Below are 230,686 nucleotides of genomic sequence, written 5' to 3'. Positions count from 1 at the left end.
GACTGATTCTTAAAAATGGAAGTCTGGAGTTTAGTGGTAGTGCACTTGAAGCAATAGAAGTTTACAATAATAACTCATTAACTGAAAGTAAAGGGTTAATGAGTTTAGCTAAAAATCTAACTCCGTTTATTACTGTTGATTCTATAACAGTGAACAATGAGGTGAACTCTCCTATGTTTTATGAGGAGGGTGTTTTCAATATAAAGCTTAAAGGGAGCTGCGCTCAATCAGTGAAATTAAATTTGGAAGTCAGGGTGTTTTCAAATGAAAATACACTTATCTCTTTTTATGCTCCTGGTCATATGAATAATATTCTCATTGAGTTGACAGAGGGTGCTTTTTCTATTGAAGAATCATTGTTGTTTCCTAAAAATATGGCAAACGGAGAGTATTATGTAAACATCTCTCTTTCACAACCTAATGTCGAGAATTACTTCCAACTAAACGAGCTAATCCTTATAAAGGAGGGGTTTCAGACAGATGCAGGCAGATCATTAAATTATAATGAAATAGGTTTCTTCATGATGGAGAAATTGGAAAAGATATAGTATATGATTATTAATCATGAATTACAGTCTATGACTAGAGAGCAGTGGTTAAAGGCTTATAATAAATTAAATAATTCCTATAAAAGGACTATGATATTTAGAATTGGTGCTGAAGCTGGTTTCTTTTCTGAATATAATAATATGGTGCTGGCACTCTTATATTGTTTGAAATATAAGATCAAGTTTGTAATATATTCTAAGGATGCAAATTTTTCTTTAGAAAAAGGTTGGAATGATTTTTTTGAAAGTTTCGGTGCAGAAGCATCTGGTGAATATAATACTATTTATAATCTGAGGCCATATCAAATTGTTCAGACTCCAAAGCGTAATTATCTGACTAAATTTTATAAATTAATAAGTGGTGCTAATTATTTCACTCAAGATCTTTGGGATTTCCATAGGAATAGTAAATTTTCTGAAGAAATATTCGATCTTCCTAGTCTAGGTATGCATAATGCTAGTATTTTGGATGCAACTCAGATTATAATAAAGAATATTTGGGTTTATAGCAGTCAAAGCCGAATTATAATCGAAAAATTAAAATTAAATATTCATTTAAAAGATAATTATGTAGGAATGCACATAAGATCTGGAGATAAGTTTTTGGAGTCAGAGCTTTTTAATATAGATCAATATATTAGTGCTGCTAGTGAGTTGCGTAACATAAAAGACGCTTTTGTTTTAACTGATGACTATACGGTTATTGAGATGTTGAAAGATAAGTATCCTGAATGGAATTTTCAAACTCTCTGTGATGAGTCGGAAAGAGGTTATTTTCATCATGAATTTATAAAATTAACTAAGCTGCAAAAATATGAACAACATTTGAACCTATTTGCCAGTATGGATATTTGCGCAGGTGCTAATAAATTTATAGGCACTTATAGTTCAAATCCTGGCATGTATATGGGTATGAGAATTGGAGAAGAGAAATGCAAATGTCTAGACTATGATTCTTGGTTAATTTGGTAGTTTCTCAATATATGTCAGCTGCTCAATTTAGGAAAGTGTCAAACTCATATTCAGAACATCACGATTTTCCTTTTGCATCTAACCAGCAAAACGGCTGGCCTTGGACTAATTCTTCTGGGTTATTTATTAATAATATTAATGCGCCAAAAATCTCTATCATTACCCCTAGTTATAATCAGGGAAAGTATTTAGAAGAAACTATACGTTCTATAGTTCTGCAGAACTATCCTAATTACGAGATTATTATCATTGATGGTGGTAGTACTGATAATACACTGGAAGTAATTCATAAATATGAAAAATGGATTACTTATTGGGTAAGCGAGAAGGATAGAGGGCAAAGCCACGCTATTAGAAAAGGATTGGCAGTGGCTACAGGAGATATTATCAATTGGATTAACAGTGATGATTTAGTTGCGCCTGGAGCATTCTACCATATCGCAAATGAGTTTGATATTAAAAAGTACGATGTCTTTTGTGGATATTGTGACTATTTTATAAATGATTTGGCTCATCTCGATAAGCGTAATGAAAGAATGGGATTGAGTGCTACAATTGGTCAAACTCTTTTAGCAGTTCATATGAACCAGCCATCGACTTTTTTCAAAGCTTCTGTTTTTAGAAAGTTAGATATAGATGAACAGTTTCGTTATACCATGGACGTGGATATATGGTTCAGATATTTACTTATGGCAGGCAAAGATAAGGTCCTTTTATCAGATAAACTCCTGACATATTTTCGTCTTCACGAGACATCTAAGACAGTAGCTGAAGGCGATTATTTTGGGGGTGATATTCAGAAAGTATTTTATAATATTATGTTAAGTCTACACCAACCTAAAGCACTGTTGGATTTTATAGCACGTGATATTCCTGATAAGTCGAAGTTTGAGCCTCGTCATTACGTGATAGGTATTTCATCGAAAGACATAAAAGATTTTATACGTTATTTCGCTTGGCTAGCTGTGCACTACTACAACGAAGAAGGTAATTATGCCTCTGCTAAAGCGTGTTTGACAGTAGCATATCGCTATGGCCAACCACTGAACTTAACAATGGTGAAACAGTTGATTAAACATTACATGGTTCCTACATTCTTACTTACTAATCACAACAACTGAATTATATTAAATATTTTCTTTCTAGGTGGATAATGAATTGTTGCCTCTAATCAAATAATGTCTTATCCTTTCAAGTAGAACTCATTAAACCTTGTCATATCAAGCCACTGTGTTTCCTGCGTAGTGGTTTTCTTTTTTAAAGAGCAACCAATGCATAATCTGAAACTATTTGTCATAATCCGAAACGAAAACAATGCATCAGGGTTAAGCAAAACACTAGATAGTGTTGCAGTTCAGACCTATACACATATAGAATGCTTGATTGCTGACAATGGTTCTGATGATAATAGTTTAGAAATTATTGAGCGTTATGCTAATGTAATTACACATTGGGTAAGTGAAAAGCATAGCAACCGAGATGTGCTTACAGCCACCTTGCTTACGCATGCAACTGAAGGCTACGTGCTAATCATGAATGCTGGGGCAATTTTGAGCGATGATGCAGTAATAGAAAGGATGATGGAAGGTGCTCAAGGGCATGACTTGCTGTTTGGAAATATAATGAATGTATTTCCTGACGGTAGTCAGCAACTGGCAATTGTACCCGCTAAGCTTGACTTGGAGCCTTACGGTTGGTTACCTGACAGTCTGTTACAAGCTTCCTTCATAAAGCATACTCTATTCACACAGTTCAGCTTTTATGATAAGAACCTAGTACTAACTACAGATTGGACCTTTCTGCTGAAGGTGCTGTTCTGCTCGTCAGCGGTATATGAACATAAAGACATATTAGTGTCATGCCTCCCAGTCGGTAGGCATGGGGGCACTGATAAGCTGTCTAATAATCAGCTGGCCACTAAAGAGAAATACTGGGTCATAGAAAACTATATACCTATAACAATTAAAAATCTGCTACTTGATAGGAATCGATTGAAAAGTTGGGATCATACTATACAGCAATATCCAATAGTAGAAAAGCTATTACGCGTAATACGAAAAGTAACTGCGCAGAAAATAAATTTAATCGAAAATTTGAAGCGGCAATATCGAACTGTCAGAACAAAAATAGATTTGCCCTCATATCGAAGAAAATTCGCTGAGGAATGTTATAATATTCCAATTATTATCAACAACCGAAATCATTTGACATATCTCCAGCGGTTAATTCATTCTTTAGAAAAGAGAGGCTATAAAAATATATATATTCTCGATAATGATTCTGATTATGGCCCATTATTACAGTTTTATAGAGAGACTCCTTATAAAGTATTCCTACTCGGCAAGAATGTTGGTTTTTGTGCGCTTTGGGACACTGAAGTATTTGATTATTTTAAAGATTCATATTACGTCTATACGGATAGCGACTTAGAGTTAGTTGAAGAGTGCCCTAACGATTTTTTAACGGTGCTTCATTATCTCTTGAATAAATATCCGCTAGGGAAAGTAGGGTTGTCGTTGTTAACAGATGATTTACCCGCACATTTCGCCAACCGCGACGAAGTGAGAAGGTGGGAATCTGACTTCCAAAAAAGGAAAGTAGAAGTGCTGGCATGTCAAGCAATGGTAGATACAACATTTGCACTCTATCCTCCTAACCGTTTTGGTGATGCGGGTATGTTACATGCTTTTAGAACTAATATGCCTTATAGCGCACGTCACTTGCCCTGGTATGAAAACACTAGCGCACTTTCTGCAGAACAGAAATATTACTATCAGAATGCCAAGACTTCATCACACTGGAGTAACAAAGTCAAAATAGAATAGAAAGTGTTCGAGTTATTTGACCGCAAAATCTATTTTCTTAATGATTGGTTGATACGTACAAGCCTAGAGCATAGCTAAACATATGCAAACAGGTTTGATACATCTTATTTGATGGTGCTTCATTGATAATCAGTTCTAATGTTATAAATCGGGTTTGTGCATTGCAACGTAGGCCGAGGGTAAAGTATACAACTCACTATTAAAAGGGCCTTAGCCAAATGATTTGCGAATTCTAAAAACTGTGGAGTTCGATTCCAATTAGTCTATGAAGTGCCGCTTACTAATATATCCGTTGCGTAGTAGCGAGTAGTATAGCAGACCTAAATACAAATATTAGTATCGGATAAGTGATACTATGCATTCCTTGAATTGATAATTTATTCACTAATATAGATCGTATGAATGAGCTATATATCACACATGTTCTATTCATAAGTGATGCACATAATGTAACACAAATACATGCTAATACGATTAGGCTATGTTATGATTTATTTTATAAGTGCAACATTGTACACACTTAGGATGGTCCATTCATGCGTCCATGTTCACAATTATGCTACCTTTGTAGCTCGCTAATAGATCTGTAAGTGAGGTTTGTTTGATTTATATACAAATGGGTTTATGCCATTTAATGATGTGCTTTAAATAATTGACCACTAAATCATACACAGTGAATACAGAAGAAAAACCGAAAGTTTCTGTTGTGATTCCGAATTATAATCACGCCGAATTTCTGAAGCAACGAATCGATTCAGTGTTGGGTCAGGAATTTCAGGATTTTGAGGTTATTATTTTAGATGATAATTCCAGAGATAATAGTCGCGTAATTATAGATGCGTACCGTTTTCATCCTAAAGTAAGTCATATTGTTTTTAATGAAGAAAATAGTGGTACTACATTTAAGCAATGGGAGAAGGGTATCTCATTAGCAAAAGGAGAGTGGATATGGATTGCAGAAAGTGATGATTGGTGTGAACCAACTTTATTGAAAACTTTAATGGTAGGTGTTGATAATAGTTGTGTAATTGCTTTCTGCCAATCCTTGGTTGTTCATACTAATGGACAAATATTTTGGAACACTAGTGCCGAAAAACTTGATCAAAGTATTTTGGGTAAAGAGTTTATTTCCAATAAAATGCTACTTGGTAATGCTATAATCAATGCTAGCATGTGTGTATTTAGAAAAGAAGCATTTTATAAAGTAGACAAGTCTTTTACCGATTATAAATTTTGTGGTGATTGGTTGGTTTGGATAGAAATTGCTCTCCAAGGAAATGTGTATAGTTCTGGTAAAATTCTGAATTATTTTCGCAAACACGATAAAGACGTAAGTGGTAACGCTTATGCAAAAGGAATTCTTTACTCAGAGCATTTGCGTCTATTAAATTTTTTGGAATCAAAATATATAATATCAAATCTTGAAAAGCAGGAAGTTATTGTAAAAAAAATAAGGGATATTGCCTCCGACAGTAGAGTTGATAAGGGGTTAATTAATAGAATAAAAATTGAATTTTATAAAAATTTAGATTTTAATTTTTTTTATAAATCGCGCCACATATTAGGTGAAAAATTATTTTTAAAGTCATTATATCCATTCATTTTGAATTATTCTAAAAAATGATAGGAGTTTCAGTCATAGTTTGTTGCTACAACAGCTCTAATAGGCTTAGCGCAACTATAGAGCATTTAGCCAATCAAAAGGTACCTGCTGGTATATTGTGGGAAATAGTGATTGTTGACAATAATTCAACAGATGATACTAAAGAAAGAGCGGCAGTAGAGTGGCGCAAGTACAATTCTACTGTATCGTTCCGCGTAGTAGTTGAGCAAAGCCCAGGACTGTCAGCAGCTCGTGAAAAAGGAATTGAAGAAGCGTTATATGACTATTTAATCTTCTGTGATGATGATAATTGGTTGGATTGTAATTATGTTAATAAAGTTTTTGAACTGCTGAAGGCGCATCCACAAGTTGCAGTTGTAGGAGGTAATAATGTAGCTGTATTTGAAACAGCTCCTCCTGCTTGGATTTCTTTCTTTCAGCATTCTTATGCTATTGGAAACCAAGGGGAAGGTACTTTTGAAATTTTGGAGGGTAATCGATACATAGTGGGTGCTGGAATGGCCTTCAAGAAGGCCGCGTACTTAGATATAAAACGAAAAGCATTTAACTTTTATCTTACTGATAGGATAGGTAATAAGGTAGTGGGGGGGGGGGATGTTGAGCTATGCTTTATATTCAAGCTAGCAGGTTATAAAATAGCGTATAGTGCTGAATTAATATTGCAGCACTACATGCCTAGTGTGCGTATCACGAAGAAGTACCTGACTAATATGTGGCATCAGTACGCACCTTCTTGGTTAGTGTTTGAAGCATATAAAACGGTATTAATATGTGCAGGCAAAGAGACTATTACAGAACGTTATTGGAAGGAACTAGCTCGACAAGCTATTGCAGATGAAGTGAAGTTTTTACCTCAGTATATGTATAGTAAGCTGAGAGGGGATGTTGCATATTATTTGCCTCATGAAACAAAATTTATATATAATTATTATCTGCTACGTAATGCAAGGAGCATAGTGAGAATGATACTGGAGATTCAATCAAAAATTCGGTAAATCAGATTTAAAACATATAGTCGCAGTCTAATAGTAAAAACATCAGATGAAAAGGCGCAACATGGATAATTTCTTAAGTTGCGCATGATAATGAATTGTTTGAGTCAGAGCGAATGAGTGTAAGTCAGATAGCTAATGTAGTTGTAGTGGTGCCTGTGCACAGCCCGCAGCCCTCCAAAAATGAGTTAATAGCATTTGCTCAATGTTTCCGAATATTGAGTGGGCGTACTATAAAGGTACTGGCGCCAACTGGTTTAGCACTGGACGCTTACCGGCAACTAGCTGATTTTGATGTACTATTCATTGATCCTAAATGGTTATCATCAGTTGCTGCATATAATAAGCTTAAGCTAAGTAAGTTTTTTTATAAGTTATTCCACCAGTACGAGTACCTATTAACATACGAATTAGACTGCTTTATATTCCGTGATGAGCTTGATTACTGGTGCTCGCAAGGGTACGATTATATTGGAGCACCTTGGTTTGAGGGATTTAGTAAGGCCACAATTGATTCGCCGATAGTAGGAGTAGGTAATTCGGGTTTTTCACTTCGAAGTGTTAAGACTGCGCGTGAAATTCTTGATAAATTATTTTATCAGAATCCTTTAGATAATCCTAGGGCCGGTGTCGGTGTGAGTATTACGTATGCAAAAGTTGTATATCGTTGGCTGCGTAATCAGTTTGGAGAGAACTATACACTGAAAAGTGCTGGTAATATTCACGAAGACTTTTTCTTTAGCAGAGTCGCGCCTGAGTATTTTACTGAATTTAAATTGCCAATTGCAACTGAAGCCTTAAAATTCAGCTTTGAAATCAATCCGGAAGTATTGCTTACAATGAATAACGGAAACTTGCCGATGGGATGTCATGCTTGGTGGAGATATAATATGCACTTCTGGAAGCCATATATAGAAAGTTTTGGATACGATTTGGAGTAAATGTTAGTGATATTTATTCGTTGTTACTGAATTTTCACTTATTTGTTCTTTTGCATGATCAGCTGGATTGAAAGCTATAAAAAGCTAAATGAATCTTTTAAGAAAAATTTAGTTTTTCGTTTTGGTGTAGAGGCAGGATTTTGTTCTGAATACAATAACATGATTATAGGCATGTTGTACTGCCTGAAAAATAATATTAAATTCGAGTTGTATTCGAAGTATGCTAACTTCTCGAGATATGATGGTTGGAATGATTTCTTTATACCCTTTGTGTCTGTTAATGATCAGAATATCAACAAATATTTTAATTTGCGATATGGTGTGGAAAAAGTTGGTTTATCCTACCCTTTACAATCTATAATCAAACCTCGTTATGTAAGTAAAGCTTATAAATTCATATTTGGTATAACATATCTAACACAAGATCTATGGTCCAAGCAGAGAAATCCTGCCTTAGCATCAGAATTGTTCACCATTCCGGAGCTTGGACTTAACAAAGCTTCTTTAGTTGAAGCCGCTCGTCCATTTATAAATGCATTCTGGAAGTATAACCCTGCAACTGAAACTGTTATTTCATCAATTATAAATACTATTTGTTTGCCGGAAACGTATATAAGTATTCATATAAGGGCTGGTGATAAATCATCTGAAACAAAAACCTATGGTTTTAGCCCATATATGAATCTGGCACAGAAATTTTCCTCTAATAGGAAAGCATTTATAATGACTGATGATTATACAGTCATTGAAAATCTCAGAGAGCATTATCCTCTCTGGGAATTCTATACTCTTTGCACTCCTGCTGAACGAGGTTATTATCAAGATAATTTTGATAAGTTAGAAGGAGAAATTAAGTATCAACATCATCTGCGTTTATTTGCTGAATTAGATATTGCCTCAGCATCTGAGAAGTTTATTGGAACATATAGCTCCAATATCGGCATGTACATGGGTATGCGGATAGGCCCTGAACATTGTTCATGTGTCGACTTTGAACAGTGGGTTATGTGGTAGCTAGATACCATATGAAGTAAACCTATTCTCATAAAGAATCATTTACTTAGGCCTTATGCACTTCAAGTAAAATGGTTTGTATAAAATAGTTCTACATGAAAGCTACATTGCTTGTTCTGAACGAACCCGATTTTTTGCAAAATCGAATCTTTTCTGATCTGCCGATTAATGGTGTAAAGAACTACGGTTATATGTTCGCAGAACTGCGGCGGCAGCTTGCTACCCAGAACATTGACCTAGCAACACAAGATATTAACGCACCCGAGGAGTCTGTGCTCATTATTGGGCTTGATGTGGTAGATTTTTTTCAGACATATCGTCGCAGCCCTAATCAACGACTGTATCTCATGCTTAATGAGCCGGCAACATATTATCCAGAGGTATGGAAAAAAGAAAATCATGAAGTTTTTGATTTGATATTTACCTATGACTATACCTTGGCTAACGGTGAAAAATATATTCACCATTATTTTGCAATCGACTTAGATGAGCTTCCAGCCGCCCGTCTAGTGTCTGAGGAAGAATTCAATAGCAGAGAATTGTGCGTGCTTATGGCCGGCATGTTTCAAACCACTAAGCCAGTGATAGGATCTAATTCTCTACTTTATTCTCGTTATCAAACAGTTAAATGGTTTGCTCGTAATCATCCTGAAGATTTTGCTTTATATAGCCGCGGAATAGAACCGCGGTTGCTACAGAGCTTTAGAGGGTTAGGCTTACTACAACGAGTGTTGCCTAAGCCAATCTTGAAGCAAGTGACAGATACAGTGGTTATGCGCCGAAAAAATGTTTTCGACTTAGTAAGCCGCGGACCAGTTCCCCCAAATGCTAAAATTGATACTTTTCGTAATTATAGATTTGCTATATGCTATGAAAACAGTGCATTTGCTGGTTATATATCTGAAAAAATATTTGACTGCTTTGCTGCTGGTTGTATACCCATCTACTTAGGCGAGCCAGAAATTGACCGTTTTATTCCAAAGGGGTGCTATATCGATAGGAGAGAATTCTCAACAGATGCAGAAATGTATAGATTTATCAAATCTATGTCTTACCAACAGTATCGGCAGTACATTGATGCCGTATTGAAATTTAGCCAAGGTGTTGAACATGATAAATTTGGTTCAATTGCTAATGCACGACGAGTATCATCGGCTATTATGCAAGACTTGGGCATGGCTACTGTTTGATGAAAAAATGTTTTAAATTTAATGTGTGTTAGTATAATATAATAAGCCATTAAAAATAATTTGAAGCGGCTGATGAAGGCAACGCTGTATGTAATAGAAGATTCCGTGTTGCTTCAGAATGGCATTTTCTTCAATGAATCCTTCTATGGCATGAAAAACAATGCTTTCATGTTCTCTGAGCTTCGTAAGCAATTAGCGCAACACAATATTGATTTAGCTACTCAGGATATTAATTTGCCTGAAAATTCTGAGTTGATTATTAGTCTTGATAATAGTATCCCCTTTCAAAACTCTGACTGGCACAAGGACCGTAAAACGTATTTAGTGCTTAGTGAGCCTGCAACATATTACCCGTATAATTGGAGTCCTGCTAACCACAAAGTATTTGATAAGATATTTACCTATGACTATAGCATAGTGGATAACGAGCGTTATTTTCACTATTATTTTGCTATTGATTTAGAAGAGAATAAATTATATCGGCCAGTAACGAAAGATGAATTTGAGAAGCGCAAGCTATGCGTACTGATGGCAGGTTCATTTGGAGTAGTGAAACCACCACACAATTCATCTTCATTGCTGCACGAACGGTATCTTACGCTGAAATGGCTGGCAAAGAATCACCCTGATGAGTTTGACCTCTATAGCCGCATTATTCATCCTAAGACGTATGAGAGCTTTCGTGGACTTGGTATCCTGCAAAAACTGGCTCCATCTTCTATTACCGCTCAACTTACTCGGTTAGCAGCTGCTCGTCGTAAGGCGGTATTCGATATAGTGAATCGCGGTCCGATACCACCTGACCAGAAGATTCCCGTTTTACGCCAGTATCGGTTTAATATTGCTTATGAGAATACCGGTGGCCTACCCGGTTATCTCACCGAGAAAATATTCGACAGCTTTGCAGCCTGCTGCGTTCCGGTGTATTGGGGGGATCCTGACGTAGAGAAGTCGATTCCGAAGGCTTGTTTTATTGACCGGCGTGACTTCAAATCCAACCAGGAGCTTTATCTTTTTCTGAAGCAGATGCAATATCCTGAATACAAACAGTATGCTGATGCTATTACTGATTTTGTGGAAGGAGTTGAGCAAGAGAAATTTGGCTCAGAGGCAAATGCTCGCCGCATTAGCGATGTAATTTTGCGAGATCTATCTTTGTAAATACAGCAATAGCAATTGAGAAGCCGAGGAAGGGAATAGTTGGGGCCCTGTTTTTTTGCTATTATCTTTACCGCCTCATTAGCTAGCTGTTCGCTGCCTGAGAGGCGGCACTGCGCACCACGACTCATTTACTACCAACCATATACCATGAAAGTAGCCCTGATTACGGGTATCACGGGCCAAGACGGCGCGTACCTGGCCGAACTCCTGCTGGAAAAAGGATATGAGGTACACGGCTTGAAGCGCCGCTCCTCGCTCTTCAACACCGACCGGATTGACCACCTGTACCAGGATCCGCACGAAACCAATGTGCGCTTCAAACTGCACTATGGCGACCTCTCGGACTCCACCAACCTAATTCGGATTATCCAGGAAGTGCAGCCCGACGAAATTTATAACCTGGGCGCCATGTCGCACGTGAAGGTGTCGTTCGATACGCCTGAGTACACGGCCAACGCCGATGGTATTGGAACACTACGCTTACTGGAGGCCATTCGAATTCTTGGTTTGACTGAGAAAACCCGTATTTATCAAGCTAGCACCTCAGAACTGTACGGCTTGGTACAGCAAGTTCCCCAGAGCGAAACCACGCCGTTTTACCCCCGCTCGCCATACGCCGTAGCTAAAATGTATGCTTACTGGATTACGGTGAACTACCGCGAAGCCTATGGTATGTATGCTTGCAACGGCATCCTGTTCAACCATGAGTCTCCACTACGCGGCGAAACTTTCGTGACACGCAAGATTACGCGCGGTGTAGCTCGCATTTCCCTGGGTTTGCAGCAAAAGATTTTCTTGGGCAACATCGACGCTAAGCGCGACTGGGGCCATGCCCAAGATTACGTGGAGGCAATGTGGCGCATTTTGCAGCAGGACACGGCTGAGGACTTTGTAATTGCTACTGGCGTTACGACCACAGTGCGTGAGTTTGTGCAGCGCGCCTTTGCCGAAGTAGGCATCGAGGTGGCCTTTACGGGCGAAGGCGTAAACGAGAAAGGCCATGTAGTACGTTGCGACAATCCTACCGCGGGCCTAGAAGTAGGGCAAGTGGTACTGGAAATCGATCCGCGTTATTTCCGCCCAACGGAAGTGGAACTGCTGATTGGTGACCCCACTAAAGCTAAAACCAAGCTCGGTTGGGAGCCTAAGCACGACCTCAACTCACTGGTGAAAGACATGATGGCCGCCGACGTGGCCTTGTTCCAGCGCGACGAGTACCTGCTCAAAGGGGGCCACAAAGTATACAACTACCACGAGTAGCAATTGCCCAGCAAAATAGCGCACAGAGTAGTTTTGCTGGAATAGATAATAAAACGTAGTTAGTGGCAGAAGTCGTCTGAGTGACGATTTCTGCCACTTCTGTTATTCCCCTTTTTGCATGTACAAACGCCTTCGGCAAACAGTGGAAGCCAGCATGAGGCAGCTACGGCAGAAAGGCTCGTTTGCGCAGAATTTTGCCATTACCTTTTCCGGTACAGCAGCGGTGGCGGTGCTCGGCTTTGCGGTTTCACCCATCATGACGCGGCTGTACGGGCCACAGAGCTACGGGCTGTTTGCAGTATTCAATGCCATCATCAGTAACGTAAGCCTATTCTCGACACTGGGATACGCGCCGGCTTTTCTGCTGCCGCGGCAGCGTAGCCGGTTTCTGGCGCTGGTACAATTGACGGTGTTGTTGAGCGTGGCGGCGCTGGCGCTGATGCTGCTGGCTTTTGGGCTGCTGCGGGTGCCCTTGCTGGGCTGGCTGCAGGCCGAGGCGCTGGGCGGATGGTTTTACGTCATTCCGTTTGCAGTATTTGTTTTCAACCTAAACGTGATAATGAGTGCGTGGTATCTGCGTACCAAAGATTTCAAGAAGCGGGCGGGTATTGACGTGGCAACGGCCGTAGCGGGCCGCAGCCTCACGCTGGGCGTAGGGTGGGTAGCCAATGGGCCGGTGGGTGGCCTGTTGCTGGGTGACTTGTTTGCTAAACTCACCATGTTTGGCAGCATGCTGTTCAGTGGTATTCATCGGCAGTTACACGAAATATGGCGCCCGTTTTCGTGGTCTTATATCAGGGCGGTGGCATGGCAGTACCGGGAGTATCCATTCTACGTGATGCCGACTGCTTATTTGGGCAACCTGGCTGGCCAATTGCCAATCTTCTTTCTGACCACTGGTTTTGGAGCCGGGGCCGTTGGGCTGTATGCTTTTTCCACTAGTTTGCTGGAACTGCCTCTCAACCTGATTGGCAACGCAGTGGCTCCGGTATTTCTGCAGAAAGCTACCGAAACCTACCAGCAAGAGCCCGAGCGACTCAAGCACATCTGCCTCGACCTTTACAACAAACTATTTTACTTAGGGCTGTTGCCTTTTGGTATTATTACCGTATTTGGCGACTGGATTTTTCGCTTTGTATTCGGGGCCGAGTGGGAACAGGCAGGCGTGTTTACCGGGTACTTAGGGTATTACTATGTGTTCCGGCTGGCCTCGTATGCTACCAGTCCAGTATATGCAGTGCTACGGCGGCAGCGGTTGGCCTTAGCTGGTACGGCGCTGTTAGTACTGGTTCGGACGGGCAGCTTGTTATTAGGTATTAATATGCATAACCTGAACCTAGGCATGCTGCTTTTCGGGCTCAGTAGCTTGTTGGTTACCTTCCTGGTAGACATGAACATTTTATACCTGCTGAAGCTACCGGTTCTTAAACTGGCTGCCCGCAGCATAGTATTGGTACTAGCCACTTTGGCTCTGTTGTGGGGCGCGCGTGCTGCTTTGGAAGGAATAGCTTCTTGAACATAGAAGTTCTGGGAAACTCAGGCTACAGCTGAATCAGAACCCATTCGTCGGAGTCCAGGCAGAAGCACCGCTCTGGCCCGATGCGCATACCCATATACATACCGGGGTTGGAGTTGTAGGTGCCAATAAACTTTGTGGCGCCCGCCGTAATGTCAATTGCCGCAAATAACTGCAAGTGATGCTGGTATTTCGCCTGCCTGTCTTGTTTCACAAATGCTTTATGGAAATACCCACGTTCTGAAGGAAGGCATAAGGTATGAAACTGCCAGTCAGTGTACTGTTTTCGCAACTGCTCCACCACAGTATAATCGTCAGTCATAACAAAGGCAGTTTGATTGGCGGAAAAGCGGGTTGCTGGCACCATGTACTCGCTGAAATCGTACATCTTTGTTTCCGTAAACTTGTCACCTGCCCGGATGTGTAGACTGATGTACTCCGCCGGCAGCACGACAGTTTGGGTAAGCTGGGCTATTGCCTGGCCGCTCGGCTGGTTGTAATTCCATAAAGCCTTGATGAACCACTGGGTGGCTTCCAGCAATGGCGTCTGCTCGAAGCCAAGCTCCGGAATCGTAAACGTGGTGTGGGCAAAAGATGGGTTGCGGTGATGAGCCCACAGGTCCTGCGTCAGATAATCAACGCCAAATAAGAGCTTGTACGCCGCCGTGATATAGCAGTATTTCACTAGCTTCTGCAGTGGCGCTTCTTTGCTTTGTTCGATGATATATGGCCGCAGGTTGTAGTCTTTGTTGATGCGCTGGGTGTTGGCTGCGCCGAACGGGACAAAAAAATCGTTCCAGCCGTCACGCAGGGCAAAGTGCGTGTGGTCGGAGTACAGTTCGAACCGGATGCCATGCTTCAGGCAGTAAAGCAGAGCCAGCAGCATATTGTTGTATTCCGAAAAAAAACCGGAATCAACGCCCAGCCGAAATATCAGTCGCTTACTGAACGACTGATTCAGAGCATAGTACCGGTTAAGCCATTCGTCGGTTGTCATCGGGAAAAGAAGTAGAGCGGAAGCACAATAGCCTAGGCAAAAGTACCGGCTAGCAGGCCATCAATCTAGCGCCGGAATTGATAGCCAAAGTCCGGCTACCTTTGTACTTCGGTCTGAAACGTCTGATGAAGCGCGCAGTAACTGCGGCGGCACGAGTGTTTCAGTCGGCTTTCATCCTGCCTGCATGCCTACTCCGTTTTTCAGCGTCATTATTCCGACCTACAACCGCGCCGGTTTCATTGCCGACACGCTGCGCTCGGTACTCGCCCAAACGTTTACCGCTTTCGAAGTTATTGTGGTGGATGATGGCAGCAAAGACAATACGGCCGACATCGTGCGCCAGCTGCCCGACCCCCGCCTGCACTACTACGCCAAGGAAAATGGCGAGCGAGGCCTGGCCCGGAACTACGGCGTGGCGCGTGCCCAAGGCGAATATGTACTGTTTCTGGATTCTGATGACCTGCTGCACCCAACGCACCTAGTTACGCTGCACGCGGCTATTCAGGCGCAGAATCAACCCAATTTCATTGCCACCAAGTTCGATTTCAACCGCAACGGGCAGCGTAGCTCCAGTGACCTGGCCGCACTATCGGCCGGCCGCTACGGCCTCGACTTCTTCCTGAACGGTAACGCGCTGGCCTGCAACATCTGTGTGCGCCGCCAGAACCCAGGGCTGAAGCTGTTCGAGGAGGACCGCACGTTTGCGGCGGTGGAAGACTGGATGTTCATGCTGGAAAACACCCAGCACGATACAGTGTACTTGGTGGATGCCGTGACGCTGACCATGAATGACCACGATGCCCGCTCCATGCGCGCCGACAACCAGGGCCTGATTCGGCGCTGGCTCAAGCTCACGGACTGGGTGCGCACCCATGTGCAGCTCACGCCTGCGCAAAGCCAGCAGTTGCAAGGCCACATTCACTATCTGTGCGCCATCCACGCCTATGCTGATAATCACCGGAGTCAAGCTCTTGGGTTTCTGCGGCAGGCTTGGCCCCGGCTGCCGCTACGCAAGGCGCTGCCGCTGGCCGGGCGCATTCTGGCCGGGCCGCAGCTCATTGGCTGGCTGAAAGGAATGCGCGGCCAGTAAATACGTACTCGATACTCAACTGATGAATCTGCTGTTTTTAAGTTATTGGGGCCTAGAAGACGGACTGACGGTTTCCACCGTGTTTCCGCATTTGCGCCTGCTCCAGCAAATGCCCGAAGTCCAGAAAATTCTGTTCGTGACCATTGAGCGAGGAGCCAGTGCTAGCCGGGAGCTGCATTTTGCGCCGGGGTTTGCTACCAATAAAATTACGTTTGCACCGCTGCGAAGCCGCCAGAACCAGCCGCTGTTGCTCAACAAAATCGACGATTTTGTGCGCTTCCCAAACGAGCTGATTGAGCTGGTGAAAGAGCATAATATTGACGTACTGCTGGGCCGTGGGGCACCCGCCGGGGCGCTGGCGTATCTGGTGTGGAAGAAAACCCGTACGCCTTTTCTGGTGGAGTCGTTTGAGCCGCACGCTGACTATATGCTAGAATCGGGAGTGTGGAAAAGCTACGACCCGCGCTACCTGTTTCAGCGTCATTGGGAGAAAAAGCAGAAGCAGCTGGCTGTGGGCCTGATGCCGGTAGCTGAAAACTACCGCCGCCAGCTGGTGCAGGAAGGAGTGCCTGGGCCGCGCATCGTAACGGTGCCGTGCTCGGTGAATGTGCCAGATTTCAGCTTCGACCCCGCTCGCCGGCAGCAGGTCCGCGCCCGGTTAGGTATAGACCAGGCGGCTCCGGTCGGTATCTACGTAGGCAAGTTCGGCGACATCTACTATGATGCCGAAGCCTTCGAGCTGTTTCGGGATGCAGCCGCGCATTTTGGGCCAGCATTTCGGCTGCTGATACTCACGCCTAATCCGGAAGCGGAGGTCCGCGCCAAATTAGCCAACGTCGGCTTCACCGCTGAGCAGGCGTTCGTTACCAAAGCGCCTCACGCTGAAGTGCCAGGCTACCTCTCGGCGGCCGACTTTGCGTTTGCTACCATCAAGCCTGCTGAATGCCGCCGGTTCTGTTCACCTATTAAGGTGGGGGAATATTGGGCGGCCGGGCTGCCCGTACTGCTCACCGAAGGCGTCGGCGACGACAGCGACATTATTCAGCAGGAGGGGGGGGGAGCCATCTTCAACCTCGACCGGCCTGCTACCGTTCCAGCTGCTATTCAACAGATTGCAACGCTCTTACAGCAGCCTGATTACCGCAACACTATCCGGCAGTTGGCTATGCGGTACCGTACGGTAGCCAGGGCGCAGGAAGCCTACGAACAGCTATTACTGCCTCTGGCCAGTCGGCCAGCGTAACCAGCGCTGTGCCTAACTGTTGCCGTCCAATGTCCGAATCAATTAAAAAAGTCGCCGTTCTGCAATCCAATTACCTGCCCTGGCGCGGGTATTTCGATTTGATTGCCAGCGTCGATGAGTTCATTGTGTACGACGACATGCAGTACACTAAAAACGACTGGCGCAACCGTAACCGCATCCGCACGGCGCATGGTACGCAGTGGCTAACCGTGCCCGTGCGCCGCAACACGTTGCAGCAGCGTATCCGCGACACGCAGGTGCTGGACCGCCGTTGGGCTGCCCAGCATTGGCGCACGCTCAGTCAGGCATACGCGCGAGCCAGGCATTTCCAGTTCGGCCGTGAGTTACTGGCTGGCTTATATGCCCGAGCGGCTGCACTGGATTATCTAACCGATATCAACCTGCTTTTCCTGACGACCATCTGTGAGCAGTTGGGCATCCGTACCCGCATCAGCCACTGCTCTGAATACGTTTATGATCCTACTGCTGACCGTACTACTCGGCTGGTGCAGCTGGTGCAGGCAGTTGGAGGCCGCCGGTATCTATCGGGGCCGGCTGCGCGGCAGTATCTAAGTGAAGAGCAACTAGCAGAGGCGAGTATCGGAGTGGAATGGATGGACTACGCCGGGTACCCCACGTACCCGCAAGTGCATAGCGGGCCGTTTGAGCCAGCCGTATCCATTGTGGACGTTTTGTTTAATACGGGGCCAGCCGCTGCGCAATACCTTCGGAAGGTTAATCAAAATTCAGCAACCGGAGCCTTATGAACACCCGCTCCACATACTCGCTCAACTATTCCGTAGTGATACCTGTATTTCAAGGACAGGATACCTTACGGCCATTGGTAGAGCAACTGCGGGCGTTTTTCGAGGAAGCCGGCTACTCATACGAGCTGATTCTGGTGCACGACGGCGGCCATCTTGCCGCCTGGACAGTAATGCAGCTGCTGCGGCAGGAGTTGGGTGCAGATACCGTAAAAGCCATTCGGCTCTCGCGAAACTTCGGGCAGCACAACGCGCTGCTTTGCGGCTTTCGACACGCTCAGGGGCAATTTATTGTCACGCTCGACGAAGATTTGCAGCACGTTCCGGCCGATATCACTCAACTGATTCAACGGCAGGCCGAGGGTGATTTTGACGTGGTGTATGGCTGCTACATAGTGCGGCAACATGCGGGCTGGCGCAATGTCACGTCGGGGCTGCTGCGGCAGCTGCTGCGTGTGGGTATCCCAGAACTGCACCCCGACTATTCCGCGTTTCGCCTACTGAAAACCGAAGTGGCCCGGCACTGCCTGGGTATGCGCAATTCCTATACTTTTCTCGATGGTTACTTAACCTGGGTAACCAGTAGTGTAGCCAGCGTACCGGTAGCGCATCAGCCGCGCCTAGTGGGCCGCAGCAGCTACACCCTAGGGCGGTTGGTGCGGCATTCCATCAATATCTTCTTCACCTTCTCCGACTTACCGGTGCGGCTGCTGTCGTATGCGTCGTTGCTGGTATTTGTGCTTACTACGCTCTATTCCAGTTATATCCTGCTGCGGAAGCTGTTTTATAATGACCTGTTGCCAGGTTTCGCCTCGCTTATCGTGGCTATTGGGGTAGGGGTGGGAATGCTGCTGTTGGGCATGGGCATCCTCGGCGAGTATATTCACCGCATCAATCTCAAAACAACCCGTCGCCCCGATTTCATCGAGGCCGAAACGCTGGAATAGTTTGGTAGATTAGGGGTTATGCGAAAAATAAGAATTGGCTTTCTTGTATCTGGAAAGGGAGGAACACTTAAGTTCATCCACTTGGCCGCACAAAAGATGAACCTGCCTTTCGAGGTGACTACTGTGCTAGCAGACCGGGCCTGTGGTGCCTTGGAGTATGCCCGTACAGCCGGCTTGCCATGCCAGCAGATAAATTACAAGCGAAATAATACCGAAGAGCTACGAGAGGCTTTGCATAAAGCATCGCCCGATGTAGTAATTACTAATATTCACAAGATTATTGATGCGGAAACCCTCCGCTTGTTGCCTAACCTATTTATTAATTTGCATTACTCGCTTCTGCCTGCATTCAAGGGATTGATTGGAATGCAAACACTTGAGCAAGCGCGCCTTATCAATGCAACGATAGTTGGTGCAACTTGCCACGAGCTAAATGAGCAAGTAGATAGCGGCCGTTGCCTTTCTCAAGTTGCAATGGCAGTTGATTGGAATGCAGATGAATTGAGTGAAGTTGCTGAACTCATATTTAGAGCAGCAAACAGCATTTTATTGCAAGAACTAATACAGCGAGCGTCCGGTGTGCGGTCGGGTAGTTCAACGGTTTGCGTTATGCTGGAAAGGCACTTGACTTTCACACCCGCGTTGAGTTATAGCCTCAATGAATTTGACGAAGCATTCTGGCAAAACATAAAAGCATCGTAGGTGTCAGGTAGTGTAGCCATTGATTCGCTGGAATCCTGCTAGTTTTGCCGCCCCGCCTCCGGGTGGTTTATGTCGGCCTTTATGCTTATTCCGTTCAACAAGCCTTACTTCGTGGGTACCGAAACCCGCTACATCGAGGAGGCCGTGCGTTCCGGTAAGCTGTCTGGCGACGGAGCATTCACCCGGCGTTGCGAGCAGTGGCTACAGCACCACTTAGGCGTACCCCGCGTGCTCCTAACTACCTCGGGTACCGATGCGCTGGAATTGGCCGCCTTGCTTCTCGACCTAGAGCCCGGCGACGAGGTCCTACTCCCTAGCTTCACGTTTTCGTCTACGGCCACGGCGTTTGCGTTGCGGGGGGCTAAGCTAATCTTTGTTGATAGCTCATCCGACAGTCCGGCCATGGATACCACTCAGTTGGAAGCCTTGGTTACGCCTCGTACCCGCGCCATTGTGCCTGTGCATTATGCCGGCGTAGCCTGCGACATGGAGGCCGTACGCGCAGTAGCTGAGCGCCACGGACTTGATGTAGTGGAAGATGCTGCTCAAGCCCTGGATGGCAACTTTCGGGGGCAGCCGCTGGGCACCTTGGGAGCTTTAGGTGCATTTTCTTTCCACGAAACCAAGAACGTGACGGCCGGTGGGGAAGGCGGTATGCTGGCCATTACCGATCTGCAGTTGGTAGCGCGGGCCGAGATTCTGCGCGAAAAAGGCACCAACCGCGCCGCTTTTTTCCGGGGCGAAGTGGCTAAGTATAGCTGGGTGGATATTGGCTCTTCATTTCTGCCAGCCGAAATAAACGCGGCATTTTTGTGGGCACAGCTAGAGGACCTGGAGGCAATTCAGCAGCGCCGTCGAGCCATTTGGGTACGGTATTTTGCGGAGTTGCAGCCCTTGGCGCAATTGGGTGTAGGGCTGCCATTTGTGCCCGACTATACCGCGCAAAACGGCCATTTATTTTACCTGGTTTGCCGCAATTTGACTGAGCGCACTGCTTTGATTGCTGAATTGAAGCAACAAGACATCACCGCCATTTTTCATTACCAACCCCTGCACAGCAGCCCCTACTACGCCTCTCGCCACGATGGTCGACCATTGCCTTGGGCCGAGCACTACGCCGATTGTCTGGTTCGGCTACCTTTGTACACGGAACTGGAAGAAAGCCAGCAGCAACGCATTATTCAGGCGGTGCTCCGTTTCTACCAGGTGTTATAGTTTGTTTTCAGCTTGCCCTTCTGCCGCGTATGCGCATTCTTTTTGTGGTTCCTTACCCGCCTGGCAAGGCCCCGTCGCAGCGGTTCCGGTTCGAGCAATATCTCGACTTTCTGCCCGAGGCCGGACATACGTATCATCTCGCCCCCTTTCTGTCCGATGCTACCTGGGCTATCCTTTATAAGCCTGGGCATACGGTAGCCAAGGTGCTGGGTATTCTGCTGGGTTTTTTGCGGCGGGCAATGCTGCTATTTACCGTGCCTGGCTATGAGTACGTGTTCATTCACCGCGAAGCAGGCCCCATCGGCCCCCCGCTTTTTGAGTGGATTGTTGCCAAGGTTTTGCGGAAGCGAATCATTTACGATTTCGATGATGCCATCTGGATGAAAGATCCGGCCGGGGAACAGACATTCATTAGCAGGTTGAAATGGCAGCAGAAAGTAGGGCAGATTTGCCGTTGGGCCTACAAAGTGAGCTGCGGCAACGCCTACTTGTGTGCTTATGCCCGTCAATTCAACCCGCACTGCATCATCAACCCTACTACTCTTGACACCGAGCACCTGCATAACCGTATCCGGAACCAGCAACAGGTAGCACGGCCCATTATTGGTTGGACGGGTACGCATACCACCTTACGCCACCTCGATTTGGTATGGCCTGTGCTTAGCCGCCTGGAACAAGAAGGCTATGATTTTGAATTTCGTGTTATTTCCAACCAGCCTCCCACGCATACTGATCTACGCAGTCTTACTTACGTGCCTTGGCAGAAGGCCACTGAAATAGCCGATTTAGGCGAGTTTCATGTTGGGCTGATGCCGTTGGTTGATGACCCTTGGGCCCGCGGAAAATGCGCTTTCAAAGCGCTACAATACATGTCATTGGGAATGCCGGCGCTGGTATCACCAGTGGGAATGAACACAGAAGTGGTGCAGGACAACTACAACGGCTTCGTGTGCGACGATCAGGAACAGTGGTACGCGGCGCTGCGCCAACTACTGGCCGACCAGAATCTCCGCGCTAGCCAAGGTGCGGCGGCGCGCCGTACTATTGTAGAACGCTATTCTGTGGCATCCAATAAAGAAAACTTTCTGGCTCTGTTCAGCTAAGCCATTCCGCTACCTATGCAAGTACAAACAGCCCAGCCCAGACAAGAGCAAGGTCGATTTGTTATTTCACTTGACTTTGAAATCAACTGGGGCGTGCGCGACCAGCAGACCTTAACGCAATACGGCGCTAATCTGCTAGGGGTACGGCAGGCAATACCTGCCATGTTGGCGCTGTTCGAGGAGTTTCAGCTGCGCGTAACCTGGGCTACCGTAGGGCTGCTGTTTTTTGGGAATAAGGCTGATATGCTGGCTCATTTGCCCACCGTTCGCCCAGAATATGCCGATACCAATCTGTCGCCATACTTAGCTTTAGAGCAAGTAGGAGAGGATGAAGCCACCGACTCCTACCATTTCGGTAGCTCACTGATTGCGCAAATTCGTCGGACGCCAGGCCAGGAAATGGCTACCCATACTTTCTGCCACTACTATTGCTTGGAGCGTGGGCAAACAGCCACCTCTTTTCGTGCCGACTTGGAAGCCGCTGTGCGAGTGGCACAGGAACAGGGCATGGAATTGCGCAGCCTCGTGTTTCCGCGTAACCAATACAATGCCGAGTACCTAACGGTGTGCCAGGAATTAGGTATCACGAGCTACCGGGGCAATGAAAACTCGTGGATTTACAAAGAGCGGAGCGAAGAGCAGCAGAGCCTTTACAAACGCGGTGCCCGGCTCTTGGATGCCTACGTTAGCCTTTCGGGGCATAACTGCCACTCTTTGCAGCAGATTGCGCGACAGTTTCCTTATAACATCCCAGCTAGCCGGTTTTTGCGGCCCTGGTCTGGGCAACTGCAAGCACTGGAAAGCTTGCGCCTGCGCCGCATCTTGAGTGGCATGACGCATGCAGCCCGGCATGGGCAGGTGTTTCATTTGTGGTGGCATCCCCACAATTTTGGGGTGAACATCCCGCAGAACATGGCCGTACTTCGGCGCATAGCCAAGCATTACCAACATTTGCATACTACTTACGGAATGCAAAGCCAATCTATGGGTGATATGGCTGCCGAATTACAAGGTCACGCGCCTGTTACTGCCAACTGATGAGCTACTCTGATTCCCCCGCCAAAAAAATAGTCGTTCTCGCCGGCCCCGGCGAATCCACCGACATTTTATTTCATGCGCTTGATAAGGAATTCGGGGTTCACCGCATCATCGTAGAAACCCCTATCGGCCAGAAGCAATTGCTGAAGCGGCGTGCTCAGAAGCTAGGCTATGCCACTGTAGCCGGACAGATTCTATTCAAATTACTGATTGCGCTGCCCCTGAGTCGCTCTTCGCAGCCCAGATTGCAAGCAATCAAAAAACAGGAACACCTCGATGACCGACCATTACCTGAAAACCGCGTCATTCGGGTTTCATCGGTTAACTCTCCTGAGTGCATAGCGCAACTGCAAGAACTACAGCCTGATGTTGTCGTAGTGAATGGCACTCGTATCATTGCGAAGAAAGTGCTGACTAGCATATCCTGTAAATTCATTAATACTCATGCAGGTATCACGCCGCTTTACCGAGGAGTACATGGCGGCTATTGGGCCCTCGCCAACCAAGACCCGCAGCATTGTGGGGTTTCGGTACATTTAGTGGACCCTGGAATTGATACGGGGGACATTATTGCACAGGCCCTAATCCATCCTACCGCCGAGGATAATTTTGTCACGTATCCTCTGTTGCAACTAGCTGCTGGCTTGCCTTTATTGAAGCAAGCAGTACGAGACGCGTTGTACCAAGATGTGAAGCTCCAACCAACTCCAACTGGCACATCCAAACTCTGGTCGCACCCTACTTTAGCTGAGTATCTTAAGAACCGCCGCAACGGTGTATTCTAAGACATACACGCAGAAAACTAATTTAAGCGGCCACAGATCGTACGCGTTTGGGGCTCTGTGCGGCCTGGGCTTTGAACTGCATGATATAAAGCGCCGACAAAAAGAAAGGCATTAGCGGAATTTTATAGCGTACTAGCGTGCCGAAGTTACCACTGGTAGTGCCCACCCCAATAGCCATGATAATAGAGAAGATAAAGCAGAATGTGAGAATGGGCTCCGCTGCTATTAATCCTAACCCCTTTAATAGCCCGGTTTTATAAAAAAGGGTTACTGTAAGGTACAGAAATAGCGCCGCTTCTAGAGCTGATAATAGCATAACTGGGTTCCTGGCTTCAAACAAAAAAGGTCTGAATAAGGAAATAAAAACAGCTTGCGGAGCAACTTTAACAATAGAGCCCAACGAGCCATCCAGTTCTCCAATATGATAAGCTGAGCCACTCTTTACATACTCACTAAGATACTCTTGCGTTATTTTGCTTCGTTCTCCTATTTTCTCTACATCAAAACGCTCATCACCCGCTGTTAAATTTGTAGCACCGTAATACGCTGCTACTGCTCCAGCTGTAATGAATAAAGGCTTTAGCATAATTCGTAAAGTGGATGATTTTATCTTAGCACTGTTTTCATTGAATACCCAAAATAAAGCTGGTGGCATAAAAGAAAGGAGAATATATATTTTAGCTCCAGCCAGTATATATATTCCTAATACTCCTAGAAGACTGGACTGAACTATGTTACGTTTTGCAATAAATACGTTGTAAAATCCGTAGAAAGTCCAGCCTAGTGCGCCAATGCATAAGGAGTCTTTCATCAGCCCTGAGCCCCAAAAAAATACGGAGGGTAGAAAAAAAATGGCAATGGCCAGTTTTTTATAGGCTGCTGGATATATTCTGACAAATGTGATATACATAGACCACATCCCACAGAAACTTATAAAAGCGAAGAAGAGTGCAATAACAGTATACGTATTAAAAGATAGTAACGCCATGATTACTGCAATACGCACAACGAATAGCTCAGACGAACCAGGTTCCCACCAAAACATGTAGGTGGTGTATTTAGCTAAGTTAGGAAGAGGCTGGCCTAAATGTGTAAGTAAGCTAAGGCCATCGCTGAAATTGCTGGTAAAAGCGCTGTAAATAATCTTGACGTGTAAGTAATAATTGAAAGTATCGCCTCCATTGTAATAAAATTGGTAAATAAGTCCTAGCGCAATTGCCCCTATAAATTTGAGTGATAGAGCTGGGATAAAGTATTTATGCGTGTATGCATTAGTGAAACGCGGACGCAATGCAAAAGCAAGCCCATAAAATAGGGCTAGATAAAAAGGGGTTAGAAATAGGTCTTTTAATTCCATTAAGCTAAAGATTTACCCTACTTCTTATTTTTCTTCAAATAGGCTTTTGCCTCGCGGTAGGCAGCCGATTTTTTATCGGCAATATCGGCTACAATCAAGTAATAGCGGCGGGCGGTAGCCTTGTCTTTTTCTTTGTCAGCCAACCGGGCTAGGTTGTAGTTGGAATGCAAGTAAAAACCTCCTTTTACTTCGTCGGTCAATTCCGAGAAAACGATGCAACGCTGGTAATAATCTTTGGCCTTCTCTAAGTCCTTGTAGCGGTTCTGCATCAGCCACGCTAGAAAGTAAGTGGCGTAGCGCCCACTGGTGGCTTCATAGCCAGGCAGGCCCTGGTTGAGCTTATTGAGTATCTCCAGGCTAAGCCGCTCACACTCCCGAAAATCACCTAGGTTAAAGCACGACAGCGCGTAGAACCGCTGGAAATAACCATTGTCGGGGTAGGTTTTAGCGAGGTTACGGGCAATGGGGGCCGCGGCCTCCCAGTTGTTTTCCTCATTGTTGAGGATGCGCATCAGAAATACCTTGGCTTCGGGAGCCACATAAAAGCCGTTGTCGGCTACGCTGCGCAACTGTTGCAGCCCTAGTTGCTTGTTGCCTTTTGGGAAGAGCAGCAGCACCGGCTTGAGCAATGGGTAGTTATCCGGAATCCAGACGGCGTAATAGTTGAACAAGGCCTGTCCGAATAGAAATTCTGGGCTCAGGCCGTTGGCTTCCTTGCTGATTTCCAAATACTTCAATGCCCGTTTGGCGCTAACCGTAGCCTTGGGCCAGTTAGACCGCTCGGCATGCAGGCGGCCATCGAAGCCGTAGGCCGCTGCTAGAAAAAAGCAGGCTTCGTAGTTCCGGTTGTCGGCGTCGTACAGCGCTTCACCTTTCTGGATGGTGGAATCCATGTAGGCAAAAAACAGCTTGTCGTACTGCTTGGTCTTAATGTTGGTAGGTACAATTTTCCACCACTGGCTCAGGCCCATTAGAAAATAGGGCATAGGGTGCTGCGGGTAACGCCGCCGCAATGAGCGGAATTGCTTTTCGGCCCGCTCATACTTGCAGTTGTAGAGGTTCTGCACCGCACCTTCCAGCTCAGTTTGGATATCCTTGTCGAGCAGTAGCCAGCCCTTGGTGTTGGCTGTGGGTAGCACGTCTACATTATCGGTTTCAATATTGCGGATAGGCGACGACGAGCGAGCAGTGTCGGGCCGCTGGGCGAAAACCAGAGCAGGAGCCAACAGCAGCAACAGGATAAATCGGAGGCGGAGAATCATAAACACAGTTACTTGCAAGTGCGTCGCTAGGGAAAACCTACGCCGCGCCGCCCAGTGGGAGAACTAAAGTATGGCTTTTGTCCTAGTTTTAAATAGATAACGACTTGTAATGGACCTTTTGCACAACCTGTGCCGTATTGCGGCCCCCGCCGGAAACGAAACACCACTTACCCACTATCTGCTGCGCTACATCGAAAAAGAGCAGCACAACTGGCAAGTACAGCCCACGGTACTGGCCGGCGACGGATGGCAGGATTGTATTCTGCTGGTCTTTGGTGCGCCACGTACTGCTGTTTTCGCTCATCTGGATAGTATTGGCTTTACGGTGCGATATGGTCGTCAGTTGGTGCGTATTGGCGGACCGGTGCTGGAGGCTGGGTCGCGCCTGGTGGGGCGTGACGCACAAGGAGAAATCGACTGTCGGTTGACCATAGACGAAGAAACGGGGGAAATCGGCTATGAGTTCACCCGCGAGATTGAGCGAGGCACCGAATTAACATTCCACTGCGACTTCCGCGAAACCGAGACCACCGTGCAAAGCTGCTACCTCGATAACCGGTTAGGGGTTTGGAACGCGCTGCGCCTTTGCGAAACCCTCGAAAACGGCATCGTGGCGTTCAGCTGTTGGGAAGAGCACGGTGGCGGCTCAGTAGCCTATTTGGCCAAGTATATCTACGAAACCTACGGCGTGCGACAGGCGCTTATTTCTGACATCACCTGGGTGACCGAGGGCGTACAGCCAGGCCAGGGTGTAGTTATTTCCCTGCGCGACTCTCTAATTCCGCGCCGGGCCTACGTGGAGCGTATCCGCCGTATTGCCGAGTCGGCAGACGTTGCGCATCAATTGGAAGTGGAAGGCAGCGGTGGCTCCGATGCCAAAGAGCTTCAGCACGGCGCTCAGCCCTGGGACTGGTGCTTCATCGGCGCCCCCGAAGACAACGTGCATTCCCCCGACGAAATAGTGGACAAGCGCGACATTACCAGCATGCTGGCTCTCTACCAGGTGCTTATGCGGGAATTGTAAGCGGCAGCAGGAGCGGGCGGCCGGCCGATTGTGTTAGAAGTGAGAAGCTTGAATATTAGGTAATAAACTCTATTTTACCCATTCGAATCTGGTTTCTCTCCCACTTCCAACCCCACCACTTTATGACAGGTTTTCTATACGTCGTGCCCATACTTGGGCTGCTGGCTTTGGTGTACACGTGGCTGCGGTCTGGGTGGGTGAGCCGCCAGGATGCTGGCGACGAGCGAATGCGCACCATTGCCGGCTACATTGCCGACGGCGCCATTGCTTTTCTAAAGGCTGAATACAAGGTGATGGTCGTTTTCGGGCTGATTGCCTCAGCCTTCCTGTTCTATTTGGGCAGCACCGGCGAAAAATCCAGCCCCGTTATCGTCATTGCCTTCATCATTGGTGCCGTGCTTTCCGCAGTGGCGGGCTACATCGGGATGAAGATTGCCACCAAAGCCAACGTGCGTACAGCGCAGGCGGCCCGCACTAGCCTTTCCCAGGCCTTAAACGTGTCGTTTTCGGGCGGCTCGGTGATGGGTATGGGCGTGGCGGGCCTAGCGGTGCTGGGTCTGGGCTCGTTGTTTATCGTGTTCTACCAGATGTTCGTGGTCAGCAAAAACGGTGGAGCCAACGGAGTTGAGATGGAAACCGCCCTGGAGGTACTAACTGGCTTCTCGCTCGGTGCTGAAAGCATTGCCTTGTTTGCTCGCGTAGGTGGTGGCATCTACACCAAAGCTGCCGACGTAGGTGCCGACCTCGTAGGCAAAGTGGAAGCCGGTATTCCCGAAGACGACCCCCGCAACCCCGCCACCATTGCCGACAACGTAGGCGACAACGTGGGCGACGTAGCCGGCATGGGCGCCGACCTGTTCGGTTCCTACGTAGCTACCATTCTGGCTACCATGGTATTGGGCCGCGAAGTAGTAGCCCGTGGCGACCAGTTTCAAGGCCTTTCGCCCATTTTGCTGCCGATGGTCATTGCTGGGATGGGCATTGTGGCTTCGCTGATTGGAATTCTGTGCGTGCGAGTAAAAGAAGGCGGCAACGTGCAGGCCGCCCTCAATACCGGCAATTATATATCGGTTGTTGTGTCGGCCGTGGCGTCGTATTTTATCATCCGCTGGATGCTGCCTACCGGTGAGCTTATTATCGGGCGGCCCGGCTCGGTGCCGTTCACGTCGTTTGGCGTGTTTCTGGCCGTGGCCGTTGGCTTGGTGGTAGGCACGCTGATGAGCATTATCACCGAGTACTATACCGCCATGGGCAAGCGGCCAGTGCTTAGTATTGTGCGCCAGAGCAGTACCGGCCACGCTACCACCGTTATCGGCGGCATTTCGGTGGGAATGGAGTCTACCGTGCTGCCCATCATTGTACTGGCGGCGGGCATCGTGCTCAGCTTCGAGTGCGCGGGCCTCTACGGTGTGGCCATTGCCGCCGCCGGGATGATGGCCACCACCGCCATGCAGTTGGCCATCGACGCCTTCGGACCTATTGCTGACAACGCTGGCGGCATTGCCGAAATGAGCGAACTGCCCAAGGAAGTGCGCGAACGAACCGACATTCTGGACGCCGTGGGTAATACCACTGCCGCCACCGGCAAGGGCTTCGCCATTGCCTCAGCCGCTCTTACCTCACTGGCGCTTTTTGCCGCCTTCATGGGTACCGCCAACATCACGGCCATTGACATCAGCAACGCGCGGGTGCTGGCCGGCTTGTTTGTGGGGGCCATGATTCCATTTATTTTTTCGGGGCTTGCCATTGCAGCTGTGGGCCGCGCGGCTATGGCCATGGTGCAGGAAGTACGCCGCCAGTTTCGCGAGATTCCCGGTATCATGGAAGGCACCGGCCGGCCCGAGTACGAGAAGTGCGTGGCCATTTCCACCCAGGCTGCCATCCGCGAAATGATGCTGCCGGGTGCTATTGCTCTCATTGTGCCCATCATTATCGGGTTTGCTTTCGGGCCCGAAGTGCTGGGTGGTACCCTGGCTGGCGTTACGGTTAGCGGCGTGCTCATGGCCATCTTCCAAAGCAACGCCGGTGGCGCCTGGGACAACGCCAAAAAGTCGTTCGAGAAAGGCGTGATGATTGATGGCGTGATGCAATACAAAGGCTCCGACGCTCACAAAGCCTCCGTCACCGGCGACACCGTGGGGGACCCGTTCAAGGATACTTCCGGTCCGTCCATGAACATTCTCATCAAGCTCATGAGCATCGTTTCCTTAGTTATTGCGCCCCACATTGCCGCTCCAGAGCGTGGGGTAGCACCGGTGCAAAGCAAAAGCCGATTGGAGCTGAAAACTCGATCTTACGTCCGCTACGCCAACCTGCCCGACCGCGCTACCGAAGCCGTGGTAGAGTTGCTTAGAAGCATGTAGCCAGCGTTTTTGCTAGCCACTGTTGCCTTCCGCAGAGGCCAGTTTGCCTCGGAAACTAGAAATGCCAAGCTGCCTCTCCGCACCGGAGGGGTGGCTTTTTCTATTACCTTTGATGGCCCGCTCCCCTGCGGCCCAACCCCATACGGATGAACCCGGATTATATTTCGCTGCACAACAAGCAGTTTGAACCTTATCTGTCGGCCGCACGCCTGGCAGAAGTTGAGCAAGAGCTAGCAACGCGCCTCAACCAGGACTACGCCGACAAAAAACCGCTCTTCCTGGCCATCCTCAACGGCTCGTTCATGTTTGCGTCCGACCTGTTGAAGTTGGTGCAGGTTCCCTGTGAAATATCGTTCATTCGCGTGGCTTCCTACGAAGGCACTAGCAGCACTGGCGAGGTAAAAGAAGTGCTGGGCCTAACTGAAGACCTGGCTGGCCGACATGTGGTGCTGCTGGAAGACATTGTGGACACCGGCCACACCATGCGGATGCTCCTCGATACGTTGGGCGCCAAGCAACCGGCTTCGCTGGAAGTAGCTACCTTGTTCATGAAACCCGAGTGCCTACAACACGAATTGTCCATCCGGTACGTGGGCCTAAGCATCCCCAACGACTTCATTGTAGGGTACGGTCTCGACTACGACGGGCTAGGCCGCAACTACCCTAACGTGTACAAAGCCGTATAGTACCTATCCCAAGATTAATCAGTGAAAATTCGCTGGCGGGTATATAAGCTTTGAGTTTCCTTGCTTATCTTTCCCAACCCCACACAATTTTTTCTTCGCAAAACCTCAAGTTATGCTGAATATCGTGCTTTTCGGCCCTCCTGGTGCTGGCAAAGGAACGCAAAGTCAGAAGCTCATTGCGCGTTACAACCTAGTGCACCTTTCCACCGGCGACCTGCTTCGGTCTCAAATTGCGCAAGGCACCGAGTTGGGGCTCCATGCCAAAAAGCTCATGGACGAGGGATTACTCGTGCCTGACGAAGTAGTAATTGGCATGATTGAAAGCCAACTGGCTGGCAATACTGAAGCCAACGGCTTCATCTTCGACGGTTTCCCTCGCACCGTACCCCAAGCCGAAAGCCTCGACGCACTAACTCAGCGCTACGATACCGGCGTATCGTGCATGATTGCGCTGGAAGTGGCCGAGGAGGAACTGGTGAAGCGCCTATTGGAACGTGGAAAAACCAGCAACCGCCCCGACGACCAGGACGAAACCAAAATTCGCAAGCGCGTAACGGTGTACAACACCGAAACCGCACAAGTAGCTGGCTTCTATGCCGCTCAGAACAAATTCCACGCCCTGAATGGCATTGGGGAGATTGAAAGCATCTTCGAGCAAATCTGTGCTATCATTGATAAGCACCAGGCTGTTACCACCCAAGACACCAAGCAGGCAACCAACGAAGTAAAAGCGTAACTTTGCGGCTGCTACCTCATTGGGTGGCGGCAGAACTATCTGTCATCCTGGATTTGCATTGTCTCTTCAGTTGAAGACACGACGCAAATCCAGGGTGACAGCCGTTTTTAGGCCCACCTCAGAGTTAGAAAGCAAGAGTGCATCACTTCTGGCTTCCTACTTCTTAATTTTTAATTCAACCAAAGTGGCTTCCAATAACTTCATCGACTACGTCAAAATCAATTGCCGCTCTGGCGCGGGTGGGGCGGGGTCGCACCATTTCTTCCGGGCCAAAGGCCTGCCCAACGGCGGCCCAGATGGTGGCGACGGTGGCCGTGGGGGCCATATCATTCTAGAAGGCAACTCGCAGCTCTGGACGCTGCTGCACCTGCAATACCAAAAGCACCTGATTGCCAAGCCCGGCCAGGGCGGCGGCGAAAACCTGCGTACTGGTGCGGAAGGTGACGATATTATCATTCAGGTGCCGCTAGGTACTATTGCCCGCGACGCCGAAACCGGCGAGAAAAAGCTGGAAATCACTGAGCACGGCCAGCGCCTTATTCTCACGCGCGGCGGGCGTGGCGGCCTCGGCAACGACCATTTCAAATCGGCTACCAACCAAGCTCCCACCTACGCCCAGCCCGGCGAGCCCGGCATTGATGAGTGGGTGATTTTGGAACTGAAACTACTGGCTGACGTGGGCCTAGTTGGTTTCCCGAATGCCGGCAAAAGCACGCTGCTCTCGGTGGTATCGGCGGCCAAGCCCAAGATTGCCGACTACGCCTTTACCACTCTCACGCCCAACTTAGGCGTGGTAGCCTACCGCGACTACAAATCGTTCGTGATGGCCGACATTCCGGGTATCATTGAAGGGGCAGCCGAAGGCAAAGGTCTAGGTACTCGCTTCCTACGCCACATCGAGCGTAACTCCATCTTGCTGTTCATGATTTCCTGCGACAGCCCGGATATTGCCGCTGAGTACGAGGTGCTGCTCAGCGAGTTGGAGCAGTTCAATCCAGAATTGTTGGAGAAAAACCGCCTGCTGGCCGTTACCAAATCCGACATGCTGGACGAGGAGCTAGAAGCAGAAATCCGGGAAACCTTACCGACCGATTTGCCGACCATCTTTATTTCCAGCCTTGCCAACAAGAACATCCAGCCTTTGAAGGATATGATTTGGCAAGCGCTGCACGTGGAAGGAGCGGTTTAAACCACTCTACTTACGCGAGGCAACTAGCACTTCCTCTGGATTCTGCTGCGTGTAATACCGGAAATGTAACCGCATGTTGGTGTTGTCTGTGGCATTTGAGTTCCTGCTAAGTAATACCGGCTGCCATAACTGCTGCGCCAGCCCGTCTGAACTAATTGCTGGGTTGTCTAAGTTTCTGTGCCACAATGGCAGCCGAAAATGCTTTGGCAAGTTCCTTGCCTTCGCGCTTTTGCCCAACGGCCCAATCCAGTGAAAAACCCATTCCGAAGATTCTTCGCAAACATGGCTGACGATAAATATCCAAACCCCGACGAAACGCAATTCGACCAGAACGCTTCCGCTGACCAAGTAGCCGGCGAACTTCCTGAAGAACCCAATGCTCCCGAACTTGGGGAAGTGGAAGGCGCAGAAGGTGGCACTGCCACCGGCGCCAAGGTTGGTACCGAACTGTCTGATTTGAAAGACAAATACTTGCGCCTCGCGGCCGAGTTCGAGAACTACAAGCGCCGCACCACCAAGGAGCGCTCCGACTTGTTCAAAACGGCTAACCAGGAGCTGATGGTGGCGTTGCTGCCGGCACTCGACGATTTCGACCGGGCCCGCCATCATACTAGAGACACTGAAGATGCCAACGCGGTGCGTGAAAGCATCGAAATCATTTACAACAAGCTCCAAAAAACCCTCAACCAGAAAGGCCTCGCGCCAATGGACGTGAAGGGCACAGCCTTCGACCCCGAGCTGCACGAGGCCATCACGCAGATTCCGGCTCCGTCGGAAGAGTTGAAAGGCAAAATCGTGGATGAGGTAGAGCGCGGCTACTACCTCGGCGACAAGGTGATCCGCCACGCCAAAGTGGTGTTGGGCCTGTAAGAGAACCGTCATGCTGAGTGCAGCGAAGCATCTCTACCGCTTTGTTGCCAAGGTGATTTCCACTCGTGTAGAGATGCCTCGTCAGCATGACAGACCACATAGTAGACAATGGCAACGAAGCGAGATTATTACGAAATACTGGGCGTAGCCAAAAACGCGGCGGCGGATGAGATAAAGAAGGCCTACCGCAAGGTGGCCATCAAGTATCACCCCGATAAAAACCCTGACGACCCTACGGCCGAAGACAAGTTCAAGGAAGCCGCTGAAGCCTACGAAGTATTGTCGGACCAGAACAAGCGCGCCCGCTACGACCAGTACGGGCACCAAGGCATGGGTGGCAACGGTGGCGGCCCCAGCATGGAAGACATCTTCAGCCACTTCGGCGACATCTTCGGCGGGGGCGGCCAAGGAGGCTTCGAGGGCTTCTTCGGCGGCGGTGGCCGCGGACAAGGGGGCCGGCGCGTGCGCAAAGGCTCCAACCTGCGCATCAAGCTGAAGCTTGACCTAGAAGAAGTGGCCAACGGCGTCGAGAAGAAGATTAAAGTGAAGCGCTACGTGGCGTGCAATACCTGCTCAGGAACTGGTGCTAAAAACGGCACCGACCTGAAAACCTGCCAGACCTGCCAAGGCCAAGGCCAAGTGAAGCGGGTAGTGAACACCATGCTCGGCCAAATGGTAAGCGCCTCCACGTGCCCCACCTGCGACGGCGAAGGCAAAGTGGTAACTAGCAAGTGCGACGTGTGTCACGGCGAAGGCCGCCAGTTGCATGAAGAGGTTATCCCAATTAACATCCCGGCCGGCGTGGCTGAGGGTATGCAACTCAGCATGAACGGCAAAGGCAACTACCCCGAGCGAGGCGGCGTGCCTGGCGACCTGTTGATTCAGATTGAGGAGGAGCCACACGAGCAACTGAAGCGCGACGGTAACAACATCATGTTCGAGCAGTATATCTCGTTCGTGGATGCCGCCTTGGGCGCGAGCATCGAGGTACCGACCATTGAAGGCAAGGTGAAAATCAAGGTGGACCCCGGCACGCAGCCAGGCAAAATCCTGCGCCTGCGTGGCAAAGGCATCAAGGATATCAACGGCTATGGCCGCGGCGACCAGCTCATTCACCTCAGCGTTTGGACCCCTAAGAACGTAACAGGGGAGGAGCGCGAACTGCTGGAAAAGCTGCGCAACGCCCAGAATTTCACGCCAAATCCCGGCAAAAATGAGAAGGGCTTCTTCGAGAAAGTGAAGGAGTATTTCCAGTAAAACTGGAGCAAGGCTCAATAAAAAAGCTCGTCTGGCACTATGCCAGACGAGCTTTTTTATTGGGCGCTACGCGAATTAGAATAAGTGCGACTAGCTATTCTTTTACCACTCGTTTAGCAACAGTGCCTTTGGAGGTGTGCAGGCGCACGGTGTATACGCCAGCAGGTAAGGTAGCCAAGTTGACTTCCTGCCTAAAGGTGCCTTGCTGAGGGCCTACTGTCATGGTTTTCACCACTTGGCCCAACATATCAAGCACTTCGGCTTGCATAGCGCTTTGCTCACGCAGGCCGCTCACGCTGATGATAGTAGTGCTAGTTGTTGGGTTGGGATGGAGCGTAGCGGCTGCTTCCAGACCCATAGCCCGGCGGGTGCCCAGCGTGACAAAGCTGCCGTAGGTAGTGACGGTGGAATTCACGTACCGGCTCTGCGAGGTACTGTAATCTTGCGCTACTGCGCGGCGCACCTGATTGGTAGCGTTGTAGGAAAGCAAGGCCCGCTCACCGCCTGTAATAGCCCAGGCGTTGTTGGTCCAGGATTCGTATTGGTCGAGAATCAGGTTGCCGAAGTTATCGTAGGTAGTGGAAATTCGGTCATCATTCATCCACGTATTAGCCGTAAACTTCTGCTGTACATCCACGTTGCTGCCATTAGGCTGGTAGGTTACGGTACTGCGTTGGTTGTCGACCCAAGCACCGTTTCTCCATTCTTGGTCCTCCAAATAGCTGGGTAGCATTTTGGCCCAGTCATACCACGTGATATTGTGAGTCCGCTCGTCGTTCACATACGCCCCATTGTTCCAGTCCTGATAGACAGCCTCAATCCATTGGTTGCTGGCGTTGAGCGTGAAGGTGATGCGTCCGTTGGGGACCCAGGTGTTGCTAATTGTATTTAGCTCTTCATACACCCGGCCGGTCAGTACGTTCGCTGAGTTGTAAGTGTTCGTGGTTCGGTAGCTATTCTGGGTTGCCCAGGCCGTACCGTTCCACGTCTGGTAGGTTTCCAGCGTGATGTTGCCTTGGGTGTCATAGGCATACTGTTCGCGCTGCTCGTTCACATAAGCTGAATTAAGCCAGGTTTGGTAAGTAGATTCTGTTATCTGATTGCGCACGTTATAAGTGTACAGTTCCTTGCTTCTAGGTTGAGAGGTGACGGAGTCAGTGTAGACGATTTGGGTGGGGTTGGCTCGCACGTCATAGGTATGCACTCCGACAGTGCCTTCCACCCACCTGTTGGTGGTACTGCTCCAAGTGTGCCCAACGCTGCGGCCTGGTACCGTTACGGAGGCCATGATGCCACGATGGGCTTGGTCAGCGGAGGTCCGAGAGCTGTGCTGAGGTTGACTGCTGTTGAATAGAAGCTTCGTGGCAGACCGTGCGGGATTTTGTTGCTGGGCGTAGCTATCGGGAATTGAGAGTAGGCAGCTAAGGAAGCAGGGGAGTAGAACGTGTTTCATGATATATAATTTTGTTTGAATACGCTATTTATGAACTATTTCATTACCTGGTGGCCAAATACGTTGAAATAGTATCAAAATACCTAGAAGTAGGTATGCGTAATTGAGTGGAAACACCGAACCCAAATAAATTATGGCATCTTATGTAATGCTGCAGGCAAGTCATCGATATACGCTTTGAAATTGCTGCCCGCATGAGCCCCGCTGCACCCTCTACCGATTTTGTTGCCGTTGTGAACCAGTACCAGCCGCTGCTGCGGCGGGTGTGCCGCCTGTACTGCGCCGACGCCGACGACCGGCAGGACTTGTTCCAAGAAGTGGTGCTGCAACTCTGGCGTGCTTGGCCAAAGTACGTGCCCCAACCCGGTGCCAAGCTTAGCACCTGGCTCTACCGCATTGCCCTGAACGTGGCCATCAGCAATCTGCGCCAGCGCACCCGTCGGCCGCACCCGCTTAACCTTGATGGGCAGGCCCTACAACTAGCCCAGGAGATGGAGCCAGCGGGCTACGAGCCCGAGGAAACCGCCGCCTTGTACAGCGCCATCAACCGGCTTTCCGACGTGGATAAGGCCTTTGTGTTACTATATCTGGAGGAGCGCACCTATGAGGAAATGGCCGACATCTTGGGCATCACCCAGAACAACGTGCGCGTGAAAATGCACCGCGTGCAAGATAAAATCCGTCAATTACTTACCCGCCCCGTCTGATGGAACTTGATGATTTGCGCCGCGCTTGGAAGGAGCCCAGTGCCACCAATGCCCCACCAATTCTAGATACCGCCGCATTAGCGCAGCTGCTGGCACGCAACACTGATTCGCCGGTGGCCAAGATGCAGCGTAACGCCCGCATTGAAATGGGCCTAACGGCGCTGCTGATGCTGTTGCCTTTTTGGTTTATGAAGGTGGAAAAGCCAATTACCGTGTTCTGGACGGTTTTTACGATACTACTCGGGGCCGGACAGCTGTACTACTATTACTACAAACTGGGCGTGCTACGCCGGATGGCTATGGTAGAAGGCAATGTGCGCAACCATCTGCGGAAGCTGTGCCTTGAGTTGCGCCGCCTCCTGCGGTTTCTCTACCGCGTTACGCTGGCAACGGGTCCGGTTACGCTGGTATTGCTTTTTGGCTCGTACGTGGTGTTGGAACAAGCAAAGCCACCGGGCTTACAGCCCCAATTACTGCTGATTACAGCTGGTGTGGTGTTGGTTTTCGGCTTCTTTCTGCAACTAGCCGTGCTGTACGGCACCCGCCGGTACTTGCAGCGCCTCTACGGGCAGCACCTCGACCGGCTGGAAACTTCGTTGCGGGAACTGGAAGAGTAAGCAACTCTTCTTGATTTCCTGCTTCACTAGCATAGCAAAATCTATACATTTAGCTTCCATTTTTCAACCTTCCTTTCCAAGCCGTGCAACCCATTCTACAAGCAATTGATGTGCATAAAGCCTATGCCGCGCACACGGCCCTCAACGGCGTCAGCCTCGACATTCCGGAGCGCAGCATCTTCGGGCTGCTGGGGCCCAACGGGGCCGGCAAAACGTCCCTCATCCGCATCATCACCCAGATTACCGCAGCCGACTCCGGTGAAATTCGGGTGCGCGGCGAGAAGCTGAACCCCAAGCACATCGGCCAAATTGGATACTTGCCCGAGGAGCGCGGCCTTTATAAGAAGATGAAAGTAGGGGAGCAACTGCTGTATCTGGCGCAGTTGCGGGGCTTATCGAAAGCTGATGCCACGCAACGGATTAAGGGCTGGCTGGATCGGTTGGAGTTGAAGCCCTGGGTAAGCAAGAACGTGGAGGACCTCAGCAAAGGCATGCAGCAGAAGGTGCAGTTCATTGCCACTGTACTGCACGAGCCTAGCATCATCATTCTGGATGAGCCGTTTTCGGGTTTCGACCCCATCAACGCCAACCTCATCAAAGACGAAATTCTGGAACTGCGCCAACGAGGCGCCACCATTATCTTCAGTACCCACCGCATGGAATCGGTGGAAGAGCTGTGCGACAACATTGCCCTGATCAACCGCTCCCACAAGGTGCTCGATGGTTCGGTGCGCGACATCAAAAACACCTTCAAAACCCAAACCTACGAGGTAGAAGGCCGCGGCCGGCTGATGGTAACGCACCCCGATTTTGAAGTGCTGGAGCACAAAGAGCGCGAAAACGGCCACTTCTACGACCGAATCAAGCTGCACGCCGGCACCACCCCCAACGACCTGCTACGCTACCTCATCGGCAATGTGGAAGTGCACGCCTTCCGGGAGCAGATCCCCAGCATTAACGATATTTTCATTCGGCGCGTGCAGGAAACCATGCCCGAAAGCCTAGTGGAAGAAGTGAAAAACTAGGAAGCAGAAGCTAGGAGTTGAGAGCATGACTTCCTCTTCTTAACTCCCTGCTTCCTGATTTCTACGCTCCTCACTTCTAGCTTCTATCTCCTCGCTTCTAGCTCCCCAATATAAAATCATGGATAAAATCTGGTTGATCATCCAGCGCGAATACCTGACGCGCGTTCGGAAAAAAAGCTTTCTGATTATGTCGTTGCTGGCGCCGCTGTTGCTGGCCGGCACTACGGTGGGCATTGCCAAGCTGTCGGGCTCTTCGGATGTTGACGTAGTGGCCGTCCGCGACGAGAGCGGGCAGCAAGTACTTGCCAACCTGGTGGGTAACGATGATGTGCGGTTTGTGCCGGCGGCTGGCAACTCCCTGACCGAAGCCACGGCGGCTTTCAAAAAGGCCAAGCCCAAGCAACACGCGTTGCTGTATTTCCCGCCCACTTTCTCCCTCGACAACAGCAAAGGAATTCAGTTGCTGGCTGATGGCAACGTCAGCCTGAAGCGCCAGAACAACATCCGCAAAGCCGTAAACAAAACGGTTGGCGAGCTGAAGATGAAACGGTCGGGCCTCAACCAAACCGTCATTGAAAACCTGTCGGCTAACGTGGATATGGATGCCGTGGACCTGAGCCAGGTAGGCGGCCGCAAGAACAACGTCGGCGCTACTACTGGGGCCGCTTATTTGCTCTCGATTCTGGTGTATATGTTCATCTTCATCTACGGCGTGCAGGTGATGCGCGGTGTGAGCGAAGAGAAATCCAGCCGCATTATGGAGGTGATGCTGTCGTCGGTGAAGCCCTTTCAGTTGATGATGGGCAAGATTTTGGGCATTGCGGCGGTGGTGTTCACGCAGTTTGCCCTGTGGATTGTCTTGTCGTGGGGCCTTACCACGGTTGCGGCTCCCCTGCTGGCAGATAGTATGAAAAAGTCGCCGCCTGCGGCAGCCGCAGCGGGAGTGCAGGAGGCCGCCAACAACCGTGAGTCAGCCACCTACGATGCTGCCAAGGCCACCGCGCCTACCGCCCCGGAGGTAGCTGCCAGCCCGCTTGATTTTCTGGATGGGCTGCCCATCGGGTCCATCATTGGGGGCTTCCTATTCTTCTTCCTGGGGGGCTACCTGCTGTACTCGTCCATGTTTGCAGCCATCGGGGCCGCCGTTGATGACCAGACTGATGCCCAGCAGTTCATGTTCCCGGTCACGATTCCGCTCATTCTCAGCTATATCGTCAGTATCAACGTCATCATCAACGGCGACCCGAACGGACCTCTGGCGTTCTGGCTGTCCATGATTCCGTTCACCTCACCCATTGCCATGGTGATGCGTCTGCCGTTTGGGGTGCCCATGTGGCAGCTTTTGCTGTCGGCGGTGCTGCTGGTGGGGGGCTTCATCTTCACTACGTGGGTAGCCAGCCGCATCTACCGCGTGGGCGTGCTCATGTACGGTAAGAAGGTGAACTACCGCGAGTTGTCGCGCTGGATGTTCTACAAAGGTTAGCGCAACGCGGCGTTGGCCGGCCTTAATTTTGAAAGCCCTGGTGCCATACGGTGCCGGGGCTTTCTGCGTAGAGCCAAAGCCCACGCACAACGATTCCTGCGGCGTACAGCCTATCTTCGTGCATGCATCCACAACGCTTTCAACCGTTTCTTCGGCCGCTTGCGGTCTGGCTGGTGCTGGTTCTGCTTAGCAGCTTCACCGCGGCCGATAAGCCCGCCTACCGCCTGTTTACGGCCACCGGCAAGCCCGCCGACTACGACAAGATGCTGAAGGAGCTAGCCGCGGCCGACGTGGTGTTCTTCGGGGAGCAGCACAACGACCCTATCGGGCACTGGCTGGAATTGCAGCTTACCAAAGACCTGGCTCGCCTCAAGCAGGGACAATTTGTGTTGGGCCTGGAAATGCTGGAGCGCGATGTGCAGCCCTTGGTGGATCAGTACACCACCGGCGAGCTAGACGATAAAGGCTTCGAGGAGCAAAGCCGTCCCTGGCCCAACTACGCCACCGACTACAAGCCGCTGCTTCAGTTGGCAAAGCAACAGAAGTTTCGGGTGGTGGGCACCAACGTGCCGCGCCGTTACGCCTCGCAGGTAGCCAAAGGCAGTCTCACAGCCCTGAACACCTTGCCCGCCGAAGAAAAAGCCTGGATAGTGCCGCTGCCCATTACCGTTGATTACGAGCTGCCTGGGTATAAAAACATGGCCAAGATGTTCGGCGGCGACGCAGCCCATGCGGCTGACGTACAGAACATCATTCAAGCGCAGGCACTCAAAGATGCCACCATGGCGCACTTCCTAGCCCAAGCCCGCACCGATGGCCAGCTGCTGCTACATCTCAACGGTAGCTACCATTCCGACAACCACGACGGTATTTTGGCTTATCTGCGCCAACTAAATCCCAAGCTGAAAGTGCTGACCATCAGCACCGTGTCGCAGGAGCAGCTGGATAAACTAGACAAGGACAACCAGCAAAAAGCTGATTTTGTGTTGGCAGTGCCTGCCGATATGACTAAGACCTATTAAGCAGGCAGTCAGTGGTAAGCAATAGAGATTTCAACTATTTGAATATCAGATAAATAATTATTGTTCTTTATCTGATTATTTATGATTGGCTATTTAGTGGTTGAAACCAGCCGGCTACGCAGCCAGATTGGGCGGCCGGTCCTACTGCTACGCTAGTTTTTTGCCACCCAGGCACACTTCGTCGTGCAGCTCGATAAGGGATTTTACCTCGGGAAGAACATAGCTGCTGCCGTATTCACCGACCCATTCGCACACTGAAAACGCCTCGCTCCGAACGATGTACTGCTGTTCCCATTGTTGCTGTTCCTGCTCTTCTTCAGGCCCTCGGTAAGGAAAGCTATGGGGTGGGCGCCGCCAGCCGATGCGCCAGGGCTTCGGGCTGAGTCGGGCGCGGTAGCAGTTCTGCATCTGGCACAGGCGCACATAGATTTTATCGGTGCGCATCGCCGAAAAGACCTCTTGGGCTTTCGGGCTATTGGGGTCTAGAAGTTGGTGCGTGACAAGGAGGCGGAAACCTAAGCAGGTGCGGTAAAGCCGGAAATTCCAGTCGGGATACAGTTGCAACCAAGCCGTCAGACGCAGCCGCAACTGTTCGCGCAGTTCGGGAGGAGATAAGCGTGGCGGAGGTGGAAGCGGGCTGAACAGGTTGCGCAGAAAATGGCGTAGGCTGAAGGGCTCTGACTCCGGTTCTGGTTGTAAGCCTTGGTCGTCTACATCTAACATCATCAGGCGCGGAGCATTCAGTACAAGACTACCGTAGCGGTTGCGGGTGAGAGCCGCAATTTGGTTGCCTTGGGAGTCGTGGACGCGCTGGATTAATTGCTCGCGCAGCGGGGCCGAGCCTGTTGGGTATTCACCTAACTTGTCGCCAGCGAGCAGGCGGGTGTAGCGCTGCTGCACTAGTTGCTCCGCCGCAGTTTTGGCTGCTGCCGGGCTGGTGTCGCTGCCCGCGTAAGCAGTGAGATAATACGGGTTGCCATCGGCATTGCGGCAGTCGAGCGTTGCCCAGGACCAGTAGGAGTATAGCTGCATAGGAGAAATAAGAAAAGCCAATGTAGCTTATTGGCTTTATTTTAGGCCCCGTAAAAGCAGCTTCCACCAACCACACCGCTATGATTTCCACTCAGAACCACGCCGGGTTGCCCGACAGCAGCGCGTTGCAACGCCTGTGTAAGGCGCTGGCAGTGCTTGATGCCCTCAACTCGCCCGAACCCGAGTACCGCTATTATTCCTACGATGCCACTTGGGATGCAGGGGAAGAGTTTTTCGAGATGAACGACGGCGAAGGGGACCAAATGCTAGTGTTGTTCCGGCCCGAAGGCTGCGTGATAAACGGCTACGCCGATGGCCTGGAGCAGCCCGAAAAATCACGCATCACCCGGGGGCTGCCCGCAGTATTCGACGAGTTTGTGTTTGGGGAGCCAGTTAACTCCATCGGTACTACGTTCTGCCTTTGGTACACGCTGCGCTACGGCTGGCAAACCGGCCCCCTCGACAACGAGGATGACGGTTCGGAAGACCTGCTGGATATCTTCGACGGCAACCCCGATACCTACGCCGAGTGGGCCAACGAATATTACCTCGACGAAACCGAGCGGGAACCCATCGAAACCGAAGCCGTAGCCAGTATCTACCGCCACGAGCCGCTTACCAAACCCCTGGTCCTGGCCATCAACAGCGAGATAAACGACTGGGCCGCGCTGGAAGTGGATTTGCAAGTTATCGGCTACCCCTACGATTTCAGTTAGTTCCATGCTGTTCCGCGAAGCCACCCTTGCCGATATTCCGGCCCTATTTGAAGTGCGCTACGCCGTGACGGAAAACGTATTGCGCAACCGAGCCCTGGTAACCGCCGAAAATACTGCCGACTACCTCACCCGCCGCGGCAAAGGCTGGCTGTGCAAAGTAGCAGGGCAGGTAGTTGGGTTTGCCATTGTCGATTTAGAGGGGCACAGCATATGGGCGTTGTTCGTGCGGCCCGAGTTTGTGGGGCACAGCATCGGCAAGCAACTGCACCACCTGATGCTGGCGTGGTATTTCGCCCAAACCTCGCAAACCGTGTCACTCAGTACTGCTCCTGGCACTCGCGCCGAGGAATTCTACCGGCGACACGGCTGGCAGGAAACTGGCCATAGCAGCAGCGGTGAGGTCCGGTTTGAAATGATAGCAGAAGAGTGGGAAAGTCACTTGAATAGCGTCTGATAATTATAACTGCACTTGTATGCGCCTTCGGGATGGGCTTTGGCTGTTTTTGTTATTGGGTGCTGGCCTGCACGTTAGGGCCCAAACAACTGCCCCCGCCTTCACAGTAGTACCGCTGGGCGTGAAAGGTGGGCTGGCCGAAAACAACCTTTCGGCGTATCTGGTGGCGCCGGCTGGCGCTACTGACTACGTGTGTTTGGATGCCGGCACGGTGTATAGCGGTGTGGAAAAGGCCGTTGCCAACAAGGTATTTACCGGGCCGACCAGCAACGTAGTGCGCACCAACATCAAAGCCTACCTGATTTCGCATGCCCACCTGGACCATGTGGCTGGCCTGCTGCTCAACGCCCCCGATGATACGCCGAAAAGCATCTACGGCCTTCAGAACTGCCTATCCACCATTCAGAACGACTATTTTAACTGGCGGGCCTGGCCTAATTTTGGGAGTGGCGGCAACCCACCAGCCATGGGCAAATACCAGTTGCGGGAGTTGGTGCCTCAGCAGGAAACGGCTATTGAGCACACGCCACTCCAGGTACAGGCGTTTGCGCTCAGCCACGGCAAGCCCTACCAGAGCGCGGCATTCCTGGTACGCTACCAGAACAGCTACCTCCTGTACCTCGGCGACACCGGCGCCGATGCCGTAGAGCAGAGCCATAACCTGCACGCGGTATGGCAAGCCGTGCAGCCGCTGGTGAAAGCTCGCCAACTCAAAGCCATTTTCATCGAAGCCTCGTACCCCAACGAACAGCCGGAGAAGCAGCTATTTGGGCACCTAACGCCCGCCCTGCTGATGCAGGAAATGCAGCACCTTAGCCAGCTAACGGGACTAGCCGCCCTTCGTGGCTTACCGGTGGTTGTCACCCACATCAAGCCCACGCCTGGCAATGAAGCCACCATCCGGCAGCAACTCACTGAAGCCAACAAGCTACAAGTGAAGCTAATATTTCCGGAGCAGGGGCAGCCGCTGGAGTTTTAATGAGAACTACATCAGCCGGTTACAGATAAGTTATGTCAGTTGCTACTACCATATTTCGAAAAGCACATCAGTCACAGTTAGGGCTGATTGAGTTACAGCTTCAAACCAGTGATAATCTGTTTCCCGTTGAAAATGAGGCCGACATATTCAGGACTGTAGGGCATACGGTAGAGGTTCGAAAACTTACAACTCCGCCAGAGTGGTTACCCTCAAGTATGCAAGTAGAAGCAGCAATAGCTTGGTTGTTTTACATCACCAAGCACAATGCAGGTGACGAACAGTTAACCTTCAGCGCAGGATTGCAGTCAGAAGATAATATTGAAGGCCAAACCACCACTGGGCAGTACTTATGTGCAATAGAATTTGAGAACGGTGTCCGACAGCTTCATATAGGTGCAGAAGATGAAGAGGCAATGGCGCAAAGAGCTTACGCGAATGATTGGATGCCTTTACGATTAGCGTCACCCTTATGGAATAGTCTCATTGAAGTGACATCAATAACGTCTGATAAACGTGGAATATGTACCCGCATTCCGCAGCTTCAAACTGGGGAGCAATTTTACTTTCATTATATCCTAGCAGAAAACCCATACCGCGAGTTGGTAAATTATCCCGGAGAAATAGACCTCGCAACGTGGATCGCCGTTGACCAGCCAAAACATAGATTAGAGCAGGCTTGGCTAGAACACACACAAAAGCTCCGACCGTGAGGTCGGAGCTTTTATAATTATAACTAAAAACTGCTTGCTTACGACGAGAACGAAGAGCCGCAGCCGCAGGTGCTCTTAGCTTGGGGGTTGTTGAAGACGAAGCCGCGGGCGTTGAGGCCGTCTTGGAAGTCAACTTCCATACCCAGCACGTACATGGCGTGCTTCTTATCCATGATGAGCAATACGCCATCAAGGTCGAAAACTTCGTCCTGCTCCTTGGGCTTGTCGAAGCCGAGCAGATAGCTCATGCCCGAGCAGCCACCGCCCTGCACACCTACGCGCAGGCCATATTCGCCGGGAACGTTCTTTTCAACTAAAATATTCCGAACCTCTTCCAGCGCACGGGGCGTGAGGCTAATAGGAGCAAGTTTGGTGGAAACGGCGGTTGCCATAGTGTGTTCTTGTTTAGGGAAGTAAGGCCGTAAAGATACAAAGCCAGACAGTATTGTGAAGCCTAGACTATTTCAAGAGGTATCCTTTGATATCCTTGAAAAGGCCTTCGTTGACTACAACAGTGTAGCGGTGCCTGGGGTTCACGGTGTATCTTTGGCAGTAGAAAAATCGTGCCAGCTTGCTCGAAAGAGGGCTTACACTACCCAAGCTACCTTTTTTGGCCCCAACCATCGGCGGCTTTGGGTCGTAGCTTTCTGCTTATCCCTTCTGCTTACTTTCTGTTCGTAACCTCTTCTGATGGATACTACCGCTTACCTCTTCGATTTGCTTAAGATTGTTTTGCCGGCTCTCATCGTGGCCGGATCTATTTTTTACTTGATTCGGCAATACTTGGAGAAAGAGCAGCAGCGCCGCCTGATTGAGTTGCGCCTCGAATCCACTAAAACCACGTTGCCGCTGCGTTTACAAGCCTTAGAGCGCGTTACGCTGCTGCTAGAGCGTATTACGCCCAATAACATGCTTATCCGGCTCGGCAGCGCCGGCCAAACTGCCCCCGATTATCACCGCCTGCTACTTCAAGAAATTCGGGCCGAATACGAGCACAATCTGTCGCAGCAGCTTTACATGAGCCCCGAAACCTGGGCCGAGGTAAAGACGGCTAAAGAGCACATCCTGACCGTTATCAATAAGTCGTACCAAGGGCTTGCACAACCCCAGCAGGCACGCGGCACCGAACTGGCCAAGCGCATCCTCGAAACGCTAATCAATGAAGAGGCTGACCCAACTGAGCGCGCCTTGATAGCCGTGAAGCGGGAAGCAGCGGGGCTGTTCTAGATTTTTCAGAGAGCCAGCTCACTTGCTTATCAAGCTGTTCCACTGCCTAGAAGTCAACCACTCGCTATAACTCCACCCATGACGAAAATCCGCATTGCCGTAGATATGGATGAGGTAATTGCCGATTCCATAGCCCGGTTTCAGAAGTGGTACGGCCTTGACTTCCAAAGCACTATTACTCTGGAGCAGCTACAAGGCAAGAATGCCCACGAGGTAGTGGCACCCGAGCATCAGGCGGCGCTGCGAGAGTACCCTAACCGGCCCGGCTTTTTCAAGGATTTGCCTATCATGGCGGACAGCCAGCGCGTACTAGGCGAAATGGCGCAGCGCTACGAGTTGTTCATTGCCACTGCGGCTATGGAGTTTCCGAACTCCTTTCTCGACAAGTACAACTGGCTGCAACAGCACTTTCCCTTTATTCCGTGGCGTAACTACGTGTTCTGCGGCGACAAAAGCATCCTGAACGCTGACTACCTCATCGACGATAATGCCTTTAACTTCGACAATTTCCGGGGCGAGGGTATTCTGTTCAACGCGCCGCACAACGTGCACGAAACCCGCTACCGCCGCGTACATAGTTGGCTGGAAATAGGGGAGATATTCTTATAAGGATTGATAACAAAAGCCCGCCCGATGATTCAGGCGGGCTTTTTCATGTTAATGCAGTGCTATAGTTGAAGTTACACCGCCGTTAATTGCGCGTCGATGGCACGCTGGTAGCAGGCTTCGTAGAGTGGCACTATTTTGTCGGTAGCAAAGGTTTCGGCGTGGGCGCGGGCGGCGGCTTTGAATCGGGGTAGATTCTCGTCTTCCAGCACGAAGAGGGCGTTTTTTACCATGTCTTCTACGTCGCCCACGTTGCTCACCATACCCGTAATGCCGTGCTCGTTCAGCTCAGGAATACCGCCGGCGTTGGTACTGATAACCGGTACCTCGCACGACATGGCTTCCAGGGCTGCCAAGCCGAAGCTTTCCTTTTCCGAAGGCATCAAGAACAAGTCCGATACGCTCAGTACTTCCTCTACGGCTTCTAGCTTACCCAAGAACCGCACATCATTACTGGTCAAGCCCAGGTCACGGCAGATTTTCTCGATGCGGGGCCGGTCGGGGCCGTCACCGACCAGCAGGAGCTTGGCCGGTACATGCTTGCGTACCCCGTCGAAGATGTGCACGACGTCTTCCACGCGCTTTACCGAGCGAAAGTTGGAGGTATGGATGAGCAGCTTCTCGCCATCGGGGGCAATGGCGGCCTTGAAGTGGCTCTTGTCCTGCTTCTTGAACCGGTCGAGGTTAATGAAGTTGGGAATCACCTCAATGTCCTTCTCAATGGCGAAGTACTCGTAGGTTTCCTTGCGCAAATCGGCCGAAACCGCCGTCACGCCATCCGACTGATTGATGCTGAACGTTACCACGGGCTCGTAGCTGGCATCTTTGCCTACCAGCGTAATGTCGGTGCCGTGCAGGGTGGTGATGACCGGCACCCGGATGCCTTTGGTAATCAGAATCTGCTTAGCCATATAGGCCGCCGAGGCGTGCGGAATGGCGTAGTGCACGTGCAGCACATCCAGCTTCTCGTTCTGCACAATGTCCACCATCTTGCTGGCCAGCGCCAGCTCGTAGGGCGGAAACTGGAACAGCGGATACGGTGGAATGTAGACTTCGTGGTAAAACAGGTTCTCGTTGAAGAAATCGAGGCGAACCGGCTGGCTGTAAGTGATGAAATGGACGCGGTGACCCTTCAGGGCCAAGGCTTTACCGAGTTCGGTGGCTACGACGCCGGAGCCGCCGAAGGTAGGATAACAGACGATGCCGATATTCATGAGAGGGGGAGAGGGGGATGCTTCAGGAGCAAGGACACTGAAAATAAAAATTGGCGGCAAGCACCCCGGTTGGATGCCTTACCGCCAATTGCAGGTCAAGGAACAGACAGCGTGAAACAACAAATCATGACTTAATGAGCGACTTGTAGATGACGTCGTGGATGCGGGTGCGAATGTTGTACTGACGCAGCTTGTTGTTGCCAGCGTCGGGGTACACTCGGTTGGAAAGAAAGATGTAGAGGATTTTGTTTTCGGGGTCCATCCAAACGCAGGTGCCGGTGAAGCCGGTGTGGCCGAATGTGGTGGCTGGCGAGAGGTTGGACGTAGGACCTTCGGGCTTGCTAGGGTCGCCGTGGTCCCAGCCCAGGCCGTGCCGGTTGCCAGCTACCGTGCTGCGCGCAAACTCGGCTACTACGGGAGCCTGGAAGTAGTTGCGCCCGCCGTAGCGGCCGTTTTGCAGATTCATCTGCATCAGGATGGCCAGGTCGTTGGCGTTGGCAAACAGACCCGCGTGGCCTCCTACGCCGCCAATCATGGCCGCGGTTTGGTCGTGCACGGTGCCTTGCAGCTGGGTGCGGCGGTAGTAAGTGTCGTTTTCAGTGGGCGCAATGCACGACTGCGGAAACTTGGCCAGCGGGTTGTAGGTCATGGTGCCCAACCCCAGCGGCTTGTAGAACTGCTGGTCCAGGAAATTCTCCAGCGGCTGGTTCAGTAGCTTCTCGGCCACGCGCTTCAGAATAATGAAGCTTAGGTCGGAATATTCCACCGGGTACTTGCCGCGCGTTTTCGGCAGCAAGCTGGAGCGCTGCACCCAGGTCCAGACCGAATCCTCGGCGGTTTGCACGCTGAACAGCTTAGGCGTTACCTCGTTCGGGAAGCCGGCCTCGGCGGTGCTGGCGTAGAAGGTAGGCTTGGGGCCCGTTTTGGTGATGGTCTTCTCCCAGGTCGGGATGCCCGCTTTCAAGCCGGCTTGGTGCAGCAGCACCTCCCGCACGGTCATGTCGCGCTTGTTGGTGCCTTTCAGTTCGGGTAGGTACGCCGCTACTTTGCTGTCCAGGTTCAGGGTGCCCTGGTCCTTGAGGTACATAATGGCCTGCAAGGTGCCGGCCACTTTCGTTACGGAAGCCAAATCGTAGAGCGTGCTGGCATTCACGGGCTGCGCCTTGTCGTAGGTGCAGTAGCCGTAGCTTTTGTCGAACACCACGGCGCCGTCCTTGGCCACCAATACCTGGCAGCCGGGAGCCGCCGCATACGCCACCGATTCCAGCGCAATATTGTCGATTTGGGCCAGGATTTTCGAGTCCAGCCCTTCACTCTCCGGCGTGGAATAGCGCAGGCGGCGCAAATCGGGGGTTGGCAGGCCCGTACCGATTTTCAGCTCGGGCGTTACGGTTACAGGCAGGCGGCCTTTGGCAGGTAGCGCCCCGAATAGGATTTGGGGTACTACCAGTTGCGCAGCATAGGTGTCTTCGTAGCCGCACACCAGCGTCCGGGCGCTTTCCAGGTATTTCAGGGAGTAGGCATTACCCATGGCCACCACCACCGTTTTAACTTTCGGGTTGGCTTGCAGCTCCTTGATGAATTTCAGCGCCCCATCCCCAATACCGTAGTTGTGGGTGGGCGTGTTGTTCATGTTGTGCAGCGTCACGACCACCGTGTTGTAGGGCGCGAGGCGCGGCAGAATCCGGGCAAACGTGGAATCGGGGGCGTAGCGGTTGGGCACCGGATACACCGGCCCGTTTTGGTACTTGCCCATAATCTCGCTCAGCGTGCTGCCCGAAGCTGCTCCAATGGTAACGGTGGCAATGCGTAGCGTGTCGAGGCGCACGAAGGGCAGCAGATCGTCCTGATTTTTGACGACGGTGGTGGCGTGCTCAAATATTTCCTGGGCCACCGTGCGGCTTTGCGGCCGGTTGAGGCTGGTCATTAGGTTGGGCACATCAATAGGCTGCCGACGGTTCAGCCCCGCCCAGAACTTGGCCCGTAGAATCTTGCGGATTCGCTGATCCACGTCATCTTGAGCAATGGTGCCGGCGGCAAGGGCTTCCTTGATTTTGACAAGGGCCACTGGTACATCCTCCGAAAACAGCAGCACGTCGTTGCCGGCCAGCAGCGCCAGCGCATCCAACTGCCCCGGCTTGTAGAGGTCGGCCACGCTCTTCATGTTCAGCGCATCGGTGAACACCAGCCCCTTGTAATTCATCTTCTCCTTCAGCAGCCCCGTCACGAGGTTTCGCGAAATGGTGGCACTCGTGGAGCGCACCGTATCGAAAAGCGGCATGTAGAGGTGCCCTACCATCACGCCCATCACCCCCGACTGGAAGGCCTGCTGGAACGGATACAGGTCCATGTTGGTGAGGTGAGCCAGGTCGGAGTTGATAACAGGCAAGGCTACGTGTGAGTCCACGTCGGTGTCGCCGTGGCCGGGGAAGTGCTTGGCTACCGCCACAATGCCGTGGTCTTGCAGCCCGCGTACGTACTGCACGCCGCGCTTAGCCACTTGTTCTTTATCCTCGCCAAACGAGCGGTTACCGATAACCGGGTTGTCGGGGTTGGAGTTGATGTCCATCACCGGCGAAAAGCTGACGTGCACGCCCAGCGTTTTCATCTTCAGGGCAATTTCGCGGCCCATCTGGTAGATGTACTGGTCGTCGTCCATGGCGCCCAGCGTCATCTGCTTGGCGAAGTGCATGCTGGAATCCAGCCGCATATCAAGGCCCCACTCGGCGTCCAGCGCAATCAGCAGCGGGACTTTGGCAGCGGCCTGATAGCGGTTGGTGAGGATGGCCTGCCGGCGCGGACCGCCTTGCAAAAACATCAGCCCGCCGATGTGCTGGTTGCGCACCAAATTCTCGATGCTCTGGGCGTGGCGCTTGTCCTTGTTGGAGTAGGCTGCCACCATGAATAGTTGGCCTAAGCGCTGGTCGGGCGTGAGCGAATTGAACACGCTGTCCACCCAGTTTTGCTCGGCTACCGACCGGGGGCGGGCCGCATCTTCGTAGGGCACTGCCGATGTGATGAGTAGACCCGTCGCGGCCAAAAGCAGCAGTAAGAGTCTAATCCGAAAATCCTTGAGCATCGGCTCCCGTAGTAATGCTGGCGTGACAGGTAAGGTTGAAAGCAAGCGGAATTCGCCCTACTTTTGCTTGAATCCGTGAGTGAAAAGGAGGGCGGGCCGGATAGTCCGACGGTCGGTATAACGGGTCCGCGGCATCCTTTCGTTCAACTTCTTTCCAAACGTTGTTTCGGGGTTCCGAGCAGCGCTTTACACACGAATGTTGGCCGCAAACTTACGGATATTTTTTGGTGGTCGGATGCATAAGCGCCGCCGGAATGCAATGTTACAGTGGCTTAACGTGTTCATTTTCAACTTTCGTATCTACTTTCTCTCCTTGGCATGGCCGACATAATTCAGCTGCTTCCCGAATACTTGGCCAACCAGATTGCGGCCGGTGAAGTGGTGCAGCGCCCAGCCTCGGCGGTAAAGGAATTGCTGGAAAACGCCGTTGACGCCGGGGCAACTCAGGTCCAGCTTATTATCAAAGACGCTGGCAAACAGCTAGTGCAGGTAGTGGACAACGGCGCCGGTATGAGCCCGACCGATGCCCGCATGAGCCTGGAGCGCCACGCCACCAGCAAGATCCGCACCACCGACGACCTGTTCCGCATCCGTACCCTCGGCTTCCGAGGCGAGGCGCTGGCTTCCATTGCGGCTGTGGCCCAGGTGGAGTTGCGTACCAAGCCCCGCGACCAGGACACCGGTACGCTACTGCTCGTGGAAGGCTCCCAGATTACCAGCCAGCAACCCGTAGCCTGCCCCGATGGCACCAGCATCAGCGTGAAGAACTTGTTCTTCAACGTGCCGGCCCGCCGCAACTTTCTCAAGAGCAACGCCGTGGAAATGCGGCACATCCTCGACGAGTTTCAGCACATTGCGCTGGCTAACCCGCAGATTGCTTTTTCGCTGTTCCAAAACGACCTGGAGGTATTCAACCTGCCAGCCGGCAAGCTAGGTCAGCGTATTGTGAGCTTGCTCGGCAACGGCTACAAAGAACAGCTGGCCGCCTGCGAAGAAGTGACTCCCTTTATTGCGGTGCGGGGCTTTATCGGCAAGCCGGAGTCGGCGAAGAAGAGCCGCGGCGACCAGTTCTTCTTTGTCAACAACCGCTTCATCCGCTCGGCCTACCTCAATCACGCCGTGCTGACGGCTTATGAGGGCCTGTTGCCCAAGGATACTTTCCCGTTCTACGTGCTGTTTCTGGACCTCGACCCGAAGTCCATTGACATTAACGTGCATCCCACCAAAACGGAAATCAAGTTCGAGGACGAGAAAACGGTTTACGCCATTGTGCGCGCTGCCGTGAAGCAAAGCCTGGGCTTGCACAACATGGCCCCGTCCCTGGATTTCGACGGCGACGTGAACTTTGCGCCCATCCAGCCCCTGCGCCTTTCCGGCGACCAGAAAAGCTCGTTTGACGCTGCCAACTTCCGGCCCGATGCACTAGCCTCGGCGGCTTCGGCGGCGGCCCAACCTACGCCGCGGGAGCCACGCAGCAACTCCGGCAGCACCAACCGTTCCGATGCTTACGAGCGGCAGGTGCCCCCACGCCCCACCGACCAGGCCAAGCGCGAGCTGGAAGAGTTCTACAAGTCGTTGAGCCAACTGAACGTGCCTGACGTGGAGCGCGAAGCCACGGCCATTGGCGTGCCCGTACCGTCGGCGGCGGCTCTGGAAGCGGCGCAGGCGGCGGCTGAGGTCCCCGTTGCAACCCAATTGCCGGTTACGCCCGTTGTACAAGTCGTGCCGCCTACGCCCCAGCTGCCCTTACGCGACGCTGCCGGAGCAGGGGTGGGCAGCAAGGTGCTGCAACTGCACCAACAGTATCTGTTAGTGCCCGTGAAATCGGGGCTGATGCTGATTGACCAGGCGGCTGCCCGGGAGCGGATTCTGTACGAGCAGTACGCCCAGGAATTGCAGCGCGAAACCGGTACTTCCCAAACGCTGTTGTTTCCGCGCACCGTCACGTTTTCGCCCCAGGATTTCGCAATACTGCGCGAAGTGGAAGAAGCCCTACGCGCCCTCGGCTTCCGCTTCACCGATTTCGGCAAGCACACCATTGCCGTGGAAGGCATCCCGGCCGACGTACCCGCCCGCGACGAGAAAGAGCTGCTCGAAGGCCTTATCGAGCAGTTCCGCAACTCGGCTGGCCCGGTGAAGCTGGAACGCCGCGAACAGATGGCCCGCGCCCTGGCCCGCCGGGTGGCCTCCAACGCCGCCACTGCTCGCCTCTCCGATACCGAAATGACAGCCCTCGTAGACCGGCTCTTTGCCTGCCAAGTGCCCGGCTACACGCCCGACGGTCGCCGCACGCTGGTGATGCTGGAAATGAATCAACTGCAATCCTTTTTTACTAGTTAAGGCGCGCTAACCAAGCGGGTATTTCGGTGGTTTGCAGCTTACCAGGAGCTTGCAATAGCGCAGAAACGCGCAAGTTTGCAGCCGGCCGCCTGTCAGCGCGTCGAAATCTTCCTGTTCAGCGTATGGCAGATTACCTTTTCGCCCTCTTCCACTAGCGCAACTTCACGCTTCATGTTCCGACTTACTCCCACCGTCCGCGTTCTGCTCATCATCAATGTGGCGGTGTACTTTCTGCAAAGCCAGTTCGGCGCCATTACCACGGTGCTAGGGGCGCTTTACCCGCTGGGCTCGGTGTACTTTAAGCCCTGGCAGTTCGTGACTTATATGTTCATGCACGGCAGCATCGGGCACCTCATTTCCAACATGCTAGGGCTGGTTTTCATTGGCGCTTCGCTGGAAGACGTGTGGGGTCCGAAACGTTTCCTGACGTATTGGCTGATTTGCGGCATTGGGGCGGGCGTGCTTTACCAAGGCGTGCGGTACTACGAACTGCACGAAATGAACGTGGACCGCATAGCCTTTCATCAGGAGCCGTCGGGTATTGCCTTCGCCGACTATTTCCGCGACTATCTGCCTAATGCCGGCGAATCGTATCAGCAAGTGGCCGCCCAGTTGCAGCGTACCCCCAACGACCCCAAGCTGGTGTCGATGGCCACTGAAACGGTAGATGCCATTTATGATCAGTCGTTGAACAGCCCGATGGCCGGTATGCTAGGGGCATCAGGGGCGTTGTTTGGGGTGCTATTTGCGTTTGGCTACTTGTTTCCGCAAAGCACCCTCATCATTTTTCCGATTCCGATACCCATTAAGGCCTGGCTGTTTGTGCTGCTCTACACGGCCTACGAACTGTACCAAGGCATACACCCCGTGCCCGGCGACAATGTGGCGCACTTCGCGCATTTGGGCGGAATGTTGATTGGCTTTATCGTGTTAAAAATCTGGCAACGGAATGGCACGCATTATGGTTGAGGTAGGAGCCATAGTTCAGGTGCCTGTCTGCTAAGATGCAGCGCTTCCCAGGCGAGGCTTCTGCCTGGCTTCCGGCCTCCCGTTTTCTGTCTTAAGCTTCTCTCCCCATGAGTTTTATTGATGACATTCGCACTGCCTTCAGCCGCCGCGACAATGCGCTGAATCAACTGCTGTTGATTAACGCGCTGGTGTTCGTGGCACTGATTCTGTTTGGGGCGGTTATGTTCGTGAGCACCGGCTCTAGCAACCACGGCCTCGTGCTGGAGTGGCTGGCAGTACCGTCGGAGCCCATGCGCCTGCTCACCCGCCCCTGGACGCTGCTAACGTACAGCTTCACCCACATCGGATTCTTCCATATTCTGTTCAACCTGTTGAACCTGTACTGGTTCGGCTCGCTGGTGCGCGAATACCTCGGCGACCGAAAGCTGGTAAGCATCTATGTGCTGGGCGCGCTGGCTGGGGTGCTGTTTTACTTGCTGGCCTTCAATCTGATACCGGTTTTCCAGAGCCGCCCATCAATCCTATACGGGGCGTCGGCTAGCGTTATTGCTATCATTGTGGCTGCTGCTACGCTTCTACCCGATTACACGTTCAGCATCATTCTGATTGGGCCAGTCAAAATCAAGTACATAGCAGCCGTGGTAGTGTTGGTTTCGGTGGCCAGCCTCGATAAGGGCAACGCTGGTGGCGAAATTGCTCACTTAGGTGGTGCCTTGCTTGGTTTTCTATACATTAAGCAGCTCCAGGCTGGCCGCGACCTGGGCACCCCCGTGCAAGCCATCGGCGACTGGGTGGGCGGGCTGCTTTCGGGACGGCCACGCCTGCGGGTAACGCACCGGGGCGGCAGCGCTCCGGCTCCAAAAAAAGGCGCTATGCCCAAGCCCGAGCAGAACGACATTGACACAATTCTGGATAAGATTTCCCGCTCCGGCTACGAAAGCTTGTCCAAAGACGAAAAGCAAAAGCTATTCCGCGCCAGCCAGAAATAGGAACGCGAATTTTACAGATTAGCCGGCTTGCCCGGATTTCGGTGGCGCTTCACTTTGCGTTGCATCATCTTCAGCTAAAAAGGCCACTCCGCATACGCAGAGTGGCCTTTTTTATTTGGGTTAGAACTCGGAACTACGTAGAGGCTTTGCCCATGGCATCCAAGGCGTCCATCACTTCTTTTACGTGGCCGCGCGAAGTTTCCAGTAGCGCTTTTTCTTCGTCGTTGAGTTGCAGCTCGATTACTTTCTCGATGCCGTTTTTGCCGAGAATAACTGGGGCACCTAGGTACACGCCATTGATGCCATATTCGCCTTGCAACTCTAGGCACACGGGGAATACGCGGCGCTGGTCGCGCACAATGGCTTCTACCATTTGCGCAGCGGCGGCGCCTGGTGCATACCAAGCCGAAGTGCCCATCAGTTTCACTAGTTCACCACCGCCAACAGCTGTGCGCTGCACAATGGCGTCTAGCTCGGCTTTGCCAATCAGCTCGGTTACGGGAATACCGCCCACCGTGGTGTAGCGGGGGAGGGGTACCATAGTGTCGCCGTGGCCACCCATGAGTACGGCCTGAATGTCTTTGGGGCTTACGTTCAGCGCTTCAGCTAGGAAGGCGCGGTAACGGGCGGTGTCGAGGATGCCGGCCATACCAAACACCTTCTCGCGGGGCAGGCCTGAGGTGAGGTGCGCCTGATAGGTCATCACGTCGAGCGGGTTGCTCACTACAATGATAATGGCGTTGGGCGAGTACTTTACCACTTGCTCCGTTACCGTTTTCACGATGCCGGCGTTGGTTGAAATTAGGTCGTCGCGGCTCATGCCGGGCTTACGGGGCAGGCCTGAGGTGATAACCACTACCTCCGAGTCGGCAGTGCGGCTGTAGTCGCCAGTGACACCTACTGTGCGGGAATCGTACCCGATTACAGGAGATTTCTGCCAGATATCTAACGCTTTGCCTTCGGCGAAGCCTTCTTTGATGTCAACCAGAACAATTTCGTTGGCGATTTCGCGGGTGGCTAATACGTCGGCGCAAGTAGCGCCCACGTTGCCAGCCCCAACTACGGTAACTTTCATCGAGTGATGGGTTGGGTGTACGGATTGGGTTCAGGCGTAAAGCTAAGCGTGTGAACCGAGAGTTTAAGCGAAAATTTATGTGCTTTCCTCGCGCATTGTCGTTGGTTCTAAGGCTTGCGAATGCTCAATTGAACTACATATCGCCCATCTCCTTCCTGTACTTTCTTGCTGTTGTAAAAGATTACAAGCTTTTTGAAATCCGGATCTTGGCACTTATTCTTCAGCAATTCGTATTCTGCCCGAATGGTGTCTTGGTCAGTCCGCGTGAAATAGACAACAAACTGCCGAGTAACAGGCTTCTCGAATACAAGATCTTCGTATCCAAGTAATGAAAAGTCTATTGCGGAGTAGGTTAGATCCGTTGGCAAGACGTGAGGCACCAGCTTGCCTTGTTCATCAAGTATGCGTACAGAATCCCGCGTGTAGCTAAGCGGCGGAGAAAATATACTCCTGGTACCGGTAGCGTCAAGAAACTGTATCGAGAAAGAAGTTTCGTAGGCATTACGCGCGCCTTCGCAGTCATCCATTCCGAGAAAAGCACAGCCCGAGAGTGTGATGCACAAGCCTGACAAAAGTAGGAAAATTGATTTCATTAGTTTGAAAATCAATTGAGTAACCGCTGTGCCCAAGCTACTCATTTACATTCGCTTTACCGTCAGCACTCGCTCGGTTTGCTCGGTCACTTTGAACCGCTCGTCGGGCCGGAAGCCAACCACCCAGGCAATTTTGCCGTCGCCGGAAACCAGCACAAATACGTGGTCTTTCAGATTGAGTGGCACTTTCTGGTCGATGAGGAAGTCGGAGAGCTTCTTTTTGCCTTTCATCCCGATGGGCATAAACCAGTCGCCTTCCTGCCAGGGCCTCACAATCAGCGGAAACTTCAGCAAGTCGGCATCCAGCGCGGCTACGGCTTTACCACGCGGAATGTCGAGGCTGGCGGCTTCGGCGAGTTCCAGGCGCAGGTGCAGGCCGTCAATCTTCAGCACTTCCTGGCCCGCCTGAATCTGGTGCGTGCCGAATTTAGTCAGCACTTTCCGGGTGATGACGAGCTGCTCCCGGTCCTTCACCAGCCGGTGCGTCGGCGACTCGAAGCGGCGGCCCGGCTCGGCGGGGAAGGCCGCTATAATATCTTTTACTACCGGGAAGCTGAACCCGAACGGGCGCAATAGCTCGTGTAGCACCAGCGTGGTAGCGGCGGTACGCTGGAGCAGCGCAATGTTCAGATAAATAGCGTCGGCCTCGGTGCGTTGGGCAGCGGCGGCGGTGTCGGCTACGTAGCGCCGCACGATTTCCTCGGCGCCGCCTACTCGCTCGGCCGTGAATTGCAAGGTTTGGTCGAGGTTGGGGTTGATATCGCGCAATACGGGCAGCACCTCTTGGCGCAGGCGGTTGCGCTGGTACACCGGGCTGTCGTTGGAGGCATCTTCGCGCCAGATCAAGTGGTTTTCCACCAGATACTCGAACAGCTCTGGCTTGCCGATGCCCAGCAAGGGGCGCACGAGGTAGCCGTTTTTTGGCGGGATGCCGTGTAAGCCCGCCAGCCCGGTGCCGTGGGTGAGGTTGAGGAGCATGGTTTCGGCGGCGTCGCGCTGGTGGTGGGCGGTGGCAATGTAGGCCAGGTTCTGGGTCTGGCGCAGCCGCTCAAACCACTCGTAGCGCAGGGCGCGGGCGGCCATCTGGGTGGAAATGCCTTCCTGCTCGGCAAATGCTTTGGTCTGGAAGAACTCCGCGAAGTAGGGAACTTCGTATTTCTTAGCCAGCTTGCGCACAAACTGCTCGTCGGCATCCGCTTCTTCGCCGCGCAGCCCAAAATGGCAGTGGGCCACGGCAAACGGCACGCCCAACCGGTGCAGCACATCGGCTAATACCACCGAATCCTGGCCGCCGCTCACGGCTACCAGCAGCGTATCATCGGTAAGGGAAAAAAGCTGGTGTTCTTCTATGTACTGGCGGACTTGGTCGAGCATACGAAATGGAAATACGAGCTGCAAAAATACAGACGCCGCCGCATTGGGCGTTACGCCTGCCAGGTGAAAGCAAACAGAATAGGAATGATTGATTTATTGAAAATGTTGCCTTCGTCTATGCACTTCCCCAGCCGCTGGTTGCGGTACTGCTTCTTTATGTTGCTAGCGCCGCTGCTACTAGCCGGTTGCGACTGGGCTAGCAAGCCGCTGCCGCGCAACCAGCAGCCGTTGGTGATTGGGCACGCTGGCTCGGGTTTTTTCGCGCCCATCAACCCGTTCAATCCGCTGCCCCCGAGCAGTTTTGCCAGCCTTAAAAAGGCTCTGGCCCGCGGGGCCGACGGGGTGGAAGTGGACGTGCAGCTCAGCCAGGACAGCGTGCTGATGCTCTACCACGACCAAACGCTGGAATCCATGACCAACGGCAAAGGCTGCGTGTACGAAACGTTGGCCGCCGATATGCAGAAGCTGGAGTACCGCGGCGGCTGGTTCTACGACTTGTGGCACGATGAGCGCCCCATTACGCTGCATTACCTACTTGATTCACTCAGCCGGCGCCCCACGTTGCCCTACCTACACTTCGATTTGCACGAAACCAACGTCTGCAACGCCGAACAGCCGCTAGCTAAAGCGCCGGCGCTGGCGCGGGCCCTGGGCCGGCTGCTAAAGCAATACAACTGGCCTCCGGAGCGGCTGCTAGTGCTCACCATCAACCAGTCGTCGTTGGCAGGCTTGCGGCAAGCGCTGCCCGGCGTGCCGCTGGGGCTGGAAATCACCGACGACTTCGAAAACCAGTTGCAAGCAGCCAAAGCGGAAAAGGTGCAGGCCATCATCGTTCGGAAAGATTTAATAACGCCCGAGCGTACCGCGCAGGCCCACGCCGCCGGCTTGCAGGTGGTGACGTTCGGGGGCCGCGCCTCTGGCACCGTGCAGCGCCTGATTGACTGCCGGCCCGATGCTATTGAGGTTGACAATGTTCCGACCATGCTGTCGTTGTTGAGGCGCGACTAGCCGCACGCTCCAGCTTACGGAGAAGTATGGCGAGTGTACAACGGCGCAGTTCTTGTCGTAACGCCAAGCCAGGGACGGGCTTCGTTCTACTGCTTCCGCGCGTAAAGGCGGGGGCAGATTTCCTACCTTTGTTCGTAAATGCCCTTCCTTAGATTTCTCTCTCTTATCGTATTGGCTTGGTTGCCGCTGTTTGCTACGGCCCAGCGCAAACCTGCCGCCCAACCCACGCCTGCCAAAGGCCAGCGCATCGAGCTGCTGCCAGGTACCAATGAGTTGATTGGCGGTACGTTCAACGGCGTTGAAATTCGCAAGCTGATTGGCAATGTGAGCTTCCGGCAAGGTACCACGCTGCTTTACTGTGACTCGGCCTATCAGTACACCGATAAGAACGCGCTGGAAGCTTTCAGCAACGTGCGTATCATCCAGAACGACACCATCACGATTACCGGCGACCGGGCCACCTACGACGGTGACACCCGCAAGGCCCGTATGATTGGCAACGTGACTATGCGTGACCCGCGCATGACGCTCACCACCAAGCTGCTCGACTACGACCTCACCAACAACTTGGCTTACTACAGCACCGGCGGCCACATTGTAGACCCCGAAAATACGCTCGATAGCCAGTACGGGTACTATAATACTACCAGCAAAATCTTCAGCTTCAAGCGGAATGTAAAGGTGCTCACCAAAGACAACACCATCGATACCGACACGCTGCAATACAATACAGTGTCGAAGGTGGCGTATTTCTACGGCCCAACGCACCTCACCGACAAGCAAAACCAGACGCTGTACGCCGAAAACGGGGTGCACAATACTATCACTGGCAAGTCGGTGTTCCAGAAGAATGCCAAGGTGGAAACGCCCAACTACCTGCTCACCGGCGACAAGCTGGTGTACGACCAGGCAACGAAATACGGCGTAGCCACTGGGCACGTCTCCATGACTTCCAAGAAAGACAATGTGGTAATCAGGGGGGACGTGGGGCGGTACTGGCGGCTGCTTGGCCGGGTGAAGGTGTACGGCGCGCCGGTGATGCGCAATATCTCCGGCAAAGACACGCTGTACCTGGCCGCTGATACGCTGATCAGCCAAGAAGGCAAGGCCCCGCTCAACAGCGCCGGCGTCATCTACGCCTTTCCAAAAACCAAGATTTTCCGTACTGATTTGCAGGGCCGTTGCGACTCGCTCACCTACAACCGGCTGGATTCCATCATCTACCTCAACAAGCGGCCCATCCTCTGGAGCAACAAAAACCAGCTCACCGCCGACAGTATGGAAATCCGGCAGCGCAAGGGCAAAGTGGACCAGATGCGCCTGTACGCCAACTCGTTCATCATCGGCCAGGACACGCTACTGAACTTCAACCAGGTGAAGGGCCGCCGCATGATTGCCTACTTCCAAAACAACTCGATAAAAAAAGTTGATGTGCTTGGCAACGCCGAGAGCCTCTACTATGCTCTTGAGGGGGATACGGCAGTGAGCGGCATGAATAAGGCCCTGTCGGCCACGATGGTGCTGCGCTTTGCTGAAAGCAAACTGCAAACCATCAGCTTCCTCACCAACCCCGACGCTAGTTTTATACCACCGCATGAGTTAAAGCCCGAAGACGAAAAGCTGAAAGATTTCAGCTGGCGCCCCACGGAACGCCCTACCCGCCGAGCGGTGTTAGGCAGGCACTTTGCGGTGCCCGTAAAAGCCAAGCCAAAAGCCCGGCCTAAATCGAAGACGAAAACCAAAGCAGCCACCAAAGCCAGTTCGAAGTCGAAAGCCAAACCGAGCGTCACTCCGGCTACGCCCGCCAAAACTACCGCTCCGAAGCCGCCAATAAGGAAATAGCCATTTTTGGGAGTTGCGGCCAACAATCAGTCGCCAACAAACCGGCAATCAAGCACTGCCAATGATTCAGGCAGAATCCGTTACCTTTGTGCCCCTTATGCAATCATTTCGCCCAACCCTTTTTGTTCTTCTGCTTAGTGCATTGCTTTTTGGCTCCTGCACCGGCTACCAAAAGCTGCTCAAGAGCGGCGACGTGAACAAGAAGTACGAAGCTGCCATCAAGTATTACGACAAAGGCGACTTTTTTAAAGCAGGTACTCTGCTCGAAGATTTGGTGCCGTTGCTGAAAGGCCGCCCGGAAGCTGAAAAAGCGCAGTTCTACTTCGCCAACACCAACTTCCGCCAGCGCAACTATACGCTGAGTGCTTACTACTTCAAGTCCTTCGCCGATACCTACCCGAACTCAGCGTACACCGAGGAAGCTTCGTTTCTACAAACAAAATCCCTGTTCCGCGATTCGCCGGAGTATGAGCTGGACCAGACCAACACGTACTCAGCGCTGGAAACCATCCAGGAGTTTTTGAATCGCTACCCCGAAAGCAAGTTCCGGCCCGAAGCGGAAGGCATGTCGCAGGAGTTGCAGAAGAAACTAGAGAATAAAGCGTACCAGGGTGCCAAACTCTACTACAGCCTGCGCTATTATCAGTCGGCGGTAGTTGCCCTCACCACGTTTCAGCAGCAGTTTCCGGCTTCCGCGTTCAACGAAGAAGCCGAGTACCTGAAAGTGAGTGCGCAGTACGACCTAGCCCGCGAAAGTGTGGAAGAAAAGCAGCGCGAGCGGTACTTAGATGTCGTGGCCTTCTACCAGCACTTTGTGGATACTTTCCCGCAGAGCCGCAACCTGAAAGACGCCGAGCGGATGTACACCGACGCCACGGCACAAATAGCCAAGCTCAAACCTAAAGACGCAGCGGCTGCGAATTAATTTTTAATGGCTGAATTGTTTGATTGTTAAATGACTGACTTTATTAACCAGTCATTCAGGACAACCAACAATTAAGCAATTCAACAATTTAACCATTCACATCATGAAGACCCCTAGCAACCTGTCTGCTTCCATCGTGACCCGCAACATGTCGGAACTTGCCAACGACACAGGTAACGTATACGAATCTATTGCCATCATCTCGAAGCGGGCCAACCAGCTGGCCCTCAAGCTGAAAGAGGAACTGAACGGCAAGCTAGCCGAGTTTGCTACCACCGTCGATAACCTGGAAGAGGTGTTCGAGAACCGGGAGCAAATCGAAATCAGCAAGCACTACGAGCGGCTACCCAAGCCAACCAACCTCGCCATTGAGGAGTTTCTGGAAGGCAAAGTGTACTACCGTACGCCTGAGGAAGAAGCTCCTGTTGCCGCGCCTAAAGCCGAGTAGGGTAGGCTCCAACTCAACCGTGCACGTCATGCAGAAGCGGAGCGAAACATCTCGCCTGCTGATGATAGGTTACTATTCCTACGTCAGCAGGCAAGATGTTTCGCTTCGCTTCTGCATGACGTTCTGTTTATACCATAAGCGTAAATCGAAGCAATATGTCTTCAGCACTACAAGGCCGTAAGGTACTGCTTGGGGTTTGTGGGAGCATAGCCGCCTACAAAGCTGCGCCACTCGTGCGGCTGCTGGTGAAAGCCGGCGCCGAGGTGCAGGTAATTCTAACCACTTCGGCCGTTGCTTTTGTTACGCCGCTCACGTTGGGCACCCTCTCGAAGCGGCCGGTGCTGCAAGGGTTTCTGAAAGACGAGCAGGCCGGTGAATGGCACAACCACGTGCATCTGGGCTTATGGGCCGACGTGCTGCTGGTAGCGCCAGCTTCGGCTAATACACTGGCGCACTTCGCAAATGGCTTCTGCGAATCGTTGCTGGATGCCGTGTACCTCTCGGCCCGCTGCCCGGTGGTGCTGGCTCCCGCTATGGACCTGGACATGTACGCCCACCCCGCTACCACCGCCAACCTGGCGCGGCTGCGTTCCTACGGCAACACCGTGTTGGAGTCGCCGGCCGGGGAGCTAGCTAGTGGCCTCTCCGGGCCAGGCCGCATGCTGGAACCCGAGGACATCGTGGCGGCGCTGGAGAAATCAAGAATGACGAATTAAGAATTATGAATTGGTTTTACGTGCCTTGCCTCTGTGCTTTGTGAGTGAAATTGCGGCAGGATGAGTTGCTGAAACCAGAAGGAAATATTCGCAGCTTATAGTTTTTAATTCATAATTTTCAATTGACTTCATGCGCGTCCTTATTACGGCTGGCCCTACCTACGAACCGCTTGACCCGGTGCGGTTCATTGGCAACCATAGCACCGGCAAAATGGGCTACGCGCTGGCCGAGGCGTTTGCCATAACTGGTGCCGACGTAACGCTCATCAGTGGCCCTACTAGCCTGCCTGATCCCACCAACCCACGCATTGCAATTCAGCGTGTGGAAACCGCCGACCAGATGTACGCTGCCGCCGCTGCGGTGGCGCCGGCCGCTGATGTGTGGGTGTTTGCCGCCGCCGTAGCCGACTACAAGCCGGCGCACGTAGCGGAAAATAAAATCAAGAAAGCCGGCGACACGCTCACGCTGAAACTGGTAAAAAACGTGGACATTGCCGCTACCCTTGGGAAAAGTAAGCGGCCCGAACAATTTTCGGTGGGTTTTGCGTTGGAAACCAACAACGAGGAAGTTAATGCCCGCGAGAAGTTGCACCGCAAAAACTTCAATATGGTCGTGCTCAATTCTTTGCGCGATGCGGGTGCTGGCTTCCGAGTTGATACCAACAAAGTGACGCTCCTGGATGCCCAGGGCGAAATGATTATCTTTGAAGTGAAGCTGAAAGCCGCTGTGGCCCACGATATTGTTCAAGCTGTTCTTGCCCGCCTGCCCCGTGAAGCGTAATTCTCTGCTGTCGTCTGTTCTGGTTTGCTTGGTTTCGTTGTTCGCGGCCCATTCGGGACAGGCGCAGGAAATTCAGGCGGAAGTGCGCGTTACCACCGAAAACGTGACAATTTCGGATCAGTCGCTGAAGCAGCAGATGCAGAACGATATTCAGGGCTTCCTGAATACCCGCTCGTTCACCAGCCAAACTTACCGCCCCGAGGAACGCATCAAGATGCGCCTCTTTATTGGTATCACCAGCATTCCGCAGAACGGACAGTATTTGGCTACGGCCCGTATCGTTACCACGCGGCCAGTGTATGGTACTGGCTTCGAAACCAATCTGATGAGTTTTTCGGACCGGAGCTTCCTGTTCAATTATTCGCCGCAGAATCCCATCGACTTTTCGCAGAACACCTTCGTAGGTAATCTGTCGTCGCTGCTGACTTTTTACGCTTACTTGGCTATCGGCCTCGACCAAGACAGTTTTGCGCGGCTGGGTGGCTCACCTTATTATGACCAAGCCCGGATTGTGCTCCAGAATGCCGCCTCTCAGGCCATAACCAACGAGGGTGACAAAGGCTGGAAAGATACTGAATCCCGAAACCGGTACTGGCTGCTCAACAACCTGCAAGACCCGCAACTGGAAGCGCTACGCACGGGCAGCTACGCCTATTACCGGCAGGGGCTGGACGTATTCATCGAGAAGCCTGAGGCAGCTCGTACCAGCATTTTTACGGCGCTTCAGGGCGTGCAGGCCGCGGCTGTACGCCGGCCCGGTACGCTGCTGGCGCGGGCCTTCTTCGATACCAAAGCCGACGAAATTGCCAACGTGTTCCGGAGCAGTACTGACCAGCAGCAAAAGCAGAATCTAGCTAATCTGCTTACTGAAGTCGACCCCACTAACTCGGCCAAATATCAGGCAATGTTGAAGTAGTTTGCTAGTGGTGTTAGAACTTTTGATGCCTAGAGATAGCGCGGGAGCGGTTCATAAAAACTTGATGCGAAAATAGTTGGCATAAGCCTAAAGTAATTAGTAGGTTTGTAAAACCCGTCTTGTCTGGCTAGTAGCCGGCGGGGCGGGTTTCTTCTTTGTCAGCTACGGCCGCTGCCGGCCTTCATGTACCCTTATGCTGGTTGATCTTCGCATCCGCAATTACGCTCTGATTGAGCAGCTGGAGCTGCGGCCCTCAGCGCTCCTCAACATTATCACTGGCGAAACCGGCGCCGGTAAATCCATTATGCTCGGGGCCATTGGGCTCCTTCTCGGCAACCGCGCCGACTCGCGTATGCTCTTCGACACCGAGAAGAAGTGCGTGATTGAAGGCCAGTTCGACATCAGCAGTTACCAACTCCAGGATATCTTCGAGTCGGAAGACCTTGACTACGACACCCAGTGCATTCTGCGGCGCGAGATTAGTCCAGCGGGCAAAAGCCGCGCCTTCGTGAACGACACGCCCGTGACGCTAGAGACACTGCGGCACATCGGGGCCAACCTGATGGATATTCACTCGCAGCACGACACGCTGTTGCTCGGTGATGCGGTGTTTCAATTGAATTTGCTGGATCTGTATGCCGGCTTGGTGCCTACGCGGGGCCAATACAGCAGTGCCTACCGCCAGTACCGCAAGCTGGAAGCCGATTTGAAATCGGTGGAAGACCAAGTGGCCCAAGCCAATAAGGAGCTGGACTACCACAGCTTTCTGTTGAACGAACTGGAAGAGGCCCGCCTCGACAACGAGCAGCAGGACGAGTTAGAGCAGGAAGTGAAGCAACTGGAACACGCCGAGGAAATCAAGTTCAAGCTCACTCACGCCCTGCACAGCCTCAGCGAAGGCGAGTACTGCGCCACCGGCAACCTGAAAGAAGCCGCCACCCTCCTCGGCCAGATTGCGCCTTATGCCGACGTATTCCGCGACCTGAAAGCCCGGCTCGACAGCTGCCTGATTGAGCTGCACGACATTGCCTCCGAGGCGGAAGCTGCTGAGCGCCGTACTGAAGGTGACCCCGCCCGTATCGACGAGTTGCAGGGCCGCCTCAACGTTATCTATAACCTCCAGCGTAAGCACCAGGTGCGCGACATCGTGGCGCTGTTGAATCTGCGCGACGAACTGCGCGACAAAGTGGGTTCGGTACTGAACCTGGACAAGCAGATTTCGCGCCTGCGCCGCGACGCTGATGCCGCCTTAGCTACGGTTACCAAACTGGCCACGCGCCTGTCGGAGGCCCGCCGCAAGAGCTTTCCTAAGTTCGAAAAAGAGCTGGTAGCTCTGCTGGCTGACTTGGGCATGCCCAACTCGCGGCTGGTGGTGCAGCACCAAACCGGCACCCCTAGCACCAGTGGCATCGACATCATCAGCATCCTGTTCACGGCCAATAAAGGGGCCCAGCCGCAAACCTTGAGTAAAGCGGCTTCGGGTGGCGAGTTCTCACGGCTGATGCTGTGCATCAAGTACATGCTGGCTGATAAAACTGCCTTGCCAACGATAGTATTCGATGAAATTGACACCGGTATCAGCGGGGAAATTGCGGTGAAAGTAGGCCGCATGATGCAGCAGATGGCCCAGAAGCACCAACTTATTGCCATTTCGCACCTGCCGCAGATGGCCGCCGCCGGCGACGCACACTACTTCGTGTACAAGCAGGACCGCGCCGACCGTACCGTGAGCTGCATCCGGCAGCTGAACCTAGAGGAGCGGATCAGCGAAATTGCCCACATGATTGCGGGGGCAAACCCCAGCCAGCACGCCTTCCAGAGTGCCCGCGAACTGCTGGCCATGCGCGGCGAAGAGTTGGTAGGGTAGAAGTGAAATTGTGGGGTTGTGAAATTGTGAGTCGGTGAATACCTAAATTGCCGCCGTCTAACCACTGAAAACAACCTGGAAGGTGTCGGCGGGCTTATCCAAGCCGCAACTTCACAACCACACATTCTCACCACATGGCAAATCTACTAGCTGGCAAGGTCGGCATCATTTCTGGTGCGCTCAACGAGGAATCCATTGCCTGGAAAGTGGCCCTGAAGGCCCACGCCGAAGGCGCCCGCTTCGTGCTCACCAACGCCCCGCTGGCCATGCGCATGGGCGAAATCAACAAGCTGTCGGAGCGGTGCAACGCACCCATTATCCCAGCCGATGCTACCTCGATGGAAGATCTGGAGAAGCTGTTCAGTGGCGCGCAGGAGCACCTCGGTGGCAAGCTTGACTTCGTGCTGCACAGCATTGGTATGAGCGCCAATATTCGCAAGGGCAAGCACTACGGCGAACTGAACTACGAGTGGTACCAGAAAACGCTGGACGTGTCGGCGCTGTCGTTCCACAAGATGCTGGCCGTTGCTGAAAAGCAGGACGCCTTTAATGAGTGGGGTTCGGTGGTAGCTTTGAGCTACATTGCCGCCCAGCGGGCCTTCCTCGATTACACCGATATGTCGCAGGCTAAAGCGGTGCTTGAAAGCATTGCCCGTAGCTACGGCCAGCGCCTGGGCAAGCTAAAAAAAGTGCGTGTGAACACCATCAGCCAGTCGCCAACCAAGACCACGGCCGGTACCGGCATCAGCGGCTTCGATGCGTTTTATGAGTACGCCAACCGTCTTTCGCCGCTTGGCAACGCCCCGGCTGAGGCCTGCGCCGACTACTGCGTGAGCTTGTTCTCGGACTTGACCCGCTACGTAACCATGCAGAACCTCATGCACGACGGCGGCTTCAGCACCACCGGCATTTCCGAGGAAATTGTGGAGCTGATTACGAAAGCCAATTCGTAGTCTGACAACAAGTTGGAAAAGAGAAGCCCGGCCATTTGGCTGGGCTTTTTTTGTGCGTTTTGAATGCTAGAAATAGATTCAACTGAAGGTGGCTAACATCTGCTGCCGGTCGTAATCGAGTAGTAGGTGATGGTGCGAATTATAAAGTGGCCGGAGCGTATCGGCGTTGGAGCTAATCACATCTAGGCCCCGGTCATCGTACATGTGCAGGATCAATTTTGACCGTAGATTAAGGAAAAATATATCGTCGTGTAGCTGAGGAGTACGTGAAGAAAAGTCTTGGTAACTAATGGCTTGCAGGATTTGCTGATACGGAATTTGATTGGCAGAACGTTGTATGGTAAACCGAATGAGCTGCTGGGTGCTAGCAAAACGAGTTCGGTTGGCTAGGCGCTGAAAATGGGCTTCTTGCTTGGATGCGTTTAGCAACCGAAAGAGTAAGTCATTGGCCCGAAAGCGCCTCCGCCTGAAATATCGCTTATCACGAGGCCGCTGCACCACTATTAATACTTCGTCGGTAGGTTTGAACACAGCTTCAAATACACTGGTAGCGCGCCGTACTACTTCAGTGAAATAAGCTTGGTCTGAGGTAGAAACTTCACTTTGCAAATCGAATCGTACGCCAATATTCCAAGAATAAAATAAGGCGGGACCCAATATCAAGCTTGGATAATACTGGTTTATGAACTGTGAACTAGTTGTCAGCATAGTAAAGCTAAAAGGCGTAGCAGGTAGAGGTAGTTACAGCTACGTAGGAAAAAGTAAGTGCTAAATGATGCAGTGGAAAGGCCGCAAGTACCAAGCTCGTCAGCATCCTACCAACGGATAGCGCGTAGAAACAGCAATAGCGAAACGCTCGAAATCAACATGCTTCCCGAAATGCTTCGCGCCCACGGTTTCGACGGCCCATTACACCCTTCAATAACATCCACCCACATGCCCCAACATTCTCTTGAAGATGTGCTGAATACTCAGCAGAAAAAGCTGGCTTTCTTCCAGAACCTAGTATTGGTAGCCGCCGCCGATGGCAACCTAGACGCTGCTGAAGCAGACTTCCTGTTGCAAATGGGCAACCGCTTAGGGTTGGCTGCCGAAGAAGTGCAGCCCATTGCCGACAATATCGGTGTGCTCAGCTTCATTGTGCCGGCCGAGGGCATCCAACGCACACTGGAACTGCAAACCTTAGTGCAAATGATGCTGCAAGACGGCCAGATTGATGCGCGTGAATATGGCCTCTGCCTGGAATACGCCATGCGCATTGGCTACAGCAAGGATATTCTCGACGACATGGTTTCGCAGCTAGCCGGCAACGGCAGCGCCCCGAGCCACAACGCTGCGACAGTAAGCTAGAGCCATAGCTCCAACAAACCCAAGGCCCGCCGTGTAGACTCTAACTCTACACGGCGGGCCTTGGGTTTGTTGCTACCAATCAACTGCCGCAAGAATAAGCTGCTCGAATATGAGGTTAGTTATCTAAAAATTAAGCTGAGCTTGGAGCCGGAGTAACTCGCCACGCTGCTGATTGTCGGGCTGCTGGAAATCCTCGAAGCGGCGCGACGACAACATGTACATCGTGACCAGCTCAAGGCTAGGCAGCGGCTGCCATTCCACACCCATTTCCGCCTCCCGAACGGTGTAGCTGCGGGAGGCGCGCTCATGCTTCTCGCTCGCCGCCGGGGTTGGTTTCGAGCAGCCGGTTGTAGCGGGCCTGCATATATCCGCGGATAGACACCGACTGGCACCACTGCTTGCTGGCTGCCGGCTCCCGATGAAACAGCTTCCGTTGCCTACCCAAAGGCGCGACCGGATATAAGCAACACCAGGGCTAGTAATAGTTTATTTCTGAAATGATAATGTTCACGCCAAACCCGGCATCGTCTGTTACTCCAATGTGTTTGGTGTATTGCCGGAATGTTATCAATGCCCACAGTTAAGGTTTGCCGGAATCAGGAGCACACAAAAGAGCCCTGCAAAACACCACAGGGTTTTGCAAGGCTTGCCGTTGCTTGGCGGGTGCCATTTATTCCACTTCTTCCACTACCGTATCGGGTTGGGTAGTGGCTTGGTATGTGTCGGCATACTTGAAGTCGTCGAGCCAATAAGCTGAGCTGACCACATCGAATACTACAGCGCTATCGGTCTTTTTCACCGCATTCAATTGCCAAACAATGCTGGGCGCTTCAGGAAAGCTGGTACCGTCGAGCTGCTCGTGAAACAGGCGTTTGAGCAACGTGTTGTCGGGCATGCCCTGGGCCAGCAGGCGCAGGAGCGGAGCTTCCGGCTGGGTATCAAAGGCGGCAAGGTCCTCGGGGTTTTCGGGGGTGAGCTGCACTTGAAACTGCACGGCTTCGGCCCGCGGGAATTTACCGTTGTAGGCTTCGTAGAGCAGCTGCGTGGCTTTATAAAAGCCTTCATGCTGGCTTAGCTCGGGGTTTTCTTCCCACAGCTTCTCGGTCAGCATCTGATGCGCCAGGTTCTCAACCTGGCCGGTAGTGAGCTGGTCGGCAAACAGGTAGCCCAGTACCATTTGCGCCGCTTCGGCGGGTTCCAGGTCGGTGAGCGACATCAGGGCCATGGCTTTCAGCTCGGCTGGCTCTATTTCATCGGGGTTGTCGTAGCCGGTTTCCTTGAGCAGAGCTTTGTAGTCGTGGGCTTGCCAGGAGTTGGGTAGCTCGGTCAGCGAGTCAAAAGAAAGGCGCTCTACAGTGAAGTTTTTCATAAAGTGAATAGCTGATGATGAGCCGCAAAAGGCTCGTAGCGGCGAAAAGTCCGCGCTATATGTGTTGTTTACGGCTGAGTTTGATAAGTGCCTACGATTTGCGCGAATAAAGCGCATCATGCCTTCGCAAGGCCCGTCTAGGCACCTGAATTAGCCCTCCGGATTGTTCGATACTCTTTCAGCACCAACCGGCTCGTTGCTGTGTAGTATAACCTGATACCAAGTTGGCCGGGCATTGCACGGCGCATCGGCAACGAAAGCCTCTAACCGCTGCCGCGTAATCGTCTGATTATCCCAGTAGAACAGCAGGGCCATTTCGCGGCAATTGAGGGTGGCATCGGACTGGACGCTGAGCCAAGTGACAAACGCAGATTGATTGGAGAAGACAAGCACAAAAGCATCCCGGTTTTCCAGCGTGTTCCAGTCACGCAACTGGCCGTCCCATACCTCACCGTAAAAGAACCGGCCACCAACGTACTCCAGCCCCATGCCACAATAGTCGCGGTGGTAAGCGGCCAGCGTCCGGCCCGTTTGCAGGGCGGCGGCTACCTGTTCGGCCAGTTCCTGGGTATATCGTTGTTTTTTACCTGCTGCCATCTGGCTTGGTGAAGTCTATGGTGCGGTTTGGGTCAGCGGCCTTTCACGCCAGGGTAAAGCTCCTGCACAACGTCGCTCTGCACAAACTCCTTGGTGCGCACATTCATCATGCTCAGGCGGCCTTGGAAGCCCGCGCCCTGGTCGAGGTTCCACACGTTGGCGCGCTGGCAGGGTACTTCGCTTTCCTGCCAGGTAGGCGTGTGGCCAATAAAGCACTCCTCGTAGCCCACAGCCGCCAGATGCTCCCGCCACAGGGTCCGGCTCCAAATCAGGTCTTCGGGGGCCTGCTTGGTAATAGGTAGCATGGGGTCGTAGCTGGCATGCACGTAGAGGTTGCCCGATTCATCTTCGAAATAAGGAAGCTGCTCCCCGAAAAAATCGTGAAAATGTCGTTTGCCCACCTCGGCCGGCTCCAGCATATAGGCGTTGAACGTAGCCTGGCCCCCCTGCTTGTACCAGAATTGGTCTAATTTGGTGCGGGGGAGGCGGTGCAGCAGCCACTCGGCAGCCCACCAGTCGTGGTTGCCTTGCAGCCAGATGCTGTTCGGAATGCTTAGCAGCAACTCCACGCACTGCGGCGTTTCCGGCCAGCCGTCGGCCACGTCGCCAAGCTGAATAAGCCGGTCGAGGCCGGGGCGAAAAGGGCTACGCTCCAGCACCTGCTGGAGCGCCCGAAAAGCACCGTGTATATCCCCAATTACGTAGGTTTCCATACAGGCAGTACGGGCAAAGGGCTCCCAGGATGTGGAAAAACCGGCTTGTTTTCGGCGGAGTTAAAAGAAATAATTTTGTAACAAGTGCATAGTGCGGACGCCGTTGCCAGAGCTACTGAATTGGGACTAGCATACTGGATTCTTGCACAGCCAACGTGTCGCCGGTACCAATGCGGGCAACGCTGGCTTGGTTGAACTCATTGAAAAGTGAGCCTGACTGTTCGCTGAAACTTCCAGAAGAACCGGTTCGCTTCAGCCGGTAGTGTAGCCGTGAAACACGCAGATTATCACCCTCGACGTATCCAACCCGCACCTCTTTGGTTAAGTAGGAAAACCCCGTTGAAGTGGGCACCGGAACCAACGGCGAGGCGTGCTTCAGTAGGCTGTGAATAATATCGTTAGGAGTGGATATCCGCACCACTAAGGGTGAGTAGCACAGATACTGCTGCCCCGATTTAACCACAGCAAACGGTATAGTGGAAGCACCAAATAAAACGGTATCGGGCTTGATAAACCGCGCGGGCTCAAGGGATACCTGCGTATTAGGCGGCACCGTGAAGGCAGTGCCTGCTCGCTCAATGAAGCACTTTTTTATTTGCTTATCGGTGATTTCCCGGCCGGCAGTGAAGACCCATTGCCGTACTTCGCCGTTTGGTTTGGCTTCGTCTTTGCGGCACGACCAGCAACTGAGAAGCATTAGTGGAAAGACTAACGTGCGGTATATGTGTGGCATAATGGGGTAAGATTTGGAATAGAAACACAAGGCATAAAAGATACTATAATCCCCCGCAAACCCACCACGTTGTTGGAGCAGCTGTATTAGGATTTCATCGAGCGGGCGGCGCAATGCTACGGGCCTGAAAAAACGCTTCTACTTTGTGGTTGAACTCGTCGGCGTGCTCGTGCAGAGTGGCGTGGCCGCTGTTGGGCAGAATCCAGAGCCAGGCGCGGGACAGGTTCTGGTAGATGGCTACCGTGTGCTCGGGGCGAATCACGTCCCGGTCGCCCGCAATGATAAAGGCCGGGGCCTTGATGCCGGCCAGCGCCGCAAGCGGAATGTGCGGGTGGCGCCAGTCCAGCAGAAACACCTTCCAGTCGTTGCGGCGGGTGGGGTCGGTGAAAGTTTGGGTGCGGCCTTCTTGGTAGCCGCGCTTCATTTGCTGCCACAGCTCGGGCATGAGGGCCGTGGAATCGGGCCAGAGGTTGGCTCCGGTGGCGGCCAGCCGCTTCACTTTCTCGGGGTGGCGCAACGCCAGAAGTAAAGCCGTAATGCCTCCGTCGCTCCACCCCAGCACATACGCCGAGTCGAGGCGCAGCTGAGTGAGCAGGGAGGCGCAGTCGTCAGCCAGCTGCTCGAAGCTCAGTGAATCGGTGCGGTCCACGGATTTGCCGTGCGCCCGGCTGTCGACGGCAATAACGCGGTACTTCTTGGCGAAGTAGGGAATGGTTTTAGCGAATTCCTTGCTGCTGCCGCCGTTGCCGTGTAGCAGCAGCAGGGGCGGGCCGGCGCCGTAGGTTTCGTAGTAGAGCTTCACGGCTCGCACCTGGGCATACTTACCGGCGGCGGGGTTGTCGCCATACAGAACAGCTTTCTGCGCTACTGCAAGCTGGCTGAGCAATAGCAAAACCGCGAAAAGCAGGGAGCGAAGCATAGGCAATTAGGCTTGCTAATCAATGGAATCCGAAAGAGAAAACGCCCTATCGTTTCTGAAGATACAGCAAAGTGGACTGGTTGGATGGACCGTATTTGTCGTTGATGAGAAAGTAGCCGCCCCGGTAGGCTGCTAGCCCCTCCCAGTTGTAAAGCATATATTGCTTGGGTAATTCAAACAGTGGTTTCCAGCTAATTCTGCCGTGCTTATACCGCAGGCTAATCAGCCGACAATAATTCTGGTAGCCGGCGCCGGCGCGTACAAATTTGGTATTGGGGTCAGTAGGGGCGGGGCGGTACACGCTGTCTTCGGCACCGCTGAAGAAATAGTTGATGCCGATGAAGCGGTTTTTGCCGGTGGGCACCATGTCCGTCACTCGGAAGGGCAGCCGCTTCACAGACACATACTGCGGAATGTCGGGGGCGTCGTCGGGGGTAGGCAGCGTGAAGGCGTAGTTGTCGTGCGTAAAGTAATTGTGCTCGTAGAGCAGCAGCAGGTTCTGGCCGTAGCTCGCCAGGGCCTCAAACCCGGCATTGTAGATGTGCGTGCCGTTGCTAAGCGTGGGTTTGGCCAGCGGTACCAGGTAGTGTGTATCAAGCGTGATGGTGTTGCGGGCGTCATCAATCGGGCCCCTGAGTACGTAGCAGTAAGGCGACGAGGTGGCGGTTTCCACTGAGAAATACGCTATGTTGCCCAGCACCGTCATGCCTTCCAACCCCTCGTAGTGCTGGCCGGTGCTGTCGATGCGAGCCCGCAGCTTATCAAGGTTGCGGAGCAGGTATTTCTTGTAGGGCAGTTCTGTGGTTTGCTGGGTTAGCTGGGCGTCGAGGCTGGCGAAATCCAGGGCGTACACTTTGGCCTCGGCGTGCTCCTGCAAGCGGCTCTCCGAGAGCAGCAGCAGCAGGTTGCCATACCGGCACAACCCCGAAAACTGATTGTCGCGGTCGGCAATTTCGGCGGGCAGCTTGATGCTCCGGGGCAAATAGGCTTGTTTTTGGGCGCTGGCGAGGGTAGCATGTAGTGCCAGTAGTAAGAGCAAGAGGCGTTTCAAATAGAAGTTCAATTGGCGGAAACAGGAAAGCAGGTCGTAGCAGAAGCAGCGCGTAAAGGTCGCTACGAACGGCTGTAATCTGGTTATTCCAGTGTAGCCCTCTTTGCGCTGATACTGCCAAGCATCCAGAGGACTATACTAACCCAAGCTGCGGAGTACTTACCGGTCAGCTGGCTTTCTTGCCAGCTGACCGATCGTTGCCAGTACCGTATGGAGAGCCAGCAGCGGGCAACAGCAGCAGCATACGGCAACGCGTCAGCCCACCGGAAAACGGCCTGAAGGGCGCACCTTTGCCAAGCACTGCGCAACTATAGTTGCACTAGCTGCCGTGTAGCAGCCGGCGAAAGTGGCTAGTATCTTTTCCGCTGAAAACAGGCTGGCTGTAGTATTATTTCACTACTTACTTGGTTCTGACCGCTCATCCTGCCCGTGCCAGATATCCAGTGATTTAACCGTAAAGCAGCCGTTTGCTGCTAAATAAGAATGCTTAATTTTGTTACATAGCCAGGAAGGCCCGCCTTCCCCGACCTCACGATAACATGATTAAAGCTTTTCTAGTCGCAGCTATACTGGCAGTGACCTCCTTTGTAGGTGCTCGTGCGCAAGGCCATATCGTCAAAATTAAGCTGAATGATGGCTCGGCTTCGCTAAACGGCAACCTGCCCAAGGATTATACCAACCGCACCTTTATCAAAGGGCTGGCCATGTACCGCAACAAGATTGACGACTTGGCGGGTTGCCTCATCTTGCTCGAAGAGAAGGATAAAGCCAGCATCATTGGGCAGTTTTTGCGGCCAGGCGAGCCGCCGCTACGAAACGCGGCCCTGGCCGATGTGCTGTATAGTTCCAAAGTCAGCACCTCGTTCAAGATGAACGGCAGCTATATGATTGCCTCAGCGGGAGCTTCCACTGGCTCCATCGTCGAGCTGATTCTTACCGACGTAAACGGCGTGCTGGTACCCGAAACGTCCATTCCCTACCTCGACATCTGCAAGGCTGCCCGCAACGTAGACAAGGAGTTGAAGAAGCGGATTTACTACATCCGTTCGGCCAAGCTTACCAGTGTACACAGCCGCGTGTACCAGGAAATCGGCTCTGAGGCGGGCATCAGCGGCACGGTGTTTAGCGCTGCCGGTAAAGTATACACCTCATCCGACCAGTTCAAAACTGACTATGTGGTGTCCGTCGACCTGATTAGCCTGACCAACCTGCTGCTCACCCGCAACTGCGACGGCCTAATCAGCAACAGCGAACTAACCGTGCGCCAGCAGAACGACCGCGCCCGCCAAGACGCCGACCGCGCCGAGCAAGACCGTCGCAACAAGGAATCGGAGCTGCGCGGAGCCAAATCCGAAGTTGACGACCTGAAGAGAAAAGTAGCCGAGATGCAGCAGGTACTCCGGAAGCAGCAATCCACCTCTGACGAATACAAAGGCCAGATCGAGAACCTGCGCAAAGACTTAGTTAGCGCGCAGCAGCGCGTGAATCAGGTGAATATCGAAATCAAGCAGCAAGTGGAGAATACCAGCAGAGTGGTAATGGCCAACGCGGAGCAGCAGCAAAATAAGCCGGCTGGCGAAGACAAGAATAACTTAGTGCAGAAGTCCGATGTGGGTGTAATTTCTGAGGTGAAGAACTTATCGGAGGAAGAGGTGAAGAAGATGGGATTTAAAGAGGTGAAGCAATAGGGGGGCGTTGCGCTACGTCTGCCTGTTATCTTAAAGACTACAAAGCAATGAGTGTTACCCAGTTCGATGCTGGCTACTAAGCTCTGAGACTTACTTCTGCACCACCGTCACCAGCTCCGGACTCTCGAACATCCGCACCGGTGAAATCGCCCTCTCATTCAGCGGAATCTGGTTGCCGTAGCGCTCCTTGAGCTTCGCTTGCACGGCCGGGTGGCTCAGGTCGAATTGACGGAGGGTTTCAAGCTGACCGATTTCGCGGCCGGTTGCTTGTTGGTACATTTTCCAGAGCAGTTCGGAGCAATAGATTCGGTCGTCGGACCAGCCGAAATACAGGTCGTAGCTTTTGCCGCGGTACTGCTCGCCGGCTGCCCGTAGCCGTTGCAGCGTAGCGGGCGTCAGGACGGTTTCGGCGTCGTGGAGGCGCTTGACCACGAACTGGCCGCCTTTGCCGCGGGCCACCCAGGCCGCTAAGGATGTTTCGCTCACCGGTTGCACGGCCTCGAATACACGCCATTCCGTGCCGCGCCGAAACAGGATGCCGCAGTGGCTGTAGGGCGAGTGAGTGGCAAGCTGAATGGCCCGGCTTTGGGTGGAAGTAGAGGTCTGAAAAATAAGGTCGCCGTTGTGGAGCTTGGGCCTGATAGAATCCAAGGCCATTGTAGCGCGTTCGTCCTGCTCTTGCTGAACTTGGGCTATGCGCTCCATGAATGTTTTACGCTGTCTATATGGCCTGTACAAGTAAATAAGCCCATACAGCAACAGCGGCAGTAATAATAGATATCTAAGCTTCATAGCACGACCAGCTTCCGCAGTAGCAATGCAGCATGCCATGCAGTGCGGATTCAGCTGGTAAGCTACGTCAGGAAGCTGCTTTTCTCCTCAATCGGATGTGGCTCCCACAGGAATATTTGCACGCCCGGACGCATAATTTTCTTGTCCAGTTTCCTGCAAATGGCAGCAGGCTGGGTGGCAACTTGAAATAGAAGTTGCTACAGACATCGTTTTTGCGCCGGAACCGTAGCAGGCTATATCTGTGCAAACGATTTCGAGAGGTTGCTGCTTGGCTACCTGACTAGACAGAGCGATACTCGTTTTGGCTAAGAAAACCGGGTTATGAGCGGGTGTATCCGAATTTCCTCCACGATTTCCTGCCTATGAGTGAATAGCACTACTTGCCTTGCATCTCTGTCGTTGCTACTCGGTCTACAGGCCTAGTGGTGGCGTTTCCTGCCGCTCTCTGAACCTGCTTGCCTGCTGGCAAGAACCCCAACAAATTCCCGCATTCGTATGACCCCTCCCTTACCAAACCCAGCCCATAATGGGCTGCTCCGGCGTGCCGCTCTGTTTCCGTTGCCCTGCGTTGCGCTGCTGGGCACACTTAGCCTGGCCACGCCCCAGGTAGCTAGTGCCGCCACTTTTCCGGCGCGGCCTACCGCTAATCCAGCCGTAGCCGACATCACCATCAAGGGCCGGGTGCTCGATGAAACCGGTGGGGGCTTGCCCGGCGTGAACGTGGTAGTGAAAGGCACTACCAACGGCGCCCAAACCGACCCCGACGGCCGCTACACCATCACGGCGCCCGAAGACGGCACGCTGGTATTCTCCTACGTGGGCTATACCGCGCAGGAAGTAGCCATTGGCGGCCGCACCACCGTTGACCTCACGCTGGCTCCTGATAGCAAGGCGCTGAGCGAAGTGGTAGTTGTCGGGTACGGCACCCAGAGCAAGCGCGACCTGACTGGCGCCGTAGCGCGGGTGGAAGGCACCGAAATCGTCAATCAGCCGGTGCAAACCGCCACCCAGGCCTTGCAGGGCAAGATTGCCGGCGTACAAATCACCAACGACGGCACCCCCAACTCGCAACCCGTGGTGCGGATTAGAGGCACGGGTACGCTGCTGGCCGGCGCCAACCCCCTCTACGTGGTGGACGGGGTGCAAACCACCGATATCCGGAACCTAAGCAACGCCGACATTGCCACCATCGACGTGCTGAAAGACGCTTCGGCGGCGGCTATTTACGGGGTGCGCGGGGCCAACGGCGTTATCATCATCACCACTAAGCAGGGGAAGCTGGGCAAACCGCTCCTTAGCTATAGCGGTACCGGTGGCTTCAAGCAGGCGGCCAACCTCATAGACATGGCCAACTCCAGCCAGTACACCAGCTACCTGCGCGACATTTCCCCCACCCAGACCATTCCCGACTACGGCAGCACTTCCACCGACTGGTACGACGAGATTCTGCGGCGCAGCACCTTCCAGAACCACAATCTGGCGGTGTCGGGAGCCAGTGAGAGTGTACGCTACTACTTCTCGGGCAACCTGTTGCAGGATGATGGTATCGTCATCAACAACAAGTTTAAGCGCCTGACGGTGCGCTCCAACACGGCCTTCGACTTATCGGAGAAAATCACCATTAGCTCGCAGGCCTCGTTCAGCCACGCCGATACGCGCGACGTGAACCTGGGCACGGCCTACGGCAACGCCTACCGCGCCGCGCCCATTATCGTGGCCAAGGAAGGCGGGCTGTACGGCAACATATCGGCGTTCGGCAACGTGGGCAACCCGGTGCTCAACATCGAGAAGAACAACAACCGCTCCCGCGAAAACCGCTTGCAGGGCAACGTGGGCATTGATGTGAAGCCCGTGAGTGGCCTGACGTTGCGCTCGGCCATCAACGTGGATTTGAACTACAACAACCGCCGCGTGTATGATTACCAGTACCTCAACGACCAGAACACCTTCCTGACGGCGGGCGGCAACCAGCGCAACCAGCGTAGTTCGTTGTCGGTGGAGCAGAACAACAACTACCGCTACCTTTTAGAAAATACGGCCACTTTCCAGAAGGTGCTGGGCGAGGCCCACAACCTGACGGTGCTGGTCGGTAATGTGGTGGAAGAGGGCCTAAACGACCAGTTTTCGGGGTTGCGGCGCGATGTGCCCACCGACCCCAACCAGTGGTACCTCGGCTCCGGCGACCCGAACTCGTCTGCCAACGGCTCGGCGGCCTCCAAAGACCGGCGAATTTCCTATCTCGGCCGCGTCAACTACACGTTCAAGGACCGCTACCTGTTCACCACCAACCTGCGGCACGATGCCACCTCGAAGTTCAACCGTGACCGGCGCAACGGCTTCTTTCCGTCGGTGGGTTTGGGCTGGGTGATGTCTGACGAGGCCTTTTTGCAGAACAACACCGTGCTGAACTTCCTGAAGCTGCGGGCCAGCGTCGGGCAACTCGGCAACGACCAGATTCCGGCTGATACCTATATCATCACGGCCAATTCCAACATTCCGTACGTGATAAACGGGCAGCCCGTGTTGGGTGCCACCATCACTGAACTCAAGGATGCCGACGTGCGCTGGGAAACCACCACCGAGTACGATGTGGCCGTGGAGTTTGGCTTGCTGGACAACCGCCTGACCGGCGAAGTGACCTACTACGACAAGCGCACTTCCGATGCCCTCATCCCGATTACGATTCCCGGCATCCTCGGCGACCCCAACAACCAACTCATCACCAACGCCGCCGACATCACCAACCGCGGTATTGAAGCGGGCCTGAACTGGCGCACCAGCATCGGCGAAAGCCAGGATTGGAGCTACAACTTCGGGATGAATGCCACTTTCAACAAGAACCGCATTGCCAACCTGAACGGCGGGCAAGCGCTGTTTGGCGGTACCAACCTCGTCACGCGCTCCGACAACGGCGTGGCGGCCGGCAGCTTCTACCTGCTCGATGCCATTGGCGTGTACCAGTCGGCCGATGAAATTGCCAGCGGCCCCCGGTCCACGTTCAACCCCCAAGTCGGTGACCTGAAATACGCCGATACCGACGGCAACGGCACCGTGGATTTGCGCGACCGGTCGTACTTCGGCTCCTATCAGCCGCCGGTGTACTACGGCATCAACGGCGGGCTGAATTTCCGCAACGTGGACTTCTCGTTCGTGTTTTCGGGCAACCTGCGCAACAAAGTCTACAACGCCAAAAAGCAGCTGCGCACCACCAATACCGACAACGTGGAAGCTGAATTCGCTAACGACCGGTGGACCGCCAGCAACCCCTCCAACACCAACCCCCGGGCCCTGATGAGCAGCATGCCCAACTCCACCTATTTCCTGGAAAAAGGGGATTTCCTGCGCCTGACTAACGTGGTAATTGGCTACACAATACCCGGCGCCGCGCTGGAGCGGCTGCGCATGACTTCGCTACGAGTATTTGCCTCCGCCCAGAACCTGTTCACGGTCACCAACTACAGCGGCTTCACGCCGGAGCTACCGGGCGGGCCGCTTGATTCTGGCATCGAAAACCCCACGTCTACGACCAGCGCCTATCCTACCACCCGCACGATTACGCTGGGGCTGAACGTCAATTTCAAATAAGCTACGCCGATGTCTTTTCAAATACCCACTTCCTTCCCGCGCCGCGCTGGCACGGCCGCGCTAGCTTGCACTTTGGCCCTTTTTAGCGGCTGTAAAGATTTTTTGGACGTTGCGCCGCAGGGCCAGCTCAGTGAAGACGCCATCCGGACTGACCCCGCCGCCGCCCAAAAGCTGGTAGATGGCGTGTATAACGTGATGTACCTTGGTGGTTTCGGCCCCGATGTGCACGGTTTGCAGTTCGTCATCCTCACCGACATTGCCTCCGACGACGCCGACAAAGGCAGCACCCCGAGCGACTACGCCGATGCCGCCGCCGTGGACAATTTCACCCTCACGTCCACCAACAGCAACATCAATAACTGCTGGAACGGCTATTTCCAGGCCGTGGGCCGCGCCAACCAAGCCCTCGACAAGATTCCGCTGAGTCCAGCTTCCGATGCCGAGAAAAACCGGCTGATAGGGGAGGTGCGCTTCCTGCGCGGCTACTTCTACTTCAACTTGGTGCGCCTGTTCGGTGGGGTGCCCAAGCTAGACCGGGTGCCGGCCGCCTCGGAAATCAACAGCCCCGAGTTTCAGCGCCGCGCTAGTGTAGAGGAAATCTACCAATTCATTGTCAGCGACTTGCAGTTTGCGGTGGATAACTTGCCCCTGAAAGCCGCTACCCAAACCGGCCGCGCCACCAAGGCCGCCGCGCAGGGCATGCTGGCCAAGGTGTATCTGTATCAGAAAAACTACCAGCAGGCCTACGCCCTCACCAACGAAATAATTCAGGGCCGCTCGGGGGCCTACGCGCTGTACCCCACTTACGCCGACATCTGGCGGACGGTGGGTGCCAACAGCTCGGAGTCCATCTTCGAGGTGCAAACTGGTATCAATGCGGCTTGCAACAACTCGGCCATCGAGTTGTACACCGTTAGCCAGGGCCCCCGCTCCGGTGGCCGCGGCGGCTGGGCCGACTTGGGTTTCGGGTTCAACACGCCCACCCAGGCGCTGGCGAATGCCTACGAAGCCAACGACGTACGCCGGGCCGGCAGCATCATCTTCATCAATCCTACCGCGCCAGCCGGGCAACGTTCCACTGGCACCGTGCTCTGGGACGGTTTCCGGATTCCAAGCAAGGATTCGGTGGAAGGGTTGCGCTACAGCTACAAGGCCTACCACAGCCGCACCCGCGAGGCCAACTGCGGCAACAACGATTTCCTGCCCAAGAACGTCCGGGTACTGCGCTACGCCGAAGTGCTGCTCATCAACGCCGAAGCGGCTTTGCAAACTGGCAACACCACCGCGGCGGCTACCAACCTGAACCTGGTGCGTACCCGCGCGGGCTTGGCGGCTATTACGGCGCCCACGCTCACCCAAATCTGGCAGGAGCGCCGCGTAGAGCTGGCTCTGGAACACGACCGGTTCTTTGACTTGGTGCGCCAAGAAAGCGTGCAGCCTGGCCGCATCGTGCCCATTTTCGCAGCGCAAGGCAAGACGTTCACCAAGAACAAAAACGAAATCTTCCCCATCCCGCAGCCCCAAATTGACCTCAGCGGCGGCCAGCTCACCCAGAACCCAGGGTACTAGGCAATAGCCAGAGGAACGTCATGCTGAGCTTGCCGAAGCATCTCTACCGCTTTGTGTGAGCAGTTCATTGAAGCGGTAGAGGTGCTTCGGCAAGCTCAGCATGACGTTCTTTTAGCTCGTACTGTCCGTTGGTAAAAAATAATGTATGAAAGCAAAACTCCTCCTTTTCCTCTGCCTCCTGCTGCCCAGCTTGCTTTTCGCACAGCAGAAAGCGCCTGTTAAAAAAGCACCGGCTGCAACCGTCAAGTTCAACGCCAAGCAACGCCCCCGCAACCTCTCCGATGAGCAACTGCTCGACCAAGTGCAGCGCCAGACGTTCCGCTATTTCTGGGACTTCGGGCACCCGGTATCCGGCATGGCGCGCGAGCGAAGCAACGTGGCCTATGAGTACGGTAACGAAGTGGTGACGACTGGCGGCACGGGCTTCGGCATCATGGCCATTATCGTGGCGGCTGACCGTAAGTGGATTACGCGGGAACAAGCCGCCACGCGCATCCTTAAAATCGTGAAGTTTCTGGAGAAGTCCGATTCGTTTCACGGGGTGTTTCCGCACTGGTTGAACGGGGCTACGGGCAAGACCATCCGGTTCAGCCAGAAAGACGATGGAGCGGATTTGGTGGAAACCTCGTTTCTATTTGAAGGCCTGATTTGTGCCCGCCAGTACTTCACCCAGGAAACCCAAACCGAGCGGGACGTGCGCAACCACATTCTGTGGATGTGGGAGAATGTGGAGTGGAACTGGCACACCCAAGGCGGCCAAAACGTGCTGTATTGGCACTGGAGCCCCAACAACGGTTGGAGCATGAACCACCAGATTCACGGCTGGAATGAGTGCCTGATTACCTACGTGCTGGCCGCGTCGTCGCCGAAATACGCCATCGACAAGAAGGTGTACGACCAGGGTTGGGCCACCGGCGACTATTTCAAAAACGGCAAGGAGTTCTACAAAACCAAGCTGCCGCTGGGCTTCGACTACGGCGGGCCGCTGTTCTTTTCGCACTACTCGTTCATGGGCCTCGACCCGCGCGGCCTCAAAGACCAGTATGCCGACTACATGCAGCAAAACCAGGCCCACACCCGCATCAACTACGCCTACTGCGTTGATAATCCCAAGAAGTACAAGGGCTACGGTCCCAACAACTGGGGCCTCACCGCCTCCGACAGCTACAAAGGCTACGCCGCGCACTCACCCAGTGAAGATTTGGGTGTGATTTCGCCCACCGCCGCGCTGTCGGCTATGCCGTACGCGCCCCAAGAGTCGATGGCGGCGCTAAAGCACTTCTACAACGACCTCGGCGACAATATCTGGAGTGAGTACGGATTCGTGGACGGGTTCAGCGAGCAGCATAACTGGTACGCCAAGTCGCACCTTGCCATCGACCAGGGCCCGATTGTGGTGATGATAGAAAACCACCGCAGCGGGTTGCTTTGGAAGCTGTTCATGAGCAGCCCCGACGTGCAGCGCGGCCTCACTAAACTAGGCTTCGAGAGTCCTCAACTGAAGAAGTAACAGCTGACGAAAAAACACCCGCGGCGTCGTTCCAAGCAATGTAAGGAACGACGCCGTGGGTGTTTTTTGGCTATTTCTGCCGTAATACAGAGTTATCCGGCCAAAGCAACTGCCGGGGCAGCAGCTCGCTTGCGCCGCCGGAAAACCAGAGCCACGCAAAACAGGATGCCGCCTAGCACCAAGGCCGCGCCCACCCAATCAGGCGAGGTATAGCCCAAGCCCGCCGCAATAGGCAAGCCGCCCAGGTAAGCGCCCAAGGCATTGCCGGTATTAAAACCCGATTGGCTTAGAGAAGAGGCCAGCATTTCCGAGCCTTTCGCCGACCGGATCATCAGCATTTGGATAGGAGCGGCTGTAGAGAAGGCAAGTGCCCCAGTCAGCATGGTGATGAGAATGGTGGACACCTGATACTGCGCCGCAAGCGGGACAAGCAGCAGCGAAACCGTCATGGCCAGCAGCAGCCAAGTGGTAGCCCGTAGCGGCGACATTCGGTCGGTGAGCCAGCCGCCCAGCAGGTTGCCCAACGACATGCCTACACCCGCCAGCACCATCAGAAACGTAACGGCATTGTTGCTGAAGCCCGCCACTTCCGTGAACAGCGGCACGATATAGCTGAACCACGCAAAAAAGCCGCCGTTGCCCAGAATCGTGATGCCGATAATCATCCAGGGTTCCAGGTGTGTGAAGGCCTGAAACTCCTGCCGCAAGTTGGTTTCTTTGGCGGGAAGCGCCGGTAGCCAACGCCACACACTCAGCACTGTGAGTGAAGCCACTATTACAATCAGCACAAAGGGAATCTGCCAGCCGTAGTTGTGGCCCAGATACGTGCCAATCGGTACGCCAATGATGTTGGCAAACGTTAGCCCCGCAAACATCATAGAAATGGCCCGCGCCTCTTTGCCTGGCTCGGCTAGCCGCCCCGCCACTACCGCGCCTACCCCAAAAAACGCGCCGTGTGGCAGCCCCGAAAGAAATCGGGTCAGGAGCATGAGGTGGTAGCTGGAAGCCAGCACCGACAAGCCGTTGCCAATGGCAAACAAGGCCATCAGCAACGCCAGAATCCGCTTGGGTGGCATCTTCACCGTGAAGGCCACCAACAGCGGCGCACCTACCACTACACCCAGCGCATACGCCGAAATGAAGTGCCCGGCCGCCGGAATGGTGAGATGCATAGCCTTGGCAATATCAGGCAGAATACCCATCATGACGAATTCGGTCATGCCAATGCCGAACCCGCCCAGCGTGAGAGGAACCAGTGCTAGTTTTGATTTCATGGAAAGCTTGTTTGCGCGTTCAGGAAGAGGCGCAATAAAAAACGTGTCGGGTCAGCAGGACCCTTTGAAGAAAGCCTACACAACCCGACACGTTTCTATCTTGTTCAAAAAATAATCGACAAGCAGCAAGAACGTCATGCAGAGGCGCAGCCGAAGCATCTCGCATGTTGATGCTGGATTACTGTTGCAACGTCAGCACGCGAGATGCTTCGGCTGCGCCTCTGCATGACAGTTCCGGTAGATAAGTTCTACGTCAGCATGCCGCCATCCACCTGCAACACTTGGCCGGTGATGTAGCTGCTGTTGTCGGAGGCGAGGAAGGCGGTGGCTTTAGCCACGTCTTCGGGCGAGCCGCCGCGCTTGAGCGGAATAGCTTTGCGCCACTCGTCCACCTGTTTCTGGTCGAGGGCATCGGTCATTTCAGTTTCAATAAAGCCGGGCGCAATGGCGTTGCAGCGGATATTGCGCGAGCCCAGTTCCAGCGCCACCGACTTCGTAAAGCCGATAATGCCCGACTTCGAGGCGGCGTAATTGGCCTGGCCGGCATTGCCTTTGATGCCAACCACCGAAGTCATGTTCACGATGCTGCCAGCTTTGGCGCGCATCATAGGCTTAGTAGCGGCTTTGGTGAGGTTGAACACCGATTTCAGGTTCACGGCCATCACTTGGTCCCACTGCTGCTCGCTCATGCGCATCAGCAAGCCATCCTGCGTGATGCCGGCATTGTTGACGAGAATGTCGAGCTTACCGAACTCGGCTACTACGTCTTCCACCATCTTTTCGGCCTCCGCGTACACCGAGGCGTCGGAGCGGTAGCCTTTCACTTTGGTGCCGTGGGCGGCTAGCTCTTCTTCGAGCTGCTGGCCTTTCTCCACGCTGGAGAGGTAGGTGAAAGCCACCTGAGCGCCCAGTTGGGCGAAATGCACCGCAATGGCGCGGCCGATTCCTTTGGAGGCACCCGTAATGAGGGCCACTTTTCCGTCGAGCAGTTTAGTCATGGGACGAAGGTAGTAAAACAGGCTATTAGCTGTTGGCTACTGGCCGTTAGCTTTTTTGCAGGTAGCACCAGCCACTACCTAGCGCCCTTTGGTTGGGTGCTTTGCCGTAGCTTGCGCCGCGTTTTACATCAGCCGGAAGCTAACGGCTAGCAGCCAGCAGCTAATAGCTCGAAAAACATGCTTGAAACCGATATCTGTATTCTGGGAGCCGGGCCCGGTGGCGCTACGGCCGCGCTGCACCTCGCCAATGCCGGCCAGCCCTGCCTGCTCCTCGACCGCGCCACATTCCCCCGCGACAAAGTGTGCGGTGATGCCCTCAGCGGGAAAGTGCTGGCCGAGCTGCGCCGGATCGGGGCCGATTTGCCAGCCCAATTGGAAGCCGCGCCCATGCAGCTGCCTTCGTGGGGCATCGACTTCTACGCCCCCAACGGCCGCCGCTTATCGGTGCCGTTCAAGCCCCGTTACAACCCAAGCGTTGATGCCGCCGCCGGCCACATCAGCAAGCGCATCGACTTCGATAATTTCCTGATTGAAGAAGTGCGCCGCCGCCCCGAAATCGAGCTGCGCGAAGGAGTGGACATCAGCCAGCACGAACAGCAGCCCGACGGCCGCTGGCTACTTAAAGACGCCGCGGGGGCACCTGTGGCGCTGGCAAAGTTGCTGCTAATAGCCAACGGCGCTCAATCCGCGTTTGCCCGGCAGATTGGCGGCCACGCCCTGGAGCCGGCCCACCACTGCGCCGGACTACGGGCCTATTATAGCGGCGTAACCGGCCTGCACCCCGATAACTTCATCGAGTTGCATTTTATTCAGGACTTTCTGCCCGGCTACTTGTGGGTATTTCCGCTGCCTAATGGCGAGGCCAATGTGGGCGTGGGCATGCTCACCGAAGCTGTATCCAAGCGGAAAGTAAACCTGCGGGAGCGGCTAGCGGAAATGCTGGTTACGCACCCCGCCTTGAAAGACCGGTTTGCCACAGCCGAACGGCTTGGGCCGGTGCGCGGCTTCGGCCTGCCGCTAGGCTCGAAGCGCCGCCAGCTCTCCGGCCCCAACTACTTGCTCCTCGGCGACGCCGCCTCCCTCATCGACCCGTTTAGCGGCGAAGGAATCAGCCACGCCATGGTATCGGGCCGCCACGCCGCCGACTGGGCCGGCCGGGCCTTGGCTGCGCAACAGTTTACCCCGCAATTTCTGAGTGGTTATGACAAAGCCGTGTACAAACGCCTCGGCCAGGAACTACGTCTGAGCCGCGTGATGCAGCGGCTGCTCAATTATCCGTGGCTGTTCAACTTCATTGCCAACCGCGCCGCTAACAACCCCACCATTGCCGAAACGCTGTCGATGATGTTTCTGGACATTGATATGCGCGAACGGCTACGCAAACCTAGCTTCTACTTCAAGCTGCTAGTAGGCAGTAAGTAACACTAAGCTTTGGATTGGCAACGTGAATGCTTTGCCTAATACTCACTCCGTTTTTGCATTATGCCGCAGCTTTCTGCCGTTACTCCAAGTAGCGGCGTAGGCTTTTTTCGGCTTCGGGATTGAGCGAAAAAGCTTTCGCCAAATCGGCTTTGGCTTCTGTGGGCTTATTAAGGGAAGCGTGGCTGATACCCCGGTATTCGTAGGCGTCGGCAAACTCAGTATCTAGGTTGATAGCAGCCGTAAAGTCAGGAATAGCTGCCCGGAAGTTGAGGGTCTGCATCCGGGCCACGCCGCGCCCGAAATACGCTTCCTTGCACTGCGGATTATACTGCGTGGCCTTGGTGAAATCGGTAATGGCGGCAGGATACTGCTTGAGCTTCAGCCGGGTCAGGCCGCGCTGGTAATACGCATCGGCATTGGTAGGGGCAAAGCGGAGCGCCATGTTCAGGTACGCAATGGCCGTGCTGTACTCTTTCACGTGGCTTCTGGCTTTGGCACGAGCTAGTAGGCCTCGCACGTCGGCAGGGGCGCTAACTGCTACTGCCTCGGGAGCCGTAGCGCGGTAGTCAGTCTCCTCTGGAAGGCCGGTTTCCGTGGCAGTGGTAGCTAGTGCAGTACTCGCCGTAACCAGCGGCGTGGTATCCGGCATTACCAGTGGAGCCGCCCGCTCCAACCGAAACGCCCGCTGTGAGGCAGGGGTTAATCTTTCTTTTTCAGAGGTAGCACACTGCGTGCAAGTCAACACAAGGCCAGCAGCAGAGAGGAGGAGTAACAGATGGCGAACCATAACAGAGCAAAGGGGCGCGAGTGGGAGGGAGAACGGAGCGTAGAAGATACGGATTTCAATGAAAACCACCAGATTTTGCTACGATATGTTATACGTACTAATCCGGTGAAAGTGGCTATAGGCCTGCGTATGGCTTCAAACTAGGCTTTATACGGGGTGTAGCGCGGCTTCGGCTGCCACAGGTCCGCTGCCGGGAATTACCAGCGGTAGTAAGCTGTTGAGGAGACGCGCCGCCTGCCTATCTTTGCCGACCCCTGGATGGCAACTCCGGCCGGCGGCGGGTATCTATATTCTCACCTTCAACCTGAATACACTATGGCATTGCAATACGACCTGGTCGTGGTCGGCTCTGGGCCGGGCGGCTACGTAGCCGCCATCCGCGCCTCCCAGCTTGGTCTGAAAGTTGGCGTCATCGAGCGGGAATCCCTCGGCGGCATCTGCCTCAACTGGGGCTGCATTCCCACCAAAGCCTTGCTCAAAAGTGCTCAGGTGTTTGAATACCTCAACCACGCCAGTGATTATGGCCTGAAGGCCGAGGGCGTAAGTTTCGATTTCAACGCCGTGGTCAACCGCAGCCGCGGGGTAGCTGATGGCATGAGCAAGGGCATCAACTTCCTGTTCAAAAAGAACAAGATTGACGCCATTATGGGCACCGGCAAGTTGCTGGCTCCCGGCAAAGTGGAGCTAACCAAAGCTGACGGCACCAAGGACACGGTAGAAGCCAAGCATATCATTCTGGCCACGGGTGCGCGCGCCCGTCAGCTGCCCAACTTGCCCATCGACGACAAGAAAATCATTGGCTACCGCAAAGCCATGAGCCTCGAAACGCAGCCCAAGCGCCTTGTGGTGGTGGGTTCGGGTGCCATCGGCGTTGAGTTTGCCTACTTCTACCGCGCCATGGGCTCGGAGGTGACGGTAGTAGAATATTTGCCTCGCATCGTGCCCGTAGAGGACGAGGAAGTGTCGCGCCAGATGGAGAAGTCGTTCAAGAAAATGGGCATCAACGTGCTAACCAGCGCCGAGGTAACCAAAGTAGACACCGCCGGCGACGGCTGCAACGTAACCATCAAAACCGAGAAAGGCGAACAGCAAATTGCCTGCGACGTGGTACTGAGCGCCGTAGGCGTGAGCACCAACCTGGAGAACATCGGCTTGGAAGAGCTAGGCATCAAGGTAGAGAAAGGCCGCGTTATCGTAGACGATTACTACCAGACCAACGTGCCCGGTATCTACGCCATCGGCGACATTGTACCTGGTCCGGCCCTGGCGCACGTTGCGTCGGCCGAAGGCATTATCTGTGTTGAGAAGATTACGGGCCACAATCCTGAGCCGCTCAATTACCAGAACATTCCTGGCTGCACCTACGCTACCCCGGAAATTGCCTCGGTGGGTCTTACTGAAGCTGAAGCCAAAAAGCAAGGCTACGACGTTCTGGTAGGCAAATTCCCCTTCTCGGCCTCCGGCAAAGCTTCTGCTGGTGGTGTGAAAGATGGCTTCGTGAAAGTTATCTTCGACAAGAAGTACGGCGAGTGGTTGGGTGCCCACATGATAGGTTCCAACGTAACTGAAATGATTGCCGAAGTAGTGGTAGCCCGCAAGCTGGAAACTACTGGCCACGAAATCATCAAGTCGGTGCACCCGCACCCGACTATGAGCGAAGCCGTGATGGAAGCCGCCGCCGCCGCCTACGGTGAAGTAATTCACTTGTAAGGCCGCCGTAGTTTTCAGTTGCTATACACAAGAACGCCCCGAAGCCATGCGGTTTCGGGGCGTTCTTGTGTGAGTGCAATTCTACTTGGGCACTGCTAGCACCGCATCGGCGAAGCCGAGTTTCCGGTAGGTTGGGTTGATACGCTCCTGAAGGGCGGTTTCGTCAGGCCGGAAGCTGGGTTGCTGCGGCACGCTGAAATCCCAGGTGCCTACGTAATTCAGCTGCCCGGCTTGTACTGTGAGTATATAGCGGGTGGCAGCTATAGGGCCTGCTTGGTTAGTAGGTTTGCGTAGCTCGTCGTTGCCATAGCTGTAATAATACTGGTATAGCGCGTAGGAGCCGGCTGGTAGTGTCACGCAGAACTCATTCTCTTTGCGACTTTTCATGGTCGGCTTTACTATCAGCCGCAATATTTTGTAAGTGGTAAGATTGACAAGCAGTACATGTTGCGGAAGCCCGCCGCTGCTAAACCCCAGGCGTTGGATGCAACTACCATATATTAGTCCTTTATCAGCAGGCAGCGGCCCCCGGCTGGCGGTCCAGGTAGCTACCGGTAGCAGAAACGTCGGAATCGACAATTGATCGAGCGAATCGGCGGCTAAGCCACCGGGGCCGTTATTGATGCTGAACGTGAGTGGCACAGTGTACGATACTGTAACGGGACGCCGGTTTTGTGTGCCCGGCTGCCACTGAATTCGAGTTAGGCGCTGTGCTACCCGTAGGGCTTCCGCGTCGAGGTCGGCCCGTACACCTTGTTTTACCTTGATGTCGGTGGTGCGGCCTTCCGGATTCACCAGGAACGATATAAACACTTTGCCCTGCACTTGGTCGCGTAGCGCCGACTTGGGGTAGCGCATACTGTCGGAAAGAAACTTCAGCAGTGCCGACGGTCCACCCGGAAACACGGGCATGGTTTCCTCATACCGATAAGACTTGTTGCGGCTGGAATCAGGTGGAACGGTCTGGTTCTGCGCTCGACTAATGGAAGAGTTGCCTAACAGGCAGATGAGGAGAAACAGAATACGAAACATAGCGGCCCGCAAGATACGGCACTCCGGCGGTAGCCCGGTAGCTACTGTTGCCTCCCAAGCCAATGTGTTCCGGACGACTTAAGTTAAACAATGCGGTTTGCCACCCGTATCCTTGCATATTCAATTCTGATTCTGCCGCCACAGCACCTTTATGAAGCTTTCTTATCGTTTATTGATTACCCTGCTCCTGATTGGAGTGGCCCTGGTGCTAATGGCGGCTCTCTTCAAAACGCAGCACTACCCTGGCAGCGACTGGCTGATTCTGTTGGGGCTGGCCATTCAGTTTATTGCCGGCGTGCTGGTAGTCTGGAAATTCGCCAACCGCCTTGATAAGCGAGAGTAGTTAAAATAGGGCTATATAAGGCTTGGCTTAAATTGTCTATAAAGCAGAAGCCGGTCGCCTCGAAGTGGTTCGAAGCGGCCGGCTACTTGGATTCGAATATCTGCGGAACAGCTGGACTGAACTAGCTGCCCCATATCCGAAGGTTTTACAGGCGGGGTGGGGTCGGCACCTGCATAAACGGAGCGTGGGAATTGGTTATCAGCTGATGGGGGGGATTCATTAGCTGATAACGAGAGCAATATTACAAAAGTATTTTAACTAGTAAGTGTTAGCTCACTAATATTTTGTGAGTGTATACTTACTTTCATTAGTGAATAAATTGTAACTTGTTGATAATTAAAGTGAAGCGTGAGATTGTGTTTTAATGGCTATAAAAAATATTTTTCAAAGCTGAGGTTAAGCAGCGACTATTCAGCTGAATATAAAGGCCACGCATAACTGTGGTCAATGTTATGGAGGCAGGCCGTACATGCATAAAAACTGTTCATGCCGACCTCTCGACTCTATAGAGTAGTCACCATAACTTACCAGTAGGCTGCAAATGCAACAGAGGCTTGAGAATATAGTTGAATCTACAATCCCAAGCCTCTGTTACGCGTATTGCTTCGGCTCAATGTTGTGCTCTACCCTTGCAGTACCTTGCTAGCCTGCCGCACCCGCGCTACTTTCTCCCGAATCTCGGCCAGGCCCAGGTTGTGTACGCTGCCTAGGTGAGTGGTATGAAACTCGCGGCGCGGTACGTAGCGGCCCTGGTCTACGGCCTGACCCACTTGTACATACGCCTCCCGGAACGGCACGCCCGCCTGAATGAGCTGGTTGATGTTCTCCACCGAGAAGATGCCGTCGTACTTCGCTTGGTTCAGCAGATCGGGCTTGATCTTTAGTTGGGGCAGCGCGAACAGCAGGATGTCGAGGATGTCGAGGAACTGCATCATCGGCTCGAACAGGATTTCCTTTAGGATCTGAAAGTCACGGTGGTAGCCACTGGGCAGGTTGTTGGTAGCCAGCATGATGGTGGTCGGCAAACCTTGCAGGGCGTTGCAGCGGGCCCGCACTAGCTCAAACACGTCGGGGTTTTTCTTGTGTGGCATGATGCTGGAGCCCGTGGTGAAAGCCGCTGGAAGCTCCACAAACGCCAGGTCCTGGCTGTTGTAAAGCACCAAATCGTACGCCAACTTCGAGAGGGTAGCTGCTACGCCTGCTAGTGCAAACGCCACAGTTTTTTCCGTTTTGCCGCGTAGCATCTGGGCACCCACCGAGCTAACTGCTAGATTGCTGAAGCCCATTTGTTGGGTGGTAAGTTGCCGGTCTATGGGGAAGCTACTGCCGAAGCCGGCGCCCGAACCCAGCGGGTTTTGGTCGGCTACGGTGTGGGCGGCTTCTAGGAGGGCCAGGTCTAGCAGCAGGTGCTCGGCGTAGGCTGAAAACCACAAGCCAAAGCTGCTGGGCATGGCCGCCTGAAAGTGGGTGTAGCCGGGCATTAGGTCGGCTTGGTGGGTTTCGGCTTTTGCCAGCAGCACATCCACCAAGGCCATAATTTGTGCGGCAGCTTGCTCGGTGTAGTCTTTCAGGAAGAGCTGGATGGCCGTCAGCACTTGGTCGTTGCGGGAGCGGGCGGTGTGGATTTTCTTGCCTGCGTCGCCGAACTTCTCGGTCAGGTAATACTCAATCTTGGAGTGCACGTCCTCGAAGCCCTCATCGATGGTGAACGTGCCAGCTTCTATCTGGGCAGCTAGCTCCGTGAGACCTTGTTGCAGCTGGGTGTTTTCCTGCTTGGAAATCAAGCCTACCGACGCCAGCATGGCCGCCTGCGCTTGAGAAGCCTGCACGTCGAACCGCGCTAAATAACCGTCCAGCTCCCGGTCACGGCCTACCGTGAACTGTTCTATTTTCTTATCGACAGCAATGCCTTTCTCCCAGATTTTCATGTGTTTGAATTTAAGCTAACATCTAATCCTCTTCCTCAGCTGAGGAGGGGCTAGAAGTGGTTGATAAATATTAGAATTAGAAACTAGCGCTAGTTATCGTTCAACGATTGGTCAACCACCCCTAACCCCTCCTCATCTGAGGGGAACTAGTTTCTAGTATTCTATAGCTGTAGCCCATCTAGTAAAGCTACGTACCCCCGGATGCCCGCCCGAATTTCGCTGAGCAATATGTACTCGTTGGGCGTGTGAGAACGGGCCGAGTCGCCGGGGCCAACTTTCACGGTATGGAAGGGCATCATGCTCTGGTCCGACAGCGTGGCCGAGCCGAACGTACGCCGCCCCAGGGCCAGCCCGCGCTGCACCAGCGGGTGCGTGAGGGCAATGCGCGACGAGTTGAGGTGGGTGGAACGCGGCGTCACGTCGGCCCCGACATGCTCCCGCACGAGCTGCACCACTTCCTCATTGGAATACAGTTCATTGGTGCGCACGTCTACTACAAACGTGCAGCGGTCCGGCACTACGTTGTGCTGCGAACCGGCCTGAATCTGGGTGACAGTCATTTTTGTGGGGCCCAGCAGCTCCGATACTTGCGGGAACTGGTAGTGCTGGAACCACTGAATATCGGGCAGGGCCTTGTAGAGGGCATTTTCGCCCTCTTCGCGGGCGGCGTGGCCGGTGCGGCCGTGCGCGACGCAGTCCAATACCACCAAGCCTTTTTCCGCAATGGCCAAATCCATCTGGGTCGGTTCTCCCACAATGCCCAGGTCGATAGGAGGGAGCAGCGGCAACATGGCCCGGATGCCGTTGGCCCCCGATACTTCTTCTTCGGCCGTAATGGCGCAAATCAGGTTGAACGGCAGGTTGGGTTGTTGATGGAAGTATAGAAACGTGGCTAGCAAGCTCACCGCCGAAGCGCCCGCGTCGTTGCTGCCCAGGCCAACTAGTTTGTCGCCTTCCTGCACTGCCGCAAACGGGTCGTAGGTCCAGGTGCTGCCGGGCTTTACGGTGTCGTGGTGGGAGTTGAGTAGGATGGTGGGTTTGCTGGCATCAATGGGCCGAGTGGTGGCCCAGACGTTGTTTTTGTCGCGCTGCGGCTGGGCCCCGTGGAAAGCCAGAAACCGAAAAATCAGGTCCGCCGTCTGGTCTTCTTCCCGCGAGAAAGAAGGAGTCTGAATCAGCTGAATTAGCAGCTGAATAGCGTCTTCGGAAAGACGCTCGATTAGCTCCGACATAAGATGGTTTTTACCGGCTCGTTGATTTTCAGCGCGTTTTCAATCACTACGCGCTCCACGCCGGCTTCCAGCGCGGCGAAGGCGTTATCCAGCTTGGGCACCATGCCGGCCGCAATGACGCCCTCGGCTTTTAGCTGCTGGTACTGGTCGGCAGTAATCTGCGGGATAACCGAGGCGTCATCGTTGATATCGGCCAGCACGCCGTCCTTCTCGAAGCAGAAGTGCAGCTCCACCGTGTACGAACCCGCCAACGCCCGCGCCAACGAACTGGCAATGGTATCGGCGTTGGTGTTGAGCAACTGGCCCTGCCCGTCGTGGGTGATGGCGCACAGCACCGGCGTAAGGCCCGTTTCCAGCAGCTGCCCCAGCAGTTTCGTGTTGATGCTGTGCTCGTCCAGGTCGCCCACAAAACCGTAGTCGATGGTGCGTACGGGCCGCTTGGTGGCTTGAACAACGTTGCCATCGGCCCCCGATAACCCTAGCGCGTTGACGCCTTGCGCCTGCAAAAGGGCTACCACTTGCTTGTTGGTTTTGCCGGCATAGAACATCGTTACGATGTCGAGGGTGGCGGCGTCGGTGATGCGGCGGCCTTCTACCATCTGGGGCTCGATACCAAGATTTTTCAGCATCTGGCTGGCACCTTTGCCGCCGCCGTGCACCAGGATTTTGCGGCCGGAAACCTGCGCCAGCGCCGTCAGAAACTCGCTGAGCTGGCTGGCATCGTCGATAATACCACCGCCGATTTTGAAAATTTTCAGGACTTCGCTCATGGGTAACGAAAAGATAAAATGCGGCTTTCAGGTCGGTGCAACTGCCAAAACAGCCCCTCCAACCGCCAAGTGGCTAACTCAGCCCCAAGCTGAGCGGGTGTTTTTGAAAGTAGGAAGGCAAAGTTTCCGAAAAAAAACATCTAGTTTTGCAACGATTTAGCGGCCCACAGCATTTTAAAGCCGCAGAAACCACCTCACACCGCTCAGCGGTGCCCGTCATGATTCGTCTCTCTTCTCCTGTATGCTTGCTGCGGCCCACGACGGCCCTGCGAACAATGCCAGCTTAAACGCTGGCTGCACTACTTTGGCTGTGTTTTTGAATACTAAAAACCAGCACGGGGAAGTTAAGAACACCCCACAGAAGAGACCATCTACGAATTAATCTGCCTGACACGAGTGTAAGCCATAGTGCGCCTTTTTCCGGTCATCTACCGGACTAACCCGCTCCCCGACTCATCTGCTGGTCCCGTCTCATTTCGGCTTGCCATCCTGCTGATCGTCAGTCAGTTACCGCGGAGCTTGTTACGCAAGCTTCATGTTTCCTTATCATCTTTCCAAGCTTGTTGCCGTATAGTAAGGCAACCAACTAAGCTTTGACCATGCTTTTACGAGTCGCCGATGCTGCCGATGCGCAGTATGTGGAAACCCTCTGTCAGTGGTACGCCGAATCCGCCAGAACGCGGGGCGTCGGCATCGCCAAGCGCGACCCCAACTATCTGGTGAAGAAGATGGTGAAGGGCGACGCCATCATTGCGTTCATCGACGAGCAGCTCGCCGGCTTCTGTTACATCGAGACCTTCGAGGACAACAAATTTGTGGTCAACTCGGGCTTGATTGTGAACACGGAGCTGCGCAAGGAAGGCTTGGGCCGCGCCATCAAGCACCGCGTGTTTGAGTTGTCGCGCACCAAGTACCCGGCGGCCAAAATCTTCGGTATCACGACCAGCGCGGCCGTGATGAAGATCAACAATGAGCTGGGCTACCGCCCGGTTACTTTCCCCGAATTGACCCAAAGCGACGATTTCTGGAAGGGCTGCTCTAGCTGCAAAAACTACGGCATCCTGATGGAAAACGAGCGCAAAATGTGCCTGTGCACTGGCATGGTCTACGACAAGCTCGACGACCAATACGGCCAAGTTGTACAGGAGTCTATTGAGATTCTAACACCCCAAAACCACTAATGAAAAAGGTAGTTTTAGCGTACAGTGGCGGCCTAGATACGTCTTACTGCGTTGTATATCTGACCCGCGAGCTGGGTCTGGAAGTTCACACGGTCATCGTCAACTCCGGCGGCTTTTCCGACGAAGAGCTAGCGGCCATCGAGAAGCGCGCCTACGAACTGGGCTCGACCAAGCACGAGGTAATCGACGTGACCCAGCGTTTCTACCAGGACTGCCTGCGCTACCTCATTTTTGGCAATATCCTCAAGAACGACACGTATCCGCTGAGCGTGAGTGCGGAGCGCATGTTCCAGTCGTTGGCGCTGGCTGAGTACGCCCGGGAGCACAAGGCCGACTACATTGCCCACGGCAGCACCGGCGCCGGCAACGACCAAGTGCGCTTCGATGTGGCTTTCTCGGTGATTTCGCCGAACACCGAAATCATCACGCCGATTCGTGACCTGAAACTGTCGCGCCAAGCCGAAATTGACTTCCTGAACCAGCACGGCTTCGAGATGAGCTGGGAGAAAGCCAAGTACTCCATCAACAAGGGTATTTGGGGCACCAGCGTGGGCGGCGTCGAAACGCTGACTTCCAACAAAGCGCTACCCGAATCGGCGTACCCGACGCAAATCAGCGCCACCGAGCCAACCAGCATCGAAATCACCTTCGAGAAGGGCGAACCGGTAGCGTTGGATGGCAAAACCATGAACCCTGTGGAGCTGATTCAGGCGCTGAACGAGCTGGCGGGTACCTATGCCATCGGCCGCGACACCCACGTGGGCGACACGATTTTGGGTATTAAAGGCCGCGTAGGTTTTGAGGCGCCAGCCCCGCTGATTCTGTTGAAAGCGCACCACTTGCTGGAGAAGCACACCTCTAGCCGGTGGCAGCTGCTGCACAAAGACTACATCGCCAACTGGTACGGCACGCTGCTGCACGAAGCGCAGTACCTTGACCCGGTGATGCGCGACATGGAGGCCTTCCTCACGTCGTCGCAGGAGCGGGTGTCGGGCAAGGTATTCGTGACGTTGAAGCCCTATCAGTTCGAGCTGCAAGGCATCGAGTCGCGGTACGATATGATGCGTTCCAAAGTGGCTACCTACGGCGAAGAAAACGACGCCTGGGACGGCCGCGACGCTAAAGGCTTCATCAAAATCTTCAGCAACCAGCTCCGCATTCACTCTTCCTTTAACGATGAAAATTAAGGTCGGCATTGTAGGTGGCGCCGGCTACACGGCCGGGGAGCTACTCCGCATTCTGCTGCACCATGAATACGCGGAACTAGGTGCCATCGTCAGTTCTTCCAACGCCGGCAACCCCATCCATCAAGTCCACGACGACTTGGTGGGCGAGACGGACTTGGTGTTTGTCTCGGAGCTGGCTGGTGATGAAGACGTGGTGTTTCTGTGCCTAGGCCACGGCAATTCCAAAGCGTGGCTCGAGAAACACGAACTGCCCGAAACGACGCACATCATCGACCTGAGCAACGACTTCCGTTTGGAAGCCGATGCGGAATTTGGTGAGCGGGAGTTCGTGTACGGGTTGCCGGAGCTGAACCGCAGCCGCATCCAGCAAGCCCAGAGCATTGCCAACCCCGGCTGCTTTGCCACGGCTATTCAGCTGGCCTTGCTGCCGCTAGCGCAAGCGGGCAAGCTGACCGACGATGTGCACGTGTCGGCCATTACGGGCAGCACGGGCGCGGGGCAGAGCTTGTCAGAAACGGTGCACTTCTCGTGGCGCACCAACAACATGTCCATATACAAGCCCTTCACGCACCAGCACCTCGGCGAGATAGGGGAGAGTTTGGCGCAGCTACAACCCAGCGGCGACATCCAGATCAACTTTATCCCGTACCGCGGCAACTTCTCGCGGGGCATATTTGCCAGCGTGTACACGCCGTCGGATTTGACGCAGGAGGAAGCGCGGGAGCTGTATCAGAAATTCTACGCCGATGCGCCGTTCACCACGGTATCGGACAAGGAGATTCACTTGAAGCAGGTAGTCAATACCAATAAGTGCCTGCTACACGTCCAAAAATTCGGCAAGCAGCTGCTCATCACGTCGGTTATCGATAACCTAGTGAAGGGCGCTTCCGGCCAAGCAATCCAGAACATGAACCTGCTCTTCGGCTTGCCCGAAACGACAGGCCTAGGATTGAAAGCGGGACTGTATTAACTCAAAAGAGTGTCATTTCTTGGCTATGCTTTGCTTGGAATGACGCTCTTATGCGCTGTTCGAAGTAAGTTTGCCCTAAGTTCTAACCTTTCAGCTCTCACTGCTATACTATGGAGCTTTTCAACGTGTACCCACTCGTCAACATCACGCCGGTAAAGGCGCTGGGGGCGAAACTTTGGGACGACAAGGGTCAGGAATACCTGGATTTCTACGGCGGCCACGCTGTTATTTCCATCGGCCACAGCCACCCGCATTACGTGCAGCGCCTCACCGAGCAGTTGCAGAACATCGGTTTCTACTCCAATTCGGTGCAGATTCCGATCCAAGCGGAGCTGGCGCACAAGCTAGGGCAGGTGTCGGGCTACGAGGAGTACTCGCTGTTCCTGTGCAACTCGGGTGCCGAGGCCAACGAGAATGCGCTGAAGCTAGCGTCGTTCCACACCGGCAAAAAGCGCGTGGTGGCCTTCAAGGGCGCTTTCCACGGCCGTACGTCCGGCGCGGTAGCCGCTACTGATAACCCTAAAATCGTGGCACCCTTCAATGCCGACCACGCCATTTCCTTCGTGGAATACGACTTGGCGGCAGTGGAGCAAGTGCTACAGGGCGGTGACGTGTGCGCGGCCATCATCGAGCCCATCCAGGGCGTAGGCGGTATCATCATGCCATCCGATGAGTTCCTGGTTGGCCTGGCGGCGCTGTGCAAGCAGTACGGCGCGCTGCTGATTGCCGATGAGGTGCAGAGCGGCTACGGCCGTAGCGGTAAGTTTTTCGCGCACCAGCACGCCGGCATCCGCCCCGATGTAATTTCAATAGCGAAAGGCATGGGCAACGGCTTCCCCATCGGCGGCATCCTGATTGCGCCGGAGTTGAAGGCGTCGTATGGTCTGCTGGGCACTACGTTTGGCGGCAACCACCTCGCCTGCGCGGCGGCACTAGCGGTGCTGGAGGTTATCGACCAGGAAGACTTGCTGGCCCACGCCACCGAGCTAGGCCACTACCTCCGCTCGGAACTGGAAATGAATGCCGGGGCCGAGGAAATCCGGGGGCGGGGCCTGATGGTGGGCATCAAGTACGATTTCCCCATCAAAGAGGTACGGGACAAGCTGCTCTCGGACTTCCATATCTTTGTAGGCAACGCCTCCGACCCGACAGTGCTCCGCTTACTCCCGCCACTCAACATTACCAAGGCCGAAGTTGACCGATTCCTACAAGCGTTGTATGCGCTGACAGAGAAATCGGTTAACGTCATTCAGCAGGCCTCCGCGCTGGACTAAAAGTTACTTCCCCTCCTTGCTTGATGCGCACCATCAGAGGAGGGGATTTTTTTAGGCCTAGCATAGCTTAAGTCACTCACTAGAATTTCCATCAACTGATGAAGCAAGTAAAGCTGGTGCTGGAAGACGGCACCGAAATCCAGGGCGAATCCTTCGGCGCGTTTACCTCTACTGCCGGGGAGGTAGTATTTAGCACGGCCATGACCGGCTACCCCGAAAACCTCACCGACCCCTCTTTCGCCGGCCAGATTCTGGTGCTCACCTACCCGATGGTAGGCAACTACGGCGTACCCGGCGAGGAATTGTACGAGTCGGTTTCCAAGATTTTCGAGTCGGATAAGATTCACATTGCCGGCCTCGTGGTGAACTACTACTCCGAGGAACACAGCCACTGGAACGCCGCCAAAAGCCTCGGTGACTGGCTCAAGGAGTACAACATCCCCGGCATCTTCGGCGTGGATACCCGCATGCTCACCAAAATCCTGCGGGAAAAGGGAGCCATGCTGGGTAAGATTGTGGCCGAGGAAGACGTGGAGCTGCACGACCCCAACCAGGACAACCTGGTAGCGCAAGTGAGCCCCACCGAGGTAAAGCACTACGGCAACGGCCAGCACAAAATCGTGCTCGTTGACTGCGGTACCAAGACCAACATCATCCGTTGCTTCCTCCAGCGCGACGTGGAGCTGATTCGCGTGCCCTGGGACTACGACTTTACCACGCTCGACTACGACGGCCTGTTCCTCAGCAACGGCCCCGGCGACCCGAAGATGTGCACTGCGACCATCGGCCACCTGCAAACCGCACTAGGCCAGGACAAGCCTATTTTCGGCATCTGCCTGGGCTCCCAGCTCATGGGTCTGGCGGCGGGCGGCGACACGTTCAAGCTGAAGTACGGCCACCGCAGCCACAACCAGCCGGTGAAACTCACGGGCACCCAGCGTAGCTACATCACCAGCCAAAACCACGGTTTCGCGGTGGATACTGACACGTTGCCCGCTGAGTGGTCCATGCTGTTCGAGAACCTCAACGACGGCACCTGCGAAGGTATTAAGCACAAAACCAAGCCGTTCTTCTCCACCCAGTTCCACCCCGAGGCCGCTGGAGGCCCCGAGGATACCGAGTTCCTGTTCGATGACTTCCTGAAAGCCGTTGCCGAGCACAAGGCGGCAAAGTAGAGTGAACTAGAGTGCTCTGCTGAATGCCTGCTTGAAAAGTGGGAGGCCAGTACGCTCGCAGTTTTTTTGAATAGCAGAATATAGGGTTCTTTGCGACTAGTATTCTGCTATTCATTCGCACTACTCTCATGCAAGCAAAAGGTAGAGGTTTTCCGAACTGGGGATATTTGCTGTTGGGCGCTTTGGCTTTCGCAGGCTTCTATTTCGTCAAGAACATGGGCCAGCGGACGATTATGAAAGCAGTACTGGGCGGACCAGGCGACTTGATTAGTATGGCCATGAGTTCGGCCCGAGTTTCCCCTCGGATAACCAGCAGAACAGGAGAAATAACTGCCAAAAACTTCAAGGTGGAGAAACTCGGCTCTACAAAAGATTCTCTCTCCTTTCGCTTCTTCTTGGATGGTGAGCGTGCCGACGCCACTGTCCGGCTCTGGATGGCCAAACGTCCGTCGGGTGAATGGGAAATAGTGAAAAGTGACACCGTTTTTACCAAGTAAAACCTACGCTGCTACGCAAGCACCCGGCTGTAGCCGATATAGTACGACTGCCTTTGAACATGACCGCACCCGCGGCCTGTTACCCTAACCCTTAGAATGGAAAAACCTAACAAAGTTCTTGTCCTCGGTTCTGGCGCACTCAAGATTGGGGAGGCCGGAGAGTTCGATTATTCTGGCTCGCAGGCCCTGAAAGCGCTGAAAGAGGAAGGTATCCGTACCATCCTCATCAACCCCAACATTGCCACCGTGCAGACGTCGGACAACATTGCCGATGACGTGTACTTCCTTCCCGTGACGCCCTTCTTCGTGGAGGAAGTCATCAAGAAGGAGCAGCCCGATGGCATTCTGGTAGCGTTTGGCGGCCAAACGGCCCTGAACTGCGCCGTAGCCCTGTACCGTGACGGCATATTTGAGAAGTACGGAGTGAAAGTGCTGGGCACGCCCGTGCAAAGCATCATCGACACCGAGGACCGGGATATTTTCAAAGAGAAGCTCGAGCAGATTGGGGTGTTTTCGGCCCGCAGCGTGGCCGTAACGAACATGGACGACGCGCTGGCCGCAGCCGAGAAAATCGGTTTCCCTATCATCGTGCGGGCGGCGTTTGCGCTCGGCGGGCTAGGCAGCGGTTTCGCCAATAACATGGACGAACTGCGGACCCTGGCCCAAAAGTCCTTCACCACTTCCGACCAGATTCTGGTGGAAGAGTCGTTGAAGGGGTGGAAGGAAGTGGAGTACGAAGTGGTGCGCGACCAGTATGATAACTGCATCACGGTCTGCAACATGGAAAACTTCGACCCCATCGGCATTCACACCGGGGAGAGCATCGTAGTGGCTCCGTCGCAGACGTTGAGCAACCGCGAGTACCATAAGCTGCGCAGCATCGGCATCAAAACCATCCGTCACCTCGGCATCGTGGGCGAGTGCAATATTCAGTACGCCCTCGACCCCGTTTCGGAGGACTACCGCGTGATTGAGGTGAATGCCCGCTTGTCGCGCTCCTCGGCGCTGGCTTCCAAGGCCACGGGCTATCCGCTGGCGTTTGTGGCCGCCAAGCTAAGCTTGGGCTACTCATTGGCCGAGCTGAAAAACAGCGTGACCCAGACCACTTCGGCCTTCTTCGAGCCAGCTTTGGACTATGTGGTGGTGAAACTGCCGCGCTGGGACTTGGGCAAGTTCGAGGGCGTGAACCGGCAGATTGGTTCCGCCATGAAGAGTGTGGGCGAGGTAATGGCCATCGGTAAATCCTTCGAGGAAGCCATTCAAAAGGGCCTGCGCATGTTGGACACCGGCAAGCGCGGTTTCGTGGCCAACAAGCCCGAGCAGGTGGACAACAAAACCATCGATCTGCTGCTGAGCGAGCCCAATGAGGAGCGCATTTTCGCCATAAATCTGGCGTTTGAGGCGGGCTACACCATCAAGCAGGTGCACGACCTGACCAAAATTGACCTGTGGTTTTTGCAGCGGCTGCTTACCATTTTCGAGCTGGGCAACCAACTTGCTGCCAAGCGTAGCAACGGCCTAGATGCGCTGGAAACCACTCTGCTGCGCGAGGTGAAAAAGGCTGGTTTCTCGGACCAGCAAATTGCCGTAAAGGTGCTGGGCGAAGGCGACGTGAAAGCCGACGAGTTGTTGGTGCGGGCCCGCCGCAAGGCGCTGGGCGTGCTGCCGGTCATCAAGCAGATTGACACGCTGGCGGCTGAATTTCCAGCCAAAACCAACTATCTCTACAGCACCTACCACGGCACCGAAAACGACCTGGCGCCCGAAACCGATAAGTCGATTGTGGTGCTGGGTTCGGGTGTATACCGCATCGGCAGCTCCGTGGAGTTCGACTGGTGCGGCGTGAATGCCGTGCAGACGGCCGCCGAAGAGGGCTACAAAACCATCATCATCAACTACAACCCTGAAACCGTAAGCACCGACTACGACGTTTCGGACCGGCTGTACTTCGAGGAGCTGAGCTTCGAGCGGGTGATGGATATTCTGGAGTTCGAGCAGCCCAACGGCGTGATTCTGAGCACTGGCGGCCAGATTCCGAACAACTTGGCTACTCGCCTGGCCGATGCCAACGCGCCTATCTTGGGTACCGCCCCGGCCCGCATTGACGAAGCCGAGAACCGCCATAAGTTCAGCAGCATCATGGATGAGCTAGGCATTGGGCAGCCCCGCTGGAAAGAGCTGACTTCCTTAGAGGCGATGTTCGAGTTTGTGGGCGAGGTAGGCTACCCCGTCCTGATTCGTCCGAGCTACGTGCTGTCGGGGGCGGCGATGAACGTGGTGTCCAACGCGTTTGAGATGGAGTCGTTCTTGAAAGCGGCCACCGAGGTAAGTGCCGAATACCCGGTGGTGGTGTCGGAGTTTATCCAGGAAGCCAAGGAAATAGAGCTGGATGCGGTGGCCGACAAGGGCGAAATCGTGAGCTACGCCATTTCCGAGCACGTGGAGTTTGCCGGCGTGCACTCCGGCGACGCCACCATGTACTACCCCCCGCAGCGCGTGTACGTGGGCACGGTGCGCAAGCTCAAAATTATTGCCGAGAAGATTGCCAAGCGCTACGAAATCAGCGGGCCGTTCAACATCCAGTTCCTGGAGAAAAACCGCGAAATCCGGGTGATTGAGTGCAACATCCGCGCCTCGCGCTCCTTCCCGTTCGTGTCGAAAGTATCGGGCAACAACCTCATCAAGAAAGCCACTCAGGTGCTGTTGGGCAAGAAAGTGGAGCGTGACGCGAGCGAGTTGGTCTACGACCTGCCCTTCGTGGGCGTGAAGGCCCCGCAGTTCTCGTTTACCCGCCTGCCCGGCGCCGACCCCGTGTTGCGCGTGGACATGGTGAGCACCGGCGAGGTCGGCTGCTTGGGCGATACGGCCGAGGAAGCCCTGCTGAAATCGATGCTGAGCGTGGGCTACAAAATCCCGCAGAAGTCGGTGCTGATTTCCAGCGGCCCCATCATCTCCAAGATAGCGCTGCTAGAATCGGCGCGGTTGCTGGTGCAAAGCGGCTATAGCATCTACGCTACGCAGGGCACGCACCGCTTCTTTGCCGAACACAACGTGCCCAGCTCCCTCGTCTTCTGGCCCGACGACCACCAGGAGCCCAACGTGCTGACGTACCTCAAGGAGAAGAAAATCGACTTGGTTATCAACATCCCTAAGAACCTCTCGAAGGGCGAGCTGGACAACGACTACAAAATCCGCCGCACGGCAGTGGACTTCGGAGTTGGCTTGCTGACCAATGCCCGCCTGGCCAAGGCCTTCATCCAAGCCTTCTGCACGCTGGAAATGAAGGACCTGAAGATCAAGAGCTGGAACGAGTATAAGGCGATGTAGGGCCTGAACTAGCAGAAAAGAACGTCATGCTGAGCTTGTCGAAGCATCTCTACCGCTTCGTTGGGAATTAACCTAACGAAGCGGTAGAGATGCTTCGACAAGCTCAGCATGACGTTCTATTTTTCTTCGTATAGTAGCCGCATGTACATCTATATTCTAACCAATCCGACCAAAACTGTTTTGTATACCGGCGTTACTAACGATTTAAGGCGCCGACTTTATGAGCACAGCAGCGGCCGGGGTAATGCAGGTAAATTCACTGGCCGGTATCAGACAGATTTGCTGGTCTACTTTGAGCTTTGTCCGGATGCTATGCAGGCTATAGCTCGGGAAAAGCAGTTGAAAGGCTGGACGCGTAGTAAGAAGGATGCGTTAATTACAGCCTTCAACCCCAATTGGAAAACTATTGATTTAGAAACGTGGGCTGGCTAGCAACGAAGCGGTAGAGATGCTTCGACTGCGCTCAGCATGACGTTCTTTTAGCTTTGGGCCTAGCCTACTTAACACCTTACAATGAAAAACTTCACCTCTTTCGCCGATGCGGGCGACTATAAAGCGCTGTTGCAGCAAGCGCTGGAAATCAAGGCGAATCCGTTTGGCTACCAGCACATCGGGCGCAACAAAACCGTTGGGCTGATTTTCTTCAACCCCAGCCTGCGCACCCGGCTCAGCTCGGTGAAGGCGGCTTATAACCTGGGCGCACAAGCCTGGGTACTCAATGCCGGCGCTGACTCCTGGACCTTGGAAATGGCCGATGGCGCGGTGATGAACGGCGGCACGCAAGAGCACATCAAGGAGGCCATTGCCGTGATGAGCCAATACTGCGACGTGCTGGGCGTGCGCACCTTCCCCACGCTCAAGGACCGGGAGGCCGACTACAGCGAGGAGGTTTTCAACAAGATTCTGAAGTACGCCACCGTGCCTGTAGTAAGCCTGGAAAGCGCCACGCTGCACCCGTTGCAGTCGTTTGCCGACCTGATTACCGTAGCGGAGCACAAGCAAAAGGAGCGGGTGAAGGTGGTGCTGACCTGGGCCCCGCACGTGCGCGCCCTACCCCAGTGCGTGCCCAACTCCTTTGCCGATTGGTTTTCGGAAGTGGATTGGGTGGACTTCGTGATTACCCACCCCGAAGGCTACGAACTGGACCCCAAGTTCACGAAGGGTGCCCGCATCGAGTACGACCAGAAGAAAGCCTTGGAAGGTGCCGACTTCGTGCAGGCCAAGAACTGGAGCAGCTACCAGGACTACGGCCAGGTTATCAGCAACGACCCAAGCTGGATGCTCACGCCCGAGCACATGACCAACACCCACGACGCGAAGTTTCTGCACTGCCTGCCGGTGCGCCGCAACGTGGAGGTATCGGATGCCATTCTGGATTCACCGAACTCGTTGGTAATTCAGGAGGCTGGCAACCGAGTGTTTTCCATGCAAACCGTATTGCACGAACTGCTGAAGTAGCATAAAGATGCTGCCGCTTGGGTATGCAAAGGGCGGAGAAGGTGGCAGTAGGCTATGCTGTAAATAGGAACGGCTCTGGAATATCCAGAGCCGTTTCTCTACTGTCATAATGGAAAATATTATAATAAATATTTACTAGATAGAGCCTAGAAACGGTATGTAATAAGGATAAGTGAACCGGGCCCAGTGGGTGACCGGCTGCTTGAACGACATTACAAAGGAAGGGAGCCTGCGGCTGGCTGTCTAGCGTATTTCTACGTGACTTTAAAACCACGTAGAAATACGTGGAAGGCTAACCGCCTCGCCCTTGTTCAAGGGCAAACTGCTAACTATGAATAACCTGAAAAGAGGCTGTTTAAGGCAAGCTGAAAGACTAGGAAACAAAGTACATGATTCGGGCAAACTGAACCTTACTGGGTAAGCGGCGTTTAAGGCTACTCGATTTGGCTGGTCAGCCAAATTTGAATAGTTCACCAAAACCCCAGTTCATGAAAAAGCTACTTGTTCTCGCCGCTGTGTTTGTAACGGGTGTTTCTGCTGCTAACGCACAAACCACCAACACCACGACGACGACCACCACGGAGCCTCAGCAGAGCACGACCACGCAGACCCAGCCTGCCACGGGAACTATCAACTCGACGACGACCACCACGCCTCCTACCACCACTACCGTCGAGACCCAATCTACCACCACCGCCACGCCAGCCACAACTATTCCGGCGGATACCGACGTGAAGGTGAAAGACAAAAAGAAGAAGTCGAAAGTAAAAGCCAGCCCATACTAGGTCTGCAAATGGTGCACTAGCGCCATGCAACGAAAAGCCCGGTTGCCTTGATGGCAGCCGGGCTTTTTTGGTGGTATCGGGTGTTTGCCGAAGGTGAACAGTGAGCTAATCGGCGGCTACTTCTGCGCAGGCTCTAGAGGAAGCACGGCGGGTGTGGCTTTGCGGGGTTTGCGGCTCATCAGAAACACGCCCCCGAAAATGAGGAGCGCCTGCACGGCCTTGGTGGTAGTGAGGCTGTCTTTGCCCAGCGCCACTGCAATGCCCACGGCCAGCGCCGGTTGCAGATAGATGTAGGCGCCAAGTAGGGCAGGGGAGGCGTACTTCAGCGCCCAGTTGTTGAGCAGATACGCCATAATGGTCACGCACACTACCATGAACACGATGGCCGCCCAAATGCTAGGCGGAAAACTGGCGTAATCAGGAGTGCTGACTTGCTGCCAGCCGGCGGGTACGGCCAGCACCAGCCCCACCTGAAAGATGCGGGCTAGCACCGTAAACGGCTGGTAGGTGCGCATCAGCGGCATTACTAGCACCAGATAGAGCCCGAAAGCCGTGGCATTGAGCAGAATAAACAAGTTGCCCAGCACCACGTTTTGCCCCTCGGCGCCTGGCGTCCGGCCCAGAATAATCAGCGCGGCTCCCATGCCCGCTATGCCCAGCCCCAGCACCCGCGGCACCGTCAGCCGCTCGCCCAGCAGTACCACCGACGCCAGCACCGTCACGACGGGCGTAATGGTTTGGATGAGCGAAGCGTTGATGGGCGTGGTCAGGTTGAGGCCCGAGAAAAACAACAGCTGATTCAGCCCGATGCCCAGCACCCCGCACGCTATAGCCCGCAGGTTGTCGGCGCGGCCGATGATACGGTCGTGGGGCGCTACCAGGCGGCTCAGGATGGTAAAGAACAGCGTAGCGCCCACAACGCGCAGCAGCACCAGCCCAAACGGACCCATGTAGCGCGGCATTACATCTTTGGAAATGCTATAGTTAGCGGCGTAAATCAGGGACACCACAAATAAGGCCGCGTGGACCTTGACGGAATTTTTCATTGCCTGCAAAGGTACTAGCGCGAACTTTGTGGTTCGCGCTTCGTGTAGGCGTTAGCGCCGCTTGTTTGGCGCCGCATCACCAGCGAACCAGCGGGTTCGCGCTACTTCTGTTCCTTATGTCTACCGGCTCCCTTTTCGATTCTGAACCCACTCCCGCTTCCAACCTGCGCCCTAAGGCCGCCGATAACGCCCCGCTGGCCGAGCGGCGCCGGCCGCGCACCTTGGAGGAGTACGCCGGGCAGCAGCACCTCATCGGCCCCGAAGGCGTGCTGCGGCGCTACCTCAACGCCGGCCGCTTGCCCAGCCTGATTCTGTGGGGCCCACCGGGCGTAGGCAAAACCACGCTGGCGCATTTGCTGGCTGAGGAACTGCATAAGCCGTTTGTGGCGTTGAGCGCCATCAATGCCGGCGTGAAAGACGTGCGCGAGGTGATTGAGCGGGCCAAAAAGCAGCGCGGTACCATCCTGTTTATTGATGAAATTCACCGCTTCAGCAAGAGCCAGCAAGACGCGCTGCTGGGTGCCGTGGAGCAGGGTATCGTCACGCTGATTGGGGCTACTACCGAGAATCCGTCGTTTGAGGTGATTCCGGCCGTGCTGAGCCGGGCGCAGGTGTACGTGCTGGAACCACTCAGCAAGGAAGTGCTGACGGAACTGGTGGATAAAGCCCTAACCGAAGACGAGCAGCTGCGCCAGAAAAACGTGCGCGTGCAGGAGTACGGTGCGTTGCTTACCATTTCGGGTGGGGATGCGCGCAAACTGCTCAACCTGCTGGAAATCGTGGTGGAATCCAGCCGGCCCGACTTGGAAACCGGCGAAATCATCATCACTGACGAAGGCGTGCAGCAACTGGCCCAGCAGCACCTCGCGCGCTACGACAAAGGCGGCGAAATGCATTACGACGTCATTTCGGCCTTCATCAAGAGCATCCGCGGTTCTGACCCCAATGCGGCGCTGTACTACCTGGCCGTGATGCTGGAAGGCGGCGAAGACCCCAAGTTCATTGCGCGCCGCCTGCTGATTCTGGCCTCCGAAGACGTGGGCATGGCCAACCCCAACGCCCTGATGCTGGCCCAAAGCTGCTTCCAGGCTGTGACGGTCATTGGCATGCCCGAGGGCGACATTATTCTGGGCCAGACCGTCGTGTACCTCGCCACCTCACCCAAGAGCAATGCCAGTTACAAAGCCATCCGGGAGGCGCGGGCGCTGGTGCGGCAGCAGGGCGTGCAGCCGGTGCCGATACCGTTGCGCAACGCCCCCACCAAGCTCATGAAAGACCTCGGTTACGGCGGCCAGTACCAATACTCGCACGACTACCCCGGCAACTTCGCCTACCAGGAATTCATGCCCGATGCCCTCAGCGGCACCACCTTCTACCACCCCGGCCACAACCCCGCCGAAACCAAAATCCAGGACCGCCTGCGCCAACTGTGGGGCGAGAAGTACGGGTATTAGAGTCTGTTCTAGACTTTGAGTAGGAGAATGGAAGTAGCTAATAAAGGCCGTCATGCAGAGCGCAGCGAAGCATCTCGCGTGCTGATGCTAGGTTAGTAATCTGACGTCAGCACGCGAGATGCTTCGCTGCGCTCTGCATGACGGACGGCCTGTGGAGTTATGGGTTGTTGTAGTACTCTCCACTATTCACAAGTTCTAGTAGGAAAGGCTTTTTTACAAGTGCAGTACTTACGGCAGCCTGAATGAATAACTTGCCTGCTGTTCGTTGTTTTAAATCAAAACGCAACCAACACTGTCTGCTACGGTGTCTTTCGCTACCAATCTGTTCACTCCCATATTCAATGAGACAATTTTTTAAGTACGTGCTGGCCACCATTACCGGGCTAGCCCTTTTCGCGGTGTTGGGCATCGTCGTGTTAGTGGTGTTTATAGCGGCGCTGGCTTCTTCCGATAGCAAGGAAGTAACCGTAGCCAGTGACTCAGTGCTGGAACTCAAACTCGACAAGCCCATTGCCGAGCGGGAAAGCCGCAATTCCTTCGGGGCCATGTTCAGCAACCAGGCCGATGACATCGGGCTCGACCAGCTGAAAGCCACCATCCGGCGCGCCAAAACCGACGCCGATATCAAGGGCATCTTCCTGAACGTGGAGCTGGTGCAAGGCGGCATGGCTTCGCTGGAAGAAGTGCGCGACGCGCTGCTGGACTTCAAGAAGTCGGGCAAGTTCATTGTGGCGTATGCCGATGCCGCTTCCGAAAAGAGCTACTACCTGACCTCGCTAGCCAACCGCATCTACCTCAATCCGCAGGGCACGCTGGAATTCAACGGCCTGAGCTCGGAGACGATGTACTACAAAAACCTGTTTGCCAAGGCCGGTATCGAGCCCCAGATTTTCCGCGTGGGTTCGTTTAAGAGTGCCGTAGAGCCGTTTTTCCGGGAGAACATGTCGGATTCGGCTCGCCTCCAGACCACCTCGTTCCTGAACTCCATCAACGACTTCACCATCGGCCACGTAGCCGAAGCCCGCAAGATTTCCCCGGCCCGGCTCAAGGTTATTTCCGATTCCATGCTGGTGCACAACGCCGACGATGCCAAGCGCCTCGGCCTCGTGACGCACCTCGGCTACTACGACCAAGCCCTCGACTACATGAAAGGCAAGCTGGGCGTAGAGAAAGATGATAAGCTGAGCCTCGTGAGTTTGAGCGACTACAGCCAAACCGACGAAGAGGAAGGCAGCACCAGCGGTAACCGCATTGCCGTCATCTACGCCGATGGCGACATCGTAACCGGCAAAGGCTCCGACGACAACATCGGCAGCACCAAGTTCGCGGAAGCTATCCGCAAGGCCCGCCTCGACGATAAGGTGAAGGCCGTAGTGCTGCGCGTAAACTCACCAGGCGGCTCGTCGCTGGCTTCGGACATTATCTACCGCGAGGTGCTCTTGACCAAGAAAGTGAAGCCAATTGTGTGCTCGATGTCGGATGTGGCGGCCAGCGGCGGCTACTTCATTGCCATGGGCTGCGACACGATTGTGGCCCACCCGAACACCATTACTGGCAGCATTGGCGTATTTGGCGTATTGCCCAACATCGAGCCGCTGCTGCGCGACAAGCTCGGCATCACCACGGACCGCGTAACCACGGGCAAGTTTTCGGACTTCCCAACTGTCACCCGCGCCCTCACGCCGTTCGAGAAAGCCCAGTTCCAGGACGAAATCAACCGCATCTACGCCGACTTCACCAGCAAAGCCGCCCAGGGTCGCCACATGCCGGTGGAGAAGCTGCGCGGTTACGCTTCCGGCCGGGTATGGTCGGGCTCTGAGGCCAAAGCCCGTGGCCTCGTGGACGTGTTAGGCTCGTTTGACGATGCCCTGCGCATTGCTGCCCGCCGCGCCAAGCTTAAGGAAGGCGAATACCGCATTCAGAAGCTGCCGCGCCAGCGCACCTTCGCCGAGTCCATCTTCAGTGGCTTCGGTGAGGAAGCGAAAATGCGCATGGTACGCGAAGAAATGGGCCCGATGTATCCCGTGTATCAGCAGTACAAGAAGCTCTCGGAGATGAAAGGCGCCCAAATGCGCATGCCGTTCGAACTGAACATTCAGTAAGTTATTACAAGTCAGTTCCCCTCCTTTTTTTAAGGAGGGGTGCCCGGAGGGCGGGGTGGTAAACTCGTTGAACAACTTTTTAGATTTAGTCTTCTAGTTGTAGCTAACCACCCCGCCCTTCGGGCACCCCTCCTTGAAAGAAGGAGGGGAACTAGCTTTTTAGATTAAATCCTCTCGAAAACCACTTCATGCACCACCTTCACGAAGCTGCCGATTACCTGCGCCAACGCCTTTCTGATTTCACGCCTGAGTTCGGCATCATCCTCGGTACCGGGCTGGGGGCGCTGGTGAAGGATTTGACGATTCACCACACGTTCCCGTACGCCGAGATTCCCAACTTCCCGGTTTCGACGGTGGAAAGCCACTCCGGCAACTTGCTGGCCGCGGAGCTAGGTGGGCGCAAGGTGCTCGTGATGCAAGGCCGCTTCCACTACTACGAGGGCTACACCATGGAGCAAGTGGTGCTGCCGGTGCGCGTGATGAAGCTGCTCGGCATTCAGAAGCTGTTTGTGAGCAATGCAGCTGGCGGCCTCAACCCCGACTACGAGTACTCGGACTTGATGCTACTTGAAGACCACATCAACTTGCAACCCACCAACCCGCTGGTGGGCAAGAACCTCGATGAGCTGGGCCCGCGCTTCCCCGACATGCTGGAGCCCTACGATACCACGCTGCTCCGGCAGGCCGAAGAAGCGGCCCGCAGCCTCGGCTTCGCTGATAAAGTGCGGCGTGGCGTGTACGCCAGCTTGCCCGGCCCCATGCTCGAAACGCCCGCTGAATACCGTTACCTACGCACCATCGGAGCCGACGCGGTGGGCATGAGCACCGTGCCCGAGGTTATTGCCGCCGTGCATATGGGGCTGCCGGTACTAGCCATCAGCGTTATCACCGACCTCTGCTCCCCCGGCAAACTCAAGCGCGTAGCCATTGCCGACATCCTGCGCGTGGCCGCTGATGCCGAGCCCCGCCTCACGGCACTGTTGCGAGCGGTGATAGAAAAGCAATAAGTCTGTTTACTTCCCATAAAAAAAGGCCACTGCAAGAAGCAGTAGCCTTTTTTGTTGTTGAATATACTCCTTATGGTTGGGCTGAGAAGACGTATTCTTCTACAACGTTATCCTTGTTTACCCAATTATAGCGTAGCTCAGTGGCCGTTAGGCTAACCAGAATATATTGGTGGTCGTCGCCTTTATGGTCGGTGAAATGCAGTATAGTGTTGCTGCCCATTAGCATCCAGGAACCGTCAAACGTCTCCCCATCATCTAGAAAGGTTTGGGTGTAAGTACCATCGGGGCGGAAAGTGAAACTATGCCGGTCTTTGATACCGCTGCCACTGCTGACGGTCTGGCCGGCTTCCTGAATAGCATCGAGCCGCCACGAGCCGACGGTCAGATACTGGCTACTGACAGAAGGAGCGGGGTCGTCGTCATCGGTTTGGCAGCTACTGAGTGCCAGCCCCCAAAAGGCGAAAACAAGTAGAAAAACTGAGAATTGTGCACGTAGAGTAAACATTAGCGAAAAGATAGAAGTAGAAAGTAACAGAGGGAGACAGCGCCCGGCTGGAACGTTGCAAGTATCCCGCAATTCGCTACTTAATAATCAGCCGCTTTCGGTCGTAGCTGAGCACAGTAAACACGCCGATGCCACCTTCCACGGTGCTTTTGATGGCCGAGGGCTGCGAAAACGGGTTGCCGTTGGCGTTGCGCGCGTCATTCACCGATTGCCGGAACAGGTAGTAAGGCCGGTCGAGGTGGTAGAACGAAACCAGTAGCGTATCGCCGGGGTCGAACTGGTAGCTGGTGCCGAGCGAGAGGCGCTGGCCGTCAGTTAGCCGGTCGTCCACGTCGTAGTCGATTTCTGGGTCGGGGCCGATACTGTCGCGGTGAATCTGGAGGCGGTAATAGTCGCCGAGGCCAACGGGGTCTTTGTAGTTGGTTAGCACGTATGCCTCTCGCTGCCCCACGGGTAAATTGTTGAACTCGTATTCTAGGGAATCGATAGGCACGCGGCTGGGCATGGTGGCAGTGCCCGTTACGCGGCGGCCCTTGGTATCAGTCACCTCCAGCTTGAACGTGTCGCCGGGCCGGGCTACCAGCGTCCGTAAGCCAATGTGGGTGAACCCTTTGCCGGTGGTAGGGTCAATGGCCGGGAAGTAAGTGAGGGTTTGCACCCGGCCATCGGGTAGCGTGAGCCGCACGGTTACGTCGGTAGGTACTACTGGCTCGGGAGTGGCCAGGTATGGCACGGTTTCCGTCACGGTGAGGCGCGGCAGCTGGCCATTTTCGAGGTAGCACTCCACCACCAGCTGTGCCGGCAGTACCGGAATGTCCACGTCAATATCCTTCTGCAAATCACAGCCAGCTAGCGGCGCCAAAGCCAGCAGCCAAGCGCAGCGCAGGGAAAGCAAACGGTTTTTCAATGAATCAAGCATAAAAGCAACAAGCAAAACGCTAGCCAGCTGAAACCCCAAAATTTGTGAGATTCGGTTAGTCTGTGAAATCCGCGTTTAGAATTTGAAGTTGTAGGTGACGGCTGGAATAACTGGAAACAACGATACCTGCCGGGCGCGGAAGCCCGTTACGGGGGCATCATCATCGGCCCGCACCTGATCGAAATACACGAAATAGGGGTTGCGGCGGTTGTAGGCGTTGTAGATGCTGAAAGTCAAATCCGACTCGTTGAACCAGCGGTTGGGTTTCAGCTTCCAGACCAGCCCCAAATCCAGGCGGTTGTAGGCGGCCATGCGGTAGGAGTTCCGGTCAGGGTAAACGGGCACGGCCTCCAACTCGCCCCCGAAAACGTCCTGCACCGCAAAGCGGCCCGCGGGCAAGGTGGTGGGGTTGCCGGAGGTGAACACAAACGAGCCGGTTAGGTTGAGGCGCTCAGTGAGTTGGTGCAGCACTACCACCGTCAGGTTGTGGCGCCGGTCGTAGTTGGGGTAAAACTCGGCGCCGTTGTTGATGCCGCTGGTTTCGCGTTGGGGTGGAAACCGCCGTTTGCTCCAGGCCAGTGTGTAGCCAATCCAGCCGGTAGTGCGGCCGGTTTTCTTTTCCAAGTAGATTTCGTTGCCGTACGCCCAGCCTTTGCCGAACAGAAATTCCGAGTCTAGGTCGGGGTTCACGAACAGCTGCGCGCCGTCCTTGAAATCCACCTGATTCTGGCTCCACTTGTAGTACACCTCGTTGCTGAGCAGGTACTTACCATCACCGAGTAGAAAGCTAACGCCGGTAGCTACCTGTTGCGAGCGTTGCGGCTTCACCGACAACCGAGAGGGGTACCAGATGTCAGTAGGCAAGGTGGCGCCGGAGTTCGTGACGAGGTGCACGTACTGGTACATGAGGGCGTAGCTGGCCTTAAGCGAGGTTTTGGGCGTGAGTGAGTAGCGGGCCGCGCCGCGTGGCTCTAGGCCGCCGTAGGTGTTGGAACCGCTCTGGAAACCCGTCAGGCGCAGGCCGTATTCCAGCTGCCACTTGTCGGAGGGCTTGAAGTTGTCGGAGGCGTACAGGGCGGCGTCCTGGCCCCGGTACTCTATGTCCGAGCCGATGTTGAAGCGGCCATCGGAAGCGCCGGCTTGCAGGCGGCCTACCCCGAAGCGGTGCGTGGTAGCCTGAGCGCCAAACCGTAGAGTGTGTTTGGTGTTGGGCGTGTAATCCAGGTCGGTGCGGATGGAATAGTCGCGGATGTTGGAGCCCAGGTTGAAGCTGAACTGGTCGAGCTTGTTGGTTACCGCGTACTGGTAATCGGTGGCCGATACGGTGGTGTTAAGAAACAGCCGCTTGTTGAACACGTGGCTCCAGCGCGCCGCGCCCACCGTGTTGCCCCAGGTGAAGCTGAAATCGAAGCCACCCTGCGAACCAAATTTAAAGGCGTCACGCCCGTAATAACCACTCAGAAAAATCTGGTCTTTGGGGCCGAGGGTGTAGTTGGCTTTGGCGTTGAAATCGTAGAAGTAATAGTCCGGAATGGGGTTATAATCGGGGTCGTCGTCGTTGAGCTTGTTGATTTGGCGCGTAAATACATCGAAGTAGGTTCGGCGCCCCGACAAGATAAACGAGCCTTTGGCCGGCCCTCCTTCTTTGTCTTTCACAAGGGGCCCTTCCACCGTAAGGCGCGACGAAATCAGCCCCAGTCCGCCACTTACGCCAATCTTTTCTTTGCTGCCCTCGCGCAGCTTCACGTCAATCACCGACGACAGCCGCCCGCCGTACTGCGCCGGAAAACCGCCTTTATAGAGGTCCACGCTTTGCACCGCGTCGGGGTTGAACACCGAAAACAGCCCGAACAAGTGGCTGGGATTGTACACCAAAGCATCATCCACCAGCACCAAGTTCTGGTCACTGGAGCCGCCGCGCACAAACAAGCCGCTGGTGCCTTCGCCGCCGTTTTGCACGCCGGGCTTAAGTTGCAGCGTTTTCAGAATGTCCACTTCGCCAAACAAGGCCGGCAACAGCTTGGCCTCTTTAGCGGTGAGGCGCTCGGTGCTCATCTGCGGGGTTTGCAGCTTCTGCTCCAGCGTGCCCGCGCCTTCCACCACCACTTCGCCCAGGGTATTGCTGGATTCGGCCAGCGCAAACGACACCTTCTGGTCGCGCGTCAGGTTCAGCTCCCGCGTTTGGTTGAGGTAGCCGATAAACGAAACCACCACCTGATACTTGCCCGCTGGTAAGTCCAGCGAGTAAAAACCTGCCGCATCCGTCGTGACGCCAGCACCCAGCGCCGGCACCGTAACTGAGGCACCAGGCAGCACTTCCCGGTTGTTGGCAGCCCGTACGTAGCCGCTAAGCGTGTACTTGAGGGCCGACTGTGCCGCGGCCGGCAGGCTAGGGATAATCAGAAAAAAGCTAAAAACAAGCAGTAGAAACGTGTTGCGCATCCGGGAAGGGTAAGTGCCAATGGTAGCAAAGGTAGGCCACGTTCACGCTAACGCCGGGCTTCGCCGGATTAGTTTGCGGGCACCCAACCTTCCTAAGCAGAGCTGTTTACCCTAGAAAAGGTTGTACTGCCTGTGTAAGCTGAGTCCCCGGTACCACACCCGACTGCCGCCATACGGGTTGGCCTTTGTGAAACAAAATGAGGGTAGGAATGCCCTGCACCCGGAATTGCTGCGCCACGGCCTGGTTGCGGTCCACGTCAATCTTGATGACTTTGAGCTTGCCTTGGTGCTGCGCCGCTACCTGCTCCAAGATAGGCGCCATCGTCTTGCAAGGGCCACACCAATCGGCATAAAAATCAACCAATACGGGCATGCCGGGGCTATTGATGAGTTCGGAAAATGATTTCTTAGGCATTGGAACAAGGAGTGAAGTAAGAAGCAGAACAGCCGAGGCGCCGCCGTCGGTATAGATGATACGCAACTGGCCGCCCGGCGTTTGTCGGGCACAAAAAAGCCTGGTGCGTGAGCACCAGGCTTTTCGAGAGGAAAGTAAACAGCGGCTACTTTTTTTCCACTACGGTTACGTCGTTGGCAGTTTCGGCAAACGTGAAACGGCCGCCTACTGCTTTCTTGCCGTTCACTTGGCACTCCCAGGTGTAGGCGCCAGGTTGGGCGCGGGCCGCTTCGCCGGTTTCGGACTTGAAATAATCGGGTTCCGACGGTTCGGACGGGAAAATAACATCAACGCCATTCTGGCCAGTAGGTACCTCTTTCACTAGGAAGTACGTCTTACTAGTGCGCGTATTGGTTACTACGAAACGAGCTTTGTAAGTGCCTAAGGAGCCGTATTTATCCATTACTCCCAGCTTCATGTAAGCGTCAGTGGACACCATCCAGGTTTGGGCCTGCGAGGCTACCGGAGCCAGCAGGAGCAGGCCCAACACTAGCCCGGCCGGCCGCAGAATAGAAAGAATACGAGAGGAAAAAACAGGAGTAGAAATTCCCATGAGTGAGGTAATAAAGTAAGAAGGCAACAAAAGGACGGAAAAGTTAAAAAAACAGCTTTACTACTGTTATATCATTCGAAACCAACCCAATATAGGAGCATTTCCACCTGACTTCACGACGTTGATAGTTATTTTTTTGTTGGTAAAAGGCGAACCTCCGACCTATTGCCAGGGTTTTTCAGGGGACCATTCCGTATTCATCTATGGCTCGTCGCCGCATCTTTTCACCTGACCCGAGCTCAGCTTTGGACGCAACAAAAGCAACCGAAAATTGCTGTGCTTTGTGCGAGCGGGAAGTGCAGCATACCTCGCGCCACCATCTGATACCGCGTGAGGAAGGCGGCCGGCATGGTCCTACCGCCGACCTATGCCAGCCCTGCCACAGCAGCATTCATTTGCTGCTCGACAACAAAGAGCTGGCCCGCCAGTACCACACCATTGAGGCCCTGCGCACCGCCGAGAAGCTCCAGAAATACCTGCATTGGATCCGGCGCAGCCGCGTCGAGCGGATTTCCAACCGGCGCGGAAAATAGTGGACCGACGGGGTAGTGAAATAGTGAGTTTGTCTTTCTATTTGCTGCTTTAGCGCGAGTTGCGCCGCTGGCACAGCAACATCACCACTTTCCTATTTCACTTTTGAGGTACTTTGTTCCGTTTCAGCAGCTGCGGCAGCAGCCTACCATTGTGGTAGACAGCGTAGGTTTGGGGGCCGCCCTCACGCTAGCTCACTGGCGCGGGGCTGCCACACCCGACGCATTGCGCGATGATACCAGCGCTGGCTCGGTGCTCCGCGCCCTGCATCACCCCGAAACACCTGGCCTAGATGCCGATGCCGTTACGGCCAACCATTTCGATGTAGATGGCTTTGTGGGCGTGTGGAGCTTGCTGAACCCGGCCCTAGCCCTCCGCCACGAACACCTGCTCCGCCTGGCCGCCACCCTCGGCGACTTCCGGGAACTGGATTTCCAGGACCCGCTAGCCGACCACGCGCTACGGCTGGTATGCTGGCTGAACGCCCGCGAAAAAGAGCTGTTCTATGAGCCGTTTGGGGCACCCGCCCTGCGCCGCCGCGAAGACGAGGCTTCCGCTGAAAAGTTCGAGTGGTTTCTGCCGCGCTTCCAGCAACTCCTGGAAACCCCCGAAACCGACCGGGCTGTGTGGCAGCCGGAGTACGAGCGGGTGCAGCAAGCCGTGGCAACCATGCAAACTGCCGCCAGTTGCACCACTTACCCCGAAATTGGCTTAACCGTGGTACGCGCCCCCGAGCCGCTGCCGTACTACGCGCTATTTGGGAGCACCGCCGGCTCTGATATAGTGCTCAGCATCTACAGCGGCCAGCGCTACGAATTCGAGTATAAATACACCACTTGGATAGACCTGGAAAGCCGCCCCACGCTGCCGCGCCTGCCCCTCAACGACCTGGCCGTTCAACTTAATGCCCTAGAACAAGCCCCGCACCGTTGGACTTTTGATGGTGTCACCGACACTGGCCCGCTGTTGCGCCTAGATGCCAAGAGCCTCAGCAAAGCCCAGCGCTACGCCGACCCCGACCAACGCCCTATCCACGCCTCCACTATTTTGCCGGAAGAAATGGAACAATTGGTTGTAGCTTTTTTCAAGCAGAAATACGCTGGCATAGCGCCGAAATGCTACTGGACTTGGCCGGAAATCAAAGCCGCCGGCACAGACCTCACCACCTAGCTTGAAAAGCTGCGCGCTGCTGTACTGAGGCATGCAAGTAGTGCGTGAAAGAGGCCGTCCTGCTGAGCGCAGCCGAAGCAGGATGGCCAGATGGTGGGAGGAAAAAGCTAACAGTTCTCTTTATTACACTTCCACCCCGAAGCCAATAACCTGCAACGAGCTGACGCCGCCAGCGCCTTTGCGGACGTTGATTTGGGTGGTGACCCGCTCTTTCAGCGCCTCCACGTGGGAGATGATACCGATGGTTTTGCCGGTGCCTTGCAGCATTTCCAGCGCCGAAAGAGCCACGTCCAGCGTGTCGGGGTCGAGGGTGCCGAAGCCTTCGTCGATGAAGAGCGTGTCAATCTGGGTGCGGCGGCTGGCCAGCTCCGATAAGCCCAGCGCCAGCGCCAAACTCACCAGAAAACTCTCGCCGCCCGACAACGAATTCATGCTGCGCGAACTACCGCCTTGGTACTCGTCCACGATGAGTAGGTCGAGGTGCTCGTCGGGGTTGCGTAGGATGCGGTACCGGTCGGTGAGGCGGTGCAGGTGGCGGTTGGCGAGGTCGGTGAGGCGGGCCAGGGTCAGGCCTTGGGCGAATTCGCTGAACTTCTTGCCGTCGGCCGAGCCAATTACGTCGGCCAACTGGCGCCAGCGGTAGGCTTCCTGCTGCTGCGCTACCAGCTGTTCGGCTAAGGCGGCGTGGCGTTCCTGGCCGCTGCGGTGGTCGTGGAGGCGCTGCTGCCGCTGGCCGAGCTGCTGGTTGAGGTTGGCAAGCTGCTGGTTGTTGGCTTCCAGCTGATGATTTATCGACTCGGTGGGCTCTTGGGTGAGGGCGCGTGCCTGTTCCTGCTGAAGCTGTTGGGCGACGTCGGTGAGGGTTTGCTGCGTAATGGCCAGCGCCTGCTCGTGCCGCTGGAGCTGGTCGGCGAGGCGGCGCACTTCTGAGTCGGGGAGGAGCAGGGCCGTGAGGGCGGCCGGGTCGGGGGCGAGGCCGGCGGTGGTGAGGGCCGCCGTGAGGCTGGCGTATTGCTGCTCCCGAAGCTGCTGCTGCTGTTCGGCGTCCTGTTCGCGCTGGGTTAGCTGGGTGCCCGCCAGCACCAGGGCCGTTTCGTGTTGCTGAAGCGTGTGCTCGGCTTGTTGCCGCTGGGTTTCAGTGCGCCGTACCGCGTCTTCCAGTTGCTGCCGAGCCTTCGCTACATCGGTTCCGGCAAACAGGTGCTGCCGCTGCTGCCGTTGCGCCTGAATGGCGGCGTGCTGCTCCATTAGGGTTTGCTTACGGGCCCGCAGCCAGATGTCCAACTCGGCTTTCTGGCGCTCGGCTTCGTGGGCGGTTACGCTGATGCCGCTCAACTCATTTTCAGCCTTGGCACGTTCCTGCTGCTTGGTGGTGAACTCCAGAATGCGCTGGCGAGCTTGCTCCATCAGGGCCCGGCCGTTTTCCTCAGTAAACGTCAGCCCGAAGTTTTCCAGTTGGCTTTGAATCATCTGGCGGGCGGCGGGGCTGCGTTCCTCGGCATCGGCTAGCTCTTGCTCAAACGCCGCTACCATCTGCGCGTACTCTTGCTGCTGCTGAGCGGCGGCTTCCTGCTGGCTACTGGCCTGCGCAAGGTGCTGCTGGGCCAGGGCGTGCTGGTCGCGCAAGTCCTTCAGGTGCTGCACCAGCGCCCGTACTTCCTCGGCCGCGGCCTTTTCTCCTGCTTCGGGTAGCAGCTGAATGGTATCAGGGGTGGTATCAACGGGCTGAGAGCTGGCCTCTTCCAGCATCGTGACGTAGGTATTCAGGCGGTTGAAGCGGGTGCCCAGCGCCCTCACCTTCTGGCTCAACTCTTCTTCCCGCTGCCGGTCGTGCTGAAACGAATCTTCACTCACACCCAATACCCCCGCTACGTACGGGTGCTCGGTGGCGCCGCACACGGGGCAGGGCTGGCCTACTTCCAGCAGCTGCCGCGTATCGGTGTGCGACAAAATCAACTGCTGCATCTGGAGGCTGCGGCGCAGGTCGTCCCAGTGCTGCTGCTGGGTTTCCTGCTCGCGTACCAGCCCACCTACGTGGTAGCGGAGCCGTTGCAGCCAGCCGGCACGTTCATCGGCCGCCGTTGCCTGCCGGGTAGCCAGCGCCTGAAGCTGGCGGGCAGCCTCGGCAGCTACTTGCTGCTGGCGGCTGGTGGCTGCAGTAGCCTGCTGCTGGCGTTGGCGCGCTTCGTGCAGGCGCTGGCGCAACTGGCCCAGCTCGGCCTTCAGGTGTTCCCAGTGTTGCAGATTAGCCGACAGGTCGGGCAAGGTTTCGCTTAGCTCACTTACGTGGGCGTTCAGCTCCAGCCACTTGGTTAGGTCGCGCACTTGCTCGCGGAGGGCGCGGGTGCGGGTGCTGGCTTGCTCGGCCTTTGCCTTTAGCGCTTTGCAAAGCTCATTTTTCTCTTCGTATTCCTCTTTGGCGGCTTGCAGCAGCTTGTCGGCTTCTCGCATGAGGCCATCCAGTTGCTCGGCTTCGCGTAGTTTCGGTTCCTGCTCTTGGCGGGCGGTGGTGGCTGCTTCGTGGGCCTGCTGAGTGGCAATGCGGGCCGCGGCAGCCGTGTCGCGGAGCTGCTGTAAGCGCGGAAGCTGCTGCCGGAACTGGCTCACTTCCTGGTGCAGGCGACTGATGTGTTGGTCGGCTTGCCGGAGCAGAGCCCAATCGGTGGCGAAGGGCGCGGCCTGGGTGTGCAGGTCGAGGCGCTGGCGGAGAGGCGTGAGGGTAGCAGTTTGGGCGGCTAGCTGCACTTGCCGGGCCTGGCTTTCCTGCTGGCGCGTGCGCAGCTCCTGGAGGTGCCGCAGCCACGTTTGCGCTTCTTGCAGCTTGTGCTGAGTGGCGTTGGTGGCGGTTAATTGCTGCTGTAAGTCCTGAATTTCTGTTTCCAGAAACGTTACTTCTTCGGGCGAAAGCAACACCACGCCCGCTAGGCCGGTGCGCAAGGCATCCACTTGCTGCGCCTCCTGCTTGGCTTTCTCGAAGGCCGCCCGCGAGATGTCGGAATACTTTTTGGTGTCGGTAATCTTTTCCAGGAGTTGAGCCCGCTCGCCGGCCGTCGATTTCAGGAAGCGGGTAAACTCGCCTTGGGCCAGCATCACCGAGCGCAGAAACTGCCGATATTCCAGCCCGCTCAACTCGGCCACCCGCAGCGGCACCTTCGACTTATAGGTTTCCACGAACGGCCAAGTTTCTGCGCCATCGTCGGCCACTTGCCGCTCGCTTAGCTCCATGCGCGGGTCTTGGAGCTTGCCCTCGGGGCGCTTACGGGCACGGTATTGACCCCATTTTGAACGGTATTGCTGGCCGTTCACTTCAAACTCCACTTCGGCCCAACTCTCCCCAGTGCCGTGGCTCATCACCTGCTCGGGGCTGGTGGTTTCGTGGCGCGGTACCTGGCCGTAGAGCGCCAGCGTAATGGCGTCGAGGATGGTGGTTTTGCCCGCGCCGGTGGCGCCGGTAATGGCAAACAAGCCCGCGTCCGAGAGCGGGGCTAAGCTGAAATCCACGGTATGCTCGCCGCGCAGGGAGTTGAGGTTGAAGAAACGGACGCGGAGAATTTTCATGCGGGCAAGTAAGCGGAAGGAAAGCGCAAAGGTAAAAAGTAGCGTCGGAGCTTAGGCTACAACTAGTACCTAGTATGTATGCTAAGCAAGTAGCGCGCAAATCTGTTCCGCGACGAGCAAAGGGAGTTCCTAAGTGTTGGCGCACCACCCAATACCCGCTCTGCTCGTCGCGGAACAGATTTGCGCGCCACTCGCTCCGGAATTTCGCTTTACTTGCAGCCGCTTCTCTAACTGCCACTTGTATGTCCCGACTGCTTCTTGCCCTCCTGACGCTGTTATCCTTCACCGCCTCCGCCCAGGTTCCCCGCGACCTAGCGGCGCTGGTGAACCCGCTGATGGGCACCGATTCCAAGCCTAGCCTCTCCAATGGTAACACCTACCCGGCCATTGCGCGGCCCTGGGGCATGAACTTCTGGCTGCCGCAAACCGGCAAAATGGGCAGCGGCTGGGCCTATCAGTACGCCGCCGACAAGCTAAACGGCTTCAAGCAGACCCACCAACCCTCGCCGTGGATGAACGACTACGGGCAGTTCAGTATCATGCCTATCACCGGCAAGCTGCGCTTCGAGGAGGAACAACGGGCCAGTTGGTTTTCGCACAAAGCCGAGGAAGTTACGCCCTACTACTACCGCGTTTATCTCGCCGACCACGACGTAACCACCGAACTGACGCCTACCGAACGCGCCGCTCGTTTCCGCTTCACATTCCCGCAAACCGACAGCGCCTACGTGGTACTCGACGCCCTCGATAAAGGCTCGCACGTGCAGATGTTACCCAAGCAGCGGCGCATCATCGGGTACACCACCCGCAACAGCGGCGGCGTACCGCAGAACTTCAAAAACTACTTCATTCTTGAGTTCGACCATGATTTCCTGAGTACCACCATCTACCAGGACAAGGTGCTGGATAGTAAGTTGCTGGAAGCCACTGCCAACCATACCGGGGCTGTGGTCGGTTTCAAAACCCGTAAGGGCGAGCAGGTGCAGGTGCGTGTGGCTTCGTCGTTCATCAGTCCCGAGCAGGCCGAGCGCAACCTAGGTGAAATCGGGCAAGATGATTTCAATACGGTAAAAGAGAAAGGCCGCGCCGCCTGGAACGAGCAGCTGGGCCGCGTGCAGGTGGAAGGCGGGACCGACGCGCAGCAGCGCACGTTTTATTCGTGTTTGTACCGCTCGTTGTTGTTTCCGCGCAAGTTTTACGAGCTGGATGCTCAGGGCAAGCCCGTTCACTACTCGCCTTACAACGGGCAGGTGCTGCCCGGTTTTATGTACACCGATACCGGTTTCTGGGACACGTTCCGTTGCCTGTTTCCCTTCCTGAATTTGGTGTATCCTGATGTGAACAGCCAGATTCAGGCGGGCCTCGTGAACACCTACAAAGAAGGTGGATGGCTGCCCGAGTGGGCCAGCCCCGGCTACCGCGACGTGATGGTGGGCAACAACTCGGCCTCGGTGGTGGCCGATGCTTACCTGAAAGGCGTGCGTGGCTACGATATCAACGCGCTGTATGAGGCCATGCTGAAAGGCGCCAACGCGCAAGGCCCCCTGGAAGCTGTGGGCCGGGCCGGCGCCAGCTACTACAACAAGCTCGGCTACGTGCCCTACGACGTGAAGCTCAACGAAAACGCCGCCCGCACCCTCGAATACGCCTACGACGACTTCGCCATTGCCCAACTCGGGCAGGCGCTGGGCCGCCCCAAAAAGGAGGTGGCGCTCTACTACAAGCGCAGCCAGAACTACCGCAACCTCTTCGACAAGCAAACCAACCTGATGCGCGGCCGCAATCAAAACGGCACGTTTCAGGCGCCCTTCAACCCATTCAAGTGGGGCGATGCCTTCACCGAAGGCAACAGCTGGCACTACACTTGGTCGGTGTTTCATGATGTACACGGGCTGATGACGCTCATGGGCGGCCCTAAACCCTTCGTGGCGGCTCTGGATACGGTATTTACTTTGGCCCCGGTGTTCGATGCCTCGTACTACGGCTCGGTGATTCACGAAATCCGGGAGATGCAGATTGCCAACATGGGCAACTACGCCCACGGCAACCAGCCCATTCAGCACATGGTGTACCTCTACGCCTACGCCGGCCAGCCCTGGAAAACGCAGTACTGGACCCGCGAAGTGCTCAACCGCCTCTACCTGCCCACCCCCGACGGCTACTGCGGCGACGAAGACAACGGCCAGACCTCGGCTTGGTACGTATTCTCGGCCCTGGGTTTCTACCCCGTCTGCCCCGCCACTGACCAGTACGTGCTAGGCGCGCCGCTCTTCCCCAAGGCCACGCTGCACCTACCCAACGGCAAAACCATATCCCTCAACGCCCCCAACAACAGCGCCAGCAACCGCTACGTGCAAACCCTGCGCCTCAACAGCCAGCCCTACACCCGCAACTACCTCAGCCACGCCGCCTTGCTGCAAGGCGCCACCATCTATTTCGACATGGCCGACAAGCCGAACGTCAGCCGTGGTGTTGGTACTGATGATGCGCCGTATTCGTTTTCAAGGAGCAAGAAGTAGCGGGATTCAACTGTATAAACCGTCCAATTAGCCTGCTCATCAATCATGATGAGCAGGCTTTTTAAATAAGTAATAGCTGGTGCTAGCGGCTCACCAAATCAAACACCTCCCCATTCGTTAGCTCATACCGAATCAGGCCATCCTGCTTATCCCAGAAAAAAGCCTGCAGTTGCCCACCACCATAGATGGTGGCATTCTGGCCCTGCCGAAAAACGTAGGCCGCCGGGTAGGTCTTGCCGGTGGTAGTGAGGGTGCAGGCTTGCCGCTGTAGTTTGGAAAGAATCTCCCCCTCTTTAGAAGCGGTAAGACAATCCAGGCCCGCCACGCTGAAGGACAAATCGGCGGGGCGCTCGGGGTTGTTTTTGCGCAGGTTTACCACAAAGTCCCGGTTCTTGTCGTTGTAAGTGGAGCTGGGGCGCAGCACAATCTGGGAGAAAATGGGCTGAAACTTGCCTGACTCCATCCAGTTACAGTCAGTGTTGGTATGCCACTCCTGCGGCTTCATGACCGTGGCCGTGTTGGTATTGCCCCGGTTGCTACGGAAAACGACCTGCTGGCCCTCCGTATAGGAGCCAAGCCAGGCACGTTCTTCGGGCAGCAGCTCCACTTCCTGGCAGGTGATGCATCCCGTGAGCAGAAGAGTGAGGGAGGAAAGCAGCTTTTTCATGAGTAGTGTAGGCTGATGACAAGCCCATATACGCATCACGCCTACCGATGGGCTTATGGGCCGGTGGCTAGTAGGGACTTATGGAGAAGCCGGCGTTTAGGAAATTCCAAGAAGCCCTACCTTGCTAGCTTCCAAGCTCAAGTTGAAACTACTGCCGCGCTAAACTGATAGCTGAAACCTTGTAAATGCTTGAGTGTATGAAGCGGACTATTGGAACAGCAATGCTAATAGCTATTATCAGTAACTGGAATGCTGAGATGTCAGCAGCTATTTACTTACCTAGACAATATCAACAGAGTAGTTGTCAAGACAAATGGCAGTATCCTGTTAGTCGTGATGATATAAAGGGTAAAGTTGTTTTCCACAAGACGACTAACGAGCTGTGCGGACTAGTGCCAACTGCCTCCGTCACTTTGGTCAAAACAACGGAAAATGATACAATAAGGGTACTAGAGTTGTGTAACATTGACAAGAAATTTACTAGTGGGGAATTGGTAGTGATACATCCGAGCACGAAGGCTGGAATGGATAATGTTTATACACCTCTTGATCCAAGAGCCTGCTCACTCATGCGGACTTACTTTGGAGTGATTGAATCTATCGTGAAGCGGTAAAGCAACTGAGGAATAGATAACAATAGAAAGAGGCTCTTTCCTACCTTGCCAGCTTCAACGCCACCCCCGAAGCTGATGAAACTACTGCCGCTTGCCGCGCTGCTTTTCGCCGCCGTACCAACCTTTGCCCAGAAAGCCAAAACCACCGAAAACCTCGTGCAATACGCCAAGCCGCTGGTGGGTACGGCCCGGATGGGGCACACGTATCCGGGGGCCACGGTGCCCTTCGGCATGGTGCAACTCTCGCCCGATACCGACACGCTCAGCTACGAGCTGAACGGCAAGTACAACCCCAAAATGTACGAGTACTGCGCCGGCTACCAGTACGCCGATAAAACCATTGTCGGTTTCTCGCACACTCACTTCAGCGGCACCGGCCACTCCGATTTGGGCGACTTTCTGGTGATGTCCACTACAGGCCCGCTCCAGATGAACCCCGGCACCGCCGACCAGCCGGAGCGAGGCTACCGCTCGAAGTATTCGCACCAGAACGAGGTAGCGGAGCCAGCCTACTACCGCGTCAAGCTCGACGACCACAACATTCTGGCCGAGCTGACGGCCTCCAACCGCGTGGGAATGCACCAGTACACCTTCCCGCAGTCCGAGCAGGCGCACATCATTCTCGACCTTACGGCCGGCATCTACAACTACCCCGATAAGAACGTTTGGACCTTTGTGCGGGTGGAAAACGACACGCTCGTGACCGGCTACCGCCAAACCCACGGCTGGGCGCGCACCCGCACCGAGTACTTCGCCATGAGCTTCTCGAAGCCGTTTGCCAGCTACGGCAGCCGCAACCTCTCCAAGAAGCAGGTGTACCGGGGCTTCTGGGGCCGCTTCGATCAAACCAAGAACTTCCCCGAGCTGGCCGGCGAGCAGCTGCGGTTGTTCTTCGATTTCAAGACGACGGCAGGGGAGAAGGTGAAGGTGAAAATGGCGTTGTCGGGCGTGAGCACCGAGGGCGCGCTGCGCAACATGCGGGCGGAAATTCCAGGTTGGGACTTTGAGGCGGTGAAACGCGCGGGGCAAGCACTGTGGCAGCAGGAGCTAAGCAAAGTGGTGATTGAGTCGCCGAAGCGGACCGACAAGGAGAATTTCTACACGGCCATGTACCACGCCGCCCTCAGCCCCACCACCTACATGGACGTAGACGGCCAGTACCGCGGCCTCGACCAGAACATTCATAAGGCCGAGGGCTTCACCAACTACACGTCGTTTTCGCTCTGGGACACCTACCGCGCCCTGCATCCGCTCTACAACCTGCTGCAACCCAAGCGCAACGCCGATATGGTGCAATCCATGCTGGCCCACTTCGACCAGAGCACCATGCACATGCTGCCCATCTGGAGCCACTACGCCAACGAAAACTGGTGCATGATTGGCTACCATTCGGTGCCCGTAATAGTGGATGCCGTGCTCAAAGGTGTGGTGCCCGCCGACCAGGCCCAACGCGCCCTCGACGCCTGCGTCACCACCGCCCACCAGCAGCGCTACGACGGCATCGGCCTCTACGAGCAGCTCGGCTACGTACCCGAAGACAAAAGCGGCGCGTCCGTTTCCAAAACGCTAGAATATGCCTACGACGATTGGTGCATTGCGCAGTTGGCCAAGAAATTGGGCAAAACCGACATCGAAGCGGAATTTAGCAAGCGCGCCCAGAACTGGCAGAACGTGTACGACCAGCGCATCAACTTCATGCGCCCGCGCCTCGCCGATGGCAGCTTCCGCCCGCGCTTCGACGTGCTGAGCACCAACGACCAAGGCTTCATTGAGGGTAACGCCTGGAACTACAGCCTCTACGTGCCCCAAGACCCGGCGGCGCTCATCGCCAAAATGGGCGGCGAAAAGAAGTTTCTGCCCCACCTGGATTCGTTGTTCACCATGCACCTGCCCGACAAGTTCTTCGCCGAAACCGAGGACATCACCCGCGACGGTATCATCGGCAACTACGTGCACGGCAACGAGCCCGCCCACCACGTGGCCTACCTCTACAACTGGACCAGTCAGCCCTACAAAACCCAGGCCCGCATCCGCATGATTCTGCCCAAGATGTACCGCCCCACCCCCGACGGCCTCGGCGGCAACGATGACTGCGGGCAGATGTCGGCGTGGTACATCTTCTCGTCGCTGGGTTTCTACCCCGTGGCCCCCGGCTCCCCGGAATACGCCCTCGGCAGCCCCGCCGTCCACGGGGCCACGCTGAATCTGGAAAATGGCAACACCTTCCGCATCACCGTCAAAAACCAGAGCGACAAAAACGTTTACGTGAAAGAAGTGCGCCTCAACGGCCAGAAACTCACCCGCCCGTTTTTGCAGTATGCCGATGTGGTGAAGGGTGGGGAGTTGGTGTTTACAATGGCGGGGAAGCCGTGAGAAGTTAAACAGCTAACGTATAGTATATGAATACCCTTGACGAATTATCCTCTCAAGAGGAAAAGATTTACGAAGTAGTGGAAAGTCTGAAAGGTACAATGGAAGCCAAGGAGCAATGGCTTGATGAAGCAGGAGTATTTAACCAATATGCTACTCTGCACAGAAAATACCTTGAGCTATTAAAGCAAACAAAAGATGCTAGCACCCAGCTAGAAACGCTGAAGCGTTTGGTATTTATAAATTGGTATATGCTGACTGAACCTGCCGTATTTACAGGAATCAATGAGCTTGATCATGCTGTGATAGTGGCTTCTTATCAATGGTTAAATCAATATATTATTGAAGAAAAACTTGATAAAGAATTTTACTGGATGTTGTCTTACTATTCTTGCTGGGACTACGCTATTCTTATGTTTTCGGAGCCTGATATGGTAGCATTAACCGATTTTGTTAAATCCGTTGACACTGATGTATTACATGTGCCTAAAAAACAGCTGCCAGTAGGAATAATGAATAGCAGAGGCCAAATGGGACACTATTGGAAAAGCTGTTCAGTTGAAATAGAATGATGGCTTACTTTATAATCATGACCCAAGCCGATGTCCTCCAACGCTGCCAATAGGACGACCTGGACATGGCCACGCTGACCGTGGAATCTGCCTTGTTCGGGTAGCCGGTGGAAGTACGCTTCTTGCCTGACTTCGATTCCGGCCGCGTTATTACCGACCGGATGGTGGTGGCCCTCAACGACTTCCTGGCCCTGACCCCGGCCGAGCTGCCTACCATCAAACAGTACCTGTGGGAAGACTGCCTGCGCGACTTCGAGAAAATCGACTATGGCGTGGCGGCCGAAGCAGGCTAAACCTACCTACAAATCAATCAGCGCGAATTTGGCATCTATAACGCTGATGAAGCCTATGCCAAAAGCAACTTGGTGCGCCTATCGGTGCCTGATGAGCCGGTACTGCGCCACCGCTATGCGGCCATCGACTTCGAGCCGGAATGAGCCAGCTACGGGTGCAGCATCATCATGCAAAATGGCCGCCTTATTGCCGGGTATTCCAACGACTGGTACATGAGTAAGTACGAGGACGAGCCCGTGTAGCTTAGCGGAAGTTTCGGCATAGAGTCTGCCTTTCCTCCGCTATAATTCAGAACGCCCTTCCTCTGGCTAAGCCGAAGGAAGGGCGTTTCCAAATAGAGTCAGCCGGTGAGCTTACTCGTTGATAAAGCTGGGGGTGCTGGCGCCTTTGTTTTTGTTGCGGTTGTAGAGGTAGGCCGCACCGGCTGCCAGCAAGGCGCCGCCCATTAGCTTGCGGTTGAACCCGCCAGAACGAGGAGCGGTGCCGTAGGACTCAGACGAGGTGTCCACGGATTTTCTGTTCCCAAATAAACCTGAAATCAAGCCGCCCAGCGTACCGCTGGGGCTATCTGAACCAAATATACCCATGAGTGACAAAGAAAAAAGGTGATGCCTTTTTAACGTAGTTCAGCTTCGTAAGGTTAAGGTCCTGTTGTTTGAGGGGCTTGCAACTTTCCGGCTAGAGGCAACTAGCGCCGCAAGCTTCCCTAGTAGCAGGCGTGGCCCGTCAGTGAACAGATGAGTTGCTACCCTAGCAAGAGTCGGTTGCCAGCCGTCTGCACCTGGCGAGAGTAGATGGGCCTGCATAGCTGAGTTTTGGTTGTCAAGGACTAAAACGGAATATAGCTGTTATGGCGGGTTAACTATATGATTTATAGTTATTTGTGAGTAATGCTTATTGGGTGTGAAAACCTGTGCTAGTGGGATTTTTATATATATTCATGAAATAATTGTATCCTTTATAAGTGATAGGTGGTATACGGTGTTACTGTTGAGCTTCCGCTTCATTGGAAGCATCTGTTCCACCTTCCCAACCAACACTTAATGAACACTATTTACACAACCGAGTCCGGCACATTTGTGCCCGGAGCTGTTATCAAGCGCATTTCCTGGGGTGCCGTGCTGGCCGGGGCGCTACTAGCCTTGGTTACGCAACTAACGCTGGGTTTGCTAGGCCTGGGCATCGGCCTAAGCTCCGTTGACCCGCTGGAAGAGCAAAACCCCATGAGCGGCTTCGGCATCGGGGCCGCCATCTGGTGGGGCTTGAGCACCTTGGTAGCCTTATACCTGGGCGGGCTGGTAGCGGGCCGCCTGGCTGGTATGCCCCGCCGCACCGACGGCCTGCTGCACGGCCTGATTACCTGGGCGCTGGTTACGCTCCTTACTTTCTACATGCTGAGCACCACCGTGGGCCGCGTTATTAGCGGCGCTACAGGAGTTGCCGGCCGGGCCCTATCCATGGCGGGCCAGGGCGTAGCGGCCGTAGCTCCCGAAGCTGGTGAGGCCATTAAGGGCGAGTTGAAGGAGCGCGGCATTGATGTATCGGACCTGAAGCGGGAAGCCCGCCAGTTGCTGCGTCAAACCGGCAAAGCCGAGCTACAGCCCGAAAATCTGGAGCGCGAAGCCCGCTCAACTGGCCGCGACGCCCAAGCCGAAGCCAAGCAAAGCGCTGCCAACCCACAAGCTGCCGACGACAACTTCGACGATGTAATTGACCGCCTGACCAGCAAAGCCGAGAACATTGGAGATGCCGCCGACCGCGACGCCGCCGTGAACGTAGTGATGCGCCGCAGTGGTAAGAGCCGCGCCGAAGCCGAGCAGATTGTGGACAACTGGATTGCCACGGCCAAGCAGGCGCAGGTGAAGTTCCAGGAAGCCAAACAGCAGGCCGAAGCCAAGGCCCGCGAAGCCGGCGATAAAGCTGCCGCCGGTCTTTCGAAAGCCGCCATCTTTGCTTTCTTCGGGTTGGTACTAGGAGCCGCGGCCGCCGCGTTTGGAGGCCGCCAGGCTGCCCCGCGCAACGAGACTATTGCCACGGCTACCACATACTAATCTGGCTTCACGCATCAACGCCGTATAAACCAACTGAAACCCATCAATTCGAATTAGCTCGATAAGCAGAATAGCCCTGTGGTTGTGCCACTACGCAATTTGTGCCCGGTCAAGGTGTAGAACTTAGTTTCTGCACTTTGACCGGGTTTATTTTGCGTTATAGATGATAGTAAGTCACCTGAAAATAATGCGAGACAGTGCTGTGCTTCCGTGCCGATACAGCTAAATCCGTGCGGGTGAGTACAATGTAGCAGCTAGGTTTTGGCTGAGCGGGGGAGGGGTTACTGCCAAGTTACGTTTTGCTTGATAATTCGGGCGGGAACCCCACCGGCTAGGCAGCCGGCCGGAACGTCTCGAGTAACCACAGCTCCGGCAGCTATAATGGCGCCGTCGCCAATGGTTACGCCCTTCAAAATAGTAACATTCATGCCTATCCAGACGTGGTTGCCGATTTTGATAGGACTGGTTTTTACATGGGGCGAAGAAAGGATGTCGTGGTCGTCGGAGTCTCGTATCGTGACATTCTCTGCAATAGCCACATCCTGCCCGATTTCTATTCTCTGCAAGCAGGTAATACTTGCATTATGATTGATGTAGCCACTGCCCAAAACCAGAGCGGCACCCTCATTGACGTAAATTCTTGCGCCGGAATAAATGGTGAAATTCCCGGATACTTCCAGCGTAGCTTGCTCGGCTAGGGCCAACAGAGCCGAAGCGTAATCTTTCGGCACCCAATAGCAATTCATGGTGAAGTGGGCCGCAACCGCCAGCGTACTGCTGGCTGCTATGTGCAAGGCAGTGTTCCGGTTGATGTAAATAAAGCCCTTGTTTTTGTTCAGAAAATTGGCCTTTAGGGTGTTGAGGACCCCTAATTGCTTACGCTTTTCCCAAATGCAATTAAGTAGATATAGCTTATGCTCTGTAGGCATGAGTACAGGATTGAGGATAAAATAATAAAGGCACCGCGGTGTATCAGTGACTACATACTATTGTCGGATTATCGGTAGGGAATATAACAGAAGGAAAACGCGAGAAGCGCAAAGGGGTAGGCCGCTTCTATTTTTGCTTGCCCAGCCTCATCTCACTTGCTATTGAAAACCTTGTCCAGAAACTTCACCGTGTAGTTTAGCGTGGGCTCGAACCACGGGTTGAACAGCGGGAACGTGTGCGGCGAATCAGGAAATGAGTGGGTTTCGTGATAGATATGGAAGGCGTCAAGCTGTTTGATCATGTCTTCGCGGCCTGCGTGCATGCGGTCTACTGAGCTGTTGATGAACACGATAGGCGGGGTTTTGCTGGTTACGTGGTTGAGCGCCCCAGCTTGGTGCCACAGTTCGGGCTTCTCGATTTTGGATGCCCCAAACCAGTAAGTGGCTGCCGAAGGACCTTTGCTGTCGTTCCCTTCACCCGACTCAGGGTGAATAAAGGCCAGCGTGCCGTCCACATCCACAATAGCCTGCACGCTATTGGAGTGGTTGGGGTGGCAGCTGGCACCTTCCAGCGCCGGGTCGTGGCTGGTAGTACCAAGCAGGGAAGCCAACTGCCCTCCGGCCGAAAAGCCCCATACGGCAATTCGGGTGGTGTCGATATTATAGGTTTTTGCGTTGGCCCGCATCCAGCGAACGGCGCCTTTTAGGTCGTGCACTGCGGCGGGGTACAATGCTTCGGTGCTCAGCCGGTAGTCGGCCGTGACGGTAACGTAACCATGAGCCGCTACTTGCTGCGCCATCGGCACGTGGTGCGACCGGTCGCCGGAGCGCCAGCCACCGCCAAAAATGAATAGGACCGCCGGATAACCCTGCCTGCGCTTCGCTTTCGGTTGAAACACGTCGAGCTGCAACCTGCGGCTACCAATGGTGCAGTACGTAACGTTGGGTTGAATTCGGATAGTAGTGGGTACGGCCGGCCGCGCAACGCTGATTGCCGGATAGTTTTTCTTTGCCTTGATAAAAGCACTGTGCACGGTAAAGGAAGTGTCGCGCGGAGCCGGTAATTGCTGCGCCGCCACTGGCCGCGTGCTAACAACCAGCAAGCAGGCAAGCAGAAGCAGCGCGGGCAGCAGTGAAAAGGGGCGAAGACTGGTCATGCGTGGCAGCTAGTTATCTTGATTGATCAGGTTGACTACCAACGTAACCATAGTGTCTTTGTCTTCGGGCTTGCTTTCGGCAATAAGTAGGGTAAGGGCTACCAAGGCGTTATCGGCGAGGCGCCGGGAGCCATCGGGCTTGTAAAGACACTGGTTCCGGTCGAGAAACCACACGAACAGGAAGGCCGCAATACGCTTGTTGCCATCAGAAAACGAATGATTCTTCACCACGAAGTAGAGCAGATTGGCCGCTTTTTCCTCCACGCTGGGGTACAGGTCTTCGCCGCCGAAGCTTTGATAAATGCTACGCACCGAACTCTGAAACGACGCGTCCTTTTCCCGGCCAAACAGCACGCTTCCACCAAATTGCTCCCGCAGAATATCCACGGCTTCCAGGCCAGCTTCGTAGGTCAGCTCAAACGACTCCTCACTAGCGGTGCCTTGCACGCGCAGGCGCTGGTGGTCGTACTGATCGAGCACATCCAAGGCGCGGGCATAGTCGCCGAGCACCCGCAGCAGCGCACCAGACTGGCCGGCGGTAAGTTCCTGGTTGGTAGCTATTTCTGCTTGAAGCTTCACCAGCCGCTTCAGGTCGTTCAGTTGCCGGGTGCTTTCGCGCAGGCGCCGCTCATTCAGCGCGTAGCCCTCGACCAGATACTGCCGCAGAATACTGGTAGCCCACTGCCGGAAATGCGTGCCCCGCAACGACTTCACCCGGTAGCCAACCGAAATGATAACATCGAGGTTGTAGTGCTGTACCAGATAATTTTTGCCGTCGGCAGCAGTTGTCCGGGATTTCCGGACAACTGAATCTATTGTGAGCTCCCCTTCTCGAAAAATATTTTGAAGGTGTTCACTGACTGTCTTTTTAGAAACGTCAAACAGCTCCGCCATCTGGGCTTGAGTCAGCCAGACGGTTTCGTTTTGGAGGTGGACTTCCAGTTGGGTTTGCCCGTTAGGCGACTGGTAAAGCAGAATATTAGGAGAAGAGGACATAAAAAACACGCAAGTGGTGGGGCGGCAGCAAGCTACTGCAAATCCGTTGCTGTCCCGCCCAATTGTGCCCCCCTACATCCGCTCCAGCAGCTCATCGAAGGTGCGCAGCAGCTCCGTCCGGACGGCCTCCGGTTCCGCTTCCAGGCGCTGCTCAAATACTTCGCGCTCCGTGAAATCGTGGAGGCTGCGGGTGAGGGGCACGTCGGAATCGTCCGCTTCCCCGAGGGCGCGGAGCTTCACCAACCGAAAGTGGCGGCGGGCCAGCACTTCCAGCTGCTTGCGGTCCAGCGCCTGAATCACCTTGAGCAGGACTTCGGCTACTTCCAGCTGGGTTAGTTCGGAGTGCACCTGCACGTCCACCCAGGCGGGCAGCAGGTAGCCGGTGTTGTCGTAGGAAGTGAGGTCCTGGGTTACTTCGTCGAGGGTGCCGTGGAAGCGCACCAGCCGACGCGCGCCAGGTACGGACAGGGCTTCTAGCGTGTGCAGCTTGCCGCCGTTGAACTCTAGCAGCAGCACTTCTTTGGGGTGGTCGATTTCCGAAAACGACAGCGCAATAGGAGAGCCGGAGTAGCGGATATGCTCCCGGCCGCCCACCCGCTGCGGGCGGTGCAAATGCCCCAGGGCCACGTAATCGAAGATGCTGGGGAAATGGTCGGCTGTAATCTGGCCCAAGTTGCCTACGTGGATAGTGCGCTCCGAATCAGAAGGAGCGGCCCCGGCTGCGTAGAGGTGGCCGGTAGCCAGCACCGGCAAGCCCAACTCTTTCAGCTGCCACACCTGCTCGACTTCCGCCACGCGGCTGTAATGGTCGGCGAGGCCTTGTTTGATGCGGGCTTCACGCTCCTCGGCCGTTTCACCGGGCACCGACAGACGCACGTCCCGGTCGCGCAGGAAGGGTACGGCGCACACCACCAAACCGGGTTTGCCGGTGGCGTCATCAAGCACCAGTACCTGTTCCTCGAAACAATCGGGCACGCAGCCCACCACATGCACACGCAAATGGCGCAACAGCCGCGCCGGAGCGTTGAGCGTAGCCGGGGAGTCGTGGTTGCCGCCTACCACTACAATGTCGCGGCAGCCAGTGGCTTGCATGGCCAGTAGAAACGAGTAATACAGCTCCAGCGCCTGGTTGGAGGGCGAGCCGGTATCGAAAATGTCGCCGGCCACTACTAGCACTTCCACGCGCTGCTCCTGCACCGTGGCCACTAGCCAGTTCAGGAAATGGCGGTGCTCCTCGGTTCGTTCGTGGCCGCTGATAAAGCGCTGGCCCAGGTGCCAATCGGCGGTGTGTAGTACGCGCATGCCGGAAATCGTGACGATGGAAATGCAAAATTAACCTTTGCCGCGCCGATTTTCGCAGTAACCGGGCGCACTCGACCACAACGTTGGCAGGAAGTAGATAAGTTTACTGGTAGTCCGCGGCGCAGAGGTTCTAAGCGGGCAAGACCAAGTAATTGAAGCAAGCCCAATCATGAAAAGCCCCGAAACGCCCGCAGCACCAGTCGGTTCCGTACCCGTCCTTTGTTTGCCGTTGATTTCACTGCGGGTGGGGCTTCCGCAGGCGCTGGGCGTACCCGGCGCGCCGGAAATATTGAACCAGCCCTGGATTTCGGCCCTAGACAAGCAGGTACTAACGGAACCGGTGTGGCTGGATACGCTCAATCTCGCCGGCGACGAGCAAGCCGACCAGCGCAACCACGGCGGCCCCGACCAGGCACTGTGCGCTTACCCTGCCGTGCATTACACGTACTGGGCTGAGCGCTTGGGCTTACCACTGGCGGCCGGTAGTTTCGGCGAAAACCTGACCATCGGCGGAAACTGTACCGAAGCCGATGTGTGCATCGGCGACGTGTTTGCGTTTGGCGAGGCTGTGGTGCAAATATCTCAGCCCCGCTCGCCCTGCTGGAAAATTGCGCGCCGTTGGCAGCTGCCGCTATTTTCGCAGTGGCTCCAGGAAACCGGCTTTACCGGCTGGTACCTGCGGGTGCTACAGCCCGGCTTAGTAAACCCCACCGACGTACTGCATCTGCTGGAAAGGCCTCACCCCGAATGGACGATTGCGCGGGCCAACTCAGCTAAATACGAACTGCGCCACGACCGGGAACTGGTGGCGCAGCTAGCCGCCTGCCCGGCACTGGGGGCACATTGGCGCCGTAAGATGCAAGGCCGCACCGACGGCTCCCTACCCCTCAACGACGACGCCAACCGCCTGGTCGGACCGAATGCCGGGTAGCAGGTCACAGTTATCGTTTTTGAGAATTGACTAAAAACAAAAAGCCCCAACCAAATACCGGTTGGGGCTTTCTGTTTTTGCTGACGATAATTAATGCACTGGCTGCTTCTGGAACGTAGTTATGGCTTCGCCCAAATCATGAACGGGTACGTGGTCGGGGAGGGCAGCGTCTAGGATGCTGGCCCCGGCCGCCGAGCGGTAACCGCCGGCACAGTGTACCAGCACGGGCTTATCGGTGGGTACTTCGTGGGCACGCTCGCGCAGCTCAGGCAGCGGAATGTTCAGCGCATTTTCAAAAACCGGCTGCTGAGCCTCGGTGCGGTTGCGAATGTCCACGATGGTGAAATCCTCGGGCCGGGCGCGTACGTGGTCCACGTCGGTTTCGGGGCTGGTGGCAGGTAGCTGCTGAGGCGTAATCAGGGCGCCTTTGATGTTGACTTCGTAGCCGATTTTAGCGGTTTTGCGCATCACCGTGTCTAGGGCAATCTGCGAATCAGCTAGTAAATAAAACTGCTCCTTCGGGCCAACTACCGAGCCCAGCCAGGTTTCGAACTTGCCGCCATCCATCAGGTTGATGGCGCCGGGCAGGTGGCCGGCCCGAAACTGCTCAGCAGGCCGGGTGTCAATAATAAGGGCACTGGGGTCGAGGGGGGCATCGGGTTGCAGGCGCGGTACCCGCCGGATGCTCTCTTCAAATGGTAGCGCACCTTGCTTGTTGAGCACCACATCATGCCCGAAATACTTGGGCATGAAGGGCTGGTCTTCGAGCAGCACCTTCACAAACTCGTCCTGCGACATGGGCTGCAAGGCGTAGTTGGTTTGCACTTCCTTGCCGATGGTGCTGTCGAGGTCGGTGCTGGTGGTTTTGCCACATAGGCTGCCGGGTCCGTGGGCTGGGTACACCTTGGTACTAGGTGGCAGCGTCATCAACTTCTGGCGGGTGCTATTATACAGGTCAACGGCCAAGTCTTCGCGGGTGTGGCCACCTACGGCGCTGTCTTCGCGCAAGTCAGGCCGGCCCACGTCGCCCACAAACAGGGTATCGCCGGTGAATACGGCGCGGGTGTGGGCAAACTCGTCCATGAGCAGCACGCAAATACTGTCGGGTGAGTGGCCGGGGGTGTTGATGGCGTGCAGCTCCATGTTGCCGAGCGTTATCCGGTCGCCATCATCAAAGGGGTGGTGCGGATAGCTGGCTTTCACCAGTTTGCTGCAATAAATAATAGCGCCGGTTTCCTCGGCTATTTCCAAGTGGCTGCTCACGAAGTCGGCGTGCGGGTGCGTCTCGATGACAGCAATAATGCGCGCGTCGTGCTCGTCGGCGAAGTCGTAGTAGGGTTGGGGGTCGCGGGCCGGGTCGATGATGGCTACCTGGCGGCCACTGCGGATGGCGTAGCTCGCGTGAGATAGGCCTTTATCGTAAAACTGCTGAATTTGCACCGACGCGGTACTACTGGGCAGAGGACTCATGGGGTGATGGATGTGGTGGATGCGCGGCTGGCCGGGAGAGGTGAAGCCGGGCGCATATTCTCAAATATAAGCAAGTGGAATGCTACGTAAACCGAAAACCAGGGAAAAGTATTCTCGGCACGATGCCAAGCAATAAGTAGTAGATGAGCTAGCCAAGGTAACAGCCAGGTAGTTCTTATAGCCGCAAACAGAACGATTGTGCACGAAAAAGCCCCAGCCAAATTAGCTGAGGCTTTTTCAAAGCGTTGGCAAGCAAGCTTAGGCTTTCACTTTCTGCTTCATGCCGCTGGCTTTCATCTTGTCGCGGCGGTTGTCCATTCGCTCGTCGCGCAGTTGGTCGTACTTGGTGAGCTGCTCGGGCGTGAGTACGGCTTTAAGCTGGGTTTCGTATTTGTCGCGCAAAGCCTTCATTTCCTGGCCGGCACCCTGGCGCGAATCGGCGGAGGCGTATTTACCGCGTAGGGTGGCTAGCTCCTGGTTTTCAGCCAACGCAATAGCCTGAATCTTTGTGGTTTGGTCGGCGGTCAGGCCCAATTGCGAGGTGAGGCGCTTGGTCTGCATTTCGGCCCGTTGCTCGGGTGTGCTGCCGCCGCGGCCCTGGCCCATGCGGTTGCCCCGGCCCATCGGGGCCGCATCGGTGGATTGTGCGGAGGCCGCGCCAACGGCAGTTAACAGGCAAGCGGCGAGTATTACAAGCGTCTTTTTCATGAGAAGGTGTGTCTGTGGGGTTGATTATGGCGGGTTAGAGCAACGCGGCACTTCAAGGTTTAATCAGGTTTGGTTCACTGTAGGACAATCACCCACTAGAAGCGGACGAATCCAATAAACGCCTATATTCGGGGCCGGGCAGCCACTTCCAAGTTGCGCTTTCCCGCCACATCACCAACTCAATCCTCTCTCCATCTTACTAAACTGTATGGCAAGTATTTTCGCCAAAAAGCCCCTGGCTCAGCTGCTGGGTGAAGCCAATTCTTCCGGGCATGGCACCCTGAAACGGACGCTGGGCGCGGGCAACCTCGTCGCGCTGGGCGTGGGGGCCATCATCGGGGCCGGTCTGTTTGTGCGCACCGCCGCGGCCGCCGCGCAGGCTTCCGGGCCGGGCGTGACGCTGGCCTTCATTGTGGCCGCCATTGGCTGCGTGTTTGCCGGCTTGTGCTACGCCGAGTTTGCCGCCATGATTCCAATTGCTGGCTCGGCTTACACTTACGCCTACACCACCATGGGCGAGTTTGTGGCCTGGGTGATTGGCTGGGCCCTAATTATGGAATACGCGCTGGGCGCGGCCACTGTGTCCATTGCTTGGAGCGAGTACCTGAATAAGCTGCTGGAAGTCTTTGGCACCAGTATGCCCTATAACCTCAGCCACTCGCCTTTCGAAAGCGCCGTAGTGAACGGGGTTACTGAGCATGGCCTCATCAACTTGCCTGCTTTGCTGGTGATTGTAGCGCTGTCATTGCTGCTCATCAAAGGCACCCAGGAATCGGCTATGTTCAATGCCATTGTGGTATTTCTGAAAGTGGCCATCGTGCTGGTTTTCATTGCAGTAGGCTGGCAGTTCATCAACCCCGCCAACCATAGCCCTTACTTGATTCCAGAAAACGCCGAGCCCGTGAAAAATGCCGCCGGCAAGATTGTGCGCGAGTACACCGATTGGAACAAGCACGGCTGGGGCGGTATCCTGGGTGGCGCGGCCATCGTGTTCTTCGCCTTCATCGGGTTTGATGCCGTGAGTACGGCCGCGCAGGAAGCTAAAAACCCTAAGCGCGACATGCCCATCGGGATTTTGGGTTCTCTGGCCGTATGTACTGTGCTCTACATCCTGTTCGGCCACGTACTGACGGGCGTAGCTAACTGGCGCGAATTTGCCGACCCTGCCAAAGGCGGTGAGGCTTCGGTAACCTACGCCATTAAGGCGCATATGCCGGGCTACGAGTGGCTAAGCACCGCCGTAACGGTGGCTATTCTGCTGGGTTTCTCGTCGGTTATTCTGGTGATGCTGATGGGCCAGAGCCGCGTGTTCTTCTCGATGGCTAAGGACGGTCTGATGCCGAAGGCCTTCTCGGAGTTGCACCCGCGCTTTGCTACGCCTTACAAATCCAACCTGGCCCTGCTGGTGTTTGTGGGTGGGTTTGCCGCTTTCGTGCCCGGCTCACTGGCCGGCGACCTTACCTCATTTGGTACGCTGCTGGCCTTCGTGCTGGTGTCGGCGGGCGTGTGGATCATGCGCCGCTCCGACCCTGCGCAGCACCGGCCGTTCCGGGCGCCGCTGTCGTCGCCGTCGTTCCCCTTCGTGCCTATCATGGGTATTCTGGTGTGCACCAGCATGATTCTGGCCCTCGACGCCTTCACGCTGAAGGTGGCTATGGGCTGGATGTTGCTGGGCTTCGTGGTGTACTTCCTCTATGGTAAGCGCAATTCCATGCTGCAAAAGGGCATTGTAGTGGTGCCCACCGAAATGGACGAGCAGGCCTTCGTGGAACCCGACCCCAAAAACCGCTAAGCAGTACGAACAGTACAGAAACAAAACTCCCCGCTGGCAGCCGCTGGCGGGGAGTTTTGCGTTCAGAAAGGAGGCAGTGCTACTTCTTGGTGGCTTCCTTTACTTCACTTTGCAGCTTGATTACCCGGTCGCCGTTTTCCTGCACGATAACGAAAGCCGGATTGTCGGGGGTGCCATTGCGGGTTATTTCCGAGCCCTTGAGCGTGCGGGTGACGGTTTCTTTGTGGGTTTCTTCGATTTTGCCGGTGGCGGTGCCGGTGCCGTATTTCCAGCTGACGGTAGTGCCTTTGCGCATGGTAAAAAATTAATAACAGTGGAAGATTAGGTGAAAGAGGTGGTGCATGCCCTAATCTTTTTACTGACTAATAGGTGGTTATGTTCCGGTGCTGTGCTTAATTGCGTTGGACTATGGCACTAGTACGAGTATACGAATGCGGGTATTTTTCCGACCAAATGTAACTGTAGGAAGACGAAAAGAGTATGGCTATGAAAAAAACTAGACAATAGAAAGATGCACAGAGTATCGAGTATAACCTATTTTATTTTTTTTGTGAAAAAATATACATTGGGATCATTCTATCAAATAGAAACATCGTTACATTTGAGTTAATAACGGCACTTTTAGTGCGTTGAACAAGTTTTCTTTCCTGATCTGCTTTGGTTCTGCCATTGCTCCGCTTCCCACTTCTGTTTACCTAAACGAAAACAAACAATGCCCTCTAAAATTCTCTCCTTCATTGTACACGTGCCGGGCACAACTCCCGGTTCTTATCCGGCGGTTCCCATGGCTACTACCAAAGCTGAGCGCAAGCAGCAAGAAGTGAAAACGCAGAGCAGCGGCCATTTCACTGCTATCTACGAAAACGACCGTTTCGTTCGTTTCAAGTACATCCACAACCCTCAGTAGAGGCTTCTGAGTCGCTTCGCCTGATGATATGCGCCGCGCTTCCTTCTAGGAGGCGCGGCGCTTCGCATAGTGGGCCCTAGCAGTTTCAGCTAACTTGCAGGTCGACCCCTGCGTTTAGTTGCCCATGTTGCCATCCCATTTTCGTGCTTTTCTGTTTTCCTTCTGTTTTCTGCTGGCTGGTGTGCCCCTGTGGGCGCAGCCAGCAGCACCTACTCCCGACCCGAACGGCTGGTATGGCATTATAGCCCGCAGCAGTGGCCGCTCCCTCGATGTGCGTGGTGGTTCACAGGAAGCCGGGGCGGCCATTGTGCAATGGGAATTTACGCACCCGGCCAGCCAGCAGTGGCGCTTCGTGCCGGTAATACCCGGCGGCGAGTACTACCGCATTGAGGCCCGCCACAGCGGCAAATGCCTGACCGTGGATAAGCCCGACGAAAACGCCCCGCTAATACAGCGGCCGTGGTCGGGTAGCTTCTATCAGCAGTGGAAACTGGTGCCAAGCGGCCCGGCAGGTAGTGTGCAATTGGTAGTGCGAGGCAATGAAAAATGCCTCAGCGTAGCCAATTCCGACAAGTTTAACGGCACGGCCGCTGTGCTTCAGAATCCGCAGAACCGGGCTACGCAACAGTGGCGGCTGTTTCAGCTGCGCCTCAACGTAGATGCCACGCTGCCAGGGTACGGAGTGCCTACTCCCGTAGCTAGCCTCAACACCGGCGGCAACGAGCTACACCCCGTACTGGCCCCCGACGGCGCCACGCTCTACCTAACCCGCACCCGCTTTGCTGGCAATACCGAGGGCAACACCGAATCCGGCGACGCCTGGGCTAGCACATCCAAAGACCAGGGCCAGACCTGGGAACCACCCACCCGCTTCGATGCGCTTAATACCAGCCAGCACAACGGCGTAATGGCCGTAGTAGGCGCACAAGGCAGCAAATTGCTGGTGCGCGGCACATACGAGCGAGACGGCAGCTTCCGCGACGAAGGCGTATCGGTAGTGGCGCGCACGGCTGGTAAAGGCCAGCGCCCTGTGCCAGTAACTATCAAAAGCTACTATTCCTCGGGCCCAGCTACCACGTTTTTCATGACGCCTGACGAGAAAGTATTGCTGCTTTCCCTGGAACGCAGTGACACCGAAGGAGGCAACGACTTGTATATCAGTACACCCGGTCCTGATGGTAGCTGGAGCGAACCGCGCAGACTGGGCAACGTGGTAAACTCGCCGGGCTTCGATTTTGCGCCTTGGCTGGCTCCCGACGGCAAAACCTTGTACTTCAGCTCCTACGGTCACGCGGGCTACGGCAGCGTTGATATTTTCACCAGTACGCGGCTCGATGACTCCTGGACGCAGTGGAGCGTGCCGCGCAACCTTGGACCGTCCATCAACGGGCCCGGCTTCGACGCCTATTTCACCCTTTCGCCCGATAGTAAGCAAGCCTATTATTCGTCGTCGCGGACGGCCAACGGTCCGGCCGACATCTACCGGACGGCTACCAACGTGTTGCCTGCCGCCCCCGATTCGACGGCACCGGTAGCGGCTGTGGTATCGGTTGCCACGCTACCGCGCATGCTGCTCACGGGCCGGGTGCTGAACGCCAAAACCAAGCAGCCGCTGGCCGCCGAAGTGAAGGTAATGCGCCTGGACAACGATTTAGTTTTCAACGCCACCGCTCGCAGTTTACCGGGCACCGGTTCCTACCAGTTCACGCTGCCGCCGGGCCGCTACCGGGTAATGGGTAGCAACGCCACCTTCCTCAACGCCACCGATACTGTGAATATGGCTGGCTCCCGCACCCTCGATTTGCTGCTGGTGCCCGCCGCCGTGGGGTCTAGTCTGGAGTTGCCGACCCTGATTTTCGCTCAAGGCAAATTCACGTTGCTGCCCGCTTCATACGCCGAGCTGAACCGGCTGGCCCGCACGCTCACCGACAACCCCACCGTCAATATTCAGCTGGAAGGCCACACCGATAACCAAGGCAACGCCGACCTCAACCAGAAGCTCTCCGAGGACCGGGTAGGGGAGGTGAGGCGCTACCTCATTACGCGCGGCATTCCCGAAAGCCGCATCCGCGTGGTCGGCTACGGTGGCACCCGGCCCCGCGCCAGCAACGACAAAGAAGAAACCCGCCGCCTCAACCGCCGCGTAGAATTCACGATTGTGAAATAGATGTTGGAGGCTGAGAATCTTGAGTGCTTAGATTTATTGGTGCCATCGACCCGGTGTTGATAGTACAAAGCGGTCCTTTTCAATTTCACTTTCCAAGACCCTAAACTCCCAAAATCCCAAGCCTCTAATACCATGCAAGCCACTATCCTCCGTCAGCTTGATTTGCCTAATCTGCCATCGGCTTCGGGGGTGGAAATAGTGGGCGACACAGTCTACATCATCGGTGACGATTCGCCCTATCTGTATCGTTTCAGCGCCGCTGACCTGAAACCAGGAGAGCCACTGACCTTGTTTGAAACGGCGCATTTCAGCTCTGGGCGCATTGAAAAAGCCATCAAAGCCGATCTGGAAAGTTTAACTGTGCTAACCACTGCCACCGGCGAAATGGGCTTGCTAGTGTGTGGCTCGGGGGCCACGGCCGCGCGCGAAAACGGCTTTTGGGTGCCTATTTCCGCAGCCAGCCATAGCGCCGCTACGGTGTACCCCATTGCCCTGAGTGGCTTGTATGCTCACCTGCGTAAGTCGTTGCCAACGGGCGTGACGCTGAACCTGGAGGCGGTGGCGGCTACAGCTACGGAATTACTACTGTTTCAGCGCACCGTAGGCTCAGCCGTCGGTAACCTTGTGTTTCAACTGCCCCTAGCCGCCACCCTCGACTATTTACAGAACCGCACTACCATGTTGCCTATGGTGCAGCCTATTCGATTTCAGTTGCCGACTATCAATGGTAAGCCTTCTGGATTTTCTGGCGCTTGCGTGTATGATAAGCAACTGTTTGTAACGGCTTCGGTAGAAGATACTACCGATGCAGTGCTGGACGGGGAAGTGCTGGGCAGCTTCGTGGGGCTACTGGACTTGAAGCAGGCCGATAAGCCCGTGTCTTTCGCGCAGCTACAACTACCCAACAACCAGCCCTACCGCGGCAAAGTGGAAAGCGTAGCCGTGCGTCGCCGCATTGCCGCCAACCGCTACGAACTGCTGCTCGTCACCGACGACGACTTGGGCGGTTCTACAGCGGTATTGGTGGAGGTGACGGTATGAATGATTGATTTTTAGCTACTTGTGCTGAATGTTTGGGGCTTATGGAGGTGGGCGCAGAGTGAGCTAGAATCTGCATAGCACAAGCACTACTTAGATGATGCTGCGCAGTAGTGGCAGCGCTAAAGCACGCTGCTACTACTGCGCTCAGCACGGCCGTTGCCCCGCAAGCCCCGCTGAGCGCCGTTGAAACAGAAAAGCTTCAGGCAAGAGCTATCATCTACTTGCTCTTTGCCACTGACTGCGTTTCGCGAATCATACGCAGCATTTCCATGGTCATCATTTGGAGGTGTTCGGTGTTGTTGGTCATGAAGCCCACCATTTCAATCAAGCGGTCCTGCACTTCGCGGTTGTTGGCTGGAATCTGGGAGGTGAGGATGCCGCGCACCAGCCAGATTTCCTTGATGTCCTCGGCCCGTACGCGGTGCACTTGGTAGTGGGAGTTGTCGGAGTGCAGTTCCACGGTGTCGTCGGCGTGTAGGATGGGGGCGTTGATGCGCTTCACCATAATCATGTTTTCGAGCACCACTACGTAGGGGTAGCCGGGGGCTAGGCTGGTCCATTTGTCTACGTAGCTGCACAGCACCATATCCTTGTGCCGGATGATGGGCATCATACTGTCGCTTTCAACCTCAAAAGCCCGCCCACCCTGGATAGGGAAACCGGGTATGGTAAACTTTACGAGGTCTTCAACAAATGATGGGTCGCTGAACTGCCGGCTGTAGCCTGCCTGTGCCGGAATAGGAACCAACGACATGTTCTCCTTGCCAGTGGTATCGGTAGTTACCACCAGCGTCCGGCCGTTATCGGTGCGCAAGGGCAAATGCGTGGTAGTTTCCACCATTACTCCGGTATCTGTTGTAATAGGAGTGGTGTACATCGGTCCCTGCCCCCGAATCAGCCATTCGGCGCTTAGCTCGGGGTAGCGGGTGAGTAGCGTCAGTAGGGTTTCGTAGCTAGGCTTGTTGCGCTGCCGAAGAATGGAATATAGCTTTTCCGGTCGGTCGTAATTCAGTTCTTTAGCTAACTGATTGACCGTAATGGCTTTGTCGGATAGAAAGGCGGCAAATCGTTCGTGCAATTCCATTGGTGCGGTTTTGTTGTAGGCGAAGTAAGGGATATAAAGAACAGTGTGAAACAACAAGTACAACATTTGTACTTGTAGGCAAACGAGAAGCTGACAAAGGCCAGAAAAAACAAGCGAAATAGCGAAGGAAATCGGCCAGCCACAGCTTACGGATGGGTACTGTTACCGATGAAGTTGTAGCCGGCCGTGTTATTCCGTTGCAGTAGTACCTAGCGCTGGTGGTTGCGTAATGGGTCTGTTGGTTGGGGGAGCGCACTACCTTCCGGCTCCACTGCCACCGACGAAATAGCGGCTGCTACCGAGCCGGCCAAAATAAGGTAGCTACCAATAGTAATAACCAGGGCGGGCAATACCACGGGTGTGGTAGTCAGCACTACGCCCAAGGCGCCTAGGGCGGCCCCAATAGCGCGCACTCTGCGGAAGAAACGAGGAGTGGGCATTTTCAGCCGATTCCACACAGTTAGTTTCTGGCTCTGTTCCATGATTGACAGTAAAGGTTAAACGCTATAAAATCAGCCGAAGCGGCTCTCTGATTAGCTCTGAAAGGAATTTGAAGCACGGCTCTACTCCTCATTCAGCCGCGCATTCGGCCACGACCATAGCAACTTCTCCAGCCGCTCGTTGCGCTGGTCCTGCCGGCGTGTAGAGTCCAGCAGCTGGTTCTGGCGTTCCACAGAAACCGTGAGCTGCTTATCCAGCGTTTCCAGCCGTTCGTGGAGGCGGGTGGTGGCCGTTTTGCTTTCCCGGCGCAGCATGGCTACTTCCCGGTTTATGTCGGCGCGGTGTTCCTGTAGCTTCAGCTCAAAAACCTGCCGATACTGCGCTTCCTGTTCGGTGGCCGCCCGCTGGCAGCGGTCCATCTTTTCGAGCAGCACAGCCAGCTGATTATCCTGAAGCCGCCGCTGTTCTTTCAGCGCCTCCACGTCGCGCCAGTTTTTCACGAAATACACCACCGCCGCCGAACCAGCCGTCAGCAGTGAAACCATAATGCCCCAGTAACTGGTAAAATCCTCCATAGCCATAATAGTCAGGAGCCGAATAGCTCGGTACAACAAAATACAACACCACATGCTGTTCGTCACCCCACATCACAAATGTCTGGCAGGATGGATATACAACTAATTACGTGTAAAAGTATATTTATGTTGTATAAAAATCAAATTATTAACAAAATAATATGTAAATATTAGCTGTAGAGAGTAAGAAAGGCCTGTAATTACAACTGAAGCTGTTAGATAGTAGTTCGTACTGCTGAAATATATACAGCAGAATCAGCACATGATTGAGCCAGCCTTCCAGATTTGGAAGTAGTAGACAACACGATCAGGCGCCTTCGGCAGCCTATTTAGCAGGCATCCAACTCAATGCCCGATTCGCCGAGCGACTCTTTTAGCTGGTTTCGGAAAGTGCGCCAATCCGGCATAAACTGGTCCATTAGGCCCCAAAAACGAGCGTTGTGCAGCCGTTCGTGCAGGTGTACTAGCTCGTGTACTACCACGTATTCCAGGCAGTGTGGGGTCCGTTTTATTAAGTCTAGGTTCAGCCAGATGCGTTTTGCCCGGATATTGCAGGTGCCCCAGCGGGTTTTCATCTGCTTCACACCCCACTCCTGCACCTGCACCCCCACCACGTGCTGCCATTGCGCTATCAGGGCCGGGAGCTGCTGCTTGAGCTGTGCCCGGTACCAAGCCGTTAACACCTTTCCACGTTGTTCTACTGAGTCGGTAGCACGCACATACAGTTCGAGAGTCTGGCCGAAGTGGCACACTACCTGCGGGGTCCCACTGGTTATGTGCACTTGCAATATATGTTGTACCCCTTGATAGTAATGGATTTCGCCCGAAACGTACAGTGGGGCCGCTGGCCGCACGCGCGCCTGAAACCGTGCTTGGTGCTTGAGAATCCAGGTGCGGCGGGCCTGCACAAACTGCTCTACATCGGTGGCAGAGGTACGAGTAGGTACGGCCACCCGGATACGGTTGTCGGCGGCGTACACGGTAAGGCGCAGGCTACGGATGTTTTTGCGCACCACTTCCACGCGCAGGTCACCTATCTGTAATTCAGGCATATAGAAACGAGTAAGGCTGCCGTTACCAAATAGTAATAGCTGGAAGCGCTGGTCAGTAGCCCTTCGGCAGCCACGAAAATACCAGTCGTTCATTAATTGGCCAGCACAAACAGTAGTGCTCTTTGGCGGACTTCAGATAACGATGTCAGCCACTGTACCCGCAACACTTGCTGCGGCTTTCGTACTTTGCGGCCATGATAAAGTCGCTATTCCCTTTGCTCGTTTCAGTGAGTTGCTTAACTCTGCCTGGTTGCCAACAACCCCAGTCGGCTGCCTCTAAACCAGAACCCGAAGGTGCGGCATCGGCTGAGGCGGCCCAGACTGGCGCGGCCACTGAAGCGGCTGCCCGCAGTGCCGTGGCGGCCTACGTGCGCCAACAGCCCAATGCTGCACTCTTCCAGCTTGACTCGGCCCGTTTCATGAACCTGGACACGCTTTGGCAAGTGATGGTGCCGCGTACCGACTGGGCGAAACGCATGCCTAATGCCGCTGCTTTTGAAGTAAGCAAGAAAACCGGCCGCGTTACTACGCTGATGGTGAAGTAAGCTCGGTAGTGAGCGAAAAGTGCGCCTATAGCCTGTAAAAGGCCTTTACATCAGATAATACTCATGCGGCGCTATTGGGGCCGGAATGTCCTTCTCTTGCAGCAACTGCTTGAGGTTGATTTCGATGGTCCGGCTGATGGACGTAACGGGCGTATCGGTGGGCTTGTTGGTGAACGGGTCTTGTAGGTAGCGCGCCGTCCGTTCCAGCAGAAAGTACGTGGACGCAATAATCATCAGCACCGGAACTTCCCAAAGGTCAATGGTTTCTACCAAGCCTAGGGATAGTGTACCCAGGAATAGATAGATAAAGAAGTGAATCATGAGCCGGTAGCTCGAAGGAAATACCGTGTTTTTGATTCGCTCGGCTGCGCCCATGGAGTCGCAGAGCCGTACGAGTGTAGAATTGAGCTGCACCTCTTGGAACGAGTTGATGGCCTGTTGCTGAAGCAAGCCCTTGATCTGCTCGGTGTGTAGCGCCAGCAATGCCAGCGGCTTGTTGGTATGGCCTTGCACAAACGCCAACTCCTGGGCCGAAAGGTAAGGCTGCATACTCGGTAGCGGGTCGTGGTTACGTAAGGCTTCTCCTAAACCATAGCACCAGGCTATCTGGCGATAAACGAACGTTTTGAACGGCGAGTCTGCTTCGCCGCGCCGCAGATAACTCTCATCTACAAACCCACTGACCTGCACCACCAATGAGCGGGAATCGTTGACGATGGCGCCCCATATTTTGCGCGCTTCCCACCACCGGTCGTACGACTGGCTGATGTTGAAAGCCAGCAGCAACGAAATAGAACTACCCAGAATAGTAGGCAACTGCAACGGAATAGCGGGCAGGTATTCCGAGAACGTCATTTTCAGTACCTGGAAAACACCGGAAATCAGCAGTACCCGCAGAATATCGGGCCAAATGCGCTTGAAGATGTAACTAACCGGCAGCTTGGTATCTAGCAGCATATGGTGGTAGGAGACAGAAGAGGCTGCCCGCGCCACAGGCAGGCGGTGGATATGTGGTAGATCGGCTGGCGAGCTAGCCTATACGCAGGCACATGCACTCACGTTAACCCACTTTCCACTGAATATATAGCTCAGTTCAATGACTCCAACCGGACTGTATATTGCTATCTGTGCAGCTGTTTATGCCATAAAATGAAAGTTTGTTAATAGAATTCATTAATTGCTGAAATGATAATAAGTATATAGCCTCTCTATAAAGTATAAGTCATTTATTGTCGGGGTTATTCCTTTTCGTCGCTGAGCCCCGCCGATATATTTGCTTAACTCAACAGTAGAGTCTGCTCCTATTTTCATCTCTGACCACACTTTATGGAATCTACTTTTACTCATTTCATCACCACTGCTTCTCCCACTGGAACGGAGCGCACCGTCGGGTTTGATACCATTGATGGGCATTTTGTTTCTCGTGAAGAGGGAGAGGCTGCATTGCAAAGTGGCCGTGCCGTTTTGGTGGGTGGGCTGCTTGTAGGCTTGTTTGTGACCTAAATTCCACGCCTACATCTTTTTCCCTGGCCAACTCCGTTGCGCAAGCCTGACTGCTGCTATAGTAGTCAGGCTTTTTCGTGGGCCGTATGTACCCACGCTTCTCCGGACGAAAGGCGCCGGAAGTGTTGAAACCCACTTTTTGTAGTGTACATGCGACCTTCTACAAGTGGTAAAAGCGTTAATCTAAAACTGGTTTCAACTGTTGAGAGCCTACTCAGCTACCTGGCCATAGCGCTTGTGCCATGAAAAGGTGTTTGAGCTGCTTGAAGCAAAATATCGGCTTGCCGTTATACGTTTACTGTGAGCATCCTAACTTGTATCCATGATGAGTTCAAGATTTCTACCCTGCCTGTCATTACTCTTATTAAGCCTGGGGCCTCTGGCCAGTGAAGCCCAAGTAGTAGGCCCACTACCCGCCGACCCAGCGCGGGCGCTACTACCCACCGCAGCACCCACTACCGCACAGCGCGGGCTGGCCTTGTCATTGCCATTCTTCGATGATTTTACGTCTCCACAAGAGGGGGGCCCAAAAGCAACGAATTGGGAAGCCAGTGGGGTACTCGTCAACAACCGGCTGGCTTTTGAGCCTCCCACGCGCGGGGTGGCCACCTTTGATGGGTTGCGTCGCAACGGCTTGCCCTACGGCAGCGGCGGCTATGGTACTCTCGACACGCTTACTTCTCAGCCCATCGACCTGAGTGGCCGCACTGCTGCCGACCAACTCTACCTGGGTTTTTTCTGGCAGTTGGGCAACGTCAACCCAATACAGCAGCCAAACTCCAACAGCAGCAGCCGTACAGTAAACCTGCAACTGGAGTTCAAAGACAACGCTGGCGTGTGGCAACAGGTGTGGCTGGCACCCAGCAATGGCACCCGCAGCCCGTTTCGTCGCAAAGTCATCACTATCACTCAAACTCGTTTCCTGCACAGCGGATTCCAGTTCCGCTTCCGAGCCACCGGTAACGTACTCACCAACGCCGACAACTGGAGCCTCGACTATGTGCGGCTGGCCCCCTTGCAGCCCCCGCCGCCTCGGGTGGTGGTAGACACGCTGTATCAAGACGTAGCAGTTAGTACCCCGTTGCGCAGCTTATTGGCGCGGGGTACGGCCATGCCCTTTTGGCAATACAATGCCGCGGCCAACCCTTCAAGCCAACTCAACGCCACTACCGGCACCACCGTCAACAACCTAGACCGGAGCGGTATTCCCACGCCGTTGTTGGCCACCGGAGCTTGGCAGCAACGGCCGACTGGGCCGCTGGCATCTTTTCCTGTTACGGCGCCGGTTACTATTCTCAGCAATCAGCAACAGGTAGCCGTAACCGGCAACTTAACTTCTGTTGCCATACCTACTACTGCCGAGCAGAAAACCATTCGGCACCGCATAGCTCTCAATACCAGCGAAGTGGACCCGCTTACGCTCCCCAACGATACCATTTGGCGTGATACCCAACTGGCCGACTACTACGCCTACGACGACGGTACCCCTGAGGCTACCTATACTATCACTCCGTTTGATCAGCCCGGCGTTCGGTATCAGGCCTTGCGCTTTGAACTGAATCGGGCCGACCGAGTGCGTAGCATTCGAGTGAAGCTCATGCCGCTTTATCCGCTGGCAGCAAATCGGCAGTTCACCGTTAATATCTGGGATGCCGACCCTGCGGCGAATGGGCAACCTATGGCTTCGCCTAAAGCCAGCCAGAGCTACACTATTCCGGCTGTGTTGCCAGCCGGTCAAGACTTCATCGAAATAGCCTTTGCTAATCCGGTTGCTGTAAGCGGTACATTTTACGCCGGTTTTGGGCAAGGCTCCACTGGCACGCTAAGTACCAACCCTATTCAATTCGGCTACGACCTAAATAACCCTATGCCGGCCGACGCTTTCTGGCAGTTCATAGGTGCTTGGAGTCAGCCCGTTAGCCCGAATTATCCATCTGGTGCGCTAATGCTGCGGCCAGTGCTCAATAATAATATACTATCCGTAGCGCCAGCGTCGGTGGCCGCGGCCTATGCGCTCTACCCAAACCCCAGCACCGATGGCCAAGTGCAGGTGCAAGGCCGGTATGCGCAAGCCGTAGTGCTCGACGCCCTGGGCCGGGCAGTATGGCAGCAACCCACTACGCAAGTCGGTAGTAATATCTTGGATTTGAAAGCGTTGCCTGCCGGTATATACTTGGTGCAGCTAACTCTAGCCGACCGTTCAACGGTAACCAAGCGGCTAGTGCTAACCAAGTGAGCGGAAGCGGAATCAAACACTGAAGCGGAAGATTTGCTGGGTTTTCAGCACCTTTGTTACTACAAAGCTTCCCCAATCCCTTACTACCACAACCAATGCCTGATATTACTCCTGCTGAGCTAAAGCAGCGCCAAGCTGCCGGCGAACATCCTTTTATCATTGATGTGCGCGAAACCTGGGAAAACGAAGAGGCCCGTATTGAAGGCAGCCAGAATATCCCATTGGGCATGTTGCCGCAAAAGCTCGATGAGCTAGAGGACCATAAGGAGCAAGAAATAATAGTGCACTGCAAAGGAGGTGGCCGCTCGGCTTCTGCCAAAGCCTACCTCACGCAGCAAGGCTTCACTAAAGTTCGTAATCTGGTAGGTGGCTTTCAAGCATACCAGCAAGCCTAACCATAACCAGCTTTTTCAGAAGCGCCGGCCTCTTGTTCCGCAGAGAGCCGGCGCTTTTTGCGTACTAATAGTTCGATGTTACAGGTATGGGTATTGAATAATCTTAAAAAATTTAATTGTGCACAATTAAACATTGTGCAATCAAATCCGTTTACCACTTATATACGATGGCTACTTCTCTCAACTCTGCTCCGGAAAACGAAGTGCTAAAGCTGGACAACCAGCTTTGTTTTCCACTTTATGCTGTTTCGCGGATGCTTACTAAGGCGTATCAGCCGTACCTGCTGGCGCTAGACCTCACGTATCCGCAGTACTTGGTGTTTCTGCTGCTGTGGGAGCAGGAGCCGCTCACCGTGAAGGAGATAGGGGAGAAGCTATTGCTCGATTCGGGTACGCTCACGCCGCTGCTCAAGCGCATGGAGCAGAAGCAGTGGGTAAGCCGCCAGCGCGACCCGCACGATGAGCGCTCCGTTGTTATCGGGCTGCTACCAGCCGGGCGGGCCTTGCAAGCGCAGGCCTGCCAAATTCCCGAGCAAATCCTGACCAAGCTAAATATGTCGGCAGCAGAATTCACTGCCTTACGCACCCAACTCAACCAGTTGCTTTCTCAACTGACGTAAGCAACCAAGCTTTTTTCTCTTCCCCTTCTTTCTCTCTTTTATGAAAATCGAAAAAGTTTTCACTGCACAGGCAAAAGCTAAAGGTGGCCGCGATGGTCGTATTTCTTCTGAAGACCAGGTCTTGGACCTAGGTTTGAGCACGCCTAAAGCCATGGGAGGCCCCGGCAAGCCGGGTACCACCAACCCCGAGCAGCTGTTTGCGGCAGCTTACGCCTCGTGCTTTGAAGGCGCGCTGGGCGTTGCCGCCCGCCAGGCCAGCGTGAAGCTGGAGGGCGTGACTGTAGAAGCACTTATCGGTTTTGGGAAAGCAGAAGACGGTGGCTACGGCATCTCCGCCGACTTGCACATCAATATTCCCGGTATCGAGCAGGGCCAAGCTGAACAACTGGTGGAGGCCGCTCACGGCATTTGCCCCTATTCGCGGGCTACGCGTGGCAACATTGAGGTAAACCTCACCACGACCACCAACGCCTAAGCCTGCTGCGTAGCAGGTAAAGTTATTCGGAGCGGGATGGCAGTTGTTCGTCTTGCTCCGAATGTTTTTTCACTGATTTCCAATCTTATGAATACGCAAACCATCTTACTGGCCAGCCGCCCCAACGGCACGCCTACTGCCGAGCAATTCCGTTTTGAAAGCCGCGAAGTACCCGCGCCTACCGCTAACCAAGTGCTGCTCAAAACCCTTTACGTGTCCGTTGACCCCTACATGCGGGGCCGGATGAGTGCCGCCAAATCGTACGTGGCGCCTTTCGAGGTGGGGCAGCCTATTGCGGGCGGCGTTGTGGCCGAAGTGGTGGAAAGCCATAGCGACAAGCTGCCGGTAGGAAGCGTGGTAGTTGGTAATCTGCCTTGGCAGCAGTTCAACGTAGCCGATGCCCAAACGGTCAACCAAGTACCCGCCGATAAGGCGCCAGCCAGCTATTTTCTGGGGTTGCTAGGCATGCCCGGTCTGACGGCCTACTTCGGTTTGCTGGATATCTGCCAGCCCAAAGCCGGCGAAACAGTAGTGGTATCGGGTGCGGCGGGTGCCGTCGGTATGATTGTGGGCCAACTGGCTAAAATCCAGGGTGCTCGCGTAATTGGCACGGCCGGCTCCGATGAGAAAGTGGCGTATCTGAAAGAGCTGGGCTTCGACGAGGCCATCAATTACAAAACTACGCCCGATATAGCCCAGGCCCTAGCTGCTGCTGCCCCCAACGGCATCGACTGCTACTTCGACAACGTGGGCGGCGCCATTACCGACGCCGTGTACGACCAGCTCAACAAGCACGCCCGTATTGCTCTCTGCGGCCAGATTTCCACTTACAATGCCACCGAAGCGCCGGTTGGCCCGCGCCCAGAAGGCAAACTGCTCAAAACCAGCACCAAGCTGCAAGGCTTCATCGTAAGCGACTACCTCGACCGGTGGCCTGAAGGTGTAAAGCAACTCACCGAATGGTACACCCAAGGCAAGCTAAAGGGCGAGGAAACCGTCACGGAAGGCTTCGACCAGATTCCGGCGGCTTTCCTGGGTCTGTTTAAAGGTGAGAATACCGGCAAAGCCGTGGTAAAAGTGGCTTAGTGCTTTGCTAGCCTAATTGCCACCTCTTTTTCCTTCGTGCCATGACCGATTCCAGTGCCATTATTTGCGTATCCGCCGAATGGCGTACGCAGCCCGAACACGCTGAAACTGTCCGTAACCTGATGGTGCAAGCCGCGGCGGCAGTGCGTGAACAAGAGCCGGGCAATCTGCTCTACATAGGTCATCAGAACCCCAAAGACCCGACCCATTTTCTGTTCTATGAACAGTACGCCAACCAAGCTGCTTTGGAAGCGCATGTAGCTTCCAGCCATTACAAGCAGCTGGTTGCCGATCAAATTGTGCCCCTGCTTATCGAGCGCACCGTAACGCTGTATAAGCTACTAGCTTAAGTGGCAGGCCGCTCCCTTTTCTTCACCCTATTACAACAACTCCCATGAATATTCTGATGGTTTTGACTTCCCACGATCAGCTGGGTGATACAGGCAAGAAAACCGGCTTTTGGCTGGAAGAATTTGCCGCGCCATACTACGTGTTTCAGGATGCTGGAGCCACGCTCACGCTGGCGTCCCCGAAGGGCGGGCAGCCACCGCTCGACCCCAAAAGCGACGACCCTAGCGCCCAAACCGAAGCCACTGAGCGTTTCAAGCAAGACCCCGCCGCTCAACAGGTCTTGGCCAATACAGTGAAATTATCTATGGTTTCGGTGGCCGACTACGACGCTATTTTCTACCCCGGCGGCCACGGCCCGCTGTGGGACTTGGCTGAGGATGCCACTTCCATTGCCCTACTTGAAGCCGCTTATGCTGCCGGAAAGCCAATAGCGGCCGTGTGCCACGCGCCGGGTGTTTTGCGGCATGTAAAAGCTACCGATGGCTCTTCGCTGGTGAAAGGCAAAGCGGTGGCGGGCTTCACCAATACCGAGGAAGACGCTGTGCAGCTAACCGATATTGTGCCGTTTTTGGTGGAAGATATGCTGAAAGAAAACGGTGGTAATTACTCTAAAGGGCCCGATTGGCAGCCGTACGTAGTAACGGCTGGCAACCTAATTACAGGCCAAAACCCGGCATCTTCAGAGCCAGCCGCTCAGGAGCTACTGAAGCTGTTGAAGAAGTAACCAAAAGCGTAAACAAGATAAAACCCGCCCCCGCATTCCTTTACAGGAGTGCGGGGGCGGGTTTTTTGTGACAACAAACGTTGGCTCTTATGCCTCCAAGCGCCCGTCGGGGGCGTAGTGCAGCTCTCCTAGTTCCACTAGCTCGCGCAGCTGTTCGGTTACGATAACTGCTTGGCCAGGAGTGAAATTACCTAGCACTTCGCGCGGCGTTTGGGGGGTGGTGCGCAGAAGGGTCAATAGCTGCTCTCGTAACGCAGGGGAGGGGGTAACTGTCTGTTTGGCCTTCTTCTTCGCCAGGCAAAAGTCGCACACCTGACAGGGGGCGGCGTCGGTTTCGCCGAAATACTCCAGCAACAACTGCTGCCGGCAGCGCCCCCCCGCCGCATACCGTATCACCGACTCGGTTTTCAAGCGCGCTTGCTCCCGGGTGTCGTTGAGCTGCTTTTGGTTGAGGGGCAGATTGTCGGCATCGTAGCGGGGCGTAGTGAACAGCGCCTGTGGTGAGTCGTGGCGAGGCTGGTATTGGATGATGCTGGAGCGGTGCAGAAACAGCAGCATCTTACGCACTTCCACCACACTCAGCTTCAGGTGCTGGGCCAAGCTGTTTTCGGAAATCCGCTGAAACCCAGCAAACAACTCGCCCCCGTGAAATCGGAGCAGGCTTTTGATGAGCTGGTCGTGCTGGACATTGGCTACCTGAAAACGATACAGATCGGTGTGGTTTATGGGGATGAACACCCGTGCCGGGTCGTTGGCAGCTTCGTTCAGCTGCACGTATCCTTCGCGGGCCAAAATCCGGAGACTGTTGTGGGCATCCAGGGCTTTGATGCGGTACGTTTCGGCAAACTGTTGGATATCGAAATCAAATGCCACCAACTCACCGCCGCCCGCCGCCGTGCGAGAAAAATTGGCTAAAGCTTGATACACCCGGCGTACTGTATCGAGTGGTGGATGGGCCTGCTGAGTGCGGCGGCGCAGTTCGTCAGCGTCGTTGGGGCCGTCGAGGAGCACGGCAAAGGCGTATTTTTCGTCGCGGCCGGCGCGGCCTGCTTCCTGGTAGTAGGCCTCCAAGTTATCAGGCGCATCTAGGTGCACTACCAATCGTACATCGGGCTTGTCGATGCCCATCCCGAAAGCGTTGGTAGCCACTATGCAATGCGTTTTGTTCTGCATCCAATCTTGCTGGGTGCGGGTGCGCTGGTCGGTGGGCAAGCCGGCATGATAGGCGGCAGCGCGTAGCCCGTGTTGTTGCAGGTAGGCAGCTGTTTCCTCGGTTTGGCGGCGGGTGCGGGCATACACAATACTGGTTTTGCCGATGCCTACCCCGCGCACCACTTCCAGCAGCCGGCGCAGTTTGTCCTCGGTAGCCAGCACCGAATACGACAGGTTAGGCCGCGCAAAGCTCTGCTGAAATACTTGGTAATTGGGGCTGAATTGCAGCCGCTCCACAATTTCGGTTCGCACTCGCTCAGTGGCCGTAGCAGTGAGGGCCATGCAAGGTACTCCCGGTAGCAACGCCCGCAACTCGGCAATGCGCAGATACGGTGGCCGAAAATCGTGGCCCCATTGCGAGAGGCAGTGCGCCTCATCTACGGCCAGCAGATTTACCCGCATCTTGCCTACCCGCGCCCGGAACATATCTGTCAGCAACCGCTCGGGGCTCACATACAAGAACTTCACCGGGCCATACACGCAGTTGTCGAGCGTCTGGTCGATTTCCTGGTGGCTCATGCCCGCGTACACCGCCTCTGCTTTAATACCGCGCTTGCGCAGGTTTTCCACTTGGTCCTTCATCAGCGCAATTAGCGGCGACACCACCAAGCATAGGCCGTCGCGGGCTAAAGCGGGTACCTGAAAGCAGATACTCTTGCCGCCGCCTGTCGGCAAGAGTGCCAGCACATCTTGGCCCGCCAGCACCGCCCGGATGATGTCTTCCTGCAACGGCCGGAACGCAGAGTGCCCCCAGGTTTGGCGCAGTACGTGCAGAATATCGTCGGTGGGTGCTGGCAAAGGAAGAAGCTGGTGTGGCGGCAATACGAAGGTACAACCAGCCCTTCGGAAAGGAAAATGCTTGTCAATATAGAGCAACGTCAAGCCATAGTTGACAATGAAAATAGTACTTATCGGTACTTGTGTGTAGTTGTAAGGAGGAGCTTGTGTCAGGGTAAAATATTATTGATTTTCTAACTCATCATTATCAGATACATAGTTGTAAGACGGAAAATAATTCAAAAAACTTGGGTTGCTTTAAACATCCTATAGCATAACTATAATTATATTTACAGCAGTAATTATAAGCTTAGAATGTATGTAGTACAGATTTGAAGCTTGGAATTGCATTCTTCTATCTGTCCGGTGAGCTTCTGTTGACTTTGTAAAAGTATAATTTGCATTTCGTTGTTATGGGTATAGATCTACTAGTTGAAACTCCAAGTTTGTCAATTTCATATGACTGGTCGAATCAGTGGTTATACCTGGATTGGTGCGGTGACCTTACCCTGCACCTAGTACAGCAAAGCTGCCTGCTCATAACAGAGTGTTTTTTCACTCAGCGTTGTACCCGCATCCTCAACGACAACACCAACGTCACCAGCATCACCTCCGACGTGGGCATCTGGCTAGCTACTGAGTTTCTACCGAATATCGAGGCTGCTGGCGTCGAGTACATGGCGTGGGTGCATTCCTCTAGCATTGATACGCAGGCCTGCACCGATGTAGCGCTGTTTGATTTAACAACGCCAGTGGTAGCGCTTTTCAACGATGTCGCTTCGGCCTATAGCTGGCTGCGCTCCGTCAAGTTCAAGGCGCCCGTTTTTGCCGTGGCAACCGCAAAAAAAGCCCTCTACCAAGATGTTTTCAGCCACAACCTAATACCTAGCCCGGTGTACGTACGCTGAGCGAGAGATAGGTAATAATGGCACAAAGAAAAAGCGCCTAGCTCCAATCGGAACTAGGCGCTTTTTCTTATAAGTAGCCGCCGAGTTATGCCGCCGCCGACTGCCCGTTCTCACGGTCGTCGATAGCCTTCTTGAGCTTGGCAATGGCTGAAGTAGCCCGCTCATCGTCAAGGCGGTTAATGTTAAGCAGCATCTTGGTCTTTTCTTGGCGCGTAATAACTGGGTGATTGAGCAAGCGGATGATTTCCTCTTTCTGACCAGCTGAAGCGTACGTTACTGCGGCCGGAGCCTCAACGGCTGGTTCAGTGGCTACTGCCTTCATAGGTGCAACAACCTCAGCCGCGGGGGCCGGAGCCACAGGAGCAACAGCAGGCACTACGGCCATTGCTGGCTGCGTAGCTGTCGGCATGTTGCCGCCGTATTCCATTTCCTCGGCAGGAGTAGGCTCATAACCAGCTGCCCGAATGATCCAGGCCAAAATATTACGATATGCCTTGCCAATGGCGCGGGTCTGAGCCATGCTCATGATGGCAAACTCCTGGTAGAACTTCTTGCCCTGCTCTTTGCTGGAGCAAATGGCAAAGCCAGCACCCACCGTGTGGCCGGAACGCATATCGAACAGCGTCACCTTGGCTTGATACTTTAATTCTTGGTCGTTTGATACGTTGATAACGTGGTCGACGATAGGCACAATGCCTAGGCGCGAGCCAGCGTACTGCCAGCCTTCCACGTTCACAAACTCTTTGCCTTGCACCGTGGTGGTCAGCTTGTTTTCCTTGATGAACTTGGCCAGATCAGTAGCCAAGTGCAGCGTCTCGTCGGAGCGCGAGATGTCGTAGCTCTCCACTTTGGTTTTGCGTACCGGCTCTTTGATGGTCTTGGTTGCTTCGCTCATGGCGTCTGTTCTTTTAATGTCCTGTAATACCGTGTTTGTGTTCTTATATGTAAACCGCTAACGATTGGAAAAGGTGCAAAAATGAATATATTTTTTATCAAATTTTATGTCTGTATATCAAGTGGTTAAAAGCATGATTGGAATATTTTTTAGTCAACTAATTTTTTTAGCTATTTGCCGTTTGGTTGTAGGCTGAATAAGGCGCCAAATCAGTGCTATTGCTTGGCCGTAGGACACAAGAAAACCCGCTCCTTCGTTTCCGGAAAACGAGGGAGCGGGTTGCACAGCATGGTCCGGGGCGGACGGACGCATGACCTAGGTCGTAAAGTCAAAAAGCATCCGAGAACGAGCCTCAGATGCCTTCTTATACGCTTTAGCTGAACGGTAGGTTTCCTAAACGGTGCCGCCTTCCCATATCAGCCCGTCTTTCATCGTAATCTTGCGGTCCGCCATTTCGGCCAATTGGTCGTTATGGGTCACAATTACGAAGGTCTGGCCGAGTTCTTTGCGCAGCAGGAAAAAGATTTGATGCAGCTCCTGTGCGTTCTGCGAATCCAGGTTGCCGCTAGGCTCGTCGGCGAAGATGATTTCCGGCGAGTTGATGAGGGCACGGGCCACTGCTGTGCGCTGTTGCTCTCCACCGCTCATTTCGCTGGGTTTGTGGTCAGCGCGGCGCTCCAAGTTCAGCATACCCAGCAATTCGCGGGCCCGGACGCGGGTTTCGGTTTCCGAGCGGCCCGCCAGATACGCCGGCAAGCACACGTTTTCGAGGGCTGTAAACTCGGGCAGCAGGTTATGAAACTGGAAGATGAAGCCAATGTGCCGGTTGCGGAATCGCGCCAGCTCCGAGCGTTTCAGCGTACTCACCGATTCTCCATCGAAGAGGACTTCCCCGGAATCTGGGTTGTCGAGGGTGCCCAGAATGTGCAGCAGCGTGCTTTTGCCCGCACCCGAAGAGCCCACAATCGAGACAATTTCCGATTTTTCAATCGTCAGATCAATGCCCTTGAGGACTTCCAGCGTGTTGTATTTCTTACGAACGTTGATGGCTTGCAGCAAAACGGAACCAGATAAAATGAGCCGACGGTATAGGTAACAAAGCTACGGTTTGCCCCGCAGATTACGCAGGATGGGGTCTGGCGGCGGAAGCTAGCCACTAGCAGGAACTGAGGTAGCAAGTATACGTACGAGCGGCGTTGGTTTTCTGCTACCTAAAGGTTTCGTTTCTTAGCAGAGCCATGCCTACTATGTTTATTTCCGGCCGTCGCCTGCTTTGGCTGCCGCCTTTGCTGTTGCCTGTGTTACTGCTATTAGGCTGGTGGAAGTGGAGCCGATGGCAGCCATTCCCAGTTGCCACACCCAGTGCTTATCAGGCCATTACACCTGCGCTGCCCCCCGATAACCGCCTGCGGGGCGTAAACTGGGTGGCCGCCGATTCCGCTTCTAGTACCAACATGGAGCCTTTGGTACGCGCTGGCGTAACGTGGATTGCCCAAACTCCTTTTGGCTGGCAGGCGGGAGCCGCAGTGCCGGAAGTGCGCCTGCATACGGGCGCAGGAAATCGGGGCTTCTGGGGCGAGAGTGACCGGGGCTTGGTGGCCACCTCGCAACTGGCCCGGCAGCGAGGTGTTCGTACTATGCTCAAGCCGCACATCTGGCTGCGGGGCGGTAGCGGCACCTGGCCCGGCGATATCAATATGAGCACCGTCGCCGATTGGCAAGCTTGGTTTGCCAGCTACTCGGTGTTTCTGCTGCACTACGCCCAATTGGCCGAAACCAGCCACATGGATGCCCTGTGTATAGGTACGGAACTGCAACACGCCAGCGCCAGCCACGAGGCGGAGTGGCGCACGTTAATCAAGCAGGTGCGGCAAGTGTACCATGGTCCTCTTACGTACGCCGCCAATTGGAGCGGCGAGTTCGAGGAAGTGCGCTTTTGGGATGCACTGGATTACATCGGTATCCAGGCGTATTTTCCGCTTAGCACCACCACGCGCCCCACCAAAGAAACCCTGCTAGCTGCCTGGAAGCAACCTTTGCGGCGCATCGAAGTGGTACAGAAACGCTATAAAAAGCCGGTGCTCTTCACCGAAATCGGCTACAAAACCACCCCCGACGCCGCCATTCAACCCTGGGCCTGGCCCGACCGCACGGCGGTAGTTACCGAAACCGATGAACAAACCCAGCGTCTGTGCTACGAAGCCATGTTCGAGACGTTCTGGCGGCGGCCCTGGTTTCGCGGTACGTTCATCTGGAAGTGGTACCCAGGCTTGCAAGCCGACGGTTCCGCCCGCCGCCATCTGGACTTTACGCCCCAGCACAAACCCGCTGAGCAGGTAATGGCCCACTGGTATGGTAAATGAGGATTTGATTGCTGAACTGCTGATTGGTATAAGAAATAAAAGGTGTTTCCGCAGCTTGGAAGGCTGAGGATGTCTCACTGCTGGTTATGGATGAGAGCAGGCAGCAATCAACCCTTCAGCCATCAACAATTCAACAATCAGCTATTCACCAATCAACAATCCCCCCGTTTCTACCTACTTTCGTGCACTTATCGAACCACTCCCATAACTGACCTCCATGAACATTCACGAGTATCAGGGCAAAGACATTCTGAAGCGCTACGGTGTACGCGTGCAGGAAGGCATCGTGGCCGACACCGCCGACCAGGCCGTGGAAGCCGCCAAAAAACTGAACGCTGACACCGGCACCAGCTGGTACGTAATCAAAGCCCAGATTCATGCCGGCGGACGCGGCAAAGGGGGCGGCGTGAAGCTGGCCAAAAATCTGGACCAAGTGAAAGAAATTTCCGACCAGATTATTGGTATGCAGCTCGTGACCAAGCAAACGGGTGCCGAAGGCCGCAAAGTGCATAAAGTGCTGGTAGCCCAGGATGTATACTACCCCGGCGAGTCGGAAACAAAGGAGTACTACATGAGCGTGCTGCTCGACCGCGGCACCGGCAAAAATGTTATTATCTATACCACGGAAGGCGGTATGGATATCGAGGAGGTAGCCGAGGCGCACCCCGAGAAAATCCACCGCGAGCATGTAGACCCCCGCGTTGGTCTGCGTCCGTTCCAAGCCGCTAAAATTGCCTTCAATCTCGGCCTGACCGGCCCGGCTCAGAAAGAGATGGTGAAGTTCGTAACGGCTCTTTACAAAGCCTACGACGACACCGATTCGGCTATGTTCGAAATCAACCCCGTGTTGAAAACCTCGGACAACAAAATCCTGGCCGTTGACGCCAAGGTGACTCTGGACGAAAACGCCCTCTACCGTCACCCGGACTTTGCGGCCCTGCGCGACACCAACGAGGAAGATCCTCTGGAAGTAGAAGCGTCGGCCTCGAACCTGAACTATGTGAAGCTTGACGGCAACGTAGGTTGCATGGTGAACGGTGCTGGCTTGGCCATGGCTACCATGGACATCATCAAGCTGAGCGGCGGTGAGCCGGCCAACTTCCTCGACGTAGGGGGTGGAGCCAACGCGCAAACCGTAGAAGCTGGTTTCCGCATCATCCTGAAAGACCCGAATGTAAAGGCTATCCTCATCAACATCTTCGGCGGCATCGTGCGTTGCGACCGGGTTGCTAATGGTGTGGTAGAAGCCTACAAAAACATCGGCGACATCAAAGTGCCTATCATCGTGCGCCTGCAAGGCACCAACGCCGAAGAAGGTGCCCGCATCATCGACGAGTCGGGCTTGAAGGTGTACTCGGCCGTGCTGCTGAAAGATGCTGCTGAGCGTGTGAAGGAAGTGCTAGCCATGAACAGCTAATACTGCTTCAAGCAAATAAAAAGGGCCGCTGGATATATCCAGCGGCCCTTTTTATTTGCGCTTTGTTTGTTTAGTTACCCTTCTCAGCAACGCCAGCATTTTCCTCGGCGGCTACCGGAATAGCCTCGCCCTGCACGCGCAGTTCCACTTCCATGTTGCCGCGGGTGCCCACCGAGTATGGGCAGATTTTATGCGCCTGACGCACCATTTCTACAGTTTTTTCACGGTCGAATTTCTTGAGGTCCACGTCGAGTACGGCGCTCAAGCCATAGCCTTCGCCTTCCTGAAACAACGATACTGAACAGGCCACCGTGGTATCGGCATCAAGCTTGTCGCCAGCGCGCTGGGCAATAACCAGCAGGGCTTGCTGAAAGCACGACGCGTAACCAGCTGCAAATAGCTCCTCAGGATTGGTAGCGCCTTTTTTGCCACCTAAACCTTCGGGTACCGACATATCCAAGTCGATGATACCAGTGGCGGAGCGGACGTGGCCACTACGGCCGCCAACAGCTGAAGCATCAGCCGTGTAGAGAGTTTTCTTTTCAGTGGTTGCCATAATAGAAGTAGGTTGATCGGGTTGTAAGAATAGCTAACTGAATAAACGTCTGGAAGGTTATAGTAGGAAGCCACATGATTTTAGATAAAATCAGGCATTGCGTTTGGCTGCACCGCTATTTCTGGCTAGTTTTGCCCCTCCTAACCGGGTCACGTCGTACAACGGATAGTATGAGAGTTTCCGAAGCTCTTGATCTAGGTTCGATTCCTAGCGTGACCACCAAAAACCCCCTCAGCAGTGAAGTGAGGGGGTTTTGTTTTTTGAAGTGGGCTTGTGATGATGCGTTTACCGAGGGGGAGAGGTGCCCGTGACTTACTTGTTACGGGGGGCTGTCTGAACGCTACCCTGGTAGTTTTTGCTTTCTGAACTCTGAGTTTGCTGTCGTTGCGCCTGTGCTGCAGGGGCAACTTGCAATTTTGTCTAGAGCTCAGGTTCCGACTATCTGTAATTTATAGTTTCGCCCACTATGGGCAATTTAGTTGCTTCCTGCATGCCTATTCACCTACTTGATGCCCTTGGACGCATCCATCTCACTATCGAATATGATGCGGAAAATCATTGGCTGGTTTTTACGTGGCTGGGTGAGCAAAGCTATGCCAGCGTACTAGCCGGCGCCAACCGGGGGATTGAGGTGCTACGGGAAAAAGCATGCTGCTGCCTGCTCAATGACAACCGCCAGATCAGTGGTTTTTGGAGCGAGGAAGCCGTGGAATGGGTGGTGGCAAACTGGATGCCCCGTGCGCAGCAAGCCGGCCTTACCCACATGGCCAACTTGGTGCAGCCCGGCTCCTTAGCCGCCGTGTACGCCGAGGCAGTGCAGTTGGAGGCCATAAAAAATATGAACACGCAGCACTTTTTCTTTCTGGCTGCTGCCCAGGAATGGTTACGAAAAGCTCAGCAATAAAACGGTGCTACGGGCCGAATAAGCGGCGGCCGGAAAGTCATTTCTAGTAACATAAAAGGGTCTTGGCGTAAGCCAGGATCCTTTTATGTTGTTGAAAAGTATGTTGTGGGCTTACCCAATAGAAAGCTACGAAAAAAGCCGGCTGCCTAAATTAGGAGAGGGAGCTACCAACCAGTTGCATTGGTGGTGCGAATGGGCTTTTTTGCCACCTGCTTCCTCTTTCGTTGTTTTAGTGTCGCTGTATTGGGCTTCCTGCTGGCGGGCTTCTTTTTAGCCGCCCCAGCTTTAGGTTTGATTGACGCGGCAACTGGCATGGTGGGCTCAGCGCCGTACTTCACCTGAGCTGCGTTGGGTTCACCAGTAAGGAACAAGTCGAATTCTACGCGCCGGTTGCGTATGCGCCCGGCTTCTGTCGTGTTGCTGGTAAGGGGATGAGTTGGGCCGTAGCCGCGTAGTTCCACCCGAGTATCGGGTGTGCTCTTGCTTGACAGGTAGCGCCGAGCCGCCGCCGCCCGCTCCCGCGACAGGCGCAGATTGTACGCCAATGCACCCTGGCTGTCGGTGTGGCCGGCAATGCTGAGTGAGTAGTTAGGGTATTGGGTAAGGATTTGGGCAATGGTATCGAGCGTCGAGTAGGACGAAGGCAGCAGCGTGGCCTTGCTCCGCTCGAAACCAATAAGAAGAGTAGCTTTTTGCAACCGTTGCCGGTCCCGGGCTTTGATTTCGGGGCAGCCATGGTTGGTAGCCGGACCAGCATCGGTGGGACAACGGTCGGTAGAGTTAGGGGTACCGTCGCCGTCAATGTCGGCATCGGTAATAGTCGAACCAGATGCCGCGGCAGTACGGGCCGATTCGGTACGGGCAGGTGAGTTGCCTGTAGTAGCCACCGTGCAGCCGTTGGCATCAACCGTTGCACCAGCGGGCGTATCCAAGCAGTTGTCGTCGGAATCTGCTACCCCATCATTATCAGTATCGGGGCAGCCGTGCAGTTCGGGTTTACCAGGTATATCGGGGCAGGCGTCATCCACATCATCTACTCCGTCTTGGTCGGTATCGGGGCAGCCGCGCATTTCAACCGTGCCAGGGTCGTTGGGGCATTGGTCTTGATAATTCGGTACGCCATCGTGGTCATCATCCAGGGGGCAACCATGTACATTTACTTCAATGTCAATAGGCGTTCTGGGGCACTGGTCCAGCCGGTCCGGTACGCCGTCTTCGTCGGTATCCTGGGCTTGTCCCATATGGAACGTCAGGCCTACGGTATGCTGTAAAAACCGGTCGGCCCATCGGGGGGTAGTGGCGGCTGGCACCCCATCGAGATTGGCATACATAGGCAAATGCTGGCTGCTTTGCACAAAAAAGCTAACCCCACCGCCTAAGCGAAGACTGATGCCTGCCCCGCCCATTACATCTATATAGCCCTTGTTTTCGTCGATGCGGTTACCATCCGTCAGGCCCGCCCGGCTAGCATACATCCAACCGCCTCCGCCCAGCAAGTAAGGCTGAATGCGTGCTTCTTCCTTGAGTGCCCAGCCGTTATTAAGTTTTAGCTTAAAGCCTAAGGTGCTGTTAAGTAGCGTGGTGTTGAAAAAGGAAGTAGCACTCTTTCGGCCCTTTAATTGTCCGTAAAAGAACTGAGTGTTCAGATCCAGCCCCCGAAACAAATAAAAATTAACGGCTAGGCCAGGCGCATACTGGTTGTTGCTGCTAAACTTCCAATAATCGGAGCCAAAGTCGCCTTGGTATTGCAAGGTGCTGGCGTTGATTCCGAGGCTGGTGCGCCGTTCCCGGGTTTGGGCAGAAGCAGGCTGTAATTGGGTTGCAAAAACTGCTGCTAGGAGAAGGGAAGCAGATAACTGAAAACGGGAAAGGAAGTGCATCATAGGAAGGAAGTATGAGCAGACCGTACAGGTGACCCTGGCCGAAGGATATAGCCCGCAAAAACAGTTCATGTAGCAGCGCAGTTACTGCCTTAGATGCCAATGCTTCTTTGGTGGATGAAGCAATTGAAAAATAGAATAATTCAATTCGCATCAAGGAGCAGCGCCGCGTACGGGAACTAGCTTCGAATTTACTGCAATTTGTAGTGCGCAGGAACACTATTTCGACCAATAGCTTCCCTTGATAGGTGAAGATGAGTATCTGCGTGCTGACTGTATAAGCTCAAGCCCGCTGGTTCATACCGCTTACTAAGCCATTCAATTTTTGAATTTTAATCATGAATGAGACAGCAAGTACCGCTTCTTGCCGTCTCACTCGGCTTGCGCATTTTTGATGCCTGCTTCAATTACAATTGCCGACCTTGCTTGCTCGGCTACTGCTCACCTTTTCAACTTGAGTTGGATTGACAGCGAATCCTATCTTAGCTTACTGTTTGGGTGCACTCTAGACCATCGGTCTTCAGATAGCGTATCTACCAGCAGGTAATAGCACCAGCCTTTGGTGGAAAAACTATTCGAACTTGAAAAAGAAAATCCTCATTCACGACATTGCCAAGCACTTGGGTGTGTCCATTGCCACGGTGTCGTTGGTCCTGAATGGCAAGGCCCGTGAAAAGCGCATTAGCGACACGCTGGCCGAGAAAGTGCTTACGTATGTGGACGAGGTGGGCTACAAGCCCAACCAACTAGCCAAGAGCTTACGCACCGGTAAAACCCACGTTATCGGGCTGGTAGTGGAAGATATTGCCAACCCATTTTTCGCCACAATAGCCGCGCTGATTGAGAAGAAAGCGTTAGCCCGTGGTTACCGCATCCTATATTGCAGCACCAATAACGATACGGCGAAAGCGCTTGACTTACTAACTATGTTTCAGGAGCGCCATGTTGATGGCTACATCCTGGCGCTGCCTAATGGAGTGGAAGCCGAAATCAGTTCCCTTGTACGCCGCGGCAAGCCCCTTGTACTCTTCGACCGGGTCCTGCCGGGCGTACAAACCAATACGGTGGTAGTTGATGGCGTAGCGGGCACGTACGCCGCCACGCAGCACCTGTTGGCACAGGGCTTCACTAGCATAGCACTCGTCATCACCCAGCTCGAGCAGACGCAGATGGCAGCTCGGCAACAAGGCTACCGCCAAGCCCTGCGCGAGTACAAGCAACCGGAACTGGTGCAGGAAATTGCGTTTCCGCAGGAGCCCGAGCAGATTGTGTTGGCTATGCAGCGCTTCTTCGAGATGCACCCCCACTGCGATGCTGTACTCTTTGCCACCAATTACTTAGGGGTGTCGGGTCTGGAAGCCTTAAACCGTTTGGGCCGCCGTATTCCAGCGCAAATAGCGGTGGTTTCTTTCGACGACAACGACCTGTTTCGGCTGTATTCGCCACCTATTACGGTGGTGGCACAACCCATGGAAGCATTGGCTGAAAGCGTTATTAATGCCCTACTAAACGAGCTGGAGGACCCAACTACTACCGATACCTCGGTGCAACTTCAGCTAACCCCACAGTTGGTAATACGCGCATCCTCTATCCGGCCGATATCGTAGCCTCCTCTTCACACCGCATCAACCCGTCGGCTGCCACGCAGCCCGTACCACATGATGTAGATGTAGCACAAAACGGGTAGTAACAGCGCCAAGCGTAGGCTGCTATGGTCAGCGATGAAGCCGAACAATAGCGGCACCAAGGCGCCCCCTACAATGGCCGTACACAGCAGCCCAGAAGCTTCCTCAGTTTGCCGGCCCAGTCCGGCCATGGCCAGCGTGAAGATGGTGGGGTACATCAGCGAGTTCATCAGCCCCACCGCCAGTAGGCTCCACATGGCTACCGCGCCGGTGGTATTGATAGAAATAAGTACCAGCGCTACTGCGCCCACGGCATTGATGGCTAGTAACTTGGTTGGCTGAAATTTGTTGAGCAGGTATGCTCCGGCAAAACGACCTACCATGGCCGCGCCCCAGTAAAAGGCTACTTGGTCGCCAGCTTCTTTAGGGTCAAGCCCCATTACTTCGGGCAAGGCGAGGTAGTTTACGATGTGCGAACCAATAGCCACCTCGGCACCCACGTAGGCGAAAATGCCGATTACCCCGAGCACCAAATGCCGGTAATGCCACGCCCGGCGCTGGTCTGAGCCTGTCGGGCTGTCGTTGTCGGTGGCGTGGACGATGGCTGGCAGGTTCACGCGGCTCAGCAGCAAGCTAATGAGCAGTAGCGTCCCGCCAATAACCAGATAAGGCAACTGCACGGCCCGCACATCGATAGCTGCGGCTGAGGCTGCGGTATCAAGCTTCGGCAGATGACTCAGGATAAGTGCGCTACCTAACAATGGGGCCAGCGTGGTACCCAGCGAGTTGAACGCCTGTGTGAGCGTAAGGCGTGCCGATGCCGACTCCGGCGGCCCTAGAATGGCCACGTACGGGTTGGCTGCCACTTGCAACAGCGTGATACCCGACGCCAACACAAACAGCGCCCCCAGAAACAGCCCGTAAGCCCGCTGGGCCGCCGCTGGATAAAACAAGAATGCCCCGATAGCGGCCACCACGAAACCCAGCAGCATGCCGCGCTTGTAGCCCACGCGCGCCACCAGCTTGCCCGCCGGGATACTCATCAGGAAGTACGCCCCGAAAAAGCATAGGTTGATGAGGTTGGCCTGCGCAAAGGAGAGCTGAAAAATAGCTTTCAGATACGGAATCAGGATATCGTTGAGGCAGGTGATAAACCCCCACAAAAAGAAGAGCGTCGTGACGGCACTCAGCGCCGACGTGTAGCGCTGGGTGGTAGCCGACGGGTCACTAACGGTGGATACACTAGGTGAAACAGGAGGAAGAGCAGCCATAAAGGGCAGATAGTGGGAATGAGGTGGAAGTCGGCTAGCGCAGCTATAGTGAATATAGCACGTAATCCAGCCCGTGGAAGCTAAACCCAAAGCTAAAATGTTTTAGCAGATTAATTTCATGTAGGTTAAGAGCAGACTTGTTAGCATATTCGCCATCAGCCACAGAGCAGGAAACGTCACTGAGCGGATGGAGAAGAGAGTTTAAGAACTCTCAACCCCCATGCACAGCTTGGGTAACGACGCAAGATGGGTATCTATTAGTTTCATTGAGCCAGGCCTTAAAAGCGGAGTTAGATGCTAACCTCACCGCCAAGGAAAGGGGCCTGTTGCTAGTACTATCTCCTTAGAAAAAGAGAGTTAATTAATTTGTTTTTATTTTTCATACACCACTTAATTATTACTAGATAAAGCTCTTTCAACGCAGTAACCAGCAAATTCAAATTAACTTAATCATGCGCATTTGCTGTTTCAAAATCAGATTGAAAACCCTACTCATCTTGTGCGGTATAGGCATCAGTAGTAGTAGCAGTGCGCAACAGCCTTTATTTAATTTACTAAGCGCAAAAGAAACGGGTATCACTTTCAATAATGAAGTCAGTGAAAACGAAGCACTGAATATTCTATCGTACGAATACTTTTATAATGGCGGCGGCGTAGCAGTTGGTGATATCAACAACGACGGGTTATCGGATATTTTTTTCACCGGTAATATGCGGCCCAATCGGTTGTACCTCAACCAGGGCAATTTCAAGTTCAAGGATATTACCACCCAGGCTTCTCCCGCACTAGAGGGCCGCAAGGATGGCTGGAAAACCGGCGTCACGATGGCTGATGTCAACGCCGACGGGCTCCTGGATATCTACGTATGCTATTCCGGCAAAAAATCCGATGAGGTTCGGCGTAATCAGCTGTTTATCAACCAAGGCGGGAGTAAGTTCAAGGAAGAAGCCAAAGCTTACGGGCTGGACGACCCCGGCTACAGCACCCAAGCCGCCTTCTTCGACTACGACAACGACGGTGACCTTGACATGTTCTTGCTTGATCATAACATCAAGAAGATTGACAACATGGAGTTTGCCCGCTACAAAGGAGAAGTAGACGCGCTGGCAGGAAATAAATTATTTCGGAATGACAACGGGCATTTTACCGATGTTTCTAAAACGGCTCGTATTGTTCAAAGTCCGCTGACGTTTGGGCTGGGTGTTGCCGTAGCGGATATAAATAAAGATGGGTGGGCGGATATATACGTCACCAACGATTACAACGAGCCGGATTACCTGTACATCAATAACCACGACGGCACGTTCACCGACCAATCCCGAAAAATGCTGCGGCATCATTCGCACTTTTCCATGGGTGTGGATATTGCCGATTTCAATAATGATGCGCAGCCCGATATTTTCACGCTGGATATGCTGCCTGCGGATAACCACCGCCAAAAATCATTGCAGCTACAGGAAAATTACGAAACGTTTGGGCTGATGCTCAATCAGGATTTGTATCAGCAGTATATGCGCAATATGCTGCACCTGAATAATGGCGACGGCACCTTCAGCGAAATCGGGCAACTGGCCGGCGTGTCAAGTACCGATTGGAGTTGGTGCCCCCTGATTGCCGATTTCGACAACGATGGTTTCAAGGATATCTACATCAGCAACGGCTACCTGCGCGACTACACCAACAAGGATTTTCTGCGCTACTGGGGGGATTACAAGATCAAAAAAGCCATGGCGCGCGAGCCGTTCCTGCTGATGGATCTGGTGACGGCCATGCCCTCCACTTCGGTGCCCGATTACATCTTTCGCAACGAGCACAACCTGACGTTTTCCAACAAGCAGGTGGAGTGGGGCCTGAATCAGCCGAACATGTCCAATGGCGCGGTGTACGCCGATTTAGACAATGATGGCGACTTGGATCTGGTGGTCAATACCCTCAATCAGCCGGCCAGCATCTACCGCAACCGCAGCACCGAGGACCACCGCGCGGCCTATCTGGCGTTGAAGCTGACAGGCACAGCGAAAAACACCAATGCCGTGGGCGCGAAGGTATACGTGTACACGCCCGGCAACGTGCAGTACCAGGAGCTCAACCCCAACCGGGGCTACCTGTCGTGCGTGTCAACGACGCTAAACTTCGGCTTGGGCAGCAACCAGACTGTTGACTCCGTGCGCGTTGTGTGGCCCAACCAAGCAGCACAGCTCTTCACCAAGGTGAAGGCCAACCAACTACTGCAACTCAGCGCCAAGCCCGACGAAAAGCAGCTGGCCCGCAAGGTGGCCGTGCCGAAAACACTGTTCAAGCCGGCCGCGCCGCTGTTTAATTTCAGGCCCGAAGAAGAAGCCCTCAACGACTTCAAGCGGCAGTTGCTCATGCTGTTTATGTACTCCAAAACTGCTCCGGTGATGGTGACGGCCGACGTGAACAAGGACGGGCTGGACGACCTGTTTGTGAGCGGCTCGCAGGAAGTAGTGGGCAAGCTCTACCTGCAACAGGCGGGCGGTAAGTTCGCGGAAACCGCCCTGGCGCGGACTGCTACCACCAATGCGGGCACGGTAGCGGCGGCCGCTTTCTTCGATGCCAACGGTGATGGCGCCCCCGATTTGTATTTAGCGAAAGGTGGCTACTCCTTGTACGAAGCGGGCAACGACGAACTACAAGACGAGCTGTATCTAAACGACGGCAAGGGCCACCTGACGCTGGCCGCCGCCAGCTTACCGCCACTAAACGCCGCCAGCAAAAGCTGCGTGCGAGCGGCCGACGCGGATAACGACGGCGACCTGGACGTTTTTGTGGGCGGTCGGGTGATACCGGGTAAGTACCCGCTGGCGCCCCCCAGCTACCTGCTGCTCAACGATGGTAAAGGCAAGTTTTCGGCCGCAGCGGTGCCATTTGCTCAGGCAGGCATGGTCACCGACGCGCAATGGGTGGACTTGAACAAAGACGGCCGCAAGGACTTGGTGCTATGCGGCGAAATGATGCCTTTAACCGTCTGGATAAACACCAGGCAAGGCTTCCAGGATGAAACCACCACCTACTTCAACGCTCCCCAAAAGGGCTTCTGGTTTAGTTTGCACGTGGCCGATGTGAATGCCGATGGGCAGCCGGATTTGGTGGCCGGCAACCTAGGGCTGAACACCCAAATCAGGGCCACCCGCCAAGAACCGGCCGAGCTGTACTACGCCGACTTCGACAACAACGGCTCCATCGACCCGTTCCTGAACTTCTACGTGCAAGGCAAAAGCTACCCGTTTGTGAGCCGCGACGAGCTGAACGAGGAAATCTACCCCATGCGCCGCCGGTTCACTTCCTACAAAGCCTACGCCGATGCGGGCATGCAGGATATTTTCACGGCCGAGGAATTAGGCAAGGCGGGCAAGCTGGAAGTTAACGAGCTACGCACCATGCTCTACCTCAACCAAGGCGGGAAGTTCGTGGCTACCGAGCTGCCCACCGAAGCCCAGTTTTCGGTGGTCATCCAAATAACCAGCGGCGACTACAACCACGATGGCCACCCCGACTTGCTGCTGCTCGGTAACCACGCCGATAACCGCCTGAAACTAGGCAGCATAGATGCCAACTACGGCTGCCTGCTCCAGGGCAACGGCCGAGGGCAGTTCAGTTACGTGAAGCAGTTAGCCGCCGGTATCTGCGTGCTGGGAGACGTGAAATCGGTGAGTGAAATAACCGTGAACCGCCAGGCGTACTTGGTGGTGGGAGTAAGCAACGGGCCCGTACAGTTTTATAAAAAGGAACGATGAGTTGCACGACACGTCTACTACTAACGCTGTTATTGCTGCTTGGCACCCGCCATTCGCAGGCGGGCGCCCCAGCCGCCGCCGACGCACAGCTTGAGCCAGGCAAGGCCCTCAATATCATCAACATGCTGATGGTGCATGATGTGGTGAGCCCGCCGGTAGCGGCTCGATACTACGCGTATACCATGCTGGGAGCCTACGCTATTGTGGCCGCGCACGACAAAAATCTGCCCGCGTTGCCCAGTCTGGTCAAGAGCTTCCCGGCTACCCTGCGGCTTGATACCGTGAAAGCCAGGTACGACTACCGGGTGGCCGCTTACTACAGCATCCTGGAAACTGCCCGCTTGCTGCTGCCTTCCGGCGAAACACTGGCCGATGAGCAAGCCAGCCTGCTGCAAGAATTAGGAAAAGCAGGTTTCAAGCCCGGCATATTAGCGCAATCGGTGCGGGTGGGCAAGCTGGCGGCGGCGGCGGCGGTGGGCTTCTCCAAAACCGACCGCTACTCCCGGCTCAGCGCCCTCAAGCGGTATTCACCGCTCAAAGAAGACGGGAAATGGTATCCTACGCCGCCCGCGTACATGGAGCCAGTGGAGCCCAATTGGAAAACCATTCGGCCGATGATGATTGACTCGGCCAAGCAGTTTCGGCCCGCGTTACCGGTGCCGTTTAGCCGTGATACCGCCTCGGCGTTTCACCGGCAGGCCAAGGCGGTGTACCACGTTTCCAAGCAGCTCACCGCCGACCAAACCCAGGTGGCACAGTTCTGGGATTGTAACCCTTTCGCCGTTAATACGGCGGGCCACATGTCAATTGGGTTCAAGAAAATCAGCCCTGGGGGGCACTGGATGAACATTGCGGCGCTGGTATCCAAGCAGGTTAAGCTGGGTTTCGACAACACAGTGGTAGTGTTGTGCCTGGAAGGCATCACCCTGATGGACGCCTTTATCAGCTGCTGGGAAATGAAATACGTCACCAACCGCATCCGTCCCGAAACCTACATCAACCGCTACGTGGACGTGAAGTGGCAGCCCATGTTGCAAACGCCGCCCTTCCCCGAGTACACCAGCGGACACGCAGTGGTTTCCAACGCCTCGGCCGAGGTGCTCACCTACCTGCTGGGCGACAACATTGCCTACGTAGATGACACCGAAATTCCGTTTGGCAGTGGCGAGCGGGCGTTTACATCCTTCCGGCAGGCGGCCACCGAAGCATCCATTTCCCGGTTCTACGGCGGCATTCACTACATGGAAAGCATCGACAACGGCAACGACCAGGGCAAGCGAATCGGGAACCATATCGTTGCCCAGCTTCGCAGCGCCGGTATCAAGCCGCTGGCAACCAACAAGGGGGTGGGGTACCGCCGCTAAGGTTGCGCCCCCTGATTTTTTGAAACGTCACTCGCAAAACTGATTTCTTTGCGGGCGTCCATTTTACTCTTCTACCGCATGCCTACTCGCCGCAAGTTTCTTACCTCTTCCGCTGCCTCGCTGGCAGTACTAGCCGCCGGCCAATCAGCCGAAGCCGTGGCCCTGCCGCCAGTGCCAGCGGCGGGCAAGCCGCTGGTTATTTCCACCTGGAACGATGGCATAGCCGCTAACCTGGGCGCCTGGAAAATCCTAAGCAAAGGCGGCCGCGCCCTCGATGCGGTGGAGGCCGGCGTGATGGTGACCGAAGCCTCGCAGAACTGCTGCGTGGGCCTGGGTGGCAACCCCGACCGGGATGGCATCGTGACGCTGGACGCCTGCATCATGGACGAGCAGTTCAATTGCGGCAGCGTGGCCGCCTTGGAGCGCATCAAGCACCCTATACAAGTGGCGCGGCGCATTATGGAGCGCACCCCGCACGTGATGCTGGTAGGCGAAGGCGCGCAGCAATTTGCCGTAGCCCAGGGCTTCCCACTAGAGCCCCAAAAGCTCAGCCCCGATGCCGAAAAAGCGTATAAGGAGTGGCTGAAAACCAGTGAATACAAGCCCATCGTCAACATCGAAAACTCCGGCAACAAGAAGCCGGTAGGGCCCGTGGGCGGTGGCCCCAACAACCACGATACCATTGCCATGCTGGCCCAGGATGCGCGCGGCAACCTGAGCGGCAGTTGCACCACCAGCGGCATGGGCTTCAAGATGCGCGGCCGCCTCGGCGACTCCCCCCTAATTGGCTCGGGCCTGTTCGTGGACAATGCTGTGGGGGCCGCCGCCGCCACTGGTCAGGGCGAAGACGTGATTCGGATGGCCGGGGCCCACACCGTGGTGGAGCTGATGCGCCAGGGCCTCTCGCCGAAAGCCGCCTGCAAAGCTGCCGTGGAACGCATCGCCAAAATCAAAGGCGCCAAAGCCCGTGACATTCAGGTGTGTTTCATTGCCGTAAACAACCAAGGCCAGCACGGCGCTTTTGCGTTGCAGAAAGGCTTCAGCTACGCCGTTTGTGATGCCAGCAACCAGCAGCAACTCATTGAAAGCGAGTACCTGCTGAAATGAGGACGCGCCTACTAGAAATCTGTGCCGGCTCGGTGCAGTCGGCGGTGGCGGCCCAGGCGGGCGGCGCGCACCGTATTGAGCTGTGCCAGAACCTGGAACAAGGCGGCACTACGCCTTCGTACGGCACTATTCAGCGGGTATGGGAGCTGCTTGCCATTCCCGTTTTCGTCTTGATTCGGCCGCGGCCCGGCAACTTCCACTACGATGCCGAGGAATTGTCCATCATGGAAGCTGATATCCGCCAGTGCCGAGCGCTGGGGTGCGCGGGCGTCGTGCTCGGGGCCCTGACTCAGGCGGGCCGCGTGGACATAGCAAGCTGTCAACGGCTGATGGAAGCGGCCGGCCCTTTGCAGGTAACGTTTCACCGGGCCTTCGATGCGTGCCCGGACCAACATGAGGCGCTGGAAGAAATAATCAACCTGGGTTGCCAACGAATTCTGACTTCGGGAGGGCAGCCGACCGCACCGGCTGGGCAACAACAACTGGCCGCGTTGGTACTGCAGGCTGCCGGGCGCATCAGCATCATGCCGGGCTCGGGCGTTACGCCCGCTACTATTCAAGGCTTGGTTGAACATACCGGGGCCCACGAGTTTCACGCCAGCGCCAAAAAACAACTGGTGGGTCCGCCCGCTGCCAAAGCAACCGAGTTTGATACGCCACGCTGGGAAACCGATTCAGCTATTGTCCAGGAGTTATTGGGGCGCCTGAACTCTGCCTGAGCCAGCGCGCTTTCCTTGAACTCTAGTAACGGGCCTATATCCAGCGTAGCCGCGCCAGCACCCACTTCGAACGGCTGGCTTTCAAACATGCTGTGCTAGTCAGCACGGTTCTATCTTCTTGCTCCATTCATCCATGGAATACTCCGAATCCCACTACCCGCCGCATTTCAAGCGCTACTGCAAAACCCTAACCCTGCAAGACGATGCCGCCTTAATCGAGCAGTACAAGCAAGCGCACGGGCCGGACGCGGTATGGCCGGAAATAAACCAGGGCCTTCGTGAAGTGGGCGTTCTGAAGATGGAAATCTATCTGCTGGGCCGGCAGCTGTTCATGATTATGGACACCATAGCCGATTTCGACCACGAGCAAGCCATGACAGCGCTAGCCACCAAACCCCGGCAAGCCGAATGGGAAGCCTACGTTTCGCAGTTCCAAAAAACGACAGCTACCAATACGGCCAACGAGAAATGGCAGTTGATGGAACGCATCTACACGTTGGATTCGTGAAGCACTTACTCCGTATAATAATTGCATTCATGTAAGTGTGTTGGCGCACACACTTAGTGATTTTTTATACATATTTCCGAATATTCTTATTATTTCCTCGAATAGTTTATTACTTTCGGTTCAGCTCTACACATTCCCTAGCAGGCGCCAGAACCTGATGTGGCGGGCTCTAGGTTACTGCTAGTCCTAAGTCTACGCTGTTCCGGCAGCAGTTCCTAAGTATTATAGCCGGTAATGCCCGTCTGAATTCACCTAATGCTCTGATCTAGCGTGAAAAAGCACCTCATCCGTTTGGGCAGATTGGAATGGCCGAAGCGGCTGGGGCAACTCCTTGCTATCAGCTTTTTGGGGATGGCGCCGCGGGCTGGTTTTTCTCAGCTATACACCGAAAAAAACTACGCGAAAATTGCGGCTGGTAGCTCGGAAGCCACTATCGTTCGGCAGGCGGCCAACGTAACGCCTTCGCCGCGGCAGCTACGGTGGCAGCAGCTAGAGCTAACGGGGTTTATTCATTTCGGCATCAATACTTTCACCAACAAAGAGTGGGGAGATGGCACCGAAAGCCCGCAACTCTTCAACCCCACGGCACTCGACGCCAAGCAATGGGTGCGGGCGTGCAAGGAGGGGGGCGTCAAGCAGGTTATCATCACGGCCAAGCACCACGACGGCTTTTGTTTGTGGCCGTCTAAGTTCACGGAGCACTCCGTGAAAAACAGTCCCTGGAAAAACGGTCAAGGCGACGTGGTGAAGGAAGTGGCCGAGGCCTGCCGCGCGCAGGGCATTGGGTTTGGCGTGTACCTCTCGCCCTGGGACCGAAACTCCAAGTATTTTGGCGACTCCATTCAGTACAACAACTACTTCGTAAACCAGCTCACGGAACTGCTTTCCAACTACGGGCGCGTGGACGAAGTGTGGTTTGACGGGGCTAACGGTGAAGGCCCCACCGGCAAAAAGCAGATGTACGACTTCAACCGCTGGTACACGCTTATTCGGAAGCTGCAACCCACGGCTGCCATTGCCGTGATGGGCCCCGATGTGCGCTGGGTGGGCACCGAATCGGGCTACGGGCGCGAAACGGAATGGAGCGTGGTGCCGCTGGAAACGCAAAGCCAGGATAAAGTGGCCGCCAACTCCCAGCAGCAAGCGGGCTTCGCGCCCAAAAATATGATGGAGGACGACCTGGGCAGCCGGGCGAAAATCCGGCAGGCGCAAAACTTGGTGTGGTATCCGGCGGAAATAGACGTGTCCATCCGGCCGGGCTGGTTCTATCATCCGGCCGAAGACACCCAGGTGAAAACTCCGGCGCAGCTGCTCGATATTTATAATAGCTCGGTGGGCCGCAACGGCGTGCTGCTTCTCAACATTCCGCCTGATACGCGCGGCCTCATCAGCCAAAACGATTTAGTTAGCTTGAAAGCCTGGAAAGCTGCTCTCGACCAGACCTACGCGAACAACCTGCTGAAAAGCGCCAAGATAACTGGCACCAACGCCCGCCAGACGAAGGCCCTGCTGGATGCCAACTACAACACCCACTGGACCACCACCGGCCGCGACACTACGGCCGTGCTTAACTTCACTTTCGCGGCTCCGCAGAAGTTTGATGTGCTGCAATTGCAGGAAAATATCACCGTGGGGCAGCGTATTGAGCAGTTTGTGCTGGAGTACAAACATGGTGAGGAGTGGAAAACCGTGGCCGCGGGTACCACCGTGGGCTATAAGCGCATCCTCAAGTTCGAGCCACTGCAAGCCCAGTATCTGCGCCTGCGCATTACGGCCTCGCGGCTGAATCCTACCCTTTCCGCCATCGGCCTCTACAAGCAAGCTGAGCTGCCCGGCAGCAAGTAACGAGCTGACATTTCAGAACAACCGCATATGGATTTCAAGAAACTTACCCTTGCTTTTTCGTTGCTTACTGCCGCTGGCGCGTTGCCGGCGCTGGCCCAGGAGCAAGGCATGCATCAGCAGTCGAGCCAGTACGAGGCGCCCACCGACCCGCTGGTAAAGCAGAAGCTGGACAAGTGGCAGGACCAGAAATTTGGCCTCATCATCCACTGGGGGCTGTACGCGGTGCCGGGCATTATTGAGTCGTGGCAGATTTGCTCGGAAGACTGGATTGAGCGCGACAGCACCATGGCCTACGAGGACTACAAGAAGTGGTACTGGGGGTTGAGCAAGGACTTCAACCCGGTGAAATTCAACCCCGAACAGTGGGCCAGCGTGGCCAAAAAGGCGGGTATGCGCTACTTGGTGTTCACCACCAAGCACCACGACGGCTTCAACATGTTTGATACCAAGCAGACAGACTTCAAAATCACGAACGGCCCCTTCAAAGACAACCCCAAGGCCAACGTAGCCAAGTACGTATTCGACGCGTTTCGCAAGGAAGGCTTCATGATTGGGGCTTACTTCTCGAAGCCCGACTGGCACACCCAGAACTTCTGGTGGCCGAAGTACGCCACGCCCAACCGCAACGTCAACTACGACATCAAGAAGTACCCGTGGCGCTGGAAGCAGTACCAAGAATTCACGTATAATCAGATCAGTGAGCTGATGCACGACTACGGCTCCATGGACATTCTGTGGCTCGATGGCGGCTGGGTGCGGCCCAAGGAAACCGTGAATGCCGAAGTGCGCGCCTGGGGCGCGCCTATTCCGGAGTTCAGCCAAGACGTGAATATGCCCCGCATTGCCACTATGGCCCGGCAGGCCCAGCCCGGCCTCATCATGGTTGACCGCACCGTGCATGGTCCTTACGAGAACTACCAAACCCCCGAGCAGCGCGTCCCCGACCACAAAATCGACAACCCCTGGGAAAGCTGCCTGACCCTGGCCAACAACTGGGGCTACGTACCGAACGACACATATAAGTCGCCCACCAAGGTGATTCATTCGCTGGTGGAAGTGGTGGCTAAGGGGGGCAGCCTGTTGCTGGGCGTGGGCCCCAAGCCCGATGGCACGCTGGACAACGAAGCCGTAACGCGCCTGACAGCCATTGGCAAGTGGCTGGATGTGAATGGCGCGGCCATTTACAATACCCGCGCCACGGCGAAATACCAGAATGGTAGCACCTACTTCACGCAAGGCAAAAAAGGCATGCGTTACGCCATCGCCTGCCTGCCCGAGGACAAAGCCGCGCCTACGACTATTGCGTGGGCCGGCAACGCCCCGAAGAAAGGCAGCAAAATGACGCTCCTGCAAACCGGAAAAACAGTGCAATGGACCAAGCAGGGCGCCCAAGTGAGCGTGACTTTACCCGCGGCGCTAGCCAAACAAGCCGGCGCGTATCCGGCCCTGGCTTTTGCTTTCGTAGCCGAGTAACTCATCCTGCCAGCCTGAACGCGGCGAGGAGTCCAAATAATGCTTGCGGGGTTTCAAACCCATAGTCTTTGCCGCACCAGCACGACAGCAACCCCCGAATTCACTTATGCTTTCTTTAAAGCCTCGGTTTCTACCCTGCGTTGTCGGCCTGCTGATGCTAGGAACTGGTTTGCCAGCCCAGGCTCAGCAAAAGCACACGTTCGAGATAAAAGACGGCCAGTTTGTCTATGACGGCAAAGCCACCCAGATTCACTCCGGCGAGATGCACTATGCGCGTATTCCGCGGGAGTACTGGCGGCACCGGCTGAAGATGATAAAGGCTATGGGGCTCAACACGGTAGCTACCTACGTGTTCTGGAACCACCACAACACGGCACCGGGCGTATGGGACTTTAAAACCGGCAACCGTAACCTCATCGAGTACCTTAAAACGGCGCAGGAGGAAGGCTTATTCGTGATTCTGCGGCCGGGACCGTACGCCTGCGCGGAGTGGGAGTTTGGCGGCTACCCGTGGTGGCTACAGAAAAACCAGAACCTGGTAATCCGGGCCAACAACCAGCCGTTTCTGGATTCCTGCAAGGTCTATATCAACAAGCTGGCCGCGCAAGTGAAAGACATGCAGGCAAGCAAGGGCGGCCCCATCATCATGACCCAGGTGGAGAATGAGTTTGGGTCGTATGTGGATCAGCGCAAGGATATTCCACTGGAAGAGCACCGCAAGTACAACGCCGCCATTAAGCGCCTGCTGACGGAGGCTGGCCTGGAAGGCCCGTTCTTCACTTCCGATGCCCCCGTGTTTTTTGCGGGCGGCGCTACGGCGGGGGCGTTGCCAACCGCCAACGGCGAAGGCAATGTGGAGAGCCTGAAAAAATCCATCAACCAGTTCAACGGCGGCAAAGGCCCCTACATGGTAGCCGAGTACTACCCCGGCTGGCTCGACCATTGGGCCGAGCCTTTCATCCGGGTGCCCACCGAGCAGGTAACCAAACAGGTGGAAACCTACCTACAAAACGGCATCAATTTCAACTTCTACATGGTGCACGGCGGCACCAACTTCAACTTCACTGCCGGGGCCAACTACAACGAGGAGCACGAAATTCAGCCCGACATTACCAGCTACGACTACGATGCCCCTATCAGCGAGCCAGGCTGGGCGACGCCCAAGTACAACGCCGTGCGGGACCTGATGAAGCGGTACGTCAAGTACCCCGTTCCGACGGTGCCAGCTCCGATACCGGTCGTTACGCTGCCGGCCATCCAGCTCACCAGAACCGTGGATTTGTTCGAGTTGAAAAAGGACAACAAGCCCGTGGCCAACGACACCCCGCTTTCCTTCGAGGACCTGAACCAGGGCCACGGCTACGTGCTGTACAGCCGCCGCTTCACGCAGCCGGCCCAGGGCAAATTGCAAGTGAAAGGCCTGCGCGATTTTGCCACGGTGTACGTGAACGGCAAGAAGGTGGGAGAGCTGAACCGCCAGGAAAACCAGTACGAGCTGGAGGTGCAAATTCCATTCAATGCCACGCTGGAGCTGCTGGTGGAAAACATGGGCCGCATCAACTACGGCGCTGAAATTGTGCACAATACCAAAGGCATCATTGCGCCCGTAATCCTCAACGGCTCCGACGTTACGGGAAACTGGCTGATGTACAAGCTCCCCTTTGACAAGGTGCCCGACCTCGCCAAATACCCCACTAAAAACCAAGTAGGCAAACCCACCCTGTACGCCGGTTCCTTCGACGTGAAGCAAACCGGCGACGTGTTCCTGGACATGCGCGGCTGGGGCAAAGGCATCGTTTTCGTGAACGGCCACAACCTGGGGCGGTACTGGAAAGTCGGGCCGCAGCAAACCTTGTATCTGCCGGGTTGCTGGCTGAATAAAGGCAAGAACGAAGTGATGCTTTTCGAGCAGCAAAACGACGTATTGCAAAAGGAACTCAAGACGACAGTCAAGCCGATTTTAGAGGCCAGTCAATAACGATGCCTCAATCCTAAGCCCCTGGTGCTGAGCTACTCGGAGCCTGAAATACTAGGAGCTGCCTATGCTCGCCTTACTTTTTTACTCCCGTTCTGAATGCTAAAGTCCGTTACCCTCGGCCTGTGTCTGTTAAGCGCCACCGCCACCCACGCGCAAAAAGTGAAGCCGTTGTACAAAGACAGCAAAGCCTCGACCGAAGCTAGGGTGCAAGACCTGCTCGGGCGCATGACGGTGGAAGAAAAGGTCGGCCAGCTTTCGACCATTCTCGGGTGGGAGATGTACCAGAAAGACGGCAAGAAGGTAGGCATCAGCGCCGCGTACCGGAAAGCCGTGGACGAGCGCCACGTGGGGGGCCTGTGGGCCACCCTGCGCGCCGACCCGTGGACCAAGAAAACCCTGCTCACGGGCTTGAACCCCACGCAAGCAGCCGAAGCCACCAATGCCTTGCAGAAGTACGCCGTGGAGCGCACCCGGCTCAGTATTCCCATGTTTCTGGCTGAAGAATGCCCGCACGGCCACATGGCCATCGGCACCACGGTATTTCCCACGTCCATTGGGCAGGGAAGTACCTGGGACCCGGCCCTATTGCAGCGCATGGCCGCGGCCATTGCCACGGAGGTGCGGGTGCAGGGTGGCCACATCGGTTATGGTCCGGTGCTGGACCTGGCCCGCGAACCACGCTGGTCGAGGGTGGAAGAAACCTACGGCGAAGACCCCGTGCTGACCAGCCAGATGGGCGTAGCCATGGTAAAAGGCTTGCAGGGCGCCAGCCTGAAAAGCGGCGTCAACGTTATATCTACCCTCAAACACTTTGCCGCGTACGGCGTGCCTGAGGGCGGGCATAACGGCGGCAGCATCAGCACGGGCTACCGGGAGCTGTACCAGAGCTTTCTGCCGCCCGTGCACGCGGCCGTGCAGGCGGGGGTGTTGTCGATTATGACCTCCTACAACTCCATCGACGGTGTGCCCTGCTCGTCCAACGAGTTTCTGCTCACCGACTTGCTGCGCCGGCAATGGGGTTTCCAGGGCTTCACCGTTTCCGACCTGGGCAGCATCAGCGGCATCCTGACCAGCCACCACGTAGCGGGCACCGCACCCGAAGCAGCAGCCCTGGCCATCAACGCCGGCCTCGACGACGACCTGAGCGGCTATGGCTTCGACAAAGAACTGCTGGCGGCCTACAACCAGAAGCTGGTTTCCATGGAAGTGCTGGACCGAGCCGTTGGGCGGGTGCTGCGCCTGAAGTTCGAGATGGGTCTCTTTGAGAATCCGTACGTGGACGCCAGGAAGGCCGCCAAACAAGTGAACAGCCCCGCCAACGTGGCGCTGGCCCGCCAGGTAGCGCGCGAATCGGTGGTGCTGCTGAAGAATGAAAAAGACGTGCTGCCGCTCTCCAAGTCGGTGAAGCGCATTGCCGTCATTGGCCCCAATGCCGATAACATCTACAACCAGCTCGGCGACTATACCGCGCCCCAGCCCGAAAGTAACGTCGTGACGGTGCTGGAAGGCATCAAGGCCAACGTATCGGCGGGCACGAAGGTGACGTACGTGAAAGGCTGCGCCATCCGGGACACAACGCAGGTAGATATTGCCGCCGCCGTAGAAGCGGCCCGCAACGCCGATGTGGCCGTGGTGGTGCTGGGCGGCTCCAGTGCCCGCGACTTCAAAACCGAATACCAGAGCACCGGCGCCGCTACCGTAACAGCCGTCGGCACCCAAACCATCAGCGACATGGAAAGCGGCGAAGGCTACGACCGCGCCACCCTCGACTTGCTGGGCAAACAGCAGGAACTATTGGAGGCCGTAGTGAAAACCGGCACGCCGGTGGTGGTGGTGCTCATCAAAGGGCGCCCGCTGAACCTGAACTGGATGGCAACCCACGTTCCGGCTATGCTCGACGCCTGGTACCCCGGCCAGGAAGGCGGCAACGCCATTGCCGATGTGCTGTTTGGCGACTACAACCCGGCCGGCCGCCTGCCCATCTCGGTACCCAAGCATGTCGGTCAGCTGCCCGTGTACTACAATGCCGCTCGCCCCGCCCGGCAGAACTACGTGGAAATGGATGCCCAGCCGCTCTATAGCTTCGGCTACGGCCTGAGCTACAGTAAGTTCGAGTACTCCGACTTGCAGGTTAACCCCACGGAAAGCAACGGTGCCGTGAGCGTGCAGGTCCGGTTCAAGGTGAAGAATACCAGCACCCGCGACGGCGACGAAGTAGCCCAACTCTACCTCACCGACGAAGTAAGCTCCGTGGTGACACCCGGCAAGCAGCTCAAGAAGTTCCACCGGCTTAGGGTGAAAGCCGGTGAGCAGCAGGAAGTAGCCTTTCAGCTAACGGCGGAAGATTTGATGCTGCTCAACCAGAAGATGGAGTGGGTGGTGGAGCCGGGCGCGTTTACGGCGCTGGTGGGCGCCTCGTCGGAGGACATCCGGCTAAAAGCGCAATTCCAGGTGGCAAAGGCAATCAAAGTGGCCGAGGTTGAGAAATAGAGTGCTACCGGCCTAACTAGGATAGGTGAACATTAAGGTTTTGCTTGAAACAGGACGGTCATGCAGAGCGGAGCGAAGCATCTCGCGTGCTGACGTTGCAATAGTAATCCGGCATCAGCAGGCGAGATGCTTCGCTCTGCATGACGATCTTTTTGTTTGCTGTCCACATAGCCTAGAATGTTACGAGAGGTTTGTCTATGAAAAAACACATGCTACCCTTCGTCGTGGTTTTACTGGGCTTTCAGGCGAGCGTAACCGCCCAGACTACCTGGGTGAAAGCCAAGGAAGAACTGCTGTTTACGGCACCTCCTTTTCAGCAGTGCCACGCGTCTACGTTGGTGGAAAAGCCAGATGGAAGTTTGCTGGTAGCTTGTTTTGGGGGCGCAGGAGAAGGCGCCAAGAACGTGGCTATCTGGCTGACCAGCATTACCAAAGCAGGGTATGTTGCGCCACCGAAGCTGGTGGCTGATGGGATAGTAAACGACACGGTGCGCTATCCAACCTGGAACCCCGTGCTGTTCAAGGCGCGCGAGGGGAAGCTGTTCTTGTTCTACAAAGTGGGGCCGAACCCGCGGGAGTGGTGGGGCATGGTGAAGACCTCGGCAGATGAGGGTGAAACGTGGTCGAGCGCCCACCGTTTGCCGGAGGGTATCCTGGGGCCTATCAAGAACAAACCGGTGCAGTTAGCCAACGGAACGATTCTAGCCCCCTCCAGTACCGAGGAAACCACCGGCCATTGGAAAGTACACTTAGAGAAATCCACTGATTTGGGGCAGACGTGGCAGGCGCTTCCAGTGGACCCTTCCTCCTCGTTGGATGTTATCCAGCCCAGCATTCTTACCTACGCGGGCAACCGGCTACAACTCCTGTGCCGGAGCAAGCAAGGCAGTGTCGTGCAAGCATGGTCGATGGATAATGGCAATACGTGGGGGAAACTGACGAAAACATCCTTGCTCAACCCAAACTCCGGCACTGATGCCCTGACGTTGAAAGATGGCTCGCAGTTAATCGTCTATAATCCGGATGTGCCTGGTAAAGACTGGTTCAACGGCCGTAGCAAGTTGCGAGTAGCGCAATCGACTGACGGCCAAGAGTGGCACGACATAGCCGTGCTGGAAGACGGAACCAGAGAAGAGTATAGCTACCCAGCCATTATTCAGGCCCGAGACGGACGCGTGCACATCACCTACACCTACGACCGGAAGAACGTCAAGCATGTGGTACTTCAAGCACAGCGTAGCCAGAAAAACAGCCGGAACACCGGACGGAAATAGCCTGCGTTGTGATTACTCGTTTCAATGTTCTTTTACGAATCAGGTAGAACTTTCGTAAAAAATTAACACAAGTCCTTGGTCTTCTCGAAAAGTTTCAGTTGATTTAAGCAAACGTAAAGCCCCTTGGGATGAGTTCTTTACTAGCATTGGAGGGGACTTACCTAGCGCGACTCAACAACATTGAGCGCCGCAAGTACACGCACAAGCTTAAGATTATCAAGCACTTGTACGTGAAAGGAGCGAAGACCAACGCGGATATCTGTACTCGGTTCAACATCAGCTCGCCCACTTCCATTGCCATCCTCAACGAGCTTATCGCCGAAGGGCTGGTGGAAAAGCAGGGACGGGGCAAGTCGATTGGGGGGCGTAAGCCGGAACTCTATGGGCTGTGCGGCCGGTCGTTGTTCGTTTTGAGCATTCAGATTGAGAAGTTCAAGACGCGCATGGCCATCTTCGATAACAACAACCACAGCGTAACGGGAATACGAACGTTTGCCATTGAGTTAACCAAAGACCTGAGCGCGCTGGAGCAAGTGTACGAACACGCCAACCAGCTGATTCAGAGCTCGGAAATCGACTTGAAAAAGCTCATTGGCGTGGGCATCAGCATGCCAGGGCTCATCTCTTCCAAGGAAGGCAACAACCACACGTATCTGCTCACGGGCACCGCGCCGGAATCGTTGCAGCAGCTATTGGAGCAGCGGTTTGGCAAGCCAGTTTTCATTCAGAACGACGCCAAGAGTGCCACCCTGGCCGAGTACCGGTTTGGGCTGGCGCACGGCCGCCGCGACGTGCTGGTGCTTTCCATGGACTGGGGCATTGGTATGGGCATGCTGCTGGATGGTAAGCTGCGGAGCGGCGTTTCGGGCTTTGCCGGCGAGTTTGGGCACATTCCGCTGGTGGAAGGTGGCGTGCTGTGCACCTGCGGCAAGCGTGGCTGCCTGGAAACGGTGGCGTCGGGGAGTGCCATTGTGCGGAACGCTAAAGAAGGTATCAAGGCCGGACAGAATACCTTGCTCACCAAGCTCTCGGCTCAGGAAATAGAACAGCTGGAGCCGGAACAGGTGATTGCCGCGGCCAACAATGGCGACCAGTTTGCCATCCATCTGCTGGCCGATGTGGGCACCAACCTAGGCAAAGGCATTGCCATTCTGATTCAGCTTTTCAACCCGGAGCTGATTATTCTGGGCGGTGAAATTGCGCAAGCCAAGCAGTTTCTGGTGCCCTCCATTCAGCAGGCCATCAACACGTACTGCATGGCCCAGCTACGGGAGAAAACCAGCATTGTGGTATCGGAACTCGGCAACGATGCCGTCATTCTGGGCTCGGTAGCTACCGTGATGGAGAATATTTTTGAAAGCTACCTGGAGCTAGCCTGAGTTTAGGGCAGTTGGCTCTACCCCAGTGGTTTATAGTTAGTCAGTGACTTCCCTGCGCCTCACTTCACAAGCAATAGCATCTTCGCAAACTTCCAAGCCTGTACCAATGCAGAACGTCGCGCTACCAATCAAGACCCGATTGAATCTTCTGGAAGAAACTCGTTTCGAGAAGCTTCCCGTGAGCGTCTACCCGAACAAGGACGTCGCCTCCGTTAAGGTGGCCGAGCGCATTGCCGCCCTCATCAGGAGCAAGCAGGAAGCCGGGGAAAATGCCGTGTTGGGCCTGGCCACTGGCGCTACGCCGGTGGGCGTGTACGAGGAACTGGTGCGCCTGCATCAGCAGGAAGGGTTGAGCTTTCATAACGTGGTGACCTTCAACCTGGACGAGTACTTTCCGATGCCGCCCACGGCGCCGCAGAGCTACGTGACGTTCATGAACGAAAACCTGTTCGACCACATCGACATCAAGCGGGAGAACATCCACATCCCGGATGGCACGCTGGCGGCGGAAGACGTGGCGGCGTTCTGCCTCAACTACGAGCAGCAAATCGAAGAATACGGCGGGCTGGACCTGCAAGTGTTGGGCATTGGGCGGACGGGCCACGTGGGCTTCAACGAACCCGGCTCGGCGCCCAACTCCGGTACCCGCATGGTCACGCTCGACGACCTCACCCGCCGCGACGCTTCCCGCGACTTCGGTGGTAAGGAGAATGTGCCTACCAAGGCTATTACGATGGGCATCGGCACCATTTTCAAGGCCCGCGAGATTATTCTCATGGCGTGGAGCGGCAAGAAGGCCTCCATCATCAAGAAGGCGGTGGAAGGCGAAGTATCGGGTGAGGTACCCGCTACCTACTTGCAGTTGGCGGAGAATGTGGAATTTGTGCTAGACGAAGACGCCGCTGCCGAGCTGACGCGCTTCGATACGCCGTGGCTGGTGAAAGACTGCGTGTGGGATGAAATACTGATCAAGAAAGCTGTGATTTGGCTCTCGAATGCACTAGGCAAGCCGATCCTCAAGCTCACCGAAGAGGATTACAACAACAACGGCATGGCCCAGTTGGCTACCGAACAGGGGCCGGCCTACAACATCAACATTCATATTTTCAACAAGATCCAGCACACCATTACGGGCTGGCCGGGCGGCAAGCCGGGCGCCGACGACTCACAGCGACCGGAGCGCGCTCTACCCGAGAAAAAGCGTACCCTGATTTTCTCGCCTCACCCCGACGATGACGTTATTTCGATGGGCGGCACGTTTATTCGCCTCATCGACCAGGGCCACGACGTACATGTGGCCTACCAAACCTCGGGCAACACGGCCGTGTGGGATGATGACGTGCTGCGCTACATGGAGTTTGCCGTTGACTTCGAAGGCAGCCTCGGCAAAGACACCAGCCAGCTCCAGTCGATTTACGAGGACATGCGCCGCTTCATTCAGCAGAAGCAGCCCAACCAGATAGATACTCAGGAAATCAGGAACGTGAAGAGCTTCATTCGCAAGAGTGAAGCCATTGCCGGCGCCCGCTACGCTGGCCTGCCCGACAACCACATTCACTTCCAGGCGCTGCCCTTCTACGAGTCGGGCAAGACCTCGAAGTACCCGGTAACGGACCAAGATATTGAGCTAACCATACAACTTCTGCAACAGGTGAAGCCACACCAGGTATTTGTGGCCGGCGACTTTGCCGACCCGAACGGGACTCACATTGTGTGCTTCAACATTGTGACGGAGGCGTTGCGCCGCTTGCAGCAAACCGAAGCCTGGGTGGCCGACTGCTGGGTGTGGATGTACCGCGGGGCCTGGCACGAGTTCAAGCCCTACGAAATTGAAATGGCCGTGCCGTTGTCGCCGCAGGAGGTGATTCGGAAGCGCAACGCCATCTTCAAGCATCAGTCGCAGAAGGATATACCGGTGTTTCCCGGCGACGACTTGCGCGAGTTCTGGGTGCGGGCCGAGCACCGCAACCGCGAAACGGCCCAGCAATACGATAAGCTGGGGCTAGCCAACTACGAGGCCATGGAGGCTTTCGTACGGTGGCGGTTTTAAAGGTGAAATTGTGAAGTTGTGAAGCGTGGAATTGTGAACGGACCACGCACTTTGTTGTTCGCAACTTCACCTTTCACACCTTCACTATTGAAGAAAGTAGATGGATACAACCAAGTACATCGGAATAGATATTGGCGGAACGAAGATCCACATTGGCGTCGTGCAGAACGGGACAATAGTCCAGGAAGTGCGCTTCGAAACGTCCACCACGGCCTCGAAAGAACAGATACTGGCGGAGTTGGCTAGCCAGCTCGAAGCAGTAGTGGACGCGGAGGTGGCCGGTATCGGGATTGGCGCACCTGGGCTGATAGACGAGGAAAACGGCATCGTGTATAAGGTGCAGAATATCCCGTCGTGGCAGGAAGTGCACCTCAAGCAGTACCTCACCCGCCACTTCGACAAGCCGGTGTACCTCACCAACGACGCCAATGCTTTTGCCGTCGGGGAGAAGATGTACGGGCAGGGCCAGCCGTTTGCCAACCTGGTGGGCCTTGCGTTGGGAACCGGGTTTGGCGCGGGCATCATCATCAACCACGACGTGTATTCCGGGGTGCTTTCCAGCGCCGGGGAGTTTGGGAGCGTGCCGTACCGCGACAAAACCCTGGAGGATTACTGCAGCGGCAAGTTCTTTACGCAGCAAACCGGTCGGTCGGGCGCGGAGTGGCACCAGCTAGCTACGCAAGGCAACGCGGAAGCGTTAACTGTGCTAACGGAGTACGGCCGGCACCTCGGCAACGCCATCAAAATCGTGCTGTTTACGGTGGCGCCGCAAGCTATTTTCCTGGGGGGCTCGGTTAGCAAGTGCTTCGACTATTTCCGGGGGGGCATGTACGAAAGCCTGCGGGAGTTCCCGTTTCAGATTGTGGCGGAGCAGTTGGTTATTGCGCCTTCCGCCATTGAAAATGCCGCCGTATTGGGCGCCGCGGCCCTTTGCAAAATGAAGCAGGAACTGCTTTCCACCCCTCTTAACGTGCCTTCCCTGTGAAAAAAACTACTTGGGTATCAACAGTTGTATTGTGCGGCCTGGGACTGGTTGGATCACCCGCTTTTGCTCAGCAAGCTGCCGTAAGTGGTAGCGCCCTGTCCATTATTCCGAAGCCGGTGCAGCTCACGGCCGGCAGCGGCAGCTTTGCCATCACGCCCGCTACCAAGATTTACGTTGACTCCAAAAACGAACAGCTGCGCAACATTGCGCAGGTGCTGAGCCAGGAAATACAGCGGGCCGCGGGCGTACAGCCGCAAGTGGTAGCCGCAACGCCGGGCAAGCAAAGTGCCGGCGGCATCTACCTCACCTTGCAGCAACGGCTGGATACCCTAGGCGCCGAAGGCTACAAGCTCAGCGTGCAGCCCACGCAGGTGATACTGGCCGCCAACCAGCCGCAGGGCATGTTTCTGGGCATGCAAACCATCCGGCAACTGCTGCCCGCGCAGCGCGCCACCGCCGCCACGGCCGTGAGTCTGCCGGCCGTGGAAGTGGTGGATAAGCCCCGCTACGATTGGCGCGGCATGCACCTGGATGTGTCCCGGCACTTCTTCCCGGTCGAGTTTGTCAAGAAGTACATTGACTACCTCGCGCTGCACAAGATGAACACCTTCCACTGGCATCTCACCGACGACCAGGGCTGGCGCATCGAAATCAAGAAGTACCCTAAGCTGACCTCCGTGGGCGGCTGGCGCGAAGGCACGCTCATCGGCCACTACACCGACCAGCCTCACCAGTTCGACAACATTCGCTACGGCGGTTTCTACACCCAGGAGCAAATCAAGGAGGTGGTGAAGTACGCCCAGGAGCGCTACGTCACGGTGGTGCCCGAAATTGAGATGCCCGGCCACGCCGTAGCCGCCCTCACGGCGTATCCGGAGCTGTCGTGCACGGGTGGGCCGTTCAAGGTAGAACGGCTGTGGGGCGTGTTCGACGATATTTTCTGCGCCGGCAACGAGCAGACCTTCACGTTCTTGCAAGACGTGCTGACTGAAGTAATGCCCTTGTTCCCGGGCCAAATCGTACACATCGGGGGCGACGAAGCTCCTAAAACCCGGTGGCACGCTTGCCCCAAATGCCAGGCCCGCATGAAGGCCGAAAACCTCAAAGACGAGCACGAGCTGCAAAGCTACTTTGTGCAGCGCATGGAGAAATTCGTGAATTCGAAAGGCAAAACGATTATCGGCTGGGATGAAATCCTGGAAGGCGGCCTCGCGCCGAATGCCGCCGTCATGTCGTGGCGCGGGATGGAAGGCGGTACGGTGGCCGCCCAGCAGAAACACAACGTAGTGATGACGCCTGGTGCGTACGTCTACTTCGACTATTTGCAGGGGCCGGCCAGTTTGGAGCCGCTGAGCATTGGGGGCTACGTGCCGCTGTCGAAGGTGTACGAGCTGGAGCCCACGCCGCAAGCCCTAACCGCCGCCGAGCGCAAATACATTTTGGGGGCGCAGGCCAACCTCTGGACCGAGTACATTCCCAACGAGCAGCAGGTGGAGTATATGGTGATGCCGCGCATGGCGGCTCTGGCAGAAGTGCTCTGGACTCCTGCCAAACAGAAGAATTGGCCGGATTTCCAGCAGCGCATGCAGAAGCAGTACCAGCGCTACGACGCCCTGGGGATCAACTACGCCAAGAGTGCCTTCAACGTGCGCCAGCAGGTGGCCCTCGACCCCGCGCAACGCGCCGCCCTTGTTACGTTGCAGATGGATGCCGCCGGGCCGCAAATCGTGTATACCCTCGATGGCTCGGCGCCAACGGCTGCGGCGCAGGTATATACCAAACCGTTCAGCGTGCCTAAGTCGGCCGTTATCAAAGCCGCCTCCTTCGAGAATGGCAAGATGATGGGCAAAGTCACCACCAGGGAACTAACCACGCACAAGGCTTTTGCCGCGCCAGTTACACTGGCCAACGAGCCAAACAAAAGCTACAAAGGCGCGGGCCCGGTCACGCTGGTTGATGGCCTGGAAGGGTCCACCAACCACACCGACGGCCAGTGGCTAGGGTTTCTGGGCACCGACTTATTGGCTACGCTTGATTTGAAACAAACCACTGAAATCAGTACCATCACCAGCAACTTCTTGCAGGACACAGGCTCTAAAATTGCGCTGCCAACCAACGTGGAAATTGCGGTGTCGAAAGACGGCAAGAAGTATCAAACCGTGTATTCGGCGCCGGTTGCGGCGCTAGCGGCTCAAGCCAAGCCAACGGTCAGCGAGGTGAAAGCCAACCTGAAGAAAACCACGGCCCGGTTCGTCAAAATCACGGCCAAGAACGCGCAGGCAGCGGGAGCTAAAACGCCCGAAACCTGGCTATTTGCCGATGAAATCGTGGTGCAGTAACGCCCACCTACAAGGCGTAGAGACGCGACACTTCGCGTCTCGGCGTTGCTGACGTTGTTTAACCGCACGAATCAAGCGGCGCGGACGATGAGACGCGAAGTGTCGCGTCTCTACACAGCACATTACAGCAGTACCTAGTTCTATTTCACTCCACGCCCATGACCAAAGTAGCTACCACGGCCAGCGTTGCGGCACCCGCTACCACGCACCAAACCCGGTCGATTGTCATCATCGGGGCGCTGTTCTTCATCTTCGGGTTCGTGACCTGGCTGAATTCGGTGCTGATTCCGTACCTGCGCATTGCGTGTGAGCTCAACAACTTCGAGTCGTACCTGGTCGCCTTTGCCTTCTACATTTCCTACTTGGTCATGGCCATTCCATCGGCGTGGGTGCTGAAGCGGATTGGTTTCAAAAACGGCATGTCGGCGGGGCTGCTGGTTATGGCGGTGGGGGCGCTTGTCTTCGTGCCAGCGGCCCTCACGCGCACCTACGGGCTGTTTCTGTTGGGGCTGTTTGTGCAAGGCACCGGGCTGGCGGTGCTGCAAACGGCGGCCAACCCCTACATCACCATCCTGGGGCCGCGGGCCAGTGCTGCCAAGCGCATCAGCGTGATGGGCATTTGCAACAAAGTGGCCGGCGCGCTGGCCCCCATTGCGCTAGGAGCCGTGGCGCTGAAAGATGCTGACGCCTTAGTAAAACGATTAAGCAGCTTGGACGCGGCCAGCAAAGCCGCCGAACTGAATGCCCTGGCGGCGCGCGTAGTAACGCCCTACCTGATTATGCTGGGCGTGCTCGTGCTGCTGGCCGTGCTGATTTACTTTTCCTCGCTGCCCGAAATTGACACCGACCACGAAGACGAAAGCGTGGCCGCCGCCAACACCAACAAAACCAGCATCTTCCAGTTTCCGCACCTGCTACTCGGGGCGTTGGCTATGTTTTTCTACGTGGGCGTCGAGGTTATTGCCGGCGACACCATCATCAGCTACGGCGCCTCGCAGGGCATTGCCCTCACCACCGCTAAGTTCTTCACGGCCTGCACCATGGGCGCCATGACGGTGGGCTACCTGGTGGGCGTGGTGGCTATTCCGAAGTATCTCTCGCAGGAAAAGGCCTTGCAACTGTTTGCCGTGGCCGGCGTGGTGTTTGCGCTGGGCGCGCTGTTTACCAGCGGCTACACCTCGGTGCTGTTTATCTCGCTGCTGGGGCTGGCCAACTCGTTGATTTTCCCGGCTATCTGGCCGCTGGCAATTGATGGCCTGGGCCGGTTCACGAAGATTGGCTCGTCCTTGCTCATTATGGCCATTGCCGGGGGCGCGGTGCTGCCGCCGCTCTACGGCTGGCTGGCCGACCACTTCAGCCCGCAACAGGCGTACTGGCTGGTGATTCCGTGTTACCTGTTCATTCTCTACTACGGGCTGGCCGGCCACAAAGCCCGGCAGGGAGCACCCGTTGCCCGACCCCAGTAGCTGGCCCTGTTCCCGTGCGCTGGCTTGTCTCTACACTTTCTGTTCCCGAGTTCTTTCGAATGAAGAAGCACCTACTCACATGGCTGTTGGCGCTGCTGGCAGTGTACCCGCTGGCGGCGCAGCAACGCTACGAGTTGAATTCGGGCTGGCAGGCCCAACCCATTGCCAAGGTACAGGCCGACGGGGCGCGCCTCTCGCAACCAACTTACGCGCTGGCGGGCTGGCTGCCCGCCGTGGTGCCCGGTACGGTGCTCACCACGCAGCTAGCCAACAAGCTGGTGCCCGACCCTTTCTTCGGGATGAACAACAACCGCATCCCCGACATCTACCGCACGGGGCGCGACTACTACACCTACTGGTTTGTCAAGGATTTCAAGGAAGCGCCGGCCAACGACGACGACCAGGTGTGGCTGCACTTCCGGGGCGTGAACTATAGCTGCGAGGTGTACCTGAACGGGCAGAAGCTCAACCAGCAAACCCACCACGGCATGTTCCTGCGCCAGGCCTACAACATCACGCCCCACCTGGCCAAGGATGGCAACAACCGCTTGGCCGTGGTGGTGTACCCGCCCGACCCGGTGGGCAACCCCAACGGCGGCCAGGGCGGCGACGGCATCATTGCCCGCAACGTGTCGCATCAGTACGTGGCCGGCTGGGACTGGATTCGGCCCATTCGGGACCGGAACACCGGTATCTGGGATAAGGTGACGATTGAGAAAACCAAGCAAATCAACCTCAAGAATCCGCACGTGGTAACCCGCGTGCCGGGCGTGCGCCAGCCCGATGGCCCGCAGCAACCAGCCTTGCTCGACGTAACGGCCGAACTGGAAAACCCCACCGGCAAAAAGGTGTCGGGCGTGCTGCAATACAGCATTGGGGGGCAAACCGTGACCCAGAAAGTGAGCTTGCCGGCCCGCTCGATGCAAGTAGTGAGCTTGCCTCGGCTGACGCTGCCCAACCCCAAGTTGTGGTGGCCGAACGGCTACGGCCCGCAGAACCTGTACCCCTCGAAGGTGCAGTTTCTGGTGGGCAAAACCGTATCGGATGAGGAAGACGTGCAGATAGGGGTGCGCGAAATTCAGACCGAGTGGAACGCCAAAACCCAGAGCATGCAAGTGCTGCTCAACGGGCAGAAAATCTTCATCAAGGGCGGCAACTGGATTATTTCCGACGCCATGCTGCGCTTCACCGACGCCCGCTACGACGCCGAAATCCGCTTCCATCGGGACATGAACCTGAACCTGATTCGGGTGTGGGGCGGCGCGCTGATTGAGCGGCCCGAGTTCTACCAGGCCTGCGACAAGTACGGCATGCTGGTGATGCAGGACTTCTGGATGTCGGGCGACGCCAACGGCCGCTGGCTGGACCCCATGAAGCTGGAAGACCAGTGGACCCGCCGCCAGTACCCCAACGACCACCGCCTGTTTATCAACTCGGCGGCCGACCAAGTGAAGATGGTGCGCAACTACGCCTCGCTGGGCATGTGGTGCGGCGGCAACGAAATCACGCCGCCCAAGGACATTCTCACGGCGCTGCAAGATTCCATTCTGCCCAAGCTGGACGGCACGCGCTGGTTTATCACGTATTCCAACTCCGACAGCATGTCGTACAACACCCAGGGCGGCAACGGCGACGGACCCTACGGCATTCAGCCCATCAGCCGCTTCTGGGCGCAGCGCACGTATCCCTTCAACTCGGAAGTCGGCTCAGTAGGAGTGGGCGACTATGAGTCGTTGGAGCGTTTTCTGCCGGTGGCTAACATGGTGCCGCCACAGTACCTGGGGCCCAAAAGCAAGCCCACCGAGAAAGTGGATTCCATGTGGGACTACCACACCTACATCGGCTACGAGCAATACCTGCTGCCCTACGGCGCCCCCAAAGATGCCCGCGACTTTGGCTTGAAAGCGCAGCTCGTGAACTACGACCAATACCGCGCCCTCATGGAAGGCTTCAGCTCGCACATGTGGGAGTGGTACACGGGCAGCATCATCTGGAAAACCCAAAACCCCTGGACCGCCATGCGCGGCCAGATGTACGACTACTACCTCGACCCCAACGCCTGCCTCTACGGCCTGCGCACCGGCAGCGAGCCGCTGCACGTGATGTACAACCCCGTGGATAGCATGGTGATGATTACCAACAACAGCTTCGAGGTGAAGCGCGACATGATGCTGGTAGTGGATGCCTACGACATGGCTGGCAAAAAGACCCCCGTTACGCAGGTAATCGTGGAAATCAACCCGTCGATGTCCAAGAAGTACCTACCCGTGAATGCCATTGTCAAGCAACTGGGCCAGCAGAAAGGCATGTTTCTGTCGTTGCAATTGCAGGACCTGACCAAGAAGGTTATCAGCAGCAACTTCTACTGGCTTTCCGATGCGAAAGGGGAGTACTCGGGGTTGAAAACCATGGCCAAAGCCCCCATGAAGCTAACCGCCCGGCAAACCACAGCCGGCCAGGTTGAAGTGACGCTTACTAACCCGGCTACCGCGCCAGTGGCCTTTTTCAACCGCGTAGCCCTGGTAAATCCGCAAACGCAAAAGCGCATCCTGCCCGTGTTCTACACCGACAACTACGTGTCGGTGCTGCCCGGCGAAAGCAAAACCCTGCTGCTGGACTACACCCCCTCGGCCGATGTGCCGGCGCCCGTGGTGTCGGTGGAAGGCTGGAACGTGGCCAAGCAACTGGTGCCCGTGGCGGCTAATTAGAATGACAAGGAACATATAAGAACGTCAGGCAGAGCCATGTGGCGCATCAAGCCAGGGACGAAGCATCTGGCGTGCTGGCACAGGATTAACACCACAACCTCAGCATGCGAGATACTCTGCTCTGCATGATAGCCCTATCACTATCGTAAGTTTATAGTGCCCACCCAGCCTAAACCAAGTCTTCTCATGAAGAGAGTAAACCGTCGATTCAGTGTTTTAGTAACCGCTTTGGCCGGTAGTATTGCCACGCTGGCAGCTACCGCCGATACCCCACCGGGTAAGGCACCCCGGCCGGCAGCCGGCCTCACGCAGTACGTCGACCCCTACATTGGCACCGGGTTTCACGGCCACGTTTTCCTGGGAGCCAATGTGCCTTTCGGGGCGGTGCAACTCGGGCCGGTGAATCTCTCCGAGGGCTGGGACTGGTGCTCCGGCTACCATTATTCCGACTCCACCATCGTTGGTTTCTCGCACACCCACCTCAGCGGTACCGGCATTGGTGACCTGGGTGATGTGGCCGTGATGCCCACCACCGGCGCCGTGCGCGTGGTTAAAGGCACCCTCAAAAACCCGGAGAAAGGCTTCGTTTCCTTGTTTTCGCACAAAGAGGAAACTGCCCGGCCCGGTTACTACGCCGTCCGGCTGAAGCGCTACAACATCAAGGCCGAGCTGACGACCACCGAGCGGGTCGGCTTTCACCAGTACACCTTCCCCAAGTCCGACGCGGCGCACCTCGTGATTGATTTGCAGCAGGGCATCGGCTGGGATTTGGCCACCGATACCCACATCGAGCAGCTCAACGACAGCACGCTGGTAGGCTACCGCTATTCCAAGGGCTGGGCCGTGAAGCAGCGGCTGTATTTCGCGGCGGTACTATCGAAGCCGATTCGACAGTTTACCAGCTTGCAGGTGACGGATACCTTGGGTAATACGGTGGCCGCTGCTACTGGTAGCCGCATCAAAGGTGTTATCACCTTCGCCACCAAAGCCGGCGAAATCGTGAAGCTGAAAGTGGGTATTTCGCCCGTTAGCACCACCAACGCGTTGGCCAATATCCGGGCGGAAGTGCCGCATTGGAACTTCGCCAAGGTGGTAACCGCCGCCGATGCCGCCTGGAACCAGGAGCTGCAAAAGGTGCGCATTCAGGCCGAGCCGGCGCGCATGAAAACCTTCTACACGGCCCTCTACCACACGATGGTGGCGCCGTCTATCTTCAACGACCACAACGGCGACTATTGGGGCACCGACGAGAAAGTGCACAAGGGCGCGAACTTCACCAACCTCACCACCTTTTCGCTCTGGGACACGTACCGGGCAGCGCACCCGCTGTTTACGCTGCTTCAGCCCAACCGCGTCAACGACATGGTAAGCTCGATGCTGGCGATTTACCAGCAGCAGGGCAAACTGCCCGTGTGGCACCTCATGGCCAACGAAACCAACTGCATGGTGGGCTACAGCGCCGTGCCGGTGGTGGCCGATGCGTACCTAAAGGGCTTCAAAGGCTTCGATGCCAACCTGGCCTACGAGGCCGTGAAGGCCACCGCTATGCGTGACGACTGGGGCCTGAAAGACGTGAAGGCGCTGGGCTTCATTCCGGCCAACAACGAAGTGGAAAGCGTGTCGAAAGGCATGGAGTACGCCATTGATGACTGGTGCATTGCGCAGATGGCCAAGAAGATGGGCAAGGCCGACGACTACGCGTATTTCAGCAAGCGCGCCAAAAACTACCAAAACTACTTCGATAAAAAAGTGGGCTTTGTGCGCGGCCGGGTATCACAAACCGAGTGGCGCACGCCATTCAACCCGTTCTCGTCGGTGCACATGAAAAGCGACTTCACGGAAGGCAACGCTTGGCAATACACCTGGCTGGTGCCGCAGGATGTGGAAGGCCTTATCGGGCTGCTGGGGGGCGAAAAGCGCTTCAGTCAGAAGCTCGATTCGTTGTTTGTAGTGAAGGGCAATATGGGTTCTGAGGCCTCGCCCGACATTTCGGGGCTCATTGGCATGTACGCCCACGGCAACGAGCCGGGCCACCACATCACCTACCTCTACAACTACGTGGGCCAGCCCTGGAAAACCGCCGAGAAAGTCCGCTTCATCACCGAGAATTTCTACACCACCAAGTTCGACGGCATCATCGGCAATGAAGATGTGGGCCAGATGTCGGCGTGGCACGTTTTCTCCGCGCTGGGTTTCTACCCGCTCAACCCGGCCAACGGCGCCTACGTGTTCGGCAGCCCGGCCGTTGACCAGGCCACGGTTACGCTGGCTGGCGGCAAAACGCTCACGATTACCGCCAAGAACAACAGCCCAGTAAACAAGTACATCCAGGCCATTACGCTCAACGGCAAGCCGTACACCAAGTCCTACATCACGCACCAGGAGCTACTCCAAGGCAGCAAACTCGTGTTTGAAATGGGTGCCAAACCTAGCGCCACCTGGGGCACCGCACCCGCCGACCGCCCGAAATCGGTGATGCAATAAGCCGCGTTGCGGGCATTACTTTTCCACGTAGTACTGTAGGTTTTCTTTGGCAATAACATCGAGCGGCAGGTACTTCAAAGCGGCTACTTCCTTCTTGAAAACCAACTGGTCGGCTAGCGCATACAGCCCGTAGTAGCCCTGTTCCTTCGGGTTCTGGTTGATGAGAAAGGCAATGGTGCCTTCGTTGAGAAAATGGATGTTCTCTTCAAGCAAATCGTAGCCCACCAGACGGATGGTGCTGGGGTGCTGGGTGAGGTAGGGGGCAATTTCGTAAGCCTTGGAAGTGCTGACGAAAATGCCCAATAGCTCCTTTTCCTGCTCAAGCAGATGGGTGAGCTTCTGCGCGAACGAGGGCTCCCGGGAATGGGGCAGGTCGATGCTTAGGATGGTGTACAGGCTTGGTGCTGGCGTCTTGTTGGGGCCGTTTTGAGGTGCTGCAAGCTGCGCGAAATAGTCGCGGAAGCCGCGCTCTTTTTGGGTGATGTGCACAGAGTTGGCAATGTCCTCGGCAATGTGCGCAATGGCGAAAGTGCCGGCTTGCGCCTGCCCAAACTGCAACAGCTTGCCCGCCAAAAAACCACTCTGGTAAGAATCCTGCCCGACGTAGCTTACGGCCTCAATATCCGTGATGTAGCTGTTGAACAGCACGTACGGAATCTGCTGCTGTTGCCACTGCTTGAAAAACGGCAACGACTCGCGGTAGAACAGCGGCGCAATAAGAATGCCGTGGGGTTCCGACTGAGTAGCCAGTTCGGCTTGCTCCAGAAAAGAGTCCACCCGGGTCATGTCGTAGGAGTAAACCGTCAGGGTAATGCCGTATTGCTGTAGCTCCCGGGCCGCTTTATGAATGCCGTCCCACGGCGCTTGCCAGTACGGGTCGAGGGTGTGGTTGGGCTGGATGGCCGCCAGCCGATAGGTGCGGTTGGCACCCAGCGTCCGCGCAATCATATTGGGCTCGTATTCCAGCTCCTTCATCATGAGCAGCACCTTCTGGCGCACGTCTTCGGCCACCCGGCCGCGGTTGTGCAGTACCCGGTCCACCGTCCCAACCGACACGTTGGCTTTTGCCGCTATATCCTTAATGCGTACATTTTTTGCCATACCTATTCCAAGCTTATACTAAAAATTCACCTGCGTATGTAGCGGGTTAGCGAGTAGAGCCGCTACTCCTTTTGATTGAGTTAATCGAAGCTGTTCTCTCACGGCTAGCATATTCAGTAAGCCAGTCGCCAAAGCCCACCAACTGATGCCTGACCAGCCAGGAAATAAAACGAGTTTCTAAATTTCCTTGGTTGAGAAAGGCAGCGAGTCTCTATTGAACTCACGTTAGGGCGTGAATCGCTAACCTTAATGAGTTGCGTTATCCTGCTTCGGCCGCCTGCCAGCGCGAGGACACCAAGCGAGAAGGTCACCTAAATTCCGGCTCAGTTGCATTAGTACCTGGGTAGGCACTGCCGAGGCTGGTGATTCTAGCTAACCCGTTGGATTCCTGTTATAAGCTTACTGCTTTTTTCTAATTCACATTTCGTGGCCTGTGTATGTAGTGGCGCTACACTAGTGTTGGTGTAAATAGCGCCTAGTACAGGCGGCAATTAGCTGTTCTGTAACAACTGATAAGTCTACCTTAAGTCTTATCTGGACTGCTTATAATTATAAAATGTCTGTTAATATATGAAGTTTGGTATTATATGCATGAATTGTCTGCGTGTGCGCACACTCCCATCAAATTTAATTAGTGAATAGGGGTGTATTTTTACTTTATTTATTTGCTTTATAATAAACAGGTGATTACGTTTGAATTAAGTCATCAGTAACTGCTTCTTAAAATGCAGTTCAACCCTGGCCTGAAGACCAACATCAGAAAGGTGTCACTCTTCAAGTGATGTAGAGTAGGTCTGCATTTGCAAAGTATCCCAAGCACTGCAACAGGGAATGCTTTACTGAGGTGCAGTTGGCATGTACTTGCTTGAAAAATTACATTTTTCAGGCTCCATGGTGCGAGAAAACCATAATACCCAAGAAAATAAGGTCGCTCAGTATCGAAGGAGTTCTAAAAAGCCCTTCGTATAAAACATTTTATAGACTTGGTTAAACGTTTTTGCACCCGCCCAAATGCCGCTTTCATCAGTGATAATCACCTCTTCAGCTTTTCCCGAAGTCTTCAACTTAGTTAGCTGCAAGGCCAGAACTAAGCCTTGTTTTTAGTCGCGCGGATAGGTAGCATAACAGCTTCATGCTGCCTCATCCGAAGTTGCACAGCACAACCGGTTCATCATCACTCACTTATTCAATTTGCCATGAGAAGAACAGTACAGTTGATTGTTTTACTCTTGCTGCTTTGTCAGGGCTACGGCTATGCACAAACAACCAAGGTTTCCGGTAAGATAAGCGGCTCCGACAACGCGCCGCTCATCGGGGTGAGCGTGCAAGTGAGCGGAACCACGCAGGGTACTGTCTCGGATGTAGATGGAAACTACTCCCTCAGCGCCCCTGATAACGCTTCTCTGGTGTTCTCCTACATTGGCTTCGTGAGCCAGACCGTAGCGATTAATGGGCGCTCCTCCATCAACGTGGTGATGGCCACTGACACCAAGCAACTGGGCGAAGTAGTCGTAACCGCACTCGGTATCAAGAAAGACGAGCGGAAACTGGGCTATGCCGTGACGAAAGTAGACGGCAATGTCCTGAACGTGGCCCGCGAAAGCAACGTCGCCAACTCCTTGTCGGGGCGGGTGGCTGGCCTGAACGTGCAGGGCACCAGCGGCGGACCGGGTGCTTCGGCCCGCCTGAACATTCGGGGGGTTACGTCGTTTTCGGGCACTTCACAGCCGCTGATTGTTATCAACGGGGTACCGATGGACAACACGGTGCGCGGTAGCTCCGGCGAATGGGGCGGAGCCGACCTCGGCGACGGCCTCGGCAACATCAACCCCGACGACATCGAAACGATGACCGTGCTGAAAGGCTCGACGGCTTCGGCATTGTACGGTGCGCGGGCCGCCAACGGCGTTATCCAAATCACGACCAAGAGCGGCAGCCGCGGCAAAACCACCATCGAGTACAACACCAACCTGCAATTCGACCGGGCCGTTGACAACACTGATTTTCAGTACGTGTACGGCCAAGGCAGCCAGGGCGTACGTCCTATTGATGCTGCTTCCGCCATTAGCTCGGGTAATGCTGCCTGGGGCGAACGGATGGACGGCGCGCAGGTGATTGGCATTGATGGCCAGCCGCATGCGTATTCGCCGGCCCGCGACAACATCGAAAACTTCTACCGCACGGCTCCTTCCTGGACCAACACCTTAGCTATTTCTGGCGGTGGTGACAAAGGCACCTACCGTTTGTCGGTATCGAACCTAGATGGCAAGTCGATTTTGCGCAACAGCGGCCTCGACCGCCGGACCGTCAACCTGACTACGGGCTACGATCTGACGAAACGTCTGAGCTTCAACCTGACCGCCAACTACATCGACCAGAAAGACCAGAACCGCCCGTACCTGAGCGACTCGCCGCTGAACGCCAACAACATCATTTTCCTGGCGCCCAATGTGGACCAGGCCATTCTGAAGCCGGGTTTCAACCCCGACAACAACGGCCTGGAAACCGCCTGGAACCCGGATAGCTACGCCACCAATCCTTGGTTTGTGGTGAACCAGTTCAAGAATGATCTGTCGCGCAAACGCCTCATCAGCGCGCTGTCGGCCAAGTATGCCTTCACCGACTTCCTGTCGTTGATGGGCCGCGTGGGCTACGACTACTCCAGCGACCGGCGCTTCAACGTGACGCCTTACGGCACGCTCTACTCGGCTAGCGGGGAAGGCGGACTGGAGAACCTGACCTTGGGCTCCCGCTTGGAGTTGAACACCGACGCCTTGCTGTCTTTCAGTAAGCAGTTCACTGAAGATTTCTCGGTTGATGCCAGCTTGGGTGCCAACTACCGCCGCAACAACTTTGAAAGCAGCCGTTTGTACGGTGGGCAGTTTATCGTGCCGTACCTGTACGCGCCTTCCAACTTGCGCAGCCGCAACTCGGAGTATCAGTACACGCAGCTGGAAACGCCTTCGGCGTACTACACTGCCGACTTCTCTTACAAGTTTCTGACCCTGAGCACCACGGGCCGCTACGACCAGTTCTCGACGTTGCCGCGCGACAACCGCAGCATCTTCACGCCGTCGGTTTCCACCAGCTTCATCTTCTCCGACCTAATTGAATCGTCGGTGCTGAGCTACGGTAAGTTGCGCGCCTCGTACGCCGAAACCAGCGGCGAGCCAGCGCAGCCTTATCAGACGTCGTTCTACTACAACATTGGCAACCCCATCAACGGTGTCCCACGGGCTTCGTTTGATAGCCGCTTGCCCAACGCCAACCTCAAGCCTTACAGCCTCAACGAGTACGAGGTGGGTACAGAATTGCGCTTCTTCCAGAACCGCATTATGCTGGACGCGGCCTATTTCCGCCGCAAAACCAACGGCGAGATTGTAGCCGCCAGCCTTTCCTCTTCCACCGGCTTCGAGAGCCGCTCGGTGAACCTAGGCTCGACCATGAATCGAGGCGTAGAAGCCATGCTGACCGTGGTACCAGCCAAAACCGGTAGCTTCAACTGGACGTCTTCGTTCAACATCACCAAGCTGAAAAACGAGGTGCTGGAAATCGACCAGTCGGAGAACCCACCAGCGTTGCAAACCGGCACGTACCGCCCCATGAATGGCAATATCTCCATCGTGAAGGGCCTGCCGATTGCGCAGGTAATGGCCTACGACTACAAGCGCGACGCCAGCGGCAACATCATAGTGGGCGCCAACGGGGTGCCGTTGCGCGGCGACCTGAAGCCGATGGGTTCGGGCATTGCCAACCTGTTTGGGGGCTGGAACAACGATTTCACGTTCAAGGATTTCAACCTGTCGTTCCTGATCGACTACAAGTTCAACAACAAGATTCTGTCGGCCACCGAGTATTACTCTTACACGCGTGGTTTGAACAAAGCCACCCTGGAAGGCCGTGAAACCGGCATTGTGGTGGAAGGCGTGAAGGAAAACGGCGAGGTAAATAACATTTCGGTGCCGGCATACACCTACTATCCGCAGCTAGCTACCAACGTGTCGTCGGTGGCCGTGCTGGATGGCAGCTTCATCAAGTTCCGGCAGCTCACCTTCGGGTACACGCTCAACCAGGCCATCTTGGCTAATACGCCGTTCCAGGCCGTTACCTTGTCGTTGGTGGGCCGCAACCTGTTCACCATCATGAAGCACACCGACAACATCGACCCTGAGAATACGATTTCGCCGCTGGTGACTTATGCCGGGGTAGAAGGCGGGTCTTTGCCTTTCGCCAGAACGTACGGTGTTACTCTCAACGTTAAATTCAAGTAATCGGAACCATGAAAAACCCGATCTTCTATATAGGTTTCGCCGCCATTCTGTTCAGCTCTTCCTGTTCGGAAGACAAGCTGGATGAGGTCAATACCAACCCCAACGCAGCCTCGGCTGCCAATTTGAACCCGAACTACCTGCTTGCCGACGCTCAACTGCGGTACGGCAACACGGGGTACACGCAGCTGCTCTACCAGGCGCCAGCCATTCAGGCCATAGCTAGTACCTTCAACTATTACGGCAACGGCGATAAGTACGTCAACGCGGGCGGCTTCACCGGTTACCAGGCCCAGGCGTTCAACGAAGGCTACACTGCCCTGAGCCGCTTGCAGCAGGCCATCAGCGTAGCGAATACGCAGAATGCCACCCGCTTTGCCAATACTGTTGCTATCAGCAACATCATGAAGGTCATGATATTCCAACGCATTACGGACACCTACGGCGACATTCCGTTTTCGGAAGCGTTGCAGGCGTCGCAGGGCATTGTGACGCCGAAGTACGACAAGCAGCAGGACATCTATCCGCAGTTGCTGACCCAGTTGGAAGCGGCCATCAACAGCCTCGATCCGGCGGCCCCTACCGCCACCGGTGACTTGTTTTATGGCGGCGACGTGGCTCAATGGCGCCGGTTGGGGTACTCGCTGATGGTGCGCGTGGCCATGCGCATGACCAAGGTGGATGCAGCTACGGCCAGAACCTGGACTGAGAAGGCGGCGGCGGCCGGTACCTTGGCTAGCACCACCGAAAACGCCCTGCTGCGCACCGACATTGCTTTCGGCGATACTCAGAATGCCTCCAGCAACGCCCTGCGCACCACCGACGATTTCCGGGAGGTGAAATGGAGCAAGACGCTGATTGATTATCTGCGCACCACCAGCGACCCACGGCTGGGCGTAATTGCCGAAATTCCGCAGGCCGGTGCGGCCAACAATGCCAACCAAGGCCTGGCCGGCAATACCGCTGCTGCGGTCCAGCGCGGCCTGCCAAACGGCTACGACCTAACCGGCGGGGCCTTCGACATCCGTAAGCGCGCCGACTATCCGGGCCCTACGGGTACCGGGGCTGATGTTGCACTGCTCGGCAACTACTCCCGGCCGCGTGCCAGCGTGTATATCAAGCAGAACACGCCAGCCTTCCTATTGACCTACGCTGAAACCGAGTTTTTGCTAGCGGAAGCTGCTTCGCGTGGGTGGAGCGTGGGGGCCAACGCCGCCACGCACTACGCCAACGGCTTGCGCGGAGCCATGCAGTCGTTGGCGCAGCTTGATGCCGCTGCCACTGTACCCGCTGCCACCATCGACGCCTTTGTAGTGGCCAATCCGTTGCGGACCACCAACGCGCTTCAGCAAATCAACGAGCAGTACTGGCTGGAAGCTTCCACTACCTTCAATTTCTTCGAAGGCTGGTTTAACTGGCGGCGCTCCGGGTTCCCGATATTGGTGCCCGTAAACTACCCTGGCAACGTAACCAACGCCACCATTCCGCGCCGCATTATCTACCCAACAACTGAAAACTCCAACAACCCGAACGGCTACCAGGCAGCCGTAGCCAACCTGAGCGGCGGCGACCAGCTGACGTCGAGGGTGTGGTGGGATAGATAACTGGTTATCGGATAGCCATTTGTACGTGAGGCTTTACTCTGGGCGAGCCTGGGGTGAAGCCTCACTTTTTGTTTACTAGTAAGGGGAGGAGAGAAGCTACGTTCTGCATAATGGTAGCAGCGTGTCTTCTTGCATCTTGCCACATAACCTGAGTCTATTGAAGCTAAACGCCACAACATATAAGAGAAAATCAGGTACCCGGTCGAAAGCGGGTATCCGCATAGCGCCGGCAGCGGGGCGGTGGTGGGGCTGGCTGCTCAGCCTGGCAGTAGCGGCGCCACTGCAAGCGCAGAACCCGTTTCAAGGGCTAGAACACCTCTTTACAACTCCCAACAGCTATGTAGTGCAGCACACCACCCAGCCCCTGGCAATGGATGGAAACTTGCAGGAAAGTGACTGGCAAAAAGCTGCCTGGAGCACCGACTTCGTGGATATTGAAGGCAAGGCCAAGCCGCTGCCGAGTTTGCAGACCCAAGTGAAGATGCTCTGGAACGACTCCACGCTATTCGTGGCTGCCACGTTGCAAGAGCCGCAAATCTGGGCCACGCAAACTCACCACGACGACATCATCTACCACGACAACGACTTCGAGCTATTCATTGACCCCGACAACAACACGCACCAGTACTTCGAGATTGAAGTAAACGCGCTGAACAAGATTTTCGACCTGTACCTGCCCAAGCCCTACCGCAACAAAGGCGACGCTTTAATTGGCTGGGACGTGGCGGGGCTGCGGTCGGGCGTGGCCATCAAAGGTATCCTCAACCAACCGCAGGACGTGGACGAAAGCTGGACCGTGGAAATGGCCATTCCGCTGAAAGCGCTGCGCATGGGGTTCCCTTTCCAGCCCCCCACGGAAGGCACCCAATGGCGCATCAACTTCTCACGCGTGCAATGGGATACGAAGGTGGCCGATGGTAAAAACAAGAAGCTGCAAGATGCGGCGGGTAAGGATTTGCCTGAGCACAATTGGGTCTGGTCGCCGCAGGGCGTGGTGAATATGCACTACCCGGAGCGCTGGGGCTACTTGCAGTTCACCCGCCAAGCCAATACCACGTTCAAGCTGCCCGATAGTGAGCTGCGCCGGCGCTACTTGTGGCTGGTGTACTACCGGCAACAGACGTACCGGCAACAACACGGCCGCTACGCTACCACGTTAGCCGCCTTGAAGGTAGCGCCGCAAGCGGAAATCAACAGCCGCAGCCACCAGCTTCAGTTAGCCGCTACGCCTTACCAGTTCACAGCCAGCATCACGGCTGCGGGCAACCCTACCATTCGCATCAACGACGAAGGACTAATCGAAACCCTGAAACCATGACCAGCCGCCGGAAATTCGTTAAAACCAGTTTGTTGACGGGCTTATCGGCCGCCGCCCTGCCGTCCGTGGCCCAGGCGGCGCTGCCCGTAGCCGCCCCCGCCGCCACCTGGAAGCATTGGGTATGGACCAACCCCGACCTGAAAGACACCGAGGCGCAACTCGCTGCCCGCTACCGCAAGTACTACGAGGTGGGCATCCGAGGCATCTTCTTCGAGAAGGACAGCGAGAAGCATTTCCGGGCGGCGAAAGCGCAGAAGCTGGAAGCGCACCACTGGATCTGGACTATGAACCGGGGCGAGAAAACCCTGCTGCAAGCGCACCCCGAGTGGTACGCCGTGAGCCGCAAAGGCGAATCCTGCGCCACCCACCCGCCTTACGTAGACTATTACCGCTGGCTGTGCCCCTCACGCGAAGAGGTGAAGAAGTACCTGGAACAGGACTACGCCGCCGCCCTCAAAAAGGACTACGTAGACGGCATCCACCTCGACTACGTACGCTTCTGCGACGTGATTCTGCCGGTGAACCTCTGGGACAACTACAAGATTGTGCAAACCAGCGAGCTACCAGAGTACGACTTCTGCTACTGCCCGGTGTGCAAAGCGGCCTACAAAGCCCAATACGGCCTCGACATTGATACCGTGCAGTACCCGGAGGCCAGCCCTTCGTGGCGGGCGTTCCGGTATGAGCAGGTCAATGAAGTGGTACGGCGGCTGACCAACGTGGCCAAATCCTACAAGAAGCCGATAACCGCCGCCGTGTTTCCCACCCCCGACATTGCGCATCGCAACGTGAAACAGGACTGGGTGAACTGGAATATCAGCGGCGTGTGCCCCATGATTTACCACGGGTTCTACAAAGAAAACGTAGCCTGGATTGGACAGGCCACTAAGGAAGGCGTACAGGCGCTGAACGGCAAGTTTCCGTTGTACGCAGGCCTATTCCTACCCGATTTCAAGAACGACACCGAAGTGCAGCAAGGCATAGAAAATGCCCTGCGCAACGGCGCAGCCGGGGTTTCCCTATTCGGCGATATATCCGATGGGACGCTGGCCGCCTTGAAAACTGCCTCGGCAAAAGTGGTTCGTCGCTCCTAAACCGTGTAGACAGCAAACCACAACCAAACAGGGCCGTCATGCAGAGCGCAGCGAAGCATCTCGCGTGCTGATACTGGATTACTAACCCAACGTCAGCAGGCGAGATGCTTCGGCTCCGCCTCTGCATGACGGTCTATTTGGTTGTGATTTGGTGCAAACAGTCTACCATTCGCACAGCTTAGAAGCCAGTTGGAGGGGGTTACTTGTAAACCTCCCTAGGCCGGGCGGCTGCGGCGGCGCCAAACGCTTTGTTTGGTTGCGGCCCCATTGTTAGCTGCAAGGTGCCACCGGCTACTATGTCGCGGTGCAGCAGGAAGCTGTTGGTATATGGCTTACCGTTGAGGATTACTGACTGGATATAAGGATTTTGCGGGCCGTTATTGCGGGCTTCAATCACGAAGCGTTTGCCCTTTGGTAGTTGGATGGTGGCTTTGTCTATGATGGGGCTGCCTAGCACGTAGGCCCCGCTGCTGGGGCTTACCGGGTAGAAGCCCAGCGCCGACAGAATGTACCAGGCGCTCATCTGCCCGCAGTCCTCGTTGCCGCTGATGCCGTCGGGTTTGTCTTTGTACATTTCGTGGAGCACCTGGCGTACTTTCTCGGCTGTTTTCCACTGCTGGCCCGCGTAGGAGTACAGATAAACAGTAGCGTGGCTGGGCTCGTTGCCGTGGGCGTACATGCCAATCAGGCCCGAAATATCGGGCGAGGCGCTGCTGCCTAAATCCCCTTTGATGACAAACAGGCTGTCCAGTTTTTCAGTGAAGGCGGCGTCGCTGCCGAAGAGCTTGATCAGGCCCGGCACGTCGTGGGGCACCAGCCAGGTGTACTGCCAGGCGTTGCCCTCGGTGTAGTTGTTCTGGCGGTGGATGGACTGAATGGGGTCGAAGGGCAGCTGAAACTTGCCGTCGGAGGTGAGGCCGCGCATAAAGCGGGTGTGCGGGTCGTAGTATTTCTTGTAGTACTGGGCGCGTTCAGTGTACGTTTTGTAGTCGTCTTGGCGGCCGAGTTTTAGGGCCACCTGGGCAATGCTCCAGTCGTCGATGGCGTATTCCATGGCCTTGGCCACCGATTCGCTTTCCTTATCCGCCGGAATGAAGCCCATGGTTTTGAGGTAGTTCACCCCTTGGTCGTCGCGGGTGCTGGAGGTCTTCATGGCCGCCAGCACCTGGTTGCCATCAAGGCCGGGAGTGCCTTTGAGGTAGGCTTCGGCGAGGGCCGGTACGGCGCTGTAGCCCACCATCGTGTTGGTTTCGTTAGCCATCAGGTGCCAGATGGGCAGCTTGCCTTGCTGCTGGTGAATGGCGAGCATGGACTGCATCATGCCGCCTACCCGCTCGGGCTGCACCAAGGTAAACAAGGAGTGCTCCGTCCGGTACGTGTCCCAGAGCGAGAAGGTGGTGTAGTTGGTGAAAGGCGCTTTGGGGTAGACTTTGCCATCGGACCCGCGGTAGTCCCCGTTCACATCATTGAACAGCGCGGGCGCAAATAAGGCGTGGTACATAGACGTGTAGAAGATGCGCCGGGCCGTAGCATCTTTGGTTTCAATGGTCAGCTTGGCTAGCTCCTGGTTCCATTTCTGGTCGGCGGCCTGTTGCACTTTACTGAAGTCCCAGCCCGGAATTTCCTGCGCAATATTGGCCAGCGCGTTTTGCGTGCTAACCGGCGACAACCCCACCTTCAGCAGTAAGTTGGCCGGGGCCTTGTCGAAAGTGAAGACTCCCTTGGTGGCCTTGCCTTTCCCGGCTTTACCAGCCAGCAACTGGGCCTCTTCATAGAGCGCAAACTTGGGCACGGGTGCCGACACCTTGATTGCGAAGTACACACGTTGCGCGTTGGCCCAGCCCTTCGAGAACCGATAGCCTACGAAGGTCTGCGGGTCCACTTGCTCCAGATAGGTTTCCGTGGCCTGGTCGTCAATGCCTTCTTTCAAATCGATGATAACGTGCGCCGGCTTGCGGCCCCCCGCCGGAAACGTGTAGCGGTGAAAGCCCACCCGTTCCGTGCTGGTCAGCTCCGCCCGAATCCCGTAGTCGTCGAGGGTGACGGCGTAGTAGCCGGGGCGCGCCACTTCCCGCTGGTGCGAGAAGCGCGAGAGGTAGCCCTGGTGGGGCGCTTTCTGTTGGCCTTTATCGGTCTTGATTTCCCCGGTGTAGGGCATGATAAGCACGTCGCCGAGGTCGGCGCCCCCGGTACCGCTGAGGTGGGTGTGGCTGAAGCCGGTTAGCAAGCTGTCGGAGTAATGGTAGCCCGAACACCAATCCCAGCCCTTAAAGATGTTCTGCGGCCCGAGCTGCACGGCCCCAAAGGGCACATTGGCTCCCAGAAAAACGTGCCCGTGCCCCCCAGTGCCAATCAGCGGGTCAACAAACGAAGTAAGGCGCTGAGCCGACGAGGAGGTAGCCACCAGCAACAGACTACTTGCTAGCAGCCGTGGAACCCATTTTAAGACAGATTGAAGCATGAAAAGCAGGAGTTTGACTTGTGCAGATGTAGGCCTGAGCAGTGGAAGCTTGCTCTCATGATAATGGCAGGTAGCTAGGCTTCCGGGTAAATATGCTAAAATGTTTAAGCACCTCTTGGTAGATTGTACAATTCATGAATATTTTAGCCGATAATCCATAGTAGAAAGCGGTAGTGCAGGCTTTCTATTCGTGTGAATAGTTGGGCAATACAGAGTTGACTCCCGGTCATTCAAACCTGACTTGGCTATCCACACTCCCCGCCACCTGCCGCTTCTTGCTGCTCCATCCTCCTGTCTCGAAATCACCGTAGCTTGCCCAGGAAAGCTTCCCACTCCACTTCTCCTTGACCCCATGAATCGTAGATCATTCCTTCAGGGCCTCACGCTACTTTCTGGCGGCGCGCTGCTACAGCCCACTTCACTGCTAGCTGCGGCCCCTAGCTTCCCGGTGGTGCGCCCGGCGGAGGCGAAGCGGCGGTTTCGCAGCCGCTCCGTGGAGGCGGCCATCAAGGAGTTCCAGAAAAAAGTGCCCAATCAGGAGCTAGGCTGGCTGTTCGAGAACTGCTTCCCCAGCACCCTGGACACCACCGTAACCTACGCCACGCGGGAGGGGCGCCCTGATACCTACGTCATCACCGGCGACATCGACGCCATGTGGCTGCGCGATAGTTCGGCGCAGGTGTGGCCCTACCTACAGTTTATGGGTAAGGATGCCGAACTGCGGCAACTGGTGGCCGGTGTCATCAACCGCCAAACGCGCTGCATCCTCAAAGACTCCTACGCCAACGCTTTCTATGGCGACAACACGAAAGTGGGGGAGTGGAAGTCGGACCTGACGGCCATGCAGCCCGGCATCCACGAGCGGAAATGGGAAATCGACTCGCTCTGCTACCCCATTCGGCTGGCTTACCACTACTGGAAAATCACGAAGGATTCCAGCCCATTCGATACCACTTGGCAGCAGTCCATCCGCATGGTGCTGCAAACCTTCCGGGAGCAGCAGCGCAAAACGGACCTGGGCCCCTACAAGTTTCAGCGCGAAACCGCCAAAGCCACCGATACCCAGCCGATGAGCGGCTACGGCTACCCCGTGCGCCCAACCGGCCTAATCTGCTCGGCCTTCCGCCCCAGCGACGATGCCACGCTCTATTCCTTCCTGATACCCAGCAACTTTTTCGCCGTAACCAGCCTGCGCCAAGCCAGCGAAATGATGACCCAGCTGGCCAAGGACCCCAAGACCGCGCAGGAACTTACCGCCCTAGCCGACGAAGTAGAAACTGCCCTGCGTCAACACGCCGTAGTAGACCACCCCCAGCATGGCAAAATCTACGCCTACGAAGTGGATGGTTTCGGCAGCCAAGTGCTAATGGACGACGCCAACGTGCCTAGCCTGCTGGCCCTGCCTTACCTGGGCGCGCTACCCGCTACGGACCCCATCTACCAGAACACGCGCAAGTTTATCCTCTCCGAAAACAACCCGTTCTTCTTTAAAGGCCGCGCCGCGGAAGGTATTGGCGGCCCCCACGTCGGCCAAGATATGATCTGGCCCATTGCCATCACCATGCGCGGACTCACCAGTTCCAGCGACGTTGAAATCCGCGCCTGTGTGGAAAGCCTGCGCGCCACCCACGCCAGCACCGGCTACATGCACGAATCCTTTCACAAGAACGACGCTGCCAAGTTCACACGGGCTTGGTTTGCCTGGGCCAACACCCTCTTCGGCGAGTTTCTCTGGAAGGTGTATCAGGAGAAGCCGAAGTTGCTGGCCTGATTTGCGTTACAGTACCTGTTGTTATGGCTTGAGTAAATGATCAGGCAGCCATCAAAAGGTGAGTATCCTTTCAAGCCAATTAATACCCATTCAAATCCAAGCTAGTCTTCAATAAGAAATTATTGTAAGCCAGATCTGGTAAGCTTCAGCTCCAAGGCAGGAGTGTGGCGTTGGCAACGCTGAACAGATACCTATTTGACAGAAGACGAAATGCAAAAAGGCTTCCTCAATTGCTTGAGGAAGCCTTTTTGCTAACAGGAGGAAATTAATCACTCCTAGGTACCCAGAGCCGGAGTCGAACCGGCACACCTTGCGGTATTGGTGTTTGAGACCAACGCGTCTACCGGTTCCGCCATCTGGGCTTCACTCGCTCTTGCTATTCAGGAGCGGGGTGCAAACTTAGTTAGACTTTCGCGAATCCGCAACAAGTAGCGCTTCTTCAAATAATAAGTTTTTACCTGTTGTAAGGCTTGGGGGCGCGCCTCAGGGGGGAGCCCAGAGTAACCTGCCAGCACAGGTGTAATACCCGCATCTAGGGTGTCAGTCAGGGTCTTAACCTCGGTTTCTACCCGTGCAGCTACCTCCGGATCTGGGTCAAATTCCAGTTCCATTATTTGTTCGTTCAACTCCATTACTTCCATCAAAAAATCTGGCGGCATTGACTGTTTGCCTTCCTCTAGTAGCCCGTGGCTTCCCAAAATGTAGGCCATACGCAGGTCAGCGTCAGAAAGAGTGCGGTAGGCGTTGGTATTAAGTGTTGATAGGCGCAATACCTCCTGTTGCCGTTCGGCGCTTTCCGTAGCGTGAAAATCGGGGTGATATTCGCGGCTCAGCGCATAGTAGCGGCGTTTCAGGGCCGCTTCATCGAGCTGAAAGGATTCGGGTAGATTGTAAAACTCGAAATAATTGGTTTCCATAGCTAGCAATACCGGTTTCGCCGATTAAGGTTAGCAGGTTGGAGTGATATTAAGATGCCGATAGTGTTAGGTGCCCACCTAAGTGTAATAGCACTAGATGACCTACGATGATACTTGCTGTACCGAAAACGCTTGTGCCGGAGCGGCGAATAGCCTTTTAGTAGCCGGCCACACGCGCCCGAATAGCTCCGAGCGGCGGTAGGTGTTTAGTGCTTCTGCGGAGTGCCAATGGCTGTGAGTGCAGTATACGTTGGCTTGGTCAACATCCTGCCACAGTTCCAGAAACTCGCAGCCTGGCATCTGCCTGATTTGCTGTTCGGAGTTGCGGAAAAGCTCTAGAAATGCTGGTAACGCCTCCGGCAGAAACGTCATTCTCACAATTCGAATCAGCATAGGGTCCGAGTTAGAAAGCTCACCTGTGGGGATAGGTACGAGGTACGCTTTTGATCTATTATATTCTACTTAACATAAGTATAAAACAAAGTGAAAAGCTTGCTTTATATTGCTTGAGCTAAGATTTTAAACCTCTGTTTGTATAATTTTCCGAAGTCGGGGGTGCTATTGTTGTTTCTTCAGTTGGAAACCGTAAGTCCACTTGGGAGTCGAAGTGCAGGCCCAGCAATTCTGAAGCGTTGCCTTGGTTAATGCCGATGCAAAGTTGATCCTGGCTGTTGAAAATGCAGACGGCCTCGCCAGGGTCGGCGGCTTGAAAATGGGCGGCAATTTCACGCACTATTTCGCGGGCGAAATGCACGGTGTAGGAGCGGTTGCGGCCAATAACTTCCACTGCCTGCCGCGTGATATTGGTAATCAGGTTGCCGTAATGGTCGATGTGCACCACGTGCCCGGTGATGCGGTTATCCTGGAGGCGCACTTGGCGGTTGAGCAACTGGTAGAACTGCATAACTGTGGGGCCGAGGTCGGTCAGGCGGCCGCCCTGCGCCAGGTACACGGCGGCCGGGGCCAGCAGGTCACGGGTGGGGGAGGAGGTAGGCGTACTGGCCGCGCCCAAGCTTACCAACTCTTCAGGCTGGCCGTCGCAGAGTAGCGCGAGCAAGCCATTATCGGCGGCTACGAAGTAATGGCCCTGGAAGCTAGCGGCGTGCCAGGCGGCGCGGGGACCACCCAAATCATTAACGCCAACTAGGTGCACGGTACCCGCCGGGAAATCACGAAATACCGCATTTAGAACGTGAACGGCGTGCGCGATGTTGAAGGGTTCAACAGCGTGCGAAATGTCGAGAACCGGCACGGCGGGCGCCAATTGTAGAATCCGCGCCTTCACTGCTGCCACGTAGTGGTCGCGGTATCCGAAGTCAGACAGAAACGTAATTAAGCCCATTGCCGGAAATCCTGAGTTCTTCGTACTATTGTTTTATTGCCCTTCAAGGGCGGCAAAAGTAGGCTATTTGCATCAACCGATGTTGTTCAGGTGCCTTCATTTCACTCAACTCCTTAGTCCTTACCACCCCTTAATTTGGTAGAGAAAGTCATCACGCTCGAAAACGTGTCCCTGATTGATTTCCTGGGGCCCGATAACCAGAACATCCGTCAGCTAGCGGCGGCTTTTCCGGGTAGCAAAATTATTTCCCGCGGCAACGAGATTAAAATACAGGGCCAAACGCCCGTCATCAGCCGTATCAACGACATCCTGTCGGCCTTGCTGGAGCACTATCACCAGTACGGACAAATCACCGACAAAATTGTGTACCAGTACCTTTCCTCGGCCGATGAGGATCAGCAGGATCGATTACTGGCGGCCTCTCCCGACGTTATTCTGTTCGGGGCTAAAGGGGGCGTCATCAAAGCTAAGACTGCCAATCAGCAACGCTTGGTTGATGCCGTTATGCGCCATGACTTGGTGTTTGCGCTAGGGCCAGCCGGTACCGGCAAAACCTACATTTCGGTGGCGCTGGCCGTGCGGGCTCTCAAAAACAAAGAGGTCAAGAAGATCATCATTTCGCGCCCCGTGGTGGAAGCCGGTGAAAGCCTGGGTTTTCTGCCCGGCGACTTGAAAGACAAGATTGACCCGTATCTGCGGCCCATTTATGATGCGCTGGAGGACATGCTGCCGCCCGAGAAGTTCAAGTTCTACATGGAGAACAAGACCATCGAAATTGCGCCGCTGGCCTACATGCGCGGCCGGACGCTGAACAACGCTTTCGTGCTGCTCGACGAGGCCCAGAACACCACACCTTCGCAATTGAAGATGTTCTTGACCCGCATGGGACCAACGGCCAAGGTGATGGTAAACGGCGACCGGAGCCAGATTGACTTACCTACCAAGCAGAAATCAGGACTGATTCAGGCGCTGGATATTCTGAAGGATGTAAACGGCATCGGGTTCGTGGAAATGAGCTCCGAAGATGTGGTGCGTCACCGCTTGGTGAAGTCCATTGTGATGGCCTACGACAAGTTTGATGTGGAAGCCCAGCACGAGCAAGCCAACTCCATCAACCGGCCCATCCGGGAAGCGCAGCCCTACCGCCGGCCCAATAACCCCGGTTCGGCTGCTTCTGACCCTGGCCGGCACCCCGACGCCCGCCCGGAAGACGATGGCACCAAAGAACTGCCTGTGAACCATGAGCAGCAACTGTAGCAGGTAGGGCTCTAGCCTTGGTGCTAGAGCTTCCAATTGGTTTTAAAAAGCTGCTTCCGGCCGGAAGTAGCTTTTTTTGTTTTGTTTCTACTTTCGCCGACTAAGTATTGGCGGAATGTCCGCGAAACTGAATACTTCGCTTAATTTATTGCTTTATGGAAGCTCAGCGTATTACCGCGCCGCAAGATTTGGAAGTGGCTTTTGCAATCAGAAATAAGGTGTTTGTGGAAGGGCAAAATGTGCCGGCAGAAGCAGAGCATGATGCCTACGACGCTGCTGGCGCTACACACTACTTGGCCCGCGCTACCGACGGCGTGTCCTGCGGAGCCGCCCGCTGGCGCAAGACCGAAGTGGGTGTGAAGCTAGAACGGTTTGCAGTGCTAACCGAGTACCGAAACCAACAAGCTGGCGCGGCACTCCTGAAGCAAGTGCTTGACGACGTAGATGCGGCATGGCCCGGCGTAGAGGTATACTTGAATGCGCAACTGCCCGCTGTGCGTTTCTACGAGCGGCACGGCTTCGAGAAAGTCGGGGAGATGTTTGAGGAGTGCGACATTCAGCACTACAAGATGGTGCGCAAGCCAGTAAGCTAGCCGCTAGTTCGTTTACAACGAGCAGCCCTTCTGTGCATAGCGGAAGGGCTTTTTTATGCTTGTGATGCCCGGTATAGTACAAGCTGCTAGGCCTTTTTATATCTTTCCTGAGCTGTGGCGTAGCCGTCTGGGCGTTACAGCAACCTATTCTATCCTGAGTGCTAGCCTTATTATGAAAAATACTATTACTTGGGCTGCCTATGCCTTTGTGCGGCTCACGCTGGCTTTAATGGCCGGCATTCTAACGTATTTGTATTTCGGGGAAACGTTGCCGTCTCTAATAGGATGCCTACTAGGAACGGTGGTGTTATTTGGGGCCACGCAGTTCTGGGCCAGCCAGCAGCGCCGACCCGAAATAACAGACTTTGCTGGTTTGCTGGCATTGCTAGCTGTGTATGTGACCGGTGCCGCGCTTACCCAACAAGCCACCGAATCCAGAGCCGACAACCACTTGTATCGGTTTGGGAGAGAAATAGAGTTCTACCGCGCCGTGGTGGACGACTACACGGTGGTGCGACCCGCTACGTACGCTACTACTGTACGCGTGTCGGCGGTACGGGTAGGGGGGAAGTGGCAGCCGGCGCTAGGCGGTATCCGGGTGTCCATTCCGCGCGACTTAGGCGTGGCGGCCCCAACCTATGGCGATGTGTGGCTGGTGCGTGGTGCACCGGCGCCCAGTAAAGCCCCACTCAACCCCGGCGAGTTCGACTACCGCCGCTACTTGGAGTATCATCAGGTGTATCATCAGCAGTTTGTTCACCCCGACCAGTACCGCAAAATAGCCACCGCGCCGCCCAGCTACTTGCGGGCCGTGGCCATGCGCACGGCGCGGGTCCTCGATGGGGTATTTCATGATTATGTGCACGCCAAACGCGAATACGCGTTGGCCTCGGCGCTGGTATTGGGCATCAAAGACGACGTGGACCAGGAAACCAAGCAGGCGTATGCCAACACCGGAACCACACACATTATGGCCGTATCGGGGTTGCAGGTGGGGTTGCTGTTTGGGGCCGTCACGTGGGTGCTGGGCCGGATTCCGGGGCGGCGAGGTGCTACGTTCCGGCTGGTGTCGGCGCTGCTGGGGTTGGGCATTATCTGGAGCTACGCCTTCCTCACGGGCCTCTCGGCTTCGGTGCTACGAGCAGCAGTGATGTTCACGTTCATTATTGTGGCGCGGGCCAGTGGCCGGCAAACCAACATGTTCAACACGCTGGCCGTGGCCGCCTTCTGCCTGCTCTGTTACGACCCGTACCTGCTCTGCGACGTAGGATTTCAGCTTTCGTTTCTGGCCGTTATCAGCATTGTATATATCCAGCCGCGCATTGTGGCTTGGGTGGATGTACAAGGGTATTTCCTGAGCAAGCAGAAGCCTTGGCAATCCAAGCAGGTGCGGTGGTTTTGGCAGAAAACCAGTTGGCTGATGAACAACGTTTGGCAGGCTACGGCGCTATCATTGGCGGCGCAAGTGGCCACGTTTCCGCTGGGGCTCTACTATTTCCATCAATTCCCGCTCAGTTTCCTGCTTTCCAACTTGGTGGCGGTGCCTATTTCCTCGGGCGCTGTGTACGTAGGCTTAGGACTGCTTTTGCTGAAAGGTATTGTGGCCGTTATCGGCTTATTTTCAACTGGTTTGGCTGGCGTGCTTGACTTTCTGCCGCAAATAGTAGGTAGGCTGTTCGAGGTAATGATTTGGATGTTCAACGAGTACATCTTCTGGATTGGAAGCTTCATGCCAGGCGCTTTAATTTCCGGCATTCATGTTACGGCGCCGCAGGCTTGGCTGATTTTTGCCATTATTCTGGTGTTGTTGGTCTTTCTGGCGCGGCGGCACTTGGTGTGGCTGGGCATGGCGTGTGCCCTGATGGGAGTATTTGCCAGCAGTAGCATTTGGGCCGCCCGGCGCCTTGCGCCCGATGAGCGCCTAGTTTTTTACAGCATTCCGCGCCGCTCGGTGGTAGGGTTCTGGCAGGGCGCCGCCGCCCATATCGTCTCCGTCGATTCGTTGCCGCTCACCGAAACTGAGCGTACCTACCGTATTGTACCAGGCATCATTCAGCGCGAAGCCCGGCAGGTAAATTACCACACTCACTGGCGCAGTAGTAAGGTGCCCGTGCACCGCCCCGACAGCAGTGGGATGGTACTGGCCGTATGGCGCGGAGTGCGGGTGGCTTTTGTGTCAGGGCGGCTGGATGGCGCCCGGCAGCCTTGCGCGGTGGATGTGGTGGTGCTGCGCCGCAACGCCCGCGTTTGGCCCGAGACGTTGGAATTCGTATTCGGGCGGCAACCAACAATTATTTTCGATTCTTCCTGCAAATCCTGGTACGTAGCTTCCCTGCAAGCCAAGCTGCAAGTAGCTGGTTGGCAGACGCATGACCTCACGCTGCAAGGGGCTTACACGCGGCAACCATCTACAGTTCGGGCCGGAAAGTAGCGCCCAACGAAACCGCCGCGCCTGCTTACTCGCTATATAGTTTTTATAGCGCACCATTTTTGCTAGGTTTGGTTGGTACCGACCCTATTCCGCGTCGCACGGCCGTTTGGCGTTGCCAGACCAGCTTCCCGTCGTTTACCTCGTTGCTTTTAAACTAGGAAACCTATGGACAACATGCCCACCCAAGAGCTGGAAGCCTTACGCTTTATCCGCTACGAGGCGCAAGACGCCATCGGCTATATCACGCTTAACCGCCCCGAAAAGCGCAATGCCCTCAGTGCCGATATGGTAACGGAGTTGAAGCAGGCTTTCGAGTTTGCCGAAGACGATGAAGCGTGCAAAGTAGTGGTGCTGCGGGCCGAAGGTGAAACCTTCTGCGCTGGCGCCGACCTAGCGTACATCCAAGAGCTGCAAGGCTTCGGCTACACCGACAACCTCGCCGACTCCACGCACCTGATGCAGTTGTTCCACCAGATATATACCCTCAAAAAGGTGGTAATTGCTCAGGTACAGGGGCACGCGCTGGCCGGTGGCTGCGGGCTGGTTACTCTCTGCGACTTTGCTTTTGCGGTGCCGGAAGCAAAATTTGGCTTCACTGAAGTGAAAATCGGGTTTTTGCCAGCCATTGTCAGCGTATTCCTGATTCGTAAAATCGGCGAGGCCCGCACCAAGCAACTGCTGCTTACTGGCGATATTCTTTCGGCGCAGAAAGCACTGGATATTCATTTGCTGAACGAGTTGGTATCCGCTGAAACCTTGGCCGCGCACGTGTATGCTTTTGCGCGGAGGCTGTGCGTCGAAAATTCCACCCAAAGCATGGAAGTCACCAAAGAAATGCTGGCGCGCCTGCCCGAAATGCCATTGGAGGATAGCCTACGGTACGCGGCTCAGTTGAATGCCGAAGCTCGCGGCACGCTGGACTGCCGCCGGGGTATTGCGGCGTTCCTAGCTAAGGAAAAAATCAGCTGGGAAAACTAGCTCGTCTTTCGCCCACCCCGTAAATCGGCGGCTGGGCTCTAAAAGAAAACAAAAACATCTGTTGCATCAGGTGGTTAGCTCCTCTATATGACAACAACGGCAGCCGTAGCCACTACCGCGGCTACTTTTCTGGGGATGGAGTTCATTGCGTGGTTTATGCACAAATTTGTGCTGCATGGACCACTGTGGTTTTTGCACCGCTCGCACCACGTGCGCCACCCGCACCACTTCGAGCGCAACGACTTCTTTTTTCTGTTCTACGGTTCGCTGTCGATGCTGCTCATCATGTACGGCGCCGAAAGCAAGGATTATCGGTTTTGGATGGGCATAGGTATTGCCACCTACGGAAGTGTGTATTTTTTCGTGCATGATGTGCTCATCCACGGGCGGCTGCGGTTCTGGCGGAAGTCGCGCAGTACGTATTTGCGGGCCTTGAACATGGCCCACAAAATGCACCATAAAGCCACCACCCGCGACAATTCCGAGGAATTTGGGTTGTTGTGGGTTTCGCCGCGCTACTTCACATTGGCTTTGCGCAAGCCGGCTCCTACACGCACCTTGCGGCAATCAGCCGCTCGCGCAGGGCATTCAGTGAAAAAGGAAAGCTAGCCGTGGGACATTTTTCAATCAGTGATTTAGAGCAGCTTTCTGGCATTAAGGCGCATACTATCCGCATTTGGGAGCAGCGCTACGGCATTTTGCGGCCAGTGCGCACCGCCACCAACATCCGGACTTATTGCGACAGTGACCTGCGACGGTTGCTGAACGTAGCTACTCTATGCAGCCGCGGCTACCGAATTTCTAAAATCGCGCAGCTCACCGAGCAGGAGATATGCCAAGCCGTTATTTCCTGCAACGATGATACCAACAACTACTGTGAGCGGGTGAATGGGCTGCTGGCATCTATGCTGGCCATGGACGAACCGAACCTGAACAATATTCTCAATCAGAGCATTCGTCAGTTGGGCTTCGAAGCGGCTATGCTTCACGTGATATACCCTTTTTTGCAGCGTATTGGTGTGATGTGGCAGGCGGGCACTGTTAATCCGGCGCAGGAGCACTTGGTAACCAACCTAGTGCGTTTAAAAATGATGAGCGCCATTGATGCGCTATGTCCAGTGCAGCCTTGTGAAGCCCGCCGCTGGGTATTGTTCTTGCCCGAAAGTGAGATGCACGAGCTAGCGTTGCTGTTCATGAATTACGCGCTGCGGTTCCGGGGGTATCATGTGCTGTACTTGGGTCAGAATCTGCCAATTAGCGAGTTGAAAGCTGTGTGCGAAGCTTATAACCCACATACACTATGCACCGTGCTAACCGCAGTGCCGGAGCGCGACCGGGTGCAGGAGTTTGTTGATCAATTGGCCGAGTTGTGTCCTGAAAAGGAGCTGAGTTTGTATGGCCCGCTGGCTCATGTGGAAGGCTTGAAGCTACCCGCCAACGCAACGCGCTTCCGGCTGATGACTGATTTTCTGACGAAAATTGATCAGCCATGCCAGCAATATATGGCGCAGTAACAAAAAAACAACCTGATTTTGCTAAGCTGAACGGCTTGCATTTTATCTGGCAAATACTGGGTTTTGTCGGGGATTAAACCCGGTTTGTCGAGCATTTTTACGTGAGGTGGAAAGATAGTGTAACCCAGTTAGAACAGAATCTTATACGTTGTTTTTCTGGCTGATAATCAGGGGTTTCGTACTTTGATAAGTGCTCAGTTGAAGGGTAGGCGGCAGGCAGAAAAATAGTTGAACCGGCATTGTCCGACTTTCAAATTGCCTCGTATATTTGTTTAACCTTTTGCCACGAAAAGCTAAACAGTATGACCTCTTTGGAATTCACCTCTCAAGTACAGAAGATTTCCTACTCTCTAAAGCCCGTGGCCATGAACCTGACCCGCGATGCAGACGATGCCAAGGACCTGGTACAAGAGACATTGCTGAAAGCGTTGCTGAATAAAGACAAGTTCAAAGCTGGTACCAACCTGAAAGCCTGGTTGTATACCATCATGCGCAACACCTTTATCAACAACTACAACAAGATAACCAAGCGCAACAGCAACATTGACAGCACGGAATACTTTCAGTATTTCAACACCGACGAAAACTATATCACGCACAACGGAGCCACCTCCGACTTCGTAGTAACAGATATCAACCAGGCCATTGCTGGCTTGTCGGCCGACTACCGGACGCCGTTCATGATGTACTACATTGGCTATAAGTATCTGGAAATTGCGGAGAAGCTGCAAATTCCGATTGGCACCGTCAAAAACCGCATCCACATTGCCCGCAAGGAGTTGAAGGATGCGCTTAAGACATACGCCCCCGGCGAGTAGGGAATAGGGAGAGAGTATACCCCGCCCCGGGCGTATCACGGGCCGCGAACGACGCTGATTTGGCGCTGTTCGCGGCCCGGTTTGTTTATAGCCCTTTGCTGATTTCACAAATTTCAGGGCAAGCAGGCAAACCTATGCCGAGCTTGGCGGTATGCATAAGGAGCGCCAAATGGTGCGCACTATTTCTTGAGCGGTAATAGTTCATCTTTGCATCACTTTGCTGCGGTGAAAACGGCCTTTAATCTGCGTAATCTGTGATTTGTGAGTAAGAACGTACTTGTTATCGGCTCAGGCTTTGCGGGCTTGGCTGCTGCTACTTCGCTGGCGCAGCGCGGCTACCGTGTTACCATTCTCGAAAAGAACGAAGGCCCAGGGGGACGGGCGCGGGTGTTTCAGGCTGAGGGTTTCACCTTCGATATGGGCCCAAGCTGGTACTGGATGCCCGACATCTTCGAGCAGTATTTTGCCCGCTTCGGTAAGAAAGTTGCTGATTACTACGATTTGGTCCGGCTTGACCCATCTTACCAAGTGATTTTCAAGGGTGCCGAGGCCGTGGATATTCCGGCGGCTATGAATGAGCTGCGCGCTCTGTTCGAACGGTACGAGTCCGGCAGTGGCGCCCGCCTCGACGAGTTTCTGCGGCAGGCCGCTTATAAGTACAAAGTCGGCATTGGCAAATTCGTACACATGCCGGGCCGCTCTTTGCTGGAATTTGCCGACCCGCGGCTGGTAGTGGATGCCGTGCGGCTAGACTTGCTGCAAAGCATGCACAAACACGTGCGCAAGTTTTTCAAAGACTCAAGGCTGCTGGAACTGGTAGAATTCCCGATTCTTTTTCTAGGAGCTACCTCCGAAAACACGCCGGCACTGTACTCGCTCATGAACTACGCCGACCTAGTCCTGGGCACCTGGTACCCGATGGGTGGTATGCACAAAATTGTGGAGGGCATGGTGAAGCTAGCCCGAGAGCAAGGCGTGACGTTGGAATACAACCAGGAAGTAGAGCAGATAGTGGTGGAAAACGGCCGCACGACCGGCGTGCAAACCGCCGCCGGTTTCCGCCCCGCCGATGTGGTAGTGGCCGGCGCCGACTACCACCACGCCGAGCAGCACTTGCTGGCCCCTGAGTGGCGCACCTACAACGAAGCGTATTGGGATAAGCGTACCATGGCCCCGTCATCGTTGCTGTTTTATCTGGGCGTGAACCGGCGGCTCGATAAGCTCCGGCACCACAACTTGTTCTTTGACGAGGACTTTGCTTTACACGCCGAGGAAATATATGAGCAGCCGAAGTGGCCTAGCCGCCCACTGTTCTATGCCTGCGTACCCAGCATTACCGATGCCAGCGTGGCCCCAGCCGGCTCCGAAAACCTGTTTCTGCTGATACCGGTAGCGCCTAACCTGCCCGACCCCGAAGCTACCCGGGAGCATTATTACCACCTCATCATGGACCGGCTGGAGCGGCACTGCGGCCACAGCATCCGCGACGCGGTAGTGTACAAGCGCAGCTACGCCCATCAGGACTTCCAGCAGGATTATCACAGCTACAAGGGCAACGCCTACGGCTTAGCTAACACGTTGCGCCAAACGGCCATTCTGAAGCCGTCGTTGAAAAGTAAGAAAGTTGGTAATCTGTACTTTACGGGTCAACTAACGGTGCCGGGCCCTGGAGTGCCACCCTCACTCATATCGGGTCAGGTAGTAGCCAAAGAGGTTGAGAAAGAGTTTCCGATTGCTAAGTAAGCTCAGTCTTTCGCTTGGCTCTTCGCAAGCCGCTGCATCTTCTTATGTGAATAGAGCGTTCTATTTATCTTCACCCGCCACTTAGCCCGCATTCCCTCCCTTGGACCACGTTGCTTTATTCACTGAAACCAGCCGCGCGTGCAGCAAACTCATCACGCAGCGGTACAGCACGTCGTTTACGCTGGGTATTCGTACGCTCGATGCGCGGTTTCATTTGCCGGTGTACGCCGTTTATGGTTTCGTGCGCTGGGCCGATGAAATAGTAGACACCTTCCACGACCACGACAAAGCCGCTTTGTTTGCAGATTTCAAGCGGCAGACCGATGAGGCGCTGGCCATTGGCCTGAGCTTAAACCCTGTGCTGCACGCGTTTCAGGACGTAGTGCGGGCTTATAACATCGACCGGGAGTTTATCGATGCCTTCCTGTACAGTATGGAAATGGACCTCGATGACCGGAGCTACAACCAGTCGTTGTACGAAAAGTACATCTACGGTTCGGCCGAAGTGGTGGGCCTGATGTGCTTGCGCATCTTCTGCGAAGGCGACGATGCTATGTTCCAGCGGCTGCGGGAGCCGGCGCGGCGGCTGGGCTCAGCGTTTCAGAAGGTGAATTTCCTAAGGGACATCCGCTCCGATTACGACGACCGGGGCCGGGTGTACTTCCCTGGAGTAAGCTACGAGCGGTTCGACGACGCGGTAAAGCGTGAGATAGAAGCTGATATTCGCGCTGATTTTGACGCCGCCTACGCTGGCATTATGCAGTTGCCACGTTCGGCCCGGTTGGGGGTGTATTTGGCCTATGTGTATTACCTCAAGTTATTTCATAAGATCAAGCAGCTACCTGCGGCACGGATTTTGGGTGAGCGAGTGCGCGTACCCGATAATACCAAGCTGCTTTTGCTGATGGGTTCGTACTTTCGTTATCGCCTGCGGGCTATTTGAATCGTTAGCTCGCCTTATGCAGTATAAGAGCAAGCCGACGTATTCGCTCACGAATTACTTGCCTAGTGAAGCTGTATATCCGTCGTTGTGTAGTTGCTTTTGCTTGCCTTGTGCTTTCCGTTGAGTTGGAAACGGTGCTGGCGGCTACTCCGCCCCAGTTCATTTTCAATTCGCACTTCCTGTCTCAAAAAATGCCTTATTCCCTTTCCAACCTGCGCCGCCAGTACCGGGAGGCCGCTGCCAACAAAGAAGCTGGCGAAAAATTCTACCAGCACATGGCTGCTTACCGCGACCAGGATGCCGTGGTGCTCGCCTACAAAGCCGCCGCCGAAGCCATTCGAGCCCGCGACGCTTCGATGTTCAACAAGCTGACTTACGTGCAGAACGCCACTAAGCAGTTCGATCAAGCTGTGAAGCTGGATTCCGATAATGCTGAAATCCGGTTTCTGCGCCTGAGTGTGGAAAGCAACCTGCCTTCGTTCCTGGGGTTGAGCCAGCACGTCGATGAAGACCGGCAGTTTTTGGTAAATACGCTGCTGCAACACCCCAAGTCGGGCATGGACGCTGAGTCGTTTGGATTGGTGCGCAACTTCATGGTGGACCGTGGACACGTGTCAGAGGCGGATGCCCAAAAGCTCACCCGCCTGTAAGAACCTTTCAGGTCCTTCTTATTATATTAGAAAAGCTCCTGCTCGGGAGCTTTTTTGTTTTACTTATCAAATTTCCGGATGAAAATACTGGCTACGGTTGGGGTTCTACTACTCGGCGTTCAGGCTGCGGCCCAAAACGTTGTGCTAACAGGCCGGGTGGTGGACGAGCAGCAGCGCCCCGTGCCGTACGCTAGCGTGGGCGTGAAGGGCAGCCAGCAAGGCACCGCCACCAACGAAATAGGCGAATTTAGTTTGCGGGTGGCCGCATTGCCGCAACAGTTGGAGGTGCTTTGCATCGGGTATGGTGCCACTACCTTACTCGTTACTAGTCCCGCGCAAAGCCTTGCCATTCAGGTATCTGTCAGCGCGGTGGCCTTGCCCGAAGTGCGGGTGCGCAACCCGGAGGCAGAAGCGCGGGAACTGGTGCAACGGGCTTCCACTAAGTTGCAGCGGCATGCCGCCGAAACCTTCTACGGCAAGGCCTTTTACCGCCAGAAAACCCGCAACAACGGTGTGTACCGCGAGTTTTACGATGCCTTTTACGACGTCAAGTTCAATAACCGGCAGATTGAAGGCTGGGACCTGGGCGAGAGCCGCTACGCAGTGCAGCCCGGTGGCTTCACGTTCACCAATTTTTCGGCCCTCATCCGGGTGGTGCTGCCTACTTTCAGCCGGCAACCCAAGCGCGAAAAGCTGCTCGTGCCGCTTGGTGCCAAGGCACTAGCGCAGTTCGACTTCACGCTCAAGGAAATCCAAACCAGTCAAGGGCGGGAACTGGCCGTTATTCGGTTCGAGCCGAAACCTGATGTGCGGCAAGCCGCGCCAAGTGGTCTGCTGTACATCGATAGGCAGACTGCCGCCCTTTTTCGCCGGGAAATGACGTTTTCGGCGGGGCAACTGTTAAGCCTGAACGGTGTACCTGATACGCAGATTGAAACCGACGAATTCCAGGTGGTATCGGATTATTTGCCGCTCACCGACTCGTTGACGCGCCTGTCCAGCACCCGCGCTCAGTGCCGCTTGGTATTACGGCAAGCCAATGGCAAGCTGGACAGTACGCACGTAGCCGCCAATTTCTTTTTCTACCAGTACACGCCCCGGCTGCCAAATCATACCTACGCCGATGTGCCCCGCAAAAGCAAGGACTTGCAGCAGGTGATGACTCAGCCTTACAATCCAGCTTTCTGGCTCGATAATGCCATATTGAAAAACAGTCCCCTTGATGAAAAGCTGGTTCGAGACTTGGAAGAACAACGCGTATTTCGGCGGATATAAATAGGAATGAATGCCAGAATAGTTGATTTCATCGTAAATTCTGCATTTTATATTGCCAGCTGAACCATAAACCCGCAACCTTCCGGCCCTGTCTGCGGTTATTCCTGCGTTATGCCGCACCACCTGAGCGTCCGTATAGACCCCAATTCCGGCTTTTGCTTCGGCGTCATCTATGCCATTCAGATGGCCGAAGACCTGCTCGATGAGCAAGGCTACTTGTATTGCCTCGGCGACATCGTGCACAACGATGAAGAAGTGCAGCGCCTGGAAAAGCGTGGCCTGCGCATTATTGACTACGAGCAGTTCGAGCAATTGCGCAATGAGGCCGTGCTGATTCGGGCACACGGTGAGCCACCGAGCACCTACCAAATGGCGCTGGAAAACAACCTGACTCTGATTGATGCCTCGTGCCCGGTGGTGCTGAAACTGCAAAACCGCATCAAAACCAGTTACGACAAGCAGGAGAAGATTTTCATCTATGGCAAGCACGGCCACGCCGAGGTGCGGGGGCTGTTAGGTCAGACCAGCGGCAACGCCATTGTGTTTGAGAGTTTGGATGAACTGCTGCGCCACGAGCTGCCGCCAAACATCACGCTCTACAGCCAGACCACCAAAAGCACCGATTCGTTTTACCGCATCAAGGGCGAGTTGGAGGAACGAGGTTACCAGATAAACGCCAACGACACCATCTGCCGGCAGGTAAGTAACCGCGACAAAGACTTGCGCCGCTTTGCCGCGCAGTACGACCAAGTGGTGTTTGTTTCGGGCACGAAAAGCTCCAACGGCAAAGTGCTCTATCAGGTGTGCAAGGACACTAACCCGGCCACTCACTTTATTTCTAAAGTAGAGGAAATATGTCCCACTTGGTTTCGGCCGGGGCAGTCGGTGGGCATTTGCGGTGCTACCAGCACGCCTATGTGGCTGATGGAGCAAGTTCGCGACGCGCTGTTGGCGCTTTAGGGCAACACAGCTCGTTGCCCCGATTTTTGTAGATATACTTCATGACTCCTGCCACTCAGCTACTAAACTCGCCTTCAGTTGCTCTTCAACGGGTGAAACCTGCGCCGCTGGGCTACAAGGGAGTGGCAATAGCGCTATTGATTATAGTGGCGTGGGCCGGACTACTCACGTTTCTGCTGGCACGGTATCAGCTCGACTGGGCTACGCCTTGGCCTTATCTGCTGGTGCTGCTGCAAACGCACTTATACACCGGCCTCTTCATTACGGCCCACGATGCCATGCATGGCGTGGTTAGCCCTAAAAAAACTTGGAACAATGCGCTGGGCACTCTGGCAGCGGGCCTGTTTGCTTACAATTGGTTTCCCGGCATGCTGCCCAAGCATCATCAGCATCACCGTCACGTAGCCACTGCCGACGACCCCGATTTTCACGACGGAGAGCATGTGGGTTTTTTGCCGTGGTTTGCTCGCTTCGCCTGGAACTATGTGACGGTATGGCAAATACTGCTGATGGCGGCTACATACAACGTGTTGAAACTGTACTTCCCGCAGGCAAATGTCATTGCGTTTTGGATGGTGCCCGCCGTGCTGGCCACCTTGCAACTGTTCTTTTTCGGAACCTACCTGCCGCACCGTGGTGAACACGCTCCCAACAACGTGCATAAGTCGCGCAGCCAGTTGCGGCACCATGTCTGGGCTTTTGTGAGTTGTTACTTCTTCGGCTACCACTACGAGCACCACGACCAGCCGTATCTGCCGTGGTGGCGGCTGTGGCAAACCAAATAAGTGTACAAGTGCTGTTACTGCAAGAACCCGGGGGCTAAATCCCCGGGTTCTTGTATTTCGTATCTTTGTACTTACGAAGTAACAGCCGCCGGAATGAGTGGTGGAAGCTAGGAGGAAACCCCTTCTTTATATTGAAATAAGGGTATTGTATATAGAATCTAATACTTGTTTCGTTTTATAATTTTTTCAGCCTAATCTTTTCGCTAATGCTGCGGAAAAGGGCTATTGTGGATAGAGGCATGCAGGATAGGCTACTACATGGGCGGTGTTGGAGGTGCTACTGGGTGGCATGTCTGTTGCTGCTATGTTATGTAGCAACGGCCCAGCCAGTATCTGGTACCATTCCTATTTCCCAGCAGATAGCGCGACTACTGCTGCAAAGCAAGCAGCAACTCCCTCTGAGCCCGGCGACAGCACTAGCCGAAGCAAAGCTCGCCTTACAATTGGCAACGGATGCCAAGCGCCCCACCGATGCGGCCGCCGCGCACATGGCCGTCGGGGCTGCCCTGGAGGCCCAGCGCCAATACGAGGAGGCTTTGCGTCATTTTCGGCAGGCTAGCCAAGCGTATCGCGCTACCGGCAACCGCCCGGCGCGGGCGTTGGCGCTACGGCGTATTGGGCACGCGCAGTACGTAGAAGGGGATACGGGGCAGGCTCGTAACACGGCGTTGCAGGCTTTGGGTCTGGCTGAGCAACTGCGCAACTCCACCGAAATAGCGCAGAGCTACGCGCAGCTAGGCGAGATGTACGGTCAGCAAGGTCTCTGGGATAGAGCGTTAGCCAGCCACGAACGGGC

General features: G+C 55.0%; 194 protein-coding genes, 2 tRNA genes and 1 pseudogene (2 of these 197 running past the window's edge). 136 read left to right on the top strand and 61 right to left on the bottom strand.

The features are described from left to right. The 12 genes from G536_RS33070 to G536_RS0112750 form a co-directional block, all read left to right on the top strand. On the top strand, positions 1-548 hold part of the coding region annotated (locus G536_RS33070) for an ABC transporter ATP-binding protein (protein WP_425402135.1) (this coding region is incomplete at its 5' end). 223 nt of the annotated region lie to the left of the window's left edge; 548 of 771 annotated nt are visible. 3 nt (positions 549-551) lie between these two features. Next, positions 552-1,520 carry an O-fucosyltransferase family protein gene (locus tag G536_RS0112800; RefSeq protein WP_022823996.1) on the top strand — a complete coding sequence of 323 codons (969 nt, stop codon included), beginning with the start codon at positions 552-554 and terminating at the stop codon, positions 1,518-1,520. An 11-nt stretch (positions 1,521-1,531) separates the two neighbouring features. Then, entirely contained in the window at positions 1,532-2,641 is a 1,110-nt protein-coding gene (locus tag G536_RS30650; protein ID WP_051166948.1) for a glycosyltransferase family 2 protein, read from the top strand. Positions 2,642-2,791: 150 nt separating this feature from the next. Further along, positions 2,792-4,345 (top strand): glycosyltransferase, encoded by a 1,554-nt coding sequence (locus tag G536_RS31805; protein WP_022823994.1) that lies wholly within the window; start codon positions 2,792-2,794, stop codon positions 4,343-4,345. A gap of 673 nt (positions 4,346-5,018) precedes the next feature. Continuing rightward, positions 5,019-5,969, top strand: a complete 951-nt coding sequence (locus tag G536_RS27675) for a glycosyltransferase family 2 protein (RefSeq protein WP_169515095.1) — start codon at positions 5,019-5,021, stop codon at positions 5,967-5,969. Then, positions 5,966-6,964 carry a glycosyltransferase gene (locus tag G536_RS0112780; RefSeq protein ID WP_022823992.1) on the top strand — a complete coding sequence of 333 codons (999 nt, stop codon included), beginning with the start codon at positions 5,966-5,968 and terminating at the stop codon, positions 6,962-6,964. Before G536_RS27675 ends, G536_RS0112780 begins: the two co-directional genes overlap by 4 nt. A gap of 113 nt (positions 6,965-7,077) precedes the next feature. Beyond that, positions 7,078-7,902 carry a DUF5672 family protein gene (locus tag G536_RS0112775; protein WP_157530604.1) on the top strand — a complete coding sequence of 275 codons (825 nt, stop codon included), beginning with the start codon at positions 7,078-7,080 and terminating at the stop codon, positions 7,900-7,902. A gap of 54 nt (positions 7,903-7,956) precedes the next feature. After that, positions 7,957-8,916 carry an O-fucosyltransferase family protein gene (locus G536_RS0112770; protein WP_022823990.1) on the top strand — a complete coding sequence of 320 codons (960 nt, stop codon included), beginning with the start codon at positions 7,957-7,959 and terminating at the stop codon, positions 8,914-8,916. 95 nt (positions 8,917-9,011) lie between these two features. Continuing rightward, positions 9,012-10,106, top strand: coding sequence for a glycosyltransferase family 10 domain-containing protein (locus tag G536_RS0112765; RefSeq protein WP_033370107.1), 1,095 nt, complete (start codon positions 9,012-9,014; stop codon positions 10,104-10,106). A 72-nt stretch (positions 10,107-10,178) separates the two neighbouring features. Then, the gene (locus G536_RS0112760) at positions 10,179-11,267 is read left to right on the top strand and encodes a glycosyltransferase family 10 domain-containing protein (protein WP_022823988.1); all 1,089 of its coding nucleotides are present in this window, start codon (positions 10,179-10,181) and stop codon (positions 11,265-11,267) included. 147 nt (positions 11,268-11,414) lie between these two features. After that, on the top strand, positions 11,415-12,527 hold the full coding sequence (gene gmd, locus G536_RS0112755) for a GDP-mannose 4,6-dehydratase (protein WP_022823987.1): 1,113 nt from the start codon (positions 11,415-11,417) through the stop codon (positions 12,525-12,527). A 118-nt stretch (positions 12,528-12,645) separates the two neighbouring features. Beyond that, positions 12,646-14,043: a lipopolysaccharide biosynthesis protein gene (locus G536_RS0112750; protein WP_022823986.1), complete on the top strand. Its 1,398-nt coding sequence runs from the start codon at positions 12,646-12,648 to the stop codon at positions 14,041-14,043. Positions 14,044-14,068: 25 nt separating this feature from the next. On the opposite strand, the gene G536_RS0112745 is transcribed toward G536_RS0112750, so the two are convergent. Continuing rightward, a complete protein-coding gene (locus G536_RS0112745; RefSeq protein WP_022823985.1) occupies positions 14,069-15,040 on the bottom strand; it encodes a hypothetical protein in 972 nt (323 codons plus the stop codon). A gap of 184 nt (positions 15,041-15,224) precedes the next feature. Between G536_RS0112745 and G536_RS30645 the strand changes: the two genes are divergently transcribed. The 9 genes from G536_RS30645 to G536_RS0112700 all read left to right on the top strand — a co-directional run bounded on the left by G536_RS30645 (position 15,225) and on the right by G536_RS0112700 (position 23,927). Then, on the top strand, positions 15,225-16,130 hold the full coding sequence (locus tag G536_RS30645) for a glycosyltransferase family 2 protein (RefSeq protein ID WP_022823984.1): 906 nt from the start codon (positions 15,225-15,227) through the stop codon (positions 16,128-16,130). Between the two features lie 22 nt (positions 16,131-16,152). Beyond that, complete coding sequence (locus G536_RS0112735) at positions 16,153-17,373, top strand: glycosyltransferase (RefSeq protein ID WP_022823983.1); 1,221 nt, start codon at positions 16,153-16,155, stop codon at positions 17,371-17,373. Between the two features lie 29 nt (positions 17,374-17,402). After that, entirely contained in the window at positions 17,403-18,140 is a 738-nt protein-coding gene (locus G536_RS0112730; protein WP_051166946.1) for a WbqC family protein, read from the top strand. Beyond that, complete coding sequence (locus G536_RS0112725) at positions 18,137-19,084, top strand: glycosyltransferase family 2 protein (RefSeq protein WP_022823981.1); 948 nt, start codon at positions 18,137-18,139, stop codon at positions 19,082-19,084. The genes G536_RS0112730 and G536_RS0112725 overlap by 4 nt, the downstream gene beginning before the upstream one ends. Before the next feature lie 18 nt (positions 19,085-19,102). After that, complete coding sequence (locus tag G536_RS30640; RefSeq protein WP_022823980.1) at positions 19,103-19,786, top strand: formyltransferase family protein; 684 nt, start codon at positions 19,103-19,105, stop codon at positions 19,784-19,786. Positions 19,787-19,867: 81 nt separating this feature from the next. Then, entirely contained in the window at positions 19,868-21,001 is a 1,134-nt protein-coding gene (rffA, locus tag G536_RS0112715) for a dTDP-4-amino-4,6-dideoxygalactose transaminase (protein ID WP_026880125.1), read from the top strand. A gap of 29 nt (positions 21,002-21,030) precedes the next feature. Further along, entirely contained in the window at positions 21,031-22,104 is a 1,074-nt protein-coding gene (locus G536_RS0112710) for a glycosyltransferase family 4 protein (RefSeq protein ID WP_022823978.1), read from the top strand. 15 nt (positions 22,105-22,119) lie between these two features. Then, on the top strand, positions 22,120-23,142 hold the full coding sequence (locus tag G536_RS0112705; RefSeq protein ID WP_022823977.1) for a polysaccharide deacetylase family protein: 1,023 nt from the start codon (positions 22,120-22,122) through the stop codon (positions 23,140-23,142). After that, entirely contained in the window at positions 23,142-23,927 is a 786-nt protein-coding gene (locus tag G536_RS0112700; protein WP_022823976.1) for a formyl transferase, read from the top strand. Before G536_RS0112705 ends, G536_RS0112700 begins: the two co-directional genes overlap by 1 nt. 22 nt (positions 23,928-23,949) lie before the next feature. Here the strand turns inward: G536_RS0112700 and G536_RS0112695 are convergent, their stop codons facing one another. Continuing rightward, positions 23,950-25,284 (bottom strand): hypothetical protein, encoded by a 1,335-nt coding sequence (locus G536_RS0112695; RefSeq protein ID WP_022823975.1) that lies wholly within the window; start codon positions 25,282-25,284, stop codon positions 23,950-23,952. A gap of 17 nt (positions 25,285-25,301) precedes the next feature. Then, entirely contained in the window at positions 25,302-26,546 is a 1,245-nt protein-coding gene (locus tag G536_RS0112690; RefSeq protein WP_022823974.1) for a tetratricopeptide repeat protein, read from the bottom strand. Positions 26,547-26,655: 109 nt separating this feature from the next. Between G536_RS0112690 and G536_RS0112685 the strand changes: the two genes are divergently transcribed. The 7 genes from G536_RS0112685 (at position 26,656) to dnaJ (ending at position 34,671) form a co-directional block, all read left to right on the top strand. After that, positions 26,656-27,570: a M20/M25/M40 family metallo-hydrolase gene (locus G536_RS0112685; RefSeq protein ID WP_022823973.1), complete on the top strand. Its 915-nt coding sequence runs from the start codon at positions 26,656-26,658 to the stop codon at positions 27,568-27,570. A gap of 122 nt (positions 27,571-27,692) precedes the next feature. Beyond that, positions 27,693-29,933, top strand: coding sequence for a sodium-translocating pyrophosphatase (locus G536_RS0112680; RefSeq protein WP_022823972.1), 2,241 nt, complete (start codon positions 27,693-27,695; stop codon positions 29,931-29,933). A gap of 146 nt (positions 29,934-30,079) precedes the next feature. Continuing rightward, positions 30,080-30,619: a hypoxanthine phosphoribosyltransferase gene (gene hpt / locus G536_RS0112675; RefSeq protein WP_022823971.1), complete on the top strand. Its 540-nt coding sequence runs from the start codon at positions 30,080-30,082 to the stop codon at positions 30,617-30,619. Positions 30,620-30,731: 112 nt separating this feature from the next. After that, positions 30,732-31,355, top strand: coding sequence for an adenylate kinase (locus G536_RS0112670; protein ID WP_022823970.1), 624 nt, complete (start codon positions 30,732-30,734; stop codon positions 31,353-31,355). 184 nt (positions 31,356-31,539) lie between these two features. Beyond that, on the top strand, positions 31,540-32,544 hold the full coding sequence (obgE, locus tag G536_RS0112665) for a GTPase ObgE (RefSeq protein ID WP_022823969.1): 1,005 nt from the start codon (positions 31,540-31,542) through the stop codon (positions 32,542-32,544). 282 nt (positions 32,545-32,826) lie between these two features. Further along, a complete protein-coding gene (locus G536_RS0112655) occupies positions 32,827-33,414 on the top strand; it encodes a nucleotide exchange factor GrpE (RefSeq protein ID WP_022823967.1) in 588 nt (195 codons plus the stop codon). 108 nt (positions 33,415-33,522) lie between these two features. Next, the gene (gene dnaJ, locus G536_RS0112650) at positions 33,523-34,671 is read left to right on the top strand and encodes a molecular chaperone DnaJ (RefSeq protein ID WP_022823966.1); all 1,149 of its coding nucleotides are present in this window, start codon (positions 33,523-33,525) and stop codon (positions 34,669-34,671) included. A 94-nt stretch (positions 34,672-34,765) separates the two neighbouring features. Here dnaJ and G536_RS0112645 read toward each other — a convergent pair whose 3' ends face one another. After that, positions 34,766-35,959 (bottom strand): T9SS type A sorting domain-containing protein, encoded by a 1,194-nt coding sequence (locus tag G536_RS0112645; protein WP_169515094.1) that lies wholly within the window; start codon positions 35,957-35,959, stop codon positions 34,766-34,768. A 359-nt stretch (positions 35,960-36,318) separates the two neighbouring features. Here G536_RS0112645 and G536_RS0112640 point away from each other — a divergent pair, with 359 nt between their 5' ends. The 5 genes from G536_RS0112640 to G536_RS0112620 all read left to right on the top strand — a co-directional run bounded on the left by G536_RS0112640 (position 36,319) and on the right by G536_RS0112620 (position 40,978). Beyond that, positions 36,319-36,831 (top strand): RNA polymerase sigma factor, encoded by a 513-nt coding sequence (locus G536_RS0112640; protein ID WP_022823964.1) that lies wholly within the window; start codon positions 36,319-36,321, stop codon positions 36,829-36,831. Next, on the top strand, positions 36,831-37,448 hold the full coding sequence (locus G536_RS0112635; protein ID WP_022823963.1) for a hypothetical protein: 618 nt from the start codon (positions 36,831-36,833) through the stop codon (positions 37,446-37,448). Before G536_RS0112640 ends, G536_RS0112635 begins: the two co-directional genes overlap by 1 nt. An 83-nt stretch (positions 37,449-37,531) precedes the next feature. Then, positions 37,532-38,473, top strand: coding sequence for an ABC transporter ATP-binding protein (locus tag G536_RS0112630; RefSeq protein ID WP_022823962.1), 942 nt, complete (start codon positions 37,532-37,534; stop codon positions 38,471-38,473). 118 nt (positions 38,474-38,591) lie between these two features. After that, positions 38,592-39,956: an ABC transporter permease gene (locus G536_RS0112625; RefSeq protein WP_022823961.1), complete on the top strand. Its 1,365-nt coding sequence runs from the start codon at positions 38,592-38,594 to the stop codon at positions 39,954-39,956. A 122-nt stretch (positions 39,957-40,078) separates the two neighbouring features. Further along, the gene (locus tag G536_RS0112620; RefSeq protein ID WP_051166944.1) at positions 40,079-40,978 is read left to right on the top strand and encodes a ChaN family lipoprotein; all 900 of its coding nucleotides are present in this window, start codon (positions 40,079-40,081) and stop codon (positions 40,976-40,978) included. Positions 40,979-41,125: 147 nt separating this feature from the next. Here the strand turns inward: G536_RS0112620 and G536_RS0112615 are convergent, their stop codons facing one another. Further along, complete coding sequence (locus tag G536_RS0112615; protein WP_022823959.1) at positions 41,126-42,010, bottom strand: hypothetical protein; 885 nt, start codon at positions 42,008-42,010, stop codon at positions 41,126-41,128. Between the two features lie 80 nt (positions 42,011-42,090). Between G536_RS0112615 and G536_RS0112610 the strand changes: the two genes are divergently transcribed. From G536_RS0112610 to G536_RS0112595, 4 genes are read left to right on the top strand one after another with little or no spacing between them, the layout of a single operon-like run. Then, entirely contained in the window at positions 42,091-42,726 is a 636-nt protein-coding gene (locus G536_RS0112610) for a hypothetical protein (protein WP_022823958.1), read from the top strand. A 4-nt stretch (positions 42,727-42,730) separates the two neighbouring features. Beyond that, a complete protein-coding gene (locus G536_RS0112605; RefSeq protein WP_022823957.1) occupies positions 42,731-43,180 on the top strand; it encodes a GNAT family N-acetyltransferase in 450 nt (149 codons plus the stop codon). Positions 43,181-43,199: 19 nt separating this feature from the next. Continuing rightward, positions 43,200-44,159, top strand: coding sequence for an MBL fold metallo-hydrolase (locus tag G536_RS0112600; protein ID WP_022823956.1), 960 nt, complete (start codon positions 43,200-43,202; stop codon positions 44,157-44,159). Positions 44,160-44,191: 32 nt separating this feature from the next. Then, positions 44,192-44,869: a hypothetical protein gene (locus tag G536_RS0112595; protein ID WP_022823955.1), complete on the top strand. Its 678-nt coding sequence runs from the start codon at positions 44,192-44,194 to the stop codon at positions 44,867-44,869. 38 nt (positions 44,870-44,907) lie between these two features. On the opposite strand, the gene G536_RS0112590 is transcribed toward G536_RS0112595, so the two are convergent. After that, entirely contained in the window at positions 44,908-45,261 is a 354-nt protein-coding gene (locus G536_RS0112590; RefSeq protein ID WP_022823954.1) for a HesB/IscA family protein, read from the bottom strand. 298 nt (positions 45,262-45,559) lie between these two features. Between G536_RS0112590 and G536_RS0112585 the strand changes: the two genes are divergently transcribed. After that, entirely contained in the window at positions 45,560-46,096 is a 537-nt protein-coding gene (locus tag G536_RS0112585; RefSeq protein ID WP_022823953.1) for a DUF7935 family protein, read from the top strand. Positions 46,097-46,174: 78 nt separating this feature from the next. Then, a complete protein-coding gene (locus G536_RS0112580; RefSeq protein ID WP_022823952.1) occupies positions 46,175-46,705 on the top strand; it encodes a 5' nucleotidase, NT5C type in 531 nt (176 codons plus the stop codon). Between the two features lie 71 nt (positions 46,706-46,776). On the opposite strand, the gene bshA is transcribed toward G536_RS0112580, so the two are convergent. Next, on the bottom strand, positions 46,777-47,916 hold the full coding sequence (gene bshA, locus G536_RS0112575; protein ID WP_022823951.1) for an N-acetyl-alpha-D-glucosaminyl L-malate synthase BshA: 1,140 nt from the start codon (positions 47,914-47,916) through the stop codon (positions 46,777-46,779). A gap of 124 nt (positions 47,917-48,040) precedes the next feature. Next, the gene (locus G536_RS0112570) at positions 48,041-51,040 is read right to left on the bottom strand and encodes a serine hydrolase domain-containing protein (RefSeq protein ID WP_245575817.1); all 3,000 of its coding nucleotides are present in this window, start codon (positions 51,038-51,040) and stop codon (positions 48,041-48,043) included. A gap of 273 nt (positions 51,041-51,313) precedes the next feature. On the opposite strand from G536_RS0112570, the gene mutL reads away from it, so the two are divergent. The 3 genes from mutL to G536_RS0112555 all read left to right on the top strand — a co-directional run bounded on the left by mutL (position 51,314) and on the right by G536_RS0112555 (position 55,293). After that, positions 51,314-53,335 carry a DNA mismatch repair endonuclease MutL gene (mutL, locus tag G536_RS0112565; protein WP_022823949.1) on the top strand — a complete coding sequence of 674 codons (2,022 nt, stop codon included), beginning with the start codon at positions 51,314-51,316 and terminating at the stop codon, positions 53,333-53,335. A gap of 171 nt (positions 53,336-53,506) precedes the next feature. Beyond that, positions 53,507-54,304: a rhomboid family intramembrane serine protease gene (locus G536_RS0112560; protein ID WP_026880118.1), complete on the top strand. Its 798-nt coding sequence runs from the start codon at positions 53,507-53,509 to the stop codon at positions 54,302-54,304. A gap of 107 nt (positions 54,305-54,411) precedes the next feature. Beyond that, positions 54,412-55,293 (top strand): rhomboid family intramembrane serine protease, encoded by an 882-nt coding sequence (locus G536_RS0112555; RefSeq protein ID WP_022823947.1) that lies wholly within the window; start codon positions 54,412-54,414, stop codon positions 55,291-55,293. A 133-nt stretch (positions 55,294-55,426) separates the two neighbouring features. Here G536_RS0112555 and mdh read toward each other — a convergent pair whose 3' ends face one another. From mdh to tilS, 3 genes are all read right to left on the bottom strand, one after another. Beyond that, positions 55,427-56,368, bottom strand: coding sequence for a malate dehydrogenase (mdh, locus tag G536_RS0112550; RefSeq protein WP_022823946.1), 942 nt, complete (start codon positions 56,366-56,368; stop codon positions 55,427-55,429). A 107-nt stretch (positions 56,369-56,475) separates the two neighbouring features. Next, complete coding sequence (locus G536_RS0112545) at positions 56,476-56,961, bottom strand: hypothetical protein (RefSeq protein ID WP_157530602.1); 486 nt, start codon at positions 56,959-56,961, stop codon at positions 56,476-56,478. Positions 56,962-57,006: 45 nt separating this feature from the next. Next, positions 57,007-58,335: a tRNA lysidine(34) synthetase TilS gene (gene tilS / locus G536_RS0112540; RefSeq protein ID WP_022823944.1), complete on the bottom strand. Its 1,329-nt coding sequence runs from the start codon at positions 58,333-58,335 to the stop codon at positions 57,007-57,009. 117 nt (positions 58,336-58,452) lie between these two features. Here tilS and G536_RS27660 point away from each other — a divergent pair, with 117 nt between their 5' ends. The 9 genes from G536_RS27660 (at position 58,453) to G536_RS0112495 (ending at position 67,791) form a co-directional block, all read left to right on the top strand. Continuing rightward, positions 58,453-59,343 carry a glycerophosphodiester phosphodiesterase gene (locus tag G536_RS27660; RefSeq protein WP_169515093.1) on the top strand — a complete coding sequence of 297 codons (891 nt, stop codon included), beginning with the start codon at positions 58,453-58,455 and terminating at the stop codon, positions 59,341-59,343. A 138-nt stretch (positions 59,344-59,481) separates the two neighbouring features. After that, on the top strand, positions 59,482-61,185 hold the full coding sequence (locus tag G536_RS27655; protein WP_022823942.1) for an OstA-like protein: 1,704 nt from the start codon (positions 59,482-59,484) through the stop codon (positions 61,183-61,185). A gap of 61 nt (positions 61,186-61,246) precedes the next feature. Further along, positions 61,247-62,110, top strand: coding sequence for an outer membrane protein assembly factor BamD (locus G536_RS0112525; RefSeq protein WP_022823941.1), 864 nt, complete (start codon positions 61,247-61,249; stop codon positions 62,108-62,110). Between the two features lie 103 nt (positions 62,111-62,213). Continuing rightward, on the top strand, positions 62,214-62,558 hold the full coding sequence (locus G536_RS0112520; RefSeq protein ID WP_022823940.1) for a DNA-directed RNA polymerase subunit omega: 345 nt from the start codon (positions 62,214-62,216) through the stop codon (positions 62,556-62,558). Between the two features lie 155 nt (positions 62,559-62,713). Further along, positions 62,714-63,274, top strand: a complete 561-nt coding sequence (locus G536_RS0112515) for a flavoprotein (protein ID WP_026880115.1) — start codon at positions 62,714-62,716, stop codon at positions 63,272-63,274. Between the two features lie 130 nt (positions 63,275-63,404). Further along, complete coding sequence (locus tag G536_RS0112510) at positions 63,405-64,055, top strand: phosphopantothenoylcysteine decarboxylase domain-containing protein (protein ID WP_026880114.1); 651 nt, start codon at positions 63,405-63,407, stop codon at positions 64,053-64,055. Next, entirely contained in the window at positions 64,045-64,971 is a 927-nt protein-coding gene (gene porD / locus G536_RS0112505) for a type IX secretion system protein PorD (RefSeq protein ID WP_169515092.1), read from the top strand. Before G536_RS0112510 ends, porD begins: the two co-directional genes overlap by 11 nt. Positions 64,972-65,164: 193 nt before the next feature. Beyond that, positions 65,165-66,838, top strand: coding sequence for a DNA repair protein RecN (gene recN, locus G536_RS0112500; protein ID WP_022823938.1), 1,674 nt, complete (start codon positions 65,165-65,167; stop codon positions 66,836-66,838). A 134-nt stretch (positions 66,839-66,972) separates the two neighbouring features. Further along, positions 66,973-67,791: an enoyl-ACP reductase FabI gene (locus G536_RS0112495; RefSeq protein ID WP_022823937.1), complete on the top strand. Its 819-nt coding sequence runs from the start codon at positions 66,973-66,975 to the stop codon at positions 67,789-67,791. Positions 67,792-67,869: 78 nt separating this feature from the next. Here the strand turns inward: G536_RS0112495 and G536_RS33065 are convergent, their stop codons facing one another. Next, a complete protein-coding gene (locus tag G536_RS33065; RefSeq protein ID WP_022823936.1) occupies positions 67,870-68,499 on the bottom strand; it encodes a DUF3885 domain-containing protein in 630 nt (209 codons plus the stop codon). 228 nt (positions 68,500-68,727) lie between these two features. Between G536_RS33065 and G536_RS0112485 the strand changes: the two genes are divergently transcribed. Continuing rightward, complete coding sequence (locus G536_RS0112485) at positions 68,728-69,141, top strand: TerB family tellurite resistance protein (protein ID WP_022823935.1); 414 nt, start codon at positions 68,728-68,730, stop codon at positions 69,139-69,141. A 123-nt stretch (positions 69,142-69,264) separates the two neighbouring features. On the opposite strand, the gene G536_RS32180 is transcribed toward G536_RS0112485, so the two are convergent. The 8 genes from G536_RS32180 to G536_RS0112445 all read right to left on the bottom strand — a co-directional run bounded on the left by G536_RS32180 (position 69,265) and on the right by G536_RS0112445 (position 74,523). Beyond that, positions 69,265-69,402: a hypothetical protein gene (locus tag G536_RS32180; protein ID WP_169515090.1), complete on the bottom strand. Its 138-nt coding sequence runs from the start codon at positions 69,400-69,402 to the stop codon at positions 69,265-69,267. 43 nt (positions 69,403-69,445) lie between these two features. After that, complete coding sequence (locus G536_RS32175; protein ID WP_022823933.1) at positions 69,446-69,586, bottom strand: hypothetical protein; 141 nt, start codon at positions 69,584-69,586, stop codon at positions 69,446-69,448. Between the two features lie 225 nt (positions 69,587-69,811). Next, positions 69,812-70,510: a hypothetical protein gene (locus tag G536_RS27645; protein ID WP_022823932.1), complete on the bottom strand. Its 699-nt coding sequence runs from the start codon at positions 70,508-70,510 to the stop codon at positions 69,812-69,814. Positions 70,511-70,660: 150 nt separating this feature from the next. After that, entirely contained in the window at positions 70,661-71,107 is a 447-nt protein-coding gene (locus G536_RS0112465) for a hypothetical protein (protein WP_022823931.1), read from the bottom strand. 32 nt (positions 71,108-71,139) lie between these two features. Continuing rightward, positions 71,140-71,820, bottom strand: coding sequence for a metallophosphoesterase (locus G536_RS0112460; RefSeq protein WP_022823930.1), 681 nt, complete (start codon positions 71,818-71,820; stop codon positions 71,140-71,142). 112 nt (positions 71,821-71,932) lie between these two features. After that, on the bottom strand, positions 71,933-72,517 hold the full coding sequence (locus G536_RS0112455; protein ID WP_022823929.1) for a hypothetical protein: 585 nt from the start codon (positions 72,515-72,517) through the stop codon (positions 71,933-71,935). Positions 72,518-72,647: 130 nt separating this feature from the next. Continuing rightward, positions 72,648-73,472, bottom strand: a complete 825-nt coding sequence (locus G536_RS0112450; protein WP_022823928.1) for an alpha/beta fold hydrolase — start codon at positions 73,470-73,472, stop codon at positions 72,648-72,650. A gap of 46 nt (positions 73,473-73,518) precedes the next feature. Continuing rightward, positions 73,519-74,523, bottom strand: coding sequence for a hypothetical protein (locus G536_RS0112445; RefSeq protein ID WP_157530601.1), 1,005 nt, complete (start codon positions 74,521-74,523; stop codon positions 73,519-73,521). A gap of 575 nt (positions 74,524-75,098) precedes the next feature. On the opposite strand from G536_RS0112445, the gene G536_RS0112440 reads away from it, so the two are divergent. Next, positions 75,099-76,211, top strand: a complete 1,113-nt coding sequence (locus G536_RS0112440; RefSeq protein ID WP_169515089.1) for a hypothetical protein — start codon at positions 75,099-75,101, stop codon at positions 76,209-76,211. Positions 76,212-76,301: 90 nt separating this feature from the next. On the opposite strand, the gene G536_RS0112435 is transcribed toward G536_RS0112440, so the two are convergent. Then, on the bottom strand, positions 76,302-76,916 hold the full coding sequence (locus tag G536_RS0112435; RefSeq protein WP_022823925.1) for a YiiX family permuted papain-like enzyme: 615 nt from the start codon (positions 76,914-76,916) through the stop codon (positions 76,302-76,304). A gap of 582 nt (positions 76,917-77,498) precedes the next feature. On the opposite strand from G536_RS0112435, the gene G536_RS0112430 reads away from it, so the two are divergent. The 3 genes from G536_RS0112430 (at position 77,499) to G536_RS0112420 (ending at position 83,667) form a co-directional block, all read left to right on the top strand. After that, positions 77,499-80,588, top strand: coding sequence for a SusC/RagA family TonB-linked outer membrane protein (locus G536_RS0112430; RefSeq protein WP_022823924.1), 3,090 nt, complete (start codon positions 77,499-77,501; stop codon positions 80,586-80,588). Between the two features lie 9 nt (positions 80,589-80,597). Next, positions 80,598-82,157, top strand: a complete 1,560-nt coding sequence (locus G536_RS27640; protein WP_022823923.1) for a RagB/SusD family nutrient uptake outer membrane protein — start codon at positions 80,598-80,600, stop codon at positions 82,155-82,157. 145 nt (positions 82,158-82,302) lie between these two features. Continuing rightward, positions 82,303-83,667, top strand: coding sequence for a glucoamylase family protein (locus G536_RS0112420; protein WP_022823922.1), 1,365 nt, complete (start codon positions 82,303-82,305; stop codon positions 83,665-83,667). A gap of 92 nt (positions 83,668-83,759) precedes the next feature. On the opposite strand, the gene G536_RS0112415 is transcribed toward G536_RS0112420, so the two are convergent. Further along, the gene (locus G536_RS0112415) at positions 83,760-84,941 is read right to left on the bottom strand and encodes an MFS transporter (RefSeq protein ID WP_022823921.1); all 1,182 of its coding nucleotides are present in this window, start codon (positions 84,939-84,941) and stop codon (positions 83,760-83,762) included. 248 nt (positions 84,942-85,189) lie between these two features. Next, the gene (gene fabG, locus G536_RS0112410) at positions 85,190-85,939 is read right to left on the bottom strand and encodes a 3-oxoacyl-[acyl-carrier-protein] reductase (RefSeq protein ID WP_022823920.1); all 750 of its coding nucleotides are present in this window, start codon (positions 85,937-85,939) and stop codon (positions 85,190-85,192) included. Positions 85,940-86,116: 177 nt separating this feature from the next. On the opposite strand from fabG, the gene G536_RS0112405 reads away from it, so the two are divergent. Next, positions 86,117-87,361: an NAD(P)/FAD-dependent oxidoreductase gene (locus G536_RS0112405; protein WP_022823919.1), complete on the top strand. Its 1,245-nt coding sequence runs from the start codon at positions 86,117-86,119 to the stop codon at positions 87,359-87,361. A gap of 79 nt (positions 87,362-87,440) precedes the next feature. Here G536_RS0112405 and G536_RS30630 read toward each other — a convergent pair whose 3' ends face one another. Further along, positions 87,441-88,010 (bottom strand): tetratricopeptide repeat protein, encoded by a 570-nt coding sequence (locus tag G536_RS30630; RefSeq protein ID WP_169515088.1) that lies wholly within the window; start codon positions 88,008-88,010, stop codon positions 87,441-87,443. A 453-nt stretch (positions 88,011-88,463) separates the two neighbouring features. Here G536_RS30630 and lpdA point away from each other — a divergent pair, with 453 nt between their 5' ends. Beyond that, positions 88,464-89,858, top strand: a complete 1,395-nt coding sequence (lpdA, locus tag G536_RS0112395; RefSeq protein ID WP_022823917.1) for a dihydrolipoyl dehydrogenase — start codon at positions 88,464-88,466, stop codon at positions 89,856-89,858. Between the two features lie 81 nt (positions 89,859-89,939). On the opposite strand, the gene G536_RS30625 is transcribed toward lpdA, so the two are convergent. After that, positions 89,940-90,890: an energy transducer TonB gene (locus G536_RS30625; protein ID WP_022823916.1), complete on the bottom strand. Its 951-nt coding sequence runs from the start codon at positions 90,888-90,890 to the stop codon at positions 89,940-89,942. A 151-nt stretch (positions 90,891-91,041) separates the two neighbouring features. Between G536_RS30625 and G536_RS32170 the strand changes: the two genes are divergently transcribed. Further along, positions 91,042-91,233: a hypothetical protein gene (locus G536_RS32170; protein WP_022823915.1), complete on the top strand. Its 192-nt coding sequence runs from the start codon at positions 91,042-91,044 to the stop codon at positions 91,231-91,233. 623 nt (positions 91,234-91,856) lie between these two features. On the opposite strand, the gene argH is transcribed toward G536_RS32170, so the two are convergent. The 3 genes from argH to argB form a co-directional block, all read right to left on the bottom strand. After that, the gene (argH, locus tag G536_RS0112380) at positions 91,857-93,161 is read right to left on the bottom strand and encodes an argininosuccinate lyase (protein WP_022823914.1); all 1,305 of its coding nucleotides are present in this window, start codon (positions 93,159-93,161) and stop codon (positions 91,857-91,859) included. A gap of 161 nt (positions 93,162-93,322) precedes the next feature. Continuing rightward, the gene (locus G536_RS0112375) at positions 93,323-94,393 is read right to left on the bottom strand and encodes a M20 family metallo-hydrolase (protein WP_022823913.1); all 1,071 of its coding nucleotides are present in this window, start codon (positions 94,391-94,393) and stop codon (positions 93,323-93,325) included. After that, a complete protein-coding gene (gene argB / locus G536_RS0112370; RefSeq protein ID WP_022823912.1) occupies positions 94,381-95,163 on the bottom strand; it encodes an acetylglutamate kinase in 783 nt (260 codons plus the stop codon). Before argB ends, G536_RS0112375 begins: the two co-directional genes overlap by 13 nt. A 599-nt stretch (positions 95,164-95,762) precedes the next feature. Here argB and G536_RS31800 point away from each other — a divergent pair. From G536_RS31800 to G536_RS0112320, 10 genes are all read left to right on the top strand, one after another. Beyond that, entirely contained in the window at positions 95,763-96,344 is a 582-nt protein-coding gene (locus tag G536_RS31800; protein WP_022823911.1) for an argininosuccinate synthase, read from the top strand. Next, positions 96,344-97,531, top strand: coding sequence for an argininosuccinate synthase (argG, locus tag G536_RS0112360; protein ID WP_022823910.1), 1,188 nt, complete (start codon positions 96,344-96,346; stop codon positions 97,529-97,531). Before G536_RS31800 ends, argG begins: the two co-directional genes overlap by 1 nt. Continuing rightward, complete coding sequence (argC, locus tag G536_RS0112355; protein WP_022823909.1) at positions 97,521-98,501, top strand: N-acetyl-gamma-glutamyl-phosphate reductase; 981 nt, start codon at positions 97,521-97,523, stop codon at positions 98,499-98,501. The genes argG and argC overlap by 11 nt, the downstream gene beginning before the upstream one ends. A gap of 110 nt (positions 98,502-98,611) precedes the next feature. Next, a complete protein-coding gene (locus tag G536_RS0112350; protein ID WP_022823908.1) occupies positions 98,612-99,775 on the top strand; it encodes an aspartate aminotransferase family protein in 1,164 nt (387 codons plus the stop codon). Positions 99,776-99,873: 98 nt separating this feature from the next. Next, positions 99,874-100,950, top strand: coding sequence for a glutamine-hydrolyzing carbamoyl-phosphate synthase small subunit (gene carA, locus G536_RS0112345; protein WP_022823907.1), 1,077 nt, complete (start codon positions 99,874-99,876; stop codon positions 100,948-100,950). Between the two features lie 128 nt (positions 100,951-101,078). After that, on the top strand, positions 101,079-101,447 hold the full coding sequence (locus G536_RS0112340; protein WP_022823906.1) for a hypothetical protein: 369 nt from the start codon (positions 101,079-101,081) through the stop codon (positions 101,445-101,447). Between the two features lie 96 nt (positions 101,448-101,543). After that, positions 101,544-104,774, top strand: a complete 3,231-nt coding sequence (gene carB, locus G536_RS0112335) for a carbamoyl-phosphate synthase (glutamine-hydrolyzing) large subunit (RefSeq protein ID WP_022823905.1) — start codon at positions 101,544-101,546, stop codon at positions 104,772-104,774. Between the two features lie 141 nt (positions 104,775-104,915). Further along, a complete protein-coding gene (locus G536_RS0112330; RefSeq protein ID WP_022823904.1) occupies positions 104,916-105,206 on the top strand; it encodes a GIY-YIG nuclease family protein in 291 nt (96 codons plus the stop codon). An 81-nt stretch (positions 105,207-105,287) separates the two neighbouring features. Then, the gene (locus G536_RS0112325) at positions 105,288-106,232 is read left to right on the top strand and encodes an N-acetylornithine carbamoyltransferase (RefSeq protein ID WP_022823903.1); all 945 of its coding nucleotides are present in this window, start codon (positions 105,288-105,290) and stop codon (positions 106,230-106,232) included. A 488-nt stretch (positions 106,233-106,720) separates the two neighbouring features. After that, positions 106,721-107,017, top strand: coding sequence for a hypothetical protein (locus G536_RS0112320; protein ID WP_022823902.1), 297 nt, complete (start codon positions 106,721-106,723; stop codon positions 107,015-107,017). Positions 107,018-107,133: 116 nt separating this feature from the next. On the opposite strand, the gene G536_RS27625 is transcribed toward G536_RS0112320, so the two are convergent. Next, a complete protein-coding gene (locus G536_RS27625) occupies positions 107,134-108,063 on the bottom strand; it encodes a DMT family transporter (RefSeq protein WP_022823901.1) in 930 nt (309 codons plus the stop codon). Positions 108,064-108,179: 116 nt separating this feature from the next. Here G536_RS27625 and G536_RS0112310 point away from each other — a divergent pair, with 116 nt between their 5' ends. The 3 genes from G536_RS0112310 (at position 108,180) to G536_RS0112300 (ending at position 112,626) form a co-directional block, all read left to right on the top strand. Further along, on the top strand, positions 108,180-109,517 hold the full coding sequence (locus G536_RS0112310; RefSeq protein WP_022823900.1) for a replication-associated recombination protein A: 1,338 nt from the start codon (positions 108,180-108,182) through the stop codon (positions 109,515-109,517). Between the two features lie 341 nt (positions 109,518-109,858). Next, positions 109,859-111,619 (top strand): signal peptide peptidase SppA, encoded by a 1,761-nt coding sequence (gene sppA, locus G536_RS0112305; protein WP_022823899.1) that lies wholly within the window; start codon positions 109,859-109,861, stop codon positions 111,617-111,619. Positions 111,620-111,807: 188 nt separating this feature from the next. Beyond that, positions 111,808-112,626, top strand: coding sequence for a purine-nucleoside phosphorylase (locus tag G536_RS0112300; RefSeq protein WP_022823898.1), 819 nt, complete (start codon positions 111,808-111,810; stop codon positions 112,624-112,626). A 70-nt stretch (positions 112,627-112,696) separates the two neighbouring features. Here G536_RS0112300 and G536_RS0112295 read toward each other — a convergent pair whose 3' ends face one another. The 5 genes from G536_RS0112295 to G536_RS0112275 all read right to left on the bottom strand — a co-directional run bounded on the left by G536_RS0112295 (position 112,697) and on the right by G536_RS0112275 (position 117,499). Beyond that, positions 112,697-113,131, bottom strand: coding sequence for a lipocalin-like domain-containing protein (locus G536_RS0112295; protein ID WP_022823897.1), 435 nt, complete (start codon positions 113,129-113,131; stop codon positions 112,697-112,699). 76 nt (positions 113,132-113,207) lie between these two features. Further along, positions 113,208-114,050 carry a DUF4249 domain-containing protein gene (locus G536_RS0112290; protein ID WP_022823896.1) on the bottom strand — a complete coding sequence of 281 codons (843 nt, stop codon included), beginning with the start codon at positions 114,048-114,050 and terminating at the stop codon, positions 113,208-113,210. A 75-nt stretch (positions 114,051-114,125) separates the two neighbouring features. After that, positions 114,126-116,492, bottom strand: coding sequence for a TonB-dependent receptor (locus tag G536_RS0112285; protein WP_022823895.1), 2,367 nt, complete (start codon positions 116,490-116,492; stop codon positions 114,126-114,128). A gap of 106 nt (positions 116,493-116,598) precedes the next feature. Further along, on the bottom strand, positions 116,599-116,907 hold the full coding sequence (gene trxA / locus G536_RS0112280; protein WP_022823894.1) for a thioredoxin: 309 nt from the start codon (positions 116,905-116,907) through the stop codon (positions 116,599-116,601). Between the two features lie 145 nt (positions 116,908-117,052). Beyond that, a complete protein-coding gene (locus tag G536_RS0112275; protein ID WP_022823893.1) occupies positions 117,053-117,499 on the bottom strand; it encodes a hypothetical protein in 447 nt (148 codons plus the stop codon). 245 nt (positions 117,500-117,744) lie between these two features. Here G536_RS0112275 and G536_RS0112270 point away from each other — a divergent pair, with 245 nt between their 5' ends. Continuing rightward, the gene (locus tag G536_RS0112270) at positions 117,745-118,032 is read left to right on the top strand and encodes a hypothetical protein (protein ID WP_022823892.1); all 288 of its coding nucleotides are present in this window, start codon (positions 117,745-117,747) and stop codon (positions 118,030-118,032) included. 103 nt (positions 118,033-118,135) lie between these two features. Next, positions 118,136-119,200: a DUF6687 family protein gene (locus G536_RS0112265; RefSeq protein WP_022823891.1), complete on the top strand. Its 1,065-nt coding sequence runs from the start codon at positions 118,136-118,138 to the stop codon at positions 119,198-119,200. Between the two features lie 123 nt (positions 119,201-119,323). On the opposite strand, the gene G536_RS0112260 is transcribed toward G536_RS0112265, so the two are convergent. Continuing rightward, positions 119,324-122,758 (bottom strand): AAA family ATPase, encoded by a 3,435-nt coding sequence (locus G536_RS0112260; RefSeq protein WP_022823890.1) that lies wholly within the window; start codon positions 122,756-122,758, stop codon positions 119,324-119,326. A gap of 242 nt (positions 122,759-123,000) precedes the next feature. Here G536_RS0112260 and G536_RS0112255 point away from each other — a divergent pair, with 242 nt between their 5' ends. Then, entirely contained in the window at positions 123,001-125,277 is a 2,277-nt protein-coding gene (locus tag G536_RS0112255) for a GH92 family glycosyl hydrolase (protein WP_022823889.1), read from the top strand. An 82-nt stretch (positions 125,278-125,359) separates the two neighbouring features. Here G536_RS0112255 and G536_RS0112250 read toward each other — a convergent pair whose 3' ends face one another. Beyond that, positions 125,360-125,944, bottom strand: coding sequence for a hypothetical protein (locus tag G536_RS0112250; RefSeq protein WP_022823888.1), 585 nt, complete (start codon positions 125,942-125,944; stop codon positions 125,360-125,362). A gap of 197 nt (positions 125,945-126,141) precedes the next feature. Here G536_RS0112250 and G536_RS0112245 point away from each other — a divergent pair, with 197 nt between their 5' ends. From G536_RS0112245 to G536_RS0112230, 4 genes are all read left to right on the top strand, one after another. Beyond that, complete coding sequence (locus G536_RS0112245; RefSeq protein WP_157530600.1) at positions 126,142-126,558, top strand: hypothetical protein; 417 nt, start codon at positions 126,142-126,144, stop codon at positions 126,556-126,558. 75 nt (positions 126,559-126,633) lie between these two features. Next, on the top strand, positions 126,634-128,931 hold the full coding sequence (locus tag G536_RS0112240) for a GH92 family glycosyl hydrolase (RefSeq protein ID WP_022823886.1): 2,298 nt from the start codon (positions 126,634-126,636) through the stop codon (positions 128,929-128,931). A 26-nt stretch (positions 128,932-128,957) separates the two neighbouring features. Next, entirely contained in the window at positions 128,958-129,500 is a 543-nt protein-coding gene (locus tag G536_RS0112235; protein ID WP_022823885.1) for a hypothetical protein, read from the top strand. A gap of 107 nt (positions 129,501-129,607) precedes the next feature. Continuing rightward, entirely contained in the window at positions 129,608-129,793 is a 186-nt protein-coding gene (locus G536_RS0112230) for a hypothetical protein (RefSeq protein ID WP_022823884.1), read from the top strand. 354 nt (positions 129,794-130,147) lie between these two features. Here the strand turns inward: G536_RS0112230 and G536_RS27620 are convergent, their stop codons facing one another. Further along, positions 130,148-130,303 carry a hypothetical protein gene (locus G536_RS27620; protein WP_169515087.1) on the bottom strand — a complete coding sequence of 52 codons (156 nt, stop codon included), beginning with the start codon at positions 130,301-130,303 and terminating at the stop codon, positions 130,148-130,150. Positions 130,304-130,837: 534 nt separating this feature from the next. On the opposite strand from G536_RS27620, the gene G536_RS27615 reads away from it, so the two are divergent. Beyond that, positions 130,838-131,845 (top strand): hypothetical protein, encoded by a 1,008-nt coding sequence (locus tag G536_RS27615; RefSeq protein WP_022823882.1) that lies wholly within the window; start codon positions 130,838-130,840, stop codon positions 131,843-131,845. Between the two features lie 301 nt (positions 131,846-132,146). Here the strand turns inward: G536_RS27615 and G536_RS33060 are convergent. The 4 genes and pseudogenes from G536_RS33060 to sbcD form a co-directional block, all read right to left on the bottom strand. After that, positions 132,147-132,295 (bottom strand): annotated as a pseudogene (locus G536_RS33060) (DapH/DapD/GlmU-related protein); the annotation flags it as partial. A gap of 631 nt (positions 132,296-132,926) precedes the next feature. Continuing rightward, positions 132,927-133,931, bottom strand: a complete 1,005-nt coding sequence (locus G536_RS0112210; protein WP_071837713.1) for an alpha/beta hydrolase family protein — start codon at positions 133,929-133,931, stop codon at positions 132,927-132,929. A gap of 9 nt (positions 133,932-133,940) precedes the next feature. Further along, on the bottom strand, positions 133,941-134,927 hold the full coding sequence (locus G536_RS0112205; RefSeq protein WP_022823880.1) for a virulence RhuM family protein/type II toxin-antitoxin system death-on-curing family toxin: 987 nt from the start codon (positions 134,925-134,927) through the stop codon (positions 133,941-133,943). A gap of 72 nt (positions 134,928-134,999) precedes the next feature. Continuing rightward, positions 135,000-136,229 (bottom strand): exonuclease subunit SbcD, encoded by a 1,230-nt coding sequence (gene sbcD, locus G536_RS0112200; RefSeq protein ID WP_022823879.1) that lies wholly within the window; start codon positions 136,227-136,229, stop codon positions 135,000-135,002. 169 nt (positions 136,230-136,398) lie between these two features. Between sbcD and G536_RS0112195 the strand changes: the two genes are divergently transcribed. After that, positions 136,399-137,160, top strand: coding sequence for an MOSC domain-containing protein (locus G536_RS0112195; protein WP_051166939.1), 762 nt, complete (start codon positions 136,399-136,401; stop codon positions 137,158-137,160). A 90-nt stretch (positions 137,161-137,250) separates the two neighbouring features. Here G536_RS0112195 and G536_RS0112190 read toward each other — a convergent pair whose 3' ends face one another. Both G536_RS0112190 and G536_RS0112185 read right to left on the bottom strand, forming a co-directional pair. Beyond that, positions 137,251-138,630, bottom strand: a complete 1,380-nt coding sequence (locus G536_RS0112190) for an MBL fold metallo-hydrolase (RefSeq protein ID WP_022823878.1) — start codon at positions 138,628-138,630, stop codon at positions 137,251-137,253. Positions 138,631-138,888: 258 nt separating this feature from the next. Next, on the bottom strand, positions 138,889-139,338 hold the full coding sequence (locus tag G536_RS0112185; RefSeq protein WP_022823877.1) for a Spy/CpxP family protein refolding chaperone: 450 nt from the start codon (positions 139,336-139,338) through the stop codon (positions 138,889-138,891). Between the two features lie 208 nt (positions 139,339-139,546). On the opposite strand from G536_RS0112185, the gene G536_RS27605 reads away from it, so the two are divergent. Then, positions 139,547-141,130: an amino acid permease gene (locus G536_RS27605; RefSeq protein WP_022823876.1), complete on the top strand. Its 1,584-nt coding sequence runs from the start codon at positions 139,547-139,549 to the stop codon at positions 141,128-141,130. A gap of 79 nt (positions 141,131-141,209) precedes the next feature. Here G536_RS27605 and G536_RS0112175 read toward each other — a convergent pair whose 3' ends face one another. Next, positions 141,210-141,425 carry a hypervirulence associated TUDOR domain-containing protein gene (locus G536_RS0112175; RefSeq protein WP_022823875.1) on the bottom strand — a complete coding sequence of 72 codons (216 nt, stop codon included), beginning with the start codon at positions 141,423-141,425 and terminating at the stop codon, positions 141,210-141,212. A 417-nt stretch (positions 141,426-141,842) separates the two neighbouring features. On the opposite strand from G536_RS0112175, the gene G536_RS0112170 reads away from it, so the two are divergent. From G536_RS0112170 to G536_RS0112160, 3 genes are all read left to right on the top strand, one after another. After that, positions 141,843-142,037: a hypothetical protein gene (locus tag G536_RS0112170; protein ID WP_022823874.1), complete on the top strand. Its 195-nt coding sequence runs from the start codon at positions 141,843-141,845 to the stop codon at positions 142,035-142,037. Positions 142,038-142,161: 124 nt separating this feature from the next. Beyond that, a complete protein-coding gene (locus tag G536_RS0112165; RefSeq protein WP_022823873.1) occupies positions 142,162-144,204 on the top strand; it encodes an RICIN domain-containing protein in 2,043 nt (680 codons plus the stop codon). A gap of 132 nt (positions 144,205-144,336) precedes the next feature. Next, positions 144,337-145,245 (top strand): DUF6929 family protein, encoded by a 909-nt coding sequence (locus G536_RS0112160; RefSeq protein ID WP_022823872.1) that lies wholly within the window; start codon positions 144,337-144,339, stop codon positions 145,243-145,245. A 217-nt stretch (positions 145,246-145,462) separates the two neighbouring features. Here G536_RS0112160 and G536_RS0112155 read toward each other — a convergent pair whose 3' ends face one another. From G536_RS0112155 to G536_RS0112140, 4 genes are all read right to left on the bottom strand, one after another. Beyond that, positions 145,463-146,329, bottom strand: a complete 867-nt coding sequence (locus G536_RS0112155) for a S24 family peptidase (protein ID WP_169515086.1) — start codon at positions 146,327-146,329, stop codon at positions 145,463-145,465. A gap of 209 nt (positions 146,330-146,538) precedes the next feature. Continuing rightward, positions 146,539-146,811, bottom strand: coding sequence for a hypothetical protein (locus G536_RS27600; protein ID WP_022823870.1), 273 nt, complete (start codon positions 146,809-146,811; stop codon positions 146,539-146,541). A gap of 81 nt (positions 146,812-146,892) precedes the next feature. Continuing rightward, on the bottom strand, positions 146,893-147,315 hold the full coding sequence (locus tag G536_RS0112145; protein ID WP_169515085.1) for a hypothetical protein: 423 nt from the start codon (positions 147,313-147,315) through the stop codon (positions 146,893-146,895). 359 nt (positions 147,316-147,674) lie between these two features. Beyond that, positions 147,675-148,397: a M48 family metallopeptidase gene (locus G536_RS0112140; protein WP_022823868.1), complete on the bottom strand. Its 723-nt coding sequence runs from the start codon at positions 148,395-148,397 to the stop codon at positions 147,675-147,677. A 227-nt stretch (positions 148,398-148,624) separates the two neighbouring features. Here G536_RS0112140 and G536_RS0112135 point away from each other — a divergent pair, with 227 nt between their 5' ends. Continuing rightward, positions 148,625-148,942, top strand: coding sequence for a hypothetical protein (locus tag G536_RS0112135; protein WP_157530594.1), 318 nt, complete (start codon positions 148,625-148,627; stop codon positions 148,940-148,942). Between the two features lie 45 nt (positions 148,943-148,987). On the opposite strand, the gene G536_RS0112130 is transcribed toward G536_RS0112135, so the two are convergent. Further along, entirely contained in the window at positions 148,988-149,899 is a 912-nt protein-coding gene (locus tag G536_RS0112130; RefSeq protein ID WP_022823866.1) for a bestrophin family protein, read from the bottom strand. Between the two features lie 369 nt (positions 149,900-150,268). Here G536_RS0112130 and G536_RS32165 point away from each other — a divergent pair, with 369 nt between their 5' ends. The 8 genes from G536_RS32165 (at position 150,269) to G536_RS0112095 (ending at position 156,332) form a co-directional block, all read left to right on the top strand. Then, on the top strand, positions 150,269-150,445 hold the full coding sequence (locus G536_RS32165) for a hypothetical protein (RefSeq protein WP_157530592.1): 177 nt from the start codon (positions 150,269-150,271) through the stop codon (positions 150,443-150,445). Positions 150,446-150,767: 322 nt separating this feature from the next. Beyond that, positions 150,768-152,681, top strand: a complete 1,914-nt coding sequence (locus G536_RS0112125; protein WP_084708598.1) for a T9SS type A sorting domain-containing protein — start codon at positions 150,768-150,770, stop codon at positions 152,679-152,681. A gap of 95 nt (positions 152,682-152,776) precedes the next feature. Continuing rightward, positions 152,777-153,076, top strand: a complete 300-nt coding sequence (locus tag G536_RS0112120; protein WP_022823864.1) for a rhodanese-like domain-containing protein — start codon at positions 152,777-152,779, stop codon at positions 153,074-153,076. Positions 153,077-153,243: 167 nt separating this feature from the next. Continuing rightward, the gene (locus G536_RS0112115) at positions 153,244-153,696 is read left to right on the top strand and encodes a MarR family winged helix-turn-helix transcriptional regulator (protein WP_022823863.1); all 453 of its coding nucleotides are present in this window, start codon (positions 153,244-153,246) and stop codon (positions 153,694-153,696) included. A gap of 40 nt (positions 153,697-153,736) precedes the next feature. Next, positions 153,737-154,171, top strand: coding sequence for an organic hydroperoxide resistance protein (locus G536_RS0112110; protein ID WP_022823862.1), 435 nt, complete (start codon positions 153,737-153,739; stop codon positions 154,169-154,171). An 87-nt stretch (positions 154,172-154,258) separates the two neighbouring features. After that, positions 154,259-155,257 (top strand): NADP-dependent oxidoreductase, encoded by a 999-nt coding sequence (locus G536_RS0112105; protein WP_022823861.1) that lies wholly within the window; start codon positions 154,259-154,261, stop codon positions 155,255-155,257. Between the two features lie 41 nt (positions 155,258-155,298). Then, entirely contained in the window at positions 155,299-155,607 is a 309-nt protein-coding gene (locus tag G536_RS0112100) for a putative quinol monooxygenase (RefSeq protein WP_022823860.1), read from the top strand. A gap of 44 nt (positions 155,608-155,651) precedes the next feature. Further along, positions 155,652-156,332: a type 1 glutamine amidotransferase domain-containing protein gene (locus tag G536_RS0112095; protein WP_022823859.1), complete on the top strand. Its 681-nt coding sequence runs from the start codon at positions 155,652-155,654 to the stop codon at positions 156,330-156,332. A gap of 87 nt (positions 156,333-156,419) precedes the next feature. On the opposite strand, the gene G536_RS0112090 is transcribed toward G536_RS0112095, so the two are convergent. Beyond that, a complete protein-coding gene (locus G536_RS0112090; protein WP_022823858.1) occupies positions 156,420-158,342 on the bottom strand; it encodes a RecQ family ATP-dependent DNA helicase in 1,923 nt (640 codons plus the stop codon). A 425-nt stretch (positions 158,343-158,767) separates the two neighbouring features. On the opposite strand from G536_RS0112090, the gene G536_RS0112085 reads away from it, so the two are divergent. Next, entirely contained in the window at positions 158,768-159,229 is a 462-nt protein-coding gene (locus G536_RS0112085; RefSeq protein ID WP_022823857.1) for a hypothetical protein, read from the top strand. An 85-nt stretch (positions 159,230-159,314) separates the two neighbouring features. Here G536_RS0112085 and G536_RS0112080 read toward each other — a convergent pair whose 3' ends face one another. Further along, complete coding sequence (locus G536_RS0112080; RefSeq protein WP_022823856.1) at positions 159,315-160,124, bottom strand: hypothetical protein; 810 nt, start codon at positions 160,122-160,124, stop codon at positions 159,315-159,317. A gap of 393 nt (positions 160,125-160,517) precedes the next feature. After that, complete coding sequence (locus tag G536_RS0112075) at positions 160,518-161,183, bottom strand: ABC transporter ATP-binding protein (protein WP_022823855.1); 666 nt, start codon at positions 161,181-161,183, stop codon at positions 160,518-160,520. A 179-nt stretch (positions 161,184-161,362) separates the two neighbouring features. On the opposite strand from G536_RS0112075, the gene G536_RS0112070 reads away from it, so the two are divergent. Together G536_RS0112070 and sucC are read left to right on the top strand one after the other, a co-directional pair. Beyond that, positions 161,363-162,487: a glycoside hydrolase family 113 gene (locus tag G536_RS0112070; RefSeq protein WP_022823854.1), complete on the top strand. Its 1,125-nt coding sequence runs from the start codon at positions 161,363-161,365 to the stop codon at positions 162,485-162,487. Positions 162,488-162,704: 217 nt separating this feature from the next. After that, positions 162,705-163,904: an ADP-forming succinate--CoA ligase subunit beta gene (gene sucC / locus G536_RS0112065; protein WP_022823853.1), complete on the top strand. Its 1,200-nt coding sequence runs from the start codon at positions 162,705-162,707 to the stop codon at positions 163,902-163,904. 70 nt (positions 163,905-163,974) lie between these two features. Here sucC and G536_RS27595 read toward each other — a convergent pair whose 3' ends face one another. Next, positions 163,975-164,460: an organic hydroperoxide resistance protein gene (locus G536_RS27595; protein ID WP_022823852.1), complete on the bottom strand. Its 486-nt coding sequence runs from the start codon at positions 164,458-164,460 to the stop codon at positions 163,975-163,977. 147 nt (positions 164,461-164,607) lie between these two features. Between G536_RS27595 and G536_RS0112055 the strand changes: the two genes are divergently transcribed. Then, positions 164,608-164,682: transfer RNA gene (locus G536_RS0112055), tRNA-Arg, on the top strand. A gap of 268 nt (positions 164,683-164,950) precedes the next feature. Further along, positions 164,951-165,364 carry a hypothetical protein gene (locus G536_RS0112050; protein ID WP_022823851.1) on the top strand — a complete coding sequence of 138 codons (414 nt, stop codon included), beginning with the start codon at positions 164,951-164,953 and terminating at the stop codon, positions 165,362-165,364. 164 nt (positions 165,365-165,528) lie between these two features. Here G536_RS0112050 and G536_RS32885 read toward each other — a convergent pair whose 3' ends face one another. Next, the gene (locus G536_RS32885; RefSeq protein ID WP_022823850.1) at positions 165,529-167,247 is read right to left on the bottom strand and encodes an OmpA family protein; all 1,719 of its coding nucleotides are present in this window, start codon (positions 167,245-167,247) and stop codon (positions 165,529-165,531) included. Between the two features lie 578 nt (positions 167,248-167,825). Here G536_RS32885 and G536_RS0112040 point away from each other — a divergent pair. After that, positions 167,826-168,851 (top strand): LacI family DNA-binding transcriptional regulator, encoded by a 1,026-nt coding sequence (locus G536_RS0112040; RefSeq protein WP_022823849.1) that lies wholly within the window; start codon positions 167,826-167,828, stop codon positions 168,849-168,851. A gap of 8 nt (positions 168,852-168,859) precedes the next feature. Here G536_RS0112040 and G536_RS0112035 read toward each other — a convergent pair whose 3' ends face one another. Continuing rightward, entirely contained in the window at positions 168,860-170,140 is a 1,281-nt protein-coding gene (locus G536_RS0112035; protein WP_022823848.1) for a sugar MFS transporter, read from the bottom strand. 452 nt (positions 170,141-170,592) lie between these two features. Here G536_RS0112035 and G536_RS0112030 point away from each other — a divergent pair, with 452 nt between their 5' ends. From G536_RS0112030 to G536_RS0111950, 17 genes are all read left to right on the top strand, one after another. After that, on the top strand, positions 170,593-173,898 hold the full coding sequence (locus G536_RS0112030; RefSeq protein WP_084708596.1) for a VCBS repeat-containing protein: 3,306 nt from the start codon (positions 170,593-170,595) through the stop codon (positions 173,896-173,898). Beyond that, positions 173,895-175,262: a vanadium-dependent haloperoxidase gene (locus G536_RS0112025; protein WP_026880097.1), complete on the top strand. Its 1,368-nt coding sequence runs from the start codon at positions 173,895-173,897 to the stop codon at positions 175,260-175,262. Before G536_RS0112030 ends, G536_RS0112025 begins: the two co-directional genes overlap by 4 nt. Positions 175,263-175,340: 78 nt before the next feature. Next, entirely contained in the window at positions 175,341-176,369 is a 1,029-nt protein-coding gene (locus G536_RS0112020) for a glycosylasparaginase (protein ID WP_022823845.1), read from the top strand. Next, positions 176,366-177,088, top strand: a complete 723-nt coding sequence (locus G536_RS0112015) for a copper homeostasis protein CutC (RefSeq protein WP_022823844.1) — start codon at positions 176,366-176,368, stop codon at positions 177,086-177,088. Before G536_RS0112020 ends, G536_RS0112015 begins: the two co-directional genes overlap by 4 nt. 133 nt (positions 177,089-177,221) lie before the next feature. Beyond that, a complete protein-coding gene (locus G536_RS0112010; protein WP_022823843.1) occupies positions 177,222-177,596 on the top strand; it encodes an L-rhamnose mutarotase in 375 nt (124 codons plus the stop codon). A 270-nt stretch (positions 177,597-177,866) separates the two neighbouring features. Next, complete coding sequence (locus tag G536_RS27585) at positions 177,867-179,441, top strand: alpha-L-fucosidase (RefSeq protein WP_211223329.1); 1,575 nt, start codon at positions 177,867-177,869, stop codon at positions 179,439-179,441. A gap of 27 nt (positions 179,442-179,468) precedes the next feature. Beyond that, entirely contained in the window at positions 179,469-180,914 is a 1,446-nt protein-coding gene (locus G536_RS0112000; protein ID WP_022823841.1) for an alpha-L-fucosidase, read from the top strand. A gap of 106 nt (positions 180,915-181,020) precedes the next feature. After that, positions 181,021-182,892 carry a beta-galactosidase gene (locus tag G536_RS0111995; RefSeq protein WP_026880095.1) on the top strand — a complete coding sequence of 624 codons (1,872 nt, stop codon included), beginning with the start codon at positions 181,021-181,023 and terminating at the stop codon, positions 182,890-182,892. Positions 182,893-182,988: 96 nt separating this feature from the next. Beyond that, complete coding sequence (locus G536_RS27580; RefSeq protein WP_022823839.1) at positions 182,989-185,382, top strand: glycoside hydrolase family 3 N-terminal domain-containing protein; 2,394 nt, start codon at positions 182,989-182,991, stop codon at positions 185,380-185,382. Between the two features lie 197 nt (positions 185,383-185,579). After that, on the top strand, positions 185,580-186,656 hold the full coding sequence (locus G536_RS0111985; RefSeq protein WP_022823838.1) for a sialidase family protein: 1,077 nt from the start codon (positions 185,580-185,582) through the stop codon (positions 186,654-186,656). A 128-nt stretch (positions 186,657-186,784) separates the two neighbouring features. Beyond that, the gene (locus G536_RS0111980; RefSeq protein WP_026880093.1) at positions 186,785-188,035 is read left to right on the top strand and encodes an ROK family transcriptional regulator; all 1,251 of its coding nucleotides are present in this window, start codon (positions 186,785-186,787) and stop codon (positions 188,033-188,035) included. Positions 188,036-188,141: 106 nt separating this feature from the next. Then, the gene (nagB, locus tag G536_RS0111975; RefSeq protein ID WP_022823836.1) at positions 188,142-190,085 is read left to right on the top strand and encodes a glucosamine-6-phosphate deaminase; all 1,944 of its coding nucleotides are present in this window, start codon (positions 188,142-188,144) and stop codon (positions 190,083-190,085) included. A gap of 100 nt (positions 190,086-190,185) precedes the next feature. Then, positions 190,186-191,070 (top strand): ROK family protein, encoded by an 885-nt coding sequence (locus G536_RS0111970; RefSeq protein WP_022823835.1) that lies wholly within the window; start codon positions 190,186-190,188, stop codon positions 191,068-191,070. Next, complete coding sequence (locus G536_RS0111965) at positions 191,067-193,409, top strand: glycoside hydrolase family 20 protein (protein WP_026880092.1); 2,343 nt, start codon at positions 191,067-191,069, stop codon at positions 193,407-193,409. Before G536_RS0111970 ends, G536_RS0111965 begins: the two co-directional genes overlap by 4 nt. A 158-nt stretch (positions 193,410-193,567) precedes the next feature. After that, positions 193,568-194,875: a sugar MFS transporter gene (locus G536_RS27575; protein ID WP_022823833.1), complete on the top strand. Its 1,308-nt coding sequence runs from the start codon at positions 193,568-193,570 to the stop codon at positions 194,873-194,875. 59 nt (positions 194,876-194,934) lie between these two features. Further along, complete coding sequence (locus tag G536_RS0111955) at positions 194,935-197,583, top strand: glycoside hydrolase family 2 protein (RefSeq protein WP_022823832.1); 2,649 nt, start codon at positions 194,935-194,937, stop codon at positions 197,581-197,583. A gap of 186 nt (positions 197,584-197,769) precedes the next feature. Then, positions 197,770-200,067, top strand: coding sequence for a GH92 family glycosyl hydrolase (locus G536_RS0111950; protein WP_022823831.1), 2,298 nt, complete (start codon positions 197,770-197,772; stop codon positions 200,065-200,067). Positions 200,068-200,082: 15 nt separating this feature from the next. Here the strand turns inward: G536_RS0111950 and G536_RS0111945 are convergent, their stop codons facing one another. After that, entirely contained in the window at positions 200,083-201,168 is a 1,086-nt protein-coding gene (locus tag G536_RS0111945) for a LacI family DNA-binding transcriptional regulator (RefSeq protein WP_022823830.1), read from the bottom strand. A gap of 1,196 nt (positions 201,169-202,364) precedes the next feature. Here G536_RS0111945 and G536_RS0111935 point away from each other — a divergent pair. From G536_RS0111935 to G536_RS0111920, 4 genes are all read left to right on the top strand, one after another. Next, positions 202,365-205,439, top strand: a complete 3,075-nt coding sequence (locus tag G536_RS0111935) for a SusC/RagA family TonB-linked outer membrane protein (protein WP_022823828.1) — start codon at positions 202,365-202,367, stop codon at positions 205,437-205,439. Between the two features lie 8 nt (positions 205,440-205,447). Next, positions 205,448-207,040, top strand: a complete 1,593-nt coding sequence (locus G536_RS0111930; protein ID WP_022823827.1) for a SusD/RagB family nutrient-binding outer membrane lipoprotein — start codon at positions 205,448-205,450, stop codon at positions 207,038-207,040. Positions 207,041-207,176: 136 nt separating this feature from the next. Further along, positions 207,177-208,358 carry a carbohydrate-binding family 9-like protein gene (locus tag G536_RS27570; protein ID WP_245575815.1) on the top strand — a complete coding sequence of 394 codons (1,182 nt, stop codon included), beginning with the start codon at positions 207,177-207,179 and terminating at the stop codon, positions 208,356-208,358. After that, a complete protein-coding gene (locus G536_RS0111920) occupies positions 208,355-209,452 on the top strand; it encodes a family 10 glycosylhydrolase (RefSeq protein ID WP_026880090.1) in 1,098 nt (365 codons plus the stop codon). The genes G536_RS27570 and G536_RS0111920 overlap by 4 nt, the downstream gene beginning before the upstream one ends. Before the next feature lie 199 nt (positions 209,453-209,651). Here the strand turns inward: G536_RS0111920 and G536_RS0111915 are convergent, their stop codons facing one another. Then, positions 209,652-211,913: a GH92 family glycosyl hydrolase gene (locus G536_RS0111915; protein ID WP_026880089.1), complete on the bottom strand. Its 2,262-nt coding sequence runs from the start codon at positions 211,911-211,913 to the stop codon at positions 209,652-209,654. Between the two features lie 352 nt (positions 211,914-212,265). On the opposite strand from G536_RS0111915, the gene G536_RS0111910 reads away from it, so the two are divergent. Continuing rightward, positions 212,266-213,684, top strand: coding sequence for a glycoside hydrolase family 125 protein (locus tag G536_RS0111910; protein ID WP_022823825.1), 1,419 nt, complete (start codon positions 212,266-212,268; stop codon positions 213,682-213,684). A 280-nt stretch (positions 213,685-213,964) separates the two neighbouring features. On the opposite strand, the gene G536_RS0111905 is transcribed toward G536_RS0111910, so the two are convergent. The 4 genes from G536_RS0111905 to G536_RS27565 all read right to left on the bottom strand — a co-directional run bounded on the left by G536_RS0111905 (position 213,965) and on the right by G536_RS27565 (position 215,943). Then, a tRNA-Leu gene (locus G536_RS0111905) sits at positions 213,965-214,046 on the bottom strand. A gap of 18 nt (positions 214,047-214,064) precedes the next feature. Next, a complete protein-coding gene (hscB, locus tag G536_RS0111900) occupies positions 214,065-214,601 on the bottom strand; it encodes a Fe-S protein assembly co-chaperone HscB (RefSeq protein WP_022823824.1) in 537 nt (178 codons plus the stop codon). 102 nt (positions 214,602-214,703) lie between these two features. Beyond that, on the bottom strand, positions 214,704-214,994 hold the full coding sequence (locus G536_RS0111895) for a putative quinol monooxygenase (protein ID WP_026880088.1): 291 nt from the start codon (positions 214,992-214,994) through the stop codon (positions 214,704-214,706). Between the two features lie 118 nt (positions 214,995-215,112). Further along, positions 215,113-215,943 (bottom strand): SAM hydrolase/SAM-dependent halogenase family protein, encoded by an 831-nt coding sequence (locus tag G536_RS27565; protein WP_022823822.1) that lies wholly within the window; start codon positions 215,941-215,943, stop codon positions 215,113-215,115. A gap of 135 nt (positions 215,944-216,078) precedes the next feature. On the opposite strand from G536_RS27565, the gene G536_RS27560 reads away from it, so the two are divergent. From G536_RS27560 to G536_RS0111820, 14 genes are all read left to right on the top strand, one after another. Continuing rightward, on the top strand, positions 216,079-217,200 hold the full coding sequence (locus tag G536_RS27560; protein ID WP_022823821.1) for a PhoH family protein: 1,122 nt from the start codon (positions 216,079-216,081) through the stop codon (positions 217,198-217,200). Positions 217,201-217,355: 155 nt separating this feature from the next. Next, positions 217,356-217,793, top strand: a complete 438-nt coding sequence (locus G536_RS0111880; protein ID WP_022823820.1) for a GNAT family N-acetyltransferase — start codon at positions 217,356-217,358, stop codon at positions 217,791-217,793. Between the two features lie 172 nt (positions 217,794-217,965). Then, complete coding sequence (locus G536_RS0111875) at positions 217,966-220,224, top strand: ComEC/Rec2 family competence protein (protein ID WP_022823819.1); 2,259 nt, start codon at positions 217,966-217,968, stop codon at positions 220,222-220,224. A 165-nt stretch (positions 220,225-220,389) separates the two neighbouring features. Then, positions 220,390-221,202: an enoyl-CoA hydratase/isomerase family protein gene (locus G536_RS0111870; protein WP_022823818.1), complete on the top strand. Its 813-nt coding sequence runs from the start codon at positions 220,390-220,392 to the stop codon at positions 221,200-221,202. Between the two features lie 87 nt (positions 221,203-221,289). Then, a complete protein-coding gene (locus G536_RS0111865; RefSeq protein ID WP_022823817.1) occupies positions 221,290-221,811 on the top strand; it encodes a sterol desaturase family protein in 522 nt (173 codons plus the stop codon). Positions 221,812-221,813: 2 nt separating this feature from the next. Next, a complete protein-coding gene (locus G536_RS0111860) occupies positions 221,814-222,716 on the top strand; it encodes a MerR family transcriptional regulator (RefSeq protein ID WP_022823816.1) in 903 nt (300 codons plus the stop codon). A gap of 302 nt (positions 222,717-223,018) precedes the next feature. After that, on the top strand, positions 223,019-223,534 hold the full coding sequence (locus G536_RS0111855) for a sigma-70 family RNA polymerase sigma factor (RefSeq protein ID WP_022823815.1): 516 nt from the start codon (positions 223,019-223,021) through the stop codon (positions 223,532-223,534). A gap of 261 nt (positions 223,535-223,795) precedes the next feature. Then, positions 223,796-225,277, top strand: coding sequence for a phytoene desaturase family protein (locus G536_RS0111850; RefSeq protein ID WP_022823814.1), 1,482 nt, complete (start codon positions 223,796-223,798; stop codon positions 225,275-225,277). Positions 225,278-225,377: 100 nt separating this feature from the next. After that, positions 225,378-226,220, top strand: a complete 843-nt coding sequence (locus G536_RS0111845) for a phytoene/squalene synthase family protein (protein WP_022823813.1) — start codon at positions 225,378-225,380, stop codon at positions 226,218-226,220. A gap of 110 nt (positions 226,221-226,330) precedes the next feature. Next, complete coding sequence (locus G536_RS0111840; RefSeq protein WP_169515084.1) at positions 226,331-226,870, top strand: hypothetical protein; 540 nt, start codon at positions 226,331-226,333, stop codon at positions 226,868-226,870. Between the two features lie 78 nt (positions 226,871-226,948). Then, entirely contained in the window at positions 226,949-228,145 is a 1,197-nt protein-coding gene (locus tag G536_RS0111835; RefSeq protein ID WP_022823811.1) for a carboxypeptidase-like regulatory domain-containing protein, read from the top strand. A gap of 111 nt (positions 228,146-228,256) precedes the next feature. After that, entirely contained in the window at positions 228,257-229,105 is an 849-nt protein-coding gene (locus G536_RS0111830; RefSeq protein ID WP_022823810.1) for a 4-hydroxy-3-methylbut-2-enyl diphosphate reductase, read from the top strand. 41 nt (positions 229,106-229,146) lie between these two features. Continuing rightward, entirely contained in the window at positions 229,147-229,890 is a 744-nt protein-coding gene (locus G536_RS0111825) for a fatty acid desaturase (RefSeq protein ID WP_084708593.1), read from the top strand. Positions 229,891-230,333: 443 nt separating this feature from the next. Beyond that, positions 230,334-230,686, top strand: the 5' portion of a protein-coding gene (locus G536_RS0111820; protein ID WP_169515083.1) for an ATP-binding protein. 1,522 nt of this gene lie beyond the right edge of the window; only the first 353 of its 1,875 coding nucleotides appear in the window; its start codon is at positions 230,334-230,336; the stop codon falls past the right edge of the window.

The organism is Hymenobacter norwichensis DSM 15439 (genome assembly GCF_000420705.1).
Classification (GTDB): domain Bacteria; phylum Bacteroidota; class Bacteroidia; order Cytophagales; family Hymenobacteraceae; genus Hymenobacter; species Hymenobacter norwichensis.
This window is presented reverse-complemented; position numbering and strand designations above follow the sequence as displayed.

What these genes read in the sequence shown, in the direction of transcription:
- G536_RS0112800 (WP_022823996.1), top strand. Translation starts at nt 552, where the DNA reads ATGATTATTAATCATGAATTACAGTCTATGACTAGAGAGCAGTGGTTA.
- G536_RS30650 (WP_051166948.1), top strand. Translation starts at nt 1,532, where the DNA reads ATGTCAGCTGCTCAATTTAGGAAAGTGTCAAACTCATATTCAGAACAT.
- G536_RS31805 (WP_022823994.1), top strand. Translation starts at nt 2,792, where the DNA reads ATGCATAATCTGAAACTATTTGTCATAATCCGAAACGAAAACAATGCA.
- G536_RS0112780 (WP_022823992.1), top strand. Translation starts at nt 5,966, where the DNA reads ATGATAGGAGTTTCAGTCATAGTTTGTTGCTACAACAGCTCTAATAGG.
- G536_RS0112775 (WP_157530604.1), top strand. Translation starts at nt 7,078, where the DNA reads ATGAGTGTAAGTCAGATAGCTAATGTAGTTGTAGTGGTGCCTGTGCAC.
- G536_RS0112770 (WP_022823990.1), top strand. Translation starts at nt 7,957, where the DNA reads ATGATCAGCTGGATTGAAAGCTATAAAAAGCTAAATGAATCTTTTAAG.
- G536_RS0112765 (WP_033370107.1), top strand. Translation starts at nt 9,012, where the DNA reads ATGAAAGCTACATTGCTTGTTCTGAACGAACCCGATTTTTTGCAAAAT.
- G536_RS0112760 (WP_022823988.1), top strand. Translation starts at nt 10,179, where the DNA reads ATGAAGGCAACGCTGTATGTAATAGAAGATTCCGTGTTGCTTCAGAAT.
- gmd (WP_022823987.1), top strand. Translation starts at nt 11,415, where the DNA reads ATGAAAGTAGCCCTGATTACGGGTATCACGGGCCAAGACGGCGCGTAC.
- G536_RS0112750 (WP_022823986.1), top strand. Translation starts at nt 12,646, where the DNA reads ATGTACAAACGCCTTCGGCAAACAGTGGAAGCCAGCATGAGGCAGCTA.
- G536_RS0112745 (WP_022823985.1), bottom strand. Translation starts at nt 15,040, where the DNA reads ATGACAACCGACGAATGGCTTAACCGGTACTATGCTCTGAATCAGTCG.
- G536_RS30645 (WP_022823984.1), top strand. Translation starts at nt 15,225, where the DNA reads ATGCCTACTCCGTTTTTCAGCGTCATTATTCCGACCTACAACCGCGCC.
- G536_RS0112735 (WP_022823983.1), top strand. Translation starts at nt 16,153, where the DNA reads ATGAATCTGCTGTTTTTAAGTTATTGGGGCCTAGAAGACGGACTGACG.
- G536_RS0112730 (WP_051166946.1), top strand. Translation starts at nt 17,403, where the DNA reads ATGTCCGAATCAATTAAAAAAGTCGCCGTTCTGCAATCCAATTACCTG.
- G536_RS0112725 (WP_022823981.1), top strand. Translation starts at nt 18,137, where the DNA reads ATGAACACCCGCTCCACATACTCGCTCAACTATTCCGTAGTGATACCT.
- G536_RS30640 (WP_022823980.1), top strand. Translation starts at nt 19,103, where the DNA reads ATGCGAAAAATAAGAATTGGCTTTCTTGTATCTGGAAAGGGAGGAACA.
- rffA (WP_026880125.1), top strand. Translation starts at nt 19,868, where the DNA reads ATGCTTATTCCGTTCAACAAGCCTTACTTCGTGGGTACCGAAACCCGC.
- G536_RS0112710 (WP_022823978.1), top strand. Translation starts at nt 21,031, where the DNA reads ATGCGCATTCTTTTTGTGGTTCCTTACCCGCCTGGCAAGGCCCCGTCG.
- G536_RS0112705 (WP_022823977.1), top strand. Translation starts at nt 22,120, where the DNA reads ATGCAAGTACAAACAGCCCAGCCCAGACAAGAGCAAGGTCGATTTGTT.
- G536_RS0112700 (WP_022823976.1), top strand. Translation starts at nt 23,142, where the DNA reads ATGAGCTACTCTGATTCCCCCGCCAAAAAAATAGTCGTTCTCGCCGGC.
- G536_RS0112695 (WP_022823975.1), bottom strand. Translation starts at nt 25,284, where the DNA reads ATGGAATTAAAAGACCTATTTCTAACCCCTTTTTATCTAGCCCTATTT.
- G536_RS0112690 (WP_022823974.1), bottom strand. Translation starts at nt 26,546, where the DNA reads ATGATTCTCCGCCTCCGATTTATCCTGTTGCTGCTGTTGGCTCCTGCT.
- G536_RS0112685 (WP_022823973.1), top strand. Translation starts at nt 26,656, where the DNA reads ATGGACCTTTTGCACAACCTGTGCCGTATTGCGGCCCCCGCCGGAAAC.
- G536_RS0112680 (WP_022823972.1), top strand. Translation starts at nt 27,693, where the DNA reads ATGACAGGTTTTCTATACGTCGTGCCCATACTTGGGCTGCTGGCTTTG.
- hpt (WP_022823971.1), top strand. Translation starts at nt 30,080, where the DNA reads ATGAACCCGGATTATATTTCGCTGCACAACAAGCAGTTTGAACCTTAT.
- G536_RS0112670 (WP_022823970.1), top strand. Translation starts at nt 30,732, where the DNA reads ATGCTGAATATCGTGCTTTTCGGCCCTCCTGGTGCTGGCAAAGGAACG.
- G536_RS0112655 (WP_022823967.1), top strand. Translation starts at nt 32,827, where the DNA reads ATGGCTGACGATAAATATCCAAACCCCGACGAAACGCAATTCGACCAG.
- dnaJ (WP_022823966.1), top strand. Translation starts at nt 33,523, where the DNA reads ATGGCAACGAAGCGAGATTATTACGAAATACTGGGCGTAGCCAAAAAC.
- G536_RS0112645 (WP_169515094.1), bottom strand. Translation starts at nt 35,959, where the DNA reads ATGGCCTCCGTAACGGTACCAGGCCGCAGCGTTGGGCACACTTGGAGC.
- G536_RS0112640 (WP_022823964.1), top strand. Translation starts at nt 36,319, where the DNA reads ATGAGCCCCGCTGCACCCTCTACCGATTTTGTTGCCGTTGTGAACCAG.
- G536_RS0112635 (WP_022823963.1), top strand. Translation starts at nt 36,831, where the DNA reads ATGGAACTTGATGATTTGCGCCGCGCTTGGAAGGAGCCCAGTGCCACC.
- G536_RS0112625 (WP_022823961.1), top strand. Translation starts at nt 38,592, where the DNA reads ATGGATAAAATCTGGTTGATCATCCAGCGCGAATACCTGACGCGCGTT.
- G536_RS0112620 (WP_051166944.1), top strand. Translation starts at nt 40,079, where the DNA reads ATGCATCCACAACGCTTTCAACCGTTTCTTCGGCCGCTTGCGGTCTGG.
- G536_RS0112615 (WP_022823959.1), bottom strand. Translation starts at nt 42,010, where the DNA reads ATGCAGCTATACTCCTACTGGTCCTGGGCAACGCTCGACTGCCGCAAT.
- G536_RS0112610 (WP_022823958.1), top strand. Translation starts at nt 42,091, where the DNA reads ATGATTTCCACTCAGAACCACGCCGGGTTGCCCGACAGCAGCGCGTTG.
- G536_RS0112605 (WP_022823957.1), top strand. Translation starts at nt 42,731, where the DNA reads ATGCTGTTCCGCGAAGCCACCCTTGCCGATATTCCGGCCCTATTTGAA.
- G536_RS0112600 (WP_022823956.1), top strand. Translation starts at nt 43,200, where the DNA reads ATGCGCCTTCGGGATGGGCTTTGGCTGTTTTTGTTATTGGGTGCTGGC.
- G536_RS0112595 (WP_022823955.1), top strand. Translation starts at nt 44,192, where the DNA reads ATGTCAGTTGCTACTACCATATTTCGAAAAGCACATCAGTCACAGTTA.
- G536_RS0112590 (WP_022823954.1), bottom strand. Translation starts at nt 45,261, where the DNA reads ATGGCAACCGCCGTTTCCACCAAACTTGCTCCTATTAGCCTCACGCCC.
- G536_RS0112585 (WP_022823953.1), top strand. Translation starts at nt 45,560, where the DNA reads ATGGATACTACCGCTTACCTCTTCGATTTGCTTAAGATTGTTTTGCCG.
- G536_RS0112580 (WP_022823952.1), top strand. Translation starts at nt 46,175, where the DNA reads ATGACGAAAATCCGCATTGCCGTAGATATGGATGAGGTAATTGCCGAT.
- bshA (WP_022823951.1), bottom strand. Translation starts at nt 47,916, where the DNA reads ATGAATATCGGCATCGTCTGTTATCCTACCTTCGGCGGCTCCGGCGTC.
- mutL (WP_022823949.1), top strand. Translation starts at nt 51,314, where the DNA reads ATGGCCGACATAATTCAGCTGCTTCCCGAATACTTGGCCAACCAGATT.
- G536_RS0112560 (WP_026880118.1), top strand. Translation starts at nt 53,507, where the DNA reads ATGTTCCGACTTACTCCCACCGTCCGCGTTCTGCTCATCATCAATGTG.
- G536_RS0112555 (WP_022823947.1), top strand. Translation starts at nt 54,412, where the DNA reads ATGAGTTTTATTGATGACATTCGCACTGCCTTCAGCCGCCGCGACAAT.
- mdh (WP_022823946.1), bottom strand. Translation starts at nt 56,368, where the DNA reads ATGAAAGTTACCGTAGTTGGGGCTGGCAACGTGGGCGCTACTTGCGCC.
- G536_RS0112545 (WP_157530602.1), bottom strand. Translation starts at nt 56,961, where the DNA reads ATGAAATCAATTTTCCTACTTTTGTCAGGCTTGTGCATCACACTCTCG.
- tilS (WP_022823944.1), bottom strand. Translation starts at nt 58,335, where the DNA reads ATGCTCGACCAAGTCCGCCAGTACATAGAAGAACACCAGCTTTTTTCC.
- G536_RS27660 (WP_169515093.1), top strand. Translation starts at nt 58,453, where the DNA reads ATGCACTTCCCCAGCCGCTGGTTGCGGTACTGCTTCTTTATGTTGCTA.
- G536_RS27655 (WP_022823942.1), top strand. Translation starts at nt 59,482, where the DNA reads ATGCCCTTCCTTAGATTTCTCTCTCTTATCGTATTGGCTTGGTTGCCG.
- G536_RS0112525 (WP_022823941.1), top strand. Translation starts at nt 61,247, where the DNA reads ATGATTCAGGCAGAATCCGTTACCTTTGTGCCCCTTATGCAATCATTT.
- G536_RS0112520 (WP_022823940.1), top strand. Translation starts at nt 62,214, where the DNA reads ATGAAGACCCCTAGCAACCTGTCTGCTTCCATCGTGACCCGCAACATG.
- G536_RS0112515 (WP_026880115.1), top strand. Translation starts at nt 62,714, where the DNA reads ATGTCTTCAGCACTACAAGGCCGTAAGGTACTGCTTGGGGTTTGTGGG.
- G536_RS0112510 (WP_026880114.1), top strand. Translation starts at nt 63,405, where the DNA reads ATGCGCGTCCTTATTACGGCTGGCCCTACCTACGAACCGCTTGACCCG.
- recN (WP_022823938.1), top strand. Translation starts at nt 65,165, where the DNA reads ATGCTGGTTGATCTTCGCATCCGCAATTACGCTCTGATTGAGCAGCTG.
- G536_RS0112495 (WP_022823937.1), top strand. Translation starts at nt 66,973, where the DNA reads ATGGCAAATCTACTAGCTGGCAAGGTCGGCATCATTTCTGGTGCGCTC.
- G536_RS33065 (WP_022823936.1), bottom strand. Translation starts at nt 68,499, where the DNA reads ATGCTGACAACTAGTTCACAGTTCATAAACCAGTATTATCCAAGCTTG.
- G536_RS0112485 (WP_022823935.1), top strand. Translation starts at nt 68,728, where the DNA reads ATGCCCCAACATTCTCTTGAAGATGTGCTGAATACTCAGCAGAAAAAG.
- G536_RS27645 (WP_022823932.1), bottom strand. Translation starts at nt 70,510, where the DNA reads ATGAAAAACTTCACTGTAGAGCGCCTTTCTTTTGACTCGCTGACCGAG.
- G536_RS0112465 (WP_022823931.1), bottom strand. Translation starts at nt 71,107, where the DNA reads ATGGCAGCAGGTAAAAAACAACGATATACCCAGGAACTGGCCGAACAG.
- G536_RS0112460 (WP_022823930.1), bottom strand. Translation starts at nt 71,820, where the DNA reads ATGGAAACCTACGTAATTGGGGATATACACGGTGCTTTTCGGGCGCTC.
- G536_RS0112455 (WP_022823929.1), bottom strand. Translation starts at nt 72,517, where the DNA reads ATGCTTCTCAGTTGCTGGTCGTGCCGCAAAGACGAAGCCAAACCAAAC.
- G536_RS0112450 (WP_022823928.1), bottom strand. Translation starts at nt 73,472, where the DNA reads ATGCTTCGCTCCCTGCTTTTCGCGGTTTTGCTATTGCTCAGCCAGCTT.
- G536_RS0112435 (WP_022823925.1), bottom strand. Translation starts at nt 76,916, where the DNA reads ATGGAGCGCATAGCCCAAGTTCAGCAAGAGCAGGACGAACGCGCTACA.
- G536_RS0112430 (WP_022823924.1), top strand. Translation starts at nt 77,499, where the DNA reads ATGACCCCTCCCTTACCAAACCCAGCCCATAATGGGCTGCTCCGGCGT.
- G536_RS27640 (WP_022823923.1), top strand. Translation starts at nt 80,598, where the DNA reads ATGTCTTTTCAAATACCCACTTCCTTCCCGCGCCGCGCTGGCACGGCC.
- G536_RS0112420 (WP_022823922.1), top strand. Translation starts at nt 82,303, where the DNA reads ATGAAAGCAAAACTCCTCCTTTTCCTCTGCCTCCTGCTGCCCAGCTTG.
- G536_RS0112415 (WP_022823921.1), bottom strand. Translation starts at nt 84,941, where the DNA reads ATGAAATCAAAACTAGCACTGGTTCCTCTCACGCTGGGCGGGTTCGGC.
- fabG (WP_022823920.1), bottom strand. Translation starts at nt 85,939, where the DNA reads ATGACTAAACTGCTCGACGGAAAAGTGGCCCTCATTACGGGTGCCTCC.
- G536_RS0112405 (WP_022823919.1), top strand. Translation starts at nt 86,117, where the DNA reads ATGCTTGAAACCGATATCTGTATTCTGGGAGCCGGGCCCGGTGGCGCT.
- G536_RS30630 (WP_169515088.1), bottom strand. Translation starts at nt 88,010, where the DNA reads ATGCCGGATACCACGCCGCTGGTTACGGCGAGTACTGCACTAGCTACC.
- lpdA (WP_022823917.1), top strand. Translation starts at nt 88,464, where the DNA reads ATGGCATTGCAATACGACCTGGTCGTGGTCGGCTCTGGGCCGGGCGGC.
- G536_RS30625 (WP_022823916.1), bottom strand. Translation starts at nt 90,890, where the DNA reads ATGTTTCGTATTCTGTTTCTCCTCATCTGCCTGTTAGGCAACTCTTCC.
- G536_RS32170 (WP_022823915.1), top strand. Translation starts at nt 91,042, where the DNA reads ATGAAGCTTTCTTATCGTTTATTGATTACCCTGCTCCTGATTGGAGTG.
- argH (WP_022823914.1), bottom strand. Translation starts at nt 93,161, where the DNA reads ATGAAAATCTGGGAGAAAGGCATTGCTGTCGATAAGAAAATAGAACAG.
- G536_RS0112375 (WP_022823913.1), bottom strand. Translation starts at nt 94,393, where the DNA reads ATGTCGGAGCTAATCGAGCGTCTTTCCGAAGACGCTATTCAGCTGCTA.
- argB (WP_022823912.1), bottom strand. Translation starts at nt 95,163, where the DNA reads ATGAGCGAAGTCCTGAAAATTTTCAAAATCGGCGGTGGTATTATCGAC.
- G536_RS31800 (WP_022823911.1), top strand. Translation starts at nt 95,763, where the DNA reads ATGCTTTTACGAGTCGCCGATGCTGCCGATGCGCAGTATGTGGAAACC.
- argG (WP_022823910.1), top strand. Translation starts at nt 96,344, where the DNA reads ATGAAAAAGGTAGTTTTAGCGTACAGTGGCGGCCTAGATACGTCTTAC.
- argC (WP_022823909.1), top strand. Translation starts at nt 97,521, where the DNA reads ATGAAAATTAAGGTCGGCATTGTAGGTGGCGCCGGCTACACGGCCGGG.
- G536_RS0112350 (WP_022823908.1), top strand. Translation starts at nt 98,612, where the DNA reads ATGGAGCTTTTCAACGTGTACCCACTCGTCAACATCACGCCGGTAAAG.
- carA (WP_022823907.1), top strand. Translation starts at nt 99,874, where the DNA reads ATGAAGCAAGTAAAGCTGGTGCTGGAAGACGGCACCGAAATCCAGGGC.
- G536_RS0112340 (WP_022823906.1), top strand. Translation starts at nt 101,079, where the DNA reads ATGCAAGCAAAAGGTAGAGGTTTTCCGAACTGGGGATATTTGCTGTTG.
- carB (WP_022823905.1), top strand. Translation starts at nt 101,544, where the DNA reads ATGGAAAAACCTAACAAAGTTCTTGTCCTCGGTTCTGGCGCACTCAAG.
- G536_RS0112330 (WP_022823904.1), top strand. Translation starts at nt 104,916, where the DNA reads ATGTACATCTATATTCTAACCAATCCGACCAAAACTGTTTTGTATACC.
- G536_RS0112325 (WP_022823903.1), top strand. Translation starts at nt 105,288, where the DNA reads ATGAAAAACTTCACCTCTTTCGCCGATGCGGGCGACTATAAAGCGCTG.
- G536_RS0112320 (WP_022823902.1), top strand. Translation starts at nt 106,721, where the DNA reads ATGAAAAAGCTACTTGTTCTCGCCGCTGTGTTTGTAACGGGTGTTTCT.
- G536_RS27625 (WP_022823901.1), bottom strand. Translation starts at nt 108,063, where the DNA reads ATGAAAAATTCCGTCAAGGTCCACGCGGCCTTATTTGTGGTGTCCCTG.
- G536_RS0112310 (WP_022823900.1), top strand. Translation starts at nt 108,180, where the DNA reads ATGTCTACCGGCTCCCTTTTCGATTCTGAACCCACTCCCGCTTCCAAC.
- sppA (WP_022823899.1), top strand. Translation starts at nt 109,859, where the DNA reads ATGAGACAATTTTTTAAGTACGTGCTGGCCACCATTACCGGGCTAGCC.
- G536_RS0112300 (WP_022823898.1), top strand. Translation starts at nt 111,808, where the DNA reads ATGCACCACCTTCACGAAGCTGCCGATTACCTGCGCCAACGCCTTTCT.
- G536_RS0112295 (WP_022823897.1), bottom strand. Translation starts at nt 113,131, where the DNA reads ATGTTTACTCTACGTGCACAATTCTCAGTTTTTCTACTTGTTTTCGCC.
- G536_RS0112290 (WP_022823896.1), bottom strand. Translation starts at nt 114,050, where the DNA reads ATGCTTGATTCATTGAAAAACCGTTTGCTTTCCCTGCGCTGCGCTTGG.
- G536_RS0112285 (WP_022823895.1), bottom strand. Translation starts at nt 116,492, where the DNA reads ATGCGCAACACGTTTCTACTGCTTGTTTTTAGCTTTTTTCTGATTATC.
- trxA (WP_022823894.1), bottom strand. Translation starts at nt 116,907, where the DNA reads ATGCCTAAGAAATCATTTTCCGAACTCATCAATAGCCCCGGCATGCCC.
- G536_RS0112275 (WP_022823893.1), bottom strand. Translation starts at nt 117,499, where the DNA reads ATGGGAATTTCTACTCCTGTTTTTTCCTCTCGTATTCTTTCTATTCTG.
- G536_RS0112260 (WP_022823890.1), bottom strand. Translation starts at nt 122,758, where the DNA reads ATGAAAATTCTCCGCGTCCGTTTCTTCAACCTCAACTCCCTGCGCGGC.
- G536_RS0112255 (WP_022823889.1), top strand. Translation starts at nt 123,001, where the DNA reads ATGTCCCGACTGCTTCTTGCCCTCCTGACGCTGTTATCCTTCACCGCC.
- G536_RS0112250 (WP_022823888.1), bottom strand. Translation starts at nt 125,944, where the DNA reads ATGAAAAAGCTGCTTTCCTCCCTCACTCTTCTGCTCACGGGATGCATC.
- G536_RS0112245 (WP_157530600.1), top strand. Translation starts at nt 126,142, where the DNA reads ATGAAGCGGACTATTGGAACAGCAATGCTAATAGCTATTATCAGTAAC.
- G536_RS0112240 (WP_022823886.1), top strand. Translation starts at nt 126,634, where the DNA reads ATGAAACTACTGCCGCTTGCCGCGCTGCTTTTCGCCGCCGTACCAACC.
- G536_RS0112235 (WP_022823885.1), top strand. Translation starts at nt 128,958, where the DNA reads ATGAATACCCTTGACGAATTATCCTCTCAAGAGGAAAAGATTTACGAA.
- G536_RS27615 (WP_022823882.1), top strand. Translation starts at nt 130,838, where the DNA reads ATGAACACTATTTACACAACCGAGTCCGGCACATTTGTGCCCGGAGCT.
- G536_RS0112210 (WP_071837713.1), bottom strand. Translation starts at nt 133,931, where the DNA reads ATGACCAGTCTTCGCCCCTTTTCACTGCTGCCCGCGCTGCTTCTGCTT.
- G536_RS0112205 (WP_022823880.1), bottom strand. Translation starts at nt 134,927, where the DNA reads ATGTCCTCTTCTCCTAATATTCTGCTTTACCAGTCGCCTAACGGGCAA.
- sbcD (WP_022823879.1), bottom strand. Translation starts at nt 136,229, where the DNA reads ATGCGCGTACTACACACCGCCGATTGGCACCTGGGCCAGCGCTTTATC.
- G536_RS0112195 (WP_051166939.1), top strand. Translation starts at nt 136,399, where the DNA reads ATGAAAAGCCCCGAAACGCCCGCAGCACCAGTCGGTTCCGTACCCGTC.
- G536_RS0112190 (WP_022823878.1), bottom strand. Translation starts at nt 138,630, where the DNA reads ATGAGTCCTCTGCCCAGTAGTACCGCGTCGGTGCAAATTCAGCAGTTT.
- G536_RS0112185 (WP_022823877.1), bottom strand. Translation starts at nt 139,338, where the DNA reads ATGAAAAAGACGCTTGTAATACTCGCCGCTTGCCTGTTAACTGCCGTT.
- G536_RS27605 (WP_022823876.1), top strand. Translation starts at nt 139,547, where the DNA reads ATGGCAAGTATTTTCGCCAAAAAGCCCCTGGCTCAGCTGCTGGGTGAA.
- G536_RS0112175 (WP_022823875.1), bottom strand. Translation starts at nt 141,425, where the DNA reads ATGCGCAAAGGCACTACCGTCAGCTGGAAATACGGCACCGGCACCGCC.
- G536_RS0112170 (WP_022823874.1), top strand. Translation starts at nt 141,843, where the DNA reads ATGCCCTCTAAAATTCTCTCCTTCATTGTACACGTGCCGGGCACAACT.
- G536_RS0112165 (WP_022823873.1), top strand. Translation starts at nt 142,162, where the DNA reads ATGTTGCCATCCCATTTTCGTGCTTTTCTGTTTTCCTTCTGTTTTCTG.
- G536_RS0112160 (WP_022823872.1), top strand. Translation starts at nt 144,337, where the DNA reads ATGCAAGCCACTATCCTCCGTCAGCTTGATTTGCCTAATCTGCCATCG.
- G536_RS0112155 (WP_169515086.1), bottom strand. Translation starts at nt 146,329, where the DNA reads ATGGAATTGCACGAACGATTTGCCGCCTTTCTATCCGACAAAGCCATT.
- G536_RS27600 (WP_022823870.1), bottom strand. Translation starts at nt 146,811, where the DNA reads ATGGAACAGAGCCAGAAACTAACTGTGTGGAATCGGCTGAAAATGCCC.
- G536_RS0112145 (WP_169515085.1), bottom strand. Translation starts at nt 147,315, where the DNA reads ATGGTTTCACTGCTGACGGCTGGTTCGGCGGCGGTGGTGTATTTCGTG.
- G536_RS0112140 (WP_022823868.1), bottom strand. Translation starts at nt 148,397, where the DNA reads ATGCCTGAATTACAGATAGGTGACCTGCGCGTGGAAGTGGTGCGCAAA.
- G536_RS0112130 (WP_022823866.1), bottom strand. Translation starts at nt 149,899, where the DNA reads ATGCTGCTAGATACCAAGCTGCCGGTTAGTTACATCTTCAAGCGCATT.
- G536_RS32165 (WP_157530592.1), top strand. Translation starts at nt 150,269, where the DNA reads ATGGAATCTACTTTTACTCATTTCATCACCACTGCTTCTCCCACTGGA.
- G536_RS0112125 (WP_084708598.1), top strand. Translation starts at nt 150,768, where the DNA reads ATGATGAGTTCAAGATTTCTACCCTGCCTGTCATTACTCTTATTAAGC.
- G536_RS0112120 (WP_022823864.1), top strand. Translation starts at nt 152,777, where the DNA reads ATGCCTGATATTACTCCTGCTGAGCTAAAGCAGCGCCAAGCTGCCGGC.
- G536_RS0112115 (WP_022823863.1), top strand. Translation starts at nt 153,244, where the DNA reads ATGGCTACTTCTCTCAACTCTGCTCCGGAAAACGAAGTGCTAAAGCTG.
- G536_RS0112110 (WP_022823862.1), top strand. Translation starts at nt 153,737, where the DNA reads ATGAAAATCGAAAAAGTTTTCACTGCACAGGCAAAAGCTAAAGGTGGC.
- G536_RS0112105 (WP_022823861.1), top strand. Translation starts at nt 154,259, where the DNA reads ATGAATACGCAAACCATCTTACTGGCCAGCCGCCCCAACGGCACGCCT.
- G536_RS0112100 (WP_022823860.1), top strand. Translation starts at nt 155,299, where the DNA reads ATGACCGATTCCAGTGCCATTATTTGCGTATCCGCCGAATGGCGTACG.
- G536_RS0112095 (WP_022823859.1), top strand. Translation starts at nt 155,652, where the DNA reads ATGAATATTCTGATGGTTTTGACTTCCCACGATCAGCTGGGTGATACA.
- G536_RS0112080 (WP_022823856.1), bottom strand. Translation starts at nt 160,124, where the DNA reads ATGAGCGAAGCAACCAAGACCATCAAAGAGCCGGTACGCAAAACCAAA.
- G536_RS0112070 (WP_022823854.1), top strand. Translation starts at nt 161,363, where the DNA reads ATGCCTACTATGTTTATTTCCGGCCGTCGCCTGCTTTGGCTGCCGCCT.
- sucC (WP_022823853.1), top strand. Translation starts at nt 162,705, where the DNA reads ATGAACATTCACGAGTATCAGGGCAAAGACATTCTGAAGCGCTACGGT.
- G536_RS27595 (WP_022823852.1), bottom strand. Translation starts at nt 164,460, where the DNA reads ATGGCAACCACTGAAAAGAAAACTCTCTACACGGCTGATGCTTCAGCT.
- G536_RS0112050 (WP_022823851.1), top strand. Translation starts at nt 164,951, where the DNA reads ATGCCTATTCACCTACTTGATGCCCTTGGACGCATCCATCTCACTATC.
- G536_RS32885 (WP_022823850.1), bottom strand. Translation starts at nt 167,247, where the DNA reads ATGATGCACTTCCTTTCCCGTTTTCAGTTATCTGCTTCCCTTCTCCTA.
- G536_RS0112035 (WP_022823848.1), bottom strand. Translation starts at nt 170,140, where the DNA reads ATGGCTGCTCTTCCTCCTGTTTCACCTAGTGTATCCACCGTTAGTGAC.
- G536_RS0112030 (WP_084708596.1), top strand. Translation starts at nt 170,593, where the DNA reads ATGCGCATTTGCTGTTTCAAAATCAGATTGAAAACCCTACTCATCTTG.
- G536_RS0112025 (WP_026880097.1), top strand. Translation starts at nt 173,895, where the DNA reads ATGAGTTGCACGACACGTCTACTACTAACGCTGTTATTGCTGCTTGGC.
- G536_RS0112020 (WP_022823845.1), top strand. Translation starts at nt 175,341, where the DNA reads ATGCCTACTCGCCGCAAGTTTCTTACCTCTTCCGCTGCCTCGCTGGCA.
- G536_RS0112015 (WP_022823844.1), top strand. Translation starts at nt 176,366, where the DNA reads ATGAGGACGCGCCTACTAGAAATCTGTGCCGGCTCGGTGCAGTCGGCG.
- G536_RS0112010 (WP_022823843.1), top strand. Translation starts at nt 177,222, where the DNA reads ATGGAATACTCCGAATCCCACTACCCGCCGCATTTCAAGCGCTACTGC.
- G536_RS0112000 (WP_022823841.1), top strand. Translation starts at nt 179,469, where the DNA reads ATGGATTTCAAGAAACTTACCCTTGCTTTTTCGTTGCTTACTGCCGCT.
- G536_RS0111995 (WP_026880095.1), top strand. Translation starts at nt 181,021, where the DNA reads ATGCTTTCTTTAAAGCCTCGGTTTCTACCCTGCGTTGTCGGCCTGCTG.
- G536_RS27580 (WP_022823839.1), top strand. Translation starts at nt 182,989, where the DNA reads ATGCTAAAGTCCGTTACCCTCGGCCTGTGTCTGTTAAGCGCCACCGCC.
- G536_RS0111985 (WP_022823838.1), top strand. Translation starts at nt 185,580, where the DNA reads ATGAAAAAACACATGCTACCCTTCGTCGTGGTTTTACTGGGCTTTCAG.
- G536_RS0111980 (WP_026880093.1), top strand. Translation starts at nt 186,785, where the DNA reads ATGAGTTCTTTACTAGCATTGGAGGGGACTTACCTAGCGCGACTCAAC.
- nagB (WP_022823836.1), top strand. Translation starts at nt 188,142, where the DNA reads ATGCAGAACGTCGCGCTACCAATCAAGACCCGATTGAATCTTCTGGAA.
- G536_RS0111970 (WP_022823835.1), top strand. Translation starts at nt 190,186, where the DNA reads ATGGATACAACCAAGTACATCGGAATAGATATTGGCGGAACGAAGATC.
- G536_RS27575 (WP_022823833.1), top strand. Translation starts at nt 193,568, where the DNA reads ATGACCAAAGTAGCTACCACGGCCAGCGTTGCGGCACCCGCTACCACG.
- G536_RS0111955 (WP_022823832.1), top strand. Translation starts at nt 194,935, where the DNA reads ATGAAGAAGCACCTACTCACATGGCTGTTGGCGCTGCTGGCAGTGTAC.
- G536_RS0111950 (WP_022823831.1), top strand. Translation starts at nt 197,770, where the DNA reads ATGAAGAGAGTAAACCGTCGATTCAGTGTTTTAGTAACCGCTTTGGCC.
- G536_RS0111945 (WP_022823830.1), bottom strand. Translation starts at nt 201,168, where the DNA reads ATGGCAAAAAATGTACGCATTAAGGATATAGCGGCAAAAGCCAACGTG.
- G536_RS0111935 (WP_022823828.1), top strand. Translation starts at nt 202,365, where the DNA reads ATGAGAAGAACAGTACAGTTGATTGTTTTACTCTTGCTGCTTTGTCAG.
- G536_RS0111930 (WP_022823827.1), top strand. Translation starts at nt 205,448, where the DNA reads ATGAAAAACCCGATCTTCTATATAGGTTTCGCCGCCATTCTGTTCAGC.
- G536_RS0111920 (WP_026880090.1), top strand. Translation starts at nt 208,355, where the DNA reads ATGACCAGCCGCCGGAAATTCGTTAAAACCAGTTTGTTGACGGGCTTA.
- G536_RS0111915 (WP_026880089.1), bottom strand. Translation starts at nt 211,913, where the DNA reads ATGCTTCAATCTGTCTTAAAATGGGTTCCACGGCTGCTAGCAAGTAGT.
- G536_RS0111910 (WP_022823825.1), top strand. Translation starts at nt 212,266, where the DNA reads ATGAATCGTAGATCATTCCTTCAGGGCCTCACGCTACTTTCTGGCGGC.
- hscB (WP_022823824.1), bottom strand. Translation starts at nt 214,601, where the DNA reads ATGGAAACCAATTATTTCGAGTTTTACAATCTACCCGAATCCTTTCAG.
- G536_RS0111895 (WP_026880088.1), bottom strand. Translation starts at nt 214,994, where the DNA reads ATGCTGATTCGAATTGTGAGAATGACGTTTCTGCCGGAGGCGTTACCA.
- G536_RS27565 (WP_022823822.1), bottom strand. Translation starts at nt 215,943, where the DNA reads ATGGGCTTAATTACGTTTCTGTCTGACTTCGGATACCGCGACCACTAC.
- G536_RS0111880 (WP_022823820.1), top strand. Translation starts at nt 217,356, where the DNA reads ATGGAAGCTCAGCGTATTACCGCGCCGCAAGATTTGGAAGTGGCTTTT.
- G536_RS0111875 (WP_022823819.1), top strand. Translation starts at nt 217,966, where the DNA reads ATGAAAAATACTATTACTTGGGCTGCCTATGCCTTTGTGCGGCTCACG.
- G536_RS0111870 (WP_022823818.1), top strand. Translation starts at nt 220,390, where the DNA reads ATGGACAACATGCCCACCCAAGAGCTGGAAGCCTTACGCTTTATCCGC.
- G536_RS0111865 (WP_022823817.1), top strand. Translation starts at nt 221,290, where the DNA reads ATGACAACAACGGCAGCCGTAGCCACTACCGCGGCTACTTTTCTGGGG.
- G536_RS0111855 (WP_022823815.1), top strand. Translation starts at nt 223,019, where the DNA reads ATGACCTCTTTGGAATTCACCTCTCAAGTACAGAAGATTTCCTACTCT.
- G536_RS0111835 (WP_022823811.1), top strand. Translation starts at nt 226,949, where the DNA reads ATGAAAATACTGGCTACGGTTGGGGTTCTACTACTCGGCGTTCAGGCT.
- G536_RS0111830 (WP_022823810.1), top strand. Translation starts at nt 228,257, where the DNA reads ATGCCGCACCACCTGAGCGTCCGTATAGACCCCAATTCCGGCTTTTGC.
- G536_RS0111825 (WP_084708593.1), top strand. Translation starts at nt 229,147, where the DNA reads ATGACTCCTGCCACTCAGCTACTAAACTCGCCTTCAGTTGCTCTTCAA.